This is a genomic window from Sphingobacterium sp. UBA7855, assembly GCA_002500745.1.
GTDB lineage: Bacteria > Bacteroidota > Bacteroidia > Sphingobacteriales > Sphingobacteriaceae > Sphingobacterium.
This window is the reverse complement of record DLST01000017.1, coordinates 1-230686: the sequence shown is the minus strand read 5'-3', so window position 1 is coordinate 230686 and position 230686 is coordinate 1. Positions and strand designations below refer to the sequence as shown.

General features: G+C 40.0%; 201 protein-coding genes, 6 tRNA genes and 8 pseudogenes (1 of these 215 cut by a window edge). 103 read left to right on the top strand and 112 right to left on the bottom strand.

Annotated elements, in window-relative coordinates; all coding sequences use genetic code 11:
* The 6 genes from B2107_RS16250 to B2107_RS16225 all read left to right on the top strand — a co-directional run.
* On the top strand, positions 1 to 157 hold the 3' portion of the coding sequence (locus B2107_RS16250; RefSeq protein WP_209581404.1) for a sensor histidine kinase. Its footprint begins 719 nt before the window's first position; 157 of the gene's 876 nt are visible here — the last part of the coding sequence; the start codon falls outside the window, past its left edge; its stop codon occupies positions 155 to 157.
* The gene (locus tag B2107_RS16245; RefSeq protein ID WP_070563139.1) at positions 147 to 854 is read left to right on the top strand and encodes a response regulator transcription factor; all 708 of its coding nucleotides are present in this window, start codon (positions 147 to 149) and stop codon (positions 852 to 854) included. The genes B2107_RS16250 and B2107_RS16245 overlap by 11 nt, the downstream gene beginning before the upstream one ends.
* A gap of 10 nt (positions 855 to 864) precedes the next feature.
* Positions 865 to 1383, top strand: coding sequence for a hypothetical protein (locus B2107_RS16240; RefSeq protein ID WP_293956695.1), 519 nt, complete (start codon positions 865 to 867; stop codon positions 1381 to 1383).
* Entirely contained in the window at positions 1383 to 2420 is a 1038-nt protein-coding gene (gene hemE / locus B2107_RS16235; protein WP_293956694.1) for a uroporphyrinogen decarboxylase, read from the top strand. Before B2107_RS16240 ends, hemE begins: the two co-directional genes overlap by 1 nt.
* 169 nt (positions 2421 to 2589) lie before the next feature.
* Positions 2590 to 3141, top strand: coding sequence for a protoporphyrinogen oxidase HemJ (hemJ, locus tag B2107_RS16230; RefSeq protein WP_209581411.1), 552 nt, complete (start codon positions 2590 to 2592; stop codon positions 3139 to 3141).
* Positions 3142 to 3205: 64 nt separating this feature from the next.
* Positions 3206 to 4099: a DUF4476 domain-containing protein gene (locus B2107_RS16225; RefSeq protein ID WP_293956693.1), complete on the top strand. Its 894-nt coding sequence runs from the start codon at positions 3206 to 3208 to the stop codon at positions 4097 to 4099.
* A gap of 22 nt (positions 4100 to 4121) precedes the next feature.
* Here B2107_RS16225 and B2107_RS16220 read toward each other — a convergent pair whose 3' ends face one another.
* From B2107_RS16220 to B2107_RS16200, 5 genes are all read right to left on the bottom strand, one after another.
* On the bottom strand, positions 4122 to 5555 hold the full coding sequence (locus tag B2107_RS16220; protein WP_209581415.1) for an NAD-dependent succinate-semialdehyde dehydrogenase: 1434 nt from the start codon (positions 5553 to 5555) through the stop codon (positions 4122 to 4124).
* 75 nt (positions 5556 to 5630) lie between these two features.
* A complete protein-coding gene (locus B2107_RS16215) occupies positions 5631 to 6026 on the bottom strand; it encodes a thiol-disulfide oxidoreductase DCC family protein (RefSeq protein WP_209581420.1) in 396 nt (131 codons plus the stop codon).
* Between the two features lie 133 nt (positions 6027 to 6159).
* On the bottom strand, positions 6160 to 7374 hold the full coding sequence (locus B2107_RS16210; protein WP_209581423.1) for a bifunctional 3,4-dihydroxy-2-butanone-4-phosphate synthase/GTP cyclohydrolase II: 1215 nt from the start codon (positions 7372 to 7374) through the stop codon (positions 6160 to 6162).
* A 71-nt stretch (positions 7375 to 7445) separates the two neighbouring features.
* On the bottom strand, positions 7446 to 8930 hold the full coding sequence (locus B2107_RS16205) for an LptF/LptG family permease (RefSeq protein ID WP_293956692.1): 1485 nt from the start codon (positions 8928 to 8930) through the stop codon (positions 7446 to 7448).
* A gap of 102 nt (positions 8931 to 9032) precedes the next feature.
* Positions 9033 to 9410 carry an START-like domain-containing protein gene (locus B2107_RS16200; RefSeq protein ID WP_028070596.1) on the bottom strand — a complete coding sequence of 126 codons (378 nt, stop codon included), beginning with the start codon at positions 9408 to 9410 and terminating at the stop codon, positions 9033 to 9035.
* 65 nt (positions 9411 to 9475) lie between these two features.
* Between B2107_RS16200 and B2107_RS16195 the strand changes: the two genes are divergently transcribed.
* Positions 9476 to 9549, top strand: a tRNA-Met gene (locus B2107_RS16195).
* A 293-nt stretch (positions 9550 to 9842) separates the two neighbouring features.
* A tRNA-Met gene (locus B2107_RS16190) sits at positions 9843 to 9916 on the top strand.
* Positions 9917 to 10164: 248 nt separating this feature from the next.
* Here B2107_RS16190 and B2107_RS16185 read toward each other — a convergent pair.
* From B2107_RS16185 to rplM, 9 genes are all read right to left on the bottom strand, one after another.
* Positions 10165 to 11895, bottom strand: a complete 1731-nt coding sequence (locus B2107_RS16185) for a hypothetical protein (RefSeq protein WP_293956691.1) — start codon at positions 11893 to 11895, stop codon at positions 10165 to 10167.
* Positions 11846 to 12622: an ABC transporter ATP-binding protein gene (locus B2107_RS16180; protein WP_293956689.1), complete on the bottom strand. Its 777-nt coding sequence runs from the start codon at positions 12620 to 12622 to the stop codon at positions 11846 to 11848. Before B2107_RS16180 ends, B2107_RS16185 begins: the two co-directional genes overlap by 50 nt.
* Positions 12623 to 12776: 154 nt before the next feature.
* Positions 12777 to 13160, bottom strand: coding sequence for a hypothetical protein (locus tag B2107_RS16175; protein WP_209581447.1), 384 nt, complete (start codon positions 13158 to 13160; stop codon positions 12777 to 12779).
* A 217-nt stretch (positions 13161 to 13377) separates the two neighbouring features.
* Positions 13378 to 14199 (bottom strand): helix-turn-helix domain-containing protein, encoded by an 822-nt coding sequence (locus B2107_RS16170; protein ID WP_293956688.1) that lies wholly within the window; start codon positions 14197 to 14199, stop codon positions 13378 to 13380.
* 143 nt (positions 14200 to 14342) lie between these two features.
* On the bottom strand, positions 14343 to 15206 hold the full coding sequence (locus B2107_RS16165) for an SDR family oxidoreductase (protein ID WP_293956739.1): 864 nt from the start codon (positions 15204 to 15206) through the stop codon (positions 14343 to 14345).
* Between the two features lie 190 nt (positions 15207 to 15396).
* Positions 15397 to 16233, bottom strand: a complete 837-nt coding sequence (tsf, locus tag B2107_RS16160) for a translation elongation factor Ts (RefSeq protein ID WP_293956687.1) — start codon at positions 16231 to 16233, stop codon at positions 15397 to 15399.
* Between the two features lie 193 nt (positions 16234 to 16426).
* Positions 16427 to 17224, bottom strand: a complete 798-nt coding sequence (rpsB, locus tag B2107_RS16155; RefSeq protein ID WP_075994149.1) for a 30S ribosomal protein S2 — start codon at positions 17222 to 17224, stop codon at positions 16427 to 16429.
* A gap of 18 nt (positions 17225 to 17242) precedes the next feature.
* Positions 17243 to 17629, bottom strand: a complete 387-nt coding sequence (gene rpsI, locus B2107_RS16150; protein ID WP_070563091.1) for a 30S ribosomal protein S9 — start codon at positions 17627 to 17629, stop codon at positions 17243 to 17245.
* Positions 17630 to 17640: 11 nt separating this feature from the next.
* The gene (gene rplM, locus B2107_RS16145; protein ID WP_046671993.1) at positions 17641 to 18084 is read right to left on the bottom strand and encodes a 50S ribosomal protein L13; all 444 of its coding nucleotides are present in this window, start codon (positions 18082 to 18084) and stop codon (positions 17641 to 17643) included.
* 234 nt (positions 18085 to 18318) lie between these two features.
* Here rplM and B2107_RS16140 point away from each other — a divergent pair, with 234 nt between their 5' ends.
* From B2107_RS16140 to B2107_RS16120, 5 genes are all read left to right on the top strand, one after another.
* Positions 18319 to 20037, top strand: a complete 1719-nt coding sequence (locus B2107_RS16140; RefSeq protein WP_293956685.1) for a tetratricopeptide repeat protein — start codon at positions 18319 to 18321, stop codon at positions 20035 to 20037.
* Positions 20027 to 20830 (top strand): DUF4292 domain-containing protein, encoded by an 804-nt coding sequence (locus tag B2107_RS16135; RefSeq protein WP_293956684.1) that lies wholly within the window; start codon positions 20027 to 20029, stop codon positions 20828 to 20830. The genes B2107_RS16140 and B2107_RS16135 overlap by 11 nt, the downstream gene beginning before the upstream one ends.
* A 107-nt stretch (positions 20831 to 20937) precedes the next feature.
* Complete coding sequence (locus B2107_RS16130; RefSeq protein WP_293956683.1) at positions 20938 to 22251, top strand: murein hydrolase activator EnvC family protein; 1314 nt, start codon at positions 20938 to 20940, stop codon at positions 22249 to 22251.
* Between the two features lie 92 nt (positions 22252 to 22343).
* Positions 22344 to 22541 carry a twin-arginine translocase TatA/TatE family subunit gene (gene tatA, locus B2107_RS16125; protein WP_209581473.1) on the top strand — a complete coding sequence of 66 codons (198 nt, stop codon included), beginning with the start codon at positions 22344 to 22346 and terminating at the stop codon, positions 22539 to 22541.
* A 184-nt stretch (positions 22542 to 22725) separates the two neighbouring features.
* Positions 22726 to 24192 carry a LysM peptidoglycan-binding domain-containing protein gene (locus tag B2107_RS16120; protein ID WP_293956681.1) on the top strand — a complete coding sequence of 489 codons (1467 nt, stop codon included), beginning with the start codon at positions 22726 to 22728 and terminating at the stop codon, positions 24190 to 24192.
* A 9-nt stretch (positions 24193 to 24201) separates the two neighbouring features.
* Here the strand turns inward: B2107_RS16120 and B2107_RS16115 are convergent, their stop codons facing one another.
* Both B2107_RS16115 and B2107_RS16110 read right to left on the bottom strand, forming a co-directional pair.
* Entirely contained in the window at positions 24202 to 24714 is a 513-nt protein-coding gene (locus B2107_RS16115) for a phosphoribosyltransferase family protein (RefSeq protein WP_293956680.1), read from the bottom strand.
* Positions 24715 to 24820: 106 nt separating this feature from the next.
* Positions 24821 to 25402 carry a C40 family peptidase gene (locus B2107_RS16110; RefSeq protein WP_293956679.1) on the bottom strand — a complete coding sequence of 194 codons (582 nt, stop codon included), beginning with the start codon at positions 25400 to 25402 and terminating at the stop codon, positions 24821 to 24823.
* A 535-nt stretch (positions 25403 to 25937) separates the two neighbouring features.
* On the opposite strand from B2107_RS16110, the gene thrA reads away from it, so the two are divergent.
* The 5 genes from thrA to B2107_RS16085 all read left to right on the top strand — a co-directional run bounded on the left by thrA (position 25938) and on the right by B2107_RS16085 (position 33481).
* Complete coding sequence (thrA, locus tag B2107_RS16105) at positions 25938 to 28385, top strand: bifunctional aspartate kinase/homoserine dehydrogenase I (protein ID WP_293956677.1); 2448 nt, start codon at positions 25938 to 25940, stop codon at positions 28383 to 28385.
* A gap of 87 nt (positions 28386 to 28472) precedes the next feature.
* The gene (locus B2107_RS16100; protein WP_293956738.1) at positions 28473 to 29429 is read left to right on the top strand and encodes a homoserine kinase; all 957 of its coding nucleotides are present in this window, start codon (positions 28473 to 28475) and stop codon (positions 29427 to 29429) included.
* 132 nt (positions 29430 to 29561) lie between these two features.
* Entirely contained in the window at positions 29562 to 30869 is a 1308-nt protein-coding gene (gene thrC, locus B2107_RS16095) for a threonine synthase (RefSeq protein WP_293956676.1), read from the top strand.
* A 161-nt stretch (positions 30870 to 31030) separates the two neighbouring features.
* Positions 31031 to 32218: a class I SAM-dependent rRNA methyltransferase gene (locus B2107_RS16090; RefSeq protein ID WP_293956675.1), complete on the top strand. Its 1188-nt coding sequence runs from the start codon at positions 31031 to 31033 to the stop codon at positions 32216 to 32218.
* Positions 32219 to 32284: 66 nt separating this feature from the next.
* Positions 32285 to 33481, top strand: a complete 1197-nt coding sequence (locus tag B2107_RS16085) for an MFS transporter (protein WP_293956674.1) — start codon at positions 32285 to 32287, stop codon at positions 33479 to 33481.
* Between the two features lie 81 nt (positions 33482 to 33562).
* Here B2107_RS16085 and B2107_RS16080 read toward each other — a convergent pair whose 3' ends face one another.
* The 11 genes from B2107_RS16080 to B2107_RS16030 all read right to left on the bottom strand — a co-directional run bounded on the left by B2107_RS16080 (position 33563) and on the right by B2107_RS16030 (position 42387).
* On the bottom strand, positions 33563 to 34324 hold the full coding sequence (locus B2107_RS16080; protein ID WP_293956673.1) for an SGNH/GDSL hydrolase family protein: 762 nt from the start codon (positions 34322 to 34324) through the stop codon (positions 33563 to 33565).
* 52 nt (positions 34325 to 34376) lie between these two features.
* Positions 34377 to 35564 (bottom strand): aspartate aminotransferase family protein, encoded by a 1188-nt coding sequence (locus B2107_RS16075; protein WP_293956672.1) that lies wholly within the window; start codon positions 35562 to 35564, stop codon positions 34377 to 34379.
* A gap of 61 nt (positions 35565 to 35625) precedes the next feature.
* The gene (locus tag B2107_RS16070) at positions 35626 to 36045 is read right to left on the bottom strand and encodes a hypothetical protein (protein WP_293956671.1); all 420 of its coding nucleotides are present in this window, start codon (positions 36043 to 36045) and stop codon (positions 35626 to 35628) included.
* Positions 36045 to 36998, bottom strand: a complete 954-nt coding sequence (locus B2107_RS16065) for a hypothetical protein (protein WP_293956670.1) — start codon at positions 36996 to 36998, stop codon at positions 36045 to 36047. The genes B2107_RS16070 and B2107_RS16065 overlap by 1 nt, the downstream gene beginning before the upstream one ends.
* Before the next feature lie 33 nt (positions 36999 to 37031).
* A complete protein-coding gene (locus B2107_RS16060; RefSeq protein ID WP_046671841.1) occupies positions 37032 to 37577 on the bottom strand; it encodes an RNA polymerase sigma factor in 546 nt (181 codons plus the stop codon).
* A 21-nt stretch (positions 37578 to 37598) separates the two neighbouring features.
* Positions 37599 to 38552, bottom strand: a complete 954-nt coding sequence (locus B2107_RS16055; protein WP_293956669.1) for a transketolase family protein — start codon at positions 38550 to 38552, stop codon at positions 37599 to 37601.
* Position 38553: 1 nt separating this feature from the next.
* Entirely contained in the window at positions 38554 to 39402 is an 849-nt protein-coding gene (locus B2107_RS16050) for a transketolase (protein ID WP_293956668.1), read from the bottom strand.
* Between the two features lie 284 nt (positions 39403 to 39686).
* The gene (locus tag B2107_RS16045) at positions 39687 to 40241 is read right to left on the bottom strand and encodes a NifU family protein (RefSeq protein WP_293956667.1); all 555 of its coding nucleotides are present in this window, start codon (positions 40239 to 40241) and stop codon (positions 39687 to 39689) included.
* A gap of 73 nt (positions 40242 to 40314) precedes the next feature.
* Positions 40315 to 41664 (bottom strand): adenylosuccinate lyase, encoded by a 1350-nt coding sequence (gene purB, locus B2107_RS16040; RefSeq protein WP_293956666.1) that lies wholly within the window; start codon positions 41662 to 41664, stop codon positions 40315 to 40317.
* A gap of 128 nt (positions 41665 to 41792) precedes the next feature.
* Positions 41793 to 42017, bottom strand: a complete 225-nt coding sequence (locus tag B2107_RS16035; RefSeq protein ID WP_209581634.1) for a hypothetical protein — start codon at positions 42015 to 42017, stop codon at positions 41793 to 41795.
* Between the two features lie 145 nt (positions 42018 to 42162).
* Entirely contained in the window at positions 42163 to 42387 is a 225-nt protein-coding gene (locus B2107_RS16030; RefSeq protein ID WP_209581520.1) for a hypothetical protein, read from the bottom strand.
* A 398-nt stretch (positions 42388 to 42785) separates the two neighbouring features.
* On the opposite strand from B2107_RS16030, the gene B2107_RS16025 reads away from it, so the two are divergent.
* Positions 42786 to 44135 (top strand): acyl-CoA dehydrogenase family protein, encoded by a 1350-nt coding sequence (locus B2107_RS16025; protein ID WP_293956665.1) that lies wholly within the window; start codon positions 42786 to 42788, stop codon positions 44133 to 44135.
* 106 nt (positions 44136 to 44241) lie between these two features.
* Here the strand turns inward: B2107_RS16025 and B2107_RS16020 are convergent, their stop codons facing one another.
* The 5 genes from B2107_RS16020 to rplS form a co-directional block, all read right to left on the bottom strand.
* Positions 44242 to 45027 carry an META domain-containing protein gene (locus tag B2107_RS16020; protein ID WP_209581524.1) on the bottom strand — a complete coding sequence of 262 codons (786 nt, stop codon included), beginning with the start codon at positions 45025 to 45027 and terminating at the stop codon, positions 44242 to 44244.
* A gap of 121 nt (positions 45028 to 45148) precedes the next feature.
* Positions 45149 to 46972, bottom strand: a complete 1824-nt coding sequence (gene yidC, locus B2107_RS16015) for a membrane protein insertase YidC (RefSeq protein WP_293956664.1) — start codon at positions 46970 to 46972, stop codon at positions 45149 to 45151.
* A gap of 39 nt (positions 46973 to 47011) precedes the next feature.
* On the bottom strand, positions 47012 to 48622 hold the full coding sequence (locus tag B2107_RS16010) for a CTP synthase (RefSeq protein WP_293956663.1): 1611 nt from the start codon (positions 48620 to 48622) through the stop codon (positions 47012 to 47014).
* Positions 48623 to 48745: 123 nt separating this feature from the next.
* Complete coding sequence (locus B2107_RS16005) at positions 48746 to 49831, bottom strand: carbohydrate-binding family 9-like protein (protein ID WP_293956662.1); 1086 nt, start codon at positions 49829 to 49831, stop codon at positions 48746 to 48748.
* 242 nt (positions 49832 to 50073) lie between these two features.
* A complete protein-coding gene (rplS, locus tag B2107_RS16000) occupies positions 50074 to 50421 on the bottom strand; it encodes a 50S ribosomal protein L19 (RefSeq protein ID WP_209581561.1) in 348 nt (115 codons plus the stop codon).
* A gap of 343 nt (positions 50422 to 50764) precedes the next feature.
* Between rplS and B2107_RS15995 the strand changes: the two genes are divergently transcribed.
* Positions 50765 to 50838, top strand: a tRNA-Pro gene (locus tag B2107_RS15995).
* A 40-nt stretch (positions 50839 to 50878) separates the two neighbouring features.
* Here B2107_RS15995 and B2107_RS15990 read toward each other — a convergent pair.
* Entirely contained in the window at positions 50879 to 51634 is a 756-nt protein-coding gene (locus B2107_RS15990) for an ABC transporter permease (protein ID WP_293956661.1), read from the bottom strand.
* 435 nt (positions 51635 to 52069) lie between these two features.
* Here B2107_RS15990 and B2107_RS15985 point away from each other — a divergent pair.
* A tRNA-Pro gene (locus B2107_RS15985) sits at positions 52070 to 52143 on the top strand.
* 577 nt (positions 52144 to 52720) lie between these two features.
* On the opposite strand, the pseudogene B2107_RS15980 reads toward B2107_RS15985, so the two are convergent.
* A pseudogene (locus B2107_RS15980) lies at positions 52721 to 53659 on the bottom strand (recombinase family protein); the annotation flags it as partial.
* Between the two features lie 336 nt (positions 53660 to 53995).
* Positions 53996 to 55492: a recombinase family protein gene (locus B2107_RS15975; RefSeq protein ID WP_293956660.1), complete on the bottom strand. Its 1497-nt coding sequence runs from the start codon at positions 55490 to 55492 to the stop codon at positions 53996 to 53998.
* A 622-nt stretch (positions 55493 to 56114) separates the two neighbouring features.
* On the opposite strand from B2107_RS15975, the gene B2107_RS15970 reads away from it, so the two are divergent.
* Both B2107_RS15970 and B2107_RS15965 read left to right on the top strand, forming a co-directional pair.
* Positions 56115 to 56492, top strand: a complete 378-nt coding sequence (locus tag B2107_RS15970; protein ID WP_293956659.1) for a single-stranded DNA-binding protein — start codon at positions 56115 to 56117, stop codon at positions 56490 to 56492.
* Between the two features lie 49 nt (positions 56493 to 56541).
* Positions 56542 to 57426: pseudogene (locus B2107_RS15965) on the top strand (DUF932 domain-containing protein); the annotation flags it as partial.
* On the opposite strand, the gene B2107_RS15960 reads toward B2107_RS15965, so the two are convergent.
* From B2107_RS15960 to B2107_RS15950, 3 genes are read right to left on the bottom strand one after another with little or no spacing between them, the layout of a single operon-like run.
* Positions 57319 to 57951, bottom strand: a complete 633-nt coding sequence (locus tag B2107_RS15960; protein WP_293956658.1) for a conjugal transfer protein TraD — start codon at positions 57949 to 57951, stop codon at positions 57319 to 57321. The pseudogene B2107_RS15965 and the gene B2107_RS15960 sit on opposite strands and share 108 nt — an antisense overlap.
* A gap of 2 nt (positions 57952 to 57953) precedes the next feature.
* Complete coding sequence (locus B2107_RS15955; RefSeq protein WP_293956657.1) at positions 57954 to 58370, bottom strand: DUF3408 domain-containing protein; 417 nt, start codon at positions 58368 to 58370, stop codon at positions 57954 to 57956.
* Positions 58371 to 58374: 4 nt separating this feature from the next.
* Positions 58375 to 59142 (bottom strand): ParA family protein, encoded by a 768-nt coding sequence (locus B2107_RS15950; protein WP_293956656.1) that lies wholly within the window; start codon positions 59140 to 59142, stop codon positions 58375 to 58377.
* Between the two features lie 757 nt (positions 59143 to 59899).
* On the opposite strand from B2107_RS15950, the gene mobA reads away from it, so the two are divergent.
* The 9 genes from mobA to B2107_RS15905 all read left to right on the top strand — a co-directional run bounded on the left by mobA (position 59900) and on the right by B2107_RS15905 (position 68827).
* Entirely contained in the window at positions 59900 to 60367 is a 468-nt protein-coding gene (gene mobA, locus B2107_RS15945) for a conjugal transfer protein MobA (protein WP_293956737.1), read from the top strand.
* Positions 60339 to 61634, top strand: a complete 1296-nt coding sequence (gene mobB, locus B2107_RS15940) for a conjugal transfer protein MobB (protein ID WP_293956655.1) — start codon at positions 60339 to 60341, stop codon at positions 61632 to 61634. The genes mobA and mobB overlap by 29 nt, the downstream gene beginning before the upstream one ends.
* Before the next feature lie 138 nt (positions 61635 to 61772).
* A complete protein-coding gene (locus tag B2107_RS15935) occupies positions 61773 to 62339 on the top strand; it encodes a sugar O-acetyltransferase (RefSeq protein ID WP_293956654.1) in 567 nt (188 codons plus the stop codon).
* Between the two features lie 228 nt (positions 62340 to 62567).
* Positions 62568 to 63434, top strand: a complete 867-nt coding sequence (locus tag B2107_RS15930; protein ID WP_293956653.1) for a metallophosphoesterase — start codon at positions 62568 to 62570, stop codon at positions 63432 to 63434.
* A gap of 38 nt (positions 63435 to 63472) precedes the next feature.
* Positions 63473 to 64261, top strand: a complete 789-nt coding sequence (locus B2107_RS15925; RefSeq protein ID WP_293956652.1) for an SDR family oxidoreductase — start codon at positions 63473 to 63475, stop codon at positions 64259 to 64261.
* Positions 64262 to 64428: 167 nt separating this feature from the next.
* The gene (locus tag B2107_RS15920; protein ID WP_293956651.1) at positions 64429 to 65484 is read left to right on the top strand and encodes an NAD(P)-dependent alcohol dehydrogenase; all 1056 of its coding nucleotides are present in this window, start codon (positions 64429 to 64431) and stop codon (positions 65482 to 65484) included.
* A 214-nt stretch (positions 65485 to 65698) separates the two neighbouring features.
* Positions 65699 to 66217 carry a cupin domain-containing protein gene (locus tag B2107_RS15915; RefSeq protein WP_293956650.1) on the top strand — a complete coding sequence of 173 codons (519 nt, stop codon included), beginning with the start codon at positions 65699 to 65701 and terminating at the stop codon, positions 66215 to 66217.
* Between the two features lie 183 nt (positions 66218 to 66400).
* Positions 66401 to 67594: an aldo/keto reductase gene (locus B2107_RS15910; protein WP_293956649.1), complete on the top strand. Its 1194-nt coding sequence runs from the start codon at positions 66401 to 66403 to the stop codon at positions 67592 to 67594.
* A 117-nt stretch (positions 67595 to 67711) separates the two neighbouring features.
* On the top strand, positions 67712 to 68827 hold the full coding sequence (locus tag B2107_RS15905; protein ID WP_293956648.1) for an alpha/beta hydrolase: 1116 nt from the start codon (positions 67712 to 67714) through the stop codon (positions 68825 to 68827).
* 35 nt (positions 68828 to 68862) lie between these two features.
* Here B2107_RS15905 and B2107_RS15900 read toward each other — a convergent pair whose 3' ends face one another.
* Entirely contained in the window at positions 68863 to 69735 is an 873-nt protein-coding gene (locus tag B2107_RS15900) for an AraC family transcriptional regulator (RefSeq protein ID WP_293956646.1), read from the bottom strand.
* Positions 69736 to 69862: 127 nt separating this feature from the next.
* Here B2107_RS15900 and B2107_RS15895 point away from each other — a divergent pair, with 127 nt between their 5' ends.
* The 10 genes from B2107_RS15895 (at position 69863) to B2107_RS15850 (ending at position 84442) form a co-directional block, all read left to right on the top strand.
* Positions 69863 to 71101 carry an MFS transporter gene (locus B2107_RS15895; RefSeq protein ID WP_293956645.1) on the top strand — a complete coding sequence of 413 codons (1239 nt, stop codon included), beginning with the start codon at positions 69863 to 69865 and terminating at the stop codon, positions 71099 to 71101.
* A 123-nt stretch (positions 71102 to 71224) separates the two neighbouring features.
* Positions 71225 to 72265: an alpha/beta hydrolase gene (locus B2107_RS15890; RefSeq protein ID WP_293956644.1), complete on the top strand. Its 1041-nt coding sequence runs from the start codon at positions 71225 to 71227 to the stop codon at positions 72263 to 72265.
* A 115-nt stretch (positions 72266 to 72380) separates the two neighbouring features.
* Positions 72381 to 73532, top strand: coding sequence for an efflux RND transporter periplasmic adaptor subunit (locus B2107_RS15885; protein ID WP_293956643.1), 1152 nt, complete (start codon positions 72381 to 72383; stop codon positions 73530 to 73532).
* A gap of 4 nt (positions 73533 to 73536) precedes the next feature.
* Entirely contained in the window at positions 73537 to 76695 is a 3159-nt protein-coding gene (locus B2107_RS15880) for an efflux RND transporter permease subunit (protein WP_293956642.1), read from the top strand.
* An 18-nt stretch (positions 76696 to 76713) separates the two neighbouring features.
* Positions 76714 to 78126, top strand: coding sequence for an efflux transporter outer membrane subunit (locus tag B2107_RS15875; protein WP_293956640.1), 1413 nt, complete (start codon positions 76714 to 76716; stop codon positions 78124 to 78126).
* 115 nt (positions 78127 to 78241) lie between these two features.
* The gene (locus tag B2107_RS15870; protein WP_293956639.1) at positions 78242 to 79054 is read left to right on the top strand and encodes an RteC domain-containing protein; all 813 of its coding nucleotides are present in this window, start codon (positions 78242 to 78244) and stop codon (positions 79052 to 79054) included.
* A gap of 310 nt (positions 79055 to 79364) precedes the next feature.
* Positions 79365 to 81365: a conjugal transfer protein MobC gene (gene mobC, locus B2107_RS15865; protein WP_293956638.1), complete on the top strand. Its 2001-nt coding sequence runs from the start codon at positions 79365 to 79367 to the stop codon at positions 81363 to 81365.
* Positions 81366 to 81893: 528 nt separating this feature from the next.
* The gene (locus tag B2107_RS15860) at positions 81894 to 82730 is read left to right on the top strand and encodes a helix-turn-helix domain-containing protein (protein ID WP_293956637.1); all 837 of its coding nucleotides are present in this window, start codon (positions 81894 to 81896) and stop codon (positions 82728 to 82730) included.
* A 155-nt stretch (positions 82731 to 82885) separates the two neighbouring features.
* The gene (locus B2107_RS15855) at positions 82886 to 83632 is read left to right on the top strand and encodes an SDR family oxidoreductase (RefSeq protein WP_293956636.1); all 747 of its coding nucleotides are present in this window, start codon (positions 82886 to 82888) and stop codon (positions 83630 to 83632) included.
* Between the two features lie 33 nt (positions 83633 to 83665).
* Positions 83666 to 84442: a hypothetical protein gene (locus B2107_RS15850; RefSeq protein WP_293956634.1), complete on the top strand. Its 777-nt coding sequence runs from the start codon at positions 83666 to 83668 to the stop codon at positions 84440 to 84442.
* A gap of 3 nt (positions 84443 to 84445) precedes the next feature.
* On the opposite strand, the pseudogene B2107_RS15845 reads toward B2107_RS15850, so the two are convergent.
* The 5 genes and pseudogenes from B2107_RS15845 to B2107_RS15825 form a co-directional block, all read right to left on the bottom strand.
* Positions 84446 to 85324 (bottom strand): annotated as a pseudogene (locus B2107_RS15845) (DUF4099 domain-containing protein); the annotation flags it as partial.
* Between the two features lie 84 nt (positions 85325 to 85408).
* The gene (locus B2107_RS15840; protein ID WP_293956633.1) at positions 85409 to 85717 is read right to left on the bottom strand and encodes a helix-turn-helix domain-containing protein; all 309 of its coding nucleotides are present in this window, start codon (positions 85715 to 85717) and stop codon (positions 85409 to 85411) included.
* Positions 85707 to 85844 carry a hypothetical protein gene (locus B2107_RS15835; RefSeq protein WP_293956632.1) on the bottom strand — a complete coding sequence of 46 codons (138 nt, stop codon included), beginning with the start codon at positions 85842 to 85844 and terminating at the stop codon, positions 85707 to 85709. Before B2107_RS15835 ends, B2107_RS15840 begins: the two co-directional genes overlap by 11 nt.
* A 256-nt stretch (positions 85845 to 86100) precedes the next feature.
* The gene (locus B2107_RS15830) at positions 86101 to 86946 is read right to left on the bottom strand and encodes an RteC domain-containing protein (RefSeq protein WP_293956631.1); all 846 of its coding nucleotides are present in this window, start codon (positions 86944 to 86946) and stop codon (positions 86101 to 86103) included.
* A 162-nt stretch (positions 86947 to 87108) separates the two neighbouring features.
* Positions 87109 to 88002: a helix-turn-helix domain-containing protein gene (locus tag B2107_RS15825; RefSeq protein ID WP_293956630.1), complete on the bottom strand. Its 894-nt coding sequence runs from the start codon at positions 88000 to 88002 to the stop codon at positions 87109 to 87111.
* Positions 88003 to 88238: 236 nt separating this feature from the next.
* Between B2107_RS15825 and B2107_RS15820 the strand changes: the two genes are divergently transcribed.
* Entirely contained in the window at positions 88239 to 89378 is a 1140-nt protein-coding gene (locus tag B2107_RS15820; RefSeq protein WP_293956629.1) for a cysteine desulfurase family protein, read from the top strand.
* Position 89379: 1 nt separating this feature from the next.
* On the opposite strand, the gene moaCB is transcribed toward B2107_RS15820, so the two are convergent.
* Genes moaCB through B2107_RS15770 form a run of 10 tightly spaced genes read right to left on the bottom strand, consistent with a single transcriptional unit; the run spans position 89380 to position 99212 of the window.
* Complete coding sequence (gene moaCB, locus B2107_RS15815) at positions 89380 to 90291, bottom strand: bifunctional molybdenum cofactor biosynthesis protein MoaC/MoaB (protein WP_293956628.1); 912 nt, start codon at positions 90289 to 90291, stop codon at positions 89380 to 89382.
* Position 90292: 1 nt separating this feature from the next.
* Positions 90293 to 90733, bottom strand: coding sequence for a molybdenum cofactor biosynthesis protein MoaE (locus B2107_RS15810; RefSeq protein ID WP_293956627.1), 441 nt, complete (start codon positions 90731 to 90733; stop codon positions 90293 to 90295).
* A complete protein-coding gene (locus tag B2107_RS15805; protein WP_293956626.1) occupies positions 90726 to 91835 on the bottom strand; it encodes a HesA/MoeB/ThiF family protein in 1110 nt (369 codons plus the stop codon). Before B2107_RS15805 ends, B2107_RS15810 begins: the two co-directional genes overlap by 8 nt.
* 3 nt (positions 91836 to 91838) lie before the next feature.
* Positions 91839 to 92066: a MoaD/ThiS family protein gene (locus tag B2107_RS15800; RefSeq protein ID WP_293956625.1), complete on the bottom strand. Its 228-nt coding sequence runs from the start codon at positions 92064 to 92066 to the stop codon at positions 91839 to 91841.
* Positions 92063 to 92566 (bottom strand): molybdopterin-binding protein, encoded by a 504-nt coding sequence (locus B2107_RS15795; RefSeq protein ID WP_293956623.1) that lies wholly within the window; start codon positions 92564 to 92566, stop codon positions 92063 to 92065. The genes B2107_RS15800 and B2107_RS15795 overlap by 4 nt, the downstream gene beginning before the upstream one ends.
* A gap of 13 nt (positions 92567 to 92579) precedes the next feature.
* Positions 92580 to 93308: a sulfite exporter TauE/SafE family protein gene (locus B2107_RS15790; protein WP_293956622.1), complete on the bottom strand. Its 729-nt coding sequence runs from the start codon at positions 93306 to 93308 to the stop codon at positions 92580 to 92582.
* Positions 93309 to 93310: 2 nt separating this feature from the next.
* Positions 93311 to 95308, bottom strand: coding sequence for a TonB-dependent receptor plug domain-containing protein (locus tag B2107_RS15785; RefSeq protein WP_293956620.1), 1998 nt, complete (start codon positions 95306 to 95308; stop codon positions 93311 to 93313).
* A gap of 18 nt (positions 95309 to 95326) precedes the next feature.
* Entirely contained in the window at positions 95327 to 97096 is a 1770-nt protein-coding gene (gene glp, locus B2107_RS15780; RefSeq protein WP_293956619.1) for a gephyrin-like molybdotransferase Glp, read from the bottom strand.
* Positions 97093 to 98082, bottom strand: coding sequence for a GTP 3',8-cyclase MoaA (gene moaA / locus B2107_RS15775; RefSeq protein ID WP_293956618.1), 990 nt, complete (start codon positions 98080 to 98082; stop codon positions 97093 to 97095). The genes glp and moaA overlap by 4 nt, the downstream gene beginning before the upstream one ends.
* The gene (locus B2107_RS15770) at positions 98079 to 99212 is read right to left on the bottom strand and encodes an XdhC family protein (RefSeq protein WP_293956617.1); all 1134 of its coding nucleotides are present in this window, start codon (positions 99210 to 99212) and stop codon (positions 98079 to 98081) included. The genes moaA and B2107_RS15770 overlap by 4 nt, the downstream gene beginning before the upstream one ends.
* A 318-nt stretch (positions 99213 to 99530) precedes the next feature.
* Between B2107_RS15770 and B2107_RS15765 the strand changes: the two genes are divergently transcribed.
* From B2107_RS15765 to B2107_RS15750, 5 genes and pseudogenes are all read left to right on the top strand, one after another.
* Complete coding sequence (locus B2107_RS15765) at positions 99531 to 99980, top strand: (2Fe-2S)-binding protein (protein ID WP_349682264.1); 450 nt, start codon at positions 99531 to 99533, stop codon at positions 99978 to 99980.
* Positions 99981 to 99999: 19 nt separating this feature from the next.
* Positions 100000 to 102264: a xanthine dehydrogenase family protein molybdopterin-binding subunit gene (locus B2107_RS15760; protein ID WP_293956615.1), complete on the top strand. Its 2265-nt coding sequence runs from the start codon at positions 100000 to 100002 to the stop codon at positions 102262 to 102264.
* A gap of 246 nt (positions 102265 to 102510) precedes the next feature.
* A complete protein-coding gene (locus B2107_RS15755) occupies positions 102511 to 103161 on the top strand; it encodes a PQQ-binding-like beta-propeller repeat protein (RefSeq protein ID WP_293956614.1) in 651 nt (216 codons plus the stop codon).
* A gap of 57 nt (positions 103162 to 103218) precedes the next feature.
* A pseudogene (locus B2107_RS21955) lies at positions 103219 to 103284 on the top strand (hypothetical protein); the annotation flags it as partial.
* A 33-nt stretch (positions 103285 to 103317) separates the two neighbouring features.
* Positions 103318 to 104256 (top strand): PQQ-binding-like beta-propeller repeat protein, encoded by a 939-nt coding sequence (locus tag B2107_RS15750; protein ID WP_293956613.1) that lies wholly within the window; start codon positions 103318 to 103320, stop codon positions 104254 to 104256.
* 52 nt (positions 104257 to 104308) lie between these two features.
* On the opposite strand, the gene B2107_RS15745 is transcribed toward B2107_RS15750, so the two are convergent.
* The gene (locus B2107_RS15745; protein ID WP_293956612.1) at positions 104309 to 105205 is read right to left on the bottom strand and encodes a helix-turn-helix domain-containing protein; all 897 of its coding nucleotides are present in this window, start codon (positions 105203 to 105205) and stop codon (positions 104309 to 104311) included.
* 227 nt (positions 105206 to 105432) lie between these two features.
* On the opposite strand from B2107_RS15745, the gene B2107_RS21950 reads away from it, so the two are divergent.
* From B2107_RS21950 to B2107_RS15700, 10 genes are all read left to right on the top strand, one after another.
* The gene (locus B2107_RS21950) at positions 105433 to 105552 is read left to right on the top strand and encodes a DUF3737 family protein (RefSeq protein WP_414711850.1); all 120 of its coding nucleotides are present in this window, start codon (positions 105433 to 105435) and stop codon (positions 105550 to 105552) included.
* 134 nt (positions 105553 to 105686) lie between these two features.
* Complete coding sequence (locus tag B2107_RS15740) at positions 105687 to 106136, top strand: cyclophilin-like fold protein (RefSeq protein WP_293956611.1); 450 nt, start codon at positions 105687 to 105689, stop codon at positions 106134 to 106136.
* A 221-nt stretch (positions 106137 to 106357) separates the two neighbouring features.
* Complete coding sequence (locus B2107_RS15735) at positions 106358 to 107179, top strand: AraC family transcriptional regulator (protein ID WP_293956610.1); 822 nt, start codon at positions 106358 to 106360, stop codon at positions 107177 to 107179.
* Between the two features lie 233 nt (positions 107180 to 107412).
* Entirely contained in the window at positions 107413 to 107829 is a 417-nt protein-coding gene (locus B2107_RS15730) for a (R)-mandelonitrile lyase (protein ID WP_293956609.1), read from the top strand.
* 62 nt (positions 107830 to 107891) lie between these two features.
* Positions 107892 to 108902, top strand: a complete 1011-nt coding sequence (locus tag B2107_RS15725) for a carboxymuconolactone decarboxylase family protein (protein ID WP_293956608.1) — start codon at positions 107892 to 107894, stop codon at positions 108900 to 108902.
* Position 108903: 1 nt separating this feature from the next.
* Positions 108904 to 109383, top strand: coding sequence for a cyclophilin-like fold protein (locus B2107_RS15720; RefSeq protein WP_293956607.1), 480 nt, complete (start codon positions 108904 to 108906; stop codon positions 109381 to 109383).
* A 252-nt stretch (positions 109384 to 109635) separates the two neighbouring features.
* On the top strand, positions 109636 to 110721 hold the full coding sequence (locus tag B2107_RS15715; protein WP_293956606.1) for a PQQ-dependent sugar dehydrogenase: 1086 nt from the start codon (positions 109636 to 109638) through the stop codon (positions 110719 to 110721).
* Positions 110722 to 110903: 182 nt separating this feature from the next.
* Entirely contained in the window at positions 110904 to 111374 is a 471-nt protein-coding gene (locus B2107_RS15710) for a (2Fe-2S)-binding protein (protein WP_293956605.1), read from the top strand.
* Between the two features lie 30 nt (positions 111375 to 111404).
* A complete protein-coding gene (locus B2107_RS15705) occupies positions 111405 to 112034 on the top strand; it encodes a hypothetical protein (protein ID WP_293956604.1) in 630 nt (209 codons plus the stop codon).
* Between the two features lie 22 nt (positions 112035 to 112056).
* Positions 112057 to 114228 carry a xanthine dehydrogenase family protein molybdopterin-binding subunit gene (locus tag B2107_RS15700; RefSeq protein ID WP_293956602.1) on the top strand — a complete coding sequence of 724 codons (2172 nt, stop codon included), beginning with the start codon at positions 112057 to 112059 and terminating at the stop codon, positions 114226 to 114228.
* A gap of 260 nt (positions 114229 to 114488) precedes the next feature.
* On the opposite strand, the gene B2107_RS15695 is transcribed toward B2107_RS15700, so the two are convergent.
* On the bottom strand, positions 114489 to 116945 hold the full coding sequence (locus B2107_RS15695; RefSeq protein ID WP_293956601.1) for an AAA family ATPase: 2457 nt from the start codon (positions 116943 to 116945) through the stop codon (positions 114489 to 114491).
* The gene (locus B2107_RS15690) at positions 116942 to 117136 is read right to left on the bottom strand and encodes a hypothetical protein (protein WP_293956600.1); all 195 of its coding nucleotides are present in this window, start codon (positions 117134 to 117136) and stop codon (positions 116942 to 116944) included. Before B2107_RS15690 ends, B2107_RS15695 begins: the two co-directional genes overlap by 4 nt.
* A 718-nt stretch (positions 117137 to 117854) precedes the next feature.
* Here B2107_RS15690 and B2107_RS15685 point away from each other — a divergent pair.
* Positions 117855 to 117928, top strand: a tRNA-Pro gene (locus B2107_RS15685).
* 129 nt (positions 117929 to 118057) lie between these two features.
* Positions 118058 to 119038: a 3-keto-disaccharide hydrolase gene (locus B2107_RS15680; RefSeq protein ID WP_293956598.1), complete on the top strand. Its 981-nt coding sequence runs from the start codon at positions 118058 to 118060 to the stop codon at positions 119036 to 119038.
* A 71-nt stretch (positions 119039 to 119109) separates the two neighbouring features.
* Here the strand turns inward: B2107_RS15680 and B2107_RS15675 are convergent, their stop codons facing one another.
* Entirely contained in the window at positions 119110 to 119403 is a 294-nt protein-coding gene (locus B2107_RS15675) for a Smr/MutS family protein (RefSeq protein WP_293956596.1), read from the bottom strand.
* Between the two features lie 45 nt (positions 119404 to 119448).
* Positions 119449 to 119868, bottom strand: a complete 420-nt coding sequence (locus B2107_RS15670; RefSeq protein ID WP_293956595.1) for a hypothetical protein — start codon at positions 119866 to 119868, stop codon at positions 119449 to 119451.
* Positions 119869 to 120100: 232 nt separating this feature from the next.
* Between B2107_RS15670 and B2107_RS15665 the strand changes: the two genes are divergently transcribed.
* On the top strand, positions 120101 to 120847 hold the full coding sequence (locus B2107_RS15665) for a copper homeostasis protein CutC (protein WP_293956594.1): 747 nt from the start codon (positions 120101 to 120103) through the stop codon (positions 120845 to 120847).
* A 34-nt stretch (positions 120848 to 120881) separates the two neighbouring features.
* On the opposite strand, the gene B2107_RS15660 is transcribed toward B2107_RS15665, so the two are convergent.
* Positions 120882 to 121061 (bottom strand): hypothetical protein, encoded by a 180-nt coding sequence (locus tag B2107_RS15660; protein WP_046671880.1) that lies wholly within the window; start codon positions 121059 to 121061, stop codon positions 120882 to 120884.
* Between the two features lie 33 nt (positions 121062 to 121094).
* Positions 121095 to 121165 (bottom strand) — tRNA-Cys (locus B2107_RS15655).
* Positions 121166 to 121611: 446 nt separating this feature from the next.
* Between B2107_RS15655 and B2107_RS15650 the strand changes: the two genes are divergently transcribed.
* The 3 genes from B2107_RS15650 (at position 121612) to B2107_RS15640 (ending at position 124157) form a co-directional block, all read left to right on the top strand.
* A complete protein-coding gene (locus B2107_RS15650) occupies positions 121612 to 122223 on the top strand; it encodes a porin family protein (RefSeq protein WP_293956593.1) in 612 nt (203 codons plus the stop codon).
* 116 nt (positions 122224 to 122339) lie between these two features.
* Entirely contained in the window at positions 122340 to 123476 is a 1137-nt protein-coding gene (locus B2107_RS15645) for an AI-2E family transporter (protein ID WP_293956592.1), read from the top strand.
* 57 nt (positions 123477 to 123533) lie between these two features.
* Entirely contained in the window at positions 123534 to 124157 is a 624-nt protein-coding gene (locus B2107_RS15640; RefSeq protein WP_293956591.1) for a porin family protein, read from the top strand.
* A gap of 194 nt (positions 124158 to 124351) precedes the next feature.
* Here the strand turns inward: B2107_RS15640 and B2107_RS21945 are convergent.
* A pseudogene (locus tag B2107_RS21945) lies at positions 124352 to 124423 on the bottom strand (30S ribosomal protein S10); the annotation flags it as partial.
* Positions 124424 to 124529: 106 nt separating this feature from the next.
* Between B2107_RS21945 and B2107_RS15635 the strand changes: the two are divergent.
* The gene (locus B2107_RS15635; RefSeq protein ID WP_293956590.1) at positions 124530 to 125141 is read left to right on the top strand and encodes a porin family protein; all 612 of its coding nucleotides are present in this window, start codon (positions 124530 to 124532) and stop codon (positions 125139 to 125141) included.
* A gap of 73 nt (positions 125142 to 125214) precedes the next feature.
* Here the strand turns inward: B2107_RS15635 and rpsJ are convergent, their stop codons facing one another.
* The 4 genes from rpsJ to rpsL all read right to left on the bottom strand — a co-directional run bounded on the left by rpsJ (position 125215) and on the right by rpsL (position 128812).
* On the bottom strand, positions 125215 to 125520 hold the full coding sequence (rpsJ, locus tag B2107_RS15630) for a 30S ribosomal protein S10 (protein WP_028070501.1): 306 nt from the start codon (positions 125518 to 125520) through the stop codon (positions 125215 to 125217).
* Between the two features lie 132 nt (positions 125521 to 125652).
* Positions 125653 to 127776 carry an elongation factor G gene (gene fusA, locus B2107_RS15625; protein WP_293956589.1) on the bottom strand — a complete coding sequence of 708 codons (2124 nt, stop codon included), beginning with the start codon at positions 127774 to 127776 and terminating at the stop codon, positions 125653 to 125655.
* A gap of 135 nt (positions 127777 to 127911) precedes the next feature.
* Positions 127912 to 128379: a 30S ribosomal protein S7 gene (gene rpsG, locus B2107_RS15620; RefSeq protein WP_046671863.1), complete on the bottom strand. Its 468-nt coding sequence runs from the start codon at positions 128377 to 128379 to the stop codon at positions 127912 to 127914.
* A 19-nt stretch (positions 128380 to 128398) separates the two neighbouring features.
* Positions 128399 to 128812 (bottom strand): 30S ribosomal protein S12, encoded by a 414-nt coding sequence (gene rpsL / locus B2107_RS15615; protein ID WP_002993550.1) that lies wholly within the window; start codon positions 128810 to 128812, stop codon positions 128399 to 128401.
* A gap of 437 nt (positions 128813 to 129249) precedes the next feature.
* On the opposite strand from rpsL, the gene B2107_RS15610 reads away from it, so the two are divergent.
* Complete coding sequence (locus B2107_RS15610; RefSeq protein ID WP_293956588.1) at positions 129250 to 129699, top strand: hypothetical protein; 450 nt, start codon at positions 129250 to 129252, stop codon at positions 129697 to 129699.
* Between the two features lie 180 nt (positions 129700 to 129879).
* Here the strand turns inward: B2107_RS15610 and rnr are convergent, their stop codons facing one another.
* The 3 genes from rnr to fsa all read right to left on the bottom strand — a co-directional run bounded on the left by rnr (position 129880) and on the right by fsa (position 133637).
* The gene (rnr, locus tag B2107_RS15605) at positions 129880 to 132012 is read right to left on the bottom strand and encodes a ribonuclease R (protein ID WP_293956587.1); all 2133 of its coding nucleotides are present in this window, start codon (positions 132010 to 132012) and stop codon (positions 129880 to 129882) included.
* 265 nt (positions 132013 to 132277) lie between these two features.
* Positions 132278 to 132706 (bottom strand): Fur family transcriptional regulator, encoded by a 429-nt coding sequence (locus B2107_RS15600; RefSeq protein WP_293956586.1) that lies wholly within the window; start codon positions 132704 to 132706, stop codon positions 132278 to 132280.
* Positions 132707 to 132977: 271 nt separating this feature from the next.
* A complete protein-coding gene (gene fsa / locus B2107_RS15595; protein ID WP_209581614.1) occupies positions 132978 to 133637 on the bottom strand; it encodes a fructose-6-phosphate aldolase in 660 nt (219 codons plus the stop codon).
* Between the two features lie 182 nt (positions 133638 to 133819).
* On the opposite strand from fsa, the gene B2107_RS15590 reads away from it, so the two are divergent.
* Entirely contained in the window at positions 133820 to 135040 is a 1221-nt protein-coding gene (locus B2107_RS15590; RefSeq protein WP_293956585.1) for an MFS transporter, read from the top strand.
* On the opposite strand, the gene B2107_RS15585 is transcribed toward B2107_RS15590, so the two are convergent.
* From B2107_RS15585 to B2107_RS15555, 7 genes are all read right to left on the bottom strand, one after another.
* A complete protein-coding gene (locus B2107_RS15585) occupies positions 135026 to 135469 on the bottom strand; it encodes an aspartyl protease family protein (RefSeq protein ID WP_293956584.1) in 444 nt (147 codons plus the stop codon). The two genes, B2107_RS15590 and B2107_RS15585, sit on opposite strands and share 15 nt — an antisense overlap.
* 181 nt (positions 135470 to 135650) lie before the next feature.
* Complete coding sequence (locus B2107_RS15580) at positions 135651 to 136589, bottom strand: malate dehydrogenase (protein ID WP_209581619.1); 939 nt, start codon at positions 136587 to 136589, stop codon at positions 135651 to 135653.
* A gap of 376 nt (positions 136590 to 136965) precedes the next feature.
* Entirely contained in the window at positions 136966 to 139290 is a 2325-nt protein-coding gene (locus B2107_RS15575; protein ID WP_293956583.1) for a BamA/TamA family outer membrane protein, read from the bottom strand.
* Positions 139262 to 144547 (bottom strand): translocation/assembly module TamB domain-containing protein, encoded by a 5286-nt coding sequence (locus B2107_RS15570; RefSeq protein ID WP_293956582.1) that lies wholly within the window; start codon positions 144545 to 144547, stop codon positions 139262 to 139264. Before B2107_RS15570 ends, B2107_RS15575 begins: the two co-directional genes overlap by 29 nt.
* Before the next feature lie 215 nt (positions 144548 to 144762).
* Entirely contained in the window at positions 144763 to 145137 is a 375-nt protein-coding gene (locus B2107_RS15565) for a DoxX family membrane protein (protein ID WP_293956581.1), read from the bottom strand.
* A 19-nt stretch (positions 145138 to 145156) separates the two neighbouring features.
* Complete coding sequence (locus B2107_RS15560) at positions 145157 to 145459, bottom strand: DUF4342 domain-containing protein (RefSeq protein ID WP_293956580.1); 303 nt, start codon at positions 145457 to 145459, stop codon at positions 145157 to 145159.
* Between the two features lie 428 nt (positions 145460 to 145887).
* On the bottom strand, positions 145888 to 148524 hold the full coding sequence (locus tag B2107_RS15555; protein ID WP_293956579.1) for a valine--tRNA ligase: 2637 nt from the start codon (positions 148522 to 148524) through the stop codon (positions 145888 to 145890).
* Positions 148525 to 148811: 287 nt separating this feature from the next.
* Between B2107_RS15555 and B2107_RS15550 the strand changes: the two genes are divergently transcribed.
* Entirely contained in the window at positions 148812 to 150692 is a 1881-nt protein-coding gene (locus B2107_RS15550) for an LTA synthase family protein (protein WP_293956578.1), read from the top strand.
* A gap of 4 nt (positions 150693 to 150696) precedes the next feature.
* Positions 150697 to 152622, top strand: coding sequence for an LTA synthase family protein (locus tag B2107_RS15545; protein ID WP_293956577.1), 1926 nt, complete (start codon positions 150697 to 150699; stop codon positions 152620 to 152622).
* Positions 152623 to 152890: 268 nt separating this feature from the next.
* Here B2107_RS15545 and odhB read toward each other — a convergent pair whose 3' ends face one another.
* From odhB to B2107_RS15530, 3 genes are all read right to left on the bottom strand, one after another.
* Positions 152891 to 154126, bottom strand: a complete 1236-nt coding sequence (gene odhB / locus B2107_RS15540; protein ID WP_293956575.1) for a 2-oxoglutarate dehydrogenase complex dihydrolipoyllysine-residue succinyltransferase — start codon at positions 154124 to 154126, stop codon at positions 152891 to 152893.
* Positions 154127 to 154189: 63 nt separating this feature from the next.
* Positions 154190 to 156931, bottom strand: a complete 2742-nt coding sequence (locus B2107_RS15535; RefSeq protein WP_293956574.1) for a 2-oxoglutarate dehydrogenase E1 component — start codon at positions 156929 to 156931, stop codon at positions 154190 to 154192.
* Positions 156932 to 157111: 180 nt separating this feature from the next.
* On the bottom strand, positions 157112 to 158368 hold the full coding sequence (locus B2107_RS15530; RefSeq protein WP_293956573.1) for a deoxyribodipyrimidine photo-lyase: 1257 nt from the start codon (positions 158366 to 158368) through the stop codon (positions 157112 to 157114).
* 329 nt (positions 158369 to 158697) lie between these two features.
* On the opposite strand from B2107_RS15530, the gene B2107_RS15525 reads away from it, so the two are divergent.
* The 3 genes from B2107_RS15525 to B2107_RS15515 all read left to right on the top strand — a co-directional run bounded on the left by B2107_RS15525 (position 158698) and on the right by B2107_RS15515 (position 161962).
* Positions 158698 to 159567 carry a hypothetical protein gene (locus tag B2107_RS15525; RefSeq protein WP_293956572.1) on the top strand — a complete coding sequence of 290 codons (870 nt, stop codon included), beginning with the start codon at positions 158698 to 158700 and terminating at the stop codon, positions 159565 to 159567.
* Positions 159568 to 159709: 142 nt separating this feature from the next.
* The gene (locus tag B2107_RS15520) at positions 159710 to 161548 is read left to right on the top strand and encodes a UbiD family decarboxylase (protein ID WP_293956571.1); all 1839 of its coding nucleotides are present in this window, start codon (positions 159710 to 159712) and stop codon (positions 161546 to 161548) included.
* A gap of 78 nt (positions 161549 to 161626) precedes the next feature.
* Entirely contained in the window at positions 161627 to 161962 is a 336-nt protein-coding gene (locus B2107_RS15515; RefSeq protein WP_293956570.1) for a HopJ type III effector protein, read from the top strand.
* 200 nt (positions 161963 to 162162) lie between these two features.
* Here the strand turns inward: B2107_RS15515 and B2107_RS15510 are convergent, their stop codons facing one another.
* The gene (locus B2107_RS15510; protein ID WP_293956569.1) at positions 162163 to 162624 is read right to left on the bottom strand and encodes a VOC family protein; all 462 of its coding nucleotides are present in this window, start codon (positions 162622 to 162624) and stop codon (positions 162163 to 162165) included.
* Between the two features lie 163 nt (positions 162625 to 162787).
* Positions 162788 to 163375 carry a Crp/Fnr family transcriptional regulator gene (locus B2107_RS15505; RefSeq protein WP_293956568.1) on the bottom strand — a complete coding sequence of 196 codons (588 nt, stop codon included), beginning with the start codon at positions 163373 to 163375 and terminating at the stop codon, positions 162788 to 162790.
* A gap of 235 nt (positions 163376 to 163610) precedes the next feature.
* Between B2107_RS15505 and asnB the strand changes: the two genes are divergently transcribed.
* The 3 genes from asnB to B2107_RS15490 all read left to right on the top strand — a co-directional run bounded on the left by asnB (position 163611) and on the right by B2107_RS15490 (position 168162).
* Positions 163611 to 165299 (top strand): asparagine synthase B, encoded by a 1689-nt coding sequence (gene asnB, locus B2107_RS15500; protein ID WP_293956567.1) that lies wholly within the window; start codon positions 163611 to 163613, stop codon positions 165297 to 165299.
* Positions 165300 to 165622: 323 nt separating this feature from the next.
* On the top strand, positions 165623 to 167191 hold the full coding sequence (locus B2107_RS15495; RefSeq protein WP_293956566.1) for a M20/M25/M40 family metallo-hydrolase: 1569 nt from the start codon (positions 165623 to 165625) through the stop codon (positions 167189 to 167191).
* A 2-nt stretch (positions 167192 to 167193) separates the two neighbouring features.
* A complete protein-coding gene (locus B2107_RS15490) occupies positions 167194 to 168162 on the top strand; it encodes a polysaccharide deacetylase (RefSeq protein ID WP_293956565.1) in 969 nt (322 codons plus the stop codon).
* On the opposite strand, the gene B2107_RS15485 is transcribed toward B2107_RS15490, so the two are convergent.
* The 3 genes from B2107_RS15485 to B2107_RS15475 form a co-directional block, all read right to left on the bottom strand.
* Positions 168159 to 168764, bottom strand: coding sequence for a CDP-alcohol phosphatidyltransferase family protein (locus B2107_RS15485; RefSeq protein WP_293956563.1), 606 nt, complete (start codon positions 168762 to 168764; stop codon positions 168159 to 168161). The two genes, B2107_RS15490 and B2107_RS15485, sit on opposite strands and share 4 nt — an antisense overlap.
* Before the next feature lie 118 nt (positions 168765 to 168882).
* Entirely contained in the window at positions 168883 to 171066 is a 2184-nt protein-coding gene (locus tag B2107_RS15480) for a S9 family peptidase (protein WP_293956562.1), read from the bottom strand.
* Positions 171067 to 171330: 264 nt separating this feature from the next.
* Complete coding sequence (locus tag B2107_RS15475; protein WP_293956560.1) at positions 171331 to 172059, bottom strand: 3-keto-disaccharide hydrolase; 729 nt, start codon at positions 172057 to 172059, stop codon at positions 171331 to 171333.
* A 73-nt stretch (positions 172060 to 172132) separates the two neighbouring features.
* Between B2107_RS15475 and B2107_RS15470 the strand changes: the two genes are divergently transcribed.
* The 3 genes and pseudogenes from B2107_RS15470 (at position 172133) to B2107_RS15455 (ending at position 173960) form a co-directional block, all read left to right on the top strand.
* Complete coding sequence (locus B2107_RS15470) at positions 172133 to 172501, top strand: dihydroneopterin aldolase (protein WP_293956559.1); 369 nt, start codon at positions 172133 to 172135, stop codon at positions 172499 to 172501.
* Positions 172502 to 172580: 79 nt separating this feature from the next.
* Positions 172581 to 173292, top strand: a pseudogene (locus B2107_RS21940) (AAA family ATPase).
* 224 nt (positions 173293 to 173516) lie between these two features.
* Positions 173517 to 173960 carry an Hsp20/alpha crystallin family protein gene (locus B2107_RS15455; RefSeq protein ID WP_209578952.1) on the top strand — a complete coding sequence of 148 codons (444 nt, stop codon included), beginning with the start codon at positions 173517 to 173519 and terminating at the stop codon, positions 173958 to 173960.
* A gap of 172 nt (positions 173961 to 174132) precedes the next feature.
* On the opposite strand, the gene B2107_RS15450 is transcribed toward B2107_RS15455, so the two are convergent.
* Positions 174133 to 174570: an acyl-CoA thioesterase gene (locus B2107_RS15450; RefSeq protein WP_209578951.1), complete on the bottom strand. Its 438-nt coding sequence runs from the start codon at positions 174568 to 174570 to the stop codon at positions 174133 to 174135.
* A 118-nt stretch (positions 174571 to 174688) separates the two neighbouring features.
* Between B2107_RS15450 and B2107_RS15445 the strand changes: the two genes are divergently transcribed.
* From B2107_RS15445 to B2107_RS15430, 4 genes are all read left to right on the top strand, one after another.
* Entirely contained in the window at positions 174689 to 175192 is a 504-nt protein-coding gene (locus B2107_RS15445; protein ID WP_293956555.1) for an RNA polymerase sigma factor, read from the top strand.
* On the top strand, positions 175182 to 175823 hold the full coding sequence (locus B2107_RS15440) for a hypothetical protein (protein ID WP_209578949.1): 642 nt from the start codon (positions 175182 to 175184) through the stop codon (positions 175821 to 175823). Before B2107_RS15445 ends, B2107_RS15440 begins: the two co-directional genes overlap by 11 nt.
* A 70-nt stretch (positions 175824 to 175893) precedes the next feature.
* A complete protein-coding gene (locus tag B2107_RS15435) occupies positions 175894 to 177546 on the top strand; it encodes an ABC1 kinase family protein (RefSeq protein ID WP_293956554.1) in 1653 nt (550 codons plus the stop codon).
* Positions 177547 to 177623: 77 nt separating this feature from the next.
* A complete protein-coding gene (locus B2107_RS15430) occupies positions 177624 to 178409 on the top strand; it encodes an SDR family oxidoreductase (RefSeq protein ID WP_293956553.1) in 786 nt (261 codons plus the stop codon).
* A gap of 65 nt (positions 178410 to 178474) precedes the next feature.
* Here the strand turns inward: B2107_RS15430 and B2107_RS15425 are convergent, their stop codons facing one another.
* Both B2107_RS15425 and B2107_RS15420 read right to left on the bottom strand, forming a co-directional pair.
* A complete protein-coding gene (locus tag B2107_RS15425) occupies positions 178475 to 179068 on the bottom strand; it encodes a YceI family protein (protein WP_293956551.1) in 594 nt (197 codons plus the stop codon).
* A gap of 102 nt (positions 179069 to 179170) precedes the next feature.
* Positions 179171 to 179758 carry a Crp/Fnr family transcriptional regulator gene (locus B2107_RS15420; RefSeq protein ID WP_293956550.1) on the bottom strand — a complete coding sequence of 196 codons (588 nt, stop codon included), beginning with the start codon at positions 179756 to 179758 and terminating at the stop codon, positions 179171 to 179173.
* Between the two features lie 244 nt (positions 179759 to 180002).
* Here B2107_RS15420 and B2107_RS15415 point away from each other — a divergent pair, with 244 nt between their 5' ends.
* Positions 180003 to 180542: a GNAT family N-acetyltransferase gene (locus tag B2107_RS15415; RefSeq protein WP_293956549.1), complete on the top strand. Its 540-nt coding sequence runs from the start codon at positions 180003 to 180005 to the stop codon at positions 180540 to 180542.
* An 8-nt stretch (positions 180543 to 180550) separates the two neighbouring features.
* Here the strand turns inward: B2107_RS15415 and B2107_RS15410 are convergent, their stop codons facing one another.
* The 7 genes from B2107_RS15410 to B2107_RS15380 all read right to left on the bottom strand — a co-directional run bounded on the left by B2107_RS15410 (position 180551) and on the right by B2107_RS15380 (position 189872).
* A complete protein-coding gene (locus B2107_RS15410) occupies positions 180551 to 180952 on the bottom strand; it encodes a DUF1634 domain-containing protein (protein WP_293956547.1) in 402 nt (133 codons plus the stop codon).
* Between the two features lie 78 nt (positions 180953 to 181030).
* The gene (locus B2107_RS15405) at positions 181031 to 181864 is read right to left on the bottom strand and encodes a sulfite exporter TauE/SafE family protein (RefSeq protein WP_293956546.1); all 834 of its coding nucleotides are present in this window, start codon (positions 181862 to 181864) and stop codon (positions 181031 to 181033) included.
* A gap of 220 nt (positions 181865 to 182084) precedes the next feature.
* On the bottom strand, positions 182085 to 185192 hold the full coding sequence (locus tag B2107_RS15400) for an efflux RND transporter permease subunit (protein ID WP_293956545.1): 3108 nt from the start codon (positions 185190 to 185192) through the stop codon (positions 182085 to 182087).
* 21 nt (positions 185193 to 185213) lie between these two features.
* On the bottom strand, positions 185214 to 186305 hold the full coding sequence (locus tag B2107_RS15395) for an efflux RND transporter periplasmic adaptor subunit (RefSeq protein WP_293956544.1): 1092 nt from the start codon (positions 186303 to 186305) through the stop codon (positions 185214 to 185216).
* Positions 186295 to 187629 carry a TolC family protein gene (locus B2107_RS15390; protein WP_293956543.1) on the bottom strand — a complete coding sequence of 445 codons (1335 nt, stop codon included), beginning with the start codon at positions 187627 to 187629 and terminating at the stop codon, positions 186295 to 186297. The genes B2107_RS15395 and B2107_RS15390 overlap by 11 nt, the downstream gene beginning before the upstream one ends.
* 180 nt (positions 187630 to 187809) lie before the next feature.
* The gene (locus tag B2107_RS15385; protein ID WP_209578938.1) at positions 187810 to 189189 is read right to left on the bottom strand and encodes a HAMP domain-containing sensor histidine kinase; all 1380 of its coding nucleotides are present in this window, start codon (positions 189187 to 189189) and stop codon (positions 187810 to 187812) included.
* Positions 189186 to 189872, bottom strand: a complete 687-nt coding sequence (locus B2107_RS15380; protein WP_209578937.1) for a response regulator transcription factor — start codon at positions 189870 to 189872, stop codon at positions 189186 to 189188. Before B2107_RS15380 ends, B2107_RS15385 begins: the two co-directional genes overlap by 4 nt.
* 160 nt (positions 189873 to 190032) lie before the next feature.
* On the opposite strand from B2107_RS15380, the gene B2107_RS15375 reads away from it, so the two are divergent.
* Entirely contained in the window at positions 190033 to 192546 is a 2514-nt protein-coding gene (locus B2107_RS15375; RefSeq protein WP_209578936.1) for a phosphocholine-specific phospholipase C, read from the top strand.
* A gap of 1 nt (position 192547) precedes the next feature.
* Here the strand turns inward: B2107_RS15375 and bioB are convergent, their stop codons facing one another.
* Positions 192548 to 193630 (bottom strand): biotin synthase BioB, encoded by a 1083-nt coding sequence (gene bioB / locus B2107_RS15370; protein WP_409456564.1) that lies wholly within the window; start codon positions 193628 to 193630, stop codon positions 192548 to 192550.
* A 137-nt stretch (positions 193631 to 193767) separates the two neighbouring features.
* On the opposite strand from bioB, the gene B2107_RS15365 reads away from it, so the two are divergent.
* Positions 193768 to 195252, top strand: coding sequence for a PLP-dependent aminotransferase family protein (locus tag B2107_RS15365; protein ID WP_209578934.1), 1485 nt, complete (start codon positions 193768 to 193770; stop codon positions 195250 to 195252).
* 339 nt (positions 195253 to 195591) lie between these two features.
* Here the strand turns inward: B2107_RS15365 and B2107_RS15360 are convergent, their stop codons facing one another.
* From B2107_RS15360 to B2107_RS15350, 3 genes are all read right to left on the bottom strand, one after another.
* Positions 195592 to 197562 (bottom strand): transglutaminase domain-containing protein, encoded by a 1971-nt coding sequence (locus B2107_RS15360; RefSeq protein ID WP_293956541.1) that lies wholly within the window; start codon positions 197560 to 197562, stop codon positions 195592 to 195594.
* Positions 197563 to 197707: 145 nt separating this feature from the next.
* On the bottom strand, positions 197708 to 198976 hold the full coding sequence (locus B2107_RS15355) for a TonB family protein (RefSeq protein WP_209578932.1): 1269 nt from the start codon (positions 198974 to 198976) through the stop codon (positions 197708 to 197710).
* Positions 198963 to 199541, bottom strand: coding sequence for an RNA polymerase sigma factor (locus B2107_RS15350; protein WP_209578931.1), 579 nt, complete (start codon positions 199539 to 199541; stop codon positions 198963 to 198965). The genes B2107_RS15355 and B2107_RS15350 overlap by 14 nt, the downstream gene beginning before the upstream one ends.
* 81 nt (positions 199542 to 199622) lie before the next feature.
* Between B2107_RS15350 and B2107_RS15345 the strand changes: the two genes are divergently transcribed.
* Positions 199623 to 201485, top strand: a complete 1863-nt coding sequence (locus tag B2107_RS15345; protein WP_209578930.1) for a vWA domain-containing protein — start codon at positions 199623 to 199625, stop codon at positions 201483 to 201485.
* 282 nt (positions 201486 to 201767) lie between these two features.
* On the top strand, positions 201768 to 202178 hold the full coding sequence (locus tag B2107_RS15340) for a hypothetical protein (protein ID WP_209578929.1): 411 nt from the start codon (positions 201768 to 201770) through the stop codon (positions 202176 to 202178).
* A gap of 180 nt (positions 202179 to 202358) precedes the next feature.
* Here the strand turns inward: B2107_RS15340 and B2107_RS15335 are convergent, their stop codons facing one another.
* Complete coding sequence (locus B2107_RS15335) at positions 202359 to 202853, bottom strand: hypothetical protein (RefSeq protein ID WP_209578928.1); 495 nt, start codon at positions 202851 to 202853, stop codon at positions 202359 to 202361.
* Positions 202854 to 203023: 170 nt separating this feature from the next.
* On the opposite strand from B2107_RS15335, the gene B2107_RS15330 reads away from it, so the two are divergent.
* Positions 203024 to 204079: a fatty acid desaturase gene (locus B2107_RS15330; protein WP_209578927.1), complete on the top strand. Its 1056-nt coding sequence runs from the start codon at positions 203024 to 203026 to the stop codon at positions 204077 to 204079.
* On the opposite strand, the gene B2107_RS15325 is transcribed toward B2107_RS15330, so the two are convergent.
* Together B2107_RS15325 and B2107_RS15320 are read right to left on the bottom strand one after the other, a co-directional pair.
* Entirely contained in the window at positions 204076 to 204561 is a 486-nt protein-coding gene (locus tag B2107_RS15325; protein WP_209578926.1) for a helix-turn-helix domain-containing protein, read from the bottom strand. The genes B2107_RS15330 and B2107_RS15325 overlap by 4 nt on opposite strands.
* A 424-nt stretch (positions 204562 to 204985) precedes the next feature.
* Positions 204986 to 205168: a hypothetical protein gene (locus B2107_RS15320; RefSeq protein WP_209578925.1), complete on the bottom strand. Its 183-nt coding sequence runs from the start codon at positions 205166 to 205168 to the stop codon at positions 204986 to 204988.
* 265 nt (positions 205169 to 205433) lie between these two features.
* On the opposite strand from B2107_RS15320, the gene B2107_RS15315 reads away from it, so the two are divergent.
* Both B2107_RS15315 and B2107_RS15310 read left to right on the top strand, forming a co-directional pair.
* Complete coding sequence (locus B2107_RS15315) at positions 205434 to 206321, top strand: sugar phosphate isomerase/epimerase family protein (protein ID WP_209578924.1); 888 nt, start codon at positions 205434 to 205436, stop codon at positions 206319 to 206321.
* A gap of 116 nt (positions 206322 to 206437) precedes the next feature.
* Positions 206438 to 207256 (top strand): universal stress protein, encoded by an 819-nt coding sequence (locus B2107_RS15310; protein WP_209578923.1) that lies wholly within the window; start codon positions 206438 to 206440, stop codon positions 207254 to 207256.
* 61 nt (positions 207257 to 207317) lie between these two features.
* Here B2107_RS15310 and B2107_RS15305 read toward each other — a convergent pair whose 3' ends face one another.
* The 3 genes from B2107_RS15305 to B2107_RS15295 all read right to left on the bottom strand — a co-directional run bounded on the left by B2107_RS15305 (position 207318) and on the right by B2107_RS15295 (position 209402).
* Positions 207318 to 207758 carry a hypothetical protein gene (locus B2107_RS15305; protein WP_209578922.1) on the bottom strand — a complete coding sequence of 147 codons (441 nt, stop codon included), beginning with the start codon at positions 207756 to 207758 and terminating at the stop codon, positions 207318 to 207320.
* 84 nt (positions 207759 to 207842) lie between these two features.
* On the bottom strand, positions 207843 to 208346 hold the full coding sequence (locus B2107_RS15300) for a GNAT family N-acetyltransferase (RefSeq protein ID WP_293956539.1): 504 nt from the start codon (positions 208344 to 208346) through the stop codon (positions 207843 to 207845).
* Between the two features lie 12 nt (positions 208347 to 208358).
* A complete protein-coding gene (locus B2107_RS15295) occupies positions 208359 to 209402 on the bottom strand; it encodes an alpha/beta hydrolase (protein ID WP_293956538.1) in 1044 nt (347 codons plus the stop codon).
* Positions 209403 to 209816: 414 nt separating this feature from the next.
* Here B2107_RS15295 and B2107_RS15290 point away from each other — a divergent pair, with 414 nt between their 5' ends.
* The 7 genes from B2107_RS15290 to B2107_RS15260 all read left to right on the top strand — a co-directional run bounded on the left by B2107_RS15290 (position 209817) and on the right by B2107_RS15260 (position 218145).
* Positions 209817 to 211091, top strand: a complete 1275-nt coding sequence (locus B2107_RS15290; protein WP_293956537.1) for a C10 family peptidase — start codon at positions 209817 to 209819, stop codon at positions 211089 to 211091.
* Between the two features lie 7 nt (positions 211092 to 211098).
* Positions 211099 to 211590, top strand: a complete 492-nt coding sequence (locus tag B2107_RS15285; RefSeq protein ID WP_209578917.1) for a hypothetical protein — start codon at positions 211099 to 211101, stop codon at positions 211588 to 211590.
* Between the two features lie 240 nt (positions 211591 to 211830).
* Positions 211831 to 214875: a hypothetical protein gene (locus tag B2107_RS15280; RefSeq protein WP_293956536.1), complete on the top strand. Its 3045-nt coding sequence runs from the start codon at positions 211831 to 211833 to the stop codon at positions 214873 to 214875.
* A gap of 23 nt (positions 214876 to 214898) precedes the next feature.
* The gene (locus B2107_RS15275; RefSeq protein ID WP_209578915.1) at positions 214899 to 215495 is read left to right on the top strand and encodes a hypothetical protein; all 597 of its coding nucleotides are present in this window, start codon (positions 214899 to 214901) and stop codon (positions 215493 to 215495) included.
* Positions 215496 to 215503: 8 nt separating this feature from the next.
* Positions 215504 to 215830 carry a hypothetical protein gene (locus tag B2107_RS15270; RefSeq protein ID WP_209578914.1) on the top strand — a complete coding sequence of 109 codons (327 nt, stop codon included), beginning with the start codon at positions 215504 to 215506 and terminating at the stop codon, positions 215828 to 215830.
* A 35-nt stretch (positions 215831 to 215865) separates the two neighbouring features.
* Positions 215866 to 216888, top strand: a complete 1023-nt coding sequence (locus tag B2107_RS15265) for a M12 family metallopeptidase (protein WP_209578913.1) — start codon at positions 215866 to 215868, stop codon at positions 216886 to 216888.
* Between the two features lie 141 nt (positions 216889 to 217029).
* Positions 217030 to 218145 (top strand): clostripain-related cysteine peptidase, encoded by a 1116-nt coding sequence (locus B2107_RS15260; protein ID WP_293956535.1) that lies wholly within the window; start codon positions 217030 to 217032, stop codon positions 218143 to 218145.
* Positions 218146 to 218200: 55 nt separating this feature from the next.
* Here B2107_RS15260 and B2107_RS15255 read toward each other — a convergent pair whose 3' ends face one another.
* Positions 218201 to 218782: a hypothetical protein gene (locus B2107_RS15255; protein ID WP_293956534.1), complete on the bottom strand. Its 582-nt coding sequence runs from the start codon at positions 218780 to 218782 to the stop codon at positions 218201 to 218203.
* Positions 218783 to 219085: 303 nt separating this feature from the next.
* Here B2107_RS15255 and B2107_RS15250 point away from each other — a divergent pair, with 303 nt between their 5' ends.
* Positions 219086 to 220342, top strand: a complete 1257-nt coding sequence (locus tag B2107_RS15250) for a M12 family metallopeptidase (RefSeq protein WP_293956533.1) — start codon at positions 219086 to 219088, stop codon at positions 220340 to 220342.
* 34 nt (positions 220343 to 220376) lie between these two features.
* On the opposite strand, the gene B2107_RS15245 is transcribed toward B2107_RS15250, so the two are convergent.
* Positions 220377 to 220832 carry a hypothetical protein gene (locus B2107_RS15245; protein WP_209578909.1) on the bottom strand — a complete coding sequence of 152 codons (456 nt, stop codon included), beginning with the start codon at positions 220830 to 220832 and terminating at the stop codon, positions 220377 to 220379.
* A 299-nt stretch (positions 220833 to 221131) separates the two neighbouring features.
* Here B2107_RS15245 and B2107_RS15240 point away from each other — a divergent pair.
* From B2107_RS15240 to B2107_RS15230, 3 genes and pseudogenes are all read left to right on the top strand, one after another.
* Positions 221132 to 222291, top strand: a pseudogene (locus tag B2107_RS15240) (IS3 family transposase).
* 357 nt (positions 222292 to 222648) lie between these two features.
* Positions 222649 to 223809 carry a sensor histidine kinase gene (locus B2107_RS15235; RefSeq protein ID WP_293956531.1) on the top strand — a complete coding sequence of 387 codons (1161 nt, stop codon included), beginning with the start codon at positions 222649 to 222651 and terminating at the stop codon, positions 223807 to 223809.
* A 13-nt stretch (positions 223810 to 223822) separates the two neighbouring features.
* The gene (locus tag B2107_RS15230) at positions 223823 to 224527 is read left to right on the top strand and encodes a LytR/AlgR family response regulator transcription factor (protein WP_293939640.1); all 705 of its coding nucleotides are present in this window, start codon (positions 223823 to 223825) and stop codon (positions 224525 to 224527) included.
* 7 nt (positions 224528 to 224534) lie between these two features.
* Here B2107_RS15230 and B2107_RS15225 read toward each other — a convergent pair whose 3' ends face one another.
* The 3 genes from B2107_RS15225 to B2107_RS15215 are packed head-to-tail and all read right to left on the bottom strand — an operon-like array spanning position 224535 to position 228170.
* Complete coding sequence (locus B2107_RS15225) at positions 224535 to 227618, bottom strand: lantibiotic dehydratase (RefSeq protein WP_293956530.1); 3084 nt, start codon at positions 227616 to 227618, stop codon at positions 224535 to 224537.
* Positions 227611 to 227994, bottom strand: coding sequence for a hypothetical protein (locus B2107_RS15220; RefSeq protein WP_293956529.1), 384 nt, complete (start codon positions 227992 to 227994; stop codon positions 227611 to 227613). The genes B2107_RS15225 and B2107_RS15220 overlap by 8 nt, the downstream gene beginning before the upstream one ends.
* A gap of 26 nt (positions 227995 to 228020) precedes the next feature.
* Complete coding sequence (locus tag B2107_RS15215; RefSeq protein ID WP_293939635.1) at positions 228021 to 228170, bottom strand: hypothetical protein; 150 nt, start codon at positions 228168 to 228170, stop codon at positions 228021 to 228023.
* Positions 228171 to 228631: 461 nt separating this feature from the next.
* Between B2107_RS15215 and B2107_RS21935 the strand changes: the two are divergent.
* Positions 228632 to 228889, top strand: a pseudogene (locus B2107_RS21935) (transposase); the annotation flags it as partial.
* Between the two features lie 327 nt (positions 228890 to 229216).
* On the opposite strand, the gene B2107_RS15210 reads toward B2107_RS21935, so the two are convergent.
* From B2107_RS15210 to B2107_RS15200, 3 genes are read right to left on the bottom strand one after another with little or no spacing between them, the layout of a single operon-like run.
* The gene (locus tag B2107_RS15210) at positions 229217 to 229771 is read right to left on the bottom strand and encodes an acyltransferase family protein (RefSeq protein WP_293956528.1); all 555 of its coding nucleotides are present in this window, start codon (positions 229769 to 229771) and stop codon (positions 229217 to 229219) included.
* A 26-nt stretch (positions 229772 to 229797) separates the two neighbouring features.
* A complete protein-coding gene (locus tag B2107_RS15205; RefSeq protein WP_293956526.1) occupies positions 229798 to 230334 on the bottom strand; it encodes an acyltransferase family protein in 537 nt (178 codons plus the stop codon).
* Between the two features lie 6 nt (positions 230335 to 230340).
* A complete protein-coding gene (locus B2107_RS15200; RefSeq protein ID WP_293956524.1) occupies positions 230341 to 230550 on the bottom strand; it encodes a hypothetical protein in 210 nt (69 codons plus the stop codon).
* Between the two features lie 36 nt (positions 230551 to 230586).
* Between B2107_RS15200 and tnpA the strand changes: the two genes are divergently transcribed.
* Positions 230587 to 230686: IS66 family insertion sequence element accessory protein TnpA (gene tnpA / locus B2107_RS21930; RefSeq protein WP_414711851.1), on the top strand; the 100-nt coding region annotated here is incomplete at its 3' end.

Genomic DNA, 230686 nt, shown 5'->3' with positions numbered 1-230686 from the left:
GGTGGGCAGTGAGGCTACACGGAAAACCAAAGGCACAGGTTTGGGGTTATATATCGTGAAAACCGTGTTGCAGAAACACGACGCGACCATTAAAGTTAAAGATAACACTCCTAAAGGGAGTATTTTTGAAGTAACATTTGAAAGAAATGCAAAGTAAACAAAGAATATTACTTGTCGAAGATGAAGAGCACTTGTTAGAAGCTATCAAGTTAAATCTCGAAATGGAAGGTTACCGTGTCACTACGGCCACCGATGGAAAAAAAGCACTAAAAGTCTTCAAGGAGGAGCGTTTCAACTTGGTTGTCTTGGATGTGATGATTCCGGAAATTGATGGATTTCAAGTTGCTGAAACTATTCGACTGCAAAATACAGAAGTTCCTATTATGTTTTTAACTGCCAAAAATAGCAGTGAGGATCGGATCACCGGTCTTAAGAAAGGAGCAGATGACTATTTGGTGAAACCTTTCAACTTAGAAGAGTTGATTCTGCGTGTTGGAAATTTAGTTCGCCGCGGCATGAAGCCTGATGATTTGAAAGAACTAAATTCTTATCAAATAGGAGATAAAACGATCTATTTCAATTCGTATGAGCTGCATCATGCGGATGGTACGATAACGTCTTTAACGAAAAAGGAAACTATGTTGTTAAAGCTGTTGATTGAAAGACGTAATGAGGCGGTATCAAGGGAGCAAATATTGGAGACCGTGTGGAACTATGATGTTTATCCATCTACACGGACAATCGATAATTTTATCTTGACGTTCCGGAAATATTTCGAGCCTGATCAAAAACACCCAATTTATTTTCATTCTATCCGTGGTGTTGGTTATAAGTTTACCGACAATAATGCCTAGGTAATAAGAGATGATGACAATTAAGGCTAGAATAGCCGTTATTTTTATCGCTGCATTATTTTTGGCCTATGGGGTATATCATGGTCATTATCAGACCGCTGTTTTGATAGCTGGTGGAATAGGCTATTTGATTTGGAGCCATTTCAGAGAAGGGTCTGTTTTCCTGGCAACACAGGCTTTTCACAGACAAGATTATGAGAAAGCAAAAAAAATGCTGGCTGAAATTAAGAACCCCGATGCGTTGCGAAAAGGTAGGCGTAATTTCTATGAATTTATGATGGGAAATATTGCGCTGAAAGAAGAGCGTGTCGATGAAGCGGAATATCATTTCCAGTTAGCATCACGTCTACCTTGGAAAAAAGATAATGAAAAGGGCATGGTTATGATTAATCTAGCAAACATAGCACTTAGAAAGTTTGATTACGAAAGAGCCAGAGCGTATACAGATGTGGCCAATAAATTGCATCTGACGGCTAGACAGAACAGCATTATTACAAAAATAGAAAACGAAATTTCAAAACATTTATAGTGAGTACTACTTTACAAAACGACTTATTGATTAGGGCTGCATTTTCGCAGCGGACAGAGAGACCTCCTGTGTGGATGATGCGTCAAGCTGGGCGCTTTATGAAAGAATATTGGGATATCAAGAATAAATATTCCTTTCTGGAAATGTGCAAAACACCCGAAATAGCCGCTGATGTCACTATGCTTCCAGTTGATTTATTGGGTATTGACGCTGCTATTTTATTTTCTGATATTTTAGTGACTGCCGAAGCAATGGGCGGCGATCTTTCCTTTGAACAAGGTGTAGGACCTCGTTTTTCTAATCCTATTCGTTCTGTAGAGGATGCAGAAGCTTTATCCGTTAACTGTCTGGATAGATTGCAATATGTTGCTGATGCAATAAAGGTCATTCAGCAACGTCTTGATAGCCGTATTCCTTTGATTGGATTTGCAGGAGCACCGTTTACAATTTTAAGTTATTTGGTGGAAGGCGGTTCTTCAAAAGATTTTAAGTTAACAAAATTGATGTTGAATAATCAGCCTGAGTTGGCACATATGATTCTTCAAAAGATCGCCGATGTTACTGTTGACTATCTGAACATGCAGATCGATGCAGGTGTTAATGCGATTCAACTATTTGATAGTTGGGCTTTGGCCTTATCATGGAATGATTACCGTGATTTCTCACATTATTATAATAAACAGATTATCTCAAGATTAAACCGTCAAAACATTCCAGTGATTTCATTTTGTAAGGGGTCCTCTGTTTTTGCACCGATGATGGTCGAAGCGCAACCTGATGTGATATCTATTGATTGGAATGCAGATTTAAAAAATATAAAACAATCCCTACCACAGGGGATCGCTGTCCAAGGAAATTTAGATCCATTTGTTTTGTATGCTGATAAGGCCGTAATCAAAAGGAAGATTACAGAACTGTTTGAACGTATGCGAGGTGAAAATGGGTTTATCTTTAATTTGGGGCATGGTATTATGCCAGACATCCCATTTGACAATGTAAAATATGCCATTGAAGTAGTGAAAGAATTTCGCTATTAAGTATGGTCTCTTAAATTATATAGAACGACTTGCGAAAGCGAGTCGTTTTTTTTTTGCGCCAGGTCTGACCTCACGCGTGGATAGTCTACTTTTGTATATTGGATGTAACATTTATACAAATCATAGTTGTTGGTGACAATTGCTCTTAACTTTTCTTAATTTTGTAATTATGATCTATTTATATGCAAAAGCTGTTCACATTATCTTTGTAGTATGTTGGATGGCTGGATTGTTCTATATTGTCCGACTCTTCATCTACCATACGGAAGCTAAATCTAGGCCTGCGGAAGAATATGGAATTTTGCATAGGCAGTTTACTGTAATGGAAAGTAAGTTGTGGTGGATTATAACCACTCCAGCAATGTACCTCACTGTAGTCGCAGCACTTGTTATGCTTTATATGAATCCGGGTTTGCTGAAGATGGGCTGGATGCATGTCAAGCTCACTTTCGTTTTAGGATTGATACTTTATCATTTCTCCTGCCAGCGTATTATGTTTCAACTACAAAGTGAGTCGTCCAATTGGTCTTCAACAAAATTGAGGCTATGGAATGAACTCGCTACCGTTTTACTATTTGCGATCGTTTTTACAGTAGTTTTAAAATCGGCCCTGAATTGGATATTCGGCGTTTTGGGACTATTAATTTTATCAGTTGCGCTGATGATGGCTGTAAAGCTTTATAAAAAGTATCGCAACAAAAATGTTGGGCGAAAAAGTTAAATGCTACACGTTCTTAATCCTTTGTAATTCTTGAGAGTCGAAGGATTATAAATAGCATAGGATTATGTATAGAAAAATTCTAATTATGCTCTTGTTGCTGATTGTAGCAGTAGCAGGTTTTGCGCAACGGTACAGGTCTTTGGGCGGTACATTAAATATCTACTCTGCAGATGTACCCTTTTTCCTTTATATTAATGACATTTTGTATAATAATAGAGCTTCAAGCGATGTCAAAATATCTCATTTGAAGAATAGGAGTTATAATTTGCGTATTGTGTTTGCCGATCGGCAGCGCCGCACATTAAATGGCACCGGAATACAACTTGTCGATAGAAATGGGCAATTTATGGACGTTGTGTTTTCTGTCAGTAACAGAAGAGGAAACAAGGGGATTATTTTAGAATCCATGCAACCTATTGATCGTTATGGCAATAGTAATTATCGTAACGATTTACGTTATGATAATCAGGATAGCTATAACGATGAACAGTATGATGAACCATATAGACAATCGGAAAGTCGTGGCGAATTGCCGGCCTATAATCGCAATGGCTATGATCATGACAGGAGCAATGATAAACAGAGGCAGCCGGAGGAATCCGAAATTTATCGTAATGGGATAGATCGCCCTCATGGAAATGCTAAAGATGAAGGAAATGGTCAACCGGATAAAGAAGTATTCCTTAAAACAGATTCTAACCGATTGAATGACCTATTGAATCAGAAAGAAAATGATCAGGATAAACTCGCGTTAGCTGCTCGGGAGTTACAAAACATGCAACTTCGTGTTTCCGAAATTGCCGATTTAATGGAATTGTTTATATGGGATGATAATAAGCTCACCTTTGCTAAATATGCTTATCCAACATGTTTGGATAAGCAGAATTATGAGCAAGTAGGGGAGGCCTTATCATTTAGTTCAACCCGTGAAAAGCTTTTGGATTTTCTAAAAAAATAAAAAGGAGCAATTTGCTCCTTTTTTATTCTCCGCCGAAACAGATATATTTTAATTCCATATATTCATCTAAGCCATGTCTTGATCCTTCACGACCGACTCCCGATTGTTTTACCCCACCAAAAGGTGCTGCCGCATTTGAAATAAGACCTGTATTGACACCGACCATACCGGCTTCAAGTTGCTCAGCTACCCGGAAACAGCGATTGACATTTGTACTATAGAAATAAGAGGCAAGACCAAATTCAGTATTGTTGGCCATCGCTATGCCATCTTCTTCTGTTTTAAAGCTAAAAAGGGCACAGACTGGGCCAAAGGTCTCCTCTCTGAATATAAGTGCTTCTTTTGGAATGTTCGTCAGCACAGTAGGCTGGAAAAATAGGCCTTTCATTACATTACCTCCAGTAGCCAATTCGGCACCGTGATTTATGGCATCCTGTACATGATGTTGTACTTTTTCTAAGCCTTTTGCATTGATGAGTGGGCCGACCTGGACACCTTTATCAAGTCCATTGCCAACCTTTAGTTTACTAACGGACTGGGTAAGTTTCATTGAAAACTCATCGTAAACATCTTCTTGAACAAGAAATCTATTAATCGATACACATGTCTGCCCGGAATTTCTAAATTTACCGGCGAGAGCACCTTCTACAGCAGCATCAATATCAGCATCGTTAAAAACTAGGAATGGGGCATTACCGCCAAGCTCCATTGATACTTTTTTGATGTTCGAGGCTGATTGTTCTATAAGCGTTTTTCCTACTTCGGTAGATCCTGTGAAAGAAAGCTTTCTCACCAGATCGTTCGTCGCTAATTCTCTTCCTATCCCGGAGCTATCCTTTCCTGTAATGACATTAATCACCCCCTTGGGAACGCCTGCCTCTTCAGCAAGTTTCGCTAATGCGATCGCTGAAAACGGTGTTTGTGAAGCTGGTTTGAGTACCACTGTGCAACCAGCGGCCAAAGCAGGCGCTACTTTACGGGTTACCATCGCTATAGGGAAATTCCAGGGTGTAATTGCCGCGACCACACCTACACCCTGTTTAATTGTCATCATCCTGCTACCTTTCTTCTGGGAAGGTATCGTTTCACCGTAGGTTCTTTTTGCTTCTTCTGAAAACCACGCTACGAAAGAACTGCCATAATCCACTTCAACTTTAGATTCGCTTAGTGGTTTCCCACTTTCCAACGTCATGATTTCTGCAAGATCGTCCTTATGCTCTTGAATTAGATTGTACCATTTACGGATGATATCAGAACGTTCCACTACAGTTGTATTTTTCCAGCTTTTCCAAGCTTTGTGAGCAGCATCTATTGCCTTACTGCAATCTGCCACTTTCAAATCGGGTAATGAAGCGATAATCTTTCCTGTAGCAGGATTTATTACGTCAAAAGTGTGTTTTGATGTAATAAATTTCCCATTGATATAAGCATTCTCAATTAAAAGTTTATTTTTCATCGATGTAAATTTTATTGTTACAAGTATAGTTTAAACACCTCAAACTGAAATTCTGTTCAATAATTTATTTCACGTTCAAATGAATCTTTCTCTTTCAGCTTTTGAAGGTATCTTACAAGACTCATTTTTGCCAAACCATTGATAACGGTTTTTAGCAAAATAGTCATAAATCGCATCTCTCCATCCAATGGGTAAAATCTTCAGTAAATAACATATGGTGTAGGGGAAACCCAATTGCTTAATGATTTTAAGAATAGCTTCACTTTTGATAAAACTACCTTCAGAAGATAAATAAACGATTGAATCAATGTCTTTAGGGATGTTTTTAAGCGTGGTCCTACTAAATTCAGACTGAAGGGAACTAAATAAGAATTTTTTTTTACGATCTATTCTTAATAGCATTTGAACAAAGCGATTACAAATCAAGCAATCCCCATCAAAAAAGATGATATGTTTTCTTTGTTGTTCCATATGTTGAAGTTACTGCTATTTATTGATAGTACTGCCATGAAAGGATCATAAAAAGGCAGGAGTTACTATGACAAGGGCGTATATGAGTGAAAAAAGCGGTACTTTTTGAGATACCGCTTTTTCGAGATTGTTCTTATAAATTTTTCATGATCGTATGCCCCATACGATCCCGTTTGGTTTTTAGATATTCTTCGTTAAATGGATTTGCCGTTATTTCAATAGGTACATTTTCTACAACTTCAAGACCATAACCTACCAAACCCGCGCGTTTCGTAGGGTTGTTTGACATAAGGCGCATTTTTGTGACCCCCAGATTTCTTAAGATCTGTGCACCTACACCATAGTCTCTTAAATCGGCCTTAAATCCTAACTGTACATTAGCATCTACTGTGTCTAATCCATTTTCTTGCAATTTGTATGCGTGTAATTTATTGATCAGTCCGATACCTCGTCCTTCCTGATTCATATACACGATGACACCTTTACCTTCCTGCTGGATCATTTCCATGGCTTTGTGCAGCTGCGGGCCACAATCGCATCGGCAAGACCCAAAAATATCTCCTGTAACACAAGAACTATGCACACGTACTAAAATAGGCTCGTCTTCATTCCAGTCTCCTTTGTAAAGCGCTAAATGCTGTTCGCCAGTATCTTTCTGCGTAAAAGCTTTCATTTTAAAATCACCATATTGTGTTGGCATATTAACGGTGACTTCTTCATTGATCAGCGAGTCGTGTTTAAGGCGGTACTCGATCAGATCTTCAATACTTACGATCTTTAAATCGAATTTTTTAGCAACTTCCAGAAGTTCGGGAAGCCTAGCCATTTCGCCGTCTTCTTTTAAAATCTCAACCAATACACCTGCAGGTTCAAATCCTGCTAATCGAGCCAGGTCAACTGAAGCCTCTGTATGACCAGTACGACGTAATACGCCGCCATCTTTTGCTATTAAGGGAAAAATATGACCTGGCCTACCTAATTCTTCGTAATGAATATTAGGATCAATCATTGCTTTAATTGTTTTCGAACGGTCTGACGCTGAAATTCCTGTAGTACAACCATATCCCTGCAGGTCAATGGAAACAGTAAAGTTAGTTTCGTATACCGCTGTATTTTGACCTACCATGAGATCAAGGTGTAATGCATCTGCCCTTTCTTTCGTTATCGGAGCACATACCAATCCGCGCCCGTGAGTGGCCATAAAGTTTATGATTTCAGGAGTGGCATTGCGAGCAGCAGTGACAAAGTCTCCTTCATTTTCGCGGTCTTCGTCATCCACTACGATTACTACTTTTCCTGCTTGTATATCAGCGATCGCTTCTTCGATCGTGTTTAATTTGAAATCCATTTATTGATATATTGTAATTGATACAAAGTTAGTGTAGAATCTAAATTTATTTATAATAGCCCTGTCACAATCTAATGTGATTCTTTTAAATTATTCTTTTTTGAAAACTTTTCTTTTATCCATTTCCACGCGGCTTCTACTTTTAACTTGTATTGATCAATATCAAATAAAGCGGAATCTGTTGTCGATTTGTACGTTAGAAAAGCAGCAAGTGGTGTTAATACAATGATCGCCATCCACATACCCATACCTGATGATATCGCGCCATCTTTAGCCGTTTTTTCTGCTACCGTCGAAATAATATGATAAATTAGAAAGAATATAATGGCCATAACTACAGGAAGACCAAGCCCTCCCTTTCTGATAATAGCACCAAGTGGCGCTCCGATCGCAAACAATAAAAGACAGGAAACAGCAAGGGTAAACTTGCGATGCCACTCAATGCGGTAGCGGATATCTTTCGATTTGTAATCTTTAAATTCAAGCGTACGGCCATTCAGATCTTCCTTCAGATAATTCAACTGGTTTAGTGCATTCATCGTGACCTGTGAACGTTGTTCTTGAGGTACAAGATCGGCAATCAGATTTTTAAAAGGCTTGATTTTAGCTTCTTTAACTTTGGGCTGTCCAGGTTGATTGGCACTAAAATATTTCGAGTAAATATTATATCGCGTATCTAATGTCCGGGAAATTGCTCTTCCCATACTATCTAACTTAATATGGTTCGAGTCGATATACATATCCAATTGTTTCAAATTTAACATGGCGTGGTGGCTCTTGAACAGGTTTTCATCTGTTTTACCCTGTTGAAAGCTTCCCATATCAAACTTTTGCTCAGTTTCTTTGAATTTAAATCGCGTAAATTGCTGCCGTGGATCGTAAGTTTTGGAGTTTTTAGTCCGTGCCTCTTCGTAACGTATACCATCCTTAAGTTTAAGAATCATATAATTGTTGTCGGGAGAATTGTAGATATAGCCTTCTTTTGCCATAAGTACATTATTGGCCGTATTGCCACCGCGGTGATCGTAGATCATCAAGTCGTAGAGAATTGTTCCCGTTTTGTTTTTTCCCCGGGCGCGGATGGAGTAACCTGGGATAGTATTGTTAAATATTCCGGGTTTGATAAGGAAATCGGCCTTTTTATTACGTACATCTGTAAGTAATGTCCCCATTTTCAGATTCACTACAGGAAGAATGTAGTCGGAGAAAAGAAAAGAACTTGTTGCGAAAATTCCGACGAGTACAAATAGCGGAGTCATCGCTTTGCGCAAAGATACGCCCGCAGCCTTAATAGCAACCAATTCATAGCTTTCACCCAGATTTCCAAATGTCATAATGGAGGAGAGTAACATGGATAAGGGCATTGCCATTTGAATTTGAACAACGCATTGATAGCCAATCAACTCCATAATCGTATACCATTCGAAGCCTTTTCCAATCAAATCATCGATATACTTGAATAGAAAAAGCATCAATAGCACAAACATCACAATGAAAAATGTGACAATAAATGGTTTTATGAAAGCTTGAAGAATAAGTAAATGAACTTTTTTCATCCGTGACGCTAAGCAAATCGATGCCTTTGCATTAAGGCATCTCTACACCAAAGAACTCCCCTAGGAGTCCTTGGTGGATTATATTGCAAAGATAGGCTTTTTTTATGCACCTATAACACTCTGAAGATAGACTATTGAATTTTTCCAAATTAATTTTCTGTTTTCAAGATCTTCTTCTTTAGCGAAATCAGTTATTTTGAGAGCAACATCATTTGTTAGTTCATCTTGGTCGATCTCCAGATCGAAATAATAGGGATCATCATCGAGCCATTTAAAGCGTACAGATTTGTTTTCTTTCGATGCTACAATTTTTGCTCGGTGTGGTTCATCATCCCAAATGAAAGTATAAACGGTGTCTTTATAGTTTACATCATCTGCAAACCATTGTGCCAATTCGTTTGGTTCTTGCAAATACGGAAATAAAATTCTAGGTGAAGAGTTGATGATATATTCTAGTTGGAATTTTATTTTATCTGCCATATAAATGTTTTTTTTAATATTAGTTTGTTTAAATCAAAAATAAGCTATATTTGCATTCCCAAAATGGCGGGGTAGCTCAGATGGTTAGAGCGTTGGATTCATAACCCAAAGGTCGGCAGTTCGATTCTGCTCCCCGCTACAAATCTCTTCCAAAGTTGCTTTTTATTGCATAAACTTATTATTTGTAATAATACATATTTATTTTGTTATTGCAAGTTTTTTTATGAAAAGTTGACTCCTTATTTTGATAAATATTACCTTTTTGGTACGATCAAAGTTTTAGAGGTTATGTACTTTTTGTAGACAATAAATTTACTTGGTTAAAAATGAGTTTGTTGCGCTTAAAAGACGGTTTTTATACCAGATAATTGGTAAAAAAATAAAAAAATCTTTTGAATTGACACATGAAGTGGTATATTTGCATACCGAAACGGCGGGGTAGCTCAGATGGTTAGAGCGTTGGATTCATAACCCAAAGGTCGGCAGTTCGATTCTGCTCCCCGCTACTAGAAGCATCAATCTCTTTAGGTTGATGCTTTTTTATTAAAAATATCTCATTCTATTACAAAATACCTTATTTTGGTGCCTAGAGGAAAGTGTAGCCCTTTTTATTGCCTTATGGATAATAGTTATTTTTTTCACGCCCTCTGAATACTGCTTGCCTCTTGAGATGTTCGGCTAATGAGATTGAGCGTTTTCAGCAAAAATGCCTGTTCAAGTGTTATTCCTTGATGGTAGACAATTTGTAGTTTTATCAATTGTCGTCATAAGCAAGGCTTTTCCAATCTTCTTTCTTTAAATACTTTAACATCAAAAAGAATATGATCCATCCGAGTCCGGCTAAGATCCAAATTAGCGTTTCGAAATGGAAGATTGTTTTATGTAAGAAGCCCAATATCCCCAAAAGACCTAAGATGAATAAATTGGTTATTGCTTTAGAATTGGATTGGTTCGCTTTTGAAAACGGGTAGTTTTTGACCATAAAAAGCATAATCAAAATGCTTTCAATGCCGCCAACTGCAGAAGATAATAGGAGATCATTAATTGAATTGAGACCAAATAAGGGGATACAGATACATAAAAACAGGACGTTAAAAGGTAAAACATACTTAATGAGACAAGCCTTAAGAACACCGGTCATCAACTGTCCCGGCTTGTGGATGGGAGTCGTATAATAGATCCAAGCTGCTTTATACTTGTTGCTTTGAGTAATAAGCTGGAAAACGGTTAACATGGTGAGTAATGAAAGATAGAACATAACAATATACAGGCCCGAATCCCGAATTTTTAATATCTTGTCCGCCATTGGGAGCTCTTCTCCAGTACGTATAAATAAAAAAGTAAAGTAAATAGGCAAATAAGCCAACGAAGGATAGAGCTGTTGTTTAAATTCTCTTGTTTTAGCACTTATCAGCCATACAATGCCAAATCCTGCCTCTTCAACTGCGGATGAACATACTTTCGCGGATATCCATTTATATACAGGCTGTTTAGATCCATGATTCTGCTTCAAAGGCAAATTTTCATTGGGGTAGCTGTCTGCGCTTGCCAATGCTGCTATTTTTGAATTAAATCCACGAGAGAATAACTTGATACAGGCATAGATACCTGCAAAGGGAGTGAGTGCCCCCAATATGGATAGTATGATAACCGGTAAATTTTGGTCTCCAAAGATCAAGGGTTGAAAAGATGCAATCCATGTACTCGGAAATATCCAAAGAAATCGGAGCTGTCCCATCGTCAAATGAGATTGTACAATAGATTGAATCAGATTTGGGCCAACATAATAGGACAGGAAAAGAACCAGTGAGAGACCTATCTGTATATAAGTAATAGCATCTTTAAACTTTTGAATGGGCAGGTATTTTATACTGATCAGGTAAAATCCGTTGACACCGATGAGAGCGACTAAGGTGCTGAAAATAAGCTGTAAACATAAAACAAGGACTGAAGTAATATGCCAATCAAATAATACATAAACAAGTACTGGTGCGGTTAGGGCAATTATTTGGTTAGACAGCTTTATTGCGATAAAAGTTAATCGTGCAATCGATAGGGTCCTGTCATTAACTGGTCGCGGCAAAATGATGTAATGGTCTCGGGTATCTAATAATAGAGGTGAAAAATCAGTAACCAATGTAATACTCAGCATACTGATAAAGGTGAGCAGCATGATAGAAACAGCTAAATATCTATCTGGAATCGACACAAGTATGACCATGAATACCAAGCCAATCATCAGATACACAACAGATTGTAAAATCGAAGACGATGAGGAGGATTTATTCTTTCTACGTCTCCGAAAACTAATAGGTTTTCGGTCCTCTAAAATGATTTTTGTTTGTAAGATGATCTTAAACTGTTCAAAATTAATGCCTAAGCTTTTCCAAAACCCTGGAAACAGAAGAATAAACTTTAAGATGAGTTTTTCCATGCTATTGAATTGCTCTAATGATATTGGAGACATCCAATGTGTTGCTGCCATTATGTGTTAATTTTGCAAATATATGCTCCAAAGATTCGTTAGCTTCTGTTTTTAGCTCTTCAATTGTACCATCCGCAATAATGCTTCCCTGGTTTATAAGTAAAATCCGATCGGATACTTTTTCGACAACATCCATCATATGGGAGCAGTAGAAAATTGTTTTTCCTTCTTTTGCAAGTAAGGAAATAAGTTCCTTAACAAAAATAACGGCATTCGCATCAAGTCCAGATAAGGGTTCATCCAGAACAATAATTTGAGGGTTGTGAATAATTCCTGAGATCAAGAGTACTTTTTGACGCATTCCTTTTGAGAAGGTGTCCATCCTATTATTCGCGTTTGATTCAAGACCAAAAGCAGTCAATAACTTTAAGGAACGTTCCAGAATACTATTATTTTCCATTCCATAGAGCTTACCTACAAAATCTAAATATTCAATTGGAGTCAGTACTTCATATAATTCAGCGTTCTCGGGAACATATCCTAACATTGTTTTCACGGCCAATGGATCTTCTTGAATGTTGATACCATTAATTTCTACAGTGCCTGTAAAATCTTCAATTAGTCCTGTCAATATTTTAACAGTGGTGGATTTGCCTGCCCCATTTGGGCCAATATATCCGATCACTTGGCCTGGAAATATGTCGAGGTTGATTCCTTTCAAAATTTCCTTCGTTCCGTACGATTTTTTGAGGTCAACGATCCGGATGAGCGGTAATATACTTTCCATATGATAACAATCTTCAAAGTAAACTTACGTAAAAATTGGGAGTTATGGTTACTGTTGAGATCGTTATAATCTGTATTTTTTAAATTAAAGATCCTTATTTCAAAAATAGAAAAAGGGACCTTTTGGTCCCTCACAATGATTTTTTTTTCGGAAACTATCTGTCATTCTTAGGATATCCTTCTTCATCAAGATCATCTCTCAAATCTTCTTCATTCTCTGCTAATTTCTTGTCTAAAGGAGATAACCGTTCATGATCAAAAGTCTCAATTCGCATGTTCGCCTGATCCAAGTCTTCGCCCTGAAGTTCATCTTTCGAAGCATATTCATCGCCCACAAATGGATTTGAATTGTCATAGGTTGAATCATCATCAACAGCACCCTCTGCAATAGTGTCGTAATCAGCCGGATGAGCATAATCTGGATCGTTACCGTCGACATCCATTTCATAACTGTCAAGGTCTTTGTTAAAAGTAAGATCCTGTTCTTTATCCGGATAGTCTTCTTCAACTTTCCCGTTTCTATATTCTTTTTTTGACATAATTCTGCTAATTTTTATTCATCATTAAAACAGTTCATATAAAAAAAAGTTTGGATTTTACTAGACAAAGTGGGGGCTCAAGTGCTATCAGAATATCAGTTGAATACCAAAAAGATAAAGTTTCATTTAAAAAGGGCAGAACATGTTAGTTTTAGAAGAAGCCGTTCAGCTTAGTCCAAATTATAGTCTCCATGGTATAATTCAGCATGATAACTTATCAAATGCTATTTTTAGCTCTCTTATAAGAGCTTGGTGTAACATTTCGTTTTTTCTTATAAAAATTAGTCAAGTGACTCTCATCGTTAAATCCAAGTTCTTCTACAATTTGTTTCATGCTATAGGTATTGGAAGCTAACCTGTCTTCGATAAGTTTAATTCGAATATCATCGATATACGTCTTATAACTCACAGCATATCGCTTTTTAAAAAATGCACCAAAATAATTAGCGGAAATTTGAAACTGATCGGCGATTGACTTAATTTGTAATTTGTCGGGAAAATAAATGTTTTGCTGAATATATTGATCGATTTCTTGAGACATTTCATAAGATGCATGAATAGGCAGGCCCAGGTCTTTTACAATATTTTCCACTAAAGCAAAAAGAGACATAATTTGGTGGAATATGAAAATAGAAGTCGTTGCGTCCTCACGGTCATATTGATGTATTAGGCCGAATACCTGCTCCGTCAATTTTTTATTTTCTTTCTTCAGCGATAGGCTCCTATTTAAAAATGTCTTCGAATTGAAAATTTCCACCGGACTGTAAGAAAGTCTGAAATTTTGCTGTATAAAATGAAGATCTTTAAAATAGGAACTGGAAAAATAGAGGACGAATACCATTGCATCTTTCTTAGTTTCAAGTGTTTCACAGGTCTTATTCAAAAAGAGTAAATTTCCTTTTGAAAATTTCAACTTATTTTCTTTAGACAGGACCGATCCCTCCAGTATATATACTAAAGCGAAATCAAAGCCTGTTTTATTTAGTTCTATTTTTTGTTTTTGCTTGATTTTCTGAGAAGCGAAAGATAAATCCGTCATATGTACGATGCTGCTGAATAAATACCAACTACAAACCTAAGAAAAATAGAATAAACACTTAATTTTTCCTTTTGTTGTAATGCAACAATTATGAATTTACATCCACGATAAAGTGTAAATCATTTGTTGTTCTTAAAATATTATTAGGTGCTTTTTGCGTTTCGGGTCATCTTTTCAATAGAATCCCATTGATCTTCGGGAATAATATCCAAACCATTAAACTCTCCTGCTCCTTTAAGCCACTCTCCACCATCTATAGTAATGACATCACCATTGATATAACTTGCGTAGTCAGATACTAAATAGGCCGCGAGATTAGCAAGTTCCTGTAGTTCACCCAAGCGACCCAAAGGGATACGTTTGGTTGGGGAGAGAAGTTGGCCCAATTCACCAGGCAACAAGCGTTCCATGGCTCCGGAGGTTTGAAATGGGCCTGGTGCGATAGCGTTTAGTCGTATCCCTTTTTTTCCCCATTCCACAGCTAGCGAACGGGTGAGTGCTAGAACTCCAGCCTTGGCAGTTGCAGATGGTACTACATATCCAGATCCAGTCCACGCATAGGTTGTGACAATACTCAGTACAGCCTTATTTTGTTCATTTTGCGAGATCCACCTTTTTCCCAGCGCGAGGGTATAATTTATACTCCCTTGAAGGACAATTCCAATGACAGATTCAAAGGCTCGATGGCTTAAACGTTCGGTAGGGGAGATAAAATTTCCAGCGGCATTATTTATGAGAATATCTATTCCACCGAAATGCTCATATCCATAGGAAACGACGTGTTCAACATCATCATAATTGCGAACATCCCCCGCCACAGCAAGACATTTTGCCTGATGTTTTTCTGATAATTCTTTTGCTGTCTGTTGTATAATATCCTCTTTGCGACTTGTAATCAGACAAGAGGCTCCAAGCTCAAGAAAGTAATCTGTCATCGCTTTTCCTAGCCCTGTGCCACCACCCGTGATTAATATTCGCTTTCCTTTTAGTGCGTTCTCCTTTAACATGCCCATATGCTGTCAGTTTTTTATGTGTCCTTAAGTTACATAAAATTTAGAAATAAAATAAAAATGGATTTAAGCGATAACAGTTGGGAACTGGATGGAGGAGATATAAATAAAAACAGGGGCTACTCGATGAATAGCCCCTGTTTTAAAATGTTTCCATTTCTAATAATAGAATAGCATGGAAATATGCTTATGCGCCTAATTGTACGCGTTTGAAAGCAGTTACAGTCAATCCTTTAGAAACAGAATCTAAGAATTGCGCGATGTTTTTAGAAGAATCTTTTACAAACTCTTGGTTTAACAAGGTTGTATCTTTGAAGAATTTGTTCAATTTACCTTGAGCAATTTTTTCAGCCATTTCAGCTGGTTTTCCTTCAGCGATGATTTGTTCTTTTGCAATAGCGATTTCACGCTCGATTGTGTTTTGATCAACACCGTCTTTATCAATTGCAATAGGGTTCATTGCAGCAATTTGCATTGCCACATCTTTACCAGCTTCTTCAGCACCAGCTGCATCAGCAGAAAGACCAACCAATACACCTAAACGGTAGTTACCATGAATATAAGCGATAACTTTTTCAGCAGTGATTGTTTCGTATTTAGAAACGTCAATTTTCTCACCAATGACACCAGTTTGCTCGATTAAAGAATCAGCGATATTTTTGCCATCAAGTTCCAAACCTTTTAATTCTTCCAAAGAAGCAGGTTTATTGTTTAATGCGATATCTGCAATTTTTTCAGCGAAGGCTACGAAGTCTGCGTTTTTAGCTACGAAGTCAGTTTCACAGTTAACTTCAACTACAATACCTGATTTGCCATCAGCAGTAGCTTTAGCGATGATAACACCTTCGTTAGAGTCGCGATCCTGACGGCTAGCAGCTACTTTAGCGCCTTTTTTACGCAAGTAATCTACAGCAGCTTCAAAGTCACCATTAGACTCAACCAAAGCTTTTTTACAATCCATCATACCAGCGCCAGTTTGTTGACGCAATTTGTTTACATCTGATGCAGAAATTTGTACTGACATGTTTATTTCTTTTTGTTATTATTTACGACTAAAATTTGTACAATATTAACTTAAAAAAGGTTAAGCTAATATGAAGTTTAACATTCTTACTAAACGGGTTCTGTTAAACAAAAAACCGGACAGATAGGCTAGTTCAAGAAAAGTAAACTTTTCCAGAAACTAACGCTACGCCATCCGGTTTGGAATAAAAATATTATTCTCCGTCTTTCGCTTTGCGAGGACGTTTAGCTTCTGAAGCTTCACCATTATCAGCTTTTGCTTTAGCAGCAGCAGCATCTTTTTCAGCTTCTTCTTCTTTGTCGCGTTTGCGCTCGTCCAAACCTTCTTGGATTGCTTGACCAATGATACCTGCGATTAAGCTAATAGATTTGCTAGCGTCATCGTTTGCAGGGATTGGGAAATCAATGTTCGAAGGATCAGAGTTTGTATCTACCATTGCAAAAGTAGGGATGTTCAATTTCATTGCTTCAGAAACAGCGATGTGTTCTTTTTTCACATCGATGATGAATAAAGCAGCTGGCAAACGGTTCAAATCAGCGATACCTCCTAAAAGATTTTCTAATTTGATACGCTCACGTTGAATCATCAACTTCTCTTTTTTAGACAATACATCGTAAGTACCATCTTTTTGCATTTTGTCAATGTTAGACATTTTTTTGATAGACTTACGAACTGTAGCGAAGTTTGTAAGCATACCACCTAACCAACGCTCAGTCACGAAAGGCATGTTAACCTCTTTTGCTTGTTGTGCGATGATCTCTTTTGCTTGTTTTTTCGTAGCTACGAATAAAACTTTGCGACCTGATTTTACGATTTGTTTGATAGCTGATGCAGCTTCTTCTAACTTCGTAAGTGTTTTGTTCAAGTCAATGATGTGGATACCGTTGCGCTCCATGAAAATGTACTTAGCCATTTTCGGATCCCATTTACGTGTAAGGTGACCAAAGTGCACACCTGCATCCAATAAATCTTGATAAGTAGTTCTTGCCATTTTTTGATCCTCCTTTGATTAACGTTTACTGAATTGGAATCTTCTACGAGCTTTACGACGTCCTGGTTTCTTACGCTCAACCATACGGTCATCACGCGTTACTAAACCTTTAGCACGTAATGCAGGTTTAACTTCTGGGTTAAGCTCAACCAATGCTTTTGCGATCGCTAAGCGAACAGCTTCTGCTTGACCTTTAACACCACCTCCGTTAACGTTTACTTTTACATCAAAGTTTGCTAATTCACCAGCTACGTTCAAAGATTGAGTAGCGATGTATTGCAAAGGTAATGTTGGGAAATACTCTTTGTAGTCTTTACCGTTTATGATTATGTTTCCGCTACCAGCAGTTAAGTAAATGCGGGCAACAGCAGTTTTTCTTCTTCCTGAAGTATTAGTTGTTGACATGTCGATTCTCCTTAAAATTTAACTGGTTTTGGATTTTGTGCTTCATGCTTGTGCTCAGTACCAGCATAAACGTAAAGGTTCTTAAACAATTGACGACCTAAACGGTTTTTAGGAAGCATACCACGAACAGCTTTTTCAATGATGCGCTCAGGGAATTTAGCCATTAACTCTTTAGGAGAAACAAAACGCTGACCACCTGGATATCCAGTGTAGCGTACGTAAACTTTGTCACCTAATTTGTTTCCGGTCAATTTGATTTTGTCTGCATTGATAACAATCACGTTATCTCCACAGTCTACGTGTGGGGTGAATGTAGGCTTGTGCTTACCACGAATTACTTTCGCGATGTTGCTCGCCAAACGCCCCAAAATCTCTCCTTCAGCGTCAACAACGATCCACTCTTTGTTAACGGTGTTCTTGTTGGCAGAGACAGTTTTGTAACTTAACGTATTCACTTGCTTTTGTTTAAATAATTTATTAAAAAATTTTTCTTTCCCTTATCTCAAGGGTCTGCAAAGGTACATCTAATATTCTATATTTTAAAATCTATTTTACTTATTTTGCTGAATACGAGTCGAATTTATTACACCACCCGCTAATCTCAATATTTTTACAACTACCTCGAATGAATATTGTTACATTAGTTAGTATATTGCAGGAACAAATTTTTAATTATTTAGCGGAAGTAGATGAGATTTAATTTTTTGAATGAACGATTTTTAAGTTTTATTGGCGTGTTCCTTTTGGTCGTGAATTCATTGCACGCGCAATCACAAGATAGGAAAACAAAACCATATGATGCCCGATTTAAAAATGTGCAAGAGATATTGAAGCAAGGCAAAATTGGACCGGGTATGGATTCTCTTGACGCTATCATCGCAGACTTTCCGCAGGCAGACGATATCTATTTTACTAAAGCGATTCTTCTTGCTCAGATGAGAAATCAGGATGGAGCGATTCAAGCCATTAAGCAAGCGCTGGATATTCAGTCTAAGCCAGAATATCTGAGTTTCGCGGTCGACGCATTTAAAAGTAAAAATGATGCAGACAGTGCATTGATTTATCTTGATAAGCTGATTGATCAGGACGATAATAACACCGCGTCGCTTAAACGAGAACGCATCATGCTTCTTTTTAATGGCGGATATAAAGATGTGGCTTTAGAGTACTTTTATAAAACTAAAGAAATTGCTGGTTCTTCAGATACGTTGGATATGGTCGGTAGTGTCTTGTTGAATGATGCGGGCAATTATAAAAGTGTCATAGAGCTTTTAAAGCCCTGGGCAGATAAAGGGACTTCTTTAGCCCAGGTGTATGGTCAGCTGGCACAAGCGTATAATCTTTCCAAAAACTCGAAGTTAGCACTGGAATATATCAATAAAGGAATTCTCACCACAAAAGAAGACTTTCTCTATTTTGACTTAGCCGATCTATATCGATTTGATAAAAAGCTCAAGTTATCCCTTGATGCGCTCAAACAGGGGTTTCAGTCTAAAAAGATAGACTTTGCTGATAAAAATCGGATAATAATGACTTTATTAAATCCCAAGGGGCCTTATACACCGGATCAATTACTCGAACTGGCTAATATCCTGGTGGAGGTTCATCCGCGGATTGCTGAAAGCCATATGGCAAAAGGACAGGTACTATGGCTAAAAGATGATAAAACTGCTGCCCAAAGCTCTTTGGCAGTAGCGGTTAGTATGAACCCCTATCAGATCGATGCCTGGCGAATGTTAATGAGCTTGGATATGGATAAAGGTGAATTTGATCAGGCAATCGCTCATGGTGGAGAGGCTTTGCATTATGTGCCCAATAACGCTACAATACTCTATTTTACCAGTATGGCTTATCTGATGAAGAAGGATATGGAAAATAGTCGGAAGTTTATGGAAGCAGCATTGAATAATGCACAGGAGGAATCTCCATTCTTACAGGCAAATATCTATGGCGGATTGGGTGATATTTATAACTCGCTCAAAATGTATAAAGCCTCCGACGCAGCGTACATGGAAGCTATCCGACTCGATAGTACAAATGTGACAGCAATGAACAATTTAGCCTACTATTTGTCGTTAAGAAAGGAACGACTTGATGAGGCTACGAAATATGCTGCTATGGCAACAGATTTGCAACCCAATAATGGTACGTTTGAGGATACTTATGCTTGGGTGCTATTTGCCGATGGAAAATATGACGAAGCATTGGTTTGGATTCAAAAGGCATTAAAAAATACTATCCCACAAACTTCGGTGTTGCTGGAACATTATGGTGATATTCTGTTTAAGTTAGGGAAAAAAAGCGATGCCGTTAAACAATGGACTTTGGCTTTGGAAAAGGGAGTGGATTCGGATGATAATAAGCTGAAATTGAAAAAGAAGATTGACACAAAAAGTTATGTGGAATAAAATTGTTTGGGCTTGTGCTGTAATGGTTTTGCTCTCTTCCTGTAGTTCGAAGAAGAGGATGCTGAAAGAAGCTGAGCTGAGGGCTCAAAACGAATTGACGATAAAGGATAATACCAGAGAGGCAAAGAAAAATAGTTTACGCCATCTTTTTTTGAACAATTTGGATTATTCGACTTTTTCGGGAAAGGCTAAAATGAGGCTTGATTTGGGAAAGGACAATTATGACGTCAATTCAACTATTAGAATAGAGAAGGATAAGCGAATCTGGATTTCCATTTCTGCTACATTGGGTATCGAAGTGGCACGTGTTCTAATAACTCCAGACAGTGTTCAGATCCTCAATAAGTTTCAAAGTGAATATATGGTTAAGCCTTTTGATTATCTATACCGTTTCGCCAGTTCCGATCTGACGTTTGGAAACTTACAAGACTTATTGCTGGCAAATCTGTCTGTGGATCTCTTATCTGATATTGATCAGGTAAACTTTAAGCAGGATTCAATGTCGGTTCAGTTGGACGGTAAACTCAATGAGTTGGATTTTTTGTATAGGTTGAATAATAACAATAGGCCTTATCAATTTAGATTAGCCCAACTTTCAAAGAAACAATTATTGGAAGCTAATTATGGCGAATATGCTTTGGCTTCGGGACAGGAATTTCCGATGCTTTTAAAAATGATCATTTCTGACGGCCGCCAAGAAATTAAGACAGAAATTAATTTTAACAAAGTTACTTTTAACGAACCTGTCGAAATGCCTTTTTCAGTATCGTCGCGATATAAAGTAATCCGATGACAGGCTGTCTATATCCTTTAGATTTATTACTTTCGCAATTAGTTTGCTAAAGTAGATATGAAGTCATAAGTTAGAAAGATGGCAAACACAACAAAATAGTACTGTAAATGAAGTTTAAAAAGACAATACTTGGTATAGCTGTTTTCCTATTCATGATTGGGATTTCATCGGCACAAACTCGAGCTGAACTTGAAAAGCAACGTGAAAAGCTCAATCGTGAAATTGCTGAATTACAAAATACGGTCAAAGAAATTGCAAAAGAAAAATCATTGACCCAACAACAAGTGACAGCATTGAGTAAGCAGATTAATTTGCGCGAGCAGAAGATAAATACCATTACTTCCGAAGTAGCTGTAATTAATAGACATATTAATGCCAACACGGCTGCAGTGAGTAAATTAAAGGCCGAATTGGAGAAGATGAAACGTGACTATGAGAAAATGGTTATGTTTGCTTTCAGAAATCGGAATGCATACAATAAATTGATGTTTATTTTTGCATCGAAAGATTTCAATCAAGGGTTTAGAAGAGTAAAGTATTTACAACAATTCAACGATTCTAGAAAGCTGAAAGCAGCTGACATCGAAAATACCAAGAAGCAGATCGAACAGAAAATTGCTCAGTTGCAAGCTGACCGCAACAAACAGGTTGCTTTAATGAAAGAGCAGGAAAATGAGAAGAGAACCATATCGCAACAAAGATCCGTTTATTCAGGGCAATTAAGTGAATTGATCGTTACAGAGCGTGGCGTGAAAAAAGATATTACGCAAAAACAAAAAGAGGAGCGTCGTATCAATGCAGCCATTAAGGAAATCATTAGAAGGGAAATTGAGGCTGAACGTCGCCGGGCTGAAGCTGCGCGCCGTGCGGCTGAAGCTGCAGCTGAGCGAAACCGTAAAGCAAATGAGCCTACAACGAATACAAAAAATAAAAATGCCGCAAGTTCAAAAAGCAGCAATACCGCGCGAAAATCAGATTCTGAAGTCTTACGTAGCACACCGGAAGCTGTTAAGCTTTCGAATGATTTTAGATCTAATCGCGGTAGTTTACCTTGGCCTGTTTCCAATGCGAAGGTTATGCAAGAGTTTGGTTCAGAAAGTGTGGGTAGAAATGTCAATTGGGATCATGAGACGGTTAAAATACAAACCTCGAGCGGTGCAGCTGTGAAAGCAGTATTTAATGGAGAAGTGTTAAGTATAGTTTCAATGATGGGGCAGCGTATTGTCATGATTAAACATGGGGAATACTTCACAGTGTATATGAATTTGGCAGGTGTAAGTGTTTCAAAAGGACAAAAAATAAGCACAGGTCAAACCATAGGAACAGCTGACGTCGACTCAGATACTGGGGTTCCGATGGTAGAGTTTTCTGTATTACAAGGAACGACACCACTCAACCCGATGTCATGGTTGGCTAGATAAGAAATAATTACTATATTTAATAATTATCCTTACATTTGTAAGGAGAGCGAGAAATTTAGTTTAAAAGAATTGAAAAACAAGAAATTATAGTTATGTCAACATCATTATTAATCATGGGAATCGGGGGGCAAGAGTTAATTGTCATTGTAGTAATATTGTTACTATTATTTGGTGGCAAGAAGATTCCCGAATTGATGCGCGGGTTGGGTAAGGGCGTTAAGGAATTTAAAGATGGCCAAAAAGAGGACTCTCCAACAGAGAAAAAAACTGAGGTAGAAGATAATAAATAGGGGAAGTTTAGATCCCATATAGCATGGATACGATTTTGCGAGGAGCAAAATCGTATTTTGTTTTATACTCGACCTAAAGCTCAATAGGGCGAAAACCATTTTTATACTAAAACCCATTTCTAAGCGTTTAGATTATTGTTGATTTTTCAGTAGATCAATCAAACTCGGATTTAACAGTAAATTTATGATCGGAAAACAGGCGTTAATTTCATTACTCGGAGGGGTATGCTTTGTGCTACCGCTTAAGGCCCAAGAAAGCGCTGTAGAAGGTATGAAAGAAGCAGCACAAAACTTCTTTCAAAAAAGCATCGAAAAGGAAAAACAGGAGATTTACCAATACCTAGATAGTATAAAATCTACGGGGAATAACGGACAGCAGCATTCGGAAATAACAGATGAAGATATACAGCTGGTTCGGAAATTGAAGGCAATAGAACGGGAGGTCCCGCTAGACTACTCTCCTCGAGTAAAAGAACTCGTGGCGAAATACACCTCAGACAATTATAATCCTTATATGTGTAGAATGATGGGATTAGGACAATACTATTTTCCATTGTTTGATAAAATTTTGGATGAGGTAGGCGTACCACGCGAACTTAAATACCTAAGTGTAGTTGAATCATCCCTAAATCCGCGCGATATTTCCAGTGCAGGAGCGACAGGTTTATGGCAGCTAATGTATTATGAAGCCAAAACTTATCACCTAACTGTAGACAGTTATACCGACCAGCGTATGGATCCGATCGCTTCCAGCTATGCAATCGCAAAGATTTTAAAAGAAGCCTATGAGGAATATGGCGATTGGCTACTAGCAATAGCATCCTATAATGGTGGTAAAGGAGCTGTTAGCCGCGCAATTCAACGCTCAGGAAAGGATAAGGCAACTTTTTGGGATGTTGCACCTTATTTGACACAACAAACTCAAAACTATATCCCTAAATTTATCGCTATGACCTACGCGATGAAGTATGCAGATGAAAATAATATCAATGCGGCAGATACCGAACTTTCATTAAGAACGCAGATCTTGGATATCAATAAACGAATTTCATTGAGCCAAATAGCAGATGCATTACAGGTGTCCAAAGAAACATTACGCGCATTAAATCCTAGTTTTAAGAAGAATGTATTAAATGGTACCGAGGATGCCCCGTTGCGGTTAGTTTTACCTGTAATCGACAAGAAAATCGCTATAGAAGAGTTATATGCAGCACTCAATACGCCAGTGGCCCCTTCAAATGCAATCCAAAATGAAAACCTAGTGCAGACCCTACTCAACGGAAAGTATAAAGTGAAAGTTGGCGAAACATTCGCTACCATTGCTGATAAGTTTGACGTGACAGTTCAGGATATAAAATCGTGGAATAATCTGCGCGGTAATCAAATTGTTCCTGGTCAAAACCTACTAATAAAGAAGGAGGATGATTTTGTAAATGCAAAATTAGCCCGTAATACAGAACGATCTGCAAAGAAAAGCCAGCAGCATGTAGCCAATACCGTACGTACAGCCTACTATGTCGTAAAGAAAGGCGATACATTATCTGAGATTGCAGATAAAAATGGTACTTCAGTGGGGCGGCTTAAAAGTGAAAACAATTTGAGCGGCAGCCGGATAAAACCAGGTATGAAATTAAAAGTCTCAAAAAAATAATAGCATGGTTTAAATTAACCATGCTGCATCCTCTTCATTGTCAAATTCTTCGAGCGTAACAGTGACGTGTTCCCGTAATATCGTGGAAAGCTTTGTACCATAGTAATCGCTAAATATTGGGAACTTATGGTGGCTTCTATCAATTAATACAGCAGTTCTCATTTTTTTTAGCGGTACATTCAAAAATACCCCTAGCCCATAAGCTAGTGCCCTGCCACTATTGAGTACATCGTCCACAAGGATAATAGTCTTGTCTTTTGCGATGTCAACAGCTAAGTCTGTGTTTGCGCTCAATGACCTGCTGGTCTTGTTCATTGTAACCTTAATCAATAGAATCTCTTTGTCCGAAATGTCCTGCAAAATTGCTTGAAGACGTTGAGCAAATACATAGCCCCGGTCAGCAATACCTACCAATACAAGCGTTTCATCTTCAAAATTGTCTTCCAATATTTGATAGGCAATCCGAATAGATTTTTGTTTTATTTGTTCTTTATTTAAGATAAGCGTTTTCTTTGAAGACATAATAGTATTTCCAATGATTATTGGGTAAAAATAGGATATTATATTGTATAAAAAAAGTCCAAAACGAGTAAACGCTTTGGACTTTCTGCGAGTGAATCTACTCTAATTAATTCAATTTATTATCTTTCTCTGCTTTGATTATCTCCGCAGTAAGCGTTCTATTATCTTCTGGTAAGCGACCTCCGTTGTAATAATAACGTCGCCAGTATGGCTCATCTAGGTTGCTGATCATGACACCTTTACTAGAAGATGCATGTGCAAATTTATTATCTCCGATATAAACCCCTACATGGGTAATACTTCTACTTCTTATTTTGAAGAATACCAAATCACCAGCTTTAAGCTGATTCTTCTCGACAGTTTTTACTTGAGAGTACTGATTTCTGCTATTATACCCCAGCGATGTGTTGAACACTTTGTCGTATAATTCGTAAGAAAATTTTGAACAATCAATGCCTCTCTTTGAATCTCCTCCTAAACGGTAAGGAGTACCTAGCCATTCATAAACAAATTGATAAAGTTTGGTGTTTGTTGTTGCTGATACTGCAACTCCCATGATTTGTGAAAAGTATTCCTTCGCTAAGTTGTCAGGATCTGATTCTGGTTTGGAGTTTCTGTTGGTTTGTGCCTGCGACACTAGACATAAGCCGATAAATAGCATTGACGCTATAAATTTCTTTGTTTTCATTAAATCGCTTTTTTGTACAACATTTAACTTTTAAAAATTGAATACTGTCATCTATTTTGGACAGCACTGTTGCGAATATAATACAATAACAGTTCAAGGTCAAATTTATTTTCACGTATTTAACGAAATTTTAACAATTTTAACATCTTCAAGGATGTATTTATACCTGTTGAGAACGATTTTATCTGATGAGTTCCCGTATTTATCAAGAGTGGCACTTAGGCGATTTCCACATGCTTACATGATGATAAAATACCACCTCAATGAGGGTGTTGTTGTGAATCTTAAAAAAAATATTAATTTTCTTTGGTAAAGTGTTAATATTTGTTCTATATTTACAAAACATAATTAAAAGCAATGAACACCACTTCAATTATTACGTCGATTATTATTACCACCGGGATAAAACTCAGGAGGAAGTAGTTTCATTGTATATAATTGTAGACACAATATTTAGAAGCGCTTTCCTCAAAACAGGAAAGCGCTTCTTTTTTATCGCAAAAATCATCAATCTAAACAAACAGTATAAAGTAGCATGAAAGTCTTAAAATTTGGAGGTACATCAGTCGGTACTGTAGAAAGCCTAAAGGCAGTCCTAGGCATCGTAAAAAAATCGTATGATGCAAAGGAAAAACCATTGGTTGTGTTGTCAGCTATGTCGGGTGTGACAAATTTGCTCACTCAGTTAGCTGAGGACGCTGCAGAAGGAAAATCCTTTTCAGAGGGACTGAAATCCCTGGAAGATAGACATTTTGCCGTAGTGAAGGAACTTCTGGCTGTAAAATATCAAAATCCTGTATTTACGAAGCTGAAATTATTTTTTAATGAAATAGAAGACCTTCTTCAAGGAATTTTTGCACTAAAAGAGCTGAGCTATCAAAGCAAAGATTTAATCTTAAGCTACGGCGAGCGCTGTTCGAATTATATGGTATCTAAAGTGATGGAACAATATATACCAGAATCTTTATTTGTGGATGCTTCTCATTACGTGAAAACTGATTCGAACTTTGGCAATGCGCATTTAAATGAAACATTGACCGAGCAATTGGTGAAATCACTATATATATCACATGGCGATAAATTATTGTTTGTGACGGGTTTTATCGGTAGTAATGAAAACGGGCGTATTACCACTTTAGGAAGAGGCGGTTCAGATTATACAGCCGCTATCTTCGGATCCATATTAGACGCGGCAGCCATTGAAATTTGGACAGACGTAAATGGCATGTTGACAGCAGATCCCCGCATTGTAAAAAAAGCTTTTTCATTACCTGTTTTATCATATACCGAGGCCATGGAATTGTCTTACTTTGGTGCTAAGGTGATTTATCCTCCTACCATGATCCCTGCTTTCTTAAAGAAAATTCCGATTGTGATTAGAAATACCTTTGAGCCTGATTTTTCCGGAACCGTCATTCAGTTTGATAGCGGCAAAACAGCGCTACCAATAAAAGGAATTTCCTCTATATCGGATATTTCGGTTATCAATCTAAGTGGTTCAGGTATGATCGGCAAGTCGGGCTTTAGTGGAAGGCTTTTTACCTTATTGGCTAGAGAGCAAATCAATGTTGTGTTAATTACACAGTCATCTTCCGAACATAGCATCACATTTGCTGTAAACCCATCTGATGCCAAACGCGCGATACAATTGATCGAAGTGGAGTTTGAATTAGAGATCCAGGCCAATAAACTCATCGTGCCAGCGATTGAAGATAACCTTTCAGTCTTAGCCATCGTTGGCGAAAATATGAAAAAGACACCTGGTATGTCCGGTCGATTATTTGCTGCGCTAGGAAGGAATGGCATTAATGTTCGCGCTATAGCACAGGGCTCATCTGAATACAATATATCTGTTATTATAGGTAAGGAAGACCTGTCGAAGGCACTTAACGCTGTACACGACGCTTTTTTTGCTGAACTAAAGAAAACCCTTCATGTGTTTAATATCGGTACGGGTAACATCGGCGCAACTTTATTTAAACAGTTGGAAAATCAACATGATTTCCTACTGGATAAAAATGATATCGAAATTAAAGTCGTCGGAATTTCGAATAGCCGTAAGATGCTTTTTAATACCGAAGGTGTTGATTTAACTAATTGGTCTAATGAACTCGACAAAAATGGAAATGAATCAGACTTGGCCCTGTTTATCGACCGGATGAAGGCACTCAATCTGCCCAATTGTGTTTTTATAGATAATACCGCGAGCAAATTACCGGCAACCTATTATGAAGATATCTTTAAATCCAATATTTCGATCGTTACCTGCAATAAAATTGCGAACTCAGGTAAGTATGAGCAATATAAAACACTCCGCGATACCGCTCATCGTCACGGTGTAGACTTTTTTTATGAAACAAATGTAGGCGCCGGACTACCAATCGTCCGCGTACTCAAAGACTTGATGTTGAGTGGTGATCGCATCGTCAAGATAGAAGCTATTTTATCTGGAACAATCTCGTATATCTTCAACAATTTTAAAGCTGATGCTTCTTTTTATGATGTTGTTAAACAAGCACAGGAACTAGGATATACTGAACCAGATCCAAGGGATGACTTAGGCGGTATTGATTTTATGCGTAAAATGCTCATATTAGCTAGGGATGCCGGATATCCTGTCGAAGCCGAGGACGTAGACCTAGGTTCAATACTTCCGCCGGCATGTTTGAAAGCTGATTCCGTAAATGCGTTTTACGAAGAATTGCAGCGCGAAAATGATTATTTCGAAGCCATGAAGCAGAAAGCGGAAGATGAAAATAAAGTAATACGCTACATCGGAAAATTGGAAAATGGAAAAGTATCCATTGCGATTCAGTTCGTTGATGAAAACCATCCTTTCTATGCATTATCGGGTAGTGACAATATTATATCATTTACAACAGAGCGCTATAAAGAACGTCCTTTAGTAGTAAAAGGTCCGGGGGCTGGGGCGGAGGTAACAGCTGCTGGTGTATTTGCCGATTTGGTCAATGTTGGAGCATAAATACGATTCAAGGAAAATAACAATTACGTGATGGCTAATAATTTAAATGTAGAATATCTGAAAGATAAGATTATAAATTTAGACAGCATGCTGTCCGAAGTTCGTGTCTTTGCACCTGCAACTGTCGCCAATATGATCTGTGGTTTTGACATACTGGGCTTTGCGGTTGAGGCGCCAGGCGACGAGGTAGTTATGCGACGCACAGCACAACCCGGTGTAACTATTCGTAAAATTACAGGCGACGATGGAAGATTGCCGCTCGATCCAGGTAAAAATACCGTTTCTGCCTGTGTCCAGTATTTATTACAGGCGCTGAATATTTCTTCAAAGGTCGGTGTGGAAATTGAATTACATAAACATATGCCTATCGGATCGGGATTAGGTTCTAGCGCAGCCAGCACCGTGGCAGGGCTTTTTGCCATCAATACTATGCTGGGTAACCCCTTGACAAAAGAGGAATTATTGCCATTCTGTGTCGAAGGCGAGCGCTTGGCCTGTGGTACGGGGCATGCTGATAATGTGGCCCCGGCACTCTATGGAGGCATAACGTTAATTCGGGGAAATGAGCCTTTGGATGTGATATCTATACCTTCTCCTAAAGAACTTGTCGCTGCAGTCGTTTTTCCACAGGTCGATGTTCCCACACGCGATGCTAGGCAACTTATTAAGGATAAAGTACTGTTAAAAGACGCCGTCACCCAGTGGGGTAATATCGCGGGATTGGTAGCTGCTTTGTTCAAAGAAGATTATGATCTTATTGCACGAAGCATGAAAGATGTTCTTATCGAACCGACCCGAGCTATTTTAATCCCCCAATTTTATGAAATGAAAGAGATTGCTCTAAAACACGGTGCCTTAAGTTTTGGTATTTCTGGCTCCGGACCATCAGTTGTGGCAATAACGCGAGACGAGAAAATAGCAGAGGATATCGCAGACAAAATTCAGACTCATCTCAAAGAAAACGAAATTGATAGTTTTGGATATGTTTCTCGTGTTAATGTAGAAGGTCCCCGAATATTAGATCAGAAGTTATTTACAGCATAGAGGCCTATCGAATCTAAGGTCAATCCATATTTTAACGCTTAAAAAGATAACAAAGTGAAATATCCATGTGAAAATATCAATTTAAATTAAAACAGGATGTTTCATATGGCGTTTAAAAAAAGAATATTACATATGAAATTTTATAGCACAAATAATAAAACATTAAAAGTTTCCTTTAAAGATGCGGTCTTCAATTCGCTACCAGCAGACAAAGGATTGTATATGCCGGAAGCGATCCCTCAATTGGATCCATTATTTATTAAGAATATTCAGCAGCATTCTTTACAGGAGATTGCATTTGAAGTCGCTTACACGCTCTTGGGGGATGATATTCCCAAAGAAGATTTAAAGCAAATCGTGAACGACGCGATTAACTTTGATGCTCCCGTAAAATTTTTGACCGACAACACAGCTGTGCTCGAACTTTTCCATGGGCCTTCTTACGCCTTTAAGGATTTTGGGGCTCGATTTATGAGCAGAGTAATGGGGTATTTTTCGCAGACGGATGACAAATTACTGGATGTGCTTGTTGCGACCTCTGGTGATACTGGTGGAGCTGTTGCCTTGGGATTTTTGGGTGTTGAGGGAACGCGCGTAACCATCTTATACCCCAAAGGTAAAGTGTCCGAGGTTCAGGAATTGCAATTGACTACAAATGGACAAAACATTCGTGCAATTGAAGTGGAAGGTACATTTGACGACTGCCAGGCATTAGTGAAACAGGCTTTTAATGATTCCGAACTAAATGCCGTCTTACGCTTGACTTCAGCCAATTCAATAAATATAGCACGATTAATACCCCAGACATTCTATTACTTCTATGCGTACGCGCAATTGAAGTCGCAAGGAATCAATGAGGTCGTATTTACAGTGCCGAGCGGTAATTTTGGTAATATTGGGGCAGGCCTATTAGCATATAAAATGGGGTTGCCTGTCAAACATTTTGTTGCGGCAACAAATGTTAATGATACCGTACCCAGATTCCTTTCATCAGGTTTATATGAACCCCTGCCTTCAGTACAAACATTGAGCAATGCGATGGATGTTGGAAACCCGAGCAACTGGGTTCGTATACAGGATATCTTTGGAGGAGATGTGAACGAATTAAAAAGTATGTTATCTTCCTATACTTTTACAGACGAAGAAACAGAAAGAGGAATGCAGAAGTTATTTGAAGAATCGAACTATATCGCCTGTCCACATACAGCAATTGCATGGCTTGGCGCTCGTGCTTATGCAAATGAATATCCTGGTCACTATGCTTCGGTTTTCTTATCTACTGCTCATCCCTGCAAATTCCCTGATGCAATCGCTGCAGATGTGTTTGAAAAGATAGTTCTGCCTAAAGGAGCAGAAGATTTGCAAGGAAGGGAAAAGTTAGCTGAACCTTTAAAAGTCGATTTCGAAGCATTTAAAAAATATCTAATCAACCATAATTAATCGTGAGGGCTCCTTTAGGAGCCCTTTTTGCTTTCATTAACAAATAGCGGTTCTTTTATACGTAAGGAATAATTTAAAAAAAGTACGACCTGTTTAGAAAGAGCGATGTTTATCCAGAAAGTTTCGTCACGATGTCGAATTAATACGTTAATTTTGCAGTAATGAAATCAGTTTATTTGAATAAGGGTAAGGATAAAGCTGCGTGGCAATTGCATCCTTGGGTATTTTCTGGAGCAATTAAATCATTGTCCGATAAAATTGAAGATGGCGAAGTTGTTGGTGTTTACAATGCTGAACGTGAATTTATTGCCTATGGTCTATTTCACAATAGCTCGCGCGTAGCCATTCGTTTATTGGAATGGAATCCTCAAACGCAGATTGACGCAGCGTGGTGGCGTTCACGCGTCCAAAAGGCTATTGCGGCACGACAGCATCTATTGCAGAAAGATGTGACGAATACTGTTCGTTTAATCTTTGCTGAAGCAGATTTTCTTCCTGGACTTATTGCAGATAAATATGCAGATTTTATATCTATCCAGGTTCACTCCGTTGGGCTTGAGAAAGTTAAATCAATTATTATCGATGAATTGAATGTTCTGCTGCAGCCGAAGGGAATTTATGAACGTAGCGATCTGAAATCCCGTGAACATGAGGGACTACCCGATACCAATGGGCTTTTGTATGGAGAACTTCCACCAGAATTTGTTGACGTTGTCGAAAATGGTATCCATTATAAGGTGAACATTATTGATGGACAAAAATCCGGATTCTATTGCGATCAACGAGAAAACCGTCAGCTCACAGCCAACTACGTTTCGAATAAGCGAGTCCTGGATTGTTTTTGCTATTCGGGTGGCTTTACATTGAATAGCCTGAAAAACGGAGCATCAGAAGTAATTTCCGTAGATAGCTCTGCGCTGGCTATTGAAACCCTGGAAAAGAATATTATTGAAAATGGATTTGAACCCAGTCGGCATAGAGCAATATTGGCGGATGTAAATAAGCAATTACGCAAATTTATCGATGCGGGGGAAAAATTTGATATGATAGTCTTGGACCCGCCTAAGTATGCACCATCACGATCAGCCTTGGAAAGAGCATCTCGAGCCTACAAAGATCTCAACCGCCGCGGTTTGATGTTGTTAAATAGTGGTGGTTTGTTAGCAACATTTTCTTGTTCAGGCGCGATGGATATGGATACCTTCAAACAAGTGCTTGCTTGGGCAGCGTTGGACGCAGGTAAAGAAATTCAGTTCATCAGACAGTTCCATCAACCTGAAGACCATCCTGTGCGCGCCTCTTTTCCCGAAGGAGAATATCTGAAAGGATTGTTGGTCCGCGTATTATAATTTATTACATGGAGATAATTTGGGTTGGTTTGCGAAAACCAACCTTTTTAATTTTTAAACAACGTCATGATACAAGAAAAATCGAGTAGACCTATCTTTTCAATTTTATTTGCCGTAAGCATGGTGCACCTTTTGAATGACATGATTCAGGGAGTGATACCAGCGACATATCCCTTGCTCAAAGAAGAACATCATCTGAGCTTTTCGCAGGTTGGGATGATCACAATGGTTTATCAGATAGCAGCATCAATATTCCAGCCTGTTGTGGGCTCATTTACAGACAAACATCCTGTTCCATATTCGCAGATTATCGGAATGTCTTTTTCTCTGCTTGGTATGCTTTTATTTTCAAAAGCAAACAGTTATGAATGGATCTTATGTTCTGTCTTTCTCGTGGGGGTTGGATCCTCAATTTTTCATCCCGAATCGTCTCGCGTAGCTTACATGGCGTCAGGTGGAAGAAGGAGTATGGCGCAATCTATTTTTCAGATCGGTGGAAATGCGGGGACGGCTATGGCCCCAATTATTGTCGCCTTTTTGATTTTACCGAGAGGACAGCAGGCAATCGCATGGATGTGCTTATTCACAATCATTGGCCAATTTATATCTTATTATATCGGGAGTTGGTATAAAGAAAAGCTTCGAAATACAGCTAGATCGACGAAGCGAGCGATACGCGTGCCAGATTTACCCAATGGGCGTATCGTTATGACTGTGATTATCCTCCTACTGTTGATCGTATCAAAATATTTCTATATCGCAAGTATCACAAATTACTTTCAGTTTTATACCATCAAGAAATTCGGAATCAATGAAGTGGAAGCACAAGTCTATCTATTTTATTTTCTGATAGCCGTTGCGGTGGGAACCCTACTTGGAGGAGCATTCGGCGATCGATTTGGCCGAAAATATGTTATCTGGTTTTCTGTATTGGGCGTTGCACCATTTGCATTGGCATTACCGTATGTCGGACTTACTATGACAGGGATATTGATCGTCATGATCGGATTAATTTTATCATCAGCTTTTCCAGCGATTATTGTTTATGCACAGGAGCTATTGCCGAAAAAACTAGGCATGGTTTCAGGTTTATTTTACGGCTTTGCATTTGGAATGGGCGGAATAGGATCAGCTGTGCTAGGTTGGCAGGCAGATCACACTTCTGTCGAGTTTATTTATCACTTATGCTCTTATCTTCCCTTGATCGGTATCGTAGCTTATTTTCTTCCCGATCTGCAAAAAACGCAATACAAAGAGATTTAAACTTGAAAATAAACAATAGGCAATTGTGTCGTCTGTTAAAAATAGCGAGCGAATGTGCAGTACGCTATCCGCTCGCCATTTTTATTTAATGCATTCCATCCATGCCGATGCCATCATCTGTGCGCCAGCAAGTGTAGGGTGAACACCATCTGCTGCCCAGTAGGCGCCAGGAGCATTCTTTTGAGCATTATCAAATATTTTTTGATAGGGAATTAAGATCCCCCCAAATTCTTTTGCTATATCACGGGCAGATTCTTGATAAGCCAAGAACTTTGGATACCAAGCATCAGTAATATGGCCCACCCCTTTGACAGCAAAGGGCTCTCCAATGATGAGTTTGACATTTGGAAGCTTTTGTAGCGTCTCCTGCAATAACTGTTGATATTGGGATTTATATTCATCAACTGTAGTTTTTGCTCCCCGATCAATCGTGCGCCAGAAGTCGTTTACACCAATCAGAATACTCAATACGGTTGGTTTAATGGCCAATGTGTCTTCCTGCCAACGCTTCTGTAGGTCCGGTACACGGTTGCCACTGATCCCTGTGTTATAAACTTTGAGATTCTTTGCTGGATATTTATTTAAAAGTTGACTAGCAGCCAATAAAGCGTAACCGTGACCCAACGCACCAGTGTCATTGGCATTCCTGTTATTCCTATCCCGACCCACATCTGTAATGGAGTCGCCCTGAAATAAAATAATGTCGTCATTATTTAAACTTATTTTTGACGCACTGGCTGTTGATTCATGGGCGAAAACTTCGTTTCCTAGTAAACTGGCGCTACTCAAAAGACCGGTGCCAAGGATACTTTTCTTGATAAATGATCTGCGGTTCGTATTCATTATTAGGTTTTTGTTTATTATGAGGATTTATTATGTTTAAAGTTACATACTTTTAAGCATACTTTTCCAAACCTTTTATAAGGATGTTACACGCTTTTTCGATTTCAAGTTCGGTAATCGTCAATGGCGGAGCTACACGCAGGGCTGTTTCACAATGCAGATACCAATCAATCATTACCCCATTCTCAGCACAGAACTTGCTCACATTGTAAACCTGATCAAAAGAGTGCAGTTGAAGACACATCATAAGACCTAATCCGCGAATTTCTTTGATCGCAGGGTGATTGAGCTTTTCTTTGAATAAAAGAGCTTTGCGCTCTACCTGCTCAACTAAATTTTCTGTTTTGATGACCGCTAACGAAGCGCGAGCCGCGGCGCAACTCACAGGGTGGCCACCAAAAGTGGTGATGTGCCCAAGCATAGGATGATCTTTAATAACATCCATCACTTCCTTTGCTGCAACAAAAGCACCCAAAGGCATACCGCCACCTATACCTTTGGCGAGCATCAAGATATCCGGAACAATACCAAAATGTTCAAAAGCGAAAAGACGGCCTGTCCGGCCGAAACCAGTTTGAATCTCATCAAAGATCAGTAAGGCACCAGTTTCATCACAGCGTTTTCTGACGGCTTGCATATAAGCGATGTCTGGTACCCGAACACCAGCTTCCCCCTGAATAGCTTCGAGTATAACAGCAGCAGTTTGTTCCGTAATCTTTGTTAGGTCTTCCAGCTCATTAAACTCGATAAAATCTATTTCGGGTAGGAGAGGAGCATAGGCGTGACGATACTCGTCGTTTCCGATCAGACTGAGTGCACCCTGTGTGCTGCCATGATAGGCTTTTTTTGCAGCGATAATCTGCCTCCGGCCAGTATATTTCTTCGCTACTTTCATGGAACCCTCTACCGCTTCAGTTCCGCTGTTAGTGAAGTAAACAGATTGAAAATGAGCAGGGAGCTCAGCGAGTAATTCCGTTGCAAACTGCACTTGAGGAACCTGCACAAATTCACCATAAACGGTAACATGTAAGTATTTATCCAATTGTGATTTTATGGCCTCCAACACTTTTGGATGACGATGGCCTATATTGCTTACATTAAACCCGGAGACCAAATCCATATATTCATCTCCATTGGGGCCATAAAGGTAAACACCTTCAGCCTTTACCACTTCAACCAGTCTAGGGGAGCTAGATGTTTGAGCAGTATTCATTAAAAATAATTCTCTGTTGCTTAACATGATTTTACAAATGTCCGAAAATAAAAAAGAAGTCTTTAAGACTTCTTTTTTATTTTCAAGATTATTTTCTTCTATTCTGCAGAGACTTGTAAAGATGTTCCCTAAATTCTTGCTCAACTTCGAAAAATTGCGATGCCCGCGCGGTGCCTATCACTTTGGCAAATTTAGCCCGGTATTCCTTTTTGATTTCCACTTCCTTCGCATCGTATTGTAATATATCTCTCGAACCATTTCTAAAGCTGTTTTTAGGAGCACCACTTAACTTTTCTTTTCTGATATCCCAAAGTGTCTGACTATACTCGTTATAGAGTGGGAAGAATTGCTGAGCCTCTCTTGTCGTCAAACCTAGTTCTTTAGTAATGTAAGCTATTTTTTCATTTTCTATAGCTTGAAATCGATTTTTGTCTTGTGCAAAGCTCAAGGCAATAGAAAATATACTAAAGAACAATGTTATCCATATGTATTTTTTCTTGAACATCATTATAAGGTATAATTTAGATAATCTTCTATTTCTTGTTTAGATAAATTGCTGCCAAATCCCTTAGTAGGGAGATTAGCTTCATCAGTATACTGAGACATATATATCATATCATCACCAGACGCTGAAGCCGCAAGGTAATTGATGATTTCTTGCTTAGGAATTTCAGATAAATGCTGGCTCAGTTGCTCCTCTGTGATACCATCTCCAGCAACAGCATCTTGTGGTAGATATTGATATCCCCAATATCCCCCGATACTCAGCATCGCCGCAAAAGATGCAGCAACAGCGTAACGAGCATACCATTTTTTCGGTTTGCCTATGCGATGGATAGGTGTAACATCTTTTTCAACCTCCTGAACAGCGTTAATAATTCTATCTGAAAGATTCTCAAAATAATGTGGGGGTACATCAAAGTTGGTAGTACCGACAGTTTCTCTTAATTTTTCTTCAGCAATTCGCGATAAAATAGTCGATTCAAGGGTTTTCTCATAGTCCACTGGTGCCACAAATCCGTCTGTAAGAACTGCATCCTTCAATTCACGTTCAGCTATCCGCGAAAAAATAGAATTTTCAAGGATGCGGTTGTAATCATAAGGTATAGCAAAACCATCAGATGAAACTTTTTCTTTTAATGCGTCTTCTGAAATTTGGCTGAGAATAGATACTGAAAGTTCCGAACTATAATTTTCAGGAATTTCGAAACCATCCTTAATAACGAGACTCTTTAAATTATTTTCCGCGATTTTACACATAATGGTCTCAGATAGGTTGTCAAAATACCCTTCTGGAACCTCAAAGACGGTGTCTTTGCTTTCAACCAATTTGACTTGCGTAATTATTTTTGATTCTAGATCATTGAAATAATTTTCTGGTAAGCCAAATGGATTTTTACGCAAAGATGCTGGAAGATTGTTAGGCTCCAGCCCATCGTGATATGTGCCATTTTCCTTCATAGTATCTTTTAGAACCCGATTTAGCCAAAAGGTTTAATCATTGTTGTTAAAAAAAGCTTCAATTTTTTTGACGGCTAAATGATATGAAGCTTTAAGCGCTCCAACACTTGTTCCGAGAACTTCTGAAATCTCTTCATATTTCATGTCTTCAAAATACTTCATATTGAAAACCAATTTCTGTTTCTCCGGCAAGGTCAACAGTGCCTGTTGTAATTTCATTTGAGCTTTGTCGCCGTTGAAGTAGTTGCCATCAGCAAGTGTTTCAGCCAAATAAGCAGTCGTGTCGTCATCCAACGACACGTTCTGCTTTTGTTTTTTCTTATTTAAGAAGGTGATGCATTCATTTGTTGCAATGCGATAGAGCCAAGTATATAGTTGAGAGTCTTCTCGAAAGTTTCCAAGATTCTTCCATACTTTCACAAAGATATCCTGTACAACATCGTCCGCATCGTCATGATCGATGACCATTCTTCGCACATGCCAATAAATCTTCTGTTGATATTTCTTCAACAATAAACGGAAAGCTTCTTCTCGCGTACTCTCTTCAGCGAATTTTGCTATAATTAAAGCGTCATCCATATATTGACCTGCGTAGTATTGTTATTTTCTTTTGATTACTTTTTGAGCCGCTGCAACAATAGCCGCTGCATTCAAACCGTATTTCTCCATCAATTGAGCAGGAGTACCTGATTCCCCAAAACTGTCATTGACAGCAACATACTCTTGTGGAGTAGGTAACTCCCTTGTTAGTACCTGAGCCACGCTATCACCTAAACCACCAAGACGATTATGCTCTTCTGCCGTTACCACACATTTCGTTTTGGCAACAGATTTCAAAATAGCCTCCTCATCCAAAGGTTTGATAGTATGGATATTGATAATTTCGGCGTTAATGCCTAATTCCGCCAATTTCTCACCAGCTTGGATAGCTTCCCATACAAGATGACCTGTAGCAATAATCGTAACATCCGTTCCTTCATTTAATAATATTGCCTTACCGATCACAAATTCTTGATCAGCAGGAGTGAAGTTAGGAACCACAGGACGGCCAAAACGCAAATAAACTGGACCTTCGTATTTAGCTACTGCAATAGTAGCCGCTTTTGTTTGATTAAAATCGCAAGGATTGATCACCGTCATTCCTGGTAGCATTTTCATCAAACCAATATCTTCTAAGATTTGGTGAGTTGCACCATCTTCACCCAATGTCAAGCCCGCATGCGATGCAGCAATTTTTACATTTTTGTCAGAGTATGCGATCGATTGGCGAATTTGATCGTAAACACGGCCAGTAGAGAAATTTGCAAACGTACCCGTGAATGGGATTTTACCGCCAATAGTCAACCCGGCTGCAATACCCATCATATTTGCTTCCGCAATACCGATTTGGAAAAAGCGCTCTGGAAACTCTTTAATAAAATCGTTCATTTTTAATGAACCAATCAAATCGGCACATAACGCAACCACATTTTCATCTTGCTTTCCCGCTTCCAATAAACCCGCTCCGAATCCTGAACGTGTATCTTTTGACTCTGTATAAGTATATTTTTTCATTCTAGTAATCTCCTAAAGTTTCTGTAAGCTGATTCAACGCCGACGCCAATTGTTCGTCACTTGGCGCAACACCATGCCATTTGTGAGAACCCATCATAAAATCAACACCGCTACCCATTTCAGTATGCATCAGAATAATGACTGGTTTGCCTTTTCCTGTACGTGATTTAGCTTCTGCTAAACCTGTAACAACAGCATTCATGTCATTGCCTTTAGCAATTTCCATCACATCCCAGCCAAAAGCTTCCCATTTTGCACGAAGATCACCAAGAGATAATACTTGATCTGTAGATCCGTCAATTTGCGCTTTGTTGTAGTCAACAGTAGCAATCAAATTGTCTATTTTGTTGTGTGGCGCATACATTGCAGCTTCCCAAACTTGGCCCTCCTGCAATTCACCATCACCCATTAATACATAAACTAGATTATTGTCTTTATTCAATTTTTTTGCCTGTGCGGCACCAATTGCAACAGATAATCCTTGGCCCAAAGATCCCGAAGCAATACGAATGCCCGGAAGGCCCTCGTGTGTTGTTGGGTGACCCTGAAGTCTGGAATTGATTTTTCTGAACGTTGCTAATTCGCTCACTTCAAAATATCCCGCATGTGCCAATGTACTATAAAATACAGGAGAGATGTGTCCATTTGACAGGAAGAATAGATCTTCTCCTTTTCCATCCATGTCAAAGGAAGGATTGCGTTTCATTGCATTGAAATAAAGCGCCACAAAGTAATCTGTACAACCTAACGAACCACCTGGGTGTCCTGATTGACAAGCGTGTACCATACGTACGATATCACGTCTTACCTGTGATGCAATTTGTTCTAGTTTGATAATATCTGCACTCATTTTTTTTGTTGGTTTCACAATTGGTCGTAAAGTTAACTATTTTTAAGCTAGATGCTTGTTAAAAAATGAATTTATATTGACTTATAACCGAATCTCAAGCCGCTTTAGAAAAATGTTCGCAGGATAACACTTAAAAAATGCTGTTGTAGCCAGGGAGTTTTGCCTACCTGACCAGTATATCGATACGCTGGATATTTTCAGACCTTTTGCATTACCGGACATAAAAAAAGGATTCAGCATTACTCATGCCGAATCCTTTTTTTATTATAAGTGTGAAGCTGAGATTACATGGCTTCAGCAACAACTTCAGTCACTTCCGGAACCATGCGCTTCAACAATCCTTCAATGCCTGCTTTTAAAGTAATTGTAGATGATGGACAACCGCTACAAGAACCCTTGAGTTCAACCGTCACCACACCTTCATTAAATGATTTATAATGTATAGCACCGCCATCCTGTTCAACAGCAGGTCGCACATAATCGTGTAAAACTTGTTGTATCTTAATTTCAGTTTCGGTGCCCTCAAAATCCACTTCTGTGTCGTGGTGTACCGTTTTTACAGCAAGTTCAGACTCTACAGCCCCTTTTACAAAATCTTTCAACAAAGCTTCAACGTCTTCCCATTCTGCATCTTCCGTTTTGGTAATAGTAACGAAGTTACTCGCGAAAAATACACCATTTACAAAATTAAATTTGAATAATTCAAGTGCAAACGGTGAATCTTGTGCTGCCTCTTTATTTGGAAAATCCACACTACCGTTGATCAATAACTTATTGACCAAAAATTTCATGGTTGAAGGGTTGGGTGTAGATTCTGTATATACGTTAATCGTAGCCATGTATTATCTATTTTTTATTCTAAGCAAATATATATCAAAAGGAGCTTTATTAAGGTCATTTATAAGTAAAAGCTTATAAAGTGACACCCGTATAGTTAGCAGGACTGATCGCTTTCAGTTCTGCTTTAACTTTATCGGAAACATGAAGCTGATCGACAAACGTTGCGATTGTCTCTTTCGTTACCCGCGTGTTTGTGCGTGTAAGATCTTTCAGAGCTTCGTACGGTTTTGGATAGCCTTCTCTTCTTAATATGGTTTGTAATGCTTCGGCCACAACAGCCCAGTTATTTTCAAGGTCATCAGCCAATGCCTGTTCGTTTAAAATCAATTTACGTAAACCTCTCAATGTCGATTTAACGGCAATGAGCGTGTGCGCAAATGGAACACCAATATTACGTAAAACTGTCGAATCTGTTAAATCACGCTGAAGACGTGAAATCGGTAATTTAGCGGAGAGATGCTCGAAAATAGCATTTGCGATGCCCAAATTTCCTTCTGCATTTTCAAAGTCAATTGGGTTGACCTTATGGGGCATAGCAGATGAACCGATCTGTCCTGCAGTGATTTTTTGTTTAAAATAATCCATCGAAATATAAGTCCAGATGTCACGGCATAAGTCGATTAGGATATTGTTTATGCGTTTTAAAGCATCGCAACTCGCCGCAAAATTATCGTAATGTTCAATTTGCGTTGTGGTTTGTGATCGGTCTAAACCCAAGACATTGTTGACAAAATTATTTCCAAAATTGATCCAATTGGTTTCCGGGTAAGCAACCTGATGCGCATTGAAATTACCTGTTGCGCCACCAAATTTGGCGGAATATGGAACTTGGTTGAGTAGTTGTAACTGTCGCTCTATTCGTTCAATAAAAACATAAAACTCTTTGCCCAATCGAGTTGGAGATGCTGGCTGTCCATGGGTACGGGCCAACATCGGAATACCTGCCCATGTCGTCGCTAATGATTTTAATTCATGAAGTAACTCGTTAATCGCTGGCGAGTAGCTTTCTTTTATGGCTTCTTTCCAAGAAAGCGGAATAGCTGTATTATTGATATCTTGGGAAGTTAAACCAAAATGAATAAATTCAAGGTAGTCTTGTAGGCCTAATTTTTCAAATTGGTCTTTTAGAAAATATTCAACGGCTTTAACATCATGGTTCGTAACTTTCTCTGTGTTTTTGATCCAAATAGCATCTTCCTCAGAAAAATTCCTATAAATATCACGCAATTTCTCATTTAGACTTTTGTCAAATTGTTGCAATTGGGCAATACCTGATTCACCTAATGCAATAAAATATTCCACTTCTACGCGTACGCGATATTTTATTAAAGCAAATTCAGAAAAAAATGCTGAAAGTTCATGAGTGTTATTGTAATAGCGTCCGTCGATAGGAGTAACTGCTGTTAAAGATGATAAAGCCATAGATTGAATGATTTTTTGGCAAAGGTAAAAAAATGCTTGGAGCTTAGCAATTTAATTGGCACAGATATAAAAAAAGCCTCCTTAGTGAAGGAAGCTTTTTTATAAAGTCTAAATTCTATTTCAGAAAATTAGTGAGCAGCTTTAGTTGAATCAACTTTAGCCTCAGCTGAATCTACAGCTGATTTTGCTGAATCCACAGCAGTTTTTGCTGAATCTAATTGTGTGTTAGCTGAATCTAAAGCAACATTAGCTGAATCAGTAGCAGCATCAGTTGTTTTACCAGTTTCACCACATGATGCGAAAGCTAATGTTAAAGCTAAACCTAAGAAACCGAATTTGAATGCGTTTTTCATTTTATTAAAATTAAATATTTTTAAATCTTGTTATTTAGGGGTTAATACCGTTATATTAAAAAGGTAACCCCAGATTTTTCTCTTTTTGAAAAAAGAAAGACCTTTTGTTAAAAAAGGCCTTCCAAAAGCTTTATTCAGTCCTAAATTATTTTTTAGTAGCAGCTGAATCAACTTTAGCAGCAGCAGAATCAACTTTAACAGCAGCTGAATCTACGTGGTTAGCAGCTGAATCCAAAGTGTTAGCAGCTGAATCAACTAAAGCAGAAGCTGAATCTGCAGCACCTTCAGATTTTTTCTCTGAATTGTTACAAGATGCGAAAGCTACAGTTAAAGCTAAACCTAAGAAACCGAATTTTAATGCGTTTTTCATTTTCTAATTTTCTAATTTAAATTGAAATAATTTTCTTTTTCATCTGTTAATACACGTAACCAAAAAAGGTAACCCAAAAAATAATCTTTTTTTAAAATTTTATATAAATAGCTGATTTTAAGATGTTTAATTTATTTAAAATAAAATGCTATCCCAAAAGTCTCGGCTTGTGTCATCCCTTAGCTTAACAAGGGCTAAGAAAGGGTGATCGTTGTGCCGTTCTTGTGTGTTTGTTGTGCTGAGCTTGTGTGTTTGTTGTGCCGTTCTTGTGTGTTTATTGTGCTGAGCTTGTGTGAACTTATTTTTAGCCAGTCTGGGGATAAGATGGTACTGATAACAAACAATTTTCGATTATTTTGCTTATTTTAAGAAGTAAACGCTTAAAAAGAAATTGCAATATGTTTGATAAAGTAAAGAATATAATGGATTTGGCAAAATCAATAGACTTTGGCAAATTGGAAGAAATATCGAAGAAAGTGGATTTGGGAGCAGTAATGGATGCTGTATCAAAAATGGATGATAAACAGCTGCATGGTTTAATGAAAATGCTGAGTGCAGGAAAAGAGAAAAAAGAATTACCTCCTATTAATGGTGACTTCTATGCGATGGATAGTAAATTGAACGATACCGACCGAGCTTTACAATTGAAGGTGAGAGAATTTATGGAGACCGAAGTCAAACCAATAGTCAATAAATATTGGTTGAGAGATGAATTTCCTTTCGAAATCGTACCCAAACTAGCAGCTTTAAATATTTGCGGCTATACATACAATGGGTATGGCTGTATGGGCGGAAGTTCTTTGATGGAAGGAATTATAGCAGCTGAGATAGCGCGTGTGGATGCTTCTGTAGCAACATTCTTTGGGGTACAAAGTGGTTTAGCAATGGGGTCAATTTATCTTTGCGGATCTGAAGAACAAAAGCAAGAGTGGTTGCCCAAGATGCAGCAGATGCAGGTGATAGGCGCTTTCGGATTAACAGAACCTGAAGTCGGCTCGGGAGCCGCGGGCGGATTGACGACAACTTGTAAAAAAACAAGCGAAGGGTGGGTTTTGAATGGTCAGAAAAAATGGATCGGAAATTCCACTTTTTCCGATCTCACAATTATATGGGCTAGAGATCTCGATGATGGAGAAGTCAAAGGTTTTATTGTACGGAAGGATAACCCAGGTTTTTCTGTCGAAAAGATCAAAGATAAGATGGCATTGCGTATTGTTCAGAACGGCCTTATTACTTTAAATCATTGCATCATTCCTGAAAGTGACCGCTTACAACAGGCAAACTCCTTTAAAGATACAGGTAAGGTTCTTCAGATGACGCGGGCTGGAGTCGCCTGGATGGCTGTGGGCTGTGCTAGAGGAGCCTATGAAAATGCATTGGATTATACCCGAAAAAGGAAGCAGTTTGGTAAGCCAATCGCCTCTTTTCAGCTTATTCAGAATCACCTGGTTGAAATGTTATCCAATTTGACCGCTATGCAAACGCTAGTCTTTAGGTTGTCTGAACTTCAGGACAAAGGCGATTTAAGAGATGAACATGCTTCGCTGGCAAAAGTGTTCTGCTCTTTGCGTACGAGAGATATTGTTTCCAAAGCCCGTGAAGTGATGGGGGGCAATGGTATTTTGTTAGAGTATAATGTCGCGCGATTTCTGGCGGATGCAGAAGCAATTTATTCCTACGAGGGAACAAAAGAGATTAATTCACTCATTGTTGGTCGAAGCATAACGGGATTTAGTGCTTTCGTTTAGCCGCCTTCCGGCTAGCTTTCCGTTTCCCGCTGTAGAGAATGACTAAAAAGGGCTTTGTTAGCAGCAAAGCCCTTATTTCGCTAAATTAAATGCAGCCTGAACCTGGCTATTTGCGTTTAAACCGCATTATGGCGATATCTCCCATCACAAATGTTAGGGTATTCTCGCTGATACTGTATGTGTTCACCTTTTTTAAGGTAGAGAAAAAAGTTGCTTCACCATTCCCCTCGCATGCCATTTTTGTTGACATAATTGGGCCGAAGCTAATACTATTTCCATCGGTTTTAAACGTCATATTATAGTTGTTACAGCTACTATTGCCATTAACCTTCCCGCTCACCGTGTCAAAGATCATTGTTGGTTTACGGTCGGGATATAGACCGTCGAAAGCAATGCGTGCGCCTGATATATAATCAAGTTCCCAAGTTCCAGTAAGTTGCTGCTCATTGTTTTGGATCAACTTAAATTTTGCCAATGGAGCCATTTTAGCTTTGTTCAAGCTAAGGATACCATTGTTCACAGTGTAGTTATCTGCAGCGATCAGGTTTTTTGATAGTGCTTGTTCGATTGACATATCCGGACAGGCCATCATAGTTGACATTCCCTGAGCAAATTTAATTTTTCCATTTTTGGATAGTATTAAGTCTCCTCCGATGCCATTGCAGCCTCCACTTGCACTGTAGCGTTTTTCCTCCAGTTGCAGGTAGGGCATTTTACCGTTGATTTGATCCGCTACGGCCTGACCATTGATTTCAATTAATTGCCACTTTTTTCCGACGACAGCTGATGTTGAACTGTTTTCACTTTGTTCAGTTGATTTCTTGTTGACGACAGAACAACTACCAAGGCCAATACTTAAGATGGCCAATATTGCGATGTTTTTAAAGTTCATATTTTAATTTTTAACCTATTAACATCCCTTTTAACGTTTGGTTTGGCAAAGTGCTACAAAAGTTTACAAACAAATAAGGCTTCCAATCTGGAAGCCTTATTTATCAATCGAATAAATGTTACTATTTATTTTTATTTTGTTGTGCCTGCTGTTGAGCACGCATCATTTCTTCCATTTTAGCCTGGAAACTTGATTTTTTTTCTGCTTTTGGATTCTTTTTGTTCTCCTCCAATTTAGCTAATATTTTCTCATCGTTCACCATGCTGCGGATTACCAATTGCGTCAAGAATGTAAATAAAGCACTCAAGAAGTAATAGTAATTCAAACCAGCAGGGAAGCTGTTCAACACAAAGAAGAAAATCAACGGCATGATATAGCCCATGTATTTCATCTGACCTGTAGCGCCTGATGTAGCATTGTTATACCAAGTGGTCAACAACGTTGTTAAGGTCATCAAGATACACATCAAAGAAATGTGGTTAAACGATCCAAAGATAGGAGCAAAGGTGAATAGCGTATCATAGGTTGACATGTCCTTCATAAACAAGAAACTCTGTCCTCTCAATTCAAACAAATTCGGGAAGAAATAGAAGAATGCAATTGTAAAAGGCATTTGCAATACAAGCGGAAGGCATCCACCAAGTGGATTGACACCGACCTGTTTGTACAATTTCATTTGCTCCTGTTGCATCAACATTTGGTTGTCTTCTCCGACTTTTGCTTTGATCTCGTCCAGCTGCGGTTTCAATACACGCATTTTGGCCATAGAAACATAAGATTTGTAAGTCATTGGGGAAAGGATCAATTTCAACATCAGTGTCAATAACAGTATAACGATACCGTAACTCATATGAAAACCATCCAGGAAGTTGAATACCGGTACTGTAATCCATTGGTTGATCCAGCGCATAGGGCCCCAGCCCATATTGATGATCGATTGATAATCATTACCCTCCGCTTTCAGCACATTGTACTGGTTAGGACCAAAGAAGAAGTTCAACGAATAGTTATTGTCCCTATGGTTATCAAATGCTAATTCCGCGTTCGTATTGTAAAATTTGATGACATCCGTTTCAGTCGCATGTTTTACATCCACTTTAGCATTCACAAAACCATCTTTCGCGTTCAAGATACTTGAAAAGTAATGTTGCTTAAAAGCAATCCAATCCACTTTTTTCTCCAATGCTTCGTCAGCGTCTTTTGATTCTGAAAGATGATCTACCTTATTGTCTTCTTTATAGTAGAGGGTCGATTTTTGTCTTTCAGACTCTATATTTTGCTCCTTTTGTCTTAACGTGGTATTCCAGTTAAGGGTTAACGTTTTTTGACTTTGTGGAACTAAATTCTGTATCCCTTTTGTATGGATGTCCAACGCTACATTATAACCTTTGCCGGCAATGGAATAAACATATTCAATGTATTGGTCGGCATTGTAATTTAGTCTGAATTTTACCGATTGTTTTCCTTCACCAGAAACTTGGATATCCGAAGATTCTGTATTGAAGTACAAATCGTTTGTTGCCACGTTTTGACCCGCTGCATTAAACAGAAAACCAAATTTATTGTCCTCGCCTTCAAAAAGCATCAACGGTTTTCCATTGAAATTCTTTTCACCTTTTAATTCAACAGATTTAACTTTACCGCCTTTCGTGCTGATTTTGGCAATGATTTTCTCATTTTCAATCGTGATTACTTTTTCGGTTCCAAATTTTGTGGCACCAAAAGGCTTTTTCAGTTCCGCCGAATCAGCAATCACTGCTGTTTGTGCTGTTTTGGCTTTCGCGGTAGAGTCACTTTCAGCAGGAAGTCCTTTTTCTGCACGCGCTTTAGCCTCTTGTCGCGCTTGTTCTTGTTTGATTTCTGATTCTGAAGGCTTCATCAGGTAAAATGAACCAGTGATGATAGCAAACATCAGGACCAAACCAATTAGGGTATTTCTATCCATTTTTAATAATTAAACTTAATTAATTGTATCCTTCTATTACTACTTTGATTTCTTGTTCGCCAAAGCAGCGGCTACAAAGCTAACAAAAAGTGGGTGAGGATTTGCAACAGTTGACTTTAATTCTGGATGAAATTGTCCGGCAACGAAAAATGGATGGTTTTTCAGTTCCACAATTTCCACTAATCCAGTCTCGGGATTGAAGCCTGAAGCAATCATTCCGGCCGCTTCATATTGCTTCAAATAGTCGTTGTTAAATTCATAACGGTGGCGGTGTCTTTCAGAAATTTTTGTTTTGCCATAGATTGCGAAGGCTTTAGTACCTTTTTTAATTTCACAATCGTAAGCACCCAGACGCATGGTACCACCCATATTGGTGATGTTTTTTTGCTCCTCCATCAGATTGATAACCGGATTAGTCGTGTTGGCATCCATCTCAAAACTGTTGGCATCTTTCAGTCCCAATACGTTTCTTCCGAATTCAATTACCGAACATTGCATCCCTAAACAGATCCCAAAGAAAGGAATATTATTTTCACGTACGTATTGGATCGCATTTAACTTACCATCCAAACCGCGTTCACCGAATCCTGGAGCAACCAAAACGCCGTCCATTCCTTTTAGCTTTTCAGCAACATTTTCTTTTGTAACACTTTCGGCGGCAATGTAAATCACTTTTACTTTACACTCATTTGTTGCGCCTGCATGTATAAATCCTTCGGTAATGGACTTATACGCATCTGGAAGTTCGACATACTTTCCAATCAATGCAATATTGATTTCATTTGTCGGGTTTTTAAGCTTACCTAAAAAGTTTTTCCAGTTGTCTAGATCAGGCTCATTTTTGTTGGAAAGTTTCAGTTTTGTTAATGCCGTTTTATCCAAGTTCTCCTTCAGCATCAGTAAAGGCACATCATAAATTGTAGAAGCATCGATGGATTCGACTACCGCATTGATATTGACATTACAGAATTGTGCTAATTTTTTACGGATTTCCTGGGATAATTTATGTTCTGTACGACAAACAAGAATATCAGGTTGTACCCCATATTCCAATAATGTTTTAACAGAGTGCTGAGTAGGTTTTGTTTTCAGCTCGCCAGCAGCAGCCAAATATGGAACCAAAGTCAAATGGATAACCAACGAATTATTGGCTCCCAATTCCCAACGGAGTTGTCTTACTGCTTCCACGAAGGGTAAAGATTCAATATCACCAACAGTTCCTCCTAATTCGGTGATCACAATATCATATTGACCAGACTCTCCCAGCAATTGCATTCTGCGTTTTATCTCATCTGTGATATGCGGAATTACTTGAACGGTTTTTCCTAAATATGCACCTTCACGTTCCTGTTGGATAACGTGTTGATAGATGCGGCCTGTTGTGACATTGTTTGCTTGTGAGGTAGGGACATTCAAGAAACGCTCGTAATGACCCAAGTCAAGGTCAGTTTCGGCACCATCTTCAGTCACATAACATTCACCATGTTCATATGGATTTAATGTTCCTGGATCAATGTTAATGTAAGGATCAAATTTTTGAATGGTAACTTTATAGCCACGCGCTTGGAGAAGTTTAGCAAGGGAGGCAGCAATAATACCTTTCCCCAACGACGAAGTAACGCCGCCCGTAACAAAAATATATTTAGTCATAACAATTAAAGGATTTTCAATTTTATGTGGTCAAAATGACCAATAATAGTTGCTTTATGTACGGGATACAAAGGTAGCAATTATTATTAAAAATTAGCATTGAAGATTGCTCTAATAATTAAATTAAAAATAAATATTACCCCGGCTATCTATAGTTGTCTTTAATGTAGGTGTTGTTTTTGACTTGATTTCAACACGATAGAAATTATTACTATTTGAAAATATGATGTCATATTTTTTCCGCTCATTCAGAATTTCAGGATATAGTTTGCTCAGTTCTAGAATAGATGTCGCATAGCGTTTTTTATCGTTTCTATAGATTTGTTGTAAATAAGAAATATTCCACGCCATTTTTTCAAGAGATAAGAATTGCTCGTCGATAAATAGCTGAGCTGCACTATCGATAAATTTGATATGCCCCCATCGTTCAGGATAATGCATGTTAACAAGCCCAATAGGAGACCATACCCAGTTCTCCTCGGCAAGAGTCTTTCCAGTATCGTCTTTTTTCTTGCTATACGTTGTTTCCCTATTATCATAATGCCATTGAACGCGGGAGAAATTTATCTTCCAGATCTCATTGGCCTTAATCTGATCTCCTTCGCCAAAGTATTTTAGACTTTTAACCGGTATCTTCATTTCCACCGTCCAATATTCATCCTTATCTTTTGGGTTGTTGATTGTGCCGGCATGATAAACGGCACTTTCAATATCTTTTGTGTCCCAATTTAGATTAGCCTTACCACCAAAGCGATACGGTTTAGTCATCAAAAGATCCATGACCGTATTTAAAGCATTTACTTCAATCTCTATATATTCCGGAGATAGTAAATTTGGCTTAATAAAAATCTCAAAGTCATTGTCATGATAAATGATGGTGTCCTTTTGTTTTAAATATCCTTTAATATGAGGCTCTTCGAGCTTAGCAAATATGTATAGGTTTTCCTTGTCCCAGAGCATCTTGACTTTTGTGTCAAATACAGGATGAGGTTTTTGTGATCCCTCAATATCCTTAAATGAATCTGTCCATACGGCTTTAGACCACGAATCTTCATTGTCTCTTCCATCTATAGTAATAACATCAGTTATGGGTTGCACATAATACACTTGAGGCTGCGACTGTAATTGAAGAAATTCATTTACATTCCGCTGTGCGAAAGCAAAGTTCGGATAGATAATAAAAATAAGGATAAAAGAGATAGTTCTCATCGATATATAGTTTAATTATTCGTGCCAAAAATAAGGTGGAGATAATATGGTATTAAAAGTAAGTAAAATGTTTTAGCGCGGCAAAAAGAGCAGGCTATTTTAAAGAGCAAGATATAATTATCCTAAATTTATTACAGAAGGAAGTTGGTGATTAGGCTTGGGAATTAAAAAGAAAATCTATAGAGCATAAAAAAAGGCTTTGAATGATTTCAAAGCCTTTTTTTATGCCGTGGTAGTCGTAATTAGATTCTTTTCGATTTAATACGAGCAGCTTTACCAGTAAGGCCGCGTAAATAGAACAATTTCGCGCGACGAACTTTACCGTAGCTGTTTACTACAATTTTTTCAATGTTTGGTGAGTTTACAGGGAAAATACGTTCAACACCTACACCGTTTGAGATTTTACGAACGGTAAAAGTAGCGTTAGCACCTTCGCTGTTTAATTGAATTACTACACCTTGGTACACCTGTACACGCTCTTTATTTCCTTCGCGAATTTTATAATGAACGCTGATGGTATCTCCAGCTTTGAAAGCGGGAATTTCATTCTTTACTACCGCTTGTTCTTCTACAAATTTTACTAAATCCATGATTTCGAGTAATTATTAACGATTTATATCCTGTAAAAATCGGAATGCAATATTACGACTTATTTTCTGAATATAAAAATACTTTTTTAAAAAACTATTGACTGATATTCAAATCGGATGCAAAGATATGAAAATGAATTGGATAATTTAAAGATATTTTGAATATTCCTTTACGTGTCATTTTAGCTGAAGTTTTCGACGAGTAAATGCTAGAGAAGATATTGCTCCTGTAAAAATAGTATGCAATCAATCAGTTGGTTAATGATTATTTTTTGGCCGACTGTTGACAAAGTCAAAAAATGATTAGATATTTGTGCCACACAAAACAAAGGTGATACCTTTTCGGGGTGTAGCGTAGCCCGGTATCGCGCCACATTTGGGATGTGGAGGTCGTAGGTTCGAATCCTGCCACCCCGACTTAAAAGCTCGACATTCGTCGAGCTTTTTTTGTTGTCTATTATTCGTCCCGCAAGCTTTTTACCGGATTAGCTACGGCTGCTCGAATGGCCTGCCAGCTTACCGTAATCAGTGCGATACCTATTGTTATCAGTCCCGAGAGTACAAACAACCACCATTGGATTTGGATGCGGTAAGCAAAATCTTCCAACCATTTGTTCATGACCAGCCAGGCAATCGGCGAGGCAATTATCAAGGCAACTAATACGGGTTTTATAAAATCTCTGGACAATAACGTAGTAACGCCCGATACCGAAGCGCCCAGCACTTTTCGGATTCCGATCTCTTTGTTTCGTTTGGCGGCCGTAAAGGAGGCTAAACCATATAAGCCCAGGCAAGCGATAAATATGGCCAATCCGGAAAAAAGATTGAGTATACGTTGTTGCCTCAGATCGGTTTTGTAAAGCGTGTCGAATTTCTGATCCAAAAAGCTGTATTCAAAAGGGTATAAAGGAGCTACTTTACCAAATGCAGTTACAGCTTTTTCGATAACATCGGGATAATCGGTTAATAAGGCAGTGGCATAGGGTGCAGATAAATAAGGAGCGCGGTCTTTGGTGTTGTCAAAACCACGCATGACCCGATAAATCCGGTCACCTTGGCTGTGAAACTTATCAAAACTAAACTGATTGGCAATAAATAGGAATATCATTGCACAGACGGTGATGCCTATTGTTAAGCCAAGAATATTGATAAAGGAAAAAACTTTATTTTTAATAAGGTTTCTCCAGGCGATTTGGAAATAGTTCTTTATCATACTTTTCTTTATAAGTGTTCATTGTGACCTTATGGTAATCAGTCCTGTTGAAGGATAGCCTGATTTCTATTTTTGAAAAAATGTTCAATGGATCAATTTCAAAAAAGCTGTCAAAGGGTTAAAGTGTTTTTAATCAGTAGATTGTGTGTTTTATTTTTGTGATCTGAGTGTTTGGATTCGAACACTTCATGTTCATATCCGAACATGCTACAGTTGATAGGTCAAAAAGATTATGATTAACAGCTGAGCGCCTTATAGAAGTAACAGCTATTGGGAATAGCATTGGGTTTGATTGTGTAAAGGAGCGCTATATGTGGTTCAGGCAAAGAGTATGTCGCAATGAAACAATAGGTTAGTTTAATTTTGTAGTTTTCATTTGCAAATAAATTGTAATAAACGTATATTTGTGCCACACAAACAAAGGTGATACCTTTTCGGGGTGTAGCGTAGCCCGGTATCGCGCCACATTTGGGATGTGGAGGTCGTAGGTTCGAATCCTGCCACCCCGACTTGACGGGACAAAGTAGAAAAATCTATTTTTGTCCCGTTTTTATTTTGTCGTAACTTTTTATTAATCAGGTTGATATACTGAATAAATTCGTTGCGCCGAGTGGTTCGAACTTTGCTTTCTTGAAAAACGACTTTTTCAGGATAAATTGAACCAATATCCTTTCTTATTTCAGATATACAACTATCTTTTAGCGCTTCCTTAATTTCAAAAACCTTTCTGACACCCCTTTTAATAAGACTTTGAACATTGTCAACATCGTTATTAAGCCTTGTCAATTGGGATTCCAGAGTTGATATTTTCGTACTGTACTGTGATTTCATATCACGGTAATCGTCGGGGTCTATCTGACGGGTTGCAAGAAGATCCCTTGTGTGCGAAAGCCGACCTTCATAATCTTTTATCTGAAGCAGAATCTCCTTTTTTTCAAATTGAACTTCATTAGTCTTATCTAAATATTCCTTAGTGATCAGCTCCTGATAGAAAGCCGTATCATGAATCGTCGGGACGAAGCTCATAATATCTTCCAAAATTGCATTGTTTACTACCTCAGCATTTGTCCGATGCTTACATGTGCCAACGCAATGGTAATAGGAATAATATTTTGTTCGTCCTTTTGACTTGCTTCCTGTTAACAATTTGTCACATTCAGGACAGGTTAAAAAGCCCCTCATGGGGAACTCATCCACTGTCTTGATCTTTGTGCGGTATTTCCTTCCACGCCCATCAAGGACATCCTGTACTTCATAATACAGATTTTCCGATATAATGGGTTCATGTTGGCCCTGAACGAAACGGCTTTCTTCGTCTTTGAATTGAGGTATGAAAATCTTACCGCAGTAAAGTGGGTTTCGTATTACCTGCCAGAACGCGTTTTTGCTACATTTTAATCCCTTTTCTTTAGCCTTCTTCCATATCTGTTCCGTATTAAACATACCTTTGGCAATCTCTCCAAATGCCCACTTTAATATCGAAGCATCCGGCTCCAGCGGAGCAATATATTTTTTTCCATTTTCCTCCGTCCTGTTAATATAGGCCACAGGTGCCAGTCCCATATACCGGCCCTCTTTCCGTGCCCTTCTCATACCATGAAAGACATTTAATGCCCGTCTGTCATTTTCTACCTCCGGAGCGGCAAGATAAAACGCCAACATCATTTTATTTTCCGGTATCGAAAGATCCAGTGGTTGTTCTATCGCCTGCGGTTCCACACCAAGAGCACGCAGCACGTTAATCATCTGGTAGGCATCTCCCGCATTTCGGCTGAACCGATCCCACTTTGTAAACAATATCAAGTTAACGTTGCTCTTTCTCTGCTTTAGACTTTGCACCAGACTTTTCCATTGAGGTCTGTTAAAGGATTTTGCAGAATGATCTTCGTAAATAACATTCCGTATCATTATGGAATGGGTCTCGCAATACTTGCGCAGCATCTCTTCCTGGTTTCTTTGTGAATAGCCTTTGTCGGCCTGTTCGTCCGTACTTACCCGAACGTACAAATCAGCGATATATACCATCTCTATCCAAAATTTATAACAATTAAACTTACTTAGGAGTAATCTATTAATCTTTAATATACTCCTTGAATATTTACAGCCAACCCATCAGAGAAGACAGGAAAACATATTCGCCACAAATAGGTGTCACATTGTGGCATTGATTGGCTTTCATTGGCACTAAGTTAACTGTTTTTGATGAAATACGGGTTAGGTAAATCAACATAATTTTCATTTAAAGCGATCTAAATCAGTGAGTTTTGTATCTGTGACAGGATACAATAAGATTGATCAAAAGCACAAAAAAAGCATCCCGAAAAAAGATGCTAAAAAAAAGTATTCTAAAAATATAGACCATCACATTTCTTTCTGAACAGCAGGCCGCAAATTAAAGTCATAACTATAGCTAAGTGCTACATTTAATTTTCCAATTGAAAATCCATTGCCATTAAAGGTTAGTTTTTCAGGATATATCATGTTCAATATTGCCCGTACATCTTCGTTGTTGCCTTCCGTCAATATCTTGTCCAATCTCATAAGTTCCAGCAGGTCTAAAGAAAGAAGTCCATCTAGACATGGCACCTTTCCGTTAAGACTATCCAGCTTTGTATTCAATTGTTCTATCGTAGAACTGTATTGCGCCTTAAAATCGTTGTAGTCTGATGCTTCTATCTTATCCATTGCCAGAAGATCCCTAATATGGGCCATTCTTTTTTCAAATTCATTTATTTGACCCAGAATTTGTTTTTTTGAAGCTTGGATGTCGCTTGTCATTTCATGATAGGCTTCAGCGATTATCCTGTAATAGACGGCGTGTATGTCCTTTTTCGGGATATACTTCTTCAACTCATCATTAAAAGCCTTTGTTACCCGTTCAGCGTTGACCCGGTGGGTACATCCACGATAACAATGATAATAAATATAATATCGGTTTCTTCCTTTCGACTTACTTGCAGTAAGTAGTTTCCCACATTTTGGACATATAAGAAAACCCTTTAAAGCAAACTCCCGCTGCGTCTGTATTTTGGGTCTGTATTTTCTTCCACGTCCATCCAATACTTCCTGCACACGATCAAACAATTCTTCTGAAACAATCGCTTCATGCTGACCCTCTACAAAATAACTTTCCTCATCCTTAAATCGGGGGATGAATATCTTTCCGCAATACAAGGGATTTCTGATGAGTTGCCAAAAAGCATTCTTGCTGCATCTAAGTCCTTTTTCTTTAGCCTTCTTCCAAATCTGTGCGGTATTAAAAACCCCCTTTGCTATCTGTTCAAAAGCCCATTGCAGAGTTGATGCGTCTGGTTCTTTTGGTTCAATGTACTTATTGCCTGTTTCATCAACCTTGTTCTTATAACCTACAGGGGCAAGCCCCATATAACGTCCTTCCTTTTTTGCCCTTCTCATTCCGTAGAATACGTTAAGAGCCCGACGGTCATTCTCCACTTCAGGTGCGGCAAGATAGAATGCCAGCATCATTTTGTTTTCCGGTATGGAAAGATCTAATGGCTGTTCTATTGCCTGCGGCTCTAAATTAAGATCACGAAGTACATTTATCATCTGATAGGCATCACCTGCATTGCGGCTGAATCGATCCCATTTTGTAAATAAAATCAAATCGATCCGGTTCCTGTTCCTTTTAAGATGTGAGATCAATTTCTTCCATTCCGGTCTATTGAACGACTTTGCTGAATGATCTTCATAAATGACATTACGGATTTCGATAGCATGGTTATCGCAATACTTACGTAACATTTCCTCCTGGTTCCGCTGTGAATATCCTTTATCAGCTTGCTCATCGGTACTTACACGCACATATAGATCAGCGATAGGTTCCCTGTTCTTTCTCATCTCTCCAAATATTTTATGACCACGATCCTGGCTAGCTTCTTTAAAAACAACAACACTTTTGCCGCGTCCTCATGACTCATACCTTCTGCTTCTCCATTAAGCATCTTAACGAGTTTTTCAGGGGTCATTTTGCTGCTTGAAGCGCTGTTGTTCATCTTTTTCACTACTCTTGACAATTTTGGAAGTTTAAATTATCAAAGAGTTGTGCCTGATGATAAGAATTGGTATCCAGAGGTAGTATTTGTCCAGCAGTGGCACCCTTTACCTCCATATTTCTAAAGTTTTCAGTCAACTTTTGCCTCATCTTCTGAACCGCATTCACTGCGGGAGTTTCTAATAGATTATTGTAATTACCGGTAATTCATTTTCCACAAGAACCGGTAAAAAGGCAGCCAAGTTAACGGGCGGCGGCGATGGCGTGCGCATAATGTCTTCACTTCGTTTGCCACCCTTCGGGACTTATAGCACGCCCTACGCCTTATTCCACCCATTGTTTGACTGCTTTCTTTTTTCCGGTTTTTCTTTTGGAAAAATGATTTGCGAAGCGAGGCGGAGCAAGCCACAGCAGGAAAAAGAGAAAAGCGAACAGAACAAAATGTAAAACTTTTAAACAACAGAAATCATGAACATCACAGGAAGACTGACAAGGGATGCGGAAGTACGCACAACGTCAAACGGCAAACAGGTCGTAAACTTTTCAGTAGCGGTAAACGACAGCTACAAAACAAAACAGGGCGACAGAGTAGAACAAACCGCCTTTTTCGACTGCTCATTTTGGCTAACCCCAAACGTAGCGAAGATGCTCACCAAAGGACTATTGGTAGAACTATCAGGCAGGGTAAGCACAAGAGCGTGGGTAAGCAAGGACGGAGAACCAAAGGCAGGTTTAAACTTCCATACCTCCAATATCAAACCGCTTGGAGGTGGCAGAAAGGGTGAAACGATACAAGCTACCACAGAAACAAGTAACAACGGTACAGAGGATGACCTCCCATTTTAACAATAAGTATTCAATCCTTCATTTTCAAACAATTTAAAATTTCAAAATCATGGCACATAATATCAATTTCAACGAGAAAACAGGACGTTATTCATTCTTTAGCGTACAACAAAAGGCATGGCATGGCTTGGGGCAAATTGTAGAGCAATACCCGACAAGCGAAGAAGCTATAAAACACGCAGGGTTAGATTATGAGGTTGTAAAATCTCCACTATTTACCAAAGGTTCGGGTATTACTGAAACGGCTAACGGTATAGAGATAGGCAGTAACGAATTGGAAGTACCCAACTATTTTGCCAATATCCGTACCGATAACAATGCAGTATTAGGCGTAGTGGGCAGAGATTACCATATCGTACAAAACCGTGAAGCCTTTAATTTCTTTGATGCTATCGTAGGCGGTGGCGAGGGTATTCTGTACGAAACCGCAGGAGCGTTAGGTAATGGAGAACGCATATTTATCACAGCCAAACTGCCCGACTATATCCGAGTAGGCAATAGTGATGACGTGACCGAGAAATATATCTTCCTCACGACTTCGCACGATGGTAGCGGAAGCATTACCGCAGCGTTTACGCCTGTCCGTATCGTATGCCAAAATACCCTTAACGCTTCACTTCGCAATATGACAAATGTTGTCCGTATCAAACATACTTCAGGAGCAAAACAGCGTATCGAGAACGCTCACAAGATTATGGGATTGGCGAACACATTGAGCAATCAGTTAGAGGACATTTTTAACGAGTGGACGAAAGTAAAGGTAACAGACCAAGAAGTAAGAAAATTAATCCAATTGGCACTCTGTCCGAATAAGGAAACATTGGATTTACTGAAAAAAGGTGCGGAAGATGAAGTGTCCACCGTATTCAAAAATGTTGTACAGGATGCCTTTGCATACGCTATGACGAGCGATACCCAACAGATGGATACTACGTGAAGCACTTTCCACGGAATTTTCCAGCAGACTGAATAATTCGGTTCCCTGTATTTTTTGAACTATGGCTATCGCTGTTTCCTTTTGAGATGGCTCCAATTTCTCTTTTTGAAGTAGCATCCCCACGGTGCTAAGTTCATCGAAGGTAACTCCCTGGGCTAAACCGTTATCGCCTACGGATATTCCATACCTGTTCCATTCTTCTTCCTCTTCCTCCAAGTCAGGCATATTGCTGAAAACTTCGTCCAGTTCTTCCTGCGGAATCTGAATATTTACACTTTCATTTTGGTCGTATTCAATGTCTAAATTATCGGGATTAACCGCTGGTTCTACAATATGGCGTTCAGAGGCGGTGTTTGGCACCGAAAGTCTTTTTTCCAGTTTTGGCTGCCCCATAATATCAGGCAGATGAGGATTTGTTTTTTCTTGCATTCGCTTTTGCTTTGTCTTTTTCCTAAGAGCAATCTTATCCTCTAAGAGCAGGGCAATGACTATCAGCAGACATATCACAATTACAATTTCCATAACTAAAAAATGGGTTTATACTTTTCGTTAAAACTTTTAGTGATCTGCTCGCCAAATTCCTGAAAGTGGTGCTCCAGTACATTGTTCAGATAAGCATAGATCGTCAGCTTATCCTCACCGATAACCTGAACGATCCGGGATAATTTTTCATGAAAGTCGGGCTGGATATATACCGTTTTGCCATCGCGGGCATTCGTTTCGGTTTTTTTGAAAAATATAGTTTCATAAGCTGTATCATTCACTTTTTTGGCTCTGCTGCGCTCTTTTATTGCAGTTTTTTCCCGCATTGTTTCTGCTGAAGGTTCAAGTTCCTCAACTGGAGGTTTTAATCCTTCCTTTTTAACGCCATCGGCCATCATATCCATCATCAGCTCTTCGTTGATCTCGGGGGTGACTTTTCTTTTATTATCTTTTTCCATCGGGTTATAATTGAATAATGTTTAGAAATTCTGTCATAAACTGGTCTAACCGGCAAGTCTTCATCAGATTTTTTTCCGGAGGCATTAAAGTGGAGCGGAAAACCGATTTGGTATCCATCTCGCTTTCTTTTCTGAAACGGGTACTGTTCATGATGCTGCTCCTCATCAGGCTAAATCCCAACTCATCAATAAGCTTGTTATAGATGGCGTATAAAGGCGAGCGTTCACGGCCATCGACCTGGTTCCAGAACAGGTTGATGGTTTCAATAGACGTTTCTCCTTTTTTCATAATGACATCCCGCATCAACTGCGTAAAAATGAGCGTGCTTTCCATTACTACACGGTCAGCGGTTATAGGCGTGAAGATGTGGTGCATCCCTGCAAGCGCTTTCAAAATACCGGGTGTGTTTACCGTTCCGGGAAGGTCAAAGAAGACGACATCTATGGGAACCGTTGCGGATTGCAAAAAGTCATGTGCTGCCTCCAGTACACCTTCGGCTTTATGCTGCATGATGGGATAGGCCCTTTTGTTGATGGTTGTAAACTGTGTATAGGCCATCCTCTTTAGCACCTCGTTTTCCATGACCATCGCCAGGTCCCGGGTTTTCATTTTCACTAAGCTGTGCTGTGGAAAATCTGCATCGAATACGGCAACATTATAGCCCAGGCGATAATGCAGCGTACTGGCGGCAAGTGCCGTAAAAGTGCTTTTGCCCACACCTCCCTTTTGGGAGGAAAAGGCAATGAATACGGGTTTGTTTTCTGTTCTCATTTCTTACTGTTTTTAATTACTTATCCTTACTTATCTACGCAGGCAATTATGCCGGTAGTTATCTTCCTCTATCTGCATGCAGGTGATTTTGCGGCTACTTGCTCACCAGGTTGCGCCTGTATTTCCCTAATTGACTACTCCGGTATGTCAATACAATTTCAGGTAGCGATGTGCATAGCGGGATACCTGTTCAATTACATTTGCGCATCGGTATATATGCTAATCTGCAAGCAGTTATTTACCGGAATACCTGCATTTATATCTATGGGCAGGATTAACTGCTTATGTATATTCTCACTTTGTTATCTGCATCGCTGCGTAGATAAATACAGCCGTAACTCAGAAACTACCTGCCAACATCTCTACCTACCTACATCTGATTACAGGTACAAATAAATGCAGTTACCTATGTGCTTTTATGAGAGTGGTAGTGTTTGGCGTGCAAAGGCGGTGTTTGTCCGGGTATTGCTTAGCAATACTCTCCAAGAGAGGGTTTTACTTTGTAAAATGAATTTTTATAACAGGCTTATGCAAAAGCATCTTGGTAAATACGGTAATAAGTTGAACGGCCAAGAGCCGTTTTTCCCTGTTTTATTTAATCCGCCCCCAGGGCGGATTTTTGTGTTCACCGGAACACGGCAAGTTGTGTTTTGAGGCACTCGAAACCGAGTTAGTGCCTCAAAACAACTTGCCCGCAGGGGCTTAGAAAGACCTTCCGAAGTCAGGGTTTTTGTGTGGATTTAAAAATGGATTTATGATGAACGAGAACACTAACAAAAAACGGAGTAAGGGCGGACGGAGAGCTAAGACCGACCCAAGCATCCATCGCCACGTTTTCCGTCTTACAGAAGAGGAAAACGCCAAACTTTTATCGCTTTTTGAATCATCGGGAATGCCCAATAAAGCAAAGTTTATCATTTCTCTGCTGTTTAGTAAGGAAATGAAAGCGGTCAAAATTGACAAAGGGACGGTTGATTTTTATATGCGGTTAACGTCGTTTCACAGCCAATTCCGATCCGTAGGCGTGAATTATAATCAGGTAGTGAAGTTGTTGTACCGACATTTTTCGGAGAAAAAGGCGGCAGCTTTTCTGTACAAACTAGAAAAACAGACGATTGAAATGGCAGTATTATGCAAAAAAATTGTTCAGTTAACAGAAGAATTTGATACAAAACACCTGAAAAACAGCATTAGAAATGGTAGCGAAAATCGGAAGAAGCAGTAATCTATACGGTGCTCTGGCATACAATCAGTTAAAAGTGGAGAAAGAAAACGGACAAATTCTGTTTACTAATAAGATAATTGAAACATCAAATGGACAGTATTCGGTTGCACAATTAAAACAATCTTTCGAGCCGTATCTCGTCGCTAACCGAAATACAGAAAAGCATACGTTGCATATTTCACTTAACCCTGATCCAAAAGATGAAGTAAGTGATGATAGGTTTAGGGGAATGGCCGAAATATACATGCGGGAAATGGGTTATGGCGAACAGCCTTTTGTGGTGTTCAAGCATACTGATATAGACCGTAGCCATATCCACATTGTATCAGTTTGCGTAGATGAAGGAGGGGTGAAAATTCCAGATAAATTCGAGAAAAGACGGTCTATGAAAGTGTGCCGAGATTTGGAAAATAAGTATAGGCTGATACCGGCCACAAACAAAGAGCACCAGCAGAATGATAGGATCTTCCGTCCGGTTGATTATCGGGCGGGCGATGTAAAGAGTCAGATTGCTTCAGTTGTCCGCCACTTGCTTCAGTATTACCAGTTTCAGACTTTGGGTGAATATAATGCGCTGCTTTCACTATTCAATGTAACCACTGAAAAAGTAGAGGGCGAACTACATGGTAAAATGCAACAAGGTTTATTATATATTCCATTAAATGAAAAAGGAGAAAGAACCGGACATCCGTTCAAGGCTTCTCTGTTCGGCAAGAATGCAGGGTTTCCAGTTTTAGAATTACATTTTGCGAAATGCAAAGAAAAGTTAACAGACCACCCCATAAGGCCAACCATTAAAGCAGCGGTAACCATTGCCCTGAAATCAACAAATGACGAGATGGCTTTTAAAAGGAAACTAACCGAACAGGGCATTAATGTCATGGTACGTAGAAATGACACGGGACGTATTTACGGGATAACATTTATTGACCACAATTCCAAAACGGTTTGGAACGGTTCAAGATTAGGAAAAGAACTTTCTGCAAATACGTTTGATGATTATTGGAACAATAACATCAAACCGAAGATTAATGAGCATATCATACAACAATCAAAAATATACCGATTAAATGATACGGTAGAATTACCAGTGGAAAAACCTCATCAATTATTCGACTTCCTGAATACTTCTGAAAAACACGAAGAGGGCTTAATTGAAGGATTCGGCGGGTTGCTTCCCGATGCACAAGGCGAAGATTACGACGAGCTGGCTTTTGCAAACCAGATGAAGAAAAGAAAGCGTAAAAGGCCTTTAAGTCACCCGTGATTTATTCTAAGTTTTAATTAGAACTTTTCATCAACGGAAATATGAGATGAGCTTTTAAGAAAAGGTATTTGAGCTTCCTAGTAAGGTCACTGCGGCGTTTTCTTTTTAATTTTGTATTATAATCAATAGAATAATAAAATGGAAAATACAGTGAAAGATATATTTGAGCGATTGAGAAACGGTGAAACCATTCTGCCAAGCGACCCAGAAGCCTATAGAATGCGTGAAGCTTCGTTTCTTACCAGGAAATTGATGGTGCAGATGAATAATTCGTCTGACTCAACAGAAATCAGGGAATTGTTAAGCCAGATTACTGGTAACGAAATAGAAGAAAGCACAACAATATTTCCTCCATTGAACATCAATTATGGGAAGAACACCAAAATCGGGAAAAACGTTTTTATCAATTTCGATTGCACAATGCTTGATTTGGGGGGTATTGTCATAGAAGACAATGTTTTGATAGCTCCCAATGTTAGTTTATTATCAGAAGGGCACCCTATCTCTCCAGAGGATAGACAAGCACTTGTTCCTGGGCGAATTCACATCAAAAAGAACGCCTGGATCGGTGCGGGAGCAACCATATTGCCAGGTGTAACCATTGGCGAAAATGCAGTAGTTGCTGCCGGAGCCATTGTTTCAAAAGACGTTCCGGACAATATGGTCGTAGGCGGAGTTCCAGCAAAAATCCTTAAGGGAATTTAAGAACAGCGAAATGAAAAATAAAGAGAACAAATATGATATTGACGATAATAGCTTGGGCCTTAATGCTCATTTCTATATGGTATATTCCATATAGGTTGCGACAACTTTCCGTTGTGCGTAAAGTATGGCTGTGGCGGTTTGCGGTGGCTTTGATATTCGGTGCATATATGCTCATCCTGAACAAAGGGATTTACACCAATGACAACCCCTTTACAGCCATATTGTTTAATGTGCTTGGTTTTTTTCCTGCTCTTGACACATCCCCTGCAATTACTGAAACGATTGCCCAAACGTCCGATCGGGATCATCGGCATTTCATTATCCGCCATTCTTGTCGCTTGGGGATTTGTCAATGCCTTATCATTTACCACCACCTACCATCACCTGCCCGTTACAGGATTAGATAGGGCAGTTAAAATCATTCACTTGCCCGACATTCATTTAGGAACGCAAAGGGGCGAAGCGTATCTGAAAAAAATATTGCAGGTAATCGAAGAGGAAAAACCGGACATCGTACTATACAATGGCGACCTAGTAGACAGCGATATTGCACTCAAACCCGAACTGTTCAACCTTTTCAAGACTGTAGAGGCCGAGCAGTATTTTACCACAGGCAACCATGAGTTCTATATGGACACGGATAAAGCGTTGAAGTTAATCGAAGATGCAGGCATAAAGATCGTACGAAGTGAAATGATAGAAACACATGACATACAGTTGATAGGCTTGGAGTATATGAACGCAGACCGGGAAACATACGATGCCCACATTGTGAACGACCTGACCATTAAGGAAGAACTGCCAAAAATCGTCAGGGACAACAACAAGCCTACGGTTGTGGTACACCATAGTCCGGTAGGTATGCAGTATGTAGCCGACGGCGGGGCTGACCTGATGCTTTCAGGGCATACGCACGCAGGCCAGTTCTTTCCCGGCACTGCCATTATCCGGTACAGATTTCCCCTGTCTAAAGGACAACACCAAATAGACGAAACCACGCTATTGGTATCACAGGGAGCAGGAACCTTTGGTCCGTGGATGAGATTGGGAACATTTAACGAAGTACAGGTCATCAACCTTGTACCGAAAACTTAAGTAAGTTGAAAAACGTTTAACATTTAAAATATAAAACTATGGCCGAAAATAAAAATACAACAGTACAATTTGGCGACCAGTTCAAAGGAAAGGTTGCGTTTATTACAGGCGGTGCAACAGGGATTGGTTTTGCAACTGCACTTGCTTTTGCAAATCACGGAGCAAAAGTTGTCATTGCAGGCAGGACGGAAGCCGACAATGAAAAGGCTGTAAACACTATCAAGAAACAGGGCGGCGATGCGATTGCCGTGACCTGCGATGTACAAAAAGCCGATGATATAAAAAACGCTTTGGGCAAAACAATAGAAATCTTTGGCAAACTCGACTTTGCGTTCAACAATGCGGGTATTGAGCAGCCGCATTCTCTGTTGGCGGAAACAAGCGAAGAAGAATTTGACAGACTGGTAAACATTAACCTGAAAGGCGTCTTCCTCGGTATGAAATACGAAATCCCCTTATTGTTGAAAAACGGCGGGGGCGTAATTGTAAACACTTCTTCCGGTGCAGGTGTGAAAGGGTTTAAGGATCAAGCTGTTTATGCCGCTACGAAGCACGCGGTCATCGGGATGACCAAATCTGCCGCGCTGGATTATGCGGCTGATAAAATCCGCATCAATGTTGTTGCTCCGGGCATTATTGATACCCCGATGATGGACAGATTTACGGGTAACACGGATGAGGGTCGCAAAAACGTTATCGCCCAGGAGCCTGTAGGCAGAATGGGAAAACCCGAAGAGATTGCTAGTGCAGTGCTCTGGTTGTGTACAGATACAGGAGCATTTGTCACTGGCCATACGCTGGTAGCGGATGGCGGTCAAACCTTATAAAATAACGTTTGTGATCAGATAGATATGGCTTCGCCAATATCAGAAAAATAAGTAGGCAGGAATCTAAGCAAATGGCAAGAATTTTCATAACTGGCTCTTCAGAAGGACTTAAATAACTGACGAATAACACTTATTCTAAAATAGCAACATTTATAAAAAGAAATTATATGAATACACAGATTGTAAAAGCGTTTGGGACAGAAGCTCCCACCGAAGATTTAAAACCGTTAAGCATCAAACGCCGCGAAGTAACGGCAAAGGATGTGGAAATAGACATCTTATATTGTGGCGTTTGTCATTCTGATTTACACACTGCACGCAACGAATGGCACGGAACGGTTTACCCGAACGTACCCGGACATGAAATTGTAGGACGTATTACGAAAGTGGGCGACAATGTTACCAAATTCAAAGTAGGCGACCTTGCAGGAGTTGGCTGCATGGTGGATAGTTGCAGAGAGTGTGAAAGTTGTAAGGAAGGATTGGAGCAATATTGCGAGGCCGGAAATGTCCAGACCTATAACGGACATGAGAGATATTTGAACGAGCAAACCTTTGGTGGCTATTCTGAACGGGTAGTGGTGGACGAAGACTTTGTGTTACATATCCCTGAAAATTTGGATCTGGCAGCGACAGCCCCGTTACTATGTGCAGGCATTACCACCTACTCGCCACTAAGACATTGGAATATCGGTGTAGGAATGAAAGTGGGTATTGTCGGCATTGGCGGATTGGGGCATATGGGTGTAAAAATAGCTAAAGCTATGGGAGCGTATGTGGTGGTAATCACGACTTCCAGTTCAAAAATAGAAGACGCCAAACGTTTGGGAGCAGACGAGGTAATACGCTCTACAGATGAAGAGCAGATGAAGAATAATGCTGGTACGCTACATTTTATACTGGATTGTGTATCTGCTCAACATGATATAAACGCGTATCTGGCCTTGCTGAAAAGGGATGGGCAACTTACGCTTGTCGGTGCTCCTGAAAATCCGCTTCCCGTTGCTCCATTCAGCCTGATACCCGCACGTAGAAGTTTTTCAGGTTCAATGATCGGGGGTATTGCAGAAACGCAAGAGATGCTTGATTTCTGCGGACAGCATAACATTGTATCTGATATCGAACTTATAAAAATGCAGGATATAAATTCGGCTTATGGACGTCTCTTGAAAGGCGATGTTAAGTATCGTTTTGTTATTGATATGGAAAGTTTGAAAAATTGATGAAAAAGGATCTGCAATAGATCTAAAAAAACGCAATGTCTAAAGTTTGATATGTGACATTATTGCTGTAAAATATGTAACATAGAAACTTTTTTTAGTGGTTACATTTGTACCATGTGGAATTAAAGGGTGACTTAGAGCCCATCCTTAGTCATCCACATTGGATTAAAGGAAATAACAGTTGGTTTTAAGTTAAATTATAAAACACAAATTCATGAAAACACAGATCAAAAAAATTTTGTTTGCAGTCCTCACAGCAGGTCTTTTTGCATTGACGGCCTGCAACCAGACCAGGAAGGACGCGGCACAGGAAAGCATACAAACCGGCAAAAAAGAAACTGATTTTATTTTTCCAAAAGGAGAACCGGGTTCCAAAGATCTATTTACCGGAAATGCATATCCTTTTGGATTGGTCAGCGAAGATTCCATTTACACGACAGTCGCAGGCAATGTTTACTTTGAACCCGGTGCAAGAAGCAATTGGCATACGCACCCTTCCGGGCAGATATTGATTATTACTGATGGAGTTGGTTACCACCAAATTAAAGGACAACCTATAGAAATCATCAAAAAAGGTGATGTTGTCAAATGTCCGCCCAATGTAAAGCATTGGCATGGGGCCAGTCATGATGTGGGTTTACAGCAATTGTATATCGTCCCCAACACAGAAAAAGGAATTGTCGAGTGGATGGAGCCCGTTACAGACGAAGAATACAACAAGGCTAAAAATTAAGGTCAATCATCCGTTTTCCATCGGCGGGTATTTTAAGCCGTCCGCAAAACCGAACGTGTTCGGAACAGGCGGATACCTGATGCGGTGCTTTGGCTTCGCTATGGTCCAGCGGACTTTTTTATCAGTGATTCTCTTTTTGGCCGTTACAACGGCACTAAAATAGAATCAGCAAAAACAAAAGATATGAATAATAAAACAGAACTTCAGAATAAAGAGATCAATCACTCTACCAACCGCCGGGACTTCTTAAAGAGTGCCACCTTTTTTGGTGCGGCCGCCTGCGTTCCTGCGGTGTTGGTACAAGGATGCACGGAAAAGAAAACAACACCTTCAGCCGAAAGTAAAGATAAAAACAGCATGCCTATCATTACCGAGCGTCGTACCCTGGGAAAAGGCAGCGCCGCTATGGAGGTTTCGGCTTTAGGGTTTGGGGTAATGGGAATGAACCACCACCGGGGCATCCACCCCGACAAAAAAGCAATGATAAAGCTGCTCCACCAGATTGTGGAGCGTGGTGTTACCTTTTTTGATACGGCCGAGAATTACGGGCCGTTTACCAATGAGGAGCTGGCCGGAGAAGCATTGAGCCAGTTCAAAGATAGAATTTCTATTGTTACGAAATTTGGCTACAATTATGACGGAAACAGGATAAATGAACCCCGAGGCGGACTAAACAGCCGCCCCGAACGTATCCGCGAGATGGTGGAAGCATCTTTAAAACGCCTAAAAATTGATGTGATAGAGCTGCTGTACCAGCACCGCATGGACCCCAATGTCCCCATTGAAGACGTGGCAGGAACCGTGAAAGATCTTATTGCCGAAGGAAAGGTAAAGCGTTTTGGCCTTTGTGAGGTCTCGGCAGAAACGATCCGCAAAGCACATGCTGTGCAGCCCGTTACGGCCATACAGAGCGAATATCATCTGATGTGGCGTGAAGTAGAAAAAGAAGTGCTGCCCGTATGTGAAGAACTGGGTATCGGCTTTGTTCCGTATAGCCCGGTAAACCGTGGTTTTCTCACCGGTGCCATCAACGAATATACCAGTTTCAATTCGGGCAACGACAACCGTAATATCCTGCCCCGGTTCACTCCCGAAGCGATACGGGCAAACCTTAGGATTGTGGAAGAGCTGAATAAATTCGGACGTACAAGGGGCATCACTCCCTCGCAGGCCGCATTGGGATGGTTGCTTCAAAAGGCTCCGTTCATCGTTCCAATTCCCGGAACGACCAAACTCTCCCATTTGGAAGAAAACCTGAGAACAGCGGAATTTACTTTTACCCCCCAGGAATGGAAGGAACTTGAAACGGCAGTGGCAAATATTCCTATCGTCGGTGACCGTTACCCGGCCTCCGAACAGCAAAAGGTGGAAAAATAGTGGACCGGTACCTAGTACAAATCGGTTGCGATGGGACAACGTAGCCGTTATAAAACCGGATAACAGTATGAAGGCATCATTTTTGAAATAATTTTAACAACTTAAAAGAGGATAGCAATGAAACAATTAACGATAATAATGATGGCCATCCTGACGGCATTAGGAGCGTGCCAACAGCCGCAGAAAACGGAAGATAAGAAGGAACAACCTCAAAAATCAGAAAAAATGGATAACGCAGAAGATACCTATACATTCAAACTGAATGACGGCGTAACACGGGAGAAGGTAACGTTCAAGAACCGTTACGGCATTCCGGTAACCGGAGATTTATATACACCCAAAAACAGAGATAACCAGAAACTTCCCGCTTTGGTAGTAAGTGGTCCTTTTGGTGCAGTCAAGGAGCAATCCTCCGGTTTTTATGCAAACGAGCTGGCCTCACGTGGTTTCGTGACCTTAGCTTTTGACCCATCATTTACAGGAGAAAGCGGCGGGGATGTCCGGAACGTAGGATCGCCCGATATCTTTACCGAAGATTTCAGTGCGGCCGTTGATTACATCGGTCTGTTGAAGAATGTTGACCGAAGTAAGATCGGCGCAGTAGGTGTATGCGGGCTGGGCGGTATGGCCATTACGGCGGCAGGCAGCGACAGCCGTATCAAGGCTGTAGCTACAGCTTCGATGTACGATATGTCACGGAGCATCAGCCGCAGCTACAAAGACAGTTACACAAAAGAACAACGCCAACAGGTGATTGATTACATAAGCCAGCAGCGCTGGGCGGATGCCGAGAACGGTAAACCCGCGATAGGCTTCCATGAAGTACCGTTTGACGATAAAGGTAGCCTGGTAAAGGGAGATCGCGTCCTTCCTGAAACTTTGCCTGAAAATCCAGACCCGGTTCAAAAGGCATTCTTTGATTATTACAGGACACCACGTGGCTTCCATCCACGGTCTATCAATTCCACAACAGCGTGGACGGCTACCACACCGATGTCCTTTTTCAGCTTCCCGATGATGACCAATGTGGATATGATTTCCCCACGTCCACTTATGCTGATTGCGGGAGAAAATGCACACTCGCGCTATTATTCGGAAGATGTTTACAAACAGGCTTTGCAGCCGAAAGAATTGGTCATCGTCCCTGATGCCGACCATGTGGATTTATACGACCAAAAAGATAAAATCCCGTTCGACAGACTGGAAAAATTCTTCAAAGATAATTTGAAGTAAACAAGGTTATACTGCATAAGTTAAATAAGACCGTCTCATTTTTGGGCGGTCTTATTTTTTTTCTTTGATTTATCGGCCGGTTCCTGTAACCGCTGCCTGTATTCGCTTGGGCTTACTCCCAATAGCTTTTTTACATATCGGGTAAAGAATGAATAGCTCGAAAAATCCATTTCATCGGCTATTTCGGAAATATTCAGGTTCTTATCCCGAAGGAGGACTAGAATCCGCTCCCTGGTGTAACGCTGTATCCACTGCGAAGCTGTAACACCCGTATTGGCTTTGCAGATCTGGTTCAGGTATTTGGGTGTAATATTTAATGCATTACTATAAAAACGTACTTCGCGTTCCTTCATGCAGTGTTCCTCCACCAGTTGTACAAATCTTTCATACAATGTTCCCGACTGCATCGAACGCCTGCGCCGATCCAGCTGTTCCGCAAAGATACTCCACATCTCCAGCACAAACAGTTGCATCTGTAGCTTTAATGCTTCGTTGTAAAATCGATGGTCCGTATCCTCAAATCTATCATTAAGGGATTGAAAATTCATTAGAATTTTTTCCCGGTCTTCCTTATTATCCGGATGCAAAATCGGGCTTATCCGGTGATGGACAATCGAATCTATACCCAAGGTAAGGTTAGGAAGATTGTCCAGTAAGAAGTCCTTTTCCACAAACAGGGTAATTGCCATGAAATTTTTAGACAGCGATAGCTCCGAAACTTCACTGCCTGCCAGCAAAAAAATAAACTCGCCCGCCTTGCAGTGGAATAGCTGACCATTGAACCTGAATTTGACGTTGCCGCGCTGGCAGTAGATATGTGCATGATAGCGGGACTGGAAGCCTTCCGGGAACTGCTCCACCGATGTGGTTTTCAATAATATTATTTTACGATTTTCTTCTGCCTGCATCTTAAAATTGTAAAAAGTCCGCCTAACAAAAATAGGTAATATTTGACAAAATACCTGTACAATTTATAACATAAAGAAAGTGTCGGCTTGGTAATTTTGTGCCTGTTATTTATAAGCAAGTATAAAAATGGAAGAAAATAAAACAATAGAACAAAACATACAGCCAAAATGGGGGGCTGTTTATTCAATAGCTCTTTCCGTAGCAGGTTTAATCATTGCAGAGTTTCTGCCTGCAAGTTTGCTGACGCCAATGGCATCAGATTTAGGCGTTAGTGAAGGAACGGTTGGGCAGGCAATATCCGTGACGGCTGCCGTTGCCATGATCGCGAGCCTGTTTACCGCACTGCTGACCCAGCGCATAGACCGGAGGTGGGTGCTGATCTCTTTCAGCGTATTGCTGATGCTTTCAAACCTCATAGTTGCCTATTCGCCAAACTTGTTCATTCTTTTAATCGGCCGTGTGCTATTAGGTATAGGTATTAGCGGTTGTTGGGGAATGATGGCAGCAACGGCGATGCGCTTAGTGCCAAAAAACCTTGTTCCCAAAGCACTGTCCATCATCTTTGGTGCAGTATCGGTTGCGACTGTTATTGCTGCCCCGTTGGGCAGCTTTCTGGGTATGCACATCGGGTGGCGGAATGTATTTCTGATTACCGCTGTCATAGGTGTAGTTGCATTTATCTGGCAGTTGCGTTCGTTACCATCTATGCCATCAGGCGGTGCCTCAAAATTGAGTTCCCTGTTCAGGATATTTGACCGTCCTAAAATCAGACCGGGTATGACAGCTACATTTTTTGTGTTTATGAGCTACGCCATCTTTTTCTCCTACTTACGCCCCTTTTTGGAGAACATCACCAACGTTCACGGCAATACGTTGACACTGGTATTACTGGCATTCGGAATAGCCAACTTTTTTGGCGCCACCTTTTCAAGATACCCCCTGCAATGGAATATTCACCGTTCTTTAGTCCTTGCGGCGCTGTTTATGGGTATATCCGTTTTGGGACTTATGCTATTTGGCGAGCTGACCCTGATTGCAGTAGTCTTGGTATCGTTATGGGGATTGTTCTTTGGCGTTGTACAGGTGGGCTGGACGGATTGGCTGACACGCACCGTTCCCGATGAGGCAGAAAGTGCAGGAGGTGTACAGATAGCCATTATACAGCTGTCCATAACCATAGGGGCTTCCGCAGGAGGGCTAACATATGATATAGCAGGAACCAACGGGATTTTCATCTTCAGTACGCTTTGCGCATTGGCAGCTTCATTTGTAGCGATGCTCGGGTTCAGGACAAAAGTGATAACCTTAAAACCAAAACCGACAACACAGTGTAACGACATTTTAATGCATAGGTTCGATAAGTGACATTTTACCTGAATTAATTGTAACAAAGAAGCAGGATTTAGTATCGACCTTTGTATTGTGTTCAAGATGATGAAGCATTCACACACTTACGGTACAACATTAACAGCGACAAAATTTAATACGATGAAAAAATTATCAATCATAATAGCAGTTTCCCTGATGGCATTGGGGACAGTATTTGGTCAAACATCAACAGGCCAAAAGCAAATGAACAATCAGGAACATTATACTTTTAGGTTAAGCGATAAAGTAACCCGTCAAAAAGTAACCTTCAAAAACCGGTTTGGAATAACCCTTTCAGGCGATTTGTACACGCCTAAAGAACAAGGAAGCCAGCCACTCGCAGCGCTCGCCATTAGCGGGCCTTATGGAGCGGTAAAAGAACAATCGTCGGGATTATACGCTAACCAGATGGCAGAACGTGGTTTTGTGGCATTGGCATTTGACCCGTCTTATACGGGCGAAAGCGGCGGCGAACCACGTCACGTATCGTCTCCAGATATGAACACGGAAGATTTCAGCGCAGCCGTGGATTTTCTCGGCCTACAGGAAAACATTGACCGGAGCAAAATAGGCATCATCGGTATCTGTGGCTTCGGTGGTTTCGCTTTGAATGCTGCCGCTGCGGATACCCGTGTAAAAGCCGTTGTTGCCTCTACCATGTATGATATGTCGCGAGGTATGTCAAAAGGCTATTTCGATAAAATGACGCCACAAGAACGTAGCAAAGCATTGGAAGAAATGAACCGGCAACGTTGGGAAGATGCGAAGAATGGAACGCCTGCCCTGCCTCCCAACGGATTGGCCAGCATAGCAGACGATGCCCAGCAGTTTGTAAAGGAGTATGCTTCCTATTATAAAACCCAGCGCGGCTTCCACCCCCGTTCCATCAATTCAAATGGAGCATGGACAAAAACAAATGCCCTGTCCTTTATGAATGCCCCGCTATTAACCTATATCAAGGAAATTTCGCCCCGGCCAGTCCTGATCATTGCAGGTGAAAAAGCACACTCCCGTTATTTCAGCGAAGATGCGTACAAGGCCGCAGCCCAGCCCAAAGAACTGCTGATTGTACCGGGTGCCGTGCACGTGGATCTGTACGACAGGTTGGATGTAATCCCCTTTGACAAAATGGACAGGTTTTTCAAAGAGCATCTGAAATAAACACCATTCTGAACATATAGCGCAAGTTGATTTATAGCCAACGGCTAAGCGTTCCCAAAAAGAACGCTCCGGGGTATTGTTTGCCCAATACAAAGTAAAAATTAAAGATATTGAAATGAATAGTCTATCAAAAAATACAGTAGCCGCCTTCTTGTCAGCTATGCTTCTTGCCTCTTGCGGAGGCACTGAACCCCCAAAGGAAGAAGCGCAGCCTTACCCCGTTGTTGAGGTAGAAAACAGGGATGTCCAGGCATACCAGACTTACCCCACCTCCATTCAGGGCATCAACAATAACGATGTCCGTGCCAAGATACAGGGCTATATCAGCCAGGTGCTGGTCGATGAGGGACAGCGTGTAAGCAAAGGACAGGTAATGTTCCGCCTGGAAACCAACTCCCTTTCCCAGAATGCCAGTGCCGCCCAATCGGGCGTTGCTGCGGCACGGGCACGGGTAGATGCCGCAAAGGTGGAGGTAAACAGGCTGAAGCCTTTGGTCGAGGAGAACATTGTCAGCAACGTGCTATTGGAAACCGCCCGGGTAAACCTTTTGCAAGCCCAGAGCGAACTGGAGCAGGCAAGGGCAAACCATAAAAGCATCACTGCTAATGTGGATTATTCGGTCATCCGTGCGCCGATAGACGGCGTAGTCGGCAAAATCAACCTGCGCTCGGGTGCTTTGGTAGGGCCAGCAGACCAGACCCCGATTACAACGGTTTCGGACGTTCGCGAGCTATACGCTTATTTCTCGATGAACGAAGCAGAATACATGGATTTCCTATACGAAACAGCAGGAAACGCTTTGGAGGAAAAATTAAGAAACGTCCCTGCTGTCGAGCTGATGATGGCCAATGGCAGGATATACGAAGAAAAAGGTAAAATCAGCGCCGTAACAGGTCAGATAAATCCACAGACCGGAAGCATCCAGTTCCGTGTTTCCTTTCCGAACCAGCAGCGTGTGCTTACCAACGGGAACAGCGGTACCATCCGCATCCCCAAAACATACAAGAATGTACTGGTCATTCCCGAAACGGGAATTTTCGAGCAACAGGGCAAAGTATTCGCCTTTACCGTTCAGGGCGATACCGTGAAGCAGACAGAGATAAAGCAGATCAGCAGGATAGACAAACTTGTATTGGTAGAAAGCGGATTGAAACAGGGCGATAGGATTGTAGCAGGCGGCGTAGCAAAACTGCGTACCGGCAACGCCATTAAACCAACAAAAACGGTTACGGACAGCATTATTAACAACATTCAGCCCGTATTCTAAACTTATGATCAAGAAATTTATAGAGCGTCCGGTATTCTCTGCCGTTATCTCGATTATTATAGTCGTATTGGGAATACTTGGACTGATGGCACTGCCCATGACGCAGTACCCCGATATCGCACCGCCTACGGTAAGGATAACGGCAAACTATCCGGGGGCTGATGCGATGACCGTTATGCGGTCGGTCATTACGCCCATTGAAGAACAGGTAAACGGTGTGGAAAATATGACCTACGTTTCCTCATCGGCAACCAATGACGGTACGGCAAGCATCAACGTGTTTTTTGAGCTGGGAACAGACCCCGACATTGCCGCTATGAACGTTCAGAACAGGGTAAACAGGGCTTTGCCTTTATTGCCGCAGGAAGCTACCCGTTCGGGTGTGGTTACCCAAAAACAGGAAAACTCGCCATTGATATTCATCAGGTTCTATTCGACCAACCCGTCATTCGACCAAGTGTATATCGAAAACTATATCAACATCAATATCATTCCGGCAATAAAAAGAATCAAAGGGGTTTCGACAGCAGAAATACACGGTGCTAAAAATTATTCCATGCGTATCTGGATCAAACCGGAGAAACTTTCAGCCTATGGATTGCAGCCCGATGATGTGATTGCAAAAATCAATTCGCAGAGCCGGGAGGCCGCGGCCGGTCAGATCGGGACCAACGCTGGGCAGGCCAACGAGTATGTCATCCGTTACAAGGGACGCTTTGACAGCGAAGATGAATACGGAAACATTATCATCAAGGCATTGAGAGGCGGACAGTTTTTACGGCTGAAAGATGTTGCCGATGTATCGTTTGCCTCGCAGAGCTACGCTGGCGTGGGCGAAACAATGGGCCATGTGAACGGTGTATTCGGCGTGTACCAAAGTCCGGGAACCAATGCGCAGGAAGTGAACAAAGCGGTTTTGGAATACCTCAAAAGCATTGAGCCCACTTTGCCCGATGGTCTGCACTGGCTGAACGACTATGACCTCAATACCTTTCTGGAGGGAGCTGTTGACCAGGTCGTGGTCACGCTTATCGAAGCATTTCTTTTGGTATTTCTTGTCGTGCTTCTTTTCTTGCAGGATTTCCGTTCTACGCTTATTCCGGCTATTGCAGTTCCGGTTTCGATTGTAGGTAGTTTCTTTTTCCTGAACCTGTTAGGTTTCTCACTGAACCTGCTCACGCTTTTTGCCCTTGTGCTGGCCATCGGTATTGTGGTCGATGATGCCATTGTGGTGGTCGAAGCAGTACATGCTAAACTGGAAAAAGGAAAGCAAACTGCCCGTTCGGCAACTATCGAAGCGATGGGTGAAATTTCAGGAGCCATCGTTTCCATTACCTTGGTATTGGGTGCGGTTTTCGTTCCGGTAACGTTTATTACCGGGCCCGCAGGTGTTTTCTACCAGCAGTTCGGCATTACGCTGATGGTCGCCATCTTTATCTCGGCGGTCAACGCACTGACCTTAACGCCTATGCTCTGTGCCCTGTTCCTAAAGACCGACCATACGGACAAAGCATACGCCGATAAAAATTTCGTGCAGAAGTTCAACCATAAATTCAATACGGCATTTAACCTCACGACCCAGCGATATGCCGTTTTGGTCAAGCGACTTATCAAGACAAAATGGATTGTAGGCGCCCTGTTCGTTGCAGCCTTTGGTTTGCTTATCTGGGCGAACAGTTCTATGCCGAAAGGCTTTGTGCCTTTGGAAGACAGAGGGGTGGTTTTCATCAACGTGGAACTGCCGCCGGGTGCTTCGATGGAACGGTCTTATGCCGTACTGAAAGAACTGGAGGAAAAGGTAAAAGATATTCCGGGTGTGGCACGGTTCAGTATAGCCACGGGAACCAGCCTGTTCTCCGGTACGGGAAGTAACAATGCTACGGCCTATATCCACCTTCCCCCTTTTGAAGAGCGGAAAGGAAATGAAGAGTTGAGCCTGAATACGGTTATCCAAAAATTGAATGAAAGGGCTAAAACTATTCCCGAAGCCAGCTTTGTGTTCTTTGGCCCGGCGAGTGTACGGGGATTCGGAAATAGTGCCGGGTTCTCCATGGTATTGCTCGACAGGGGTGGTAACGATATAGCAGCTATAGACAAGGTTGCCCGCAGTTTCATTGCTGAACTGGAGAAACGGCCGGAAATTGATTTTGTTCAAACGCCGTTCAACGTCAGCTATCCACAGTACGAAATGCTGGTCAATGCGGAAAGAGCAGAAGAAAGCGGCGTGGAAGTTTCCAGTATCCTTTCCGCAATGCAGGGATATGTGGGCGGTTTCTATGCGGCAGACTTTACCAAGTTCGGCAAACAGTACCGGGTCATGGTGCAATCACCACCGGAAACGCGGATGGATGAACGGCTTTTGGAACAATTTACGATACGGACGGCGTCGGGAGAAATGGCTCCGATATCCCAGTTTGTTTCGCTGAAACGGACCTATGGCCCGCAGGTGGTCAACCGTTTCAACCTGTTCACTTCGGTACAGCTTGAAGGGGCAAATGCTCCGGGCTATAGTACCGGAGATGCCATCAAAGCATTTCAGGAGGTAGCCGCACAAAACCTGCCAGCCGATTATATAGTGGACTATGCGGGTTTGACAAGGGAGGAAATTGCCGTGGGCAATCAGACCCTGTTCATTTTCCTGCTCTGTGTGATGTTCATTTACCTGTTGCTCTCGGCACAATACGAGAGTTTCATACAACCGCTTACGGTCATCTTTTCTTTACCGTTCGGTATCATGGGTGCCTTTGTAGGGCAGCATCTTGCAGGATTGGAAAACAACATCTATTTCCAGGTTGCCCTCATTATGCTCGTAGGCCTTTTGGCAAAGAATGCGATTTTGATTGTTGAATTTGCGCTGCACCGCAGAAATAAAGGAGAAACCATTGCGGCTGCCGCTATCAATGCAGCCAAAGCAAGGCTTCGTCCTATTCTGATGACCTCACTGGCTTTTATTGCAGGTATGCTTCCGCTTGTATTCTCTTCGGGAATGGGTGCGGTCGGAAACCGCTCCATCGGCACGGGAGCAGCAACAGGTTTGCTGATAGGAACGGTATGCGGCGTATTGGTCATCCCTGTCCTGTTTGTTATTTTCCAATGGTTGCAGGAAAAGGTAAAACCGATAAAGTCAAAAGAAATTTCGGCCATAGAACCGGACAATGTTTAACGATAAAAAATTGAAGTTTTGAAAAATATAAGAATTGCAAAATGGCTCCCGCTCGTTGCGCTGTTACTTACGTTGCAGTCCTGTTTTGTGGCAAAGCAATATGAGCGGCCACAAAACACACTGCCTACGGTAGACCTGTTCCGAAAGGAATACCAGCAGGTGGATAGCACCAATATGGGATTGATAAAAAGGGCGGACTTTTTTACTGATCCTGTTCTTCAGGCGCATATCGAAACCGCCTTACGGGAAAATTTGGGTATGAACATTGCTTTGGAGAATATAAAGGCAAGCCAGTCCCATTATCTGCAATCGGGCAAAGCATTCCTGCCCTCGGTCAATCTTGGGCCTGCGGCGGGTTATACTACACAATCGCAGAACACGCAGTTTGGACGGTTGATCGGGGAGCGTAACCATATCGTTCAGTATGACCTGACAGCCTCGCTTTCCTGGGAAGCGGATATTTGGGGCAGACTGACGAGTTCCAAAAGAGCGGCTTTTGCCGATATGCAACGCACCATAGCGGGTAGGCAGGCATTCCAGACAACGCTGATCAGCAATGTAGCTTCATTATATTACCAGCTATTGGTACTGGACGAACAGAAGAAAGTAACCGAGCATACCATTGAAACACGGACAAGATCGTTGGAAACCTCTAAAGCGTTGAAAAAAGGGGGGACGCTTACCGAAGCGGCGGTAAAGCAGAGCGAAGCCCTCATATACAATGCGCAGTCACTTTTGGTCCAGATCAACAATCAGATTGAAATTACCGAGAATGCTTTTAACCTGCTTTTGGCAAGCGAACCGAAAACCGTTGATCGGGGAACATTGGACGGGCAGCAGGTGATAACGGATTTATCTGTAGGAGTACCGTACCAACTTTTGTCGAACCGACCCGATGTACGCGCCGCAGAATATGAATTGATGCGAACTTTCCAAATGGTCAATGTAGCGAAGGCCGACTTTTATCCAAGTTTAAGGCTGACCGCCAGTTCGGGTTTTCAGAGTATTGATATTGACCAGCTTTTTAGCCCACGGGCAATCTTCGGTAATGTAATTGCCTCATTGACACAGCCATTATGGAACCAGCGGAAACTAAAGACAAGGCACGAAATAAGCCTGGCAAACCGGCAGGTTGCCTACCTCAATTACCGCAAGTCTATTTTGAATGCTGGCAAGGAAGTATCCGATGCGCTTGCCAATTACAAATCAAACAATCAGATCGAGAAATTAAAAGTAAAGGAACACGAAGCGTACCGCACGGCTACGCGATATTCAGAGCAACTGATGAACCACGGTCTGGCAAATTACCTCGAAGTGTTGCGGGCGCAGGAAAATGAATTGAACACGCAGATTAATATCCTTGACGCAAAATATCAAAAGCTAAGTTCCATAGTACAATTGTACAGGGCATTGGGCGGTGGCTGGGAATAAGTTAAGGCAATCCTGCCGATACATATCGTTGGTAATGGCTCATGCAATTACCAGCGGTTTTGGTTTTCGATACAAACAATATGCTGGTATAGATTAACGATTTAAAAATAACCATATGGATAAATTTTACAATGAAACCTATCTTAAATTGGAAACAGCAATCCAGGAACTGGAGATTGAAACCGACTGCCCGATAAGAAGAATAGAATCAGCTATGCAGCTTATCATTCAAAGCCTTGCTGATTTAAAGAAGTTTGTAATGAAAAACGACTTTAAGAATATGGAGGAAGAAATCCATTTTTTCAAGGTTCAGAAACCTGTTATTGTTTCAAAGCTGATTTACTATAATGCCATTTATAAAATCGAGGCAAAAAAGCCCTATGAGGCAAAAAGCGTCAGGAAGTATCTTAACAAAGAACTCAAAAAACTGAAAAGGTTCTTTGAGAACAACATTGATTTTTATAAGTACTACCGTAGCAACAATTCGTTCCTTGACGATAAGTTTTTTGTACGGGGAAAACACGATATAAGGCTATGGCTGGATACGTTCTATTTCGAGGCAGACCATCGTTTTTCTACTTCACACGATTATAAGGTTGCCAAGATAATTGCTAATGACCTAATACAAGTTTATTTGGAAAACAGGCTGAATAACATCAATCTGAAAAAAGGTACGGATAATTCTTCGCTGACTTGGACCGAAAGCAAGACTGATCTAATCGAGTTGATTTATGCTTTACATACACATGCAGTTTTTAACAATGGAAATATAGACATCAAAGTTATCGCCGCCTCCTTTGAACAAGTATTTAATATCGAGCTCGGAGATTTTTATCATACTTTTTTGGAACTAAGGAATAGGAAAAAAAATCCCACGAAGTTCCTTGATCTACTACGAGAAGGTTTAATAAAGAAAATGGATGATTAAGATGAAAAATAAGGAGACGGAAAATGGCTGTTGTTAACAACCCATATGTAAGCGACCTCATTCGACCGAAAATTGAGAAAACGATACACCAAGAATAACATACAAGATGAAAGGGGCTAATCCTAAGACGTCACCCTTTTCGAATAACGCTCTCAAAGTAAAAATATAATGACAGAAGCTATGTCTTAATGTGTCGTAACGAAAGAATGACTCTAGCCAAATACCGCCACTCACCGCCATTGGCTGCCACTTCTTTATAGCCGTTTTATATAGCTCATAAATTCACGCCCGAACATTTATTTTTTTTAAAATGCAGGGAGAAGACGATTTAAGAGGGCTCGCCAAGATAATGGCTTTTATGCGTGCGGTCAGTATTCTATTGGTACTGATGCACCTTTATTGGTTCTGCTACGGTTTCTTTTTAGAACGTGGTTGGACCTTGGAAGTAATCAACAAGATATTAGCTAATTTCGACAGAACGGCTGGTCTGTTTTCACATACCTTATATACCAAAGCATTCGCTTTGCTTTTGCTGGCTTTAAGTTGTTTGGGAACAAAGGGCGTAAAGAATGAAAAGATAACCTGGTCTAAAATTTATGTGGCTTTAGGTGTTGGTTTTGTGCTGTTCTTTCTAAATACGCCACTATTAAAGCTATCTCCGGTCATAGGCACATTTCTTTACATGCTGACTATCGCATTAGGATACATATCCCTGCTCATGGCAGGGGTATGGATGAGCCGTCTCTTGCGCAATAATTTGATCGACGATGTTTTCAATAGTGAGAACGAAAGTTTTATGCAGGAAACCAAGCTGATGGAAAACGAATATTCCGTTAACCTGCCTACTAAATTCTGGTACAATAAAAAAGAGCATAACGGCTGGATCAATATTGTTAATCCTTTCAGGGCAACGATTGTGCTGGGTACACCAGGATCAGGTAAGAGCTATGCGATTGTAAACAATTACATCAAGCAGCAGATCGAGAAGGGCTTTTCGATGTATATCTACGATTTTAAGTTTGACGATCTTTCTACTATTGCCTATAATCATTTGCTGAAGCATAAGGATAAATACAAAGTAAAACCAACATTCTACGTCATCAACTTTGATGACCCGAAAAAAAGCCATCGTTGCAATCCCCTCAATCCAGATTTCATGACGGATATTTCGGATGCTTATGAAGCTGCTTATACCATCATGCTCAATCTTAACAGAAGCTGGATACAAAAGCAGGGTGATTTTTTCGTGGAGAGCCCAATTATTTTGCTCGCAGCGATAATATGGTTTCTGAAAATTTATGAAAATGGCAAGCATTGCACGTTCCCACATGCCATTGAGCTATTGAATAAAAAGTATTCAGACGTATTTACCATTCTAACATCATATCCTGAGTTGGAAAATTATCTGTCTCCATTTATGGATGCCTGGCAGGGTGGAGCACAGGACCAGTTGCAGGGTCAGATTGCGTCAGCCAAAATACCATTGTCCCGAATGATCTCTCCAAGTCTTTATTGGGTAATGACCGGCGATGATTTTTCATTGGACATCAACAATCCTAAAGAACCGAAGATTTTATGCGTCGGTAACAACCCAGACAGGCAAAATATTTATTCCGCGGCATTGGGTTTATATAATTCACGCATCGTAAAGCTCATCAATAAAAAAGGACAATTAAAAAGTTCGGTTATCATAGATGAGCTTCCTACAATTTATTTTCGCGGACTGGATAATCTTATCGCAACTGCCAGATCTAATAAGGTGGCAGTTTGTTTAGGATTTCAGGATTATTCGCAATTAACCCGCGATTACGGTGACAAAGAAAGTAAAGTTATCCAAAATACGGTAGGCAATATTTTCAGCGGACAGGTAGTTGGAGAAACTGCCAAAAATCTTTCCGAGCGTTTCGGTAAAGTATTGCAGAAACGCCAGAGCCTTACCATCAACCGTAACGATAAATCAACGTCCATATCAACGCAACTGGATAGCCTTATACCTGCTTCAAAAATTTCTACCTTAACACAAGGTATGTTTGTGGGAGCGGTTTCCGATAATTTCGATGAACGTATCGAGCAGAAAATCTTTCATGCCGAAATAGTAGTCGATAATGAAAAAGTAGCCGCAGAAACTAAAGCCTATCAGAAAATACCTAAAATACGATCATTCATAAGCGAGGCTGGTGCTGATACAATGAAACAACAAGTTGAAGCCAATTACAAACAGATTAAGCATGACATTGTACTGATTATCGAAAGCGAACTGGAGCGAATAAAAAACGATCCCGATTTGCAACATTTGGTACAGCAGGGATAATATTGCTTCCGTAATATGCTAACAGAATAGATAATTTTCGCTTTTCTACGTTATAATTTATATATTTTAGCATCAAAGGAACTTTCCGGATAAAAACGGAAAATTTAACCGGTAAAGTTTATGGATAATAACCCACAGAATGTATCCTTTGCGGATCTCACAGAACCACAAAAGATATAGCATATTTAGAATGTCAATGATTACCCTTATTCTGCGATTGAACAATCCACGCCCTCGGTGGGAGTGTACGACCGAGCTGCGAAACTTCAAGCTTTCCCAGGTTGCGTGTTTTCATTGTAATTCCATTTTTCACTACGCTCGATCATTCAATCTTCTTGTTTTTTAGCTTTTTGATCCCGTTCAGGAGAGGTTCCCGAAGTTTTTACTTATTGCATTATTCCTGATAGAAAGCCACTAAAATCAGCGTCTTTTTAACCGGATGAGCCTGACAGCACATCTTTATGAGCCGCACAGCCATACAAGCCTACAGAATATTAGGTATTTTTGTTTTATATTAAGGATAAGATAATGGTACAAAATGAACTAATACGGTCGATAAATTATTCGGGAATTTTTGTGTCCTGTTTTGCACAACATGATACAAAGACAATCGAATCAATCCCTAACCACTCCCTCAATTACGTCTGTTCCGGGGAACAGGTCATTGAAACAGGGAATGACAGACTTGTCGTGGAATCCGGTGAAGCCGTTTTTGTAAAGAGGAACCACAAAACCAAAATTTTTAAAACCGGAAAGGACGGTGAACCATATAAAGGTATCTCTCTTGTTTTGGACAGGAGCGTCCTGCGGAATTTTTATAAGGAACTGGACAAGAGCAGTATTCCAAAAGGCATAGAGATGTCGGATGACAATGTTTTCAAGATCGGTCGTCGGGCAGATACAAAAAGCCTGTTTGATTCGCTGACCCCCTATTTCGATGAAAACCTGAAACCTACCGAAGCGGTGGCGCACTTAAAGTCGCTGGAGGGGATCTATGCACTGCTGAATACGTCGGAGCAATTTTACCGGATACTGTTTGACTTTGCAGACCCCTGGAAAATTGACTTGCTGGAATTTCTTGAAGATAATTATAGGGACGACCTTAACATGGAGGATATAGCACGGTACACAGGAAGGAGCCTTGCCACATTCAAGCGTGACTTTAAGAAGATCAGTAGCCTAAGCCCTCAAAAATGGCTTATAAAAAGAAGGTTGGAAGCGGCTTATTTATTGTTGCAGGAACCCGGTAAGAAAGTACAGGAAATATACCTCGAAGTTGGTTTTAAAAACCCATCCCACTTTTCAAAAGCGTTCAAAACGCAATACGGCATTGCTCCCACCGAAATAAAAAAGGAAGAGGCCTAGAACTAACAATCCTTTTGGGTGAGCTTTTCAGAACATCTATTTGAGCCTGACAGACATGCATTTGAGAATTTGTATGGCTATTTTTGTTATATCAGCAAGATGTCGGATCAGACATCGGCTGGCTAACAAGTTGAATTTATATAATATTAATTGTCATGGATAATAACATTAAAGAAAAAGTCATTGTAATCACCGGTGCCAGCAGTGGACTGGGAGAAGCAGCGGCAAGACATTTAGCAAACGAGGGTGCTTTGGTTGTATTGGGAGCGCGGCGTAAAGACCGGATTGAAGAATTGGCAAACCAGATAAACAGCGCCGGAGGTAGAGCGATTGCCCAGGTAACAGATGTTACTAAAGCAGAAGAAGTAAAAGCACTGGTTGAAAATGCCGTCCAAACATTTGGCCGTATCGATGTTTTGATAAACAATGCAGGGGTCATGCCCGTATCACCTATTGACCGTTATAAAATTGATGAATGGGACTTAATGATCGATGTCAATATTAAAGGCGTATTATATGGTATTGCAGCGGCGCTACCTCACATGAAAGAACAAAAGGCAGGACACATCATCAACCTTTCTTCGGTAGCCGGCCACAAGGTATGGAATGGTAGCGCAGTTTATTCCGCAACCAAGTCTGCCGTAAGAGTATTGTCGGAAGGCTTGCGTCAGGAAGTCACTCCCTACAACATTCGTACAACTATCATATCTCCGGGGGCACTATCTACCGAATTGCATAATACGATCACAGAACCGGATGTTGCACAAGGTATACAGGACGCCGTGAAAGAAGCTTCGCTTCATCCCGATGCATTTGCACGGATAATTGCATTTGCGATCAGCCAGCCGGATGATGTAGATGTAAATGAAATTTTATTCCGCCCGACAAAGCAAGCATTATAGCAGATTACAGATAGTTTTATAAAATATACGGATATGAAATATACGAACAGAAAAAGATTCAAGATAAGCAGATCATTGTGTATCGTAGCTGCACTATTCAGCAGTTTTTTATTGTTAGGTCCCACCTATGGTCAACATGCTCAAAATATGAAACAAGAGAAATATATAGATCCCCCTTTTATTGCCCGCACCTCCAACTTCATGGGGCTGGGGTTCCGTCTTACTGCCGATGAGGCACAAAAACTACTCCCTGCTGGTGTTAAGGCAAAGGCCGATGAAAATGGACTGGTGAACGGTGGTCTGGAGATTTATAGCACAGATCAGGTTTATGGAGTTGAAGCCTATACGATCGCGTTTTTCACCGTGGAAGCAACAGTGAGTGAAAACAATAATGCAAAGGAGGGTAACTGGGTTGTCTGGGGCGCTATAAACAACAAAGCGGCTTTAGGCAGTTTTAAACATTTTTATAATCTGCCCCATCGCTATGTAAGCAATATATCCCTTGAAACGGATGGCGCTGTACATAAGGCAAAAATCGGTGAAGGTGCTCAGGGATTTGAACTAACGCTCAAAAAAGACCCTGCAAAACCTGTCAAAGCCACAGGAAAGGCTGTGCTGTTGAATAGAACTGCTGATAATCAGTTCATCTCGGTTGATATCCCGTGGCTGGCTGAAGGAGCGCAGGCAGATGTTGTATCGCTCAGATTCAATGCTGGAAATGACGCGGTACTGAAAATATTGCAGCAGGCAAATGTTATTTATTCACAGGTGAGTTCAAACGCGTTCAGTTACGCTAAGTCAACTAAGTAGAAATCTGATCTCATCAGGGATCTTTACAAATTCCGTACGAAGAGCCACCAGTTCATTGGTCAGTCTATCCACACTGATAATGGACGGTAAAGTTTCACCCGTCTTGGGATTGGTAAGATTGACTACTCGTCCCATATTGCCTGTTTGAAGCAGGTTGCTCTTATCTTCTTCGCTAAACTTGTGTCCAAAAAATTCAAAGTTCAGGTTAGGTTCTTTGCGGATGCCGTGAATAGCAACTACGGGTTTGCCATCTTCACCAGCCTGTAATGACAATCGGGCATCCAGCCTGGTAATGGCAGTGCCAAGATTAAGGCTAACGGGTACAAGCTCGTTGGTTTTGTACCCTTTTAATAATGGTTCAAGCAAATTCTTTTTTTCCAGAAATTCTTTGCTCAATCCAAGGTTGTTCATGGTTTCCCAATCAATCTGTTCCGGCTTGTAGCGGTATTCACCGGTTTCCGGTGCTGTCTGTGTTGTTTCCATATTATTTTGATTTTCTTGTTTTTTATCCTGACCTGGTTCCACTTTCACTTCGTGTTCTTTCATCAATCGTTCTCCCTCCGGAGTGGGATTATTTACCTGCTTCTGCATCTCCTTTGCTGTGTCAATAGCAGTAGGTGCGGGTACTTTGAAAAATGAAAAATTAGTAGGGTTCTTTAGCTGACTGAAAAAATTGGAAAAGAAGTTGGAGAAGAAATCACCATGCTTATCCACACGCATAAACTGATTTTGGTTTTTCTTTGTAGGTTCAACGGTTTCCAGCTTGCCGTTTTCATCGATGCTCTTTACAGCCTGGATTTTCTTTTTCTCTTTATCAAAGACCAATAGTATGTCAGATAGCTGTTCGGGTGTACCCCGCTTATTTGTTGTTTCTTCACTCATGATCCATATAATTTAAAGTTCAATGCCGAAAATAGGAGAAGCCTTCACTGGTTTGCACCAACTGGCATCCATTGGCAGTATTTGTCACCCGTTGGCTCTTGGTTTTGGCAATGGAGCCGTAAAACTCTCCCGGACGAATTGATGTACGTCGGATAGTTTATAATACAGTTTCCCACTGATGGTATAATAGGGGAGCTTTCCGATAGAGCGATAGCGTTGCAGAGATCGGTTGCTTATTTTCAACATTTGGAGCAAGTCCTGATTATCCAGCAATTCCTCACCGTCAATGCTGTTACGTTTCTTTTGCATGTCCTCTATGTGCCCGCCAAGAATGTCGAGACGATCCATGATGCGTTCCATCCACGCTACAAATTCCATCCTGTCAATATTCATAAGGAAATGCTTTAAGGGTTGGATAACTAGAGCTGGTGCCTTCCAGCTTTTTTATGTATTCACCAATTGCCTTGATGCGGTAGATCAACTGCTGGCGAGCTTCTTCTTCATTGGGTATTATTTTCATTGCACAAGTCTTTAATGTTTCCTCTGCAAAATTGAAAAGAGTGGTAGGCTTTGTCCGCCAAGCCTTGCCAATTGGAAATGCCGATTTTTGAAAATTTTTTCAATTTGAATAATGCACTGTGTTAGAATTTTTTACTTATTTTCAAGCATACATTTAAACAGAGAAAGTATATTTTGCCAATTGGCAGGTATGGGCATAAAAAAAAGCAGCACAAAATGTACTGCTTTGAAGGCATAGCTTTGTTTATCTCATTTACTTAAAGGTCTTTATCCATATATTCTTCAAGTGATGTTTTGAGCTGGTCTAAAAATGCTGTTCTTGAACCCGCACGTGTTTTCATTCGATGGAAGGCATGGTGCAGGTCTCCCAGCGGAATACGGAAGAGTATTTGGAACATTAGGCTTATTTTTCGGATACCGATTTTGCCATGGGAAATAACACCGGCGGCATAAAGCGCATACACCAATTCGATAAGAGCATTTTTGCTATCTGTCCAAAAGACATCTTTTGTGCTTTCTGGATTTTTCAAAACTAAATCGGGATTTTCATCCGGATTGATTTTTGTCAGAAGGTAAGTGTAGAGTAATTCGTTAGAGATGATTCTTGCTACCTTGTAATCAAAGAAGGTTGAGAATGCCGGATCAATTTCAAAGACGATGCTGTTCAGCCCGTCATGATAATTTATGTGCCCTCTTTTAAAATAGGTATCGTCCCGATCAGTTCGCCCAGAACGATAATATCTGTAGAAATCCGAATTGCAAACATGCTCTACATATTCCCTTTTCAGGTTTGCCAGTTGAGCCGAAAAATAACCGTAATACATTTTGCCATTACTGACCGGACAAGTGGTTTCTATTCGATAGACCTTATTGTAGTAAATTAATTTGCCGAGTATTTGAGGTTTGATGGTTCGGAAAAAATGTACTTCTTCATCATCGTTCTTGAACCCCTCTTCACTAATGAATTTTTTGACAGAGAATAACAAATCCTGTAGGAACAATGTCATCTCATACGCTTCGTCAATCAGCCTCTTGCTTTGTGAGGAAATCTTATCCTCTTTGTTGTGTATTTCTAAAATGATGTTTTGTAAAGAATATTTCATAAGCTCGTGATTTTGTGAGAACTACAAAACTCGCTGGCATGTATTTCCCTAATTAAATCACAAACATTAATATTACGAATGAAAATATTCCCCAAGTTGGGTATAACTTGGGGAATATTCTTACTAAAAGCCCTAAAATAATATGCGCCGCTGGCTTTGCACCTAATTCAAATTTCTGTATTCGTTGGGTGTCATTCCTGTTTTCTGCTTGAAAAGTCTGGTGAAATGTTGCTGATATCTGAACCCCAGTTCATGGGATATTTCACTAATCGCCTTTGTTGAATCGAACAATTTTAACTTTGCTTCACCAATGACTTTGGACTGAATATAATCCAGAGCTGTACTACCGGTTTCTTTCTTAATGAGGTCTCCGAAATAATTTGGAGAGAGATTCAACTGATCTGCACAATAAGCCACACCCGGCACGCCGAGAAACTGGGGCTTATCCGAGTTGAAATACTCATGAAGGAATTTTTCAAAGCGAATGAGCAAATCCGTATTAACCTTATTACGCGTTATAAATTGGCGATCATAAAAACGCATACAATAATTTAGCAGCACTTCAATATTCGAGACGATCAGTGTTTGGCTGTGCTTATCGATATTTTGATCGATTTCGGTAGCGATCTTTTGTAAACAGTCAACTATGGTCTTTCGTTCCTTCAATGACAAATGCAAAGCCTCGTTCACCTCGTAGGAAAAAAAAGTATATTTTTTAATAGTAGCCGCAAGTAGAGTTCCGTTAAGAAGGTCTGGGTGGAATACTAAAGCATAGCCGGAAGGCTTTTGGACGATTGAATTGTCGATGCCATATACCTGCCCCGGCGATACAAAAACCAAGGTCCCATCCTCATAATCATAAGGCTGACATCCATAGGTCATATTTCCACATTTTACTTCTTTCAAGAACATGGTATAGAGACCCATATATCGTTTGAAATGTCTTGTTGAAGGTACTTTGCTGAAATTGATGACATTGACCAAGGGATGCAAGGTATCTACACCTGCAAGCTTATTGTATTCTCCTACGCTGTTTATTCTTTCCACTTGTTCCATACATGTGTTTTTTTATGTAACAAATTTAAACAAATGAATTGGGGAAGCTTTCTGATAATAACTAAATCCGTAAAACTGGTAAAAATATCTGTAAAATATATAAGCAATGTTTCTTAATTGGAGCTAACTTTATTTCAGGATTGATCCATATGATGTTACGAGCAGCTGCTATCTCTAAAAGAAAAGACAACCCAACGAATGGATTTTTTTAATTGCAAGGAATTGATAAAAGGAATATGGATTTACAATATATTTATCTCGATTACAATGCGACAACACCATTGGACAGCAGGGTTCAGGACGTCATGATCCCTTATTTTAAAGACTTCTACGCCAATCCAAACAGTTCCCATTTATTTGGTCTGTCCGTTCAGGAGACTATTGAGGAAGCAACCGAAAATCTTGCAACGGTATTAGGTGGAGGCCCCAATAATATCCTTTATACTTCCGGCGCTACGGAAGCCGTAAATTTAGCCATCAAGGGCCTGATACCATCTGAAAGAAAGCATATCGTAACACTTGCCACGGAGCATAATGCTGTTTTAGCTACCTGTTCATTCCTGGAAAATTTTGGCTACCAGGTTACCTATCTACCGGTGGATCCTGCGGGAATGACGGATCTTGAGCTCCTTACCGATGTTATAACCGAGCAAACTTTACTGGTCTGTGTGATGCTAGCCAATAACGAAACAGGCGTCATCCAGCCAATAAAACAGATAAGTAAAATAGCCCATGAAAACGGAGCATTGATGTTATGCGATGCTACACAGGCTATAGGGAAATTACCAGTAGATGTGCTAGAACTGGAGGTTGATTTTTTACTTTTTTCAGCACACAAATTTTATGGGCCGAAAGGCATTGGTGGACTGTATGTTTCAAATGGAACTAGAAAACGGCTTACCCCCCAGATTCACGGAGGCGGGCAACAAAGGGGCTTACGAAGCGGAACCCTGAATGTGCCCGGAATAATCGGAATGGGCAAAGCGGCAGAAATTGCTGTTGCAGAAATGAGTTCCGATTGCGATCGTATTGGTCAACTTCGCAACAGGTTGGAAGAGGCGCTGCTTACAATTCCAGGCACACGTGTAAATGGACACGCTCAACACCGGCTCTGCAATACAAGTAATATTTGTTTTCGGGGCGTTCCAGCCGAACAACTTATTATGGCTCTGGGTACAATTTCCGTAGCAAGCGGCTCGGCCTGCTCAGCAACGGTCACTAAGCCATCGCATGTTTTAAAGGCGATGGGGTTAAGTGATGAAGATGGTATGTCATCTATCCGATTCAGTTTGGGGAGATTTACCACGGAGGAAGAAATCTCCAGAACTATTGAGGCAGTCAGGCTGAGTGTAAGCAAACTAAGAATGTCCAATTAGTTTATTCATGAGGTTTGTTTTCTTTAACCTGAAAGACATGGAGAACCTGTGGAAACAAAGCTGCCATACTCTCTCTTACACCGCCCGGCGAGCCAGGAAGTGTCAGCACGAGCATATTTTCCGCAAAACCTGCAATTCCTCTCGAAAGCATAGCGGTCTTTATACGCTGTTGTCCGTACTGCCTTGCCGTTTCCATGATCCCCGGTATTTCTTTTGTGATATAGGGTGCAATTGCCTCGGGAGTTACGTCTCGTGCCGATAGTCCGGTTCCTCCTGTAAACAAAAGTAAGTCCAAGTCTTCTGCTCTATATTGTTCCAGTTGTTTTTGGATAGCTTCTATTTCATCGGGAACGACAGCATATCCAATGCTGCTCATTCCGTATTCTTCTAACAATTCTACCAACAGTTTACCTGAAACGTCCTCTTTTGTTCTTTTATGAACGGTATCACTGCAAACCACAACAGCAACTTTTAAATTCTCCGTCGCTATGGCAGGATTGCTGCTCTTGCCCCCTTTTTTCTCCAGCAGGCGGATATGCTGAATTTCGACACCTTTATCAATGGGCTTTAACATATCATAGATCACCAGTGCAGCTACAGAGGCACCGTGCATGGCTTCCACTTCAACACCCGTTTTATAGATGGTGTGGACCTCTACTTCAATGTTGATTTTTAAGCCTGCAACCTGATAGCGCACGACGGCATACTCGATGGGTAGGGGGTGACAATCAGGGATCATGTCGCTTGTTTTCTTTATCGCCAATAATGCCGAGGCTCTGGCAAATTCAAATATGTCTCCTTTAGGAACTTTTCGTTGCTCCACTGCCGTAATGGTGGCGGGATTTGAAACCTGGATCGTTGCTGTAGCAATCGCCTTGCGCAGCGTATAGCTTTTGAATGTAATGTCAACCATATTATTTGTTTACTTTCCATTGATGGGTGTCATCCCAAAAAATTTCTTTTCCCCAGACCGGCAATTCGTTCTTTATGCGCTCCACAAGCTCTTCACATGCCGAAATAGCCGCTTTCCGATGGCCGGAGGAGGTGAACACAAAAAGGCATATTTCACCTGCCTGAACTGTTCCCAGGCTATGGTATACGTGCATGCATGTTAGCGGATATTTTTCAAAGATCTCTTCCCTGATATCTGACATTTTATCAAGTGCCAGATCGTCGTAGGCTGTGTATTCAATTGCGCGGACGGTTTTGTCGTCGATTTGATCAGACCGGATCTGTCCGAGAAAAATACTGTGCGCGCCGATCTTAGTTTTGGAGGAATGCGCAGCAATGCTGTCAGCAATCAACAATGGAGGGATGGCACCCTTTACGAATATGTTCTTTTTTCTCTTATCCATTATAATATTTTCCCAAGGCTGTTACGCCTCCTTCTAAATGACTGATACGATAATCCGTTCCCAATTTTTTCAGCAGTAGTTCCCCTGCTATATGACTTCTCTTACCTGATTGACAGACTACAATTACGTGGCTTCGATCTATATTTTCGATGTTATCCGGAAGTTCCTTCAATGGGATCTGTATATGTTTGAAAGGAATTTTGGGTAATTCTTCCGTATTCCGTACATCAATAATAAGGACATCATCGTTCTGATCCATTTTTACGAACTCTTCTGGACTTATACCGCGGAGCAATGGTGCTTTTATCCCGCAATGGTAACCATAATCAAACGCTTTAAAATCGGACAAAGATGTCGGGAAGATCGCCTCTTCTGCTAAAGTGGGTGGTATGTCCAGAATCATCGAACGATTATCCAATAAGTTGATGGTCATTAATTTGTTGCAAAGCGGCTGACCAATTCCTGTAAGTATCTTAATGGCTTCAGTTGCCTGCATCGTACCGATTATCCCGGGCAGTACGCCTAAGACGCCTATCTCATTACAATCCGGAGCATCCAGCGGATTGGGAGGGAAAGGAAATAAGTGTCTATATGTTGTTGTTCCACCTTTCGCATCGTCGACATTGAATACCGCAATCTGTCCTTCATACTTATAGATTGCGCCAAAAACCAGGGGTTTACCTAAGAGCATGCATAGGTCACTTAGTAGATGTCTCGTCGCAAAGTTATCCGTGCAGTCCAGAACGAGATTATACCCTTCAACCACTTCGACGGCGTTTTCGTTGGAAAGATGCAGCACATATTCCTGGACCTCAATTTCCGGATTCAGGAGCCTCAGCTTTTCTGCGGCAACGTCGGATTTATAAAGGCCGACTTCGTGCGTTCCGAACAAAACCTGACGTTGCAGGTTGCTCAGCGCGATACGGTCATGGTCTATAATGCCGATCTTGCCGACGCCGGCGGCAGCCAGATATTGCAGCGCAGGGCAGCCCAGTCCGCCTGCACCAACAACCAGCACGCTGGACCTTAGTAGTTTGTCCTGTGCGATCTCCCCAAATCCGCTTAGCCTGTAATGCCTCGAATAACGGTCGTTTCTTTCCATTTGCTATCCTCCTGAATATGGCGGCATAAGGGCAACCACATCATGTTCCATTAAAGCCGTGTTTTCCCGAACGATCGTATGGTTTACCGCGATCAGCAACTTGCGCTCAATCAGCTGAGGCTGTTGGCTGTAAAGTGTATTAATTAACGTCTCTGTATCTGTCGATTCCATAAAGAATTCCTGAGAAAGTATCTCGGTAAGTGAGCCAAATGTCCGTACTTTTATTTTCATAACTTTACCCGTAAAATTTTGATTGTCCGTAATTCCTTCACGTATCGTCTACCTGTTGCCCTGTCTTTTGCTGAGAGCAATGCGAGTTGATCTTTCTGCTCTCCAGCTGAGGCTGCTTTAATATTGGTCACGACCAGCACACTGTCCCCAACAGGGGTATTGAACAGCTCATTCCATGACAATACCACTTTATAACCATCCGTGGCGATACATACAATGTAATATTCGCTGAGAACCTTTGGAGATTCCGCTCCGAAAGTCGCGTCCTTTAATATATCTTTCAATAGTACACCTTTTATATCCTTTAGGGTTGAACGGTACGCTCCTGCATGGTTATATATGCGAAGGCTGTCCACCGACTGTTCCGGGAAGGCTGCTATCTTTTCGAACGTAAGTGTCGCCGTTTTATTATCAGACGTTGTTATCGCGAGATTTTTAGCGTCCTGGGCATGAAGTAATGCACTGGACAGGATTAAAAGGGCTGTTATAATCGTTTTCATCTATTTATTTTTATTATGCTGTTGTGAACAATAACTTATAGGCAGCCACCACAAGCACGGTTGCCAGTACATATTTAAGGCCGTCCTGGTTCAGTTTTTTTGAACCGACATATGCCCCCAGGAGACCACCTGCGAATGCAACACTGATGTATATCCACATATCGGCATTGAAAGTGATCCCTTGCGTGAGCATACCGCCCAAGCCCGATAAGGAGTTTACAAAAATAAAGGCAGCACTGATGGCAGCGGTCTGTTTCTGGTCCGTCCATTTCAACAGGATCAGAAACGGTGATAGGATAATCCCGCCACCAATGCCGATCATACCGGACAGCAATCCGACAATGGCACCGATAGCCACTGCGCCAAGAACATGATAAGGTTTCAGTTCGTCCTGCCCCGGACTTCTGAAAAAGAAAAACCGGATAATGGGAAACAAGAGCAACACACCAAGTAAACGTTTATACAGGTTGTCGTCCAGTGTAATCATGCCTCCGATAAAGGCCATTGGTACCGATGCTGCCGCAACGGTAAAAAAGAGGTTCCTTTTGAAAAAATGCCCTCTGTAATATTGGATAAAGGAAGTTAGGGAAACAAACAGGTTCAATACCAGTGCCGTTGACTTCATTTCCTGCGGTGCTATCCCGTACAGGGCCATCAGAGCCAGATAACCACTTGCACCCCCATGTCCTACGGAAGCATACAAGAAGGCTACAAAGAAAAGTATAACGTAGAACCATTCCATAGCTATAATTTGTAGATAAGGTTACTGTAAAACACACGGCCTGGTTCGTAGAACCCTTCGGTCAATGTATAATTCTTGTCGAAGATATTGTTTACTCCACCTTCGAGCGAGAACCACTTCCAAACTTTCAGTTTTACGCTGGCATTGTAGAGCGTAAAACCCGGCGATTCTGTGCCATAAGAAGTACTGTACCGGTTTGAGTTATGTTCCATATTGGCCTGTACACGAAACCTGTCGCGCAGTTCATAACCTGCCCTGAAGATCACTTTATGACGTGGTACGTCCATGAGGTAAATTTCCGGATTGCTGATATTGTTCCTCTTGATGAAGGTATAGTTTGATCCGAGAGAAAAAGCCGGGCTGACCGGATAGTTTGCTGCAACTTCAAATCCCATGTACTCGCTGTCACCGGTGTTCTGCAATTGATTGAGCCACATGTCCGCTTCTTCATCGTACTGTACATTGTTGACCATAAGTATGGTCCTGCTGATCTTACTGTAGAACAAAGAGCCATCTAAAAGCAATTTATTAAACAACCTATTGCTGTAGGTCAGGTCATAGTTGACAGACTGCTCCGCCTTAAGGTCGGGATTGGGAATCGCCGTACCCATCCGGTAAGAATAGCGGTCCTTTGGTGTGGCAAACCGTGTCTTTTTACCAACAGAAAGATTTAGCTCTTGATTGGCCTTGAGTCGATACTGTACGGCCCCTTGCACATTAAAGGCATCATTGGAGTTAGGCGGATAATTACTGATCTCATCCGAGTCGGCATTATAGTTCTGTGCTTTTAAGCTTCTTCGGTTGTTGTAGCTCACTCCGGCAGTAAGATCCAGCACTTTAGTTATTTTGAAGCGATCTTCCACCGCAAACGTAAAATTTCCGTCATTCATGCTCCTTTGTGGCTCACCAACATTGTACTCCCTATGAACATCTTGTTTATATTGGACAGAGGTAGAAAGAAGATTGCGTTTACTTGTCTGATAGTCATGCTGCACGATACCGCCTATGGTATAATCGTTATAAATGCTGGTAAAGGCATAACCGCGATCCATTGTTGTAAAAGTAGCGTCATCCCAGGAATTCAGCAGGTTTTTGAATATATCATAATAAATCCGTGTTTTGATAGTTTGCTTTGAATCGATCGTTGTATTGGAAAGGAAATACAAACTCTGTTTGTCCCAGTTTGGCCATTCCCAAAACCTAGGCCTGTTTAATTGGTTGTTTTCTGTATCGCTACCTGCGTAAAAGGGATTTCCTTTGCTGCCCCGTTGATAACTGTATGCAAGGGCATATTCTGAGTTTTCAGTTGGGGTGAAAGCAACTTTGATATGGTATTTCCGGTCGTTCTGATAAGAATTGTCTCGCTTTCCTCCGTCTTCAAATGCTGTTGGGGTGAATTTCTTTGACATCGGAAAATAGTCCCGGTTCAGTTGGGAAAATGAGGCCTGTACATAAAAGCGGTCCCATTTGGTCCCTACATTGAAATTGGTCCGGTATCCCCCGGAAATATAGCCCGTAGCTCCCTGGATTTCCAACGCTTCCTGAGGTTTTCTGGTAATGACATTTATGGCGCCACCCATAGCATTCGGGCCATACAGTACCGAAGCATTTCCTTTGGATACCTGAACTTCCGATACATCAAATGTAGTAAACCTGCCCAGGTCGACCATGCCATCATAAGGAACGTATACCGGGATGCCGTCGATGAATAAAGGAACCTGCCGCAGATCAAATCCACGGACGTTAACCACGCTTTCGTTTCTTGCCCCGATAGAGGTGAGTGTCACGCCCGGTAGCAGGTTTAATGCAGCGGCCACATCGTTTTTACCGTATTTTTGGATCTGCTCTGCGCTCACAGTATTCACGTTCTTTTGACCAATGACGGTTACTTCCCCCAGTTTAAAGACATTCTTTATACTATCCGTTTCTTCCGGAGACTGCGCCCAGGATTGCTGGATCGATAAACATAAAAATGCAGGTAAAAGAACTTTTAAATTCATGTATAGTGTACAAGGGTTTTATAATAAATAAGCTTCCATATCAGTGCCTGCTAAAATCACTTCATCTTTTTCCGGAACAACGATCAGACAGTTTGCCTGTGCGAATGACTGCAAACGGTAAGATTCCTGGGCATGTAGCGGTGTTACGGAGCCACCATCATAACTGCCTTTTAAAAAATGGGTAAGCCCGGCCTTCTTATGGTAATCATGGCTGATCGGTGCCTTGATCTTCCTTATATGGTTGGGAACCTGCATGATCTTTTCCAAAGCAGGGGCAACATACAGATAGAAACACGTCAGTGCCGAAGAAGGATTACCCGGAAGCCCGAAGACTAGTTTTTCCTGTCTCGTGCCAAAAAAAAGTGGTTTGCCAGGCTTTTGACGTATACGGTGAAAACGTTGCTCAACACCGCATTCCTTTGCTGCTGTAGTTACAAAATCATATTCGCCAACACTGACACCACCGACTAATAACAGTACATCCAGGTCTTTAAGTTCCGTTTCGATGGTTGCCTTTAGCTGCTGCACATCATCAAGGACATGGACGATCTCCACATTTTTTATGCCCAGCTGACTTAAGGCACTGCAAAGCTGATAGGAATTGGATTCGTACACCTCCCCAAAACACAGTGGCTCTCCCAAAGGTTTTAATTCATCGCCTGTAAGGATAATGGCAATCCTGGGAGCGGCGTAAATATCCACATGCGTGCAGCCAATACCGGCCAGATATCCTATAGCGGCAGGTGTTAGGAGGCAGCCAGCCCGTATCGCCACTGCACCTGCATTTACTTCCGAGCCTTTTTGCCGAACGTTATCGCCTAATTGAAGTGTGTTATCCATTATCTGAATGCTTCCTTCGTGGGTCACCTGTACCTTTTCCTGCATTACCACGGTATCAGCGCCTATCGGTAACGGAGCACCGGTGAAAATGCGCATCGATGCCCCGTGTGATAGTGTTTTTTGAACAGTTGAACCCGCAGGGATTTTATCTGATACCCGTAGTTCCAGCGCACGTTCCCCATGACGTAGGGCATAACCATCCATGGAGGATTGGGGAAAGTTAGGAATGGCATGCTGCGCAATGACATCTGAAGCCAAAGTAAAGCCCAATGCATCTTGTATCGGCACAGCAGTACTTTTTTTTGGTTTTGGCAAATAAAAGTCGATGATGTCTTTTGCCTCATCTACGCTCACCATCGTTTGTTTTAATCTGCAATAGTCTTCTTTGGTATCAATGTCAAACCGCGCTTGCGCAAAAGGAAAGATTGCCATGTCCTCCGGGTGTTTGTTGACTACCTTTTTTGCGCCCTCTTGACCGTCCAGTGACAGCAGTTCATCAAAATATCGTTTCGAGAAAAGAACGGGGACACCCCATGTTCCGGCAAAGCCTGTTGTTATAATTCTTTTTTCGGTCTCTTTGGCCAGTACTTGAAGTTCATGAAAGACATTGGCATTTATAAAGGGTTGGTCACAGACGGTTATGATACACTGTTCCAGATCAGGTTTTACCTGTAACAGAGATTGAAGCCCTGTTCTGATCGAACCAGACATACCGTCCTGCCAATCGGGATTGATGACCATTTCGACTTTTGCTCCTGCCAGTTCATTTTGAATGATTTCATGGGAGGCTCCAAGCACAACAATCACCTGGTGATTAGGATTAAGCAATGCTTCATCGGTTATACGTCTCAGCAAACTCTTGCCTTCAAAACTGAGAAGTTGTTTAGGTGTTCCGAGCCGGGAGGAATTTCCGGCTGCCAATATGATTATGCCTGTTTGTTTTTTCATCCGCCAATAGTTATCATGCTCCGGTTCTTTAAGGAATCAGCCTCTATATTTTTAAAATCTTTACTTAATTGTCCACCCAGGGATTCCGCTTTGGATCGAATGCACTGCTGTATCAAGGAAAGTACATCCTCTCCGTTTCGCAATGCCGATAGCAGATCCGTTTCCTCTTTTGAAAAAAGACAATTCTTAAGTTTTCCGTCGGCCGTTAGGCGCATGCGATTACAGCTCCCGCAAAAAGGAGCCGTCATGGTACTGATAATAGCTATTTTTCCCAGATGACCTGCTATGGCAAAGGGTTTGGATGTATCATTGGGTTTGGGCAGAACAGGTGCAATTTCGTAAACAGTAGCTATCCGCTCCACTATTTCGTTCAAGGTAAGCACCTGGTTGCTTGACCAACGGTTTCCGCTGAAGGGCATAAACTCAATAAAGCGAACCTCGATTGGATATAATTTGGTCAGTTCAACAAAATCCAATATTTCATCATCGTTCAACCCTTTCATTATGACCACGTTTATTTTAGTCTGTATTCCCTGGCTTAACAGCAAATCAATATTGCGGCGTACCCGCTCAAAATAATCTCGCCTAGTGATCCGGATAAATTTTTCTTGTTGTAAGGTGTCCAAACTGATGTTAATACTGCTAAAGCCAGCATCCACGATCTGGGGCAACATATCATCGATACGTATGCCGTTGGTGGTCATGGTCAATTCAACAGGTAGTTTGGATAAGATGCGGATAATTTCGGAAGCATCTTTTCGAACGAGTGGTTCACCGCCTGTTAGGCGTATCTTCGTTACGCCATTATCCACAAAAAGTGATGCCAATTTTTCGATTTCGTTGACCTGCATCAGTCTGGTATGTGGTGTAAAGGCATATTCTTCTTCCGGCATGCAATAAAAGCACCGCAGATTACAGTTATCCGTGAGGGATATCCGTAGATAGTTATGGACGCGTCCGAAGTTGTCTATGATGTTGCTATTCATGGCAGAATTGAAATGTCGTCGTGTATCTTGGTGTTCAGCAATTTAAGTGAGCTTCCCTTTCTTCCGCTCAATATGGTCTTAATTTCCGATACGATCGAGAAGGCGATTTCTTCCGATGTTTCCGCCCCGATATCCAGACCCATTGGTCCGAATATTTTTTCTTTTTGTATTTCGTCCAGTGCTATTCCCTCTGATCCAAGCTCATTGAACATACGATGCAGTTTGGTTTTTGGACCGAGAACCCCAATATAGGGTGTTTGGGCTCCGATCAGCGACTTTAATACCACCAGATCGTAATGGTAATTATGGGTCATCAGTACAAAAACTGTAAAGGGGTCTATTTTCACAAGATCTGCAACTTTATCCGCTGTTGAAAGAATAACGCGTTTAGCTGTTGGGAAACGGTTTGGAAGGGCGTGCGTTGCCCGTCCATCGATAACAGTGGTTTCCCATCCCATTATACCGGCAGCTTCCACCAATGGCTTTACATCATTTCCTGCTCCGGCAATAACAAGATGTACTGTAGGTGCTATATATTCCACAAGAGCTTCCATCTCATGGCCCCCCCGGATAAGTTTTTTCAGGTGGCTCTGTTTTTTTTCTTTAGCCAAGTTTATATCATCCCGCAACATAGAAAGATCTATGTCTGGCGAAGAGCTTACAATAGCTTTTTCTTCACCGGATATCAAAACAGTTCCTTGTTGCTCATTTCTATGTTTTGTGGAAAACAGTGTAACAACAACAGTTTCTATTCTGTCTGTCTGAAGCCTCTTCAACATAGACACCGGATTGCTGGTGTTATTGGCGTCGATATATTCAAACAGGATATGGACGATGCCATTGCACCCAAGCTGTATCCCAAATACTGCGTCTTCATCGTTACTTGTGTCGTATGTAATTAATTTATTTTTTCGCTGCTGAATGGAAAGTAAGGCTTTTCGTAGCGCGTCACCTTCAAGACACCCGCCACTTATCGCACCTGTTAAATTTCCGTCCTCTGTCACCAGCATACGTGCCCCGGGCTGCCTATAGGAGGACCCTTCCACCTTCACGACGGTAGCCAGGCTCATCCGGAGGTTATTGTTAACCGCTGCTTGATATGATGCAATTATTTCTTTGATCTCTTTCATCCGTTTTTAGCTCTTCGTTCTCTGACTTTTTGTCTTCGCTTTGTAAGGTATCATCAAATTTAAACGATTCCGATTTCATACCTCTGCTAATCAGTGATATTGGTAAAAAAAACCGTGAAATCGGTAAAAGTAAAGGAACGTTGTTTTGTATTTTTGTAACAGCATGGTATACAGTGATGTAACGGAAGTCTATTTCATCTGTATAAAAAGAGGTGATGGAGTAATGCACGAAGAATTTCCATCTTGATCAAGAAGAATTACACTATCACAATCGTAAAACCATTTACCAACGATCTAGTATAAACAATTATCATGGCAATAACAAAATTGAAAATCAACAATAAAGAATACAGCGTCGATGTTGACCCATCCACTCCTTTATTATGGGTACTAAGAGACCATTTGAATTTATTGGGTACTAAATACGGGTGTGGTGTTGCCTCTTGCGGAGCCTGCACTGTCTTATTGGGAAATAACGCCATCCGTAGTTGTTCAATGCCTCTTTCCGCAATAGGTGAGCAGCCCATAACGACCATCGAAGGGCTATCGGAAGACCTTGGTCATCCACTACAAAAGGCATGGGAGGAGCACGATGTTCCGCAATGTGGCTATTGCCAGGCTGGACAGATCATGAGTGCCGCTGCATTATTGAAATCAAACCCCAATCCGACAGATGCCGATATCGATGCCGCGATGTCCGGCAACCTCTGCCGCTGTGCGACCTATACACGAATAAGAGCTGCAATTAAAACAGCAGCAACATATTAGTACATTAAAGAAAAAGACAATGGCCTTAATAAAAACGACAGTAAACAGACGTTCATTTCTTAAAGCAACATTATTGGCAGGCGGTGGAATGCTTCTACATTTCAGCTGGCTGGCCGGATGCAAACCTGTAGGCGATAAAGCGCTTGAAGTGCCGGAAGAGTGGTTTGAGTTGAACAGTTACATCAAGATCGGAGAAAATGGTGTGGTGACGCTTTATAATCCCAATCCCGAATTTGGACAGAATGTGAAGACATCGATGCCTATGATATTAGCAGAAGAGCTGGATGTTGACTGGAAACAGGTTATTGTGGAACAGGCTGATTTTTATCCAGAGCGTTTTGAACGTCAATTTACCGGTGGAAGCCAATCGATCCGACAAGGTTGGTCTCCCTTGCGCATGGCAGGTGCTACTGCCCGACAAATGCTGGTTCTGGCCGCCGCAACTAAATGGAATGTTCCGGCTTCAGAAATTACAACCGAACGGGGCATGCTGATGCATAAAACATCTGGAAAGAAGGCCGGTTATGGAGAGGTTGCCTCTGCCGCAGCTGCGATCCAGGTTCCTAAAGAAGTAAAACTTAAGGATGTTTCAGATTTCACGATAATAGGTTCGTCCAAGAAAAACGTCGAATTGTCAAATATCCTCAGTGGAAAGCCGTTGTTCACGCTAGATTATAAGGCAGAAGGTATGCTCATTGCCATGATCGTGCACCCTCCGGCATTTGGGATGAGGCTTAAGTCTATTGATGACAGCGTAGCCAAAACAATGCCTGGTATTAAATCCATCTTCGTTTTCGATTCGCTTACAAGCGATATAGCACAGACTTTCTTTGATACAACGAGCTTTACCAGGTTTGCCGCGATAGTGGGCAACAGCACGTGGGAAGTTTTACAGGCTAAAAAAGCCTTGAAGGTAGAATGGGAAGAAGAGCCTGAACGTGTCTTTAAGAAGAGTGCCGCCTGGTGGGAACTTGACGGTCCAGCCGTAGAAGCAAAATACCCTGCCGGCCTGGAAAGTACGGATGTACACCGATCGAAAATGACAGAACTTAGCAAAAAACCGGGGAATATTCTTCGCCGAGACGGAGATCCGGAAAAGGCATTTGCATCTGCCGAAAAAATCCTTGAACGCACCTTTACAGGCCCTTTCTTAGCGCACAACACAATGGAACCCGTGAGTTGCTTTGCACACGTAACAGCAGACAAAGCGTCATTTTATGGGCCAATGCAGACGCCTGAGTTTCTTCGGGCAACATTAGCTAAGCGACTGGGGCTGCCAAGAGAGAACGTGCACATAAAACTTGCTCGAATGGGAGGAGGATTTGGTCGTAGAGGTTATGGACATCATTTTATAGAGGCAGCAGTAATTTCCAAGCAAGTGCAGGCTCCAGTAAAGCTTATCTATACCCGCGAGGACGAGATGACTGCGGGTATCTATCGCCCAGCTTATAGTGTTACCTATCGCGCTGCATTGGACGAAAAAAACAATCTTCTCGCTTTTCATGTGAAAGGAGGTGGACTTTCCGAATCTCCCGTACACCCTAGCCGATTTCCGGCGGGCGCAGTGGACAATTATCTTGCCGAGAGCTGGACCTTACCCTCCAATATTACAATTGGTACTTTTCGTGCCCCGGGGTCAAACTTTATGGCTGCCGCAGAACAATCCTTTCTGGATGAGCTGGCGGCTGAAATGGGTAAAGACCCGATTGATTTCCGGTTGGAGCTTTTGGAGCGGGCAAAGAAAAATCCGGTAGGCAAAGACAATGATTATGACGCTGCACGTTATGCAGGTGTTCTGGAGCTGGTTCGTGATAAATCAGGCTGGAAGGAAACACCTCAGGGAGTCCACCGAGGCGTATCGGCCTATTTCTGCCACAATAGCTATGTGGCTGAAGTTGTTGATCTGATCCTGAATAATAACACCCCAAAAGTGGAGAGAGTAGTGGCTGCAATCGACTGCGGAATTGTCGTGAACAAAGATGCAGCGATAAACATGGCCGAAGGCGCGATCATAGATGGTATAGGAAATGCGCTGTACGGTGAACTTCCGTTTAAGGATGGTGTTCCTCAGAAAAACAATTTTACCACTTACCGGATGATCCGGATGAATGAAGCGCCAAAGGCAATTGAGGTCCACTTTGTACAAAGCGAGCAGGAGCCTTCGGGACTGGGAGAACCTCCGTTTCCTCCGGTATTTGCTGCTGTAGCAAATGCGCTTTTTAAAGCGAGCGGCAAACGGTTCTACAATCAACCTTTCATAAATGAGTTAGAGAAATCGACCTAACGGGGAGTGAAACTGTATCAGTTCCCCTAGATTGATATAAAAATAGAAACGTAAAGGGTTAACTTGTATAAATTCCCGGTTATGAAAAGCAACGGTATTTCAATAATATTTACAGTACTAACTCTGCTTCTTTTTGCTGGCTGTAGTTCAAAGATGTGGACTGACAAAGCCCGCACGTGGTAGGTTTATAAAGCTGATAGTAAGAGTTCCAATTATTCGCCGCTTGCTCAAATAAATATTTCTAATGTGGGCAAATTACAACCTGCCTGGACATTTAACATGAATGACAAGCCGCCAGGATCACAGCCCGGAACCAGTCAATGCAACCCCATTATTGTTGACGGCGTATTGTATGCCACTTCCGCCAGTCAGTGGGCATATGCAGTTGATGCTGCTACCGGGAAGCAATTATGGGCCTTCGATCCGTTTAATGGAGGAGAAGGTGCTGAAGTAAACCGGGGCCTTACTTATTGGGAAAACGGCGATGATAAACGGATACTGTTTACTGCTAACAACTTTCTTTTTGCACTTGATGCAAAGACTGGGAAATCTTTGGCTGGCTTTGGACAAGATGGGAAAGTCGATTTGAGGGTAGGTCTTCGGGATACCAGAAAAGATTTTTATGTCTCCTCAACCTCTCCGGGTATAGTTTATAAAAACCTGATCATTATGGGATGCCGCGTCCCCGATATTTACGGCGCACAACCAGGATATATAAGGGCTTATGACTGTGTGACGGGAAAATTAGTATGGACTTTTCATACGGTGCCGCTGCCCGGAGAACCCGGATACGAGACCTGGCCTAAAGATGCCTATAAAGTTGTCGGAGGGGTCAACAACTGGGCGGGCATGAGTCTCGACTCTAACAGGGGTTTTGTTTTTCTGGCACTCGGGTAGCCATCGTATGATTTTTACGCAGCAGAAAGAAAAGGCGCCAATCTATATGGTAATTGCGTATTAGCTCTCAATGCTGCAACTGGCGAACATATTTGGCATTTTCAAACTGTCCATCACGATATATGGGATTATGATTTACCAGCCCCTCCGGCCTTAGTGACCATTAACCGCGATGGAAAAGCAATTGATGCGGTGGCACAGATCACCAAGCAAGGATTCGTTTTTATCTTGAACAGGGAAAACGGAGAACCATTATATCCTGTCGAGGAACGAAAAGTTCCTGCCTCCAATCTTCCTGGAGAAGAAGCATGGCCAACGCAACCCTTTCCGGTAAAACCTAAACCATTTTCGCGCCAATGGATCACTGAAGCAGACCTGAGCAATTTTTCAAAAGCAGATCATGATTCGTTAATAAAACAATTCAGGTCACTTCGCTACGAAGGATTATATACACCTCCGGATTTAAAAGGCACTTTGCAGTTTCCTGGTACCCGTGGAGGAGGAGAATGGGGCGGTGCAGCTTTTGATCCGGCTACTACATTTCTGTATATAAAATCCACTGAGGCGCCGGACATTCAGACAATCGTAAGAGGTGATAAAGTAGCGGGCGCTTCAGGGGAAAACGCCGGGCAAGGCGGGCAACTGGCAACTTTCCAGGGTAAGGCACGTGCCGACCAATTCGTTAATACCACAGGATACCGTACATGGAAAGACCCAAGCGGTAACCCGGCTATTAATCCACCCTGGGGCACCCTGAGTGCACTTAACCTCTCAACAGGAGAGTATGAGTGGCAGATTCCGTTTGGCAATGATAGCCTGCGACAGGAGAAGGGTGTGCCTGAAACCGGACAGGAAGGTAGGGCTGGCCCAATACTCACAGCAGGAGGGGTCATTTTTATTAGTGGTACGGCTGACAGGAAATTAAGGGCATTGGATAAAGCAAGTGGTAAACTTCTTTGGCAAACCACATTGCCTGCTCTTGCCAATGCAACTGCTTGTACCTATTGGCCAAAAGGAAAGCAATATGTCGCTCTTTCTGTAGGCGGCACCAAGGAGAATCCTTCCGGTTCCATTATGGTTTTTGCATTGCCATAAAATGGATATAAGGTGATTTGAACTGCCGGTAGTACTTAACTACATGTTTATATTAATTCAAATTCCTGTATTCGTTCGGTGTCATTCCTGTTTTCTGCTTGAATAACCGGGTAAAGTGTTGTTGGTATTTAAAACCTAATTCATTGGATATGCTATTGACCGATTTAGAATGGTCGAATAATTTTTCTTTAGCTTCCTCTATCAGTTTTGACTGGATATAATCAAGGGCTGTGCTTCCTGTCTCTTTTTTAATAAGATCACCAAAATAATTAGGAGATAGTTGGAGCTCTTCTGCACAATAGGTAACATTCGGTAAGCCTAACAGATATGGCTTATCGGATTTAAAATAATCCTGGAGCAAACGTTCAAACCTGACCAGAATATCTTTATTGACATTGCTTCTTGTGATGAACTGACGGTCATAAAACCGCATGCAGTAATTCAGTAACACTTCAATATTGGAGACAATAAGCGTTTTGCTATGCTGATCAATATTCTGTTCTAATTCGTATCTAATTTTATTGAAACAATCGTTTATAATTGTTCTTTCTTTTTTGGATAAATGAAGCGCTTCGTTCGCTTCGTAAGAAAAAAAAGTATACTCTTTAATTCTTTTTCCTAAATGCGTCCCTGCAATCAGGTCCGGATGAAATACAAGCGCCTTGCCAGATGGCTTTATGATTTCCCCTTTACTGTCAATGCCATATACCTGTCCAGGTGAAATGAACACTAACGTTCCGTCTTCGTAATCGTAAGGCTGGCAACCGTACTTTATATCGCCGCATTTGATATATTTTAGAAAAACTGCGTAAATACCCATATACCTTCGGAAATATTGATATGTTGGTATTTCATCGAAGTTTACAACACTAATAAGGGGATGTAGCGTATCAACTCCTGCTATATCATTATAGTTTTTCACGGTATCTATTCGTACTATTTGTTGCATATTTTAAGGTATTACAAAAGCAATTTAACAAATCTAATCATGTATTATAGTCATTATCAGTAAAATTGGTAAATAAAACGGTGTTATGTATAAGCTACATAAACGTATAAGTTAGGAAATTTGTAGATAACGTTTTAAGAAGCTAAACCAGCCTAGTGTGGCTGAAAATGTATCAGAAAAATGAGTTCAAAAAATGAAAGATATGCGTTTGATAAGAGAACAATTTAATGAAGGGGAACGCCCCTTTAATGGACCCATTTTGGCTTAACGATAATGTACTAGTCCAAGACAGTCTATTTGCTATTTACAGTAGAGCGGCTATATGGTATTCTAAAAATATAGGATGACCGACACGGTAGTGGAAGTTTCAAAAATGTTCCGTAAAGTTGGTAGGCTATATCTTGGAAGTAAAAGAAGGAAATTACATCTTCATGAATAGACAAAATATCGGTAATAAAAATTATAAATAAAAATGAAAAATATGAAGTACTTCGTTATAACGCTATTCGCGTTAACCGTTTCTTTATCCTTTATTGGATGCAGTAAGGATGACGATCCAGCTATAACTGACCCCGTGTCTAATAATAAGCTAAAAATTACCATTGGGTCATCCACTTTTACAGCAACGTTGTATGAAAATGCAACAACAAGTTCTTTCAAGGCATTGCTCCCCCTAACTCTTAATATGAGCGAGCTGAACGGAAACGAAAAACTATATGATTTTTCAAATAGTCTGCCTTCAAACACTGCTAATCCTGGCACAATACAGAATGGTGATATTATGCTCTACGGTTCAAGAACGTTGGTGCTGTTCTATAAAACATTTTCAACCTCCTACAGCTATACGCGAATTGGAAAAGTTGACGATATATCGGGCTATGCTGCTTCACTTGGTGCCGGAAATGTTTCAGTAACATTTGAAATGGATTAGCGAAAAAAAATAGTTATAAATTATGCGGGGTAACGATTTTCCTTATCGGCATTAATGGGCTAAGGGGCATCCCTTTTAAAGAAGCTTCCAGCTATGGATCTTAGGTGCGCCTATAAAATGAATTTGAGCTTTACAGTAAGACAAATTGAGCCTGACAGTAATACCCCTCTCTGATGTTATGGCTACTTTTGTTGATTAGAAATTAATTTGAGATAGATGTTATGGAAAAGATAGATAAATTACAGACGGTCAACTACTCTGGCATATTTCTGTCCTGTTATTCAGATCAAAGTGAGAAATGTATCCATGCCGCACCTGAACATATATTGGTCTATGTGTATTCCGGCGAGCAGATCATAGAGGACAGGAACAAAAAAATAACCATTTCTGCCGGGGAGTGTGCTTTTATCAGGCGTAACCACCGTCTGATAATGCATAAGCACGGTAAAGGGAAAGAAATGTATAAAGGCATCTCACTCACATTTAAACGCAATGTGCTCCGCGAATTTTACAGTAAACTTGACAAAGATGGAATCCCTAAAAAGGTTTCTGTTTCTGATAGGAAGGTTATAAAAATCCATCCAAGGGCAGATATAAAGAGTCTATTCCAGTCCCTCACTCCATACTTTGATGAAAAGCTGAAACCAACGGAAGGTGTAGTGCAACTGAAGTTGCTGGAAGGTATTTATGCCCTGCTGAACAGTTCAGAGGATTTTTTTTCCATTCTATTTGATTTTGCTGATCCCTGGAAAGTGGATATACTGGAATTTCTCAATGAGAACTATATGGATGACCTGACAATGGAACAGATTGCTGCCTACACAGGCAGGAGCCTTGCTACATTCAAACGTGATTTCCAGAAGATCAGCAACCTCAGCCCTCAGAAATGGTTGATTAAAAAACGCCTGGAAGTAGCATACGTTAAATTGAAAGAAGAAGGCAAAAAAGTACAGGACGTATATGTTGAAGTGGGATTTAAAAATCCATCGCATTTTTCGACTGCTTTTAAAAAACAATATGGTGTTCCACCCACCGAAATATAAATATAGAAAGTTCGAGAGGTGAGTTGAGCTTTATGGAAAAGTAAATTGAGCTTCATAGCAATGCTTTTGCGAAGTCTGCTTATTAAATTTGTAATGGAAGTGTATTTTAGAAAATGCATGAAGGAAATTATAGATAATCAATATAATGGAAAGAACCAAAACTTTAGCAGCAGCTCTCGGGTTTATCATGGTGATAGCCTTTACAGCGTGTGACAATAAAAGATTAAAATAAAATGGCAACAGAAAATAACAATTCTATATTTCCCCAGGGAGACCCACTGTCGGATGATTGGTTCAGCGGCAATGCCTTTCTAAACCCACTAGTGGACAAAGACAGCAACAATGATTTTTCTGCTGGTGTAGTTACCTTTGAACCTGGTGCCAGAACTCATTGGCACAGCCACCCAAGAGGTCAGGTACTGATCGTTATAGAGGGAGAAGGCATTTACCAGGAAAAGGGCAAGTCTCCTCAGACGATTAAAAAAGCTGATGTGGTCAATATCCCAAAAGATACAGAACACTGGCACGGCGCCACCTCAGATACAAAGATGGTACATATTGCCATTACCAATTATGTGGATGAAACAAATGTAGTGTGGTTAAATCCGGTTTCGGATCAGGAATATACCGAAGCCAATAAAATACGATAACAATGAAAAGTACTCCCCGTTTATTACCCGCATTTTTACTGTATATTTTGATAGTTTGTACAATGAGCAATTTACAGGCACAGGAAGTTACGCCTGCCGCAGGAAACCTAACCGCCAAGCAGCAGAGCCTTGTCAGTATTTCGGCACTTACGGCTGTCGGTAATCTTGAACAGCTCAAGGAACAATTGAATATCGGACTGGATTCCGGACTTACTATTAATGAGATAAAGGAAGCGTTGAGTCAGCTATATGCCTACTGCGGTTTTCCCAGGAGCTTGAACGCGATACACACTTTTATGGAAGTGGCCCGGGAAAGAAAAGCAAAGGGCATCGAAGACAAACAGGGTGTAGCGATCACCATGCACAGCACTACGGGAGACAGGTATGAAAAAGGGAGGAAAGTGCTGGAGACACTTACTGGGGAACCGCAAACTAAGCCCGCGCCCGGTTTTGGAGAATTTGCTCCTCGTGTTGATGCATTTTTAAAGGAGCATTTGTTTTCCGACATATTCGATAGCAAAGTGCTTACCTACATGCAACGGGAACTGGTAACGATAGCAGCGTTGGCATCTACACCGGGTGCAGAATCCCAATTGCAGTTCCATATCAATGTGGGAAAGAATACAGGACTGACGGAGATACAGTTGAAGGAGCTTGCAGATCTGATAGAACAGCAAGTTGATAGGACAAGGGCAAATGCAGTAAGGAAGATTATCTCCGTGCCAGCGGTTTCTGTCTCCGGAACGGACATGATCGTGCGTATTTCAGAACTAGAAATCCTACCCGAATTTTTGGAAGAGTACAGGGCCATACTAAAAGAGGAAGCTGCCATTTCAGTGAAGATTGAGCCGGGAGTCATTGCTATATTTCCAATGTATCAGAAAGATAATCAGGCACAGGTACGAATCGTAGAAATCTATGCCGATAAAGCTGCATATCAGTCACATTTGCAGACAGCCCACTTTCAACATTATAAGACCAGTACCGCGAAAATGGTTAAGACACTCAAGCTGGTAGATATGGACAATATCGATACAGAAGCCATGTCGGCGATTTTTAAAAAATTAAAATAAAATGAAATCTGCATTTTTAATACCCTTGTTGTTTCTCTCTATTGTAAGCAGTGTTTCAGCCTGTGTTGTCGACAATAGTAGTCAGGATGACCAGAGGGATAGTATAAATAGATCAAAAGGCAGTATGGAAACCATTGATATAAAAATTAAGGTTGGCTCAAAAACCTTTAACTGTACTTTGTTGGACAACAAAGCCGCATGGTCATTCAGCGAGATGTTGCCCCTGACCATTAAAATGACCGAACTTAATGGAAACGAAAAATATTTTGACCTTCCCAAGAGCTTGCCAACCAATTCCTCAAATCCGGGATCAATTAAGAACGGAGATTTAATGTTGTATGGTTCCAGAACACTGGTACTTTTCTATGAGGGGTTCTCTACTTCATACAGTTATACAAAATTAGGTGCTATAAATGCACCGTCTGGATTGGCTTCGGCTTTGGGGGCAGGAAACGTCACGGTGACTTTTGAGAAGAAATAGTAATATGGTAGTATGGTGGTCTTGTTTTCGAGTATCCCCTGTTTTGCAAAATCAGTGAAATTGGTAAAACATTCCGTGTTTTGTATAAAAATCGTAAGCTCATAAATGAATACCTTTATAAGGAGAAGCTATAGATAGGCCAAAAATGTAGGAACAGGCCTGCAAAATGATACAATAATTGGTCTGTAGTGAAATTAAACGAATGATGTGTATTTGTCTAATAATAAGATAGCTAGTGTTAGTAAAGATATAATGAAAATGATTTCAATGGTATTGAGTGCAATTCTCTTATTCGGTAGTTGCGGAAAGTCTTCGGAAGAAGCTGATACACCGATTGGAAACGGAGACCTCATCGGAATGACCACGGAGGATTGGGATGTTACAGTGGTAAACTCCGAGTTGAACTACCCGTGGGAGATCAGGATGTCATCGGAAGAAACTCTTATTATCACTGAAGCTAATGGTACGATAGTGATGATTGGAACAGACAGGACCTGGCGGCGGTATGAAGTAGGTACATCCAAGCCCGTGGTCCATGATGGTGGCAGCGGATTGATGGGGCTTGCATTGTCCACTGATTTTGCCCAAAGCGGAACAGCATTTGTTTACTACACCTACAATGGCGGATCAGGGCTTACCAACCGCATAGTGGAATTGAATTTCAATGGTTCCTCATGGAGAGAAACGCGTGTTATACTTGACGGCATACCCGGACATCGACTTTACAACGGAGGCCGACTTGCTATTGGTCCGGACGGATTTCTTTATGCTACAACCGGATGGCTACGTGACCAGCAAGCCCCACAGGGTCTAAACAGTCTCGCAGGTAAAGTCCTTCGGATGGATCTGAACGGTGAGCCTGCGCCCGGCAATCCGTTTGCCGGTTCTTATATCTATTCATACGGGCACAGGAACCCACAGGGACTGGCATGGAATCCTGATGGGAGGCTATACATTTCAGAACATGGTGAATCGGGAAATGATGAAATCAATATTATTACCGCCGGGGGAAATTATGGGTGGCCTCTCATTCAAGGTAGTGCACAGCGGGAAGGTATGATTGTACCTTATATCAACTCCGGTAACAGGGCTTGGGCACCGGCCGGTATCGCCTTTGCAGGTAATCGTCTGGTAGTTGCGGCATTGGCAACAAGAGCCGTTTATGTTATGAATGAAGAAGCAAGAACGCTGGAGCAGATTTTTACAGCTGGGGAACGGGCACGAGCTGTTCTTCCTCAGGGGGATGGTCTGTACATCATCTCCACCAATACTTCTCCACAAGCAACAACCAGCTCCGGCATTGCAGACAGGTTGCTCTTTATACATCCCAAAAATTAAAGATGGATAATCCCCTCAAAGAGGGACTCAAAAGGAATAGGAAAACAAAATATAAAATTGATAGTTTTATGTTATATTAAACTGATACGTTTGACAAGTTTGATGTCTTCATAAAGGCGATATAAAATTAAACTTGTATTTAACAGAGATGTACAAACAAGAACCAGATAAACAAAAAATAAATGATTTCACTAACGGTAAACAAAAAGGTACACTCATTCGATGCCGATCCTGAAATGCCTCTATTGTGGGCCTTAAGGGATATTTTGGGCTTAACGGGAACAAAGTATGGATGTGGCGTTGCCCAATGCGGCGCGTGTATCGTTCATTTAGATGGAGAAGCTGTCAGGTCTTGCGTAACCAAGCTGAAAAGAGCAGAAGGCAAACGCGTTACCACGATAGAGGGGCTTTCCGCAGATAATGACCATCCGGTACAAAAAGCTTGGGCGGAAATAGATGTACCTCAATGCGGATATTGCCATTCGGGCCAAATTATGGCCGCGGCTGTATTATTGCGTGAGGTAGCGGACCCAACAGATGAAGATATCGATCACGCGATGGCAGGAAACATTTGTCGATGCGGCACCTATCTACGTGTAAGGAAAGCCATCCATCTTGCTGCAACAATGCAAAAAGAATCTCAAGGGAAGTAGCCCTTTGTACTAAACTAAACTAAAGTAAAAATGTCCAGAATCATTAAATATAGTATCATTTCCCTACTGATGGCATTCGCCGGTTATTCGGTTTACAGCAGTATAAGGTCTACGCCGAATATTCCGGTTGACAGAATTGAGAACTCCAGGAAAGACAGTATTGTTTCCACTCAGGCGTTTAAGAAAGTCTATGCTGTATTAATGAGTCCACGATGTATGAATTGTCATCCAGCTGGTGATGTTCCTTTGCAGGGTGATGATAGTCATTTGCATGAAATGCTTCCACAAAGAGGAGCAGATGGAAAGGGCGTTCTTACTATGAAATGCGCCAATTGCCATCAGCCGGAAAACAGCCCTGGTCTACATACCCCTCCAGGACATCCAAACTGGCACTTACCTCCCTCGGATATGAAAATGGTGTTCGAAGGAAAGACGCCGTATGAATTAGCAAAGCAGCTGGTCGATCCTGCACAGAATGGGAATAAAAATATAAAGCAATTGATAGAACACGCCGATGACGGACTGGTGGTACACAGCTGGGATATGGGCGGAGATCGGACCAAACCACCCATGAGTCACGCCGAATTCAAAAAAGCGTGGATTACTTGGCTGGAAAATGGCGCTTATGCACCTGAGGAAAAAGAGCTTAAAAATAAATAGGATCAGTAATCAAAACAAACTTATGTCTACTGAAAAGGAATCAATCAATACCTCCCGACGTAATTTCTTAAAGACGGCGGGACTTGGCACAGGGGCTCTTTGCCTTGGATATTTATTTCCTGCCGGTGCTCAAATTATAAAAGCATTCTCGCCTGACAACCTGGAGGATGCTAAAACCGTACAGTTGAACGCATGGATACATATTGACACCAATGGTAAGGTAACTTTATTTGACCACCGTGCCGAAATGGGACAGGGCTCATACCATTCGGTACCACAGATCATAGCTGAAGAACTCGAAGTTGATTTAAACGATATTCAAGTTGAGTTTGCACCAGGTGATCGCAAGAAATATGGCGGACAGATTACAGGAGGTAGTTCCACGATTAGGGGAAGTTATAAGAAACTATTGAATCTGGGGGCCACAGCGCGGATAATGTTGATACAGGCAGCTGCCAGCCAGTGGGGAGTAGCCGTTTCGGAGTGTTTTGCGGAATCGGGCCATGTTGTGCATAAAGGTACTGATAGAAAATTGAATTACGGACAATTGGTAGAGGCTGCATCCAAACTGGAACCTCCACAGAATGTTAAATTGAAGTCTATTTCTGAGTACAAATTGATTAGAAAACCTGTTCGTAGGATTGATACACCTTTAAAGACAAATGGTAGTGCTGTGTTCGGCATCGACAAACGGATTCCCGGAATGCTATTTGCCGCAATTGAGCGTAATCCCAGAATGAGGGGCAAACTCAGTTCGTTTGATGAGACGGAAACCATGAAAGTGAAAGGAGTAAAAAAGGTATTCAAGGTGCGTATGAAGGTTCACAATACCTGGCGGGAAGGTGTTGCTGTAATAGCCGACTCGACCTGGGCGGCGATAGAAGGAAAAAAAGCCCTGAAAGTGGAATGGGATGACAGCGGTTTTGAGCATATGAACAGCGCGCAGATCTACGAGCGACAAAGAGCGTTGCTAGCCTCCCAGGAAGGTTTGATATTCAGCACAAAGGGGGATACCTCGGCTCTTTTAGCCGCGCAGCAAAATAAATTGGATGTGCTCTATGAAACACCATATCAAGCTCACTACGCTATGGAGCCGGTGAACTGCATTGCGCACTGGCAGGGTGACACCGTTGAAATATGGGGGCCGATCCAAGCTCCCGAAATGGTTCAGGATACTATATCGCAAGAGTTTGGTATTCCTTGGCAGAACGTAAAGGTTAATATGACTTTTCTTGGCGGAGGTTTCGGCCGTAAGGCTTTTATGGACTATCCCTATGAAGCGGCAGTTGTGTCAAAAGAATTAGGTGGCCCGGTTCAGGTCGTGTGGACACGCGAGGACGATGCTACACAGGGGCCTTATCGACCAGGGATTACGTATCGCTGCGAAGGACTGCTGAAGAATGGGAAAATGGAGGCAGTGAAGGTGAAGTTATGCGGACAAAATATCGGACATTTTAGTAGCGACGATCGTACAAAGGCAAATGGTAGCTCCAGTGAAGGATTTTTGGAAGCCTATACTAAATCGATTCCGAATCTGACCATTGCCGATGTGCCATTTGAAACTCCTATACCCGTTTTATGGTGGCGTTCCGTTTACGCTTCGACCAACGGATTTGCCTTTGAAAGTTTTATGGATGAAATGGCTATAGCTGCGGGAAAAGATCCCCTCGGGTTTCGTAGAGAACATCTGCCGGATGAACGGGTACACAAGTTGATCGATAAAATGGAGGAAGTATCAGGATGGAGATCTCGTGGTTCCAACAAGGGTTATGGTGTTGCAATCACAGAATGTTTTGCATCCACGGTAGGTCAGGTCGTGAAAGTCTCACGCGATCCAAAAGGTGGGGTTAAAATCGACAAGGTTTGGGTTGTGATGGATTGCGGTTGGTACGTAAATCCCGATATCATCCACGCACAGATAGAAGGCAGTGTCATCATGGGGCTAGGAGCGGCAACGATGCATGAAACAACCTTTACAGACGGCTTGGTTGACCAAAAGAATTTTTACAACTATAAAATGCCTAGGATTATGGATGTGCCACCCATTGAGGCTTATATTGTCGAAAACGAAGAGAATGCGGGTGGAGTAGGAGAACCAGCGCTACCGCCTTTTGCACCGGCACTTACAAACGCTATTTTTGATCTAACAGGTAAAAGAATAAGAAAACTGCCTTTCCGCTTGAGCGACGTTTAGTAAATGTATTTGTAAGTTGTTCAAGATGAAAAATAGGATGAAATATTAAACATCCTATTTTTTTGTGTTGAAAAAGATTTTAAGGATTGTCAGTGAAAACGAATGTTGTATACGGCGTTTCCAATTCGTTACTTCAGAGTTTCGGCGATCAATGAATAAACCAGACCCAGGTTATATCCATTAATTAAGGAGTATCCTCACAAATGTTTAATACAAGTCTATTTTACCGTCTCTTCGTTTTCAATAATGATCATCTCCAATTATTTCTTTTTCAGATTAATATTGGTTGTTCCGCATGCACATCTCATTGTGTCTTTTTCGCCTCTTTCCGGCACTAGGTACAAAACAGAATTACAACCTTCTTCTGTACAACAGAAACCATTGATTAGTGCTTTAAAGGCAGATGCAACTGGTTCAAAGTCTTTCCCTTCAAGATTTGCCCACTCGTTGTAATGGATAGCTGCATTGGTCTGCCATTGTTCCAGTTGAGAATTTGTGATCAGAGTTTTAAAATCTGTTTTCTGTTGTTTCAGTTTTTCTTCAAGTTCCGTCTTACCCCATGAATTCGCAGCTTTTACACCTTCATCGAGTAGTTTTGTGAATTGTGAAGTCGCAGCGGGCAATAGATCACCTAACATGAATTGCGCATCACCCCGGAATTCAACACGAGCTCTTAGCTTGTGGCTGATATCTGCTGAAATGTATTCCAGATAATGGCGAAGTAATGACGCCGCGCTTCTTACGTCGTTTTTGTTTATGTAGTTATCTATTTCCCCCCAAACATCTTTTTCGTTCCACTCGTTTGGGCCATTGTCAACATCCCATTTTCTGAATTGCATGTATCCGCCTGCTTGTACCAGACCAGCCGTTCTCATGTGTTTCAGCCAAACATCATCATGTGTGGTCAGTATGAATTGGGTGCTCGGGAATTTCTCTCTTAATAATCTGCAAACTTCCCTCCGGTGCCCTGTATCTACAGACATCAAAACATCGTCGAGCACTGCGAATTTAAAATTGTCGCCTAATATATGTTGCATTAAAGCCAGATATAAACAGAGCCCCATACCATCTTGATGGCCTTCGCTGTGATAGGCGCCCGGCGGGAAATAACCCCGACCATAAAAGTCTACGTTAAAACCTAGCTTTCCAATCGATGGAGTCAATTGGGCTGTAAATGTAGCCTCATCATCACTATTTATGAAACGGTATAGCTCGGTAAAATTGGCTTCTACTTCTTTGTACAGTTCTTCGAGTGTTTGGGTAACAACATTTCCAAAGGTTTCAAAAACTTTTGTGCTGATTTCCGATTTGTCTTGCGCTTTTTTAAAATTAGAGGATGCAGTCCTATAGGCTTCAAGTTTCTCCTGTACGATTGTTAGGTAATCACGGGCAGCGTCTTGTTTCGAGGGATCTGGTATTGCTTTAATACGTTTTTCAATTTCGTTCGTGATATCTTCTACCTCTTTCGGTATAGAGCCGTAATTTTCAAGCGCAGCTAATAGCTCTTCAACAGGTAAAAAGGACTTGATAGAGTTAGCACATTTATGGATATCAGTCAAATAATCATCCAATTTTGAAGTATCAACGATGGGATTTAATAAGGCACCCAAATCTTTTACCGGCCTGATATCTAAATATAATTGTCTTAACTCTTCTATCAATGCCTCCAAACGAAATTCGATAGCAGAACGTTTTAGGGTTACTGCTTCAAACATCTTCAGCTTATCCTGAACTATAGCTATGAGCTCATCCAAGCCAACTTCTGTGTCACAGGCAGGGCAACAGTCGCTGTCTATAAATATTAGTGTATCCCTAAGAAATCCTTCTCGGTTTAAGTTTTTTAAAATAGTACTGTCGCTTTTCAGGGCTTCAATACTTTCAATAATTTCCCGTAAATCTTTGCCTTTACCAGAATTATTATACGCTGTAAATGTGTTCTTTAGTTTTGTTAGGACGTTTATAGCTGCTCCCTTTACGATGTTGGCAGTTTTTGTCGCTGTTTGAGTAGTTAATCCGTCTTTGAAAGAAGTAGTTGCCGTTAATTCAGTGAGGGGAGGTAGTCCTAGCGCCACTCTTCTGACATTAACCGCTTCTAATACTTTTTCGGACGTGAATTCGGTGATATTTAAAGCAGTCAATAGGTGGCCTTTGGCATCCTCTTTTTGTTTTTTTAATAGGGGTATTTCCCGTTTATCAGCATTTGCGATCTTTTGCAGTGAAGTTCTAAGGTTCTCGACTTTCTCCAATCTCAGTAACGCTTGAACCTCTTTTGCTCGATCTCCCGGAGTTGAAATAACATATTTGATGAGTTCACGCCTGGACAAAGTAAATTCAGGATGTTTCCTCACTTCATCAAGAACAGTAACGATTTCGGGCGTAGTTGGCTTTATCACCGGATTATTGATGTCATTTACATTTCTTTCGATAGCTACTTCTTTGTTCAACGAAGGAATAAATACCGTAATGATTACTTTTGACTTTGCGGGGTTGCTTCTGCTGTCAACATGTGGTGCGTGCTCTTTTAAAGAAATTCCTCCCGTTCCGCTGCCCGCAAGTCTGGAAATATCACCTGTCAACCCAAATTCCAATGCATCTACAATGCCACTTTTGCCTGTTCCATTCTTTCCACAGATGGCGAAGTTTTTCTTCTTGAAATCAATTTCGAGATTTCTTATCCCTCTGAATTCAACTATCTCTATTTTCTTTACCAATATCATATTTCAGGATTTGGGATCATAGCGGCACGGAGTGATTGTTCGGAGAAATCGCCCTTGGTAATTATAGTTTCCTTAAGCTGGTCGGTCACTGATTTTGGAACTGTAGTTTTTTCCAGTTCAAGTATCAGCTGATTGAAGATTTTCTGTGGTATATCTACCTCGTTCTGTTTGGTTTGTTGCGTCAATTCCATATACAATAATAATAAATTGCAATGTAAAATTCTCATTTAGCTAGTTGATTGCAAGGTGGTTTAAACCTTTTGTTCAGCTTAGTCAAATACCTTCAAGTTCAATTTAGGCTGGTTACAAAAAATCTTCACAGCGTTTTTGAATCTCAAATCATATTTGCAATTGCTAAATTACTGGAATATATCCGTAGGAGGTGTGGTGATTTAGTTGAAAAGTATCTAAGATTTACTTCATTTCATGACGGAGTTCAATCAGAGCTGTCTGAAAAATGCGTTATGTTTCATTCAAGAATAGTAATTTCAAAAACCTATATAATCATCATTTTTGGAATACCAATTTTCTTAGATCTTCTAAAAAATGGTTCGAAAATTGTCCCGACAGGACGACTAAAAAAAGCTCTAACGAAAGTTGGGGCTTTTTTCGTTTTGGTACAGCGTGACGATCTCGAGTCTTTAAGATATGCTATTGCTCAATCTGTAGGAGGTTTAACCAATTCTGCTTTTTAAACGAGCACTGTTTTAATCGTTTGCTCGTGTATTTATTTTAGGCAAATTAGGTGGTGTGAAAGTAGTTTTTATACAGAAATTGATCGGGGTGTTAAATCTTTTATAAATTATTTTGCAATAAATCAGTTTGTTAAGTTTTTTGTTAAGAATATTCTTGAAAGATAGCTGTATTTAATGTACTTTTGTGCCACACAAAACAAAGGTGATACCTTTTCGGGGTGTAGCGTAGCCCGGTATCGCGCCACATTTGGGATGTGGAGGTCGTAGGTTCGAATCCTGCCACCCCGACTAAGGAAGCTCTAACGAAAGTTAGGGCTTTTTTTATGTCTATTTTTAACACTATATCCTTGTAAACCCGCCGCTAAACATTTAAATTGCTTTAAATTTAATGTGAATTCGAATATAAACATAAATAATATGAACAGAAAAGCGGCATTTCTTTTAGGAATTTTGGCCTCTTGTGCATTACCGCAAGTAACCTTTGCTACCCATTCAATCGGAGAGTCTTTCCATTATCAACAGGATGTAGAGGGTAAAGAGCTGATAGGGCGATGGGATATCGAAGTGGATGTCAACGGTACACCAGCACCATCCTGGTTAGAGGTGAAATTGTCAGGCTATAGAACGTTAGTCGGTCACTATGTGAGTACTTCGGGGAGTGCCCGACCAGTTTCTCATGTGTTTTACGAAAAAGGAAAGTTTAAATTTTCCATCCCCCCGCAATGGGAGAGTGGTAAGATGAATTTGAGTGTGGAAGGCGAAATTGTTAATGGTGTTTTGGAAGGAACAATAACAGAGCCGGATGGCAAAACATATCGTTTTAAAGGTATACGCGCCCCAGAACTGAAGCGTAGCGCAGCAGTCAAATGGGGTAAGCCCATTCAGCTGTTCAACGGCAAGGATCTGACCGGATGGAAAGCCACAGGCAAGACAAATCAGTGGGTGGTGAAAAACGGAATTTTGACTAGCCCGCAATCTGGTTCTAATTTGGTCTCTGAGCAAAAATTTGAAGATTTTAAATTACATGTTGAATTTAAAATTCCAGCAGGAAGCAACAGTGGTGTCTACCTGAGAGGTCGATATGAAGTTCAGATAGAGGATAGTCCCAAGGATGCACATCCAAATGCGGTGCTTTTCGCAGGGGTATATGGCTTTTTAGCTGCCAATGAAATGGTCAATAAAGGAGCCGGACAATGGCAAACATTCGATATTACACTTATTGGACGTCTCGTAACGGTAGTTGCAAACGGAAAGACAGTGATCAGTAACCAAGAAATCCCAGGCATAACTGGTGGTGCATTGGATAGCAAAGAGGCAGAGCCAGGACCGATCTATTTCCAGGGGGATCACGGCCCAGTTGAATTCCGTAAGGTGATTATCACACCAGCAATAAAGTAATAGCAAACATCACACTAAGGCTTCCTGAATTGCATTGCCCCCAAAAAGTTAAACACTTTCTGGGGGCATTTTTAAATTCCTATAACAACGACCACAATATCTTCATTTTGGTAGGATGTATAATAACGTTCAATAGACCCATTATCCTTATATTCCTTCAATTCTTCAAAAACCATTTTTTTAAGCAATCCTTTTCCCTTACCATGAATAAACCTTATTTCGTTCATTTCCCAATAAATAGCTGCGTCTAGATTAGATCGCATAAAATCAATGGATTCCTGTAAGAGTTCCTCTGGTGAATAATCTTCCCAATCATCAAGGAAGGCATCGGTATGTAAGTCAACAGTAGCTGAAGGTTTGCGCATTTCTTAATATTTTACAATGCTGCAAAAGTATAATAAAACGGCGACTTAATAAGTGAAGTCGCTTATGAAATAAATTGCTTCGGCAAATTTTTCATGCCATTTCTTGATAATAGCTGCAATTTCATATTCTTCCTCATCGGCATGGCTTAGCATCAATGATTCAATCGACTGTAGTAACTGCTTAACATCAAGAAAATACCCATCAAAATCCCGGAATGCAGAAATTGTGTCGCGAACCAGCAGCATCACATCGTGGCGAAGTGATATCCTATCGTAGCGCGAAGAAATTCTATCCAGCAGCCATTCCTTTTGGAAATTAGAATCAATATGTCTGTTGCACGCCTGATTGAAAAGTAGTTCAGATTCAACGAGTTGATGCTTAAGGTCATAAATAGCTTGTTGGAGCTCTTCAAAAGTGCTGATAATTTTCTCTTGGGTCTCCATATTTTTCGATACAATTGCCATGATAATCTACTTGAAATGATATACAATTGATTTTTAGCTGTTTAAATAAAAACCTGTAAGGTAAATACAAATACGTAAGCAGAATGTTTTTAATGTTTTAATTTGCTTGCATGCGTAACCATTAGTTTTACTCTTCTTAACCTTGGTATTAGTCTAATACAGAGAAGAGCATAGGTTATTTGCTATTTTTTTACGTTATTCGCATAAACGAAAAATAGAATAATAAAATCAAATGAGGGAAAAGGCGATTGGGAATTATCAATTAGAAATCTGTTCAAATTCCGTAGCGTCAGCTATAGAGGCTGAAAAGGGTGGGGCAACCCGCGTAGAGTTTTGTCAAAATTTAGAAAACGGGGGAACTACACCTTCGTTTGGCCAGCTCCAGTTAGTACGAAAATTGGTTAACATTGGCATTCATGTGCTTATCAGGCCACGTGGAGGGGACTTCCTTTATACCGAGACCGAGATTTTGGAAATGATTGCAGATATTGAAGTATGTAAGCAGTTGGGGATGGATGGCGTTGTGATCGGTATGCTGAATGCAGATGGTACGGTCGATAAAGTCAATACCTTGCGGTTGGTTGAAGCTGCACGCCCCATGCACGTTACGTTCCATCGCGCCTTTGATCGCGTAGAAGATCCTTTCCGTGCTTTAGAAGATGTTATTGATATGGGGATAGATCGTATTCTGACATCAGGTTTAAGAAATTCTGCTTTCGCTGGAGTTTCATTACTCAAGGAGTTGGTTCAACAAGCCAATGGCCGTATTGTGATTATGCCGGGGGCGGGGGTCGACGCGTCCAATATTATTCACATTTTAAAAGAAACGGGTGCAGTTGCGATACACAGTTCGGCGAAAGAGTTGCATGTATCAGAGATGAGTTTTAAGCAGACACAGGTTAATGGAATGGATGAAGCACAGTGGATGAGCTCAAAAGAAAAAGTCCACCAAATGGTGGACCTATTAAAAAGCCTTTAAAGTATAACTTTAAAGGCTATTAAATTCTTCTTACTTATTTAGCTTCTGAAGCTAATTGATTTAAGATAGCATCGTTTTTAACGATTTGGTTGCTAGCTTTCATTTTTGATCTAGAACCTAACTCTACGTTAGTTCCTAATTTCAAAAACTGAACTTCAACACGTGAAACAGTTTTATTTCTTCTATCTTTTCTTTTTAAACGTGTAACTCCCATTTTGATAATATTTTTATTGTTTAAAATAAAACGAGGTCGGAAGCGGATTCGAACCGCTGTAGGAGGTTTTGCAGACCTCAGCCTAGCCACTCGGCCATCCGACCCTATTTTTTTCCTTTTGAAGGTCTGCAAAAATAAAACTTATAATTGGAATTAAAAAATCTTTATGATAAAACTTTTGAGTTTTTAAGCATTGCTCTGAAAACCAAGCTTGTATTTTCAATACGTAGCCTCTAGCGCATGTTGATGAAAATGTGTTTAACAATTTAAAGTGACTTTTTGCCGCTTTACCTCAATAAGGTATCCAGCTTTTTACGAAAGCTTTTTAGATGATCATTAACAACATAGTAAGTTGAAATTTATTCCACCAATTGTCTTTTTTAAAGGACATTGGTAAATGGAGGATTTTTGATTTTTTTTGTTTTTTTAATTTGAAAATGAACATATTATATATTTTGGAATAGATATTGCAAACAACGTTGTCAGAAATCTCATACAGGAAATATATGAGAATAAAAGAAAAAAGAACAAAGTAGTTAAATTGGGAAACATGAAAAAATTATTATTATCTGCAGCAGTTTTATTTGGATCAATGGGCGCATTTGCACAAGGAGGATTGGGGTACGGATTACGTGCGGGTGTAAATATTCCTAAATATTCAATGGACAATGGTAGTACAAAATCTATAACAGGATTTTTTGTGACAGGTTATTTGGATGCACCAATTTCACCAACGTTTTCTATCCAGCCCGGATTATCCCTGCAAAATAAAGGTGGAAAAGAATCCATCGGCGAAGGCTCGAGTGAAAATAAAGTAACTGTTATGTCTTTGGATATTCCAGTCAATTTAGTAGCTAAATTTCCTACTGGTGCATCTGGTAATTTCTTTGTAGGTGCAGGACCATATGTTGGTTTTGGGTTAAGTGGTAAAACTAAGCAAACTCTCGCCGGTGTTACAACGGAAGATGATATTAAGTTTGGCAGTGGTTCAGGAGACCAAATGAAGCGTACCGATTTTGGTGTGAACTTCTTAGCCGGTTATCAATTAACGAACGGATTTCAGATCAATGCTGGTTATGGTTTAGGTTTGACGAACCTATCACCTAATGTTGGTTCGGCTAAAAACCGAGTTTGGTCCGTGGGTATCGGTTTCGGACTATAAGAAATATAAGTACTTAAACTTATTATGAGGAAAGAGTCCCTGCAGTTGTGGGGACTTTTTTAATGCATTAAACTTAAGTCGACCTAAATTGTTATTTTTATGCAAAAGATAGCTGTATGAAAAGATTTCTTATTTTACCATTCTATGTGAAGTTGGCCTGTGTACTTATTAGTATTCTCCTGTTAGGTTATTTAGCAAAGATTGGCGATACGATCCTTGTCCCGATGATCCTGGGATTGCTATTCTCCCTACTTTTGATACCGTTGAGCAATTTCATGGAATGTAAACTACGCTTCCCTCGAACGTTAGCGGGCATTTTAAGTGTAATATTATTTTTCGGAGTTTTGGGGTATGGGCTTTTTCTATTAGCTTCCCAACTCACACTTCTGAAAGAAGATTTTCCAGCATTTAAAGAGCAGATCATGGATGGTGCGAGCAAACTGCAAAGCTGGGTCAGTGAACAATTTGGCATAAGGCACAAAGAGCAGATGGAATTTATCAATAAGACGGCCTCGAAATCCGTGGATTCTGGTACGCTGTTTTTAGGAACGGCATTGGTTTCACTTTCCTCCATGTTTATATTATTTGTTTTTACTTTCCTTTATACGTTTTTCCTCCTCATCTACAGAGGGCATATCGTGAAGTTTCTGCTATTTGTCAATCGTGTCGAAGACAGGCCCATTGTGGTCGATGTGGTACAGCAGGTACAGTATGTGGTGAAAAAGTATCTTATTGGTTTATTGATCCAGATGAGCTTGGTGTCGCTTTTGGTCTTTATTGTTTTGTCATTGATTGGTGTCAAATATAGTTTGCTTTTAGCATTGATCACAGGGGTGTTCAATGTACTTCCCTATGTCGGTATTTTTTCCTCTATACTTATTATTTCCATTCTTACTTTCGCGACATCATCGTTGACGCATGTGGTTTTGGTCATCTTAGCGTTGATTATTGTACACATGATTGATAGCAACTTTATTGTCCCTAAAATCGTGGGTTCAAAAGTTAAAGTAAATTCATTGTTTGCGATGTTGTCTATCATTATTGGTGAGATGATATGGGGTATTTCTGGGATGTTTTTAGCCATTCCTATTTTGGCGATAGTAAAGATTGTGATGGATCGCATTAGAGAGCTTAAGCCCTGGGGATTTTTACTGGGAGAAGAAGATAGTAAAGATGAAGTTTATAACGATATGTATGCAACATTACATAAAGAACTTCCACCCTTGAAAGATATTAATAGCGATATAGAATAATATTTTTTTATATTATTTTTGCGAACTATACGAGCTTATAGTTAACAAAAGTATTTTATGAAAAAAACGTTATTGACCACATTAGCACTTGTGGTCGCGGTAGGGCTGAAAGCCCAAATGTCTTTTGGCTTTCGTACAGCTGTCAATTTCGCAAAAGAAGTGAATTATTCAAATTATGGTAGCTCTGCCTATCCGCCCATAAAAAGGTTGCACGTTGAAGCGCATATAGAGTTACCACTAAGCAATAGTTTCAGTTTGCAACCTGGATTGGCTTTTCAGCAGACAGGAAGCAAAATAAGTACAGGTTCCCTAGGTAATGAAATTTTGATGGATGGATGGCGTAAGATACAGTATTTTGGAGTTCCTTTAAATTTAGCGTATTACTTTCCTCAAAATAATTTTGTCCAATTTTTTGTAGGTGGAGGACCATATGCAAGTATTGCTATCTCAGGTAAAGAAAAGTTTACTGGGACTGTTGATAGAGTCAAATTTGGAGTTACGCAAAATAGCAATGAGATGAAGAAGTATGACGCTGGGTTAAATTTTTTGGCAGGATTTAAATTGGCAAATGGCTTTTCGGTCAATGGTGGGTACGCATTGGGCCTTTTAGATATCAGAACGAGTGATATATCCAACACATACAACCGTATATTTTCCATAGGAGTTGGCTATCAAATCTAGTTGTGGTAAGTCATAAATGAGTTTTCCTTGTGTTTTATAATGTACCGATACTTCAGGTACTGTGATTGGATAAAGAAAGGCTTTTATTACGAAGCGCACTTTTTTGTCATTGAATGCAATCAATCGCATATTGATTTCTACTTCAAGGCATAAGGTTAGCTCAGGTTTCGGTAATGCCTTAAATAATAGGAGGGCGAAGTGATCTTCAACATTCTTTTGTAAGCACACAATTGAAATTGCTCACGTGCTTTTTTGTTAACGTGTGGTAGGCCTATCATCTAATATTTTTTTAGAATATCTTGCAGAGATTACTATTTTATTGTATTTAATTAAATTATGTTGTATTTTTGTTCATTATTTAATCTATTTTTAATGAAAAGAAAATTACTATCAATCGCTGCGGCATTATTGTTTGTTGCTGGAGCAAAAGCACAGACTTCTTATGGTTTAAAGGCTGGTGTTAACTTTGCTAAGTTTAAGGTTAGCCAAGGTAATGTGAATTATACTTCGGACGCTAATACCTCATTTTATATCACTGGATTTGCAGATATGCCAGTCGCGCCGAACTTTAGCATACAGCCCGGCGTTTCACTTCAAGGTAAGGGAGGAAAGGTTTCTGCTGGTGAGTTTGATTTGAATGAGGATGCTAAAGATAATCTGATGTATATTGAGGTTCCTGTAAACTTAGTATATTATTTTCCTACCGGAGATGCTGGAAAAGTGTTTTTGGGTGCAGGTCCTTATGCTGGGTTTGGGGTTCACGCAAAAGCTAGTAAAGGAAATTATAGTGAAAGCGGAAGTTTTGGCGATGCCGGTATAAAGACCTTCGATGCTGGGTTAAATTTATTGGGTGGTTACAAACTAACAAATGGTTTCTTAATCAATGTTGGTTATGGACTAGGATTAACAAATATGTATAAAGATATCGAAGGGGTTACTTCTAAAAACCGCGTATTCTCAGTAGGCGTCGGTTACCAATTCTAGTCAAAAAAGTATAAACAACAAAAAAGGGCTTTTCTTACGAAAGGCCCTTTCTTTTTTCAGTGATTGAAATCTATCACACTTTGATTTCTACTTCAACACCTGAAGGCAATTCAAGTTTCATCAATGCGTCAACAGTTTTAGCGTTTGATGAATAGATATCCAACAATCTTTTGTAAGCACACAATTGGAATTGCTCACGTGCTTTTTTGTTAACGTGTGGTGAACGTAATACCGTATAGATTTTTTTCTCAGTAGGCAATGGAATAGGACCACTAACAACTGCACCTGTAGGTTTTACTGTTTTTACGATTTTTTCAGCTGATTTGTCAACCAAATTGTAATCGTAAGATTTCAATTTAATTCTGATTCTTTGGCTCATTTTTATTTATTTAAAATGACTGCTAATTAGAGCTATTCACAACTAGCAATCGGTGTTTATTTAATATTTGATTAAAGAACAAAGACAAGCTACAATAGTACTCCATCTTTGTTCCTCTATCTAGGGTCTATATTATTCTACAGAACCTTTGATTTTACCTTTTGATTTTGCAATCACCTCTTCAGCAACGTTACGAGGAGCTTCTTCAAAGTGATCAAATTCCATTGTAGATGTTGCACGACCTGAAGTGATTGTACGTAATTGAGTTACGTAACCGAACATTTCAGAAAGTGGAACCAATGCTTTGATTACCTGTACACCATTACGTGAATCCAAACCTTGCATTTGACCACGACGACGGTTTAAGTCACCCATTACATCACCCATGTTTTCTTCAGGTGTTAAAACCTCAATCTTCATGATTGGTTCCATTAACACTGGAGAACATTTAGGCAATCCTTCACGGTATGCTTGACGAGCAGCTAATTCGAAAGACAATGAATCTGAATCGACAGCGTGGAATGAACCATCAATCAAACGAACTTTCATTCCTGATAATGGGAAACCTGCTAACACACCATTTTTCATTGAAGTTTCAAATCCTTTTTGAACTGAAGGGATAAATTCTTTAGGAATTTTACCACCTACGATTTCATTAACGAATTGAAGAGGTGATTTTGTTAAATCGAAATCTTCATCCGCTGGAGAGATAACAACTTTGATATCCGCGAATTTACCACGACCACCTGATTGTTTTTTGAATACTTCACGGTGCTCAGTAGTACCATTGATAGACTCTTTGTAAGATACTTGAGGAGCACCTTGGTTAACCTCAACTTTAAATTCACGTTTCAAACGGTCGATCAAGATCTCTAAGTGAAGCTCACCCATACCAGAGATTACTGTTTGACCAGTCTCTTCGTCAGTTTTTACAACAAATGTTGGATCCTCTTCAGCCAATTTACCAAGACCAATACCTAATCTATCAACGTCAGCTTGAGTTTTAGGCTCAATTGCCAAACCAATTACTGGCTCAGGGAAAGTCATAGACTCCAATACGATAGGAGCTTTTTCGTCACAAAGTGTATCACCAGTTTTGATGTCTTTGAAACCTACAACAGCGCCGATATCACCTGCCTCAATGAAAGGGATAGGGTTTTGTTTGTTCGCGTGCATCTGGAAGATACGAGAGATACGCTCTTTGTTTCCTGAACGTGTGTTCAATACATAAGAACCTGCATCTAACTTACCAGAATAAGCACGGATAAAACATAAACGACCTACAAATGGGTCAGTCGCGATTTTGAAACCTAAAGCAGCGAATGGTTCGTTTACAGATGGTTTACGTAATATTTCTTCGCCTGTATCAGGGTTAGTTCCTTTTACAGCCTCTACATCAAGAGGAGAAGGCAATAATTCCATCACCAAATCCAACATGGTTTGAACACCTTTGTTTTTGAAAGATGAACCACACACCATAGGAACGATAGAGTTATCCAATACAGCAGCACGTAATGCATTTAAGATCTCACGCTCAGTCAATGAATCTGGATCTTCGAAGAATTTCTCCATCAAAGTCTCATCATAACCAGCAACAGCTTCTAATAATTTCTCACGGTATTCAGCAACTTCTTCCAACATATCATCAGGAATAGGAACTTCAGTGAAAGTCATTCCTTTGTCGTGTTCGTTCCAAACGATACCACGGTTGTTGATCAAGTCAACTACACCTTTAAAACTATCTTCAGCACCGATAGGCAATTGCAAAGCAACTGCATCAGAACCTAACATATCTTTAACTTGTTTTACAACTTTCAAGAAGTCAGCTCCTGAACGGTCCATTTTGTTAACGAAACCGATACGAGGTACTTTATAACCATCAGCTAAACGCCAGTTTGTTTCAGATTGAGGCTCAACACCATCAACAGCTGAGAACAAGAATACTAATCCGTCTAATACACGTAATGAACGGTTTACTTCAACCGTGAAATCCACGTGTCCTGGAGTATCGATTACGTTTACTTGGTATTTGCTACCACGGTAGTTCCAGAATACAGTTGTAGCAGCAGAAGTAATTGTGATACCACGCTCAGCTTCTTGCTCCATCCAGTCCATTGTTGAAGCACCTTCGTGAACTTCACCAATTTTGTGGTTTACACCTGAGTAATAAAGGATACGCTCAGTTGTTGTAGTTTTACCAGCATCGATGTGAGCAGCGATACCGATATTTCTAGTGAATTTTAAATCTCTTGCCATAATATTTTTAAGCAACTGGCCATACAATGGCCTTATGTGTTTAAATGTAATGTTAAATAAGTACACCGACCTTGATAAAGGATTGTTCTTTTATCGGAGGTCGGTGTAATCATATTTTTTTGAATGTCTTCAAAATTAGAATCTGAAGTGTGAGAACGCTTTGTTAGCTTCCGCCATTTTGTGCGTATCTTCTTTCTTCTTAACAGCAGCACCTTCACCTTTAGAAGCTGAAATGATTTCTCCTGCTAATTTCTCGAACATTGTTTTTTCACCACGTTTGCGAGCGTACGAAATTAACCATTTCATACCTAAAGCAATTTTACGGTCTGGACGAACCTCCATAGGAACTTGGAAGTTTGCACCACCAACACGACGTGATTTAACTTCAACAGCAGGCATAACGTTGTTTAAAGCTTTTTTCCAAGCTTCTAAACCGCTTTCTTGTGTTTTTTGTTCTACTAATTCTACTGCATCGTAAAAAATAGAATAAGCGATGGATTTTTTACCATCTACCATCATATTGTTTACGAAACGTGTTACCTGAACGTCGTTAAACTTTGGATCAGGTAAAATGATTCTCTTTTTCGGTTTTGATTTTCTCATTTTTCTTTCCTCCGTTTAATTATTTCTTTTTACCTTTTGCTGGAGCTGCAGCTGCTTGTCCTGGTTTAGGACGCTTAGTTCCGTATTTTGAACGACGTTGGTTACGACCTGCTACACCTGAAGTATCTAATGCACCACGGATGATGTGGTAACGCACACCTGGTAAATCCTTAACACGACCACCGCGGATCAAAACGATCGAGTGCTCTTGTAAGTTGTGACCTTCTCCAGGGATGTAAGCGTTGACCTCTTTACCGTTTGTTAAACGTACACGAGCTACTTTACGCATTGCTGAGTTTGGTTTTTTAGGGGTAGTAGTATATACACGTGTACATACACCTCTTCGCTGTGGACATGAGTCCAACGCTGGTGACTTACTCTTATCAACCAGAGCTACTCTACCTTTTCTAACTAATTGTTGAATAGTAGGCATTTACCTGTTTTTGTTTATAAATTTTGTACCTAAATTATTTTAAGTTCGCAAAGATACTGATTCCCTTTTGAATATGAAATAGTTACTATATAATATTTAGATTATTTTTTCGAAATAGGACATCTAATTCGTCATTACGCTATCCTATCGCTATGCGAACCTCTTTTGTCCTAAAATATAGACAGTCATATGCTAGTAATTGGTATATCCTGAATCAACAATAATTTTGGAACAATAGCTGCTGCGGATCTGTTGTCCCTTGGTTTTACACTTAATAACAGTCTTTTGCCCGAAATTATTTTTCTACTTGTTTCCAAGTATATTGCCTAGTCTGCATGTTTTTGCGTGCTGTTTGGCAAAGCATTTGATAAACACGGATAAAATTATTTAGTAAAAACAGATAAAGTATTCAAGTTATGAAAATGAAAATGAAATTAATGTATGCGGTTGTATTGGCCTTGGTAACCTTCGCTTTTGTTGGATGTTCGAAAGATGATGATAATACTATGCCATCGGAGAATAAAGGGGCTCTTAAGGTTACAGTAACAACTTCTTCATCTTTCACTGTTGACGGAGGAGATGTGTCCGTATCCTGTGGGTCTGCGGGAAGCGATGCAAAGCCACAAACGTGGACCGTCAATGGAACTGCTGGAACAACAGGTCAAGTATTGTATTCGGTTGAAAAAGAATATTTTCAAGGAGGTAAAACTGCTATTTTGGAATCCCCTGCTAATTATTTGACTGCTAGTGTAAATATTTCTGCATTCACAATTAAGCAACCGTTCACACTTACCTACAAAGTTGAGCAGGGAGGGAAAGTAATTGTGGAGAAATCTCAAGAAATCAAGTCTGGTGTAACTCCTGTATCAGTCTCATTATCCTATTAATATGTAGATTTTCTGAGATGTTTCTATAAAAAAATAAGATGTTTGTTTTTTATAATAAAAGTGCTGGATTTCTATTACCCTTTTGATGTCTACTATATGTTAAGTTGGTCAAACTACAGCATGAAAAATAGAAAATAAGAAAAGGGTGTTAGTTTTCAAAATTAACACCCTTTTCTTTTATTAACTCAACAACGTAAAATCAATCTGCCTCTTATCCAGATCTACTTTCTTCACGCGGATCTGAACCTCATCACCCAACTGGAATTTCTTTTTCTTCCGTTGTCCAATGATTGCATAGTTTTTCTCGTCAAGCACGTAAAAATCATCGGTAATATCGCGCAAGCGTACCATACCCTCACATTTGTTCTCTTCGATCTCCACATACATACCCCATTCGGTCACGCCCGATACAATACCGGTATATTCGGTGCCAATCTGATCCTGCAAGTATTCCGCTTGTTTGTACTTGATGGATGCACGCTCGGCCTCAGCCGCTTTTTTCTCCATTTGGGAAGAATGCTCAGCCATCTTTTCATAATGCTCCGCATTGATCTTCGTGCCGCCATCTAAATAAAACTGTAATAGACGGTGTACCATCACATCGGGATAACGACGGATAGGGGAGGTGAAATGGGTGTAATAATCGAATGCCAACCCATAGTGGCTTGTCTTCTTCGTTGTGTAGATCGCCTTGGCCATCGAACGTACGGCAAGCGAAGTCAGCATGTTTTGCTCTTTGCTGCCTTCTATTTTAGTCATCAAAGCGTTCAAAGATTTGGCCGTTTCCTTATCAGTCTTGATGGTCAATTTATGGCCAAACCGTGCAGCAAATTGAGAGAAGGTAGTGAGTGTTTCTGGATTAGGCACATCGTGAAAACGGTAGACAAACGTAAGCTTGTTTTTTCCGCGCCCTTGCTTACCGATAAACTCAGCAACCTTACGATTCGCCAATAACATAAAATCTTCAATCAGTTTGTGGGCATCTTTACGGACCTTGGTGTACACCCCCGTAGGTTTGCCATTTTCATCCAACGTGAATTTTACCTCTTCACTTTCAAATGCAATTGCACCATTTTTAAACTTCCGCTCCCGAAGGATATAAGCGAGTTCATTTAATTTCAGAATCTCTTCGCTGAAATCACCCGATCTCGTCTCGATCACCTCCTGCGCCTCTTCATAGCTAAACCGTCTATCCGAGTGAATCACTGTGCGTCCAAACCATTGATCGTGTACATTAGCTTTCTCATCCAGTTCGAAAACTGCTGAAAAACACAGCTTATCTTCATGTGGACGTAACGAACATACACCATTGGAAAGGCGCTCTGGAAGCATAGGAATAACACGGTCTACCAAATAAACCGATGTGCCGCGACTGAATGCTTCTTTATCTAATTCTGTATCAGGCACCACAAAATGGGAAACATCAGCAATATGAACACCAATCTCATAATTGCCATTCTCAAGTTTCTGAAATGAAATTGCATCATCGAAATCTTTTGCATCTGCGGGGTCAATGGTAAAGGTCGTCACGTTTCTAAAGTCACGTCTTTTTGCAATTTCCTCGTTGCTTATTTCTTCCGAAATCGTATTGGCTTCGGCTTCGACTTTTTTCGGAAATTCCAATGGGAAGCCAAAGTCGGCCAAAATCGCATTCATCTCGGTATTGTTCTCTCCTTTGGTGCCTAAAACGTGTTTTACCGTCCCAACAGGGTTTTTGCTCCCGCTGGGCCAGTCAATAATCGAAACCACTACTTTTTCTTTATCCTTAGCACCATTCAGGTTATCCAAGGGAATGAAGATGTCGTGCAACATCTTGCGATCGTCGGCAATAAAAAATGCAAAATTATTGGAGATACTGATGGTTCCCGTAAAATCCGTCTTTGCCCTTTGTAGGATTTCAACCACTTCACCTTCTTTTTTACGGCCACCTTTTCTTTTTTCAAAAGTATGTACCTTAACGATATCGCCGTGTAGCGCCTGCCTCAGCTTACGTGGAGCAATATAAATGTCGTTTTCAAATTCGTCATCAGGAATGACATAAGCAGAACCATCGGCGGTCATATCGACCTTCCCTGTGACATACACTTTGAGTTGCTTCAGATTGAATTTGCCTCTATCGACTTCAATAAAAAGCCCGTTCCTTACATTATCATGTAAAATATCGGCGATAGCGACTTTAGAGTCGTTATCTGTGAGGTTCAATTTAGAAGACACTTGTTTATAGTTGAGCGGCTTGTTGTCTGATTTTTCGAAAATATCGACGATCAGTTGTGTCAAGACCTCTTTATATGGATTTTCTTTTTTTGTTTTCATCCAATTTTTTTCTTAATTATTATTTATTTAGTTGTATCGATCCTCAACAACCTTCGGCTTTCCGCTAGCTGCCTGCGTTAATGGATCGCACAAAGCCAGCTTCTGGAACGCAGCGTGAGAGTGTCGGATAGCAAGATCGATATTACTACAAGGTACAAAAAAAACAGCAGTTGGCATGACAATAACGAGCTAAACGGAGCATCTTCCGATAGCTGATGTATAGACACTTGAACCGACAAATAGTTTTAGATTCGTATAGCCTGATTTATTTTTTGCAATGATTGCACACACCAAGCGCATTAACCGCTATGGCTTCGAGACTAAAGCCTTCAGGTATAGATACCTTCGGTAAAGTCATATCTTCCAGACAGTACACAGAATTGCACACCCGGCAAATAAAATGTACGTGTTGGTCGTGGTGATCATGTTCTGAACAGTTTGTCGAACACATGGCATATGTGGCCGTACCATGTAAGTCAAAGATTTTATGGATAATCCCTTTCTCTTCAAAACTGGCCAGTACGCGGTATAATGTAACACGGTCAATATACTTGCCCAGTAATTTTTCCAGCTCCGGCTGAGAAATAGCCGAATCTTTACGGGAGATAATTTCAAGTACCTTCAACCGTGGCTGGGTAACTTTTAAACTATTTCGTTTGAGAATTTCTGGATATACAGTGTTGGAATCTTCCATGGATTTTCTTCGTTAAGCCTTAGATCAAATACAAACTAAGAGAAATTTATGGTCATTTACAAGTTTTAAAAACTGTCTGACGAATTTATTCATCGCACTTTTCCCCTTTTACCCTTCGCTGGATGAAACAAAAATTAAATCTTTTTCACTAGTCAGCCGAAGCTTTGATAAGACAAAAATACGGAATCTGATAAAATAAAGAAAACCGATAAGTTTAAGATTTGTGTCATCTTACTTATCGGTTTTGACGCTATATGGAACTATAAATACCTTATTTTCCTGCAGCTTTAGCGTGATCAGCTAAAAATGTAGCCAAACCGCTATCTGTCAATGGGTGCTTCAATAGGGAAAGGATCGCCGACAACGGACCTGTCATCACATCAGCGCCAATTTTAGCACATCCTAGAATGTGCGCACTGTGGCGTACAGAAGCCGCTAATATTTGCGTTGGATAGTTGTAGTTATCGTAGATCAAACGGATATCTTCAATCAGCGCCAATCCATCTGTAGAAATATCATCCAAACGACCGATGAAAGGAGATACATAAGTTGCACCAGCTTTAGCTGCCAATAACGCCTGACCCGCTGTGAACACCAATGTACAATTTGTTTTAATACCCTTTTTGCTGAAATATTTAATTGCTTTTACGCCATCTTTGATCATAGGAACTTTAACGACAATCTTATTGTCAAGAGCCGCCAACGCTTCGCCTTCTTTGATCATTTCCTCATAAGTAGTAGAAATAACTTCTGCACTTACGTCGCCATCAACGATCGCACAGATCGCTTTATAATGGTTGATTACGTTTTCATCACCGCTAATACCTTCTTTAGCCATTAAACTTGGATTGGTCGTTACACCGTCTAATACGCCTAAATCTTGAGCTTCTTTGATTTGTTCTAGGTTCGCTGTGTCAATAAAAAATTTCATTGTGTATTGTGTTGAATGATAATTATTTGATTATTCTTTTGTTCAAAATAACAGTACAAAGTTATCGATTATATTCCACTATTGAAGCATCGATTTTCACCTATTGCATCATTATCTTTGCAAAAAAAGAATCTCTTCGGCTAATTTTTTGTTATACTTTATTATAGTATTATCTTTAATGTATGCAGGTTTTCCGTTCGCTCCAATATAGAAATTTTCGTTTACATGTTATTGGACAGGCAATTTCCCTGATGGGAACATGGATGCAGCGTATAGCTATTAGCTGGTTGGTCTATGAAATTACGGGCTCTGTATTCTGGCTCGGTTTTGTCCAGTTCATCTCTTTATTGCCTTCGCTCATTCTTTCGCCATTTATTGGGAGTTTTGTTGATAAGCACAAAAAGTATAAATTGGTTTTGATGACCCAAATTGGTCTCATGATTCAGGCGGGTATTTTGACTTTGGTGGTGTATCTGAAGTGGGAGAGTGTGTTATGGCTTTCCGCATTGGGACTTATACAAGGGATCATTAACTCCTTTGACGTTTTGGGACGACAGTCCCTTATGATGCATTTGATTGGAGATCGCAAAGATCTGCCGAATGCCATTGCCCTGAACTCAACCATTTTCAATGGCGCACGCATGGTGGGCCCCGCAATAGGAGGGATTTTATTAAGTACTTACGGCGAACTCGCCTGCTTTGCACTTAACTTTATTAGTTTTGTCCCTGTCATCATTACGCTATTGATGATGCGGGTCGACGAAACTCATGCTCAGCTGAGCAAGGGGACCAATTGGGAAGGCTTGGTCGAAGGTTTTCGCTATCTCAAACGGTCGCCACATATCTCTTCGCTGATTATCATCATGACCTTTTCCAGCCTGATTGTCATTCCCTACACGTCGTTGCTACCGGCCATAGCCAAAGAAATGTTTCACGGTGATGAACGCACCTTTTCCTGGTTTGAAAGTGCAGCTGGATTGGGAGCTATGATTGGTGCCTTTAATATGGCACGTTTAAAATCTGGTACCAATTTGCGGTATCAGGTGATGGGAGCTGCCGCACTGATGGGCATGGCATTGTTGCTTCTAGCGCATTCTAGCATGCTTCAGATGGCGCTCGTATATGTCATGTTGGTATCTTTTGCGATGATGATGCAAACGTCAAGTATCAATACCTATATTCAGACCCACGCCATACCGATTTATCGTGCCCGCGCGATCTCTTATTACGTGATGGCCTTTCAGGGGATTTTCCCGATCGGCACATTGATGATCGGTTCGCTGGCCAGCTATTGTGGCCTGAGGATAACATTATATGCGATGGGCGGGCTAGGTATTATGATAGCAGTCGTTTATTACGCTTATCTCCGGTTCCACATCCAAAAACGTTTATTTAAGCTTTAGCTTTCGGCTCCGTAATTTTAGAGTGCGCTTGGCATAATCGATGACAGCACCATAGTCTGCAAAAATATCTCCCCCCAATACGCCAATCACTGGATCTAGATTCATCTGTTCGTAGGCATAATTAATGGAACTTAAGTCCAATACCGCAGTGTTTAGTTTGTTGATCTCCCATTCGCCAATTTTCAGGCTTGGAATTGCTAGGTTAAAGCTTTCCATTGAATTGGTACCAAGCCCTGTCGATAGTGTTTCAGATGGTTCAAGCTCCAATTGATCCTCTAAAAGATGGCCCAATTGTGTTTTATCAAATACAGTTTTAGAAGCACCTGTATCAATCACCATCTTGAATGAACGACTATAAATTTCTACATCAACCAAAATGTGTGTGCCTTGGCCTTGTAAATCCAATAATTGAAATGGTACTGTTGTCATACCTCCAAACATAGCCAAAAAATCCATCAAAAAAGAAACTTTCCGCCGCCTTTTCAACGTTTTCAGGTAGGGACGCAGGTTTACGACATGGAAAGACACTACAGGAAAGATAATAGATCTGAAGGAGAGGAGGCAGCGAAATAGGCTGTTATTCGCGTACAACAGCCTATTATTTTGTCGCCTATAGGGCTTTAATTTCTTTTAATACATTATTCATGTTGCGGACTGCTTCCGCGCTTTTGCGGAATTTTTCTTCGTCCTCTTCATCCAAATGAAGTGGTACGATCCGATCCCAGCCTTTTTTATTGATGATAACGGGTACGCCAAGCGTAATATCTTCTTGGCCAAATTCACCTTCCAAATAAACGGATGCCGTAAATAATTTGCCTTGATCACGGACAATGCTTTCAACAACTGCAGCAGTTGCCGCGCCCGGCGCATACCATGCTGATGTTCCGATTAGGCTGGTTAATGTAGCTCCTCCAACCATGGTTTTGTGGATTATTTCATTCTGCTCTTCCACGGTAAGGAAGTCAGTCACTGGAATACTGTTCCACGTGGAGTGCTTAATCAGCGGAATCATCGTCGTATCGCCATGACCACCAATGACTATCGCATTAAGATCCGCAGCGGAAGCATTCAATTTATCACTTAATTGATATTTAAATCGGGCCGAATCCAAGGTTCCACCCATACCGATAATCCTATTTTTGGGTAAGCCACTTGACTTCAAGGCCAGATAAGTCATGGTATCCATTGGATTGGAAACGATGACAATGATAATATCAGGAGAATGTTTCACTAAGTTCTCCACAACCGACTTGACGATATTCGCATTTGTCCCGATTAATTCTTCACGTGTCATTCCAGGTTTACGTGGAATGCCCGACGTAATCACAGCAACAGTAGAACCAGCAGTTGAAAGATAATCATTCGTTACCCCCTTGATTTTTGATTCAAAACCCAATAAGGCTGCGGTTTGTGCCATATCTTGCGCTTTGCCTTCTGCAAAACCTTCTTTAATATCCAACAATACAATCTCCTCTGCGACATTCCGACGGATTAAATTGTCCGCTGTAGTAGCTCCTACAGCTCCAGCACCAACAATAGTTACTTTCATATGTACTTTATTTGTTTATTTATGCGCTAATTATCCGATCAAGCCCAGGTTGCCTTATGGCAGCTTTATGCCATATAGTATATCCAGCCTATCCTCATCCGTGCTTGTATCTCAATGCTGCATGGATATTTCCTGAACATGTATTTGGATCAAAAAATAATTCTTGAATTTAATCAATTATTGTCAGTAAATCAATGCCGGCCGTGGGAATCACTCGTTTTTTGACATAATAAAGGGTACCAGGATTTCATCCTGAGTTAAAAACACCCGATAACATCGTTCCAAGTGTATGACCTAGGTAAAATGACCACAAAAAACAACAGGCTTGAATGAATTTCAAGCCTGTTGTTACTAGGGCATAAACCGAATCGGTCGCCTAGAATGGATAGCCGATGGCTAAGTTGAACATCAAGTTGTCTTTACGCCATTTAGAACTTCCAAAGTCAATATCGCTAAAAACCCAACGTTCTCCTTTTGGAAGATAGGGGATACGGAATGGTATGGACATATCGGTACGGACAATCAGGAAAGTGAAGTCGAAGCGTAATCCCGCTCCACCGCCAACTGCTAATTCATTTAAGAAATCTTTACTAAATTTGGCGCCTGGCTTGTTCACATCCGCTCGCTGCAACCAGACATTTCCCGCATCAATAAAGGCTGCCCAATGCACAAACCCCGCTAATTTTGCTCTATATTCCGTGTTAAGTTCCAATTTAATGTCGCCCGTTTGATCCGCAAAGAAAAGTCCATTGCTCAACTTTTCAGGGGCAACTGTTCCCGGACCAATAGCTCGGGCACCGAAAGCACGGATACTATTAGGCCCCCCAACATAATACTGTTTTAAATAGGGAAGGGAGCGGGAATTGCCATAAGAATAGCTCAAACCCAAACTTACCCGCGAAGCAAGTTGTGAATTCTCCGATAACTTTAAATAATGTCTACCATCGCCACTGATCTTGATATATTGTGAGAAATAAGCGTCAAACAATTTGAACGTTTTCCCTTTATTAAAATCTGCTCCTTTGATCAGCCCAAGTATGTTTCCCGACAGGTCCAAGTTGCCTTTGAAATAAAATGTATTTTTCAAATGCTGCTTCATGGTGTTTTGAAACGTAAAGTTGTAGTTTGGACCAATGGTAAACTGCGGGTCTATGGCATGTCGCAATGCAGGAATGGTATCCATTTGTTTTTGGTAGTTTTCCGAAATGCCTTTAGGCTGAACATAAGTAATCTCCATTAAAGCGAGATCATGCTGCTTCTCTTCAGACTCTTGCCAGATATAACCGTAATCCAATGCGATCGAATTTAGTGTATAAGCTTTGCGGCGATTTAAAAACTCATAGCGCCCCTTGATATAAGTCTTCGGAATAAAGCGCCGAGATGGCGAAACTTTTCCAAAAGGAGACAATATGCGAGGAAAAGTCAATGTCGCCTCCATCCCGTAGCGGTAATAACTCGAATTGAGGTCGGCCGATCCTCCCGTCTGGGTCTCATAACCGCCGAATACATTAAAGCTCAGTTGCTCGGCACCTTTAAATGCATTTCGTAAGGTCCAGTTGACATTCACCTCAGTACCATTGTATACCGAAGCCATTTTGCCTAAAAGCTCCACCCGAAGCGACTTTTTGGGTAATGGGGTCAAGTAATAGTAGACATCCAGCGCGTTGGGCACTTCTTTGCTGTCGACAAAATTGTTTTTTACAAATTTCCAGCTATTGAGATTTACCAAATGACTGATGGTCTGATTGTGGGCATTACGGTTGTATATATCGCCCGGTTTAAAGAAGATATGGTTCGCAATAACAGGCTTCCGGTAAAGATGCTGACGGTCTATAAAATAATAGCTGCTATCGTATAGTTCGGCATTCCGCGTTGATCGCTGATAACCGGAGCTTGTTTCCGTATAGTTCGGGAAAATGTAAATTTTATTGATCTTGGATGGGACTTTCGCCTGCGCCGGTGTCTCTTTTTTAACTGTAACATACATATCCACCTTGTTATTCCGGTTCGAACTGTCTACCTGAACCAAGATGTAATCTGGGCTGAAATAATAATAGCCTTTATTTTTAAGATCATTATCGATGCGGTCACGCTCATTTAAGATAACATCTAAACTGTAGTTCTTTCCTACCTGTAAGAGACTTTGGTCAGAACTCGAACGAATATCTTTCCCTAATTGACTGTTGCTGTCAACATCAAATGTAACGGACTGTATGCGATATATCAGATTGGGCTTGGCAGTATAATTAATCGTTGCTTTTTTGTTTTCAACTAATGTATCGGATCTCACCTCCGCATTAAAGAAACCAAAATTTTCAAGACGGTTGCGCAATAGATTTTCATTATATTCTCGATTGACATCCCGCAACAACACCGGTTCTTCACCAATTTTCTTGAAGAATTTTTTTATGATGTTGTTCCCGACTGAATCTCCAGCCATATTATTAAAATATAGCTTGAAAGGTATGCCTGCCAGTCGTTTATTCGGTTTGGGCATCAGGGCCTCTTCCAGGCGGGTTGATATCTTTTCTTTGTTTTCCTTAGAAATGGTGTCCGACTCAACGATGACATTCCCCTTCACATATAAGCTTTCTCCTTCTTTCAGATTTTTGGTTGACGAACAGGAGGCTATGAATGCAACGAATGTTACTATTCCAACACTATACTTTAATCTAACCCGCATGATAACTCCTTTCCTCATCTTCATTTTTTATAGCTGTTGTTCTGATGGTATCTAAATTTGATTTTGGACCATTGCTTGTTGGTGATTTTTTGCCAGAGTCCAATTGCTGTTTACGCTTCTCTTGTTCTCTTTCCTCCATACGTTTTCTGTATGCTGGACTATGTAGCATCAAACTGTCACGGATGACGGTGCGAACGCTATCACGATAGACTGAGTCGGTTTCCATGCGCTCCACATCGAACCGTTTTCTGAAACTCTTGCTGTTCGTATCATAGTACTCTTTAAGTTTTTTTGAACTCATCCAGATTTCCTTAAACCTGTTGTAATCCATATTGATGATAAATCCAATGCCTGTCTCTACATATTGACCCTGTAGTGTGACCTGATATTGATTCTTACGGTATACCCGTGCAAAATAACGGCCGTCTTGTGAAAGCTGATAATCCAATTGGATATCTCCCGCGATATTATTGGCAGTCTCTCCAGGTCGCGTGTTTCCTTCCACTTCAAAATTAGAACCAATAGTAATTTTTAAACGATCATTTAAGAGCATTTTCGATACACCTATATTCAGGTCCGTACGGGTTTGTCCCGCTCCGGTAGCATAATCTTCTTCTGAGGTTAAGTTAAAATCCAGTTCTACTCCTGTAATAAGTTCGGAAGCCAAGCGGTTCAACTGACCACTCAGGAAGGAACTGATACTATTTCTCACAATAGCTTCGGTACCACCACCACCTGAAAGACTCTCAAATGGATTGGTCGACATAAAGCGCCCCAACACAATCAATGAAAAGACCTGCTTGTTGAGTTCAGACGGATTTTCACGTAGCGTCGTCAATGCATTGTTTACCTTGCTGATTACATCTTGCGAAACAACCGAGTTGTTTTCGTCCAGGTCAATATCAAAATTCAGTTGCGGCTGAAACAATTTGTCTGTAATCTTTAGTAAGACATTGAACGGAATACGTTGCTTATACAGATTGGCATTTTCTGAACCGAGTTGCGTCGCTACAAGCTCTAAAGTCGGTGCTTTGGTCGTATATGCTGCCGTGATATTCAGCTGGGCATCCAATGGATCGCCATTCCAGGTAATGGTGCTTCCTTTGCGGAACGTAAAATCTTTCTTCACAGGGCCAAAACTAAATGAATAGCTTCCTTTGTCAACGGTAAAGGTTCCAGACAAAGTTATTTTGCTACTGGCATCGATACCTGCATTCAGCTCGGCTTCTCCCTGTATATTCAGGGCATCCTGTGAACCGGCATCCAAAAGGATCTTAAATTTAGCATCCTTATCTGTTTGAAGGTTGAGGTCCACATCGATCCCCGTTAAACGGGTGACAGTCATGGAATCTAATTTGGCAAAAACATTCGCTCTTGTTGTATCCCGCTTATCAACAAATTCAACCACCCCTTTACGATCGGCCATCCCTGGATCATCGTTTGGCATGACAAAGGTAAAATCGGTATCATCCAGCACTTTGATTGTACCGTCCACGATAGGCTTATCGAGATTTCCGCGAATGCGCAGATTCGAAGTAAGATACATTTTACCATAGAACATGTCATTATCGCTTTGTGTTGAATTGAGCACTTCAAAATTGTCCGTATTGACGTTGAGATTAAAATCAAAATCAGTATACGTTGTCGTGGCTATGGATCCTGTCAGCTTGGCAATATTTCCCTTCTTGTCTTCTAAGGCAAATTTGGGAAAGGTGATGCCCCGCTCATCTAAATGAATTGTTTCATCTTTGGCTTTAAAGAGTGCATTTAGCATGGCAATATTAAATTGTGCATCTTTAAATTTAACATCGCCCTTAATGAGCGGTGTAGATGGTGATCCTGTTATTTTCAATTGGCCTTCAAGATTTCCTTTCGAATCTTTAAGATATCCGAGGCTGAATGCTTGCACGGTCTGCATGGAAAGCGGCGCAATATCTAAGGTGAAATCTAAGCGAGCTTCTCCCTGAGGAGGATTCACAAAATCACCATTTAAGACAACGTTGTTGCCATTCTCGGTAATGCTTATATTGGCATTGTACGTATTTTCTTTCTCATTGTTAACCTTAATATTGACATTCCCAACGGTATCCTGTCCGATGTAAAATTTATTGATAACAAGATCCGATACAAATACAGGGCTGCTCTCCAGACGTGATATGGTCGCCTGACCATTAATTCCACCCCCGAGCTCTACTGTTTCGCTCTCCAGCATTTTACTTAATGTCTCAATCCGGAAATTCTTGAACGCTATGTTTATCGGTGAATTAAGGACACTATCTTGTGAAGATATACTAAGCTCTTGTCCCTTATTGCTTAAGATAAATTCATTGGCCTGGATCCCTGTACTTCCAAATCTGAGCACATTGTTTGGATTTATTGTCCATTTGTCGTAATTCAGCATTAAGCCATCCTGCAGCAGGCTAAAAACAAATGCCCCATTATCAACACGCATATTTGCGCCAAGATGATACTGTTCTTTCTCTTTCTTATCTTTTATCCAGAGGCCAAAATCCAGATTGTTTTGGATGACTTTACCACTGAATACGGTATTCACTAGTTCAATATTGCTTACCTTAATTTTATTGATCAATGCCGAGTAATATAGTGTACTGTCGAGTGTATTGATATCTAAGGTAACGTTATTTATTTCAGTGCCATTATAGATTATTTTCGGTGCATCCAGCTTGGCGAGAATCGTTTTTGATTGGCTGTTGAACATACCATCCAAAGTGATATCCGACATTGCTGTCAGTTCTGGTAAGAAATCTCTAATGAACTTCGTTCGGGTCAGCTGGGCTGAAAACTCAATGTTCTGTGGCTCGTATTTTGGTACTTTAACAGCTTTTCCCGGCTGGTAGTATACCTGTAGGATATCTTGAATAGCATTCTGCAATTCCAGAATTTTATATTTACCAACTAGATGAGCATTTAAAAAGTCAGATTTTAATAGCAATAAATTACGGCTGGTATCGGCTTTTGCTATAAGCGAAATGCTGTCTAAAGAATAATATGCACCACTGTAAAAGATGGAGGAATTGGTAATATGTGCTGCACCATTTAAAAAATTTGGATCGGCTGAACTGAAATTTCCGACGAGTTTACCCTGGTATTTGAACTCATCGTCCATCAACTTTAAATTTTTAAGATTAATGGTATCTACCTGAAGCTCAAAATCCACCTGTGGATACTTAGACTTCATATTCGCTGTTGCATTTAACTTCAATTGAATATTTGGATCAGGGCTAACCACAGCGGCTTTAATATCTCCTTTGTCTGCGGTCAGGTTCATGTCGATGTTCTGATACCGATAACCCATGGCGTCCATTCGGTTTACTTTACCATCAAAGTTGGCTACAAGCTTTTTAGGATCGGTTCCATGACCTTTAATTTTCCCCTCAAATGAAAGTATGCCTAAGGTACTGTCCATTTTCATGATCTTACCAATGTCAAAATCACGGATACTTACATAAGCGTCGTAGGTCGTATCGCGACCTATCATGCCCACTTTACCATTAAACTTAGCCGTTCCTTTTTCTGTTACCAGCGAAAGATTGGTGTTAAAGGCGTTCATTCCACCTTTAAAAGTTCCGGTGAGTCCGATCGTATTGGGCAATTCAATTCCGCTAGGCAGCATTTTTTTTGAAACTAGCTTCTCGATATCCGAGCGTCCGGTAGTCAATTTTTTTAAATTAAGATCCATGGACATTTTATCCACCTCGGGAAGCCCCCTTAAACGTAGGCTTGCAATGAGACGTGTATTGGATAAGGTTTGAAAATCAATTGCTGGAATATTCAGATCATTTAACTTACCCACAACACGTCCATCGATAGCAAATTTTTTGTCCATCAAGGGTTTCATCACCTGCATGGTATCCAAAAAAGGGGCAAAATAGTAAATGTCGCGCATATCGACATGACTCTTTTTGATGGTTGCATTGACGTAGAGAAGTTCCGGTTTTTTGGCAACAATATCCAATGATGGATAGGTGACTTTTACGTAATCCCGTAGGAGAGTACGTGGAGTTTCGGCATACAGATTTTTGATTTCAGCACCGGTATTTGTGTACTTAAAATCTCCCTTTAATTGTTTGATCACAAAACCCGAGTGATCTGACGTTATGAGTTCTTTCAACGATCCACTGATTGAGTCGGCACTGTAGTAAAGATCACTTAAGCTGGTTTTCATACCCGGAATCTTCATGTTAAAGTAATCAAAACCCTTCATTCGCGCCTGATTGTCGTCGCGGTAAGCTAAACTTGTATTATTGATCTGAATATCTTTGGCCGATACAATCCAGTTTACTTTGGTCGTATCTGCTGTAGATTTAGCTGAGCTGTTTGCTTTTTTTAGAACCTTTCCAAAGAGCACACTGTTGTCCGAACCGTCGAGGCTGATTGTTTGAATATCCACAACTTCTTTGTTCAGGTCGATCTTGTTAATGTCTGCGTGAAGATTTTTGACATAAAACTTGGTGTTCAAGAGGCTGGACTGATCTTCATAACGCACGAAGATATTAGTCAAGTCTGCGATCTGTATGCCAACATCAGGAAGCAATGTGGTTGTTTGAGCCGTTTTATCCGTAATGCCAAAGTCCTCAACAGAGGGCGCCGCGCCGTCAACCATCGGCCGCCATTGTTTTATGGTAGCACTCAGACCATCGATCTTCACTTTGGGAAGATTGAAAGCCATATTTTGTGTCAGATCAAACTTCTTGATGTTGGTATTTAAGCTGTTGAGATATACGTCAGCGCTGGTTCCAATCACATCATCGGTATAGACAATATGAAATTTATCAAATTTTACTTTATCGAGGTTGAATAGGAGTGCTGAACTGCTGTCGGCAGTTGGATTGCTTTCTTTTTGTGATGCAAATGCTTTGACAATATAATCAAAGTTGAACGAACTATCAGGTAATGTACGGCGAATTTTCGCGGTGATACCTTCTGCTTCTATACTTTGAATTTCAACCGTATTTTTTAGCAGTTTCAGCATATTGATATCTACCGCTATCGATTTTCCAGCAGCCAATGTATCCTTGCTTTGGTCCGCTAAATAGATATCCTGTAAAACTAGTTTCTTCGGAAAATCGATATTGATGTATCCTATTTTAACGGGGGTGCCGATTTTGCCTTCAACATATTGAGTTACTTTTCCGGCAATATAATTCTGAACCGATGGTAGTCGAATTAGAAACACAATTAGAATCGCAAGCGCAATTATTACTCCAATAATCCACAAGATTGTTTTGAAAGCAACTCGGGTAAATCTGTTCAACGTATAATTTGATTTAAGTATCTATTAATAAAAATTAAAACGGGAAAAAGTTACATCAAATAATTGACCAAACCAGTATAGCTACATAAAGTTTTTTATTTTTTAATTTTATGTTAATAAAAACATTTAATACCTATTAATTTGTCAAAAAATAGGTATTAAATAACAATAAATCTGCTATGCTGAATGAGCTCGTTTGTCTAACAATGAGGCAATCATACAAGCAATTTTTTATACTTTCCCCAGTTTTCGAAAACTACCCAAACCCAGATGATAAAAAGTACAGCCCAAATAATTAATCCCTGTTGACTATAGAAAATCATATTATGAGTAAAAATCCCAATAAGAATCGGGAAGATGATCAAAGCACCCAACGTTCGTGTCTTTGTGAAAATAAATAGTAAACCGCCAATGAGCTCGATAATTCCAACCAGTGGCATTAGCCATTTTATAGTGTTAAAAGCCTCAAATACCTTTTTCATGTCCATATCCATTGGTGGAGCAGGCATATAATGAAAAAGTTTATCCAGACCCGCATGAATGAATAGCAAGGCGAACAAAACACAAAGTATATTTTTTAAGATTTTCATAGCAGGCAATCTGAGTTGATTAGTTCACTGTTATTGTGGTTGGTGGATCCGTACTGTTGTCTCCGTTGTTGTTGTCGTCCTTTTGGCTATTGCGTTCCACAGTAATGGTACACTCTGTAAGTAATGCTGCTACTGCTCCAATCGCTGCAAAAACAGGCGCTAAGATCAAACCTATCGCTCCAACCGTCACAGGAAAGCTCATGATCTCCTTTCCATGCTTGTCCGAGATAGTAATTTTGTTTACGTTGCCCTCCGCAATAATTTCTTTGATTTTCTGCAAAAGGTTTTCACCGTTAATCTGAAATGTTTCTTTAAATCCCATATTAGTATAATTTAAGTTCACTATTATAAAGTTATTCATTTTTTACAGAATTAGGATAAACTTTCCGGTATTGTTCCACTCGAAGTCAATTTTAAACTACAGCGGAATCGCTTGCGAAAAAAACCTACCTTATTTATGAAACTCTTTTAGAGAATCCTTGAAATGATACAACCAGTACTAACATGGGAATTTACCCCGCTTACCGTTCATAAATCAGTGATACCAGCTCCAGTCTTCGCACGCTCATTTGTCGGATATACTTCGTACTCGTACGGTATTTCTTCGGTCACAACCGAGCAAGCACCGAATAAACACCGAGCAAGTACCGAACGAACGCTGAAGATAGGCCGAAGGAAGGGCGAATTTCGTGTTAACAAAAAAAGGTCCCGTGGATTACACGGGACCTGATCAGCTGTATTGTTTAGGTATTATCCTAATGCCAGTAAACTTTCTTGCAAGATTTTAATCTTAGCTTCTGCATCCGCTTTTTTGCTTTTCTCGTTTTCGACAATTTCAGGTTTAGCATTTTGCACAAATCGTTCATTGGAAAGCTTTTTGTCTACAGATACAAGAAAACCTTTTAGGTATTCCAATTCTTTCTCGATACGCTCACGTTCAGCATCCGCATCAATATTATTTTCCAACGTAACATAACATTCGTCTTTGCCGGCAAGGAAACTTGCTGCACCAGTTATTTTCTCGGAAACAAAAGTCACACCCTCCAAGTTTGCAATCTTGGTGATGATAGCAATATATTGCTCCAGGTTGACGTCCGATTGTTGATTGATCGCTAACGGTAAAGCAACTTTAGGGGAGATACCTTTAGAATTGCGAATATTCCGAACTTCCGAAATAATCTGTTGAGCGATAGCGAAATCTTTGATCAGTTGCTCATCAAAATCATTCGCTGTAGGATAAGGGGCTACGATAATGCAATCTTTCTCGTCTTTCACACCGAACAGTTCGTCATGCCACAATTCTTCTGTTAGGAAAGGCATGAAAGGATGCACCAATGTGAGGATACGTTGAAAAAATGATTTTACTGTTGCTAAGGTTTCGCCAGAAATAGGGCAGCCATAAGCCGGTTTAACTAATTCTAGGTACCAAGCACAGAAGTCATCCCATACCAATTTGTAGGTTGTCATCAATGCATCTGATAGACGATAGTGTTTGAAGTTTTCTTCGATATCGACCAGAGCTTGATTTAACCTTGCTTCGAACCAAGATGCCGAAATCTTATCTGAATCTGAAGCCGGAGTAGCTGTAATTTCCCAGCCTTTAACCAAGCGGAAAGCATTCCAGATCTTATTGGCAAAATTACGTCCTTGTACACAGAGTTCAACATCGAATGGAAGGTCATTACCTGCCGGAGCAGTCAATAACATCCCCATTCTAGTCGCATCGGCACCGTATTCGTTCATCAAATCAATTGGATCAGGTGAGTTTCCCAGCGATTTGGACATTTTGCGGCCGAGTTTGTCCCGTACAATCCCAGTAAAATAAACATTTTCAAAAGGCAATTGTCCGCGGAATTCATATCCTGAAACGATCATACGTGCTACCCAGAAAAAAATGATGTCTGGGGCAGTGACTAAATCTTGCGTAGGGTAATAGTAGTTGATTTCTGCATTTTCTGGTTCGTTTATACCATTGAAGACTGAAATTGGCCATAGCCAAGCTGAAAACCAGGTATCAAGCACATCCTCATCTTGACGTAGATCGGTCAATTGAAGCGTTGCATTACCTGATTTTTCCTGCGCTAATACAAGTGCTTCTTCAACTGTTTGTGCAACCACAAATTCTTCGTTGCCCTCGCCATAGAAATATGCCGGTATTTGGTGGCCCCACCACAATTGTCTTGAGATATTCCAGTCGGTCACATTCTCCATCCAATTGCGGTAAATATTTTTGAATTTTGTCGGATGAAATTTGATGGTATCATCCATGACATTATCCAAAGCCGGTTTTGCAAGGTCTTCCATTTTAAGGAACCACTGATTGGAGATTTTGGGCTCGATCACCGCACCTGTTCGCTCTGAAGTCCCAACATTATTGGTATAGTTCTCGACTTTTTCCAATAACCCTTTTTCCTCAAGCTCTTTCTCAATTTCTTTCCGGACTTTAAAACGATCCATACCAGCGTAATGCAGGCCATTGTCGTTTAGTTTTGCTTCATCGGTAAAGATGTCGACAAATTCCAAGTTGTGCTTTTTGCCGAGCGCATAGTCGTTTACATCGTGTGCTGGAGTAACTTTTAGACAACCGGTACCAAACTCCAAATCTACATATTCATCTTCAATGATGTTCACTTTTCTGCCTACGATCGGTACAATGACTTGCTTTCCTTTTAACCAGGTGTAGCGTTCATCGTCGGGATTGATACAGACCGCTGTATCACCAAAAATTGTTTCGGGACGGGTTGTTGCAACAACAATGTATTGATCAGTACCGTCAACCTGATATTTTAGGTGATATAATTTACCATTTTTCTCTTTATAAATAACTTCTTCGTCGGAAATATTTGTTTTTGCTTCCGGATCCCAATTGACCATGCGGTAGCCCCGATAAATCAATCCTTTATTATACAGATCCACGAATACGCGGATAACAGATTGATACAATTCTGGGTCCATCGTAAAGCGCGTGCGATCCCAGTCACAGGAAGCACCAAGTTTTTCCAATTGTTTCAGAATAATACCACCATATTTCTCTTTCCATTCCCAAGCGTGCTTTAAGAAATCTTCGCGGGATAACGATCGTTTGTCAATTCCTTGTTCTTTCAACATAGCGACGACCTTGGCTTCAGTAGCAATGGAGGCGTGATCCGTACCCGGTACCCAACAGGCGTTTTTTCCTTGCATACGTGCCCGGCGAATCAAAACATCTTGAATGGTATTATTTAGCATATGCCCCATGTGCAACACCCCAGTGACGTTTGGAGGAGGCATCACAATCGTGTAAGGTTCACGTTCGTCTGGGGTAGAACGGAAAAATCCGTTCGCTTTCCAATAGCTGTACCATTTTTCTTCAGCTTCTTTTGGATTATAAGTTTTCGCTATGCTCATTTTAAATTTTCTATTCAAACTTTTAAGGAACACAAAAGTAAGTATTTCTATGTTATTTTCCTTAGGTATCAGCTGATCTTGTGCTCAAACAAAAAGATGCTATCCATCACGTATCGGCAATTCATTCAAACACCATCCTCCTTCGGCAGAAGAGTTTGCTATTTATGCGGTATTCTATCTCAGGGATACTTTATAATTTTTTAATCTTTTATTCATATTACTATGTAATTAGCCTGTATTTCATTTAAATTAATGTAAATTTGCCTGTTTTATTTTTACGCGAAAGAATGCAACGATTTGCTAAAGAGTTGAGAGCTTTAACACAGTATTTTCTATTCTGGTTAATGATCTGTTTTATAGATAGATTGATTTTTGTTACTGCTTTTTTTGAGAAAATTGGTTTTTCCAATATTACAGAGGTTTTCAGAATTTACTATCATGGCCTCAATCTGGATTTCTCGGCTGTTTCTTATATATGTGCACTACCGTTCCTTGTGTATTGTATATTAAGTTTTTTTCCAAAGCTCAAACCCAAAAGACGGATCTTGGATATCTATACCATCATTGTGCTGGTTTTGTTTTTTGTGACAAGCTTTATCAACATCAATATCTATCGGGAATGGGGCGACAAGATCTCCAAACGCGCTATCGATTCTTTTTTGGCCTCACCTTCAGGGGCTGTAGCTTCGGCAGAAGCCACACCGGTATTTCTCCCCATCGTCGGCATGCTGATCGGCATATTGTGTGGCTATTTTTTGTACCGCTGGATGTTTAAAAAGGTATTCTTTTTCAATATCACATCTCCGGTCGGTAATATCTTTAAATTGGTCGTCGGAATTTTTGTCCTCTTCACATTTATTCGCGGTGGTTATGGGCGGGCAACATTAAACCCCAGTAAAGCTTATTATTCGGAAGATACCTTTTATAACCATGCGGCAGTCAATACGCAATGGGCTTTTTTACGCGATTTCTTTGCTAAAAATACCAAACTGAAAAACCCATATAGTTACTATAGCGATCAGAAAGAGATCGCAGAGAAACTACGGCCTGCCTTTCAGCATCAGCCGGATTCGGCGGTTCAGGTGCTTACAACGACTCGGCCCAATGTGGTCTTTATTATGTTAGAAAGTTTTGTCGGCGACCTTATCCAGTCCCTCGGGGGGGAGAAGGGAATTACACCACACATGGAAGAGTTGATCAAAGGGGGGATTTTGTTTGACCATATTTACTCTGCTGCTGATCGATCTGACAAAGGAATGGTGGCGATATTGAGTGGCTTTCCTGCACAAGGGCCTGAAAGTATTATTAAATATATTGATAAGCATGAAAATATGCCTGCAATTGGGCAGGAGCTCGATCATGCGGGTTACGAAACATCTTTTTACCACGGTGGACAAAGTGAGTTTTACAATTTTAAATCGTATATGCTCACCCATGGGATCGCTAGAGTTGTCGATAATGCTAATTTTGGCTTGGATGCTGAACGTGCCTCTTGGGGGGTATACGACCATGTGGTGTTTAATCGGATGATCAAGGACTTTAAAAAGGAAAAACAGCCTTTCTTTTCGACGATCTTTACCTTGGTCAACCACGAGCCATTCGATTTGAAAAATGGTTATAAATTTGGCAATGCTACCAATGCAGATAAGTTTAGAAGCACAGCATATTATACGGATTCAGTGGTGTATGACTTTATCGCTAAAGCCAAAAAGGAAGCTTGGTATAAGAATACTCTTTTTGTTATTGTAGCTGATCATGGACACCGCCTTCCTTCAGAAAAATGGGAACTATTTCATCCCAATCGGTTTCATATTCCATTGATTTTTTTCGGAGATGTTATCAAGCCTGAGTTTCGGGGGAAAATTTTCAGCAGAATTGGCAACCAGACAGATTTAGCTGCAACGTTATTGACACAATTGAAACTTCCAACCGAACGTTACCATTGGAGCCGGGATTTGTTCAATCCAACCACACCTCAAATTGCCTTTTATAATTCCAAAGATGCCTTTGGAGTAATTACTCCAGAGCAAGCGGTTTCTTTTGATAACGTGGGAAGGATAATCAACTATAGGTCGAACAAGGAATATCCAGTAAGCAAAACAGATAGTTTGTTGAATATCGGTAAAGCGTATTATCAAGACGTATATCGTGAATTTTTAAAATATTAGGACTATGAAATTAAAGGGAGTACTTGCACCGTATTTTGCTGTCGCAATTCGTTTTATCTTTCTTTTGGTCATTTATGCGTTGTTAAGATTGGGGTTTTATGGCAGCAATGCCTCCTTATTTCCGCACGTCGATGCGGGTAAGCTCCTGGTGATGTTTGCCGGTGGTGTGCGTTTCGACATTGTAGCACTGCTCTATTTAAATATTCTTTATATTGTAATGATGACTGTCCCGGGACCGTTTAAGGATAACCGGATTTATCAGCAAGTTGCCAAATGGATATTCGTTGTGGTCAATTCAATCGGAATAGCCTTGAACCTGATTGATTTTGCCTATTATCCCTTTACACTCAAAAGAACCACGGGCACAGTAATCGATCAATTTTCAAATGAATCTAACTTGGTGAAGCTAGCCTTTGATTTTTGTTTGGACTATTGGTATCTTATCGTACTATTGGCTCTTATCGTGTATGGCCTGATGAGATCCTATCAGCTTATTCAGCTGGAAAAGATCACGAAATATAACTGGAAGTCATTTTTGATCCAAGTACCTTTGTTTCTATTGACCGCCTTTCTTTTCATCGGCGGGGTACGTGGAGGATGGGCCCATAGCACGCGTCCCATTACGTTAAGCAATGCCGGAGATTATGTGGAAACTCCAGAGGAAATGAATATCGTACTGAACACGCCATTTAGTATATTAAAAACATTAAAGGCTGTCAGTCTTAAACCGGTGCATTATTATTCCGAACAGGAGCTTCAACAGGTATACAATCCTATTCATCTACCCAAAAAGGAACAGCCTTTTACAAAGAAGAATGTCGTCGTTCTGATTTTGGAAAGTTTCGCAAAAGAGCATTTTGGTGAATTGAACAAAGATATTCAAGGTGGAAAGTACAAAGGTTACACGCCTTTTTTGGATTCATTGATCCGCCATGCGTACACTTTTACAGATACGTATGCCAATGGGCGTAAGTCAATTGATGCATTACCATCCGTGATTACCGGCATTCCTTCGATAGGTGAACCTTTTGTACTTTCGATATATTCGGGCAATGAAACCACGAGCTTAGCGAAGCTGTTGGGTAAGAAGGGGTATGAGACGGCATTTTTCCACGGCGCACCTAATGGAAGTATGGGATTTTCGGCTTATATGAAATTGGCCGGCATTCAGCATTATTTTGGTAAGAATGAATATAACAATGATGCGGACTTTGATGGCATATGGGGAATTTGGGATGAACCTTTTTTACAGTTTGTAGCAAACAAGATCAATACTTTTCATCAGCCATTTTTCGCCAGTTTCTTCTCATTATCCTCACATCATCCCTTTAAAGTACCCGAAAAATATCAGGGAAAATTTCCCAAAGGACCTTTGCCTGTACAAGAGCCCATCGGATATACCGATAATGCGCTGCGCGAATTTTTTGCCACAGCATCTAAAATGCCGTGGTACAACAACACCGTGTTCGTGATTTGTGCAGACCATGCTACTGTAAGCTACCTGCCGGAATATCAGACCACAGCTGGAGGCTTTCAGATTCCTATCATATTCTATGCGCCAGGCGATAATCTGGTGGGTAAAGCAGATAAGCTGGTGCAACAAATTGATATTATGCCGACGATTTTAAATTATCTGCACTACGATGAACCGTATTTTGCATTCGGGTCGGATGCTTTCAAATCGGGTAAGGATAATTTTGTGCTTAATAATAACTCAGGAAGCTATAACCTCTACTATAAAGATTATATGATGTCGTATGACGGCTTGAAAGTGACATCATTTTACGATCTAAAGAAGGACCGATTGATGAAACAGGATCTGCTAAAACAGCATCCCGCTGTATTAGATACGATGGAGACCAAGATGAAAGCTTTTATTCAACAGTATAACAACCGTATGATTGAAAACAAGCTAACTTTTAAAAAATAGCATCTATTATTTGCAGGACTTAAATCGGATGATTCTGTCGGTAATAATTAGAAGGAACTTGGTATAATCAGGTTCCCAATTAGCGATGCAAAACGGTTTTTGTGACTTTGGGCTTTTAGATAGCTACATCGGATATGAAGGTATAGCAGCGCTATTGTTCCGATCAGAGCGAGCAGATGGGTTCGATAGGTATAAATTGGCTATCTTGCTAAAAAAAAGACCCATGCCGCAAAGCATAGGTCTTTTATATTTCCAATTTTATTGAGGTTTAAACACCCAACAATAAACGAGCTGGATCTTCCAATAATTGTTTTACACGAACCAAGAAGCTAACTGATTCACGACCATCGATGATGCGGTGATCATAAGAAAGTGCAATATACATCATTGGACGGATCACCACCTGACCATTTTCAGCAATAGGACGTTGGATGATGTTGTGCATACCCAAGATTGCCGATTGTGGCGCGTTGATGATCGGCGTAGACATCATTGATCCGAATACACCGCCGTTGGTAATTGTAAATGTACCACCGGTCATTTCATCGATCGTTAATTTGTTGTCACGTGCCTTACCCGCTAAAGCAGCAATTGCTTTTTCGATCTGCTCCAATGACATGGCATCTGCATTACGAATAACTGGAACTACCAATCCTTTAGGGGCAGAAACCGCGATTGAAACATCTGCGAAATCAGAATATACAATCTCGTTATCCTCGATACGTGCATTGACAGCAGGCCATTCAGCTAACGCAGTGGTTACTGCTTTAGTAAAGAATGACATGAAGCCAAGACCAATACCAAATTTCTCTTTAAAAGTATCTTTATATTTGGCGCGTAAATCCATGATCGGCTGCATATTGACTTCATTGAATGTTGTCAACATCGCTGTTTCATTTTTAACCGCGACTAAACGTTTTGCGATCGTTTTACGTAAGGAAGATAATTTCTCACGACGTTCATTTCTAGAACCAGCGACTGGGGCAGCTGGTGCAGCAGCAGCAGCAGGTTTTGCCGCAGGTGCTGCAGCTTTAGCAACAGGTTGAGCTTTTTCGGCATCTTCTTTTGTGATTCGTCCTTCTTTACCTGTTCCTTTTATTGTAGAAGCATCAATTCCTTTTTCTCTTAAGATTTTTGCAGCAGCAGGAGAAGCTGTACCAGCAGCATAGCTATCTGGATCTTCGTCTTTCGCGGCAGCCGCTGGAGCAGCAGTTGATGATGCTTCCTTAGCAGGGGCAGCAGCTGGAGCTGAATCGCCTGTAGGGGCATCACCCTCTTCAATTGTACAAACAACAGCACCGATTTCTAAAGTATCACCTTCTTGTGCAATGATTCTTAAGATACCTGCTTTTTCAGCTGGTAATTCAAACGTTGCTTTGTCTGATTCCAGTTCGGCGATGTTTTCATCCATCTCCACATAATCGCCATCTTGTTTCAACCATTGTGATAAGGTTACCTCCGTGATTGATTCACCTACGGTTGGTACTTTAATTTCTAAGCTCATATATATTGTTATTTATTGACAATTGCGCCCTAGCTATAGGACGCAATTGATTTTAAATTGTTTTTATTCGAATGATTTATTTAAGATTGCTGCTTGTTGTGCAACGTGTTGTTTCATGTAACCCGTAGCTGTACTTCCACTTTCTTTACGGGCAACAAAACCTGTAAATGCAATTTCAGTACCCATGAGTTTACGGCAATAATAAGACCAGGCGCCCATGTTTTCGTTTTCTTCCTGAACCCAGACAAACTCTTTTGCTTTTGTGTATTTTTTGCGGATTGCTTTCAATTGATCTGTAGGGATCGGAAACAACTGCTCGATACGAACGATAGCAACATCTTTGCGCTTATCCGCCTCTTGTTTTTCTAATAAGTCGTAGTACACTTTACCAGAACAGAACAATACGCGTTTAACATCTTCTGCTGAAACATTGACATCGTCGATTACCTCCTGGAAAACACCTTCTGTAAAGTCTTTTAAAGGCGACACGACTTTCGGATGACGCAACAATGATTTTGGTGTAAATACAATCAATGGTTTGCGGAACTCGCGAACCAGTTGACGACGCAACAAATGGAAGTAGTTTGCAGGTAAAGTACAGTTGGCTAAGATCATATTTTCATCTGCGCATAGCTCCAAGAATCTTTCGATACGTGCTGAAGAGTGCTCAGGACCTTGACCCTCCATACCGTGAGGAAGCATCATCACCAATCCGTTGGAGCGTTTCCATTTCGTCTCCGCACTGGATAGATATTGATCTACAATGATTTGAGCACCGTTATAAAAATCTCCGAATTGCGCTTCCCAAATGGTCAATGAATTGGGGTTAGAGGATGCATAGCCATATTCAAAACCCAAAACAGCGTACTCGGAAAGTAAGGAGTTATAGATGGAGAATTTATCGCCCCCTTTCACATGAGCTAGAGGAACATATTTTTCTTCTGAATCTTCAAGCGTCAATACCGCATGACGGTGTGAGAATGTGCCGCGTTGCACATCTTGTCCCGAGATACGTACACGGTTACCTTGATCCAATAATGTCGCGTAAGCCATCAATTCGCCCATTGCCCAATCGTATGAATCCGTATCGATCATTTTGGCACGGTCTTCAAATAAACGCGTAATCTTACGGAAGAATTTTTTGTCAGCAGGTAAGGTTGTAATTTCTTTTGCTAATTTCAAAAATAAATCCTTTGCAACTTTGGTTTTATCGGATGTTGTTAATACTTCACCCTTTTTAGCAGGACGCAATCCTTCCCATGCACCTTTAAACATCGGAATCTCTTCAGTCAATACCTCAACTGTTTTAGATTCCTCAAATTTAGTCTGTAGTGCAGCTTTAAATTCCTTCTCGATAGTTTTGGAATATGCTTCGTCAATACTTCCTTCGGAAATTAATTTTTTAGCATAAACTTCTTTCGGGTTGGGATGCTTATCGATAAGTTTGTACAACAATGGCTGCGTGAATTTTGGTTCATCGGCCTCATTATGTCCAAATCTTCTATAACATAAAAGATCGATAAAGACGTCAGTTTTGTATTTCTGACGGTACTCTACAGCTAAATTGATGGCGTATACCACTGCTTCAGCATCATCACCGTTGACATGGAATACGGGTGAAGAAGTGATTTTTGCAACGTCGGTACAATATGTACCCGAACGGGCATCCTTGTAGTTTGTTGTAAATCCGATCTGGTTGTTGATGACAATATGTACAGTACCACCAGTTTTGTAACCATCTAGTTTAGACATCTGGGTTACTTCATACACGACACCCTGGCCAGCAATTGCCGCATCACCATGGATGATGATCGGTGCAATTTTCGATGAATCACCATCGTATTTGAAGTCGATTTTCGAACGTACCATACCTTCTACAATTGGATCTACCGTTTCCAGGTGCGAAGGGTTAGGAGCCAAACTTAGGTGAACAGATTTGCCATCGTTGGTTTTGACTTCAGAAGAGAAACCCAAGTGGTATTTTACGTCCCCACCAAAGTTCACTTCGGGATCGTCGGCATAAGTCTTACCTTCAAATTCAGAGAATACTGACTTGTAAGATTTACCCATAATATTGGTCAGTACATTGAGACGGCCACGGTGAGCCATACCAATAACAAATTCCTGAATACCGATTTCTGCTCCTTTTTCGATAACTGAATCTAGCGCAGGAATTAAACTTTCGGCACCTTCAAGTGAGAAACGTTTTTGACCTAAAAACTTAGTACCCAAAAAGTTTTCGAATACGACAGCATGGTTTAATTTGTTTAAGATCCTCTTTTTGGTATCTAAAGAGAATTTAGGCATGTTACGATCCGCTTCCATACGGTCCTGTAACCATTTAATTTTTTCTGGGTTACGGATATATTTGAATTCTGCACCAATGGAACGGCAGTAAGTATCCTCTACCAATTGACGGATGTCTTTTAATGTTGCTGGACCTAATCCTACTTCAACACCGGCATTGAAAACCGTACTCATGTCTGCTTCAGCAAGACCAAATGTCTCCAATTCCTTGCCAGGATAGTATTTACGTCGCTCACGCACAGGATTTGTGTGTGTGAATAGGTGGCCACGATCGCGGTAGCCGTTAATCATGTTCAGCACGTTGATTTCTTTCAAAACGTGCTCAGGGGTAGCTTCACCTACTGAACTTGTTGTTCCACCAGCATTTTGACCGAAATCAAAACCTTCAAAGAATTTTTGCCATCCGAAATCTACCGATTGGGGATCTTGCTTGTACGATTGATATAAGCCATCGACATAAGCCGAATCAGCATTACTCAAATATGTCAGATTGTCCATTTACAATTAAAACTATGAAATTTGTCAAAGTTATGAATAAAAAAAGAGTTTCTAATACTGAAATTGAATAATTTAATCAATAAATCTATCCAATTCTTAACATTTTTAGCACGACTTTAAAGGAGATTCCGGGGTGCTAAAAAGACCTTTTCCGTCGGAATATTTATTTCCGACGAAGATTTATTTAACCATTATTTCATCCAGTTTTGGAAGCCCATTCGGGAAATGAGTTTTAATCAATTTTTGCCAATCCAGTGCCTTATTATCCTTTTCACTCGTACCTACGCCAGCGACATGAGACCACTGTCCATATACGGTGGCAGGAGAATAGTCCAGCAGGTGCTCCTCATACCAAGAAGCTCCACGAAGCCAATTGACACCGTACTCATGCACCAAATAGCTGGCTGCAATAAAGCGTGCTTGATAGGGAATGTAGCCCGTCTTCTGCAATTGAATCATCACACTATTTATAAAATCATTTTCTGTACGGCCTGATTTCCATTTATCAAATCGTTGGTCATCGCCGTCTGCGGTTGGAAAACCCTGCGGTGCACTGGTAGTAAAGCCTTGCGATTTAAAAAATATATTCGGATATTTTTTTAGCATAAACCTAAAATAATCACGCCAAAGAAGGATGTCAATAATCTTCTCAAACCGTTTGTCCTTTTTACCTTCACCCAATTTTTTGATATTTTGATATAAGAGGATAGGGGATAAGGCGCCTGAGGCAATAAAAGGACCGAGGATGAGTGGATCCTGATCCGTCTCTGGGTAGGTTGACAATAACGCATGCATAATACTGAGTGCGGTGTCTTCGCCTCCGAGAATGTAAATGTCGTCAACAGATTTGATCTCCTCCGCTGAATAACCTAAGTCTTTCAGTGAGGGAATTTTGGTGTCCTCTAAATGGGGTGGCGTAAGGAAGTTGGTCGGTAATGGAATCGGTTGCCGAACTAAACTTTCCCGCTCAACTTTTTTCTTGAAAACAGAAAAAGCATTGGGTATATCCTTAATTGGAAATGGAAGGTCTTCTTTGTGATAAAGGGTATGACCGATGAAATGACGGAGATTTATTTTGCTGCTCCAAAGTCCACTTTCTACTTTTTCGGAAATAGAGGTCTCCCGAAGAGCTACTTCGCGGTGGTGATAAACTTCGTGAACTTGATACTTTTGTGCGATTCTAGGAATAATGTCCTCGGGCTTGCCCACATAAGTCAACAAGTCGCTACCATGGCTCTTTAATTTTTCTTTTAGTGCCGTAACCGCTTCGATAACAAAGGCCGCCCGCAGCACACCAGTCTTCAAGTTGCCAAACTGATTTCGGTCGAAATATCGCGGATCAAAACAATATACGGGGATAATAAATGAACTTTTTTCAGAAGCTTGATAAAATACTTCATTGTCATGAAGTCTTAAATCATTTCGAAACCAGATCATTGTAGCCCTTTTGTCCATAGAGGTGAAGATAAATACTTTTTAGTGCAGCCTATTTTCAGAAGATTTACAAATATATAAGGATATTGTATTCTTGAAAGTATTAATTGATGAATTGACAAAAAAAGGACAATGACGGTTGTCATAAAGCTGTTGTAGGCTTTTTTATCGGAAAAAATAAAAATTAGTGTTAAACTTATTTGGCGTTTTTCTGTTCTAAAATCAGAGTAAACACAGCTTACTAGCGGGGTAGGATCATGTTTCATGGCCAATATAGTGAGAACGAATTATAAAATCGGGATGGTTTCATAGCCATAAAATAGAGCATTCGAATGAAAAAGGTTTTAATCAGCGGGCTAAATACCTATTTGGGACGACGGGCATCCTGTTATCTGCAATCCAGCGATTTTGATGTGACGGGATTAGTCCGCAACTTATCTCTTTTTAATAGGATCGTGAAGGAACAGGTTACGGCTAAGCTCTTTGAACTTGACCTCTTGCGGAAAGGTGAGGCTTATGAGAATTTTGAAATCTCAGATATTAATTTTGGAATTTATTTTACTCAAGTCCCTTCGCTGGATAATGATATACAGCTTCAGCTTGAATTGCTCGGTCTGCGCAATTTCGTGGAGCTTTGTAAGCGGGCAGGCAATAATCGTGTTATTTACGTCGCGCGGCTAATGGACGAAGATTTCCTGGAGCCCGTGCGCAATCTTTTTGAAAATTTACGTGTACAATATACCATTGTGATCAAAAGCAGTGTGGTGGGAAAAGAGAGTGTACTGAACCGAATATTTGCTAAGCTTGCCCGACGGCAAACTATATTTTATTGGAATTGGGTAGCTTCCCTAAAATTTAGACCACTTCCCCTGCTCGATGTATACCGTTGGCTGCGGGAAATGCCTTGGGAAAATAATTTTATATCCGAGGTCATTTACCTTGGCGGCAACGAGGAAATGACTTTTAGAGGCTTATTTTACCATTTTCTGAACTGCTCTTCCGAACGCCCCAAAAAAGAGATAGGTGTGAATAAATTCTTTGCGAAACTGCTGTTAACACGATTGAATGATATCAATAAAGAAGATATCGATGAGTTTAGAAGAGTGCTTTATTATGAAAAGAATGTCGATAATACAACTTGGCAGAAAATACAGGCATTTGAATTTACCCCTTTGAAAACCTATGTCTGTTTAGACACCTAATGTACCTTTCAGGGGATTCAGAACAATCGTTTTTATCGCGGTTTTTCAGACAGGTGTTTTCGTATGTTATAACTGTTTTTATCCTGTATAATCAATAATTCTGTTAAATTTGTGGATTGACGTGGTGAAACAGATTTAATATATGGGATACAATAGTTTAGAAGCATGTGTTGCGGATCTTGAAAAGCATGGACATTTGATCCGTATCAAAGAAGAGGTTGATCCTTATCTCGAAATGGCTGCAATTCATATGCGGGTATTTGATGTTGAGGGACCGGCCTTGTATTTTGAAAATATCAAAGGTACCACATTTCCTGCGGTATCCAATTTGTTTGGTACGTTAGAACGTTCGAAATTTATGTTTCGCGATTCGCTGGATCACTTAAAGAAATTGGTGGATGTTAAAATGAATCCTGCAGCGGTGCTGAAAAATCCTTTTCAATATATTGGTTCATCTATGACAGCGTTAGGTGCCCTACCTTGGAAAAAGAAGTCGGGTGCTCCTATTCTTTATGGAAAGACATCCATTAGTAAACTTCCGCAGATTGTCAACTGGCCCATGGATGGTGGTGCTTTTGTGACGATGCCGCAAGTATATACCGAAGATGTCAGCAAACCTGGTATCATGCAGGCTAATCTCGGGATGTACAGGATTCAGCTTTCCGGTAACGATTATCTACCGGATCAGGAAATTGGTTTGCATTATCAGCTGCATCGCGGCATAGGGATACATCAAACAAAGGCAAATGCACTTGGTAGACCTCTAAAGGTGAGTATTTTTGTCGGTGGCCCCCCTGCACATCCCTTAGCTGCTGTAATGCCATTGCCGGAAGGACTTTCTGAGATGATTTTCGCGGGCGCATTGGGGAATAGAAGATTCCGTTATTTCTATGACAACGAAGGGTTTTGTATTTCAGCAGATGCTGACTTTGTGATTACAGGTACTGTTTATCCGAATGAAAATAAGCCAGAGGGTCCTTTTGGTGACCATATCGGCTATTATAGCCTGACCCATCCGTTCCCATTGATGAAAGTACACAATGTGTACCATAAGAAAAATCCGATTTGGTCTTTTACGGTTGTGGGGCGTCCACCGCAGGAAGATACCAGCTTCGGGGCTTTAATCCACGAAATTACAGGTGCTGCCATTCCACAGGAGATTTCGGGCCTTCATGCTGTTAACGCTGTTGATGCCGCTGGGGTGCACCCCTTGCTTTTCGCCATAGGTTCTGAACGATATACGCCTTATCAGCGTGTGGATCGACCGCAGGAAATTTTAACAATAGCCAATCAGATACTGGGTAAAAATCAGCTCAGCCTTGCTAAATATTTGTTTATTTCAGCACATGAAGATAATCCGCAATTGGATATATATGATATCCCGGCTTTTTTGGGTCATATCCTTGAACGTATAGACCTTACTCGGGATGTTCATTTTCAGACCAATACGACTATCGATACGTTGGACTATTCTGGAGATGGATTAAATGCCGGTTCAAAGGTGGTTTTTGCTGCCGCTGGTACAAAGAAAAGAGCATTGGGCCGTGAATTGCCGGCTGGTTTTGACCTGCCGCGACCTTTCAATCAGGCAAAATTTGTCCTACCTGGTGTGATAGCGATCGATGGACAGGCATTCTCAACATACGAGAATGAATCGAAAATTATCGAAGAATGGTGTCGCGCTGCCGCTGCAAGCTCCTGGGAAGGTTTTCCATTGATCGTTTTATGCGATGATGCGAACTTTACCGCTGCTACTGTCAATAACTTTGTTTGGACAACGTTTACCAGAAGTAATCCTGCATTTGATATTTATGGAATTGATAGTTTTACAACATTTAAACATTGGGGTTGTGAAGGTCCTTTGATTATTGATGCGCGAACAAAACCCCACCATGCCCCGGCTTTGATCAAAGACGAAGCGGTGGAAAGACGTGTGGATCGGCTTGCTGCAAAGGGAGGCTCACTTCATGGCGTTATTTAAGAGCGTTTGATGCCTGTTCATTCAGGTTTATGATGGAGAAATTCAATTCGAATAGATTTTAAAAGGTATAACATCAAGATGAATACAGCAGAATTATTGATTAAATTAAAAGGAAGCGAATTACAGTTTCAGGAAGTATTGGCGCATATTGCCGATCACTACAGCTATAGTCCCAGTGCATTTCAGAATGGGACGCTGAAAAACTCAAAAGAAGAAAATCAAGGCAGTGCAAAAGTTTTCTATTTTGCGCAGTTGCATAATCTTTCCCAGGAAGATACATTGCGCCTTTTTGCCGAGCATTATCAGCATGTACTCGATAATCCGGACGGAGATGGCCATCAGAACATTCGTCAATTTAGGACAAATGGCTGGGATGGGATCCTGTTTGAGGAAAAAGTACTGGTAGAAAAATAATAGATTTAACGTGGTAGCGGCAAAAATCGGAGATGCCTGTGGAATGGCCATTTCAATTTTGTCTTTTCAAAACTGCCACAACAAGATGTTTTACTGTGGGTAGCATAGGTGCTACACGATAACGAAACCAAGCGAATAGAAAGGGCAGTAGGGATAGATGACTGCCCTTTTTTGCCAATGTTATCTGATGAGCAGTTGGCTTAAGCGTTACTTTCGCAATCTTCTTCTTTATTTCCACCAAAGTAAACCATCCAGCAAATGCCGAACTGGTCTTGAAAAGCGCTGTATAGTTCGGCAAAAAATGTTTCTCCGAGCGGCATTTCGACCAACTTTGCATCGGTAGTTAACGCATCATATAATGTTCTTGCCTCTGCCTTGCTTTCACACATGAGCATGACATAGCTGTTGTTTCCTTGAATATAGTGTTGTCCAAAAGCGGGAACAACATCAGCGCCCATCAGCATGCTATCTCCATTGATGGAAATGGCGGTGTGACAGATTTTATTTTTCGCTTCGTCTGGAACAGGAGGCATTTGTGGATCAGCAGGAATATCCCCGTAGCGCATGTAGCCGGGGTTCTTGGTGTTGAACACTTTTTCATAAAAATTGAAAGCTTCTTCGCAGTTTCCGTTAAAATTCAAATAAGCGTGTAATTTTGCCATAATTTCTGGTTTTGAATGTCTATTACTTTTTGGGCTTCCTATATTCCATCCTGCTATCCTATTGAAGCGGATTACATGTAGCCAGGAAAGCTCGAGTAAAAATAACCTGAAACCTGTTTAAAAAACTTGTCCTGAGACAAGTTTAAAAAAAAGAGCACGCATGTCAGGAAAAAGGCCAATTCCCTTGCGCAATTTCTTTGCGGATACGACTCAAAGAAGTATCAGTAATACCCAGATAAGAGGCAATATGCTTGAGTGGTGCTTGCTGTATCAATAGAGGTTTTTCTTTCATGAGGTGGAGATAGCGCGCCGTTGCCGGTTCGGTAATCATCGCAATCGCTCTATTTTTACTGTGAACAAGCTCGTTGGCCATCCAGGATCGGCCCCATTCCCTAAATCCAGGAATCTGATGAAAGAGCTCCTGAAAATCTTCGAATTTTATTTTCCAAAGGCGGGTTTCCACAAGTGCCTGAATATTTTCAACCGTTGGACTACGTTGAAAAAAGGACGCCACTTCAATAACGACCTCCTTGTCAATACAAAATCCGGTAGTGACTTCATTACCATCGTAATCATGTAGAAAAGAACGTGTGAGTCCTTGCTCAATCAGGTAGTAAGCATTTGAAACCTGCCCCTTGGTCAATATAAAGTCGCCCTTTTTGACCGTTATGGCCGTATGTTTTTCTGTGATAGCAGTCAATTCCTCTGCTGTGAGCGCTAGCGCGCTGTAAAAGGTTCTGATTGGATCCATATCCGGGTTATTTGATTATAAGTCCAATGTAATCATAAATGTCTAGACCACCTGCTGATCTTTTGTGTGATTATTTTAACCAAACATGCGTTTCATTGATAATTTTGTTTGTTTTGAAAACTATTTTTAATAAAAATATAAAAAAAATTGAAAATTATTGTGAAAATAGTTTTTAATTGTTTTACTTTGTATCAATAACATAATGTAAAAACGAAATCTTTAAAAAGTTCATAATATGTGTGGAATTATTGGCGCTTTTGAATTAAAGCAACCTGCAAGCTCATTGAGATCTCAAGTATTGGAAATGTCAAAACGTATTCGTCACCGTGGTCCTGATTGGTCGGGTATTTTTACTGGCGAAAAAGCGTTGTTGGCACACGAGCGATTAGCTATCGTTGATCCTAAATCGGGAAGTCAACCTTTGTACAGCCCGGATGGTCAAGTTGTACTGGCAGTTAATGGCGAGATCTATAACCACCATGAATTAAGAAATAGTCTTCCTGATTATGAATTTTCGACACAAAGTGATTCTGAAGTTGTGTTGGCTTTATACTTAGCAAAAGGGCCTTCATTTGTTGACGAATTGAATGGTATTTTTAGTTTTGCACTATATGATTCGCGTGACGATTCTTTTTTTGTTGCTCGTGACCATATGGGGATTATTCCCTTATATTATGGTAAAGATAAAGAGGGGCAGCTGTTTGTCGCATCGGAATTAAAATCACTGGAAGGTTTCTGTGAGACGATCGAACAATTTCCTCCGGGCCATTATTTGTATAGTAAAACCGGGCCAGTTCCGCAGCGCTGGTACCAACGCGATTGGGAGAGTTATGACACAGTAAAAGATAACAAAACGGATATCGCTGTTTTACGCAAAGGATTGGAAGATGCGGTGCATCGTCAGTTAATGTCAGATGTGCCCTATGGTGTACTGCTCTCTGGAGGTTTGGATTCATCTGTTATTGCTGCTGTAACGAAGAAGTTTGCGTCTAAACGTATTGAGAGTGACGATCAGGAAGATGCATGGTATCCTCAATTGCATTCTTTTGCGGTAGGTTTGAAAGGTGCACCAGATTTAATTGCAGCAAAAAAAGCTGCTGATCATATTGGTACAATACATCATGAAATTAATTTTACGATTCAGGAGGGATTGGATGCTATCCGTGATGTAATCTATCACTTGGAAACGTATGATGTGACAACAGTCCGTGCTTCGACACCAATGTATCTATTGGCGCGTGTAATCAAATCGATGGGAATTAAAATGGTATTGTCTGGCGAAGGTTCGGATGAGCTTTTCGGTGGGTATCTCTATTTTCATAAAGCACCCAATGCACAGGAATTTCACGAGGAAACTGTGCGCAAGCTGAAAAAACTTTATCTATACGATTGTCTACGGGCAAATAAATCACTTGCTGCCTGGGGAGTAGAAGGACGCGTGCCTTTCTTGGATAAAGAATTCATGGATATTGCCATGCGCATCAACCCTTCCGATAAAATGATTCGCGAAGGAAGGATGGAAAAATGGGTTGTACGTAAGGCGTTTGAAGACTATCTGCCGGAGAGCATCGCTTGGCGCCAGAAGGAGCAATTTTCTGATGGTGTAGGCTACAGCTGGATCGATACCTTGAAAGAGCAGGCTGAAAATAAAGTTTCTGATCAGGAATTTGCCGAGGCTTCGACGCGCTTCCCGATAAACACACCGAAAAATAAAGAGGAATTTTTATATCGAACAATTTTCGAGTCACATTTTCCTTCAACAGCGGCAGCTCAAACTGTTCCTTCAGTAAAATCTGTTGCATGTAGTACGCCCGAAGCGTTGGCATGGGATGCTTCTTTCCAGCACCTGAACGACCCTTCGGGTAGAGCGGTGGCTTCTGTGCACCAAGAGAGCTACGAAAAATCGAAAGTAGAAGCTGTGTAACTAATCAACCTTCATATCTATATTTTTAGTAAAGCCTGAAAAATATCTTTTCAGGCTTTTTTTATCCCTTCTTTTGGCATTTCCGGAGGAAATAAAAAGATATAATTGAGCTGCTCTAAAATAATGTGTGTTTTTAAATATTCTTTAGTAATTTTCGGGAACACCAATCACCGGATGCTTTGGTTTTCCAAATTAATTACAGACCAACGTGCCGTCTTTTTCGGAAGTTCCTGATTGGAGCCAATGGAGAATGTACGCGGGGTAGATCACACGTGCGGTGTCTGTTTGTGAACGGATAATTATAAAATAACTAATAATAACATATGAAAATAGATGCAATGATACCATTCGGAATAAAATCTTTGGGATTAGCACTTCTTTTATGGAGTACTCCCCGCGTTTTTGCTCAGGATAAGGAAGCGATGGTCTCGTCGATTGTCCAGGAAGCAAATGCAAATTCGCAATTGGAAAAGTATGCATTTGAGCTGATCGACATGATTGGTCCTCGCCTTGTTGGGAGCCCACAAATGCAACAGGCGCACGACTGGGTTGTTAAAAATTATAATTTGCTTGGAGCGCAGGCCCGTAATGAGCCGTATGGCGAATGGCGTTCTTGGGAACGGGGCACCTCCCAGGTGACGATGACCTATCCGCGTGTGAAGTCCTTGGAAGGTACACAGTTGGCTTTCAGTCCGATGACAAAAGGGAAGGGGGTCGAGGCAGAGCTGGTGACTATGCCTTTGTTTCAGTCTCAGTCCGACTTCCAGTCGTGGCTTAGAACTGTTAAAGGGAAAATTGTGCTTATCGGCATGAATCCATTGTCGGGGCGTTCAGATGCCAACTGGAAGGAATCTGCTACAGCTCGAGGATACGAAAAATATCAAACCTTAAAAAACGATCAGCTAAAAAGGTGGGAGCGCAGTATGATCTACACGGGAAGCACTCGTCGGACATTGCCTTTAGCATTGGAAGAAGCCGGTGCAGTTGGTGTCATAGATTCTTACTGGACAGAGTTGCCGGGTATCACGCGTATTTTTGATGCAAAATCTAAACAGATTCCCGTCTTTAATGTGGGATTGGAAGATTATGGTATATTATACCGTATGGCAGAACATGGTGTCAGACCCCGGGTGTTGCTTCAGGGGAATTCCAAAGAGCTTGGAATATCAAAAACTTATAACAGTATCGCCGAGATCAAAGGTAAGGAAAAACCCAATGAATATGTTGTACTGTCGGCACATTTAGATTCGTGGGACGGGGCCTCTGGCGCGACAGATAATGCTACCGGTGTGATTACCATGATGGAGGCCGTCCGTATTTTAAGGAAGGTTTATCCGGATAATAAAAGAACAATTTTGGTTGGGAACTGGGGGAGTGAAGAGCAGGGGCTAAACGGTTCTTCCGCATTTGTCGAGGACCATCCTGAACTTGTAAAAAATATACAGGTGGTGTGGAACCAGGATAATGGAACAGGTCGAATTGTTCGTATTGGGGGCAGTGGTTTTGAAAAATCTTACGAATACATTGGTCGTTGGCTACAATATCTACCTGAAGATTTTCGCAATGAAATTCAAACGAGTTTTCCCGGTATGCCAGGAACCGGAGGAAGTGATCACTCTTCTTTTGTTCAAAAAGGAATTCCGGCGTTTGGACTTTCTTCGACTTCTTGGGACTATGGTAAAGTGACCTGGCATACCAATCGCGATACCTACGATAAGATTGTGTTTGATGAGGTGAAACAAAATGCCATTATCGTTGCGATTTTAACTTACCTAGCCTGTGAAGAACCAACTTTGGTCTCCCGGGAAAAAATCACATTACCTATCGATAAAGATGGTAAGCCGGCAGCATGGCCAACGAATCTTCAGTCGAAAAGAACAAGCGGCAATTAGTCATGAAACAACTTATATTAATTTATCTATTTCTCGTATGCGGTCTTTTTTCTTTTGGACAGACTTCATTTGTCAATTTAGAAAACTACCGGACCGAGTGGCTGATCCTTCGTGAAAATGACCGATCTCTGGTGGGTATTCGTAGTTTCACATCGAACGCTGTAAAGTATTACCTCACGGTAGATCCTACGACACTGCAAACGCGTGTAGTAGGTGGTCGATCGGTAAGCATGGTCTATAAAGATGCGGGTGAGGTTAATAAAAATTTAATGGGTTCTGTGTATGAAAGCTGTTTTTCCTTCGTTAGAAAAACGGAGAATAACTTACAGGATGCTGGTCTGAACTTTAGCTTTCCTAAAGAAGCGGGTATTAATTTGACAATCGATTTATGTCCTTCACATAAGTCCTTGGATAGAGTTATTTTTGAGGATCTTCTATTGGCGTTTAAGGGTGTCGATGCGACTTTGCCATTGGCTGTTTCTATTTCGGGGAAATGGATGCTGAATCATAGGGCTGATCTGGACTGGCTTAAGTCGTTGGCAGGAAAAGGTGTCAAGATTACTTGGGTCAACCATACGTATGACCATGTCTTTAACAATCAACCACTGTCGTCCAATTTTTTGCTTTCTAAAAATACGGATCTAAGATTTGAAGTGTTGGAAAATGAAAAATTGATGCTGAAGAATGGCCTAGTGCCTTCGGTGTTTTTCCGTTGTCCGGGCTTGGTTTCAGATCGCCGAATTATTGAAAGCCTGATATCTTATGGTCTCCTTGCCGTTGGATCGGATGCCTGGCTGGCTAAGGGGCAACAGGCGAAGAATGGCAGTATTGTCCTGATTCACGGTAACGGAAACGAGGAGCTTGGGGTACATGACTTTATCAAATTACTTCAGGCAGAATCGCAGGCAATAAAGGCGAAGCATTGGACATTATATAGTTTATCTGAAGGTTTGGATGAGGAGCCGCATTAACTATTGAACAACTTGTTTTTAAGGATCGCCTTTCCCTTGCGTAGCTGGATAGCGTGGTAGATACTTGGGATGTCGTTAGACCATTTTTTGAGCGTGAGGATAATAGCAATAATTTCCAAACGTGTAAGAAGGCCTAACCAGATCGTTAACTGAAATAAGATTGTTGATTGGCAATGTAGTAGTAATTCGACTAAAAGGGCGAATAAAAACAGCGTCCAGATCTTCGCTCCAATGGAGTGTGTTGCAATTTCCTTTTTAAATTTTGCAAAGCTAATGATGTAGGTTAATATCTCTGATCCTACCAGGATCAAAATCAATGTAGCATTATCCTTAAAAAATTGGGGACAGCTCAGGTAGGTTACCAGTGAAATACAGGCAAAAAACAGAAGATCAACACTGGAGTCCCATCGGCGTAACAGCGTGGTAGAAACAGCTAGCCTACGGGCAATAATGCCGTCAAATATGTCGCTTAATAATCCTATTACAAGAAATGAAATTGCATACCATTTAAAATGATCCACTTTGAGCAAGTAAAAAAGTAACAGCAGCAGGCCTAAGACAAGGCGCAGTATAATGAGTGTAAAAGGAATGTTCTTTTTCAAAGCCTGTGATAATCGGTTAAAGTGTTGTCATTAAAGATACGTATTGTACATTATAAAACAAAAAAGGCATCTTTCATATGGAAAGTTGCCTTTTTTATTTTTCTAGCTTGCCTGAGTTTTAAGATGGATTTTTGAGGTGTTGATTAAAATAGTCTGCAATTTTTTCGTACATATGGATACGGTCTTTCCCCATCACGTTGTGTTCATGAGTCGGGTATAGAAAATAATCTACTTGCTTTCCGGCTTTAATACAGGCTTCTAAAAACTCCATGCTATTCTGTTGAACAACAACTGGGTCCTGTGCGCCGTGAATAATCAATAGCCTTCCTTTCAGCTGATCCGCTTTATTGAGCAGTGATGTTAATTTATAGCCTTCTGGATTTTCCTGTGGAGTGTCCATGTAACGTTCTCCATACATCACTTCATAAAATTTCCAGTCGATGACTGGACCTCCGGCTACAGCAGCCTTGAAAATGTCGTTGTGGTGCAGCATGAAGGAAGTAGTCATGAATCCACCGAAGCTCCAGCCAAAAATACCCATGCGTTGTTGGTCAACAAAGGATTTTGATTTAAGGAATTCAATTCCTTTCATTTGATCGGCCATTTCATTTTGGCCGAGGTTGCGATGAGTAGCCGTATAAAAATCCCGACCTCTGTAATTTGTGCCGCGATTGTCCATGGTGAAGACGATATAACCTTGCTGGGCCATATACATGTCGAAGTAACCTGCGCCGCCTAACCATTTGTTGGACACCAACTGGGAGTGTGATCCGCCATATAAGTAGTACATGACCGGATACTTCTTGGCCGGATCGAAATCGTTGGGATAAATGATACGTCCCGTCAAAGGATATTTTCCATCTGCAGAAGTTAATTGTACAAATTCGATTTTAGGATCATTTATTTTCCCGGTAAAAGGGTTTTCAGCATTGACTAAGGTTGTTTCTTTAGCAGATTTGACGTTCTTGATCTGAATTTTATTCGGTGTTTTTAAGTTGCTGTATTGATCGTAGATATACTTGCCGTCGTCACTTAAGGCAGCATGGTGCATGCCAGATTCATGTGTTAACTGAATTGTCTTACCTGATTTTAGATCAACTTCGAATAATTGACGATCCAAACCATTATTGGTTACGCCGGTATAACTTACTTTGTTGCCATCGGCCGAGAAGTCAAGCAATGTTTCCATGACGATGTCTTTATAGCCTAACTTTTTAATCAAATTACCGTTGGTATTGTATAGGTAAAGCTGATTGTAACCATCCTTGTCGGATTGATAAAGGAATTGATCTGGTTTGTTTGGTAAAAATGTCAACGGGTTTTCAGGTTCCACCCAGGTTGTTGCAGTTTCTCCAAATAATGTTTTGACCAAGGAACCGTCTTCAGCACTATATTTGTTGACTTTAAGGTCATTTTGTCCGCGGTTAAGTAGTCCGACGTAGATGTATTTTCCTGAAGGATCCCAAGTAACCATGGTTAAATACTGCTCTGCATGCTCACCGGTTTGAAGTGTTACTTTTTGTCCACTGGTGGTATTGTAAACGACCAAAGAAACTTCTTCTGATTTTTGCCCTGCCATTGGGTACTTTATCCATTTGATGTCCGCAATGCTGGAACTCCATTGTGGTAAAGGATAATTGGCTACCATAGTTTCATCTTTACGGTAGTAGAGCAGTTTGTCATTCTGATTGTTCCACCACATTCCTTTCTTGATGCCAAATTCCTGACGGTGTGTGTAATCGCTTCCATTGACAATCCCTTTATTGCTGTCATCGGTTACAGCAGTAATTTTGCCATTCTTGTCGATGATTTCAATGTTGTTTTCGACTAGGTAAGCGATTTTAGAAAAGTCTGAACTTACCTCACGATTCGCACCTTTGTTGTCATTGCCAATAAAGCTTTCAATAGTTTTGGATTGAATGTTGTACGTTACCGCGTACGTTTTATCTTTTCCTTCAACTTGGAGTAAGAGCGAATTTCCGTCAAGCCATTTATACCCATAAGGAAACATCCGAAGACTGAATGAGTCATTCGGAATAGCCGCCTTTAAAGCGGTTTCGAGGTCCGTTTTTGATGCCAGAGTTGTCTCGCTCCAATTGTTTGTTGAGCTTTTCGATAATAGATTCTGGTATGATTTATCGAGATAGGAGATGGTGCTGGATTTTGGGATCCACGAGGCACCAACTATCGATGTCGGTGCGTAGGTGCGGGGGCCAAAGACTGTTTCTTCTAAATTGAGGTTGCGTTGCGCATAGCTACCTAAGGAGCTTGCCAACAAGAAGAATAGCGCAATTCTTTTCATTAAGCTGTAATATTTTGTGAAAGTTTATTCTAAACGGCATAAGTGAACCCGTTCCAACGGTTATTTTGCGCTATGCTCTACTCACATCGGACTAAGAGGTCTGCTGTGGGTAAAAAATTGACGCACAAAGAACGTATTATATTCCGTTTTGTTTTACTATTTATAGGGCTAAAATTAGGGAAATAGCCCTATAAAACCTAATACAGAATTGTTGCTTTCGTAACTAAAATTGTTTCCTGCAAACCTCTACTTCTTGCTGCTTAGCTACAGTTTACGTAGCCATATGTTTCGGAATTGAACCAGATCACCATGATCCTGTAGCATGATTGGGCCTGGACCGTGGCTTACCTGTTTGGGCAGCCCTATATATTCTGTCGTACCGTCTATTTGGGTATTGTTTTGCACTAATACGCCATTATGTAGCACGGTTACAGTTCCTTTACAGATTAATATTCCATCTTTACTGAATTGGGGGGCTTTGTAAATAATATCATACACATGCCATTTGTCTGGCACAATTACCTGCGCCAGTGGTGGGCGCTGTTTGTAAAGACTTCCTGCTCCACCGTTGACATAAGTCGGATTGTTGTTGTTGTCCAGTACCTGAATCTCATATAGTCCTTGTAAGAAAATTCCACTATTGCCTCTTCCTTGACCCTCACCTTTGATTACCTCGGGGCTTTTCCATTCCACATGCAGTTGAAAATCGGTAAAATGTTCGTTGGTCTCAATGGCTCCAGCTCCGGGTTTTACTTCAAGTACATTATTGTTCACCGTCCAGTTGGCTTGCCCTTTTTCACCTTTCCATTTACTGAGGTCCTTGCCATTAAAAAGGACAATGGCGTCGCTCGGTATGCCATGATCGATTGTTATGGTTGGAGGGACAGGACTGTAATATTCCGTGTCAGAGGGTTTCATATTGGTCTGGGCATATAGCCCTGTCGCGCCAAATAAGAGTGTCAATGCTATCGCTGAGGATAAAAAAGCGTTCATTTGTTGGTTTTTTGGTAATGGTTAAATATACAAATAATCCCTGTTGTATGGAACAATTTCCTTAGGTTTGTGCATGGCAACCATTTTACAGACAGTATCACTGAAAGAAGCGCGATTCTATGCACCGATAGGGTATTATGAAGAGGAACAGGTGTTAGGTAACGAATTTTTTGTCTCTATTGACGTATGTTTTCCCTTTCTGAATTTGGAGACGGAGGATTTGACAAATACGCTCAATTACGAGGAACTTTATCAGATTACTGCCAGCGTAATGCGACCTAAACGAAAATTGCTTGAATCTGCTGCGTCAGAAATATTGGATCAGATTCGAAGTCGGGTATCCCATGCTGTAACGATAGAAGTCGTCATACGAAAATCAAATCCTCCTTTCGGAGGCGATCTTGCCTGCTCACAAGTCAGTCTTAACTATTTCAAAGATTAAAAAATAAACTGGATCAGCCGTATGTCGTCTGAAAGATTTAGTTTTAGCAACAGTTATTTGGATGTCTTAAAAGTATACTATGAATATTTTTGATCTGGTCATTGCTGATAAAGAAAAGATTGCTTTGGAAACGGTTTTCTTACAGAAAGAAAGTCGTCAGAAACTTTTGCAGCTCATCAAAGAGCATCGTTATATCAAAGAGCTTGCGCAATACGGCCTGCCGGTCAGTAATAAAATTTTACTGCATGGTTATTCTGGCTGTGGAAAAACCACAACGGCCAAAGCGCTGGCAACTTCGCTCGACAAACCCATTTATGTGTTAAATTTGAGCAATCTTATTTCGTCTCGTATTGGGGAGACTTCGCAACACATGAAGCAGGTCTTCGACAAAGCGGGGCGCGAAAAGGCCGTTTTTGTTTTTAGACGAATTTGACCAAATTGGTAAAGCACGGATTAGTGAAGAAAAGGATGTGGGTGAAATGCGCCGCCTCGTGAATTCTATTATCCAACTGATCGATTATTTTCCTGCTGAAGCGGTATTGGTTGCTGCTACGAATCATCCTGAGATATTGGACACTGCTATCGTTCGACGTTTTCAGCTTCGTCTGGCGTTTGAGTTACCGAACAACGGGCAGTTAGATGCCTATTATGATAAACTGTTTATGCCATTCCCACAGTATGCTGAAGTCGTTCCCCGGCGTTATGGGATTTCTTATGCAGAGGCAAAAGATTATATTTACGATGCTGTCAAATCCTTGGTCATCGCAGCGCTAGAAAGCGATGAAATTTAATGTTGTTTTAAAATGGATGTGTTATCTTGCTTTTCTAGACGCCAAGCTGATGTGTGCCGTTGTTCGCATAATGTGTAAAATATATAGACAAAATGGCATTTATTTTTAGTTATAAGTGTCATTTTGTCTTTAAAATAGGTGTGGTACGCAAATTGAATAATTCCTTTCAAATAGTTAGAACAAAAAAGCTTAACAATAAAACAAAAAATTAGGAGGACAAAAAAATGGCATTAATTAAATTCCCATCAAAAAGTTTAAATACTGATGCAGTAAATCCGTTTGTAAATACAGTATTTGATAATTTATTCAACGATAATTTTATTTCAGATCGTTTGGTTTCTCGTGTTCCAGCGGTAAATATATCAGAAACCGAGAAATCTTTCAAAGTCGAAATGGCTGCGCCAGGATTAGATAAGTCTGATTTCAAAATCAATGTAGATAAGAATCTGATTACGATTTCGGCAGAGAAAAAGGAGGAAAGTGTCAGTGAAGAAAAATTATACAGTAAAAAAGAATTCAATTATTCGTCGTTCTCACGCTCGTTTACTTTGCCTGATACGGTAGACTACAGCAGTATTGAGGCTGCGTATGAAGGTGGGATATTGATTTTGACTGTAGGCAAGAAAGAGGATGCAATTATCGCTAAGCGTTTAATTGAAGTGAAATAATTAATAAGCATTGAATCGCATATCCGATTTTGAGATGATCAAAGGAACGATAGAAGAAGGATAAAGGAAAATAGTTTTTAGGTTTAGTTTATGTTTTCATCCCTTGGAACCTCATTTGTGTTCCAAGGGATTTTTTTCTTTTGTATCAGTTTGCTGTTATATCTACTATAGATTATTCTGTCTCTTCATATTTTTCAGCTCGGGGAATTTTGGCGAGAAGGGGCGCTAGTTCTTCTGGCAATTTTGTTAATTTTCGTTTTTGAAGGTCTAGCCATGCTCCATCGACATGAACTGTGCAGCAGCGGGTTCCGTCCGAACGAAATACCTGGTGCATAAATGAAAACCGGCTATTGTTTTTGTTGTATTTCGTCAATTCCACTTTGACCTGTACATATTCGTCCAAATGGATTTCTTTAAAATACAGGAGTTCTTCCCTAAATAGTATGGGACCGATATGGTATTCCGCAAATTTATCGAGAGAAAACCCCATCTTGTGCAGCATATTACTGCGGGCCTGTGCACAAATATCAGCGTAAGCAGAATGGCGCATATGTCTATTTGCATCGATCTGCGCCCAAATGATCTGACCTTCATAAAATATATTTTCCATAATCTCTAGCGATAAGTCTCATTTTTAATAACAATTTACATATTTTTAAATAAAGCTGTAACATTTTGCATGTTTGCTATACTTATTACCTAAACTAAATTTAATAAAAAGTCGCTAGGTGAACCCATCGGAAATAGAATTTCTTAGACTGATTGATGAGAATAAAGGTATTCTCGTTAAGGTGAGCCGTATGTATATGGATGATCACGATGGGCGGCAGGACCTGTATCAGGAAATCGTCTATCAATTGTGGAAATCCTACGGAACATTTAAGCGGCAGAGTAAATTTTCAACATGGATGTATCGTGTTGCCCTTAATACGGCCATGGTATTCTTAAAAAAGGAAAAGAAGCATCAGATTTACGATGCGTTGGACGAACGGCATGACGCTGCTGATGAAGGTTATGACGCTGATAAAGATGAGCAATTAAAAGTTTTCTATCAGGCAGTCCAGGAACTGAATGCAATCGAGAAAGCGCTGATCTTTTTGTTTTTGGAGGGCCAAAGTCATCGGGAAATTGCAGAGAATTTGGGTATATCGGAGGTGAATGCCCGGGTGAAATTGAACCGTACAAAAGAGCGAATTCAACAGATCATTAAAAAATATAACTATGAATTTTGATGAGTTAAAGAAGTCTTGGCAGGAACAGCCGACAGATGAAGATTTGCAGAATCCAAATCTGAAGTACTACAAGGAGGTAGGCAATATTATGGGCAAGCTGCGCAAGAACATCAAGCGCGAGTTTATTTCATGGTTGTGTTGTATGTGTTTTCTATTTTTGGTACCCATATTGCCCATTTATAAGATCGAAGGTTATGCAGCATTTGCCTATTACTTTTTTATTGTACAGATATCGTTATCGAGTCTTCTATACTATCGAAGATTTTTTTACTTGGTAAAAAGTACAAAGCAAATCGAACTGTTGGCCTCTAAAGAACATTTGCTTAAAACGTATTACGACTTAAAGTATGCCGTTGAGACGTATCGTATTGCAGCCTATGTGATGATCCCACAGGCGTTGTTTCTTTATCTGATCATGATCGCCCAGAACCGAACGAGTGTATGGTTTGATCGGTTATATCATTTCAAGGAGACTTTTGCAGCAGATCCTCATTTTATTGTTTGGATGATCCTCTCGGCAATTGTTGCTATTGTTTTGGTTGTTGGTGTGACGGAACTTATGATTCGCTGCTATTATAGTCGTTACCTCGTTCAGATCAAAGATAAGCTGGATCAATTGGAGACGGAATAAAGTTTCACAGCAAACTGTGTTTTTTGCGCATGGATATTTCGTATATTGTTATCGAAATCCAAGATCCGTTATGTTTAATCCGACAAAGAAGTTACAGCGCAGTTCGCAGATCTTAAGTATATTGGCCAAATATGGTTTTAAAGACGCAATCGCTCGATTGCCATGGAAAGGGTCTAGAGCGTCAGTAGATCATCCTATTGACGTCGATACAGTTAGTGTATATGCGCGTATACGCATGGCGCTTGAGGAGCTAGGTCCGGCTTTTATCAAGCTTGGACAATCTGCTTCGACCCGGGAGGGGCTGCTGCCGAAAGATTTGGTGGATGAACTTAAGCGCCTGGAGGATAATGTTCCGCCTTTTGAAGTCGACATTAAATCCTATCTTGCAGAAGAGCTGCAACTGGATATTGACGCGTATTTTCAGGAGATTGTGGCCGAACCGTTTGCTGCAGCGTCTATCGCTCAGGTGTACAGAGCAACCTTATTAGATGGCACCCAAGTGGTGTTAAAGGTGCGACGCCCGGGTATCGATGAGCTGATGCGCAGTGATCTCGCACTCATGCGTGATATTGCCAAAATCCTGACCATGTACAATGATGTGCTGGAAAACCTTAATCTATCTTTGATTGTCGAATCTTTCTCCATGACTTTGCAGGAGGAGATGTCTTTGGCAATTGAACGACACAATATTGAGCGGTTCGCTAAAAATTTTAAGGGAAATAAAGATATTAAGGTGCCGAGAGTTTACCCCGAACTATCGTCTGATCGTGTGCTTTGCATGGAGTATCTGGATGGTTTTAAAGTTACCGATGTGGCAGAAATCAAGCGGCGGGGAATGGACGTTCAATTGCTTGTTAAAAATGGGATCAATTTGTATCTCGAACAAGTTATTATCCATGGTTTCTTCCATGGTGATCCGCATCCAGGAAATATGATGGTAATGCCAGATGGGCGAATTGCCTTTTTGGATTTTGGAAATATGGGTAAATTATTGGGCATAGACCGTAGACTGCTGGAAGAGTTTATTCAATCGGCCATATCCGAAGATGCTGTCCGGCTTGCTGACGTGATTGAAGATGTCGCTGTCGTCAGTCATATACCAGACCGGAATCAGTTTGAGCGCTCGCTTTATGAGATTTTTGATATGATCGACAATGTGTCACTTGGCGATCTTAGCTTAGATTTATTATTCAATAAACTATGGAAAATTATTGGCGACAATCGCCTGTATTTTCCAGAGTATATCTATCAGTTGATGCGGGGCATCTCACTGATGGAGGGGATAGGGCGCCAATTATATCCTGATCTCAACATTATGGAAAGCATTAAGCCATTTGCGCGGCGAATTATGATGGAACGGCTCTCTCCGCAGGCCATGTTCAAAAAAGGAAAATATAAAGTGGAGTCCTTTGTTCGTGATGTGGAGAAACTACCAGAAGATATGCGTGCGCTTGTGCGCTTATTCCGGACCGGGAATTTTACCCTCAACCATCGTTTGATCAGTGCCCGATCTTTCAATACGATCTTAAGAAAAGGTGTCAATCGTATCGTCATTGGCATTATGTTTATGTCGCTCAATTTGTTGGGCGGAATGATCATCGTAGCGCGAGTTGAACCGAAATGGTGGGGAATCCCAGTTTTTGCCTGGATATGCTTAGGTTCGGCTTGGGTTTTTGCAGTCTATTTATTTATTGCCATGATTCGGGCAAAAGACAACGATTAGTGGTATCGAAGATGGTGTTTTAGTGAAGAAGGATGGTTGGGAATGTAGCTAAAGAATAAGATAGGAAATAACAAAATATGGAAATTAATCTAACTGGAAAAAAGGCTTTGATTGGAGCGAGTTCAACCGGTATAGGTGCCGGGATTGCCCGAGTGCTTGCCTCTTGTGGCGTATCGGTAACATTAGCCTCCCGAAATGAGCAAAAGCTACAGCATGCCTGTGAAAGTTTAGACCGGTCTAAAGGGCAGGTACATCAATATTTGCTGGTGAATTACAACGATCACGAAGCCTATAAAAAACAGATAGCACATTATTTTGAGTCGAATAAGGTTGATATTTTAATCAACAATTCGAATGGACCCCAAGCAGGAACCATTGCTCAAAAGCATCTTTCAGAATATCAGGACGCTTTTGAGCTCTTGTTTCAAAATCACTGCTACACGACCGGATGCGCGCTGCCCTATATGCAAGCTAACGGATATGGTCGTATTATCAATGTTTCTTCTTCTACGGTGAAGGAGCCCGTTTCTAACTTGGTATTATCCAATACTATCCGTACGGCATTGGTTAGTTGGAGTAAATCGCTGGCGGAGGATGTTGCCAAAGATGGTGTGACTGTAAACAGTATCCTGACAGGACTATTTGATACCGACCGCATACAGTCGCTAACCGATCTGGATGCACAACGTTTGGGCATATCGTATGATGAGGCGCTGCAAATACGCTTAAAACAGGTTCCGGCACAACGCCTGGGTAAACCTGAGGAATACGGCTATCTTGTCGCTTTCCTTTGCTCAACCTATGCAAGCTATCTTACCGGTGCCAATATTCCGCTGGATGGCGGTCTGTTAAAAGGTCTGTAAAAAATGATGGCTATCTGATATCAAATCGGATAGCCACCAAGTTTGTGTGATTTATTATTTCCCAATTAATTTAACACCAATTCAGTGTTTACAATGATATCAACATCCGAAGCAACAGCTTCTACACCCGAAGGTAGTTTATCGTTGTATTTCAAGCCAAAGTCGTGGCGGTTAATTGTTGTTTTAGCAGTGAAGCCTGCACGTGTTTTGCCCCAAGGATCGGTAATGATCCCCCCATTTTGAGTTACCTCGAATGTCACTTTTTTCGTTACATCACGGATTGTTAGATCCGCTACCATCACATATTTTCCTTTTACTTTTGTATTTTTAAAACTAACAGACTTCAATGTCATTTTAGGGAATTTTTCCGCAGCGAAGAAATCGTCAGTTTTTAAATGGTTGTCACGGGCAGCGACACGAGTATCGATACTGTTGACATCAATAGAAAAATTGATTTTGGCATTGTTAAAACTTGTACCTGTTGCAGTTTCAACTGTACCTTCTACTTTTGTAAAATCACCATCGACAAAGCTGATACCTAAGTGCTTTACGTCAAATCTTGCATTTGTATGCGCTGGGTCTGCAGACCATTTTACTTGTGCTACAGCAACATTAATCATTAATACTGCTACTGCCAAAACTTGGAAAAATCTATTCATCTTATTTTCTTTTATTTATATAACTGAAATATGTTCAAATTGTTTGTTTGAACAAACTTATGCAAAGTTGGTATAAACTTGGAAAGAAAAAATTGATGTAGGTCAAGAATTTCGATTAGGCTTCAAGAGCTGTCTTTTTAGGCGACTAAGAAACTCCTGTGTGACGCCGAGATAGGATGCTAATTGCATATTTGAAATCCTAGGGTAGATTTTGGGGTACCGCTTGATAAAATCAAGATATCTCTCCTGAGCAGTAAATCCGATACTCGAAATGATGCGATGTTGGGATGCTACCTGTGCACGCTGTGCCATTATCCTAGAAAGTTTTTCAAAGATTGGATGGTCTTTGTACAGTTTGTCTTTATCTTTTTTTGAGAGGGTAAGCACAACAGCGTTTTCTAGCGCCTGGATGTTTTGTAGTGCCGGCTCCTGATAGTTGAAGCTCGCAATATCACCAATCCACCAATCTTCAATCGCAAATTGTAGAATATGTTCTATCCCGTCGGCAGTGATATAGAATGATTTAAATAGACCGCTCACCACATATGCTTCATGATGGCAGATTTCACCGGCGCGTAGAAAGTACTCTTTTTTCTTTATTTTTTTGACTTGATAACGTGAAACGATGTCATTCAGTTCGTCCTCTGTGACATCAATACGTTGTTTTACAAATTCTCTAAATTGTTCCATTTGGCTGTAAAATACAAAATTTTGTAAAGCTAATTTTAGATGCGCTAAGATTCCTATCAACACCTACATTAGAATAGGGGTAAGTTGCACTAGCTTAGCTTCATATTTGAATAAAATTTTTGTTAGATCTACATTTCTATGTAATATTTGTCTTGCTGGCCCCTTAATTTAGCTAATTTCATCATTAATTGGTATATTCTGTATAAATTGAAATATTTCGATTACTAAACTAGCACTGTGCCGCATGAAGTTTGTCGCCCCCAACACGCTCGAAAATGATCATGTTTTATTGAGGATCATGGACCCATCGGATTTCGAGGCGCTATACCAAGTTGCCAAGGACCCGCTGATCTGGGAACAACATCCCAATAAAGACCGTTGGAAAGAAGATGTTTTCCGCCAATTTTTTGAGGCTGCTTTGGCAAGTAAATCAGCTTATTTGATCTATGATAAGAAGAATCATGCATGCATTGGCAGTACACGGTATTATGGGCTTGACCAGGTTGGGCAATCAATTTTTGTTGGATTTACCTTTTATGCGCGCGCTTATTGGGGGGGGGGCATTAATCCTTTGGTAAAAGAGATGATGTTTGACTTTGCTTTCAATTTTGTGGACAGCATTTTTATGCACGTTGGTGCGGAGAATTATCGTTCGCAGAAGGCTGTGGAACGCTTGGGGGCAATCAAAGTCGCGGAGCGGACCGTGAGCTACATAAATGAACCTGAAAGGAAGAACTTTGAATATGTGCTGAAGAAATCTTCTTGGCTGCGCGCCAAGAGATAAGGCGATTATTATCCCTTGACGCCGCTAAGAATACTTCCTATAATGACAGCTAATACGATCAATGTAATGATGATATAAAGCTTGTCCTTTTCGATTACAAATCCAAATAGTGAACCAATCACCCGTACAATAGGGGTGAAAATTAATAAGAGGACACCGAGCTGTATGATTTGGGGAACATTTCGGCTCAATGCGCCAGTAATGATTCCGGTAATTGTGGTATTGGAGTTTCCCTCACCGACAAAATCGCTGTAATTCGGTACAGTTTCTTGTCCATGAACGATGAGGTAAAGGATGCCGCCCAGGATGAGAATGGAAGAAGCGATAACAACTCCTGTTCGTAAAATTTGTCCGACGAGTAGCGAGATATCTTTGTCTCCCCAATAATTTTTGGAAAATACGTGTTTCATTTTGATTATTTGTTTTCCTTCTTCCTATAGGTGAAGGATCTTACACTATTATTATGCTAATTGCGTAACGTATGTTTTTTAAAATTTATGCTGGAATCCGTTGAAAATCATCTCTAAGGCCACGAATGTTATGGCGACAGCGAAAATGATACGTAAAGTCTTTGGATTCATACGTTTTAGGAGCTTAGATCCTGTAATGGCGCCGCCTAATACGCCTAAAATTACCGGAAATGCAATACCGGGATCCATATAACCTCTTTGCAGATACACCACTGCAGAAGCTGCTGCGGTAACACCGATCATAAAGTTACTCGTTGTTGTACTGACTTTAAATGGAATTTTCATCATGCTATCCATTGCAAGTACTTTAAGGGATCCGGAACCGATCCCCAATAAACCGGAGATAACGCCCGCCACACCCATCAATGAAAAACCTCCCACAATATTGGTTAGCTTGTAGGGGATTAATTTCCCCTCAACTGGATAGGTACTGTTTAGCTTCAGTTTTTCAGCTAACGGGGAACCGCCAGCGTGCGCGTGCTCATTTTTCTTACGTACAGTCATCGCTGCAGAGAAGATCAGTACAAAACCAAAGATTATGGCGATGGTATTGGTCGGCATATAAATGGCAATAACAGCGCCAATGACCGCCCCAATGGTGGTAGCGATTTCTAAAAACATACCTAGCCGGATATTGGTAATGCCTTCCTTGACATAAGCTGTTGCAGCACCAGAAGAAGTGGCGATTGAAGCAAGCAGGGCTGCTCCAATGGCATAGCGAATATCAACATGAAAGAAGAGTGTTAATAAAGGTATCACAACGACCCCACCCCCTAAGCCTGTCAGCGATCCTAATAACCCTGCTACATAAGCACCTAAGAGAAGGATGATTGTAAATGTGAGAATAGTCATAAATATATTATTTGTTTTGATCCTTAACACACAAATTGTTTTAAGGAAGGTAATTTATTGCAAAATTAAGGGCTTTTTATCGCTTTTTAAATTTAAAAGCCGCAAGAGATACAATTGTTACATCGATACTGCCTATGCAATTGGCATGGGTTGTTATCGCTTAGCGCAGTATCGATGGTGTTCATTAATTTGATAAATTGTATATAAGCTATAGACAACACTATTCGGCTATTGTTTGCTGAATCTTTTCTTTTCTATTGAAGATATCATAGATGATCGGAAAAACCAGCAAGGTCAATATGGTTGCTGAGATTAGTCCGCCGATGATCACGATCGCCAGTGGTTTTTGTGATTCCGAACCGATACCCGTAGATAGTGCAGCTGGTAGGAGTCCTATAGAAGCCATCAATGCTGTCATAACCACAGGTCTTGTTCGCGATTTTACACCTTTATAGATCGATTGGTCATTCGGTAGTCCATCTTTCTTATTCTGATGAAATTCTGAAATCAGGATAACTCCATTCTGAATACATATACCGAATAATGCAATCATGCCTACGCCTGCTGATATCCCAAAATTCATACCTGTAACGTGCAAAGCTATAATTCCGCCAATCAGTGCAAAAGGAACGTTTGCTAATACGAGCAAAGAGTCTTTGATGTTACCAAACAAAATGAACAGTAAGAAGAAGATAAGAAACAGACTGATCGGAACCACCTGAGCTAAACGGTGTGTAGCACGTTGCTGATTTTCAAATTGCCCAGTCCAGCCAATGGAATACCCTTCCGGAAGCTTAATTTTACTAACCTTTTGTTGTGCTTCTGCAATGGTGCTTCCTAAATCACGGTCACGGATGGAAAATTTAATACCGATATAGCGTTTGATGTTGTCGCGATAGATAAAAGCAGCACCGTTATCTTTTTCAATGGTCGCGATACTTTTCAACGGAATTAATGTGCCATCACCACAGGGAACCATCAGCTGCGCAATGTCTTTTTCTGTTTTACGGTATTCGGGAGCGTAGCGCAGGCGGATATTGAATTTCCGTTCGCCATCGTACAAGATTGAGGCTGTTTTTCCTCCGAATGCCATTTCGAGCACCGCCTGTGCATCGGCCGGCAAAACGTTAAACGCTGCCATACGGGTTCGATCCAATACCACACTCACTTCGGGCTGGCCAATATTGAGAATAATACCTGGATCTTTAATTCCTTGTATACCTTTTATTTGTGCATAAACTTCTTTTGCAAGATGGTCTAAAGTTGTTAGGTCGTCACCAAAAATCTTGATTCCGTTTTCAGCTTTAAAACCAGCAACAGCCTCAGCAACATTATCCGAAATAGGCTGTGAGTAGTTGTAAGTAATGCCCTGGTATTGTTTGAGTTTGTGGTCCATTTCATCAATCAGCTGATCCATAGTGATCTTGCGTGTCCATTCTTCTTTGGGTTTTAGCGCTACAGCAAACTGAACAAAACCAAACCCGTTAGGATCTGTACCATCGTTGCTCCGTCCAGTTTGGGAGAGTACACCAGTGACCTCAGGGAAGGTTTCCAACGTACTTTTTAATAGTTTGGTTGTTTTAACCGATTCACGTAAAGAAGTACTCATAGGCATCTCGGCAGTAACCCAAAGGGATCCTTCGTTTAATGTCGGTAAAAATTCTGTTCCTAAAAATTTTGCTGAAAACAAGACTGCCGCCAATAAAGTAATTGCGAGGATCATGCTCAGACGTTTGTTTCTAAACGTGAAACCAAATCCTTTAGCGACGACGCTATTCCAGAATTCCACAAAAGGATTGTGGCGCTCCCGCACATTTTTATTGAGCAGAATATGTGATAAAGCTGGAACGAGCGTTAAGGTAAAAAGCAGCGCTCCCAATAAGGCAAAACCTAGGGTGAAGGCTAGTGGCGCAAACATCTTTCCTTCTACCTTCTGGAAGGAAAAAATAGGAATCAATGAGGTAATGATAATCAGTTTGGAAAAAAAGATGGCTTTTCCCAATCCCGTTCCTGTCTGTTTGATCCAGCCAGCTTTGGCCATCTTGTTGAATTTTTCCATGCCAAGTTTGTGTGCCTTATGGTCCAGCATGACAAATATCCCTTCCACCATAACCACGGCACCGTCGATAATAATACCGAAGTCTACCGCGCCCAAAGAAAGCAGATTGGCACTCATTCCGGCTAGTTTAAGGCATAGAAAAGCAAAAAGTAAGGCGAGTGGTATGATAATGGAAACAATAACTGTGGTGCGCCAGTCTGCCATAAAGAGCAGTACCATCAAGGTGACAAGCACAATACCTTCGATCAAGTTATGCATAACGGTATGTGTCGTGAAATCCATGAGGTTGTCACGGTCATAAAAAGTTTGCATCTTGACGTCCTTGGGGAGGATTTTGTTGTTAAGCTCATCTATTTTTGCTTTTACAGCAGTCAATACCTCTCTTGGATTTTCACCTTTGCGCATCACGATGGTTCCTGCTACCACATCATCATTCTTTCCAAAACCGGCTTGACCCACGCGAGGCATCGCGCTTTCTCTCACTTCAGCCACATTCTTGACGAATACAGGATTTCCCTTTTGATTGATTACGGTCATATTTTCGATGTCATTGATTGAGTTGACTAAACCAATACCGCGTACTACATAGGATTGACCGCTTTTTTCGATGACATCTCCACCGACATTCAGGTTACTTTTGCTCACGGCATCAAATACCTGTAAAGGTGTCAGATTAAATTTGTCAAGTTTTATAGGGTCCGTACTGATTTCGTAAACCAAATCTTGTCCGCCAAAAACATTGATATCGGCTACGCCGGGGACACCCCGCAGCGCCCGGTCAATGACCCATGTCTGTAAAGTAAGGAGGTCGCGTGAATTGCGTTGATCGCTGTGTAAAGTATAGCGGAAAATCTCTCCTGTAGGACCGTAAGGGGGCTGTACATCGGGATCGACATCGTCTGGCAGGCTCACAGACCGCAAGAGGTTATTGACTTGGTTGCGGGCAAAAGTATCGTCGACACCATCATCAAAGATGATTTTTACAATGGAGAGGCCAAACATGGTCGTGCTGCGTATACTCGTTTTCTTTTGTACCGGGCTCATACCCAATTCAATCGGTGTAGTCACAAAACGTTCGACTTCCTCTGCACTCCGACCATTCCATTGGGTAATGATAGTTATCTGTGTATTGGTAACATCCGGAAATGCCTCAATGGGCATACTTTTAAAACTGATAAAACCAGAAATAGCCAAAATACCCACCCAAATAAAGGTAAAAGCTTTATTCTTTATGGAAAAGGCAATGATATTTTTAATGAATTTGTTCATTCGTGTAAATGCTAAAACGGATTAATTATTCAGTGCTCTATAAATCAAAAGTTTATTGTTTACAACAACTTTCTCTCCTTCCTGTAATCCAGTAGTTATATAGGTTGTTTCTTCGTTTTGCTTAATCGGCAGGATTTCACGAATCTTGATGTCATTTTGAGATTTGTAAACCAACACGAAATATTTGTTTTGATCGAAAATGACTGCGTCCGAAGGAACAGCTAGCGCCTGTGTATTGGATCGATGTGCTACTTTAATTGTGGCCTTACTATCTGGAATAAGTAGTCCATCTTTATTGTCGAGTACGACACGGGCCTGCATAGAATTGGTTTGCGGGTCGATAATCTTAAAAATTTTGTCGATACTACCTTGAAATTTTTTGTCCGGATAACTCAGCGTTGACACCACGGCAGGCATGCCCATACTAATCTTTTCAATATCTGTTTCATTGACATTCAAAATCGCCCATACATCTTTTGTATTGGCCACATCGAAGATGTTGTCGCTTCGGTCACTCCGCAGTTGCATGTCCTTATTGATATTTTTTTGTACGATATATCCATCGATTGGGGATACCACCGAATATATATTGCCGCGTCGAACATTATAGATCTGACTGACGGCTTCTGAGCGGCGGAGCTGCTCTTTGGCTTTAGTTAATTGTCCTTTTGCTTCCAGCATGTCCTTATCTGTACTCAGTTTACCTGTGTACATGTCTTCCGCTACACGGTAGTTTTTTTCTGCGAGCAATACATCGGTTTTGGCATCCGAAAGATCCTTTTGTATACCGGCGACTTCCGTACTTCTGATTGTGGCCAATACCTGACCTTTGTGTACATAATCGCCTAAGGATACATTCACGGAGACCACATTACCGCCAACGAGTGGGAAGATATCGATGTAATTGTTCTGATCAGCAGATATTTTACCAAAGAAATTGAGTTCTTCGCTCACATTTTCTTTTTTGACGGTTGCAAAACTGGTCGATTTTAGCATCGTTTCGCTCATTTCGAAACCTTTGACAACGGCGGTATTATCCGTTTCTTTATGATTTTTGCAAGAGTAGAGTAGCACTACTGCTACTGTGGCTGTGAGAAGTTTTTTAGTTGACATGAGTTGAATTGAATATAGAAGTTTGCGCCAGGTAGTTTAATTGTTCGGCATTGAGAATAATTTCCTTTTTCATATCATATAGCTTCAGCATGGATATGCGGTAGCTATCCATAAAATCAGTGAATTCCACCAGGGAGATGTTACCTTTTCTGAAATTATTGAATACGCCATCGTAGACGACCGCGATGTCGTGGAGGTCGTCAGGTGTAATGGTAAAATACTGATTGTATTGGTTTTGCCAAGACAGGTAATTGGATCGGATCTGTGATTCGAGCTGCTGCCGTTGGACTTCAATATTCTTCTTTGCTTCTTCTTCGGCATATTTTGCCTTGATTACATTTCCTTTATTTTGTTTCCATAGCGGGAGTGGAATTGCTGCTGTTAAGTTGATTTCATTGCGAAAAGCACCTGAGTTTTGACTATAGGCAAGCCCAAGATTGATATCAGGTGTATTTAGCGATTGTTGCCATGTTGTAAATAACTGTGCGCTTTCCGAAGTTTTTAACGCAAATTGATAATCAGCATTGTTTTCCAGCGCCAATTGATAGATTTTGTCTAAAGGCATTGTTGGTTTTACGGCAAGTACCTGATCCGCTTCTTGATCGGTTAATTTCGGTAGTACGTCTTCCTGACTGGAGATGAGTACACGTAATTGTTGTTGTAAGTCAATGCTATTGTTAATCGCATTTGTTTTTTCGTTATTGAGATCGATAGCCATTGTTTGAAGGCGAACTTGATCTTTTAATGAAATGTTTCCTTTCTTACCTTGTTCTTTGTATGCCGTTAGTAGATTATTTAGATAGTCAAGCTGAATTTTGATATCCGCCAATTTATGCTGTTCAAAGTAGAGGGAGTAAAAGGTTGTACGGAGCTGTGCATGAAGACTTGCCAGCAATTGACTAAATTGTAGCTTGGAAAGTTCGACATTCGATTTGGCGAATTCTACTTGATTTTTCTTTTTTCCACCGAGATAAATTAATTGCGATATACTCGCTTCTTTAGAAGGACCGACGTGGAATACCTTTTTGTTCTGTGGATCATAGGCGTTAACATTCATTTCAAGCTGTGGCAGATCCCATATTTTAGCTTGTATGACGTCTGCCTCAGCCTGGCTGATGTCATATTGTTGGGCGAGTAGAGAAAGATTGCTCTTTACAAATGCTGCTTCGCATTCTCGAAGCGTCATTTGCTGTCCGGCGATATCGCCTTGCTTTTTTATAAGTGTACTTTCATCCATACGCACATGATCTGTTTGCGGTGGTCTCTGCTGGGCAAATGCCATACCATTGAAAAGCAATAAAAATATTAAAGGTTTCTTTGTCATATGTTTCAAAACTGATGTAACAAAATAACTGGTCGAACATTAAAGACCCCTTAATAAATGCTTAAAAAAAGCTTAAAAAAGCATGTTTTTCAGGTAGGGAAGAAGCCTAAAGCATCGGTTAATAAATGTATGTGCTTATTGCCTAATGGGCTTCTAGGTAATTTGGAGGAATTTTTTCAACTAACCTTCTTGGTTGAGAAACAATTTAAATAGTAATACAAAAGTATGCGTAGATTGTTTTCGGTCCGCTTGATATTCAATTGTCGCATGATGCGATTCCATGATGCGTTGAACAATGCGCAGTCCCAATCCAGATCCTGTTGTCTCACTCGCATTTTCTCCGCGGCTAAATGCATCAAAAATTCGCTTTTGGTCGCTGGTACTCAAAGCTGGCCCCGTATTACTAACAAGCACTTTTAGTTCTTGTGCTGATTCTAGCATTGTGACTTTCACCTCCCTGTTGTCTGAGTAGAGCGCAGCATTCTTAAATAAATTTACAAAAGCGATTTCAATCAATTGGGCAGAACAAAAAATGCTGAGTTTGGGGTCGTCAGTTCCGCTAATTGAAAAATCCAGCTGAAGGTCGGGATATACTTTGGCTACTTTTTCATAGGCCGTAAATATAATTTCATCGATTCGCTCTTCTTTATAAGTCATTTTTAAACTTTCCGAATCAAATTTTGAAAGGAGCATAAGCGAATCTGTGACTTCTGAGAGGTGCAATGTTTCTTTGGATATGTTACGTAATACCTGCCTCACCTCTTCGCTTAACTGGTTCTGATGGTACAGATTTTCAAGTTGAAAAGACATTCGTGCAAGTGGTGTTCGTAATTCGTGGGAAGCACTGGAATTGAATTCTTTCTGCGATTCGAAAGCAGTAGAAAGGCGTAATAACATCGTATTAAATGCCCGGGTTAGTACAGTAATTTCGTCGGTATTTCCTGTGTAATCAACAGGTTTAGTGAGTCTACTGGCATTAATCTGCGTAATATTGTCTTTTAATTTATCGAGCGGAATCAACAGGCGTTGGATCAGATTATAGCTGAATACCCACACTAAAGCTGCACTCAGCACAAATAATATCGTGAGGACAAGCGCTAGGTGGTCCATTTTTTCATTTCCGGAATAATCCTGTGCTTTTACGATAATATAGTAGGGCGATCCGTTAATGCGATAATATTTGGCAAATGTCTCATATTGGTCCTGGTTGTAGAAGATTTGCTTTTCCTGATCGAGCCTATTAACAATTGATGCGCTCCATGTAACGGTTTGGTCCTTAACAGTGCTAAAGACTAACTGTTTGTTTTTGTCGAGGATGATAACATCTTCATAGAAAAGGCCATCTTCGTCATCGTGAAAATAGTTTTTGTATGACTGGCGGTTGAAATAGGGGTTACTGGCGATATAATGGGAAATATTGTCTAATTTATCAATCAGTCGCTGGCGAAATTGATCTTTCCGAAAATCGAAACTAGCATAGTAGATAATCAACATCGCCATACCGAAAAGGACGGAGAATGCAATACTAAAGCTAATCGCTATTTTCTTCTTTAAATTCATTTTTCTGCCGATAGGTAATAACCAAAGCCAGGTCTTGTATGGATCAGTTTATTTTCAAAGTTTTTATCAATCTTCTTACGTAAAAAGTTGATATAAACTTCAATTGTATTCTGTGTTGTCTGAAATTGATTTTGCCACACTTCTTCCGATATATGTTGCTTGGACAAGGTACGACCCTTTGCCTGTGCCAGGATAAGCAGCAGTTGAAATTCTTTTTGAGTAAGATTAATTTCTTCATTTGCACGTAATACACGGGCCTCATCAGGATAAATGATCAGATCATCGACTACCAATGTTTTTGTTTCATTGCTTTCGCTATGTTGTTGCCGACGTAACAGGGAATAGATGCGCATCAGCAATTCATCTAAGACGAAAGGTTTAACCAGATAGTCATCAGCAGCCCGGAGAAATGCCTCCTTTTTATCATCTATATCATCGTATGCCGAGAGAATAATAATTGGTGTAAGGGCGTCATGGCTTCTTATCTTTTTACAGATTTCCAATCCATTGATTTTGGGGACATTGATATCTAATAGATAAAAACTATATTTTTTCTGGTGTGTTTTGGCCAAGAAATCAATTCCATCAAAGGCTTGATCACAGGTAAAGCCCTGGCTTAATAGAAAAGATCGGATCTCTTTCGAGAGTACCTTGTCGTCTTCGAGCAGCAAAATGTCTACCATATTTATATCTGTTGTCTTTTCGTAAAAATAAACAAATTTTTGTCATTCAATCAAAGAGATGTTTTGTTCGTAATTATGTTGGTAACATAAGATTTACACGAAGAAATGTGAAACAAAAGGAAATCTAAGTAGATTCAAATCGAAATTATAAATAAGTATTATGGAAAGCAGAAGAGAGTTTCTGAGAAAAACTTTGCTATTCTCGGGAGCAGCAGGAATTGCCAGTTTTATGCCTGGTTCAATCCAAAGAGCCTTTGCAATAGATCCTGAGATGGGAAGTACATTTTTGGATGCCGAGCATATCGTTATCCTTATGCAGGAAAATCGATCTTTCGATCATACGCTTGGGACGCTTTCTGGAGTTCGGGGTTTCAATGATCCACGGTCAATCCGCTTACCGAACGGTTTACCCGTGTGGTATCAAATGGATAAAGAGGGAAAAACGTATGCTCCTTTCCGATTAAACCTGAAGGAAAGTAAAGTGACCTGGATGGGTTCTCTTCCACATAGTCGTGCAAGTCAGGTGGATGCCTTTAACCAAGGTCGTTACGATCATTGGCTGTTATCGAAGCAATCAGGAAATAAACAATATGCGGCTATGCCCTTAACATTGGGGTATTTTACTCGTGAAGATTTGCCCTTTCATTATGCCCTAGCAGATGCTTTTACAGTATGTGATCAGAATTTTTGCTCCGGCATGACCAGCACCACGCCGAACCGTTCTTTCTTCTGGACGGGGAAGATTACAGAAATGAAAGATGGCTTGCAAAAGGCAAATATTAGGAACGACGATTTTGCGTACGGTAAAATGACTTGGGAAACTTTCCCGGAATTGCTTGAGAAAAATGGAATTACCTGGCGTTTTTATCAAAATGAGACAAGTTGTGGCGGAGGATTTGCTGGAAAAGAAAGGGCATGGTTGTCAAATTTCGGATGTAATTTACTAGAGTTCTTTCAAGCTTATCACGTTAAATTTAAGGAAAACTATATCAGAAATCTGGAAACTCAGGTTCGGGATTTGCCCATGCAGATTTCCAAGTTGGAGGAGAAGTCTCCTTCTTCTGAGGAACAAGCGATAAAGATACGCGCTGATATTCGAAAAAAAAGCGAGGTATTGGAACGAGCCGAGAAGGAACTCAAAGAATATAATCGGGAAAATTATAAAACGTTAAGTGATTTTGCTAAATCATTGAATGAAAGAGCTTTTACGGTAAACAAGGGCGACAATAATTACAGGTCGCTTGAGTCCTTGAATTTTAAGTGGAAAGGAAAAAAGGGGACGCTGGAAGTTCCGAAAGGGGACGTTCTTTATCAATTCCGGAATGATGTTGATACCGGTAGATTGCCAGCCGTATCCTGGCTGGCTGGTCCGCAAAATTTTTCGGATCATCCGAGTGCTCCCTGGTACGGAGCTTGGTATGTATCAGAAGTTTTGGAAATTTTAACGAAAAAACCTGAAATTTGGAAAAAAACAATTTTTATCATTACCTATGATGAAAACGATGGTTATTATGATCACGTAAAGCCATTTGTTGTTCCTGATTTGACTAAAAAAGACACCGGGGCATGCTCTGCTGGTATTGATACGGAGGTGGAAATGGTACGTTTAGCCAAGGAGCTGAAGCAGGGGATATCTAAAAAACAAGCGCGTGAAGGAGCTGTGGGTTTAGGTTTTCGTGTGCCCATGTATATTGTTTCGCCCTGGTCGCGGGGGGGTAAGGTGTGTTCTCAGGTATTTGATCATACATCTACTTTGCAGTTTTTGGAATACTTCTTCAATAAAAAGCTGAACAAGAATATGCATTTGGAAAACATCAGTGCATGGCGTCGAACGATCTGTGGTAATTTGACTGCAGCCTTTACACCTTTTACACAGCAAAAAGAGCAGATCACTTTCCTAGACCGCAATCAGCACATTGAAACGATATACCATGCGCAGTTCAAAGATCATCCGCGAGGCTTTGTTGAGGTCAAAGATCCTGAACTTGCGAAGAGAAAGGTCTGGATCCCAGAATTTGACCGTATACAGGAGCGTGGGATTCGTAAATCCTTAAATTTGCCTTATGCGCATGATGCAGTTGGCTATGTGAAAGATGGGCAGTTTTGTCTCGTGATGACTGTAGACAACAAGCTTTTTGGAAAAAGAACTGCCGGCGTAGCCTTTAACGTGTATAGTCCCCTAGAATGTCGTAATGAACAAGGCGAAAGTGAAACTTATAGAAATTGGAATTTTGCGGTGAAGGCCGGTGATCGTTTGGAATACCAATGGGACCTAGCAAAGTTTGAAGGAGATTGTTATGCTTTCGAACTGCATGGACCAAATGGTTTTTATCGTAAATTTTCCGGGGAGAAGGGGACAGCAGCAATACAAGCCGCGGTAGCTCCGGAGCTTAAGGCCCTGACACAGGTAGCTACAGGAAAATTACAGCTGAAACTAAAGAACAATAGTGACCAGCGCGTAACAATAGCTGTTGAAACCCTCAACTATAAAAAATATGCCACAACAAAAGAAATCGCCCCGGCCGAGGAAGTTATATTGATCCTGGATATTGAAAAACAAGGTAATTGGTATGATATTGCAATAAAGCCTAATGGAGACAATAATCCAATTATTCAGCTCGCCGGGCGCTTGGAAACAGGGACAGAAAGTACAACTGACCCCTTATTAGCATAAATTATTCTTTCTTCTGCTGCTTACCGCTGTTGCGGGGAACTGTATGTTCGGGTCTTGACCATTTGGGTCTTTCTCCAAGATCGTGATAAATTGCCATTTCTTTTGTGACGGTTTGGGGCTGACTTTTTTTCTCAAACGGCTGCTGTGTGACCAGACCTAATGTTTTAAATAGGTCAAGGTCTTCGTTGCTGTCGGGATTGGGGGTGGTGAGTAGTTTATCGCCAGAGAAAATCGAATTGGCTCCTGCGAAAAAGCATAAAGCTTGTCCCTCCTTACTCATATAGGTTCGTCCTGCCGATAGGCGGACCTGGGTTTTGGGCAATAAAATCCGCGCCGTAGCAACCATGCGTACCATATCCCAGATGGATGCGGTTTCCATTGTCTCCATTGGTGTACCCATTACAGGCACCAGCGCATTGATCGGCACCGATTCGGGCTGTGGGATGAGTGAAGCAAGGGTAATCAACATGGCAGCCCGATCTGCAATAGTTTCGCCCATCCCAATGATGCCACCACTACAGACTGTGATATTTGTTTTGCGTACATTTTCGATGGTCTGCAGGCGATCATCGTAACTTCTGGTGGAGATAATTTCCTGATAATAATTGGCAGATGAATCGAGGTTGTGGTTGTAGGCATACAATCCGGCCTCAGACAACCGTTGGGCCTGATTTTCGGTCAACATTCCTAGTGTACAGCAGACTTCCATGTCAAGTTTGTTTAAGGTACGAACCATATCAAGTACACGGTCAAACTCATGACCATCCTTCACATTACGCCAGGCGGCTCCCATGCAGATCCGAGAACTACCACGAGCTTTGGCAGCCATGGCTTGCTGTTTGACCTGTTCGACACTCATCAAGCTTTCTGCTTTTACATGTGTATGGTAACGTGCAGCTTGTGGGCAGTAAGCGCAGTCTTCGGGACATCCACCTGTTTTTATTGAAATCAATGTAGATACCTGCACTTTATTTGGGTCATGATATTTTCTATGTATTGTGGCAGCATCATATAGAAGCTCCATTAACGGTTTGTTGTACAGGGCGACAACATCTCCCTGCGTCCATTTTCGTTTTGATTCCATGTTATCCATCAGTTTTGTTATAAAATCGGTTCTATCTCACTAAGTAATGTTTCGACATCCTATTTAAAGATGTTTTTTTATGATGATTACAAAGATTATAGATTAAATTTTAACTTTGATCGTCCGAAATAAACATAATGAGTAGTCCGGTTGGTATAGCTTTTCATTCCATTATTAAGATTGACCGTCGCAAGGATGACGCTGTCTATCTACAGATTGTGTATCAATTTATTAATGCCATTAAGCGAAATTTTTTGGAGGATGGAGATTTGTTGCCTGGAAGCCGAAAGATTGCAGATGAATTGAACGTGCACCGAAAGACTATCGTAGCCGCACTGGCTGAATTGCAGGAGCAGGGCTGGGTGAACATTGTACCCAATCGAGGTACTTTCGTGAAAAATCCCGAACGTATTGACGTTTCGACATCGACCATTGGTGCATTTAGGCAACCACCTCACTTTGCTCCTTATACTTTCCGAAAGGAGCTGATATTGGATATGCCTAAGTTGGAAGCTACAGCGAAGTATTATTTTACGGATGGCACACCAGATTACAGTATTATTAGTGCTGAGGAACTGGTCCGTTTTTACGCATCAATGGTTAAACGCAAAAAGAAAACTGATGACTTTCCGACCACTACAGAGGGGAATCTGTTTTTTAGGGACCAGTTAAGTTATTATTTGAACTTGACCAGGGGATTTCATCTTTCGCGGAACTTCGTGTTGCCAATTGCCAGCCGTGAGCAAATTTTTTCCATTTTATCCCGATTATTAATTCGTCGTGACGATGTTGTGCTGGTGGAGAATTTAAGTTATTTTCTTCCCAATATGATATTTAGTCAAGCAGGAGCCAAGCTGAAGACCGTTCCGGTAGATGCGGAGGGTATGATCGTCGATAGGATCGGCGATCAATTTAAGCCCGGCGAGATAAGATGTGTTTATCTCAACTCCAGATGTCAGTATCCAACGACGGTTAACCTTTCCGAAAAGCGGAAAATTCAACTGTTACAACTGGCCGAGCAATATGACTTTATTATTATTGAGGATGATGTAGATTTCGAATCGTCCTTTTTTAAAACAAAAGGGGAATCGCTTTTTCGGAAAAATGCAGGCAACCGGGTGATTTATACTGGTGCTTTCGGAAGTTTCTTTGCCCCCGGCTTCCAAATGAATTTTTTGATCGCACCTCAGGATCTGCTAGAGGAGGGGAAAAAATATCTGAATATATTTGGGAAACCGAATTTTATGATTGAGAAAACATTGGGTGAAATTATCCATCAGGGTGATATCTTTCGTTATCAGCGCAAATTTCAGAAAACAATTTCAGAGCGCAAAGCGTTGTTTGGGGTGTTGTTGCTGCGTTATTTTGAAGATGAGGTTACTTTCACAGTTCCGGAGGCTGGACTGGCTTTTTGGGTACAGTTCAAACCTATTTTTTCATTGACTGTTTTACAGGAAAAGGCACGAGACAAGGGATTATTAATACCTAGCAGTTGTCTATATCAAAATAGGATGGTTACTGCGTTGCGATTGGGTTTTGCTCATTTAGACGAGCAGCGTATGTCGGAAGCAATTTATTTGTTAAGGTCGGCGTATAGGGACTTGATGGACATTAACTCATAAAATTTACAAAGCATATGTGCAGCCAATGTTTGCTTTTGTAACACGAAATTCGCGTTTGCTCATTTGGCTAATCATTTTGAGGATGTCAAGAAAAAGCCCAGCAAAGAATGTCTGGGCTTTGAGATTATATAAGGGGAATAATACTTGCTTAAAAAGTGAAGACCTAGTCTTCATCGGTGATAATATCATCACCATCTAATTCGAAACCTTCTCCGAGGAAGGTATGCTCTAGTTCGAATAAATCTGAATCTTTAATCATTTTATTTTTTTTGATATTCAAATTTACTACCCTTATTTAAGCTTATCATCAATATAAAATGAAGTTTTTGTTAAGGGTTATTATATTTTTTTGAGTACGACATCCAATTTTTCTGCTTGTATAATTCTGCTGAAAAACTCTTTTAAATCAAAGTATTCTTCGGGCATAAATAAGGGTTTGTTTAACTGTGTTGCCGATTCGATAATCAGAACATCCGGCGCTGTATTATTGATTTTGAAAATATATCGAGCAGCACGCTCAGGCAGAGCCATACTGATATTTTTTAACTTACCTTCTGATGGATAGGAATAGCCTTTTGGCAATTTGATTTCCATGTAGCTTTCTTCTTGAATTAAGGAACCAAAGTCAATTGGGTAATTCCGCTCTGTTAGATTGAAAGGATTTTTAGACATTTTGGTATCAATATAAGGGTTGAAAAGAAGCTGATCATTTTGCAAGGTTGCAAAATTTTTAATCTCAATTTCAAACTCCTCAGTTAATGGTTTATCAAGTGATTCCCGGTTAGATACTTTAAAACTGTTGATTCTGATGCGATTATTTTCTTCATCTATTTTTTCGTAATATTCTTCTTCCGAATTGCTTCCTTGAAGACGCTCTCGCATTTTGGACGCACCATAACCATTCCGTGATGTTATCCATTTTCCTTTTAGTTCACCATTTTCAGATAGTTCACCGTAGAAAAAGTTACTGTAAGTGGACGGAAGATTTGCATCGAGTTTTACCCAGTCGGATTCACCTTCAAGGGGAATCGATCTTCCCTGATAGTTGACACATTTCATCGGAATATTTCCAAACATTTCATAGGGAGAGGTGGCGTCCAGCAGATAGTAATTTTCACCTATTTTTACTTGTGCAATCACGTGGTTGAACTCTGATATTGCGGGTGAATAAAGTCCGGCATATCCATTGTCACGCGTAGATAAGATCACAGAGGTGGCTTCTAATTTCGCGTAGCGTAAAGCATTGACAAGTCCGAGGTTGATATCTGCACTATTGCCTGTTCTTTTTTCAATGGCATCTTTAATGTTTTTTGCATAAATTGAATGTTGATTGTTCCATTTTATTTGTTTTTGAAAATAGGAATACAATCGTGCCGCTTTTTCGACGTCATCTTGTGCGTTTTGTAATATAGGGTCGATAAAATCTTTCAACGCACCTTTTCGCTTTATCTGCCCACCAAAGCTTTCACTTTGTACCAGTTTATCTCTGACATTTTCCCAAGTAAGCGAGAAGTCTTTTGTTGTTCCCATTGGAACACTGTATCGACCGAGTTCGAAGAAAATAATTGATCTAAAGTTTTTGGAAGAAGTCATATAATCTTCGGCATGGAAAGCTGGAATATTTTCCATGGTATAGATCGTTTTACTTCCTAATATTTCTCCGACTTCAGAATATAGACCTGTATTGTAATTTTCTACTTTTCTGTTACTGACGGCCAGCCCTCCTTTTAGATTGGCTTTGTAATGACAGATTTCGGGAATGCGCGTAACGTACTGACTATAAAGTTTCGGAAGGTCTTCCTGAAATTCCCAAGAATTCAGGTTAAAGATGAATGGAGATTCCGTACGATAGCGGTATTCAATAATTGTACCTTCTTGAACCTGTGGAATAGCTGCTTTCGTTACTGCATAATTTTCTGAGGAGTTTTCGTAAAATATATTTGCTTTGGTCATCTCTGTTTCTACAATTTTGTCACCGACAAGATGATAGGATGCCCCCTTGATGTCCATAAGAACTTCTCGCTCAGTTCCGCTTTTGTATAATGGAATGCTGAAGTTTGCATAATTATAGGCTTCTTTGTTTAAGATTTTAATGCGTACATGTTTGAAAAATTCAACAATTAAACCTTTATTCTTGTTGTAGTTGACTTCAGCTGATCCATATTCACGTAAGACAAAGGCATTTGCAGCCGTGTCTATTTTGTCCATATGGATGGCAAAATCTTCCTTTTTTATTTTACCGAATGAAAAATCTTGTGCTTGTACGTATAAACAGCTAAGCACGAGTAGGCCAGTTAAAAAACTTTTCATAAAAAATGACTGTATGGTTAATAATTATAGCGCTAAAGTAGGAAATAATTTTATATCAAAATCACTTTGCCGATTAATTTGGTGTAAAAATTAATGCTTTAAAAAGTTTAGTCTGTTTTTGTGTTTAGAAATATGCTGTACGTATCTACAGCGTGAATTCTAAGGTTAATGTAACATATCGGTAATCTTCTCCTTTCCATTTGGGACCTGAAAGTATAATTTCCTTGGCTTTGGCATCCAGGTAATCATTTGCACTTTGTAGAATACTAATATTTGTTGGAAATCCGCCCTTATCAACATAGAAGCTTATGCGTACGGTGCCTTCGTAACGGCTTTTGGCTGTTTTTTTCTTAATATAATTGTTGAATGATCTCCAGCCCCAAACGGGTTCAGCACTTTTTGATTTGCGTGAAGACATCGTGGTGACGACGACTTCATCCAGTGAGTTGCTGGAGGGCTGCAATCTGATTGTGGTATTTTTACTGCGGCGCATATTCACTGCGACGGTATTATAACCTAGCGCCACGATGTCGACGAGTGAATCCACCGAGCTTGGTTGGATGGTCGCCTGTCCCTGCGCGTCAGTGTTGGTCGCCAATTTACTATTGGGTTGAATGATGGTAACTCCTGAAAGAGGTAAGCCCGTTTCTTTGTCGCGAACGGTGAGTTGAAGGGGTATACCTCCTTGTTGTACTGACGAAATCCCCGCAGCTTTGCCAGCAAGTGTATTATTGAAACTCGAGCTTCCTCGCATCATCGTTTGAGAGGACTCTCTTTGCATTGCCATCGGTGTATAGCCAATCACGGTCGCACTGTCTTGAGGTCTCAGTCCAAATACAGGACGATCGCTATTAAGACGTCCTTCCATCTCTTCCAATGATTTTACACGTAGGGAGGGTTCGCGCGATAAAATCGCGACCTCCTCTTGTGGATGTTCTTCACGAAAACGGGGACTGTTGTTATCTGCCAATTGTGGCGAACGATCTTGCGGTTCGATATTTGATTTGATATCATCCGTGGCCGTGGTAGAATCTTCGCCCATAACCGTTGTTTTTGGCTTATCCGGGGTAACGTGTACGTCGGCAGTACGTTTTGTCTCAGATCTATTTTTTTCCTGCTGCCAGAAAAGTAAAAGACCTACTCCCAAAACGATTACTGTTGAGGCGGCAATGGCTAGTCTTTTCCAGTCCAATATTTTAATTTTAGCAGCCTTATCCCTTTTTGCACGTTGGCTAATCTGCTGATTGATTGCTGTAATTACGGTTTTATTTTGATCCATCTCTATACCCATCAGCATATCCGCCAACATGGGGTCACGCTGTGCCTCACGCTCAAGAGCGTACATCTCTGTAGGAGTTAGTTCACCGTTGACGTATTTCTTTAAGTATGCTATGTCGTAATTACTGTTGCTCATTCCAAGCCTCCATGCAATTTTTTAAATTCCGTTTTCCATTTTGGATATAACTCTTTACTTCGTTCAAGCTATAACCGGTAGATTCACTGATCTCTTTGTAACATTTTTCCTCTAAAAAGAAAAGTCTGACCGACTGTTGCTGTTTTTCTGGCAATTTGTCCAGACAGCCTTCCATGGCTGTTAATTGTTCTTCTTTTTCATCATATTGTTCATACTGATGCAGGTCTCCCGGAAATTTCACAAATTCATCCAAAGAAATTTGAGATTTGTTTTTTTGAGACCTCAAATACATCAGACAATGATTTTTGCTTAATACATAGAGCCATCTTGGAAAATCTTTGATTTCTTGCTTGTTGACTTTATATATTAATTCCTCAAAGATATTCATGACGGCATCTTTGCTCAATTCGGAGTCTTGGAGATACCTTAAGCAAACATAATATACCATTTCGGTATGTCGCTGGTATAGATCGCCCAATACCTGAAGATCCATGGACTCCTGATAGCGCAACAAGAGCTCGTGGTCTTGTGGTGTATCTATTTTCGACGACTTAAATGCGGACATTATATAGTCTAAAAGTATTTTTTTTTTCTGGTTTATGGAAATTTAATATTTCGTGCATCCCTTGGCAAAAAAATGAATGTTATGAGAACAATACTTTTTGTGATAGGCTTGTTGCTATCCTTGGGTGGATACGCCAAGAACGGATATGAAGTTAGCGGTAAGGTGGTTGATGCATATACGGGAATTGCTCTTGCCGGAGTGCAGGTAAGCAATGTCGTAACTAAAGAGCAGAGCCTGACTGATGATAAAGGAAATTATCGCATCCAGGTTCGGGATGGTAAAAATACCTTGATTTTTAGTTATGTCGGATATCTCGAGCAACGGATCGCGGTCAACCATCGCTCAAAGGTTGATGTGGCGTTGTTGCAGCAAAACAATACACTGGATGAAGTAGTGGTGACCGGATATGAGCGCAAAGTGAAGCGCCAGACGGCACCGATGATGCATGTTAATACAGCCTTGTCTGGACAAGTGTCAAGTTTGTATATCCGAGGGACGGCATATATGCCTAATCAAAACCAGGAATCTTATCGGAAGGTAAAGGAAAATAAGTTTATCAATCCGCTTAAAGAACCTTTATCAACGTTTGCGGCAGATGTTGATGCCGCCTCTTATAGTAATGTACGTCGTTTTATAAATTCGGGAAGTTTGCCTGAAAAAGATGCGGTACGCGTTGAAGAAATGATCAATTATTTTCAGTATGAGGTGGCTGGACCTAAACATGGTGAGCCTGTAAATATTGTCACTGAATTGACGAAGGCACCCTGGAATAGTGCACATCAACTTATGCGCGTAACGTTAAAAGCGAAAGATATGCCCACGGCAAAGCTTAAAGCTTCCAATTTGGTGTTTTTGATTGATGTTTCTGGATCGATGATGGGGCCGGGGCGTCTGCCTTTAGTAAAAGCTTCGTTGAAGATGTTGGTTGATCAGCTTCGTGACATAGACCATGTGGCTATTGTGACGTATGCCGGCTCGGCAGGGGTAAAATTGGAAAGTACGCCTGGTGATGAAAAGATGAAAATAAAATCGGCTATTGAGGAGCTGGAAGCAGGCGGGAGTACCGCTGGTGCAGCGGGAATTAAGAAGGCTTACGAAATTGCCAAGCAACAATATATCAAAGGTGGAAACAACCGAATTATTTTGGCGAGTGACGGTGATTTCAATGTTGGAGAGTACAGTGACGAATCGATGGAAGAATTGATTGCGAAAGAAAGTAAATCAGGCATTTTCCTTACGGTACTCGGTTATGGCATGGGGAATCTTAAGGACAGTAAGATGGAAATCCTTGCGAACAAAGGTCATGGAAATTACGCTTATATCGATAATATTTCGGAAGCGCGAAAGGCGATGGTGACCGAATTTGGGGGAACGTTGTTTACTGTTGCTAAAGATGTAAAGATTCAGGTCGAATTCAATCCAAGTTATGTGCAGGCCTATCGCTTGGTAGGATACGAAAATCGTATGCTGGAGGCCGAGGATTTTAATAATGATCAAAAGATGGGCGGTGATATGGGCGTAGGCCACGTGGTGACAGCCTTGTATGAAATTGTACCTGTCGGTGTTGAGTCGGGAATGGTCGGAACGGTAGATCCATTAAAATATCAGCAGCATGCAAATGCTGCAACCGGACGTAGAAATGCTGAACTGGCAACAGTTAAATTTCGGTACAAAGAGCCTGAAGGGCAGAAAAGTAAGTTGCAGCAAAAGGTGGTAGGGACTGCGGTAACCGAGTTGAACAATGTGAGTGACGATTTACGTTTTGCAACAGCGGTAGCGGAACTTGGTTTACTACTTCGTGATTCTGATTTTAAGCAAAAGGCCAATTTTGACCAGCTGATCGTGCGCGCAAAAGCTTCCAAAGGAAAAGACGAGGAAGGTTATCGGGCTGAATTTATCCGTATGGCTGAAAATGCGCGAGACTTATTGAGATCGAAGGAATAGATAGGAAGAGCATATCTAAAACTATTTTCAGCAGCGAAAACCGAAAGGCTGCTGCTGAAAATAGTTTAGTTTTGAGGATCATAGATAAAAAAGTAAATAAAATCTATATTTTTAAGCCATAAATAAAAGGAACGTACTTTACTCCTGAGAGTGATGCTACATACTGTTCTGCGCGGGTGATAAATGGGATGGATTGTTTTGGTGAATAGCGATCACTTGTAAAGGAATCGGCCTGGCTGTCGATGTTGAAGTAAATATGCGAGAATAAAAAATAATAGATAAATGAAAAATTTCTTCTTGTGCTTTCTTTTGGCAATTGGTATAGTAATACCCACAACAGCCCAAAAGGCGGGTTTGAATAAACAGCAGACGATGGCCTATATTAACAAGCTGTATAAAGTTGCTTACCATTATAAAGATACAAAAATTGATACGGTGACGGTAGATGGGAAAGTGCTGACAGTCTTTCTTTCCAGTGGCCAGCATTTTCGAAGTGATATTGCGAAATCAGATGTACTTGTCATTGCTAGGGTAAAATCAGGTTATCAAATTCGATTCAAGTCGTCGCCAAGCACGGATGAAATTTTATGGGCTATCCAAACAGAAGATGACGCCAAGCGTCTGAAAAATGCGCTGGAGCATCTGATTAAAATCGTAAAAACAGAGAAAAAGATAGATCCTTTTAGTAGTTAAGTATTTTAGATGCTTTCTGGTCTGATGAATACAAGAATGTTCGGCAAGGTATGCGCTTGCGTTTACGCGAATAGATTCGTGTAAATACGTGCTATAATTTATAATTCTTAGGTTGCACAATAAAGCAGACCCGATGAAAGATCTGCTTGAATTGATATGTATTAGAAGTTGGCTGCTACGTTAAACCAGTATTAAGATCAATAATGGAATTAAGGCGACCATAGAAAACATCAATGTAGTACGCTTTTGCAGATATAAACTTATAGATAAGATCAATTCACTGTTTTCGCAGCTTTCTATTTTGCCGCCATTAGATAGCGAAGAGGATTTGATTTCTACAACTTTTCCTAGCTCATCTTCAATTTGCCATGCGGTCATCCACCTATTTTTAGGGCTCCATGTGTATTTTTTATTGATCAGGCTAATGGTCGCTTTACTCTTCCAGGAATTGTATTCAATATCACCGATCAGCTCATTGTTTTGATTTCGAATCTCTGTGTATGGATTGAAAAGCCCTTTATTTATGAATCGATACTTGTCTTTATGGATAGAAACATGCGCATCTAAGTTCCAATCAATAGATTCGAGGCTACCGATCACAGCATCATTGCAATAGAGGATAGACTTTGTTCCGAATAAATTATTTTTCCAGTTATAAATTGATTTCTTTTCCATTACTGTGTATGTTTATATGTTGATTTTAATTTATTAGTAGCCTATCAGCTCATTTTGTTACAGCGCGTTGAAATATTTTTTTGCGGAAGTTTTTGTGGCAGCATTCACAAGGCCTAGTATAGGGTAAGTGCACCAAAAAATCCCTATTTTTACAAAAAAAACAAATTGAATTGACACATTACGAAAAGTCGAGCCAGATCAGGAAAGAGATAAATCAGTCCTATCAGCAGCTAAAAGGAATATACCCCATATTAAGACGTCAGAACAGCATTGGAATGTCCATATTTGCAATCGCAATCCTAGCGATTCTCTTTGTATCGATCGGTTGGTATCGCGCAGTTGTACCGACATGGTTAATGATAATTAGCAACGCATTTTTTATGGGCGTATTGCACGAGATTGAACACGATCTAATTCATTGGCTATATTTTAAAAAACAGAGAGGTATTCATCATTTTATGCTTTTTAGTGTATGGATTTTAAGGCCATTGACTGTCAATCCTTGGATTCGCAGAACCTTGCACCATCATCACCATAAGTTTTCGGGTACGTTGCACGATGTTGAGGAGCGTAGTGTGACAAATGGAGAACGTTGGTCTCTAAAGCGTCTTTTAACAACTCCGGATGTTGTATTAGGAGGACTTTTTCGCCTTCATCGAATGTTTAGCGATATGGATAAGGAAGTCGTAAATGGAAATCTAAAATTAGAGACTTCTTCTAAACTAAAACGAATTATGTTTTTGAGCATTGTTCCCGTTACGATTTTTGCACATGTGGTATTATATCTCTATTTCGCAGACTCGCTAATGACTTGGTTAAATGCATTTTTCGAGTTAGATTTGAGTTTTCCACAGTATGTTGATAACATGTTAATAAGTTTTGATGGGTTAATTTATGTTATTCTTTTACCAAACTTGTTACGTCAATTTTGCTTACACTTTATTACATCAAATATGCATTACTTTGGTGATGTTGAAGCAGGAAATGTCATGGAGCAGACACAGGTACTGACAGTTTGGTGGACTTTTCCGATGCAATTGTTCTGTTTCTTTTTCGGCTGGACCCACAGCATTCATCATTTTGTGGTTAACGAAACCTTTTACGTACGGCATATTGGTCGTAAGGCAGCTCAGGATATCTTACGTCGATATGGTGTTCGTTTTAATGATTTGGGAACATTTAGGAGGGCAAACCGTTTTCGTGAACTTTCCAAAAGAGAAGTTTAGCGCTTTTCTCTAGTTTTTTTACGGTAAGTTTTAAAATTTCCATGTTGTCGGTAAACAAGTGTTCCCTCTTCGCAATAGTTTGATAGGTAGACGGAAAACTTATTACTCTCGCTCTTATCAACTCCCAGTTCAATCAATACATCAGAAACACGTCTTTCGGTGTCAAAAAAATCGGATTGATAGACGAGACTATCTAATTTTTTGCTCAGTGTAATTCGCTCTTGCGCCTCTGGAGGTAGCGAATATGGCGATTTGAATATAATATCATGTTGAAAAAAGAGTGCTGGTTGAATTTCGAGACTGCGGCACAGGGTTAAAAAATTTGTGAACGTTAGGTCTTTACCTTTTTCAATACCGTTAAGTGTTCCTGTTGAAATACCCGTTATATGTGATAGGTCGCGCAATGAGTAATATAAATCATTTCGTTTTGCTCTAAAGCGTAACCCAATCTTTTCAAGTAATTGTTTGTCTTCGTCCGTCATACAACGAATTGAATGACAATTTGCGCAAAATATCGTTTATTATTTTGATTAAAAATTTGTATTTGATTTGTTTTAATCTTATGTTTGTTATAACGGCCTTTCATAGGGAGGAAGGGATCTATATACACCCTACATCACCGACCCCATGTTAACTAGTCTGGAACAGGATTAGCTTATCAGGCGGGGATATGGAAAAACAACAATATAAATTGAAACTATCATTCTACCGGCATTGTTTACTGCGGATTTGTTGTGTCGAGTTTATTTTATGATAGTTGGCTAGCATTTAATTACGATGTCAACTGTTGGTCCAGCCAACAGCATATCTACCGTTCTTGAAAAAGCAATTTCCTAGCTTCGGTTCCAAAAAATCCGTCAAATTATGCCGAAGCTATGGAAGTTGTCTATTGGCGGAAGTTCTTTATTATTTTCCACTCATAAAATAATATATGATATAAAATACGATCAATAGGCATACCGCGATAATAAGTGTGCGCTTGATGTTTCTGCCAGCTGGTAAATCATCCTTTTCTTCGACGGCCACTTCGGGTAGTTTCTCCTCCTGCTTGTGGTCGCTATGTTCGGGCGTATTATACTTATTTTCCATAATTAAAAATGTTAATTTACATAACTAGAACAGTGCTGATGGATAAATCGTTGAGTTTGCCTTATAATTTTAATTGGATAATAACTCCTTTATGAGCTGTTATTTTGTATATAATATCAAATAAAGGCATTAAAAGATTGTGTTTTTTCCAGTATTTACATACATTGCAGATACATTTAACACAACACCCTAAATAATCTCTGAGCATTGCGTTTGCAGAAGATTGTGCGTTGGATGAAGTCTATAAAAAATAATTGAGCATTAAATGAAAAGAAGAACTCTTATCGGAACATTGGTAGCTGGATGTATGATGTTGGCTATTACTCCAACATTTGCGCAACGAAAAGCTGCAAAAAAGGAAATCGGTCTACAGTTATACTCTGTACGTGAAGAAATAGGGAAGAACCCAAATTTCGACCAGATTCTGCAAAAAATCGCTGCGTTAGGCTATACAGGAGTGGAAGCTGCTGGATATAAGGATGGCAAATTATATAATTTGAGTCCACAGGAGTTTAAAGCAAAAGTGGAAAAGGCGGGAATGAAGGTAATTTCATCACACGCAACGAAGACTTTGTCAGAAAAAGAGCTATCTTCTGGAGATTTTACGGAATCTTTAAAATGGTGGGATGAGTGTATCGCTACGCATAAAGCTGCGGGAATGAAATATATTGTTACACCTTGGATGGAGGTTCCTAAAACACTAAAAGATCTGGAAACACAATGTCGCTATCTGGATGCGGTGGGCGCCAAATGCCGCCAGCAGGGAATCGTATACGGATATCACAACCACTCACACGAATTTAAAAAAGTGGAAGATAAAGTGATGTACGATTATATGATCGAGCATACAAATCCTGAGAATGTATTTTTTGAAATGGACGTATATTGGGCAGTAATGGGGCAGGTCAGCCCTGTGGATTATTTTAATAAATATGCGGGTAGATTTAAAGCATTACATATTAAAGACCACCGTGAAATTGGTCAGAGCGGTATGGTGGGATTTGATGCGATTTTTAACAACTCAAATGCGGCGGGATTACAATATATCTTTGTTGAGCTGGAAGAAACCCGTAATGATATCTATACTGGTCTACAGCAAAGTATCGATTATTTGAAAAAGGCCCCTTTTGTTAAAGCAAGCTATTTAAAATAAGAAGTGTCGGGAGAAAATTGACGCTGTTTCGACAATAATCCGTTTGATTGATTTATTATTTTTCGGTAACTTGAAGATCATAAAAGGGAATTTTTTTTCATTTAAAATTGGATGATATGAAGCGGATTATTGTTGCTACAGATTATGCTGAGGAGGCAGAGCATGCCTTAAAATTTATTATGGAAGTATTTGCTGGAAAAGAGTATGAACTCGTTTTATTTTCCCTTCAAAATCCTTCCATTCATGCGATGAACGCTCGGCTTTCTCCCGATTCTATGTTTAAAATAGTTGAACATCAAAGCAAGATTCTACAGCATAAAGCAGATGCTATTACAACTCAGAGTGGTGTTGTGGCTATTCCATATCTTGCTGCAGGTCTATTTTACGATCAAATGACCAAATGTATCGAAAAGACGGGGGCCGATTTGTTAGTGATGGGTATGGCTAAACGTTCTTTTGATCAGGATATGCTTGGTAATACAACAACTGCAGCTATTAGCAAATTAAAAATACCAATCCTTTCAGTTCCTCTAGGTGCAAAATTTACTGGCCTTCAGCATATTCTTTTTGCCTGTGATGTCGTTCGTGGTGTGCAAAAAGAAATTTTAGAAAAAGTGAAGGATTTTGCGAGTGATTTTGGGGCAGTACTGGAGGTACTCAATATTCGTAAGACCGTTGAGCAGCTGAATGAAGAAAAAGGAAGGGAAACACGGGAGGCCATCAACGATGTGATGGGAATTGTAAGTTATTACTACAAAAATGTAACCTCCAATGAGGTTGTAAAAGCCATTCGTGACGAAGTTAAAGAAAGCAATACGGATCTGCTGGTTATGATTCCCTATAAGTATGGTTTTTGGAGTTCATTGACCCATCGAAGTAAGACTCGTATGATGGCATCGGGGTTGGATATTCCATTGCTGACGATTTCGATTTAATCTTTTAACACCATTGGCCCTGCAGAACTAAGTTCAGAGGGCCTTATTTTAGTTTGGTATATTATAGAATTGGTAATATTTTGTCCCAAATCTGCTGGTAAAATTTATTATCTCGAATAATTCCCTTATCCAGATCATAATAATTTGGTGATTCAGAACTACCTCCCCTACGACGTTCTATTAGAAATATATTGAGGACTATCTTTGAACTGCCCCCTTTTAACGGGGTTATCAAAAAATTTGTAATTATTTTTTCACCTTCTTTATTGCTAAGCAGCTTCTTGTTTTCAAAGTAAGCACTGGTCTGAACGAATCCAGAGGATCGATCCAATTGTGAAATAAAATACCCGCCATCTTGAAGCGCTTGTATGATTTTGGTATACGCCGAATCGCTTGCGATTGTGACGGTTTTTGTCCGTTCAGGGTTTTGGGCCAACAAAGGGCTGGAAAGGAAGAGTAGTTGAGCGATCGCCAGCAGAGAGATTTGGATTGAGCGTTTCATATGACAGGATTATAAATCTTATGTTGTTTAAGCCTTAAGTTAACCATTTATTTTAAGTAATGGCTTTTACTTGTAGGACATTGTCTACTTAATCCTTATTCCCAGTATCTTTAAGCTTCGCTCTTCCTGATCGAGCGTTGCAATATTGGGTAAATTGGCCCATTCCTCGAATCCCATTTTCTCAAACAACGCGATGCTGGCAAGATTGTGCGCGAAGATAAATCCCAACAAGGTGTGTACGCCGAAATCCGCTGCTTTGTCTATGCAATATTGTAGAATCTGTTTACCCAATCCTCGGCCTCGGTGTTGTTCATTCAAATAGATACTGATTTCTACTGTGGCATCATAAGCCGGACGACCATAGAACGATTGGAAACTGACCCAGCCAATGAGTTGATTATTTTCATCTTCCACCATCCATAAAGGTCTTTTCAAAGCGCTGTGTTCATCAAACCATTTTTGTCTACTCGCAACAGATACAGGTTCGGTATCTGCTGTGACCATACGAGAGGCAATTGTTGAATTGTATATCTCTACGATGTAAGGTAAATCTTGTTGTTCGGCGTTGCGAAATTTTAATTGATTCATGGATTTTATTGTTTAATTGCTGTTCGCTGTTGTTTTTTGCTCTAATGTCCAAGCTAGAAAGTCTGTCATGACGTCCTTCCAATGTGGTTTTTTGTAATCGGGCCTACCATCATTCTGAACTTCAAAATAATTATGCTCTAGATTGTAATATCTTTTTATCGTCAGGTTGTTTTTGTGATTTCTTATAAAATAGAGTGGTGCTAGATCATTTAATTCAGCTACAATGTCTTCTGTGCCGGAGACCAGATAGATTGGGTAGTCAAATCCCAATAGCTCATCAATAACAGGTTGTGAAAATGACTTCCAGGAGCGCAAATTGGGATTGTTTTTTAATTTCTCCGGGTTGTTGGCATCTTTATAAAACGCATAGGTTTGTTCAATTTTTTGAGAGGCTTGTTGCCAGGTAATTTTTCCTTTTTGGACATCGCGCTTTGCTTGCCGTATATCTTGGTCTATCCGCCCAAACAAATTTGTCCCTGATAAACCCAGTTTGCTGACTTTTTTATATTTATTGGCTAGTTTGGCGGCTACATGTCCTCCTTGGGAGTGTCCAAATACTGTTAATTGCGAATTATCTACCCAAGGTTGTTTGCTCAGGTAATCTAATACGGAAACTGCTCGATTCACATAATTATCGAGATAGTCTGCTTCTTGATAAGCTCTACTAGGGATATTTTTATCTTTAGAGTCGCCATAATACCAATAGGAATCATTAAGCTGCGATTCATCGACGATAACAGGCGTTTCTGACATGGAAATGACGATGAGATGGTACAATTTTATGATATCCTCGTAGTTAAAGTTGGTTAATCCTCCCCCAAAAAGACTTAAACCTTCTTTTTTATAATTAAAGTATAGAGGCATGGGTAACGATCCCTGACAAAACAAAAATAGAGGCTTTTTGCTTTTTGGAGCTGGATCAATGACTAAAAAATCAATGTTACCGTTTGGAGTTTCAAGTGTAAAAAGAGTTGATTCATTGTTGATAACGCTTGTTTTCTGTCCGAAGGCAGCCTGTGACATTAATAATGAACAGATAAAAAAAATGAATTTCATGAAGATCAGCTATCTGGTATACTTGTTATTGCCAAACTTATATAAATTGAATTTTATATCCAATAGCATAATATTCATTTAGGAGTGATTTGCATGTAAATAGAATCTCTCGGAAAGGGGCTGGAGAAGACGTCTTTGTTGTTATATGTGACCACTGGCTCTAATTTTATTTTTGCATGCGGTGATATTGTATCATCTCATTGAATTTTTGGTTTAGCTGTTATAATCTCTTTGATCTTATATCGGCTCTATATCACTTATCATCGGTGGTAAAATCGGATTTGGATTATCCAATAGTTAGGTTATCTAGCTTATAATGCATTTTATCTAGGTCAAAATACAGTTCGTCGAGATTTTTTCTAGATACTCTCTGATATAAATACTTTTGGCCAATATTAACTTTTATCATTCTAAATGAAGAAGCTATTTATTTTATTTTTGGGCGGTCTTTTCCTAGTCTCATGTAAGAATCAAGGAATCGAAGCTGATGCATTAAACAGGGACGAGTATTACATACCATTGGGTGAAAGTATTAAAGTCGCAGATTCTCTGCATTATTTTATTTTAGGAGATGCTAATAAAAAGGCGTCTACTAAATCCAAGATTGGAAATACCAATGCCACTTTAAAAAAGGAAATTCTATCGGAAAATGGGACGCCATTAATGCGTGTTTTTAATTACGGGAAGGGGGGATTTATCATTTTGGCTGCAGATCGTCGGGCTAATCCGGTATTAGCATATTCCGATGAGACAAACTTTCCCTCCGATACTTTACCAGCCGCAACGGAAGCATGGTTATATGAAAATAAACTTCAGATAGAAGAGTTAAAATCATGCACAAGAGAAAATGTGAATGGAGAAAACCTTTTGAAAAAGGGGAATTATGTCAAGCTTTTAGGAGGGGAAGTTCCAACAGTTAATGTAAAAAGAGCATCTATTGAAAAAGTCGCTGGATTTTTCCCTCCGGCAGGAGGATGTGAACCAACGGGATTTGAAAAAGGTCCACTTTTGCAGACAACTTGGAATCAATCTGGCGGCTATAACAATTTAATGCCTGATATGTCTTGTACCCCTTACTCTTGTAATGGAAAAGAGTATACAGGCTGTGTAGCTACAGCAATGTCCCAGGTGATGAGATATCATCAATATCCTGCTTCATATAATTATAGTATTATGCCAAATGCAGTTTCAAGTTATTTAGATGTTTCATCAGGAGCTAATGAAATCTCTAAGTTAATGAGAGACGTAGCCAATTCTGTAGATTCACAACCGGATTGTGATGGCACAGGTGCTGCTTCTAATCTAAATGATATTCCATACGCCTTAGAAAATACTTTCGGCTATTCAGTCACAGCGACAGCAACTGACTTTAATTATAATACCGTAAAAAGTGAAATTCAAACCAATCGTCCAGTAATCTTAAGTGGATATAAGGATAAAAGCGGCTTTATTTTTCATACATTTAAAGGAGGCCATGTCTGGGTAGCAGATGGTGTTCGTGGTGGTACAAGCTGTGGTGAGCAAAATCCTGATGGTACATGGACAGGTGGTGCTTCCTTCCTGTACTTTCATATGAACTGGGGTTGGGGAGGTTCAAACAATGGATGGTTTGGGTTCGCTAGTGCTGATGCAGGCGGAGGTTATAATTTCCAATATAAAAGAGGTATGGTTTATTCAATTAAAAAATAACGACAATATGTACAAATTAGGATTACTATTGATACTATTTACTTTATTTTCTTGTGAAAAGAAGGAGGAAAAATGTTGTATGAATGTTGAGAGCCAAGTATTATTAAACTTGACTAACGAAGATAGTAACAATATTTTTGAGTTAAACGAAGGGGCAAAAGCGCTCAATGATCTGGATTTATATTATGTTGATAAATCAGGCAATCGGGAAATTCAAAACCATTCTAATCTTGATATCCCCAAAAATATGCAAATTATCGATTGGGAAGTGCCTAAACAGAAAATATTAAAAGTCTTTGGAAATCTTACTCCGCAAAGTGACGGTTATGCTGAAAGTATATTAGTGGTAAAGGGATACTTGGAAGTTTCAATAAAATTAAAAATAGAAAGCACCGATTCCTATAAAGGTTATTCACAATTATTGGTGAATGGAAAGGAGATTTCAAAAGGTCAACTTGGACGTCCTATTTCTGTTAAACTAACTCCGTTGTCGGAATAGGACTTCCCAAAATTAAATTTCATAGTTAGGGTTTTAGGTAAACCACCATTAGTTTATTTAATGGTGGTTTTTTATTTTATGTAGAATAATGCCATTTTATAACCTTAATTAATGAACATAAAATATAACATCGTGTAGATTGGGTGTTTCGTATGGGTCAAAATTGAGTTGGTCGAGATTATTTATTTATTTGGTGAATTTGATGTAGTTTTTCGGAAGTTTAGCCAAATATGAAACAACATGAAGAGAAATTTGATCAAAATCCTAGCTTTTTTGCTTGCGTTGATTTTCAACGTGCATCCTATTTTCGCTCAAGGAGTTGAAGAAAATCCTGAAGTTCGAAATTATTTGAATAATATGTTCTCAACCTTGGATAAATCTAAGGTTCCAAATGGATTATTAAAAGATTATGCTTTCGACTTAACTGATTTGGATAAATTTACGGGTGCAGATCTTAATGATAAAAATTATGTTGATAAAGAAATCTACAGTTATCTTTTAAGAACTATTAGATCTTCTGCTGTAGGAACTAAACCATTTGGGGATGTCAGTCAAATCCTTGTATCCCAGCAAAGTGTTGGCACCAATAATGTTGTATCACTTGGTGGATTGGCTTATCAATATAGCTACATTAATGAAAATGCTATTTCAGATCAATTGATCAATTATTCTAATGGTAAGGTTTCTGATAAGACAGTTAATGGTGTTTGGAAGAATCCCTATTCATCAAAATATGTTGTAGGTTTTGCTCCTCATGATAGTATTTTCAAAGCAAATTTACTCACCTTCAAATTAAATAGTAATACCTGGTTTTCTAATTTATCGGTAAGTAAAATAGAGATTGATTACGGTACTGGCTACAAAGTAATAACTGTTGGGGGAAGTTTGTCAGCATCATTTACTTCTGGTGGGCGCAAAGAAATAAAAATGCGTGTAACGTTAACCGATGGACAGCAACTTGTATCACATTCTTCAATTCAGGTAAGTTCCGCCATGTCGCTGAGAACATTTTCTGATCCCGACCTAACGTCCTATAAAAAAATATTTACGGGAGCGGCTTATAAGGGGGTAAGTACAACAGCAAGAGTATTTGTAAAGACTAGGAACGGCCAAATTCGTGACCCATTTATAATAGTGGAAGGTTTTGATCCTATTCTAGGACATGAATTTGGGTCCCAAAGAATGGATAATACATATCCATATCTTCGTGCAGACATTCAGGCTAATTATGATATTATTTACGTAGACTGGGCACAAAGTGAACAGTATATTCAAGCAAATGCTAATACATTGAAAGATGTTATTCAATGGGTAAATAGTCAGAAGCAACTTTCAGGAAGTACTTCAGGCAATGTGGTAATGGGATCAAGTATGGGAGGTCTTGTTGTTCGGTATGCTCTTAAGACAATGGAAAATCAAAATCTTACCCACCAAACTTCGGTCTATGTCAGTCATGATGCCCCACATTTAGGAGCTAATATTCCAATCGGAGCACTTTATGCATTACATGGAATAGGTAGTTTCTTGGAAAATCAATTAAACTTAGGTAATATCTATAATCTGGCTACTGGAACGCCTCTTGAATATATGCTTAAGCAGGTTCATTCTCCCGCTGCACGCCAGATGTTAGTAAATTATGTGGATTTTGGTGGCAATTTAAACAATACAGATCATAATTTATGGCAGCAAGAATTAAACACTCTAGGCTTTCCGCAAGGTGATCCCAATAGAGCATTTAGGATGATAGCACTTGCTAATGGTAGCTATGCCCAAGGAACTATTCCTTCATCTTACCTTACTGCAAATGCCACTGCTAGCACTGACCTATTGGATGTTGCAAATATAATAACTGGAGGTATGTCTGCCTTTTTTGTCGGCAGTGTATTAAATGATTTTTGGGCGGGGGCGTTATCTTTGGTTCCCGGGAAGAGTACAATAAAAGGCACTCTTGAAATTTTTCCGGGCACTTCAGCTGGCAACCGTGTAACAAATCTCAACTTTAAATTCATTAAAAAATTCCTTTGGACAGTCCCTGTAACAAGGACCATTTTTTCTTATGAAAAAAATATGCATAGTGGTCTTAATTTTGATGCTTTTCCAAGCTCTCAATTCATAACAAATAGAAGTCTTAATGCCGATGAACCATTTGTTCCTAAGGTGCCGATTCTGGGGAGATATAGTTATGCTGTAAGTACATCTGAAAGTATTCCATTTGTTCCAACTTCCAGTGCTTTAGCAGTCGGAGGAGGAACAAATGCTCTCACGGCCGCTCTTTTTACGACAAAACCAACTTCAACTAGCACTCCTTTTGGAGGGAATTTTAGAATTCGTGAGATTAGCTCTGGTTCGCATATTGCATTATCGGACGAAGAAGTTAGCTGGTTGTACGCTCAACTGAAAATGGGTATTGATGGTCCTAAACTAGCTAAAACTGGAACCCAATATAAAGTGATAAACCCATTAAGTGGTTCAATTATTTGGAGTACCTCCAACTCAAGTATTGCCACGATAAGTTCTAGTGGGATATTAACTGCTGTAGGTAAGGGGATAGTGGATATTAAAGCAAAGGTTGGAACAACTGAAATTTCTACTCGGGTTGCTGTTGGTATACCGCGTTTTGTTTTAGCAAATGTGAAACGTGACCCTGGTTTTTATACGATTAAAGCTAATTGTATTGATACAGAACCAGGGTATGCTGAATTTCTATTAAATAATAGGGATTTGATTGTTTATCAATGGGGGATAAAAACAGAAAATCAGTCAATTCAATGGACAGACAGTGAATCTTCCGAAGTTAAATTGAGTACGACAGAAGATACCGAAAACACCACCATATATTTAAAGATTAAAGATTATAACGGTAATGTCAGTAGTCCAATATTTGTAAGGATTACAGGCTATGATATCTATGACGTTGGCTTTAGGACATTCATTTTAAATAAAAATGGGCAACTTTTTACCGATACAGGATATGAGCTATATTATGAAGGGACAGGTATGCCTCTGGTTTTCAGGAGTACTTCTTTTGATGAATTTAGTAATGCGGAATGGAGTCCATTAGCGGGAACAATTATCAATGATCAACAGACACAATGGGTTGTGCCATGGTATACTAGCTTCTACATAAAGGATATCATCACATTGGAAGAAATAGAGCGGATTAAATCGACTTTTACAAATGATCAGGTGGCAATTTATACTTTTTATTTGTTGAACTATGATGGACAAATTATCCAAAAGACTCCGCTATCTGTTATTTATAAAGCAAACTATCCGAATCCATAAAATTTATACGTTAAAAGATGATTTTGAAAAAGAATTATATCTCAGGCTTACTTTTCTTAGTAATATCCTTCTTTTGGGGATGTGATAAAAAAGGCAATCCTTTACCATCAGAATTGAAGTTTAGTGCAAAGTTGAATGGTATGGATTTTTTAGATCAAATGCCAATGGTAATTCCTCCTGGTGCTCGAAGGACTCCAGTACTAGAAGTGGAATATTTTGGCACTGATAAAAGTTATTTTCAAGTAAGGTCCTTTTTAAAACCTGTTGATCAGAATAATAAACTTGGAGATTTTTATTTGTTGATAAGAATTCCATCAAAAGAACAGCTGTCTGTGGGTAAGGCATATACATTCGATATAATTCCGGGGAAAGATATATTAACTGGAATTGATCGGAAAATTTATGAGGATGAAAATCGGTTATTTACCTCAATTTCTTCTTCTACTTTTAATATCGACACCGACTATTACGGAGTCGGCACTGTTACATTTACTGAATATGATAGTGTAAAAAATAGAGCAAGAGGTAAAGTAGATTTGGTGTTTCCCTATCACGATTCTATTACTCAAAATGATGAACTTGAATTAAATGGGGAGTTTTTCTGTTGGATAAATAAATAATTTGAACTATGAAAGATATTAAATTTTTGACATTATGTGTTTTGGCAGTGTCACTCAGTTTTGCTTCCTGTAAAAAGGAAATTTTACAAGATTCTAATAATGAAGGAAAAGCACTTAAAGGGAAGCAGGTTACTTCTCAGGATAGTTTAGAAACTTTATACATGATGCAATCTAATCTTGAACTTTTATTGGCAGATAGGATTATTTCTAAATCCAACGGATTTGTACTTGATATTTCTAAACAAGAAGCTGTTGAACTAGAGATTCCTGATGATCTATATCAGAGATATCAGGATAAAGTAAGTGAACTTAACAAATCTATAATAACTAAATAATTTTTATGAAAATTTCAAAATTAAACCTTGTAAAAATGTTGATTTTGTCTATGGTGGTGGTATCCTCCTGTAAGAAGGATGGAATATCAGGAGATAGCCCGAATCAAGAAGACGTAAAGTTGAATTATGAGTTGAAATACACTGATCAGCAACTTAAAAATTGGAAGGAAACGGGAAGTCCATTTTTGGAAACTCAACAGAAAAATGCTTCGAATACCAAAATAGAAAAGCACATCCCTTCCCAAGGAGGCGTGTTTGATCCTATTCCTGTCGGAACCAAAGCGTATGGACCACATCCATATCAGAATAGATATTGGTCAATGGTGAGGTTAAAATTGGCAATTCCTAACATATCAACCCCTAATTCACAGCTTAGGTCTAGAGTCGTACAGGCCATTAACGAGATCCAAGCCAATACGAATGTTCGGTTCTATAATGCATTCAATGACCCTGTCACTGATCCAACTTGGGGATTTACATACCCTAACGTCCACATTCATGTTTCAACTGATGCAAAGAGGGGCTCTTCATTTATTGGGTTGCAAGGCGGAGAACAATATATTTACTTACCAATCACCGCTACAAAAGAATTTATAATGAGAGCGTTGGTAAATGCCGCAGGGATGTACAATGAACAACAGCGTAATGATCGAGATACCTATGTAAATATCAACACTGCTAATGTCGATCCTGTTAATCGCTATCAATTTGACAAGATCACCTCAAACTTTTATAGTATGGGAAGTTTTGACTTTAATTCAATTACTCTTGCTGGGTCTACAGAGTTATCTAATAACGGTCAGAGAAGTATTTGGAAGAAAGATAATACTGATATTGTAGCTAATACTACGTTATCTGACCTGGATAGAGGCTTTTTAAATTATTTTTACCTTCCATATATTGCCAGGACTGATACATATAGAGAGTTAGCCACGACAGTGTATGATGGTAATAACAACATTCTTACAGCGCAACAAAGAGCTGATCTCGAATACTATATAAATAACGGAGCTTCTAATCCAGGCACTTCAGGTAGAAGTCCTATCGTTCCATGGTAATTAGCATGCATAAATTTATAGATCTCCTGTTGGAAAGTACAGGAGACCTTTATTAAGTAGAACTATATGATTAGGAACAACATTTAAATAAGTTAAATCAAGGATCCAAGTTCTTTCGGCTCCTTTTTAATACGGTTAAACATGAGATTTATACTAAGTTCTATAATATTTGTGTTTCTTTTCTTTTCGTGTAAAAAAGATGATCCTGTTGAACCTCCAAAAATTAAATACGATCATACGATTATTGTCGTCATGGAGGCTAACAATAATTTAAGACAATACGCACTTGATAATATTAATGATATGGAAATAGCAGCTAATTCTTTTAAAAACGCTGCTGTTTTAGTTTACCTCCGTTCAAGTAATGATGAAGCAATTCTTCTTCGAGTGAAATTTGATGAGGACTTAAAAGTAATAGCTAGCGATACGATAAAGAAGTATACCATTTCAAGTAGTAGTCCACAACAATTGAATATGGCAATCAATGATAGCAAGGAATTATTCCCTGCAGAAAGCTATGGATTAATTTTGTGGTCTCATGCGACCTCATGGGCACCACCTATTTCAAAACGGATAGAAACACGGTCGTTTGGGGAAGATCAAGGAAAACAGATGGATATTATTGATTTGAAAAATTCAATTCCATCAGGATTCGAATACATTATATTTGACGCGTGCAACATGGCAAGTATAGAAGTTCTTTGGGAATTTAAGGAAAAGGCGAAATATATTATTGCATCTCCAACAGAAGTATTAGCAAGTGGCTTTCCTTATAGAAAAGTATTACCTTATCTTGCCTCTAAGGAGCCTGATTTAATAAATGTTGCAAATCAGTATTTTGAACATTATAGTTCTTATACAGGTCAAATGCAATCTGCATCTGTTACATTGCTTAACACAGCAGAACTTTCTAAACTTTCAAGTTTATGTGCTGATCTATATTTAAAAAATAAGTCGGTTGGTATACCAATTAGGGTTAATGTCCAAAGATTAGATTACACAGCGGATTTTCCAGTGCCTGCATTTGATTTTGTAAATTATCTGGAGGTAAATTTTCCTCTTTCGGAGCTTGATCCTATTAAAAAGCAGATGGAGAAAACGATTATTTATAAGAACGCTACAGATCAATTTTTAGGAAAGCCAATTAAGGCTTTTTCTGGATTCACCTGTTTTATTCCAGAATCTGAGGATTTTTATTTAAACTATTATCGTACCCTTAATTGGTATAAAGATAGTGGTACTAATGTGTTATTTTAGTTCTTTAGATCTTCTCTTTGGTGGATGACCTTTTAAGAGAAGATCTAAATACAATTTATAATGTAAAAGTTCCTTTCAAAGATGTTCTACCTCCATTTTCATTTGGGATGGTGAATTCTATTATTCCAGAACCTTTAGCATTGCTTGGGTTGCCTCCATCATCAAAATGTGTGAACATGATGTAACCTGTCCCATAATAGTAGATTTTATCATTATCAGAGTATCGAATAAATGCATTGTCCCAATCATCAAAATATCTGTTTCCCTTTTCAATTTGGATTCTTTCTTTTCCAGCATTTGGCTTTATTTCATATTTCTTGTTTAAAACAACTCCTCCGTTTACGGGACAATAGATGGTAATGTCAAATCCTTTGGGATTTTCACCTTTTGTATATGGAGAGGCAGATAATGTGAAGTTTTCCTTATACTGCTGATACGAATCAGTTGGTGGGGGATTGTAAGTTAGAAATGGGCTATTAGGTGCTCCAGGTGTTAGAATTATATGTCTTGCATCTACATAAGTAATCCCATCTTTCTGTATTTCCAGTTTATTTGAACTAGGTAAGAGATTACCGTTTTTGTCGCAGGAATATAGTCCAATGGAAATGATTGTTAAAAATAATATTATCGTCCTCATAATTATAATGTTTTGATTGTCAGTTATACGGTTTGAACCTACATAATGCTACAGTTATTAATTGTTTGATTATTTATTAGTTTTTATGAATGACTTTGTATGGCAAAAAGTATTTATTGTGGATTATTTTGTCGAGGATTTCCCTAACGTTATATGGGTCAAAATTAAGTTGGTCGAGAAAATTTTGTGAATCGTAAATGTTTCAATATTATTATTCTGTAAAAGTATTTTGATAATCGCTTATCAATTTGGAACTTCTAAGAAGTTTTCGATGAAATTCTGGGTGAAATATCTAGGTATTAAATGTCTGATTATTTTTTAACCTTAATAAACACTATTATGATTAGGAAAACACTTAATTTGAAAACTCTATCATTATTGATGATAGCTTTACTTTTGTCTTGCAGTAAGGATAAGATAGCTGACCAACCAAAACATATTCAAGAAATAGCGAAGCAGACTAAAGGTGAATTTATTACCCTAGAGTCTGGGGCAACGGTTGAAAAACGTGGTGAGAATTATTTTATCGAAGGTGACATCTTACTGACACCTAGTCAATTTGAATTGATAAAAACGAATAATTCTTTTGAAGCGGTTGCCAAAGAAGATTTGGATCAACCTTATCAAAACGCTTCACCGGCATCTTCGGGTAGATTATTTAGAACAAATCCCAATACCAAAAGTGTTGGTGTTCACCCAAATGAAAATAGAATGTGGGCTATGGTAAGATATACTGTAAATTCCAATGTCAGCGCTGGAGCAAGGTTAGCCATTAGTGCCGCTATTCAACACATTGAATCAACAACAAATATAAGGTTTTACAATGCAACAGGTCAGCCGACTTATGATTCTCAATGGGGATTTTATTATCCCTACATCGAATTCTTTCATGGTACTTCTACTAATCCTAGTGCTTGGAATGCAGAAGGAAATTGGTCAACTGTTGGGAGATGGGATGCCGTTAAGAATCCAGCGACACAGGGTCGGGGAGATGCTGGTCAATGGTTAAGCCTTCAGCAGGATGAATCAATGGGGCCTTTTTTGCCATCTTTTTCAGTTCCTATGGGTGTTGTGGCGCACGAAATTATGCATGCCATTGGTTTATACCACGAGCATACTAGACCTGATCGCGACAATACCATTACTGTCCATCCTGATAGATGTAGGCTAACTGGTGATGATTATAAAACGAATTTTGATAAGCGGACAGGGAATTATTTTATGTTTGGAAGTAGTGTTGATCTAAATTCAATTATGATGTATGGTATGACCGATTTCGCTAAAGATGCTAATTTTCCTGTGATTACATTAAATGCAGGGGGGACTTATCCTGTTAATAGAACTGCACTATCAGATTTGGATAGGGCGTATGCTAACTATTTCTATTTACCATATATAGCCAGATCAGACGTTTATAGAGAATTGGCTCCAACTGTTTATAAATCTGATAATACTGTAATGACTGCTCAAGAACGATCGAGTTTGCAAGCATATTTGAATAATGGTAATCCTAATCCTCCAAATTGTTGTAGGTTAACAAATAATCACACAAATTTATAATAAAAGAAACCCGTATTTTACTTACGGGTTTCTCTTATCTTTTGTATTTGATACTTACCACAGGATCACTTTTTCCATTCCTAATAATCATTTCGGAGTTATTCAGAATTTCACAATTCAAGGAAACATAAGAGTTTTCCTGTCCTTTTTCATTTGGTATTTTTAAAAATAGTGAATCCTTCTTTTTAATAAATCCTTTGTATATTGATGGTGGAGTATTTATCTCAATATTTGCATTTATGCCATTATATTCATAAGCTCCAAACATAGTATCGGCATCCACTTTATAATCAGTATAAAGGCGAAGAACATTACCATTTGGAAGTTCTTTCCAATCTTCATTTCCCTTTTTTATAGCAGTTTCTTTCCAGGCATATTGGTTACTATACATGGGAGGATCTATAATAGGAGGCTCGATTTCATTTTCTTTACAAGATTCGTTAAAAATAAAAAATGCTGATAAAAGAAGTAATTTGAATGAATTTCTCATTTTTTTCTCGTTTGATTAGTAATTATTTAAACGATTATTGTCTAAATAATGCTACACCAAGGCATTCTCTGTGTTTGGTAAATCTTTGATCGAGTAAAAAACTACTTTGATATAGTTCAACTCTGAGTTCGTCGAGAATATTTTCGATTGTTTTTAATAAAATATATACTTACTGCGATAACTGAACCTTTAAAAATCAAAATGAAACCAAATAGAATTGACCTCTTCCCAAAAAACTGGAGTATTTAAAAGTAGGGAATTTGGACTTGAATTACTAATTTTAAAAGGGAGGAAAAACGATGAAAAAATCAAAGTTTACCGAAGCACAGATCGCCTTTGCGATCAAACAGTCCGAGACAGGTACCCGTGTGGAAAAAGTCTGCAGAAAAATGGGTATCAGGGAAGCTACCTTCTACAACTGGAATAAGAAATACGGTGGCTGGGGGTATTGGAGCTGCGTAAGCTCCGGCAATTGGAAGAAGAAAATGCACAGCTGAAAAAGCTCGTGGCCGATCTTAGGACAAACGGATGCTCCAGGGTGTATTAAAAAAAAGTTTTAAAGCCTTCGCAGCGTAGAAGCATGGTTACCGGATTTATTTCTGATTATCGAATTTCCCTACGCAGAGCGTGCGAGATATCTCTGCCGAGCACCTCAATTTGGTATTATAAACACCATAGATCAGATGACAGTCCATTACGCCTTCGCATAAAAAGCATTGCTGAATCACGTGTCCGTTACGGAATAGAGTGAATCGTCGTTCTTTTGAAACGTGAAGGCCGGCGGGATAATACAAAACGGATTTATCGAATTTATAAGGAACAAGGCTTAGATCTACTGGTGAAAAGGCCCAGACGTTGCCGTGCCGCTGCTCATCGATCCGAGAGACCGGTTTTTTCCAATTTACATGACTGCTGGAGTATGGACTTTGTCGCTGATGCGCTGTTCGATGGCAGGAAAATCCGCTGCTTAACTATAGTGGATAACTATAGCCGTAAATGCATGGCTATTGAGGTTGGATAGAGGTTTAAAGGAAATGACGTTTTTTCTGTTTTGGAAGAGCTCCGACTATTCCAACAGGCAATACCCAGAAAAATCCAAGGGGATAACGGATCGGAATTGCGGAGCAATCATGAACACCAAATAAAAACAAACACAGGTGAATAATTTATTTCCAAGGAGGTCGATAGATGGGCATATGAGCATCAGGTGAAATTGGTTTTCTCCAGACCGGGAAAACCAACAGATAATCCGTATATTGAGTCATTCATTGGAAGTTTTCGGGACGAGTGCCTAAATGCGCATTGGTTCCTGTCATTGGAAGATGCGAAGGAAAAAATTGAAATCTGGATGGAAGAGTACAACACCTTCAGACTCCACAGCTTTTTAGGGGATTTGACTCCTGAAATGTTTATAAAAAAAAAGAAAACAGCAGAATTTTCTACTTTAGAAGACGCCTAAATATCGGGAGAGGTCATTGATCAGTGAGGCATAGTACTGACTAAAATTTATAACCAATCAAAATATGTTTATTAAACCTTAGTGTTAAATATTCTCGTCGAACAGCAATTTGACCTTGACAAACTTTTGAAATACCACAATATTTTAAAATGTAATGATTTGATATCTCTAAGCTTACCAAAAAAGCTGAATATTTTTTTTTAATTCCTTTATTTAGAGGCTGTTATTTTTTACGAAAATTATTCTTGTGTCATGTTATGTATCGATTATCTTTCTTTAAGATCTTTCTTTATTATATTTAGTAAATTTTTGACTACATATTGAATAAAAAGATATTAGTAAGTAAACCAATATTACATGAGAAGTGAAGTTATTTGGGGGAAATGGTATACGCCTTTCGTAAGGGTGATCGTGCATATAATTTTTTGGATGTTAGTCTTTTTTACGTATTATTTTACTTATAGAAGGCTAGGAGGGAACTATATCTGGATTTTAGTAGCAAAAGAACTTTTTGTCACTACATCCTTGTTCTATTCCGGTATTTGGCTTATTTCAAAATGGATAGAAAAAAGAAAAGTACTTCACCTCATAATATTTATAATCCTATCATATATCTGGTGGTTAAATATTACTTATTTTGCATGTGACTTTCTTACTGACTTTAAATTAAAGGAAGGTAGTGGCATTTATAAGTATGTGAAATTTTTTACCAGTGATGGATATTTCGGTATTTATCGACTTAAAAAATTTCCTGGTGCATTTCCTGATTATTTAACCCTTGTATCCCTACCATTAACACCAAAATTGGTTAAGCATCTTATTGTTCAAGGCAACAAGATGCTCTTATTAGAAAAGAACCAGGCAGAACTCGAACTTGAAAAAGCAAATTTAGAATTAAAGACTACTAATCTTGAATTAGATAAAGCAAATCTGGAACGAGATAACCTTAAGATGGAACTTGAAATTCTTAAATCTCAGATCTCTCCCCATTTTTTATTTAATACGTTAAATAGCATATATAGGCTGGCTGAAAAAGGAGAACCCAGTACTCCTAATACCATAATGAAACTGTCTAATATGTTACGGTATTTGCTTTATCAGACCAATGATGATAAAATATTCATCGCAAAAGAAATTCAGTTTTTAAATGATTATCTGGACCTTATCCAGATCAGATTTGGTAATGACATAAATCTGAATTTTAATATAGAAAAGATAAAGGAACCTTATCGAATAGTCCCATTAATGCTATTGCCTTTTATCGAAAATGCGATCAAACATGGACCAGAAAGAAGCAGAGCAGATGCATGGGTTGATGTTTCATTAACAATTGATTCAGGTGTATTGAAATTTGTAGTTGCTAATGGAGTAAATAAAAGCAGTACTGAACCACCAAAAGGTGGCATTGGATTGAAAAATGTTAATAGGAGACTGGAACTTCGATATAAGGATAGATATAAATTAGACATATCTGATAATCTGAATAGTTACACTGTCGTACTTGAAATTGAATTGTAATAAATCTTGAAAAATGATTAAATGTATTGTAATTGATGATGAACAACTGGCACAGGAAATACTCGTGTCTCATTTAGAGAAAATTCCCGATATAGAAATTGTGGGAGTATTTAATAATGCATTTGATGCAATGAAAGTGTTAAGATCAAACGAAATAAATCTGGTATTCTGTGATATTCAAATGCCTGATTTGGATGGTGTTAATTTTCTTAAAAGCCTTAAAAATCCTCCTTTATTTGTATTTGTTACTGGTGATCCATCACATGCTATCGAAGGATATCAATTAAATGTCTTAGATTATATACTTAAGCCATTTGGCGTAGATCGTCTTTTGCAGACTATAGAAAAAGCCCAGGCGTACTTAAACCTGGAGAAGGGAACCAAACCGGAACTGAACTTTCTTATAATTAAAGATAGGTCAAATATTATCATTACACCTTACGATGAAGTATATTCAATCAAGGCAGATAAGGATTACGTATGGGTTGAAACATTGGAAAAAACGTACCATGTGTGGAAAAAACTAATGGAAATGGAAGAATCCTTGGTCAATGCAAAGCAGTTTATCCGAGTGCACAAATCTTACATCATTAATCTAGATTATGCTAAGCAAGTTGAAGGTAATATAATAAAAATGAGAGGCAGTTTGGACGATGTGCCAATTGGTGGTCAATATAAAGCAGAATTGTTTAAACGTTTGGGATTAACGGGAGGTTAATAGCTTTTTAACATTCAGTTCTCTTGAACTCACAATTTAAGATCTTAACAAGGAAATGGTAAATTACCATTTCCTGTTCTCTTTGTTTGGTGAAGAAAATTCTATTCAAAAGCATGTGTGTTAGAGAGCCAATTATTCTTAAGTTCATCATTTGAAAATCTTTATTCTTATTGCATTTCTCTGCGACTAAAGTCATTTGGGCCTTATATTCATTGAGTATCGAGCAATAATTAGTGTTTTCTATTTTCATAAATGAAGAGATTTCATCCTTCTTTTCCCGGAAATTTTTGTCCAGTTTGTACTTTAATTTTGGTACAGTGTCAAATTCCTTAAGAAAACGGTCTCTCCATAAATTAAGCAATGATATTTGTTCAGCAATTGTATAATTGAATGCTGAAAGAAGATTCTTCGTCATTCCTAATGCCAGCTTCCATCTAAGGCTTTCACCTTCACGTTTAATATAGGGTAATAATTTGGTAATCGTTTCACTCTCTAAGTGGAATATAGATTCGCAATTTTCAATGTTTGAGAAACCATAACGTTCAAGTTCCCGTTCATAAGTATCAAGCATGAACTTTGAAATGCGGCGACTTTTAATTAATGGCTCCAAGATATTGTTGATACTTTTCAAGACTATTAAAAATGTACTTTCCAATTCTCCATTTAATTGAAATCGTACGCGGAGATGCGGTTCTGGATCGGTATATCTGATATAAAACCATTTTTGAATTTTATCATGTTGCTTTAGCCCTTGAACTATCCGTTGCAATTTTTCTTGAATGATCCTATCGCTTTCTCTTTCACCACAATAAATTTTGAGATATAGCCATTCGCTTCCCGGAACAAATGTTCGCTTAATATTACTTTCGGACTGAATAGGCAGGGTAGAGGAACCTCTAGTGGAATTTCCAATAATTGGAATAATCACTTCATTGGACAATACTTCGCCGTCAGAATTAACAACTGGGCTACTAAATTCATCATAAATATTTTCAATTAGCCTTAGATCCTTATGATTCAATTCTTTTAAAAAGATCTGTTTCCCGATTTCGTTACCTAGATCAATTAAAACTTCATTGTCTCCATTGGCGATTAAAACTTTTGTAGGAAGCTGGTATTTTTTTATAAAATATTCGATTTTTTCATTAGCATCCCTAAGATTCAAAGTCCTAAATTCTATATTTGGGATATGCCATTCGGCACGGGAAAGCATAAGATGCTTATAGCATATTCTGGGAAAGAAATTTTTTTTTGTATTTGGATGCCAATCCCAAGAAATTTTAATGGAATTTTCTTGTTGTTGAACATCACATAAAAATCTATAAATAGTCATTCCATAATGGAAGTTATGCGCGCTGCTGAGTCTAGGAAGTATACGTTTATTTAGATTTTTTGATCTTAAAATTACCTTTCCGTTTACTGTTTTTAAATATATATCACTTAATGGTATTGTATGATCCTTATCAACGGCAGCTTGACCAATAATAGGAATTTCATATTCGTATAAACTTGGCCTTGCAAGAATGTTTCCGGCATTGGATTTAGGATAAAATACGATCTCTGCCAGAATAGTTTCATTTAATTGGTTTTGTTCTTCTCGTGCAAGCTTTAAAAGTTTGGTCTTTAGTGTCTCATCAAGATATGAAAAACGGGTTAGCAACGGTAAAGACGATGAGCCTCCACAACCTTTTAAATGAAATCTGAAATCCTTAATATCAGATTTTGTTTCTAATAGGTTTCCGAATATATATAAGCCAAGGGGTAACTTGTTTTTTTCTGAATTATTCTTCGTCCCAAATATCTCAAAGTCTTTTTCTTTCAGTTCTATTGAACGTTTACTATAATCTGGCTTTTCAGAATACTTTTCTACAATTGATTCAACAAATTCAGAATAATCGGGGATATTGTTTGTTTGACTGCCAATTAGTCCATTTAGCAGTGGGAGTTCTCTTTCTAAAATTGAGGCTTGAGTACCATATCCAATACCTTGTTCAAAATCTAAAGCCTCCATCAAGGGGATTTCCTGATCTCCATATCGTGAGTAAAATTTCTTTGTGAAAAGTTGTAGATCGTCAGCTTTTTTATTATGATTTAAATGTATTAATTCGAATATCTCGCGTATTATAATTGAAATTTCAATATCATTTAGATTGCCTTCGGTCATTTTTCTCATTGAATCCACTTGGAACAAATTTTTGGGATCTTTGTGAAATAAACTCGAAAAATCTTCCTTGATAATACATTTCGATGAGCTGATTCCCTCTGACTCACTGTTCGCTAAAATTTCCGAAAGTTCAATAATACTATTATAAAAATTTGTTCCCTTAGATATATTAAGGGCTCTATTGAAAAAATGATCTAAGCTATCAACTGTAGTAATAGGATCAGTTTCTGGTATGAGAATTTTATGCTCGATTAGCTCAAATATAAATTTTCTAGCCTGAACTTCTGTTACCCCAAACTGTCCGATAGAATTTATTATTTGTTTGATTGTTTGCCCGTTGCTCGTATTGGCAATTACTGTATTAATTAAAATGTTTGAGTTAATCCTCGACCAGTTAAATTTTCTGTCAGAAAAATGCTCTGTATATTCGATGTATGAGAAGTTGTCGCCATTATTGATGAGCGTTGAATTTGGATAAAAGATTATATTCTCAATCGTAATTTCATCGTTTAATAACTGTTTATTTATTATTTCCTGGCTCGCATAATCCAAGCGGTATTTAGAAAGAAACTTGTTGTTTAAAACAAGTTTGGTATTTACATTTGAAATATTCCCGATTGAAATAGATGAAAACTTTCCAAATGGAGTAGGGCGGTTAGACATTCTACTGATGTATTTATATATTGACGGCAATATATTCCTAGTTTCCTGTGTAAAGGGTTTGTTTAATAATGTTTCTAATTGATTGAAAAGGTCTTGACTGGCTATAGCAATTGCATCAAGCAACTGTGGATCTTTGAAAAATTCAACGATAAAATCCCAAAATTCCAATTCAGTCTTGCAATTATTCACTCTATCGAAAAAGCTAATTGGCAATCTTGGGTTTCTAATTATAAAGAAATCTGCAGGTTTAACAAGCCTATACATTAGTTACCTTAATATTTTTTAAAATTTTGTCTATACATTTATTGAAATCTTCGAAAGAAATCGGCTTCAATAGTTCATATATTTCCCCATTGGGAATTTCTCCATTATAGTGGCTTATTGGTGTAGCAGAAATTATAACAAAAATTGAGGACTCTGGAAATTTTGAATAATTGAAATCATTTTTATCTCCATAAGGTATAACTAAATCAAGGAAAATTATTGTAGGAGAACAAATTCTTAGTAGACTTTGGATTTCTGATCGCTCGATAGCAGTTCCCATAAGGATTAGATCATTCCTACGACTAATATAGTCTTGTAGCATCTCAATCGCTAACGCTTCATCTTCAATAAGTATACATGAAAAACCATTCTCCATCATGTTAAATTTTAATAAATAATCATTTATGAATAGGAAGTTGTCATTGTGACTGTACCAGTTTGTTCAGTCTCGTCAAAGATTCCTTTACCTGTACTATTTGAATAATCCGCACTTCCGATAATTTCCTTTTCGATTTTTAAAAATTGTTCAATTTCTGAATTTGATAGTTCCATAATTTTTATTGTTTAGTGACTAATATTTTTCACTAAAATCTGCCTACTATCCACTCGAAAAAAATATTCTCGTCAAACTCGTGTTTGACCATTATAAACTACCTATTTTACCCTATTTCTTTGTTTTATAGGCTTTAAGGGCATTTTTTCTATGTTTTTCCAGTTTATCGAGTAATTCCATTGTTTTGGATAGGTGAAAATTGAGTTTGACGAGAAAAGTTGGTTCGTGACTCTTTATGTGTTATAATAATTGACAATGAAATGGAAGCGGATTACTTCATCATATAGAATTTAATACCCATGTCCATAAAGATCATAGTGATCGGAAAGAGTTAATCCCCAATGAAGGCGTTCTAGCGCCCTTAATTAAGCATTTACTGGAGTCGAAGATGGATAGCGAGCTGGGAAGTCACCTCAGGAAGATAAAGCGTCTGGACAATCCAACCTCTATACGATTTTAGTATGATGAGCAGGTGCGTAAGACAATCTATACCACTAATCCTATTGAAGGAATGGACCGTCAGATCCGAAAAATAACGAGTTCTAAATGTGCATTCAATGCTGAGAATGCTTTTATGAAGCTGATTTTTCTGATAACAAAACACATCTCTAAGAAGTGGAGAAAGTCAGTGTATAACTGGGGCTTGAACATATCCCAACTTTACATTAAAATTGGGGATAGGCTCAAAAAAGGGAAAAAGGGGAGAGAGGTGCTGTGAACCTTATTTTTGCATAATTCGTGACCTAAAACTAAATATTTTTGTTAAAATTTTCGAACTCTAATTGAATATGCTTCAATAGCTTGGCTCATAGTTTTTTATGGGCATAAAAAAGGAGATACTTTCTATGAAGTGTCTCCTTAAGCGGGGTCACGAGAGCTCAATAGAACCTTTAGTACCTTTATTAAAGTTTATAAAAAGGATAAAAACAGGCAAATAGAATTATATGGGTTATCCTATCTAGTTCTATTTACCTGTTTTTTGTTTAACTAAATTTTGATATAATAAGAAATGTAATTTTGTTTTCTATTATCAATATAGTGATCGTCATTGGTTTTTGTGTGCCATTTTCTTTCTTAACCACTTCCGCAAGGGTTCATCATACCATTTTAAGCTCGCATATGCCAAAATGAGACTACCAAATAGAATGACAATTGCATATGGCCAGGCTTTATTAATAGTAACACCGTTGTTATTACTGATCCATGCAACATAAAAATATACCAGAGGGTAATGTACCATATAAAGCGAATAAGAAATGTCTCCCAAAAACCTACATAGTTTATTTTCAGTTTTGTTGAGTTTACCAGCTCCTGCACCAAGATAAACAATAAGTGGAAATAGCAATATAATGCAAACCGATTCATACAATGCATTCATCCACAGTTTTTCGTCGCCACCAATGCGTGGCATATACAAAATGATTGTAAGCAGGAGTGCACACCATAATAATGCATTCTTAATTTTTACGGGTTGAGCTACCCTAGCCATCAGAAGTCCCGCAAAGAAAGGATACATAGTACGGATAAAACCAATTCTTACGTGTTCGACATTTAGGGTCCAACCTCCGCTGACATCTCCATTGGGACTGGTTATCGCCATGTGGACAAGTGCTACGCCCGATATCGCTACCAAAAAATTGACAAGGATCTCTCTGAGAATTTTCGGACCCAAATAGCGTATAGGAAATTGGCAATATATTCGAAGAAAAGTGACCATCCGACACTATTTAGTGGATGCATTTCCTGCCAACCCCGTATATCAAGAGTTAGGGGAACAGGGAATAGGGTGTATCCGATAAACATCACCAACAATAGTTTCCATAAAGGGACAGTATCTATCAGTGGCCATATCGCTGAATCTGTGAAATAGAAACCGATTGCCCCCAAGGTCATGCCCAGCACAACCATGGGTTGCAGTCTGGCAATCCTACGCTTAAAGAAATTCGCCATGCTCATCTCCTGCCATCTGTTATCGTAGGCGTGACTGATCACGAAGCCGGATAGCAGGAAGAAAAAATCCACCGCCAAATAACCGTGGTTGACCAATATGTCCAGATGCCCTGTCGCCAGCGGTTCTGCAAGATGAAAGGTAACGACTACAATTGCTGCAATTCCTCGAAGGCCGTCCAATACCGGATAGTACGGTTTAGGAGATTCTATCATATTTATTTAATTTGACTTATTCGGATATTCTTCAATCTGCTTTATTTCTTTCCTTTTTTTGATATTTAAATACGCTCTTAAAGGTTCATCGACCCAACGCAGGGCAATGTATGCAAATACGATAAGAAACATCATCCCAGCAATTATAACAGTCGCCATCAATGAAGTCGACGGCTTTTCTTTCTCAACAAAACGTATCCGTCCTACAAAGTACATATTGCCTTAGATCGCATTAGGCTTTAGCTTTGCTGTATGAACAACTTAGAAGAAAAGCGCGAGCGTATGCTGTCTATGATAGCAGAGTGGCATCGGAGCGGAAAAAGTAAGAAAGCTTACTGCGCGGAAAATGGGA

Excerpts from the sequence above, each read along its gene's own strand:
- B2107_RS15695 (WP_293956601.1), bottom strand. The coding sequence starts at position 116,945 with ATGATATTGGTAAAGAAAATAGAGATAGTTGAATTCAGAGGGATAAGA.
- B2107_RS15455 (WP_209578952.1), top strand. The coding sequence starts at position 173,517 with ATGGCATTAATTAAATTCCCATCAAAAAGTTTAAATACTGATGCAGTA.
- B2107_RS15820 (WP_293956629.1), top strand. The coding sequence starts at position 88,239 with ATGGATTTACAATATATTTATCTCGATTACAATGCGACAACACCATTG.
- B2107_RS15395 (WP_293956544.1), bottom strand. The coding sequence starts at position 186,305 with ATGTCAACTAAAAAACTTCTCACAGCCACAGTAGCAGTAGTGCTACTC.
- B2107_RS16090 (WP_293956675.1), top strand. The coding sequence starts at position 31,031 with ATGAAATCAGTTTATTTGAATAAGGGTAAGGATAAAGCTGCGTGGCAA.
- B2107_RS15215 (WP_293939635.1), bottom strand. The coding sequence starts at position 228,170 with ATGGAACTATCAAATTCAGAAATTGAACAATTTTTAAAAATCGAAAAG.
- B2107_RS16225 (WP_293956693.1), top strand. The coding sequence starts at position 3,206 with ATGTATAGAAAAATTCTAATTATGCTCTTGTTGCTGATTGTAGCAGTA.
- B2107_RS15365 (WP_209578934.1), top strand. The coding sequence starts at position 193,768 with ATGAGTAGTCCGGTTGGTATAGCTTTTCATTCCATTATTAAGATTGAC.
- B2107_RS15710 (WP_293956605.1), top strand. The coding sequence starts at position 110,904 with ATGATTTCACTAACGGTAAACAAAAAGGTACACTCATTCGATGCCGAT.
- B2107_RS15670 (WP_293956595.1), bottom strand. The coding sequence starts at position 119,868 with ATGGCAATTGTATCGAAAAATATGGAGACCCAAGAGAAAATTATCAGC.
- B2107_RS16030 (WP_209581520.1), bottom strand. The coding sequence starts at position 42,387 with ATGAAAAACGCATTAAAATTCGGTTTCTTAGGTTTAGCTTTAACTGTA.
- B2107_RS15860 (WP_293956637.1), top strand. The coding sequence starts at position 81,894 with ATGGTACAAAATGAACTAATACGGTCGATAAATTATTCGGGAATTTTT.
- B2107_RS15700 (WP_293956602.1), top strand. The coding sequence starts at position 112,057 with ATGTCTACTGAAAAGGAATCAATCAATACCTCCCGACGTAATTTCTTA.
- B2107_RS15640 (WP_293956591.1), top strand. The coding sequence starts at position 123,534 with ATGAAAAAAACGTTATTGACCACATTAGCACTTGTGGTCGCGGTAGGG.
- B2107_RS16130 (WP_293956683.1), top strand. The coding sequence starts at position 20,938 with ATGAAGTTTAAAAAGACAATACTTGGTATAGCTGTTTTCCTATTCATG.
- B2107_RS15535 (WP_293956574.1), bottom strand. The coding sequence starts at position 156,931 with ATGGACAATCTGACATATTTGAGTAATGCTGATTCGGCTTATGTCGAT.
- B2107_RS16100 (WP_293956738.1), top strand. The coding sequence starts at position 28,473 with ATGCTGTCCGAAGTTCGTGTCTTTGCACCTGCAACTGTCGCCAATATG.
- B2107_RS15850 (WP_293956634.1), top strand. The coding sequence starts at position 83,666 with ATGAAATATACGAACAGAAAAAGATTCAAGATAAGCAGATCATTGTGT.
- B2107_RS15855 (WP_293956636.1), top strand. The coding sequence starts at position 82,886 with ATGGATAATAACATTAAAGAAAAAGTCATTGTAATCACCGGTGCCAGC.
- fsa (WP_209581614.1), bottom strand. The coding sequence starts at position 133,637 with ATGAAATTTTTTATTGACACAGCGAACCTAGAACAAATCAAAGAAGCT.
- fusA (WP_293956589.1), bottom strand. The coding sequence starts at position 127,776 with ATGGCAAGAGATTTAAAATTCACTAGAAATATCGGTATCGCTGCTCAC.
- B2107_RS15495 (WP_293956566.1), top strand. The coding sequence starts at position 165,623 with ATGAAAATAGATGCAATGATACCATTCGGAATAAAATCTTTGGGATTA.
- B2107_RS15585 (WP_293956584.1), bottom strand. The coding sequence starts at position 135,469 with ATGACAACAGTACCATTTCAATTATTGGATTTACAAGGCCAAGGCACA.
- B2107_RS15295 (WP_293956538.1), bottom strand. The coding sequence starts at position 209,402 with ATGAAATTCATTTTTTTTATCTGTTCATTATTAATGTCACAGGCTGCC.
- B2107_RS15635 (WP_293956590.1), top strand. The coding sequence starts at position 124,530 with ATGAAAAGAAAATTACTATCAATCGCTGCGGCATTATTGTTTGTTGCT.
- B2107_RS15870 (WP_293956639.1), top strand. The coding sequence starts at position 78,242 with ATGGATAAATTTTACAATGAAACCTATCTTAAATTGGAAACAGCAATC.
- B2107_RS15955 (WP_293956657.1), bottom strand. The coding sequence starts at position 58,370 with ATGGAAAAAGATAATAAAAGAAAAGTCACCCCCGAGATCAACGAAGAG.
- B2107_RS15680 (WP_293956598.1), top strand. The coding sequence starts at position 118,058 with ATGAACAGAAAAGCGGCATTTCTTTTAGGAATTTTGGCCTCTTGTGCA.
- B2107_RS15520 (WP_293956571.1), top strand. The coding sequence starts at position 159,710 with ATGGGATACAATAGTTTAGAAGCATGTGTTGCGGATCTTGAAAAGCAT.
- tatA (WP_209581473.1), top strand. The coding sequence starts at position 22,344 with ATGTCAACATCATTATTAATCATGGGAATCGGGGGGCAAGAGTTAATT.
- B2107_RS15315 (WP_209578924.1), top strand. The coding sequence starts at position 205,434 with ATGAAAAGAAGAACTCTTATCGGAACATTGGTAGCTGGATGTATGATG.
- thrC (WP_293956676.1), top strand. The coding sequence starts at position 29,562 with ATGAAATTTTATAGCACAAATAATAAAACATTAAAAGTTTCCTTTAAA.
- B2107_RS15840 (WP_293956633.1), bottom strand. The coding sequence starts at position 85,717 with ATGAATATTGACAGGATGGAATTTGTAGCGTGGATGGAACGCATCATG.
- B2107_RS15400 (WP_293956545.1), bottom strand. The coding sequence starts at position 185,192 with ATGAACAAATTCATTAAAAATATCATTGCCTTTTCCATAAAGAATAAA.
- B2107_RS15405 (WP_293956546.1), bottom strand. The coding sequence starts at position 181,864 with ATGACTATTCTCACATTTACAATCATCCTTCTCTTAGGTGCTTATGTA.
- B2107_RS16215 (WP_209581420.1), bottom strand. The coding sequence starts at position 6,026 with ATGGAACAACAAAGAAAACATATCATCTTTTTTGATGGGGATTGCTTG.
- B2107_RS16220 (WP_209581415.1), bottom strand. The coding sequence starts at position 5,555 with ATGAAAAATAAACTTTTAATTGAGAATGCTTATATCAATGGGAAATTT.
- B2107_RS15880 (WP_293956642.1), top strand. The coding sequence starts at position 73,537 with ATGATCAAGAAATTTATAGAGCGTCCGGTATTCTCTGCCGTTATCTCG.
- B2107_RS15220 (WP_293956529.1), bottom strand. The coding sequence starts at position 227,994 with ATGGAGAATGGTTTTTCATGTATACTTATTGAAGATGAAGCGTTAGCG.
- B2107_RS15760 (WP_293956615.1), top strand. The coding sequence starts at position 100,000 with ATGGCCTTAATAAAAACGACAGTAAACAGACGTTCATTTCTTAAAGCA.
- B2107_RS16065 (WP_293956670.1), bottom strand. The coding sequence starts at position 36,998 with ATGAAGGAAAATGGCACATATCACGATGGGCTGGAGCCTAACAATCTT.
- B2107_RS16060 (WP_046671841.1), bottom strand. The coding sequence starts at position 37,577 with ATGGATGACGCTTTAATTATAGCAAAATTCGCTGAAGAGAGTACGCGA.
- B2107_RS15380 (WP_209578937.1), bottom strand. The coding sequence starts at position 189,872 with ATGGTAGACATTTTGCTGCTCGAAGACGACAAGGTACTCTCGAAAGAG.
- B2107_RS15435 (WP_293956554.1), top strand. The coding sequence starts at position 175,894 with ATGTTTAATCCGACAAAGAAGTTACAGCGCAGTTCGCAGATCTTAAGT.
- B2107_RS15590 (WP_293956585.1), top strand. The coding sequence starts at position 133,820 with ATGCAGGTTTTCCGTTCGCTCCAATATAGAAATTTTCGTTTACATGTT.
- B2107_RS15925 (WP_293956652.1), top strand. The coding sequence starts at position 63,473 with ATGGCCGAAAATAAAAATACAACAGTACAATTTGGCGACCAGTTCAAA.
- hemJ (WP_209581411.1), top strand. The coding sequence starts at position 2,590 with ATGATCTATTTATATGCAAAAGCTGTTCACATTATCTTTGTAGTATGT.
- B2107_RS15920 (WP_293956651.1), top strand. The coding sequence starts at position 64,429 with ATGAATACACAGATTGTAAAAGCGTTTGGGACAGAAGCTCCCACCGAA.
- B2107_RS15305 (WP_209578922.1), bottom strand. The coding sequence starts at position 207,758 with ATGAAACGCTCAATCCAAATCTCTCTGCTGGCGATCGCTCAACTACTC.
- B2107_RS16205 (WP_293956692.1), bottom strand. The coding sequence starts at position 8,930 with ATGAAAAAAGTTCATTTACTTATTCTTCAAGCTTTCATAAAACCATTT.
- B2107_RS15425 (WP_293956551.1), bottom strand. The coding sequence starts at position 179,068 with ATGAATAGATTTTTCCAAGTTTTGGCAGTAGCAGTATTAATGATTAAT.
- B2107_RS15890 (WP_293956644.1), top strand. The coding sequence starts at position 71,225 with ATGAAAAAATTATCAATCATAATAGCAGTTTCCCTGATGGCATTGGGG.
- B2107_RS15475 (WP_293956560.1), bottom strand. The coding sequence starts at position 172,059 with ATGAACGCTTTTTTATCCTCAGCGATAGCATTGACACTCTTATTTGGC.
- B2107_RS16175 (WP_209581447.1), bottom strand. The coding sequence starts at position 13,160 with ATGTCAAAAAAAGAATATAGAAACGGGAAAGTTGAAGAAGACTATCCG.
- B2107_RS15230 (WP_293939640.1), top strand. The coding sequence starts at position 223,823 with ATGATTAAATGTATTGTAATTGATGATGAACAACTGGCACAGGAAATA.
- B2107_RS15410 (WP_293956547.1), bottom strand. The coding sequence starts at position 180,952 with ATGAAACACGTATTTTCCAAAAATTATTGGGGAGACAAAGATATCTCG.
- B2107_RS16110 (WP_293956679.1), bottom strand. The coding sequence starts at position 25,402 with ATGAAAACAAAGAAATTTATAGCGTCAATGCTATTTATCGGCTTATGT.
- moaA (WP_293956618.1), bottom strand. The coding sequence starts at position 98,082 with ATGAATAGCAACATCATAGACAACTTCGGACGCGTCCATAACTATCTA.
- B2107_RS15335 (WP_209578928.1), bottom strand. The coding sequence starts at position 202,853 with ATGGAAAAGAAATCAATTTATAACTGGAAAAATAATTTATTCGGAACA.
- B2107_RS15645 (WP_293956592.1), top strand. The coding sequence starts at position 122,340 with ATGAAAAGATTTCTTATTTTACCATTCTATGTGAAGTTGGCCTGTGTA.
- B2107_RS16010 (WP_293956663.1), bottom strand. The coding sequence starts at position 48,622 with ATGACTAAATATATTTTTGTTACGGGCGGCGTTACTTCGTCGTTGGGG.
- mobC (WP_293956638.1), top strand. The coding sequence starts at position 79,365 with ATGCAGGGAGAAGACGATTTAAGAGGGCTCGCCAAGATAATGGCTTTT.
- B2107_RS15235 (WP_293956531.1), top strand. The coding sequence starts at position 222,649 with ATGAGAAGTGAAGTTATTTGGGGGAAATGGTATACGCCTTTCGTAAGG.
- B2107_RS15725 (WP_293956608.1), top strand. The coding sequence starts at position 107,892 with ATGAGCAATTTACAGGCACAGGAAGTTACGCCTGCCGCAGGAAACCTA.
- B2107_RS16120 (WP_293956681.1), top strand. The coding sequence starts at position 22,726 with ATGATCGGAAAACAGGCGTTAATTTCATTACTCGGAGGGGTATGCTTT.
- B2107_RS16185 (WP_293956691.1), bottom strand. The coding sequence starts at position 11,895 with ATGGCAGCAACACATTGGATGTCTCCAATATCATTAGAGCAATTCAAT.
- B2107_RS15745 (WP_293956612.1), bottom strand. The coding sequence starts at position 105,205 with ATGCAACAAATAGTACGAATAGATACCGTGAAAAACTATAATGATATA.
- B2107_RS15770 (WP_293956617.1), bottom strand. The coding sequence starts at position 99,212 with ATGAAAGAGATCAAAGAAATAATTGCATCATATCAAGCAGCGGTTAAC.
- B2107_RS15910 (WP_293956649.1), top strand. The coding sequence starts at position 66,401 with ATGAATAATAAAACAGAACTTCAGAATAAAGAGATCAATCACTCTACC.
- B2107_RS15575 (WP_293956583.1), bottom strand. The coding sequence starts at position 139,290 with ATGAGGAAAGGAGTTATCATGCGGGTTAGATTAAAGTATAGTGTTGGA.
- B2107_RS15795 (WP_293956623.1), bottom strand. The coding sequence starts at position 92,566 with ATGAAAACGATTATAACAGCCCTTTTAATCCTGTCCAGTGCATTACTT.
- glp (WP_293956619.1), bottom strand. The coding sequence starts at position 97,096 with ATGAAAAAACAAACAGGCATAATCATATTGGCAGCCGGAAATTCCTCC.
- B2107_RS16200 (WP_028070596.1), bottom strand. The coding sequence starts at position 9,410 with ATGGCAGATAAAATAAAATTCCAACTAGAATATATCATCAACTCTTCA.
- B2107_RS15675 (WP_293956596.1), bottom strand. The coding sequence starts at position 119,403 with ATGCGCAAACCTTCAGCTACTGTTGACTTACATACCGATGCCTTCCTT.
- B2107_RS15340 (WP_209578929.1), top strand. The coding sequence starts at position 201,768 with ATGAAAAATTTCTTCTTGTGCTTTCTTTTGGCAATTGGTATAGTAATA.
- B2107_RS15205 (WP_293956526.1), bottom strand. The coding sequence starts at position 230,334 with ATGATAGAATCTCCTAAACCGTACTATCCGGTATTGGACGGCCTTCGA.
- B2107_RS15245 (WP_209578909.1), bottom strand. The coding sequence starts at position 220,832 with ATGAGAAATTCATTCAAATTACTTCTTTTATCAGCATTTTTTATTTTT.
- B2107_RS15545 (WP_293956577.1), top strand. The coding sequence starts at position 150,697 with ATGAAATTAAAGGGAGTACTTGCACCGTATTTTGCTGTCGCAATTCGT.
- rnr (WP_293956587.1), bottom strand. The coding sequence starts at position 132,012 with ATGAAAACAAAAAAAGAAAATCCATATAAAGAGGTCTTGACACAACTG.
- B2107_RS16085 (WP_293956674.1), top strand. The coding sequence starts at position 32,285 with ATGATACAAGAAAAATCGAGTAGACCTATCTTTTCAATTTTATTTGCC.
- B2107_RS16245 (WP_070563139.1), top strand. The coding sequence starts at position 147 with ATGCAAAGTAAACAAAGAATATTACTTGTCGAAGATGAAGAGCACTTG.
- B2107_RS15470 (WP_293956559.1), top strand. The coding sequence starts at position 172,133 with ATGGCAACCATTTTACAGACAGTATCACTGAAAGAAGCGCGATTCTAT.
- B2107_RS16180 (WP_293956689.1), bottom strand. The coding sequence starts at position 12,622 with ATGGAAAGTATATTACCGCTCATCCGGATCGTTGACCTCAAAAAATCG.
- B2107_RS15600 (WP_293956586.1), bottom strand. The coding sequence starts at position 132,706 with ATGGAAGATTCCAACACTGTATATCCAGAAATTCTCAAACGAAATAGT.
- purB (WP_293956666.1), bottom strand. The coding sequence starts at position 41,664 with ATGGCTTTATCATCTTTAACAGCAGTTACTCCTATCGACGGACGCTAT.
- B2107_RS15450 (WP_209578951.1), bottom strand. The coding sequence starts at position 174,570 with ATGGAAAATATATTTTATGAAGGTCAGATCATTTGGGCGCAGATCGAT.
- B2107_RS15550 (WP_293956578.1), top strand. The coding sequence starts at position 148,812 with ATGCAACGATTTGCTAAAGAGTTGAGAGCTTTAACACAGTATTTTCTA.
- B2107_RS15385 (WP_209578938.1), bottom strand. The coding sequence starts at position 189,189 with ATGAATTTAAAGAAGAAAATAGCGATTAGCTTTAGTATTGCATTCTCC.
- odhB (WP_293956575.1), bottom strand. The coding sequence starts at position 154,126 with ATGAGCTTAGAAATTAAAGTACCAACCGTAGGTGAATCAATCACGGAG.
- B2107_RS15440 (WP_209578949.1), top strand. The coding sequence starts at position 175,182 with ATGAATTTTGATGAGTTAAAGAAGTCTTGGCAGGAACAGCCGACAGAT.
- B2107_RS15310 (WP_209578923.1), top strand. The coding sequence starts at position 206,438 with ATGAAGCGGATTATTGTTGCTACAGATTATGCTGAGGAGGCAGAGCAT.
- rpsI (WP_070563091.1), bottom strand. The coding sequence starts at position 17,629 with ATGTCAACAACTAATACTTCAGGAAGAAGAAAAACTGCTGTTGCCCGC.
- B2107_RS15930 (WP_293956653.1), top strand. The coding sequence starts at position 62,568 with ATGTGCTTGGTTTTTTTCCTGCTCTTGACACATCCCCTGCAATTACTG.
- B2107_RS15300 (WP_293956539.1), bottom strand. The coding sequence starts at position 208,346 with ATGAATCAATTAAAATTTCGCAACGCCGAACAACAAGATTTACCTTAC.
- B2107_RS16050 (WP_293956668.1), bottom strand. The coding sequence starts at position 39,402 with ATGAGTGCAGATATTATCAAACTAGAACAAATTGCATCACAGGTAAGA.
- B2107_RS16055 (WP_293956669.1), bottom strand. The coding sequence starts at position 38,552 with ATGAAAAAATATACTTATACAGAGTCAAAAGATACACGTTCAGGATTC.
- B2107_RS15430 (WP_293956553.1), top strand. The coding sequence starts at position 177,624 with ATGGAAATTAATCTAACTGGAAAAAAGGCTTTGATTGGAGCGAGTTCA.
- B2107_RS15960 (WP_293956658.1), bottom strand. The coding sequence starts at position 57,951 with ATGGAAATTGTAATTGTGATATGTCTGCTGATAGTCATTGCCCTGCTC.
- B2107_RS15290 (WP_293956537.1), top strand. The coding sequence starts at position 209,817 with ATGAAGAAGCTATTTATTTTATTTTTGGGCGGTCTTTTCCTAGTCTCA.
- B2107_RS16025 (WP_293956665.1), top strand. The coding sequence starts at position 42,786 with ATGTTTGATAAAGTAAAGAATATAATGGATTTGGCAAAATCAATAGAC.
- B2107_RS15490 (WP_293956565.1), top strand. The coding sequence starts at position 167,194 with ATGAAACAACTTATATTAATTTATCTATTTCTCGTATGCGGTCTTTTT.
- B2107_RS15825 (WP_293956630.1), bottom strand. The coding sequence starts at position 88,002 with ATGGAACAAGTGGAAAGAATAAACAGCGTAGGAGAATACAATAAGCTT.
- B2107_RS15895 (WP_293956645.1), top strand. The coding sequence starts at position 69,863 with ATGGAAGAAAATAAAACAATAGAACAAAACATACAGCCAAAATGGGGG.
- B2107_RS16115 (WP_293956680.1), bottom strand. The coding sequence starts at position 24,714 with ATGTCTTCAAAGAAAACGCTTATCTTAAATAAAGAACAAATAAAACAA.
- thrA (WP_293956677.1), top strand. The coding sequence starts at position 25,938 with ATGAAAGTCTTAAAATTTGGAGGTACATCAGTCGGTACTGTAGAAAGC.
- rpsJ (WP_028070501.1), bottom strand. The coding sequence starts at position 125,520 with ATGAGCCAAAGAATCAGAATTAAATTGAAATCTTACGATTACAATTTG.
- B2107_RS15255 (WP_293956534.1), bottom strand. The coding sequence starts at position 218,782 with ATGAGGACGATAATATTATTTTTAACAATCATTTCCATTGGACTATAT.
- B2107_RS15565 (WP_293956581.1), bottom strand. The coding sequence starts at position 145,137 with ATGAAAATCTTAAAAAATATACTTTGTGTTTTGTTCGCCTTGCTATTC.
- B2107_RS15900 (WP_293956646.1), bottom strand. The coding sequence starts at position 69,735 with ATGCAGGCAGAAGAAAATCGTAAAATAATATTATTGAAAACCACATCG.
- B2107_RS16005 (WP_293956662.1), bottom strand. The coding sequence starts at position 49,831 with ATGAGAACTATCTCTTTTATCCTTATTTTTATTATCTATCCGAACTTT.
- B2107_RS16020 (WP_209581524.1), bottom strand. The coding sequence starts at position 45,027 with ATGAACTTTAAAAACATCGCAATATTGGCCATCTTAAGTATTGGCCTT.
- B2107_RS15735 (WP_293956610.1), top strand. The coding sequence starts at position 106,358 with ATGGAAAAGATAGATAAATTACAGACGGTCAACTACTCTGGCATATTT.
- B2107_RS15525 (WP_293956572.1), top strand. The coding sequence starts at position 158,698 with ATGAAAAAGGTTTTAATCAGCGGGCTAAATACCTATTTGGGACGACGG.
- B2107_RS15390 (WP_293956543.1), bottom strand. The coding sequence starts at position 187,629 with ATGACAAAGAAACCTTTAATATTTTTATTGCTTTTCAATGGTATGGCA.
- B2107_RS15505 (WP_293956568.1), bottom strand. The coding sequence starts at position 163,375 with ATGGATCCAATCAGAACCTTTTACAGCGCGCTAGCGCTCACAGCAGAG.
- B2107_RS16075 (WP_293956672.1), bottom strand. The coding sequence starts at position 35,564 with ATGTTAAGCAACAGAGAATTATTTTTAATGAATACTGCTCAAACATCT.
- B2107_RS15905 (WP_293956648.1), top strand. The coding sequence starts at position 67,712 with ATGAAACAATTAACGATAATAATGATGGCCATCCTGACGGCATTAGGA.
- B2107_RS15715 (WP_293956606.1), top strand. The coding sequence starts at position 109,636 with ATGAAAATGATTTCAATGGTATTGAGTGCAATTCTCTTATTCGGTAGT.
- yidC (WP_293956664.1), bottom strand. The coding sequence starts at position 46,972 with ATGGATAGAAATACCCTAATTGGTTTGGTCCTGATGTTTGCTATCATC.
- B2107_RS15665 (WP_293956594.1), top strand. The coding sequence starts at position 120,101 with ATGAGGGAAAAGGCGATTGGGAATTATCAATTAGAAATCTGTTCAAAT.
- rpsB (WP_075994149.1), bottom strand. The coding sequence starts at position 17,224 with ATGGCAAGAACTACTTATCAAGATTTATTGGATGCAGGTGTGCACTTT.
- B2107_RS15835 (WP_293956632.1), bottom strand. The coding sequence starts at position 85,844 with ATGAAAATAATACCCAATGAAGAAGAAGCTCGCCAGCAGTTGATCTAC.
- B2107_RS15210 (WP_293956528.1), bottom strand. The coding sequence starts at position 229,771 with ATGGCGATAACCAGTCCCAATGGAGATGTCAGCGGAGGTTGGACCCTA.
- B2107_RS15660 (WP_046671880.1), bottom strand. The coding sequence starts at position 121,061 with ATGGGAGTTACACGTTTAAAAAGAAAAGATAGAAGAAATAAAACTGTT.
- bioB (WP_409456564.1), bottom strand. The coding sequence starts at position 193,630 with ATGGAATCAAAACGAAAATGGACGCAGGGAGATGTTGTCGCCCTGTAC.
- B2107_RS15280 (WP_293956536.1), top strand. The coding sequence starts at position 211,831 with ATGAAGAGAAATTTGATCAAAATCCTAGCTTTTTTGCTTGCGTTGATT.
- B2107_RS15515 (WP_293956570.1), top strand. The coding sequence starts at position 161,627 with ATGAATACAGCAGAATTATTGATTAAATTAAAAGGAAGCGAATTACAG.
- B2107_RS15810 (WP_293956627.1), bottom strand. The coding sequence starts at position 90,733 with ATGGATAAGAGAAAAAAGAACATATTCGTAAAGGGTGCCATCCCTCCA.
- B2107_RS15415 (WP_293956549.1), top strand. The coding sequence starts at position 180,003 with ATGAAGTTTGTCGCCCCCAACACGCTCGAAAATGATCATGTTTTATTG.
- B2107_RS15730 (WP_293956609.1), top strand. The coding sequence starts at position 107,413 with ATGGCAACAGAAAATAACAATTCTATATTTCCCCAGGGAGACCCACTG.
- B2107_RS16170 (WP_293956688.1), bottom strand. The coding sequence starts at position 14,199 with ATGACGGATTTATCTTTCGCTTCTCAGAAAATCAAGCAAAAACAAAAA.
- B2107_RS15345 (WP_209578930.1), top strand. The coding sequence starts at position 199,623 with ATGAGAACAATACTTTTTGTGATAGGCTTGTTGCTATCCTTGGGTGGA.
- B2107_RS15970 (WP_293956659.1), top strand. The coding sequence starts at position 56,115 with ATGAACATCACAGGAAGACTGACAAGGGATGCGGAAGTACGCACAACG.
- B2107_RS15260 (WP_293956535.1), top strand. The coding sequence starts at position 217,030 with ATGAGATTTATACTAAGTTCTATAATATTTGTGTTTCTTTTCTTTTCG.
- B2107_RS15350 (WP_209578931.1), bottom strand. The coding sequence starts at position 199,541 with ATGTCCGCATTTAAGTCGTCGAAAATAGATACACCACAAGACCACGAG.
- B2107_RS15320 (WP_209578925.1), bottom strand. The coding sequence starts at position 205,168 with ATGGAAAATAAGTATAATACGCCCGAACATAGCGACCACAAGCAGGAG.
- B2107_RS16165 (WP_293956739.1), bottom strand. The coding sequence starts at position 15,206 with ATGTTAAAGGAGAACGCACTAAAAGGAAAGCGAATATTAATCACGGGT.
- B2107_RS16140 (WP_293956685.1), top strand. The coding sequence starts at position 18,319 with ATGAGATTTAATTTTTTGAATGAACGATTTTTAAGTTTTATTGGCGTG.
- B2107_RS16070 (WP_293956671.1), bottom strand. The coding sequence starts at position 36,045 with ATGATGTTCAAGAAAAAATACATATGGATAACATTGTTCTTTAGTATA.
- B2107_RS16240 (WP_293956695.1), top strand. The coding sequence starts at position 865 with ATGATGACAATTAAGGCTAGAATAGCCGTTATTTTTATCGCTGCATTA.
- B2107_RS15690 (WP_293956600.1), bottom strand. The coding sequence starts at position 117,136 with ATGGAATTGACGCAACAAACCAAACAGAACGAGGTAGATATACCACAG.
- B2107_RS15530 (WP_293956573.1), bottom strand. The coding sequence starts at position 158,368 with ATGATCTGGTTTCGAAATGATTTAAGACTTCATGACAATGAAGTATTT.
- B2107_RS16210 (WP_209581423.1), bottom strand. The coding sequence starts at position 7,374 with ATGGATTTCAAATTAAACACGATCGAAGAAGCGATCGCTGATATACAA.
- B2107_RS16080 (WP_293956673.1), bottom strand. The coding sequence starts at position 34,324 with ATGAATACGAACCGCAGATCATTTATCAAGAAAAGTATCCTTGGCACC.
- B2107_RS16035 (WP_209581634.1), bottom strand. The coding sequence starts at position 42,017 with ATGAAAAACGCATTCAAATTCGGTTTCTTAGGTTTAGCTTTAACATTA.
- B2107_RS15610 (WP_293956588.1), top strand. The coding sequence starts at position 129,250 with ATGTATGCGGTTGTATTGGCCTTGGTAACCTTCGCTTTTGTTGGATGT.
- B2107_RS15705 (WP_293956604.1), top strand. The coding sequence starts at position 111,405 with ATGTCCAGAATCATTAAATATAGTATCATTTCCCTACTGATGGCATTC.
- rpsL (WP_002993550.1), bottom strand. The coding sequence starts at position 128,812 with ATGCCTACTATTCAACAATTAGTTAGAAAAGGTAGAGTAGCTCTGGTT.
- B2107_RS15325 (WP_209578926.1), bottom strand. The coding sequence starts at position 204,561 with ATGACGGACGAAGACAAACAATTACTTGAAAAGATTGGGTTACGCTTT.
- mobB (WP_293956655.1), top strand. The coding sequence starts at position 60,339 with ATGGTAGCGAAAATCGGAAGAAGCAGTAATCTATACGGTGCTCTGGCA.
- B2107_RS15265 (WP_209578913.1), top strand. The coding sequence starts at position 215,866 with ATGTTGATTTTGTCTATGGTGGTGGTATCCTCCTGTAAGAAGGATGGA.
- B2107_RS15885 (WP_293956643.1), top strand. The coding sequence starts at position 72,381 with ATGAATAGTCTATCAAAAAATACAGTAGCCGCCTTCTTGTCAGCTATG.
- B2107_RS15915 (WP_293956650.1), top strand. The coding sequence starts at position 65,699 with ATGAAAACACAGATCAAAAAAATTTTGTTTGCAGTCCTCACAGCAGGT.
- tsf (WP_293956687.1), bottom strand. The coding sequence starts at position 16,233 with ATGTCAGTACAAATTTCTGCATCAGATGTAAACAAATTGCGTCAACAA.
- B2107_RS15555 (WP_293956579.1), bottom strand. The coding sequence starts at position 148,524 with ATGAGCATAGCGAAAACTTATAATCCAAAAGAAGCTGAAGAAAAATGG.
- B2107_RS15580 (WP_209581619.1), bottom strand. The coding sequence starts at position 136,589 with ATGAAAGTAACTATTGTTGGTGCTGGAGCTGTAGGAGCTACTACAGCG.
- B2107_RS15990 (WP_293956661.1), bottom strand. The coding sequence starts at position 51,634 with ATGATAAAGAACTATTTCCAAATCGCCTGGAGAAACCTTATTAAAAAT.
- asnB (WP_293956567.1), top strand. The coding sequence starts at position 163,611 with ATGTGTGGAATTATTGGCGCTTTTGAATTAAAGCAACCTGCAAGCTCA.
- mobA (WP_293956737.1), top strand. The coding sequence starts at position 59,900 with ATGAACGAGAACACTAACAAAAAACGGAGTAAGGGCGGACGGAGAGCT.
- B2107_RS15720 (WP_293956607.1), top strand. The coding sequence starts at position 108,904 with ATGAAATCTGCATTTTTAATACCCTTGTTGTTTCTCTCTATTGTAAGC.
- B2107_RS15975 (WP_293956660.1), bottom strand. The coding sequence starts at position 55,492 with ATGAGAAAGAACAGGGAACCTATCGCTGATCTATATGTGCGTGTAAGT.
- rpsG (WP_046671863.1), bottom strand. The coding sequence starts at position 128,379 with ATGAGAAAATCAAAACCGAAAAAGAGAATCATTTTACCTGATCCAAAG.
- rplS (WP_209581561.1), bottom strand. The coding sequence starts at position 50,421 with ATGGATTTAGTAAAATTTGTAGAAGAACAAGCGGTAGTAAAGAATGAA.
- B2107_RS15740 (WP_293956611.1), top strand. The coding sequence starts at position 105,687 with ATGAAGTACTTCGTTATAACGCTATTCGCGTTAACCGTTTCTTTATCC.
- B2107_RS21950 (WP_414711850.1), top strand. The coding sequence starts at position 105,433 with ATGAAGGGGAACGCCCCTTTAATGGACCCATTTTGGCTTAACGATAAT.
- B2107_RS15800 (WP_293956625.1), bottom strand. The coding sequence starts at position 92,066 with ATGAAAATAAAAGTACGGACATTTGGCTCACTTACCGAGATACTTTCT.
- B2107_RS16045 (WP_293956667.1), bottom strand. The coding sequence starts at position 40,241 with ATGGCTACGATTAACGTATATACAGAATCTACACCCAACCCTTCAACC.
- B2107_RS15950 (WP_293956656.1), bottom strand. The coding sequence starts at position 59,142 with ATGAGAACAGAAAACAAACCCGTATTCATTGCCTTTTCCTCCCAAAAG.
- B2107_RS15805 (WP_293956626.1), bottom strand. The coding sequence starts at position 91,835 with ATGGAAAGAAACGACCGTTATTCGAGGCATTACAGGCTAAGCGGATTT.
- B2107_RS15480 (WP_293956562.1), bottom strand. The coding sequence starts at position 171,066 with ATGAAAAGAATTGCGCTATTCTTCTTGTTGGCAAGCTCCTTAGGTAGC.
- B2107_RS15360 (WP_293956541.1), bottom strand. The coding sequence starts at position 197,562 with ATGAAAAGTTTTTTAACTGGCCTACTCGTGCTTAGCTGTTTATACGTA.
- B2107_RS15355 (WP_209578932.1), bottom strand. The coding sequence starts at position 198,976 with ATGAGCAACAGTAATTACGACATAGCATACTTAAAGAAATACGTCAAC.
- B2107_RS15225 (WP_293956530.1), bottom strand. The coding sequence starts at position 227,618 with ATGTATAGGCTTGTTAAACCTGCAGATTTCTTTATAATTAGAAACCCA.
- B2107_RS15420 (WP_293956550.1), bottom strand. The coding sequence starts at position 179,758 with ATGGAACAATTTAGAGAATTTGTAAAACAACGTATTGATGTCACAGAG.
- B2107_RS15650 (WP_293956593.1), top strand. The coding sequence starts at position 121,612 with ATGAAAAAATTATTATTATCTGCAGCAGTTTTATTTGGATCAATGGGC.
- B2107_RS15510 (WP_293956569.1), bottom strand. The coding sequence starts at position 162,624 with ATGGCAAAATTACACGCTTATTTGAATTTTAACGGAAACTGCGAAGAA.
- B2107_RS15790 (WP_293956622.1), bottom strand. The coding sequence starts at position 93,308 with ATGGAATGGTTCTACGTTATACTTTTCTTTGTAGCCTTCTTGTATGCT.
- moaCB (WP_293956628.1), bottom strand. The coding sequence starts at position 90,291 with ATGGTTGACATTACATTCAAAAGCTATACGCTGCGCAAGGCGATTGCT.
- B2107_RS15935 (WP_293956654.1), top strand. The coding sequence starts at position 61,773 with ATGGAAAATACAGTGAAAGATATATTTGAGCGATTGAGAAACGGTGAA.
- B2107_RS15560 (WP_293956580.1), bottom strand. The coding sequence starts at position 145,459 with ATGGGATTTAAAGAAACATTTCAGATTAACGGTGAAAACCTTTTGCAG.
- B2107_RS15250 (WP_293956533.1), top strand. The coding sequence starts at position 219,086 with ATGTCTGATTATTTTTTAACCTTAATAAACACTATTATGATTAGGAAA.
- B2107_RS15830 (WP_293956631.1), bottom strand. The coding sequence starts at position 86,946 with ATGAAATATTCTTTACAAAACATCATTTTAGAAATACACAACAAAGAG.
- B2107_RS15200 (WP_293956524.1), bottom strand. The coding sequence starts at position 230,550 with ATGTACTTTGTAGGACGGATACGTTTTGTTGAGAAAGAAAAGCCGTCG.
- B2107_RS15285 (WP_209578917.1), top strand. The coding sequence starts at position 211,099 with ATGTACAAATTAGGATTACTATTGATACTATTTACTTTATTTTCTTGT.
- B2107_RS15785 (WP_293956620.1), bottom strand. The coding sequence starts at position 95,308 with ATGAATTTAAAAGTTCTTTTACCTGCATTTTTATGTTTATCGATCCAG.
- B2107_RS16135 (WP_293956684.1), top strand. The coding sequence starts at position 20,027 with ATGTGGAATAAAATTGTTTGGGCTTGTGCTGTAATGGTTTTGCTCTCT.
- B2107_RS15375 (WP_209578936.1), top strand. The coding sequence starts at position 190,033 with ATGGAAAGCAGAAGAGAGTTTCTGAGAAAAACTTTGCTATTCTCGGGA.
- B2107_RS15270 (WP_209578914.1), top strand. The coding sequence starts at position 215,504 with ATGAAAGATATTAAATTTTTGACATTATGTGTTTTGGCAGTGTCACTC.